Genomic DNA, 230,686 nt, shown 5'->3' with positions numbered 1-230,686 from the left:
GCTTGTTTGTTTTAGGAAAGTTTTTGAGACAGCGTGCTGAATTTTTTTTAAAATAAACTTTACATAAACTTAATGCATTTAGAATGGTACGATCGCCCGATTGTAGCAACTATAAGGTGTATGCAAGATAGAAAAAGAGAACTGGAAAATTTAATCGAACGGTATTCATCAGGGCGGTTGACGGATATAGAACGTGCACATTTGACAAGTTGGCTACAGGAACTGGATGTGGCTGAAGCGTGTGCGATTGATGTGGCTGAAGTCGAGAAGCAGATGAAAGAAAAAATAGATGCCCGTTTGCGAACCAGCGAACCGGCAAATCAAATCAAGCATCCGTCTTGGCAATTTCTTGTCAGAATTGCGGCGACAGTTATTGTATGTTTCTCATTTGCATGGTATATCTTGGAAGCAAACCGGGGGGATGAACCGCAGCATCGACAGGTTGTAGGCGTTGTGAAGACTGCCGTGAAATCCATACAGATGACTTGCACCGTTTCGCAGGACAGCCTGATTTTACTGCAGGATGGCAGTAAGGTCCATCTCTTGGCAAATTCCAGCATAACATGGATGCAGCCGTTTTCACAAGGCCAGCGTGCGATTCAATTGCAGGGAAAAGCTTTTTTCGAAGTAGCGCATGATACATCCCGTCCATTTACCGTGTTGGCAGATAATATCCTGACAACAGCCTTGGGGACGTCTTTTTGGGTCATTCAGGAGACTAAAAATGCGAAACCTAAGGTACGTCTTGTGACGGGAAGAGTTTCTATTAAAGAGCGCGACGGAGATGGGAAAGAAACGCTGCTTGCGTATTTGTCTCCGGGGCAGACCTGGAAGGCAGCAGTTGTACAGCCGAGAAAGGAACAGGTCTTAAAACTAGAGCAAACGATTACCGAAGAGAGCGTTCCGACGGCATTGGTTTTTCACCACAAACCCTTGGCGGAGGTGATGCCCGCCTTGGCGTCGTTCTACAAAACGACTATTCTCTTTTCTTCAAGTGAGGTCGCAGGGCTATCTTTTTATGGGACCTATACAGCCGAAAATAATATCGGGCAGATTCTTCAGACGATCTGTATCGCAAACGATCTGGAACTTCAGTTTAATGCCGAAACAAATACTTATACGATCGTAAAAAACAGTCAATAGCTATCAATAAAAATTCAATAATGAGCACTCCACAATAGGGGAGCCTGGGAAAACTATGCACAATTATTAATGAAAAATATGCAATTATCTTTAACAACGAAAAGGCCAACTAAGGGGGCTTTATTACTACTACTCGCCATTGCTGCTGGCCACATGGGATTTGCCCAACAGCGTGGAGAACTTGTTGTGATCGTACAGAACGCTGAATCAAAAGGATTAGCGAATGCGACTGTCACCGTGAAGAACAAGCTAGGCAATTTGAAGCGGTCCGGTCAGGCCGATCAGCAGGGGAAAGCAATGTTCAATGATCTTCCTGCGGACAGTAATTATTGTATCTTAGTTACTTACACTGGGATGAAAGCCAAAGAGGAGTGTCAATTCATCGTCAGTTCGGGCAAACGCTCCAGTGTGGTCTTTCAACTGACCGATGCAAACCAGATGGATGAAGTGGTTGTCGTGGGCTATGGCACGCAGAAAAAGACAAATCTCTCCGGAGCTGTTGATCATATCAGTGGCGAGGTGCTTGACAGCCGACCGATTTCAAATGCGGCACAGGGACTCCAGGGAGTATCGCCAAATTTGAACATACAGTTCAATTCTGGCGCACCTGGAGCCGTCCCCAAAATTAATATCCGCGGTATGACATCCATCAATGGTGGCGATCCCCTGATCTTGGTAGACAATGTACCTGTATCTGCGGCCGAATTAATCCGGATTGCACCGCAGGATATTGAATCATTTACTGTTATCAAGGATGCTTCAGCAGCGGCAATTTATGGTGCCCGTGCATCCTTTGGTGTCCTGATCATTACCACCAAAACAGGAAAAGGCGATGTTAAAGTGAATTATTCCAATAATTTTACCTGGAATACACCCACAGTAATGCCCGATAAAATAACTGATCCCTATGTATTTTCACGGTTATTGGAAACTTCCACGGATAATACGCCATGGGATAATGTTAATTATTCGGACCAGTTTTACCAATATGCCAGAGAACGCTCAGACAACCCCTCGATTGCTGGCGTACGCATCAATCCCTCTGATTCCAAAATATGGGAATATATAGGCAACCGGGATTGGACAAGGTATTTCCTTTCGGATTGGAATGCGACCAATACACATGACTTATCTATCTCGGGCTCCAACGAAAAAGTGCAGTACTATATCAGTGGTAGCTACAATCGGCAGAATTCTCCCGTTAAGCTAACAGAGGATTATTTTGACCGTTACAATTTGCGGTCAAAGGTAAACTATAGGCTATCTGATCTGATCTCATTTGGAAATAATACCGTCATCGGCAGCATACGCCGTTTTGAACCTTCTCAGATGAGTTTAGCAGATATTTACAATATTTTTCCAACGTCCTTTGACAAAAATCCAGATGGAACCTGGGCTAATTCTTCAGCAGGTAACATTGCTGCACGGATGGTTGACGGTGGGAAAAGCGATCGTAAATATCTGGATGTGCAATCGACCTTCAATACAGAACTTCGTTTTTTTGGAAATAAATTCAAACTCAATGCCGATTATACCTTTCAGCGCAACTCCTTGAACCGCAATTGGTATACTAAGCAATATGAGATCGGTTACGGACCGAATGATGTTCGCAAAGAGGGGAGTACCGGCGCTTATCGTGAAGCGGGCTTTTCTTACTACAACGTATATAATATATATGGGACCTATATGCAGTCTTTTAACAAGCATCAGGTCAATGCGGTACTGGGATTTAACCAGGAAGACTACAGGTATGAACTCATTAATGCCGAACGGGCCGGTTTGATTTCTGAATCTTTTCCAACAATTCAATTTGCAACCGGAACAATGAAAATGGGTGAAGCTATTGATACTTATGCCCTGCGTGGTGCATTCTATCGGTTGAATTACACCTATGATGATAAGTATATTGTCGAATTCAACGGGCGCTACGATGGTTCTTCCCGTTTTCCGAAGAGCAAACGTTTTGGCTTTTTTCCTTCGGGATCTGTTGCCTGGCGCTTAGATCGTGAAAATTTTATGTCATCCCTCTCAGGACTTGACCTATTGAAGGTCAGGGCATCCTATGGTCAACTGGGCAATCAGTCTGTCTCCAACTACGGCTATCTCCCTTCGATGGAAAAGGAGGATTCGGATTACCTGTTCGGAACTGAACGCGGTATCTTTATTCAGGTTCCTTCCTTGGTTTCCCCAAATTATACTTGGGAGAAGGTCAACACGGTGAATGTCGGTCTAGACCTGGCAGTACTCAAAAACAAATTGTCCGCGAGTTTTGATTATTATTCAAGACGCACCATGGGCATGTTGACGCTGGGAAGGGATTTACCGAATATATTGGGCGCGAATGAGCCAAGAGAAAATGCTGCTGACTTAAAAACCAATGGTTGGGAACTGACCGTCAATTTTCAGGATCGTTTCGAATTGGCCAATGCGCCGCTACGCTTCAGCGCTAAATTGTTGCTATCGGATTCACAATCCAAAATTACACGTTTCGACAATCCGAATAAAAGCATCTTGCAATATTATGAGGGTATGCAAATGGGGGAGATCTGGGGTTTGCAAAGTAATGGCTTGTTTAAAGACAAAGCGGAGATCGCCAAGTTGGATCAGACATCCATCATTCCTTGGGGAGCATTGTCTATCGTACCGGGATGGCCGACTTATGTGGATCAGGATGGCAACGGTAAAATTGAAAAGGGATATACACTGGGGGATACCAAAGATCTCAAGCGCATAGGTAATTCGACTCCGCGCTACCAGTTTGGTATCGACCTGTCTGCGGATTGGAAAGGTTTTGATCTACGGGCATTTTTCCAAGGAATCGGCAAGCGCGACTATTACCCACTGGATTACCTGTATTGGGGAGCTTATCAACAGCCTTATGGTAACTTTTACGGGCATTTGCTCGATTTTTATCGTCCGGAGAGCGACTCACCAGCTGAGCGTGCCAAACATTCACAGGCTTACCTCGATCTTGGGCTGGCCGACCAAAACCTCAATTCTGCCTATCCGATATTACAATCCTGGCTTGCAGACCGTAATTTAGGTACCCGCATTGACCAGGCTCAGGGATTGGCCATACCACAGACCAATTATTTGCTGAATGCCGCATATCTACGCCTCAAAAACCTGACCATCGGCTATACCTTGCCCAAGTCATTTACCTCCCGTGCCAAGATCAGCAACCTGCGCGTCTATCTGAGTGGTGAAAATATCATCGAATGGTCTGCTGTGAAACGCTATTTTGATCCAGAGACGCTAAATGAAAATATTTATACAAACCCCACCGCAGGATCAGACCGTGTAGGCAATGGGCTTACCTATCCATTTCAACGGAGTTTTTCTGCCGGTATTCAACTCACATTTTAATTGCATATCATGATAAATAAATATATAAAATTGGCATTTGTATGTTGCACACTTTCGCTCCTCGGAAGCTGTAATGACGACTATTTGGATCGTGTTCCTGAGACTGCGATCAATAATGAAAACTTCTTTAATACAGCGACAGACCTGGAACTGTATATCAATGGCTTGTATGATTTTTCAGGATTAGGAATCTATCAGGCAGATGCCACCACGGATAATGCCAGTACAACGGGTAATACGGAGATCAAGACCATTATGGCCGGTAACGCCTCTGCGGCGACGATTTCAGGGGGCTGGGAATGGGAGCAGCTCCGTAAGATTAATTTCTTTTTGATGCATATGGGCAAGGCAAATATCAGTGAAAGTGAAAAAGCACATTATGAAGGATTGGGACGCTATTTTCGCGCAAGGTTTTATGTTGAAAAAGTACAGCGCTTTTCAGATGTCCCCTGGGTGGATAAAGCCTTGGAGGTAGGTGATACAGATTTCCTCTTTGCCAAACGCGACCCGCGTGCTACTGTTGTCCAAAAAATTATGGAAGACTTTGAATTTGCAGCGCAAAATGTACAGCCAACGATCAAATTAGGAACGGTCAACAAGTGGGTGGTCTTGCAGGAGTATAGCCGCTTTGCGCTTTATGAAGGAACCTTCCGTAAATATCACAATGAACTTGAACTCAAAACTTCGGCAAATGGTTTTTTGACCAAAGCACAGGAACTGAGTGATCAGGTTATGCGGGAAGGCGGTTTTACAATTTATAATAGCGGCAAACCTGATCAGGATTATGGTTCCTTATTCTTTAATGAAAATCTGGAAAACAATAAAGAGGTGGTGTTGGGTCGTTTTTATGCCAACAATGTGCTGAATGCAGATTCATGGCCGGGGATGTTCGGCAATTATGAGTATTATCCGCTACGTGATCTCGTACAGGCTTATTTAATGAAAGATGGTTCTTTTTATTCTGCGCAAGCTGCATATGACAAAAATACCTTTGTCAAGGAATTCCAAAACCGTGATCCTCGTCTGGCACAGACCTATGCCTACCCAGGATGGGAACTGATCTACTCTCATACCTATGCACAGGGCGCAGGTCTATATGTGCAACAGCTGGCCAAAAACTTTTCGGGTTACCATCAGATCAAAGGATTCCAAAATACATTAAGTCTGGAAGTGCGCAATAACCTGGATATTCCGCTATATCGCTATGCAGAGGTCTTATTGAATTTTGCCGAAGCGAAAGCGGAATTGGGGCAGCTGACGCAGGCCGACCTTGATCGCAGTATCAATCTGTTGCGTAAACGGGCGGGCATGCCGGATATGGTCCTCAACGTGGCTATAGACCCAGTAATGGCAATGCGCTACGCTAATGTCGAAAGTAGACAGCGTAATCTGGTATTGGAAATCAGAAGGGAACGTCGGGTGGAACTAGCTTTCGAGGGTTTCCGGTTTACTGATCTGATGCGCTGGAATGTGGGTGAATTATTGAAGAACAAACGTGAAGGGATTTACTTCTCCGGATTGGGACAGCACGATATGACCGGTGATGGTATCCCAGATATTGTTTTACTTTCATCTTCATCGTCCATTCCGGCAATCAAAGAGAAGAATAGTCTGGGAAGAGAATTGCAATATTACCGTGTAGGGCCTTTTGGACAGGATGTGGGCGTGTTTCTATCGGATGGAAACAGCGGCACGGTCGAAACAATAGAAAGCACAGGGACCTTTGAGGTCCCTAAATTCTATTATCGCCCCATACAGCAAGGAGAGATACTTTTAAATGATAATCTTAAACAAATATTTGGTTGGTAATGAAACGTTCAATAGTACTTATTTTATCTTTTTTCTTTGTTGCTTGGTTTCGCTTCGAAACGGTAAAAGCACAGGAATTTAAGTTTGCATTTTTAACAGATATGCATGTCCACAGCGACTCTACCCTTAGTCAGGTAGACCGACGCTTAAGATCCCTGCCATCCCAGGTGGAGCTGATTTTGAGCGGCGGCGATAATGTCGATATCGATAATTTAAAAACAGCTGAGCTATCGCATGGTGAGCAGCGGCTCAAGCAGCTGAAAGATCTTTTTGACCGCACAAAAAAAACTTACCACGTGGCAATTGGTAATCACGACAGACTGCCAGGGAATTTGCGGAACGGCAAAAATGACTTTGCGATCTTTGAAAAGACTTTCGGCCAAACCTATTACACATTTGAACATAAAGGCTGGAAGTTTATCGTATTGAATAGTGTGGAAACCAAGGATAACCACTATGTCATCGGTGAACAGCAGTTGCTATGGTTGCAGGATCTTGTTAAAAATACAGCAAAAGATCAGCCTTTGGTGATTATCTCGCATGTACCTTTTTTATCGGTCTACTATCCTGTGTTGGAAGGACGGTATACTGCTGCGGATACCTTTATGAACCAAAAGCTGGTATTTGATCTCTTTAAAGAACACAGTCTCAAACTGGTGCTGCAAGGGCATATGCACTTATATGAGGAAATTAAAGTCAAGGACGTACAGTTTATAACCGCTGGAGCAGTGTCGGGCAATTGGTGGCATGGGAATTTCGAGGGGACTGCTCCAGGCCACCTTGAAGTGGATGTGAATGGAAAGGACTTTAGCTGGAAATATGTGAAGTAAGCCTAGCCTGTAAAGTAAGCGATACATTGGGCCGCCCGGATTTATTCGGAGCGGCCCTTTTTATATATTTTGAAAGATTTAAAAATAAAATCTACTAGTTTTGTAGATTTTATTTTTTGTTTACTATATTTGTTTATCAACCTAGAGGACAAGCTCATTAAGAAGGGTAGCGATAATGCTGAGCTTTCTTAAAGCTTGTTTTCCTTGAGTATTGGATATCAATTTTTAATTTAATTTGTTATTTATGAACCACAGATTTTATTTACACTCTTTCCAACCAAGAACATTTCAGTTCTCTTGCAAATCCTATTTATCTGATTTAAACATGCGAATGTGTAGCTCACGCTAAAAGAAGGTATTCTTTCTTTGACATGCAGCTTACAGACAAGTAATCAATTGGCGTTGGCACTTGTAATTATTCACTGTTAAAATTTTATCTATGAAAAATAGCGTATGGAAGTACGCCGTGACAATTTTTTTGTCACATGGTTTGCTATTGCCTGTATTTTCGCAGCAATCCGAGCCGCTTATCAACGCGACACTAAAAGGCGTTGTGTTGGATTCGATCAGCAAGCAGCCGATTGAGGGGGTTACGATTAAGCTCGAAGGTGTCACACACCAGGTTAAGACCGATGCGTCGGGGAGGTTTCAATTTGTCACAGGACAGCGGTTACCCCTGGCCTTTTCAACTTCATTTTTAGGCTACAAAGGTCGCAAGATCACCGCCAGGGAGGCGCAGATCCAAATCTTGCTGCAGCCAGCGGTATCGGATCTGGACGAGGTGGTGGTCGTGGGCTACGGCACCCAGAAAAGAAAGGACTTAACAGGATCAGTCGCCAAGATCGACGCCGCCGAAGTCAACAAAATTCCTGTGGCTAGTTTCGACGCCCAGCTGCAGGGGAAGCTCCCCGGCGTGCAGGTCTCGACAAATTCAGGTGTACCCGGGGAAAGTATCTTTTTGCGGGTGCGGGGAACAACCTCCATCAACTCGAGCAGCGATCCGCTGTACATTATTGATGGTGTATTCTTAAATAATACCTCGCTCCAGAATATTGGCCTTGGCGGAAGGACTAGCTCACCGCTGACGGATATCAATCCTGCTGATATCGAATCGATCGAAGTGCTTAAAGATGCTTCCGCAACAGCGATCTATGGTTCTCGTGGCGCCAATGGGGTAATTATCATTACCACAAAAAAGGGGAGCTATGGCAGCCGTACCAAGATCAACCTCAGCCTGCAGGCCGGATGGGCCGAAGCAAATAAATCTTTACTCCCTGAACTTGCGAATGGCCCCGAGACAGCGACCTTGGCCAATGAGTGGTGGATCAATTCAGGCCTGGATAATCCGGCGTTAAAGCAGACTTTTGCCAACAGACCTTATCGCCCTATTTCGGAAGGGGGGAAAGGGAACCCTGAAGACCAGCCAACTTATGACCGGCTGGGATTCCTACTACGACATGGTAAGCTGCAGGATTATAATATAGGTATTCAGGGCGGCGGTGATAAATCCCGGTTCTACATTGGCGCAGGGTACACAGGACAGGAGGCCTTTATCAAGGTGATCGATTTCTCCCGTGCCAACCTCAAGTTTAACTTCGACCAGCAAATCAATAGCCGGGTAAAAATTGGCCTCACAAATAATTTTTCAAGAACCTACCGTAATCAGGCGCGCACAGGTGACGGCCCACAGGTCAGTCTCTTCAATTCGGCCGTTTCCTCGGCAACGAATGTGCCGATCTTCAATACGGATGGATCGCTCAACGGAACAGACAATACTTATACGTTGGTGGACAATTATGATGTCAATACCACCAGTCTGCGGTATGTGGGCAGTGCCTTTGCGGAAATCGATATTCTGAAAGGCCTAAAATTTAAATCCAGCTTCAGCGTGGATTACAATCTCTACGATGAATCGCAATATTGGAACAGCAAAACCAGTATTGGTATAGCCAACAATAATCAGGCGACTTCAGGCATCTCCAGAAATGGCACCTGGATCAACGAACAGACCTTATCCTACCAAAATACATTCGGCAAACATAGCCTCACCGGTATTTTAGGAAATACCTTGCAGAGCAATGTGCTCGATTATAAATACCTGGAAGGAAATGGTTTTGCCAATGACTCCTTCAAGCAAATTTCTTCGGCAGCGAATATTATCGGTTCTGATAATTGGAGCAAGTATACCATTTCATCTTATTTTGGAAGGGTAGGCTATAACTACGCGGATCGGTATTTTGCAGAGGCAACAGTACGGGCAGATGGATCATCTAAATTTGGGGCAAATAACCGCTGGGGTTATTTCCCTGCTTTCTCGGCGGGCTGGCGCATTAGTCAGGAGGCTTTCCTGGCTGATCAAAACTGGTTGAGCGACTTGAAAATACGGGCTTCCTATGGACTGACAGGCAATCAGGCGGGAATAAGCAACTTTGCCGCTAGAGGCTTATGGACAGGCAATGAAAAATATGCGGACAGTTTCGGGAAAATTTCACCAGCTACGGGGCCTTTCCAGCTGGGAAACGATGACCTACGCTGGGAGAAAACGGCCCAGGCTGATCTTGGGCTGGATCTGGCCTTGTTCAAAAACCGCCTGTCCATCACGGTAGATCTATATCATAAATACACTTCGGACCTGCTGCTTGAACGCCCTATTGTCGGTATATCTGGTTTTTCGAAATATTGGGCTAACGTGGGTGAAATCAGCAATAAAGGGTATGAGCTTTCAGTCAGTTCACTCAACGTGAAAACGAAGGATTTTGCCTGGAATACAAGTCTAAACCTATCGGGCAATAAAAATAAAGTAGAAAAATTGCCAACCCAGATCACCCAGTATACCCGCGATTGGGTCATCCTCAAAGAAGGCTCTTCACTCAACTCGTTTTGGCTGTACGAGCAGCTATCTGTTGACCCTCAAACGGGGAATGCCATTTTCGATGGGCAATTGGCTGATGGCTCGTTGCCGACTTCGGCAAGAAAAGTCTTTCGCAATGCCTACCCCAAATTTTATGGCGGTATAGGCAATACGTTTACCTATAAAAACTTTGATCTCGGCGTTGACTTTAGCTTTCAATATGGGAGCTATGCCCTTAACCTCAACCGTTATTTCCGCGAGCGCAACCCAAGTAGTGGCGGTGTATATAAAAACGTGCTGAACCGATGGCAACAGCCCGGAGATGTCACTGATGTACCCCGTCTAACATCCGTAGGACTCAATTATACAATCGATGCGAACAGCCGTTATCTCGAGGATGCTTCATTTTTAAAGCTTAGACAACTGTCTTTTGGCTATAAATTGCCCAAGGAACTGGTGGAGAAAGCAAGACTGACTGCTGCGCGGGTATATTTTGTGGGGTCTAATCTCTTTTTATGGAGCAAATACACGGGTGATCCGGAATCGAACGTGACCAGCAACCCGAATGCACAGGGGATAGGCTCATTTGGAACACCACCCCAACCGCGTACATTTCAGCTTGGCCTAAATGTAACCTTATAACAGTTAACCCTATCAATAATGTTCATGAAAAAAATTATATATCTCATTTTTCCAGTTCTCATCTTTCAGTTCAGCAGCTGCAGCTCTTTTCTGGAGGTCGAGCCTAAAAGTTCGGTATCGGACGAAGTAACCATTGTCGATGAAAGTTCGGCCACAACAGCTGTCCGGGGCATCTATTTGGCATTGCGGTCAAATGATTATTATGGGTACAGCTTTCAGTTACTGGGCTTCTTTTCCGCGGACAATATCGAATACCGCGGCAGTCAGACCGTACACCAAACCCTGACCAATCATACGGTTAAATCGGATCTTGCCGTACTTGCCACCGCCTGGAACCAAATCTATGCGACTATCAACCGTACAAACCATGTAATCGCCAAAGTACCGAATTTAGCATTGACAAACACGTTTACCGAGGCTTTGCGAAATCAGTTGGTCGGCGAGGCTTATTTTGTTCGGGCATTGGCCTATTTTGATTTGGCCAGGACCTGGGGTGGTGTGCAGATCGTCCTTCAACCCACGGCTTCCGCAAGCAGCTTGCCACAGGTAAAAAGAAGTTCTTTGGAAGACACTTATGCGCAGGTGTTGCAGGATTTGCAGAAAGCAGAGCAACTGCTGCCCAACGAAACCAACCGTATTCGGGCGACTAAGAAAACAGCGCGTGCATTGTTGGCGAGATTCTATCTCTATCAAAAAAACTGGTCCGAAGCGATTAAATATGCATCCTATATTATCGATGATGATACGAACTATAGCTTGGTGGCACCGTACCGGTCGTTTTACGCCAATAATACGTCCAATACCAAAGAATCGGTATTCGAATTGGTGTATGATATCAACAACACCAGCGGCCAGGCAAGCCAATGGCTGGCTGGAAGCAATGGCGGAACGGCTTGGATACGACCTTCTCAGGGAGTTTATGATCTGCTGGTCGATCCCAATATTGGTGGGGATAGGGCTGGGCTGGTATCCAAAACTTCCTCGTCTACAGATCCGAATATCCTAATTGGTAATCTGTACTACCGAACGGACCGTACCGATCCTGCCTTTTTGATTCGCACGGCCGAACTCTATTTGATCCGGGCCGAGGCCCTAGCCCAACGCAATGGAACAGGGGACCTGACTATAGCGCTGGCTGACTTAAATGCCGTACGCACGCGTGCAAATATTAAACCACTAGTTGGTCTGGGGGCAACGGCACTGTTACAGGCCATAGAGACGGAAAATCGGATAGAATTTGCTTTGGAAAACCACCGTTGGTACGACTTGCTGCGGACCGGAAGGGCACAACAGGTTCTCAACATTTCCTCGGTAAATAGACTTTTGCTTCCGATTCCTTATGCGCAGGTCTCCATAGATCCAGAATTACAACAGAATCCTGGTTTGGATTGATCGGATAGCGCACCCGTTTTTTTCTATTAAATCGTATTGAAATGACAACATTAGCAGACTCTCATTTTTTTAGGCGTTATCGCTCCAATATCTTATATATCGGCCTGATTTTCTTTCTCGTGCTCAGCATCCCTTATGATCCCAATCTGTTTAGGGATACCTCATTCGGCGAGCTGTTTTCATTGGAGAACTGGTTCGGACTGGCGACTTACCGCACTTCCTTTATTCCCGAAAGCCCCTATGTCGGACCTGATGTGCGCGGATATTTCAATTGGGCAATTGCCCTTGGATTAGCCTTATTACTCTTTGCAGCCTTTGGACGAAAATTGAAACAACGTATTCATGCCGATGATGACGCTTTATTTTATTGGCTCCGAGTCCTATTGCGCTATCGCCTGGCTTTGGCGATGACTTTCATCGGACTTGTAAAAATCATCCCCGTACAATTGCCCGAACCGACCATCAGTGAGCTGCATACGGAATATGGCGACTTTCTGCTCTGGAAGCTTTATTATCTGACCAATGGCATTGCGACCGCGGGTTATCTACCCGTGATCGGTGCCCTTGAAATCCTGGGCGGTCTTTTTTTACTTAACCGCCGGACAGCAGTTATCGGCGCGGGTCTGTTGTTGGCGGTATTACTCAATGTCGTGATCGTCAACTATGTGTATGAGATCGGTGAGCAGGTGTACAGTACTTTTTTGCTGCTATTGGCGATCGTCATCTTCTCTTATGACTGGCATCGTTTTTATTGTCTTTTGATTAAAAAGACGGAAACCATTCCCGATGGTTTTTGGCCGGTTTACGGACGTAGGATCGCGGTCATCCGCCCGTACCTTCAAGTATTGTTCTTGCTCCTGATCGCTATATTCAGCGTACAAACTTACCTGAGCTGGAAGAATTCTGACTATCCATTTCCAGATGAAAAAGGTTTGGTAGGTGCGGCTGGAGTATACGATGTGAAAGATTTTGTATGGAAAGGGGATACCTTGCCTTATTCACTGGCGGATAGCATCCGTTGGAAGGATGTTGTTTTTGAAAAGTGGAATACCATCAGCATCCGCGGAAACCGTACGGTAAAAGTCGATAGTCTAAAGCCACGAATCGCCTTCAATCGGGAGCGCAGCTACGAATTTCTGGGTAACGGCGGTCGTGAATTCTTTGGCTATAGCCAAACAAAAGGGAGCGACAAGCAGTCGGTAGCTATTAAACTCACTGGAAAAATCAATTCAGCTCATACCTTTTCGTTTGTGGTCAACCGGCCCGACAAAAAAACGCTGGTACTGGTAGGTACAAATCAGTTTGGAGACTCGTTGCAGGTGCGGCTCGAAAAAGTGCACAAGAGATATCTGCTGCATGAGGGACGTAGAAAACCGATCCGTATTTATTAACCGATTCAAATTTAGATTAAATGTATGGCAACTATTCAACATATGGAGAAAGCGCACATTGACGGAGCGCACACAAGTAAAGAAGGCCGAGCCTGGAAGTACTGGGAGAAAGTGGGTTTTAGATTTACGTTTATTTTTTTTATTCTCATGGTCGTCCCTTTGGATTGGGAGTGGTATGAAAAAGTATTTAAGCCTGATTCATTGTATGATTTTATGGCCTCTATCGCCGGTGGCTCACGTACGGGCTGGATTGAGATTGATAGTGAAAGCGGCAAATGGGGCTTTGCGTCTTACACCTCTTGGTGGCTCAATGGTTTGGTTGCAGTGCTGGTTGCGTCTATCTGGACAATATTGGCACGAAATAGCAAGGTACAGGCTTATAATGCACTCTACTATTGGCTGCGGGTACTGGTACGCTACCGCATTGCACTGGGACTGATTGCGTTTGGATTTATTAAATTCTTCCCCATGCAGATGCCTTTCCCTTCGCTTGCCAATCTGAATACAGACTTTGGTGAATATGCACCTTTTAAGCTGTACTGGCAGATCGTCGGTGTTTCTTACAGATATGAAATTTTCTTGGGTGTGTTAGAGATCGCCGCCGGAAGCCTCCTGTTCTTTCGGCCGACTGTAGTGATAGGCGCTATTATCAATGCCGGTGTCTTGTTCAATATCGCCCATGCCAATATTGCATATGACGGTGCCGTGCATGTGTACAGTTCATATTTTGTATTGCTTTCTTTGTTTCTATTGCTGCAGTATCTTCCGGCAATCTGGAAGCTCTTTATCCTGCGCGAGCCTGTCAGCACTTATTATTATGTGCCGCGGTTTTTGAAAAAATGGAATAATCCCATCTATTTTGGGATTAAGGCAACCATCGTAGTGCTCTTCATCGTGGTGTATGGTTATTTTAGGTATGAAAGGTTTTACCATGAAGGCCGCCTTAAGGAGCCTGTGCTCCCAGGTCTGGCAAAAGCAGCGGGCCATTACGAAGTGTCCAGTTTTTTGTTGAATGGAAAGGTTCTGCCTTACTCGCCTGGAGATTCGGTACGTTGGCATCAAGCTTTCTTTGAGCGCTACTCCACATTGGTCTATAAAGTTAATAAGGCCAATAACATCGACCTGGGCAATGGTACCCCCGCACTGAACGATGTCCTCAAGACGTACGAGTTTACGGGCAGGGCGGGCGGTAAGAGCTATTTATATTATGAGATAGACTCCCTAGATCATAGTCTTTACCTCATTGATAAAAATCAAAAATTTAGTAAGGAACTACGCGAACTATTGGATGAAAAATTGGATGTAGGCCTTAAAGCGCTGTATGGAAAAGCAAAGGGGGATAGTCTGCATATCCTGAAATGGTCTTATGAGCGGCCAACAGCCGAACGCATCAAGCTCGAGGGATTGGATGCGAAAGGCGACCACCTCGAGATTACCCTGGACCGTATCAAAGAATCTTATTTCACCGGTAAGGAATGGTATATGAAAAATACACTCTTTACTTATTAACTAATTAAATAGTAGTGCAATTATGAATAGAAGATTATTTATCCACCGCTCTGTCGTCCTGTTTACCCTTGCTTCGGCGGGGCAGGGGGTATCCTGTTTTGCAAATACCGATAAACAGGGGCCTGGATTTGCGGTCAGGCAATTTGAAGACGAAGGCTTGGCTCAATTCTCTTATGCGATCTTGGTGGACAAGAAAATTGTACTTGTGGATCCTGCCCGTGATCCCCGACCTTATTATGCCTATGCGAAGGAGCAAGGAGCTAACATTATAGCGGTGGTGGAAACTCACCTGCATGCTGATTTTGTGAGTTCCCATTTTGAAATTCAGCAAGACCTAAAAGTACCGGTTTATGTGAGTAAACTGGCGCAGGCATCATATCCGCATACCGCATTTGATGATGGCGATACATTAAGGATTTCTGACCGCATTGTGTTGTATGCAATCAATACACCTGGGCATTCATCCGACAGCATATCGCTGCTATTGAAAGATAATGAACACGATGTGGCTATCTTTTCGGGCGATGCGGTACTGATCGGCGGAGTAGGTAGACCTGACCTAAGGAAATATTCCGGCGACCAGGTCGCCCAGCGAGAGAAACTGGCGCGCCAACTTTACCATACGATTAATGAAAACTATGCGAAATTGGCCGATCATGTATTGCTTTATCCAGCTCATGGAGCTGGTTCGCTCTGTGGAAACGCGCTAAAGGGAGCCAAACAAAGTACAATTGGGGAAGAACGAAAACAGAATTTTGCCTTTCAGAAACAATCAGAAAATAAATTTGTTCAGCTGATCCTGAGGGACCGACTGCCTATCCCGGAATATTTTCCTTACAATGTGGCCCTGAATCGCACTGGAGCCCCACCGCTGCTCGCTGCCTTGTCTAGCATTTCCTATATTCCAGCAGATCGTGCACAAGACTCTGTCAGCAAGATTATTGATACGCGTCAAGCTGCACAATTCAGGCATTCCCATTTTTCTCAGGCCATTAACATCCCCGAGCGTAACAAGTCGGAGTCGTGGATCGCAACTTTCGTAGCACCCAAAGAAAGCTTTTATCTTGTTGTAGATACGAAAGAACAGGGACAGGCACAGCTCGAAAAGGTCGCAAAAATCGGCTATGAACAGTTTGTTAAAGCTGTTGTGCTGTTTGGCGATTACGCTGGCCAACAATCGGCAAAATTGGATCAGGCTGCTTTTGACAGGGCGCCAGTGGAATATTTTATCCTGGATGTGCGGACGGCGGAGGAGGCCAAAGCAGGTTCGGCATTTAAAGGGGCGCACAATATTCCGCTCGCCCAATTAAAGCAGCGTATTGCCGAACTACCCCTTGATAAGACCATTGTCGTTCATTGTGCTTCGGGCTATCGCTCGGCGATAGCAAGTAGTCTGATTAACGTATCGCTGCCCAAAGCCCGGGTATGGGATCTTGCTGAACATATCAAGGAATATAAGCAATCGACGAAGTAACAAAAGAAACATATGATTAAACCCCATACAAGATGAAAGACTTAAAATTATTAGCGAGTATGCTTTTTGCGATTATCGTTCTGCTCAACGTCACCAACTGTCATTCCAGGCAGGATACAAAGGAGGTCGTAAAGAATAGCCATGTTGTGCTTAAAAAGGAAGAGGCAGAGCGTTTTAAGGAGGAACTTGAAAGCCTGAATAAAAGTAATAAAGTGGTGGTACATATTCCAGATAGCGCACGGATTGTCTATGCGACCGAAGCCGACATCCTCAAGCTCGAAAATGGTATCGTCCTCTTCGGCTGGCCAAGTTGCCCTTGGCTACGTAATGCGATAGATCCTTTACTGGAATTTGCCCAGGAGGAAAAGGCGGCTATTTATTATCTCAATATTCATGATATCCGTGATCTTAAGGAAAAGGATAAGAATGGGAAAGTGGTCACAACGAAAGCAGGAAGTGCGGGTTACGAAGCCATTCTAACCAAATTTCACGATATCCTCAATCCTTATAATGCTTTGGGCATAGATTCCATTAAACGGATATCCTCACCGACTGTATTATTTATTGAAAAAGGAAAAGGCGTACACAAAGTTGTTTCCACGGTAGTCGCTCAGACGGATCCCAAAATCAAACTCGATAGCACACAGCGCCAGGAGCTGAAACAACGGTATCGGGACTACTTTGATGAATGAAATAATCATGATATTCCATTTGACCATTAAAAACAAATCGAGTGTAGGGAGTTCAGTTCACTGAGACAAATGAAAATAAACACTCATTAAATAATTATTTAAATATGAAACCGAGATGTAAATAGTATTGACGCACAAGGCAATCATTATTTTACATCGAGCTCTCATCAGCCATTGAAAAAAAATAAATAGATGAAAAAATTAATTAATCTCGGACTTTTGGCATTTGTTTTAACGACATTTGCGGTAGCTTGTGGTTCGGCTAACAAAAAAAAGGATCAGGACAAAGCGCTTTCGGACTCGCTATCATCCAAGCGTTCAAAAAAAGAGCAACCTAATACGGGTTGTGATTAGCATTGATTAAAATCCAGCTTATGCGAAAATTTGATGCGATTATTATTGGTTCGGGGCCAAATGGCTTGGCGGCTGCGATAACTTTTCAACAGCAGGGGCTTAGCACGCTGTTGGTGGAAGGTGCAGATACCATTGGCGGTGGTATGCGGACAAAAGAGCTCACGCTACAGGGCTTTCAGCACGATGTATGTTCGGCGATTCATCCCATGGCTATGGCTTCTCCATTTTTCAGGAGCCTACCGCTGGAGACATTTGGCCTATCATTTGTCAAGCCGAAGTATGCTGCAGCACATCCTTTGCTGGGTGGAGAGACAGGAATCCTCTACCATAGCCTCACTGAAACGGTACAGGCTTTGGGACCAGATGGTGATGTTTATCGTCGGCTGGTTGAAAATGTAATTGAGCATTGGGACGAGCTTGCTCCGGATATCATGGGACCATTATGCTTACCGAAACATCCCTTGCTTTTGGCTAGATTTGGGCTCAATGCCCTACGACCTGCAAGCTGGACTGCAAGGCGTTTTTCCACAGCAGCGGCAAAGGCGCTTTGGGCTGGTATGGCTGCCCATGGTATTCAACCATTGACCAATTGGACGACTTCTGCAATTGCCATTGTATTATCTGCAGTAGGCAATAAATATGGCTGGCAGATTCCTGTCGGTGGTTCTCAGTCGATTGCCAATGCGCTGCTGCAGTACTATCAATCTTTGGGTGGCGAGGTTCAGACCGATTTTTGGGTGGAAGATATCCGCGATCTCCCTGCCTATAAGGTACTCCTTTGTGATATGACGCCCAAGCAGTTGCTGCAGCTCAAAGGCGTGGATTTTACCAACAGTTATCGACGGCGGCTGGCGCGTTATAGGCAGGGGATGGGTGTTTTCAAAGTAGACTGGGCCTTGTCGGAAATGACGCCTTTTAAAGACTTACGCTGTCAGGAGGCAGCTACTGTACATCTGGGAAATACCTATGCTGAAATTGTTGAAAGTGAAAGACTGGGGCATCTTGGCCGGCAAGTTGACAGGCCTTTTGTCTTGTTTTCGCAGCAGAGTGCCTTTGATCGCAGCCGGGCACCAGAAGGCAAGCATACCGGTTGGGCATACTGTCATGTTCCGAATGGCAGCACAATCGATTATACTGAAATAATCGAAAACCAGATTGAACGTTTTGCGCCGGGTTTTAAGGATACTATTCTGGCGAAGCACAGTTTTTCGCCAGCGCAGCTTGAACGGTACAATCCCAATTATATCGGTGGGGATATCAATGGTGGAGTTATGGATATAACCCAGTTATATAGCAGACCGATCCTGGCTCTGAACCCTTACCGTACCGCCCTGGAAAATATGTATATCTGTTCGTCCTCGACACCGCCAGGTGGTGGAGTACATGGGATGTGTGGCTACCATGCAGCTCGGATGGCCCTCAACGAACATTTTGGTGTCGTGGTCAAACGTTAGTTTGGCTATTTGAGCGCTCTCTTCCAAAAGAGCGCTTGTTTATTAACTAAAATTACCAGGGAATCTCACCTGTCTCTGGATTTGTTTCTTCGCAGAAAAATTTTCCTGTGACACCATCATTACCAATAAGTGCATATTTTACTATGCCTTTGCTGCATCTTGAACTGTACCGCTGCCTCTATTATGGTTCAAGTCTGTTTTGGTAAAGCCTGTACTGACAGCGTTTTATCTTAAAATTGGTGTCGCGCAGATCATAAGCAATATTGACCATATACATATTTAAAACCCGATTTGGAGGAGAGATAAACCGAACCTTTGTGGTTATAGTATTTGTAGTATGGATCACTGTACAGGATGATCGAACCCTGGCTGCAACTGACCATCACAATCCTTGGTTCGGGTGATTTTTTTAGCAGGTCTGAAAATGCTTGCGCCACCCTGATTACACCATAGAGGTTGGTTTCATAAACTTCTTTATATACTTCAACAGTGATATCTATAGCTGTTTGGGGCAAATCATTGCCCTATTGAGCTTCGTTTCCCACAACTGAAAAAAGTTTTTTTTATACGATAAACCGATAGGGATAATCTCATTTAAAACTTTAACTGCACTTTTGTCAACATAGTTGATGTAATCTACCGATACAATAAATGATTTATGGATCCTGCAAAATCTAGTGGATGGGAGTAGAGCTATAAGATCTTTGAGATTCATGTAAGTGATAATGGGACCAGCAATAGTCTGTATACTAATATAATTATCTAATCCTTTAACGTAAACAATATTTTTTAATAGGACTTTATGATATTTCTGTTTGGCGTCTCCTTTAATGAGAATATGTTCGTTTTTCGTCTCATCACGTTCCGCGGTATTGGCAATGTTTGTATGCTGATTAAATTTGAGAATTGATTTCTTAAAACGTTCATAAGTGATCGGTTTTAAAAGAAAGTCAACGACATCATGTTCATATCCCTCGATCGCATATTGGGAATACGCTGTAGTGAAAATAAATTTGCATTTATTCTTGCATAATTTTAAGAATTGCATCCCATTCATATCTGGCATTTGTATGTCCAGAAAAACGAGATCTATCTTCGAGCTGTCAATAATACGCAAGGCCTCATATATATCTGTGCCAGCGTAATCGATTGAAAAAGTAGGAAAGTGAACCAGATGACCCTCCAGGATTTTGATGGCAAACATTTGGTCATCAACAATAATACATCGGATGTTTTCTTTAATCTGCATATTTAGTTATATAGTCTGAGATGAATGGAATAAACGTCTCCTTCATGCAAAATATGAAGTGTATGTCTGTCTGGAAACAAAATCGCTAATCTCCGTTTTATATTGGCTAATCCAATTCCTCGAAAGTCAGCTTTCAGCTTATGATGAATACGATTTTCAACTTCAAATTCTACTAGATTATTCTCTGCTTTTAGCCAGATTTTGACTGGGGATGCTGGATCATCGACTATTCCATGTTTAAAAGCATTTTCAATAAACGTAATTAAGATCAGGGTTGGAAATGGCATCTTATCGTTTTGAACATCTTGGATGAAAGTGCAATATATCCCTTGATCAAATTGGGTGGATTGAAGATCAATATAATCCTGGATAAATTCGATTTCTTCCTGTAAAGGAGTGAGCTGAACGTCCAATTTATTGAGTGTATAGCGCATGGTTCCGGCCAATTTTGCGATCACTGTGGAGAGTTTTTCTGAAAGGGGGAGTGCCATTGAATACATATAATTGAGCACATTGTATAGAAAATGAGGATTGATCTGAGATTTTAATAGATTTAACTCTGCTTCTTGTACTGATGTTCTTAATTCTGTATTGCGCTTCTCAATTGCGTGAGTTCTAAATATGAGAAAAGTAATAAAACCAATGAAAAAACCGGGAAGAGAATAGTAAAAATTGTCATAAACGAAAAATAGCGGGTTTAGATCTTCTGTTTTTGGAAAACCGAGATATTTAACGAAGATTATTTCCTCGATAATATAACGCATCAGTACGCAAAATAAGTTTAAAACAACGATTTCCACTGCGATTAGGAGCCATCGTTTTCTTTCCCAATTTTTTGGGAAAATATAAGTAGCTGTCAGTAAAATTATAAGGAGTAGGGACAATTGAGATTGACTGATTAAAGCAATGCCCATAAAAGAAGCTCTATTAAATAACATTGCGCCAAATATCAGATAGACGGTTGAGAGAAGCCATACTAGTAATATTAATTCATGCATTTTTCGGTTCATAGCTCCAAATATATATTTAAAAAGGAATATTGCTGTGTTCATTTTATAGAAAGAGCGATCATTTAAAATTGATTATATTTTTTAGGAAATAAATAGCAGTTTGTATAAAAAAATGGGGTGTTGACGTAAAGTATTTAGATCTGTGATGCTTGCCATCTAATTTTAAAAGAAAAAATGGTTAGCAGAAGCATTCTCTTTTTTATACCGCTCTTAATGATAATGGTTCACTCACGATCTCAGGTGATTATTCCTTCTAAGATGGAACTTTCGTTCTATGGACAAATAAAAGATTCAACATCCAATAACCCCTTGCCCTTTTCCAATATCGAGCTGCAAAGCGAAGGAAAAAGCCTTTTCTCTTTCAGTGCCGATGATGCCGGAAAATTTCATTTTCAACTCGATACTTTAGGTGCATTCAGGATCAAAGTAACTACTATAGGATATAGACCAAAATATTTGGATTACATACCAAGACCAGAATCTGTTAATCAAATAAATTTAGGTAACATTTTGTTGATGAATGAGAATATCTTAGAAACAGTACAGGTGAGCAAAAGAATTTCCATTGTGGAGAACAGGCTGGATAAAATGATTTACCATGTTGGCAAAGATAGTTCACTGATTGGGAATACCGGCGAGGATATCTTCAAAAAACTACCGATGGTATCGATTGGATACAATGGAAATGTTGCGCTCAAGGGCAATCAAAACGTGAAGATTCTCGTCAATGGGAAACCATCGGGAATCATGAATGGAAATATGGTTGATGCCCTACGGATGATACCGTCAGACCAAATCAAATCAATTGAAATTATGACTAATCCGCCACTCAAATATGATATGGAAAGTGGTGCAGGTATAATAAATATTGTTACCAAGAGACGAACGGTCAATGGTTTAAATGGTGGTGTTGGTACCACATTTGGGACACGTCAAAGTAATGTAAGTGGTAACATTGCTGGGCAAATGGGCCAGATGGGTATCTCAGGAAGCTTTGGAAACTCTTGGAGTTACCCTGTTGCAAGTATCATTAGCTCAATAAGCTCAAATCCCACAAACGAAGTTGTATTTGAACAAAAAAATGAAAGTATAAATCGTAGAAATGGTACTCAGCTTTCCGTAGTAGTAGACTATACTCTAGATTCTGCAAATTCGTTCATTTCAACGCTGAACTTTAATAATCTTGCGATTGAAATGAAGAATAATATTCAAAATGTGTATCCAGCAAGTGCATATGAACTGCTCGGGTATGTGCAGAACAGACAACCTTCAGGAAATTTTGATTTTAGCATGGATTATATTAAGAAGTTTGGTCAATCTGATGGAGAAATAGCTTTTTCATCTCAATATTTGAGGAATAAAAATGATTTAACCTATGATGCAGAATATAATGGGCAATTTGAATTTGGCCATAATCGTGGATTGAACCATGAATACACGGTCCAATTTGATGCTAGATATCCCATCGGATCAGCAATGTTTGACTTTGGGACAAAAATTATAGGGAGAAATATTCATTCTTTAGTACAGCGAGATACTTTAGACAGTAATGGCAATAGGCTAAGTAACAGTCAACAGAACTACGCCTTTAAATACAGACAGCAGGTCATGGCTGGGTATGCGACGGTGAATTTTCCGCTTGGAAAATTGCTTCGAGTGAATACTGGTCTCCGATGGGAAAAAACGACACTAGGAGGAGGTAACCCCAATATTTTGGGCGGTTTTGCAAGTAATGGAGACAATTTGTTCCCCAGCGTAACGCTTGCTTATGTAGCTTCCAAAAATTCTACATTCAAGATTGTGTATGGAAAACGAATTCAGCGGCCTAGCTTGTATTACTTGAATCCTTTCAGGAATAATTCGGATAGGAGCAATCAGATGCAGGGGAATCCCAGACTCAAATCGGAAATGATCCACAAATTTGAAATCGCCGGGGATTTTAATATTCTTAAAAGCGCGGGACAGATCAATACTTCTTTGTATTATAAAACGATTGACAATATGATAGAACCAGTCGTTATTAATACTGTTGAAAATAAATATGTTATCGCTCTGCAGACATTTGAAAATATTGGTAAAAATAGAAGCGTTGGATTCAGCGGCTATAGTTCAATAAAGTTTTTTGGTCGGTTTAACCTCAAAGCTAATCTGGATCTATATACCTATGCAAATTCGCCATTTAAAGAATTTTTGAATACAAGCGTTCAAACCAATAAGATTTTCGTGATGTATAAGACTTTTATTGGGATAGATGTAAATATCGGTAAGGGATTTACATGTGATTCTTATGTTTTTTTTGATTCGCCGCAGAAGACTTTCCAAGGTGAGTTTGCAGCATTCAATCTCTGGAATATTTCGCTAAAGAAGAGAATTTTCAAAAATTCCGCAGTAGTCGGGCTCTCGATTGTCGACCTTTTTAGTAATGTAAAAAACTTAGGTAATTACTCAGCTACTCCTACCTTTACACAACGAGGGAACTTTGCTATTCCTTTCCGATCTTTTGGCCTTTCGCTATCTTGGCAATTTGGGAAAGAGAAGTCTGATGCATATCAATCGAAACAAAAGCAGATTATAAACGATGATCAAAAATTATCAGATCAATGATTAGTATGACAATGATTTTTTTCTCAATTCCACGTCCAAGTTGGATGTGCCTTTCAGTAGTTATAGGCTGCTTACCATTTGGTAAAAACAGGGCGACTGTATTTTGGCTGAGGTTATCGTACATTTTTCCGGATCCTGCTGAGAGATTGTTGGGTGACCCCAAGATAAGAAGCAATATAGGAAAGGGGGACGCGGTTTGCCACAGAAGGAAATTTTTGTAGAAAAGCCAAGTACCGCGTTGTAGCGTCTTCGGAAACGAGTGGGCTCCGTCTATCCAGCTTTTGTATCAGTGCTTTTTGGATGATCTTATGCACAATATTTTCCCAGCCTACAATTGTGTTGGATAGCTCCTCCCAATCCTGCCGGGAAAATATAAGTAATTTACAGGTTGTAACAGCTTGGACATACTCTGAAGCGGGGATCTTAGCATCATAATGATGCCAATCTACAATGAGGTTGTTTTCATCACAAAAATATTTGGTGATTTCTTCACCTGTATTGTCATAATAGCATACCCGCATGATACCATGCAAAATAAATCCCACTTGATTGGGGACCTTTCCAGCTTCAGAAAAATAGTTGTCCTTTGCGAGCTGAAGGGCCTTGGCCTTGCCTGTAATCAGGTCAATCTGCTGTGTGTTTAAATGACCAAATTGTAATAGGAAATCGATCAATGCTTTCATGTCTGAAAAATAGCGAAAAAGTTTTGTACAGCATTTATCTTTTGGTAAAAATAACAAGCCGATTTCAGTGATACCAAAAAATACGTACGCTCGGGATTTTTACGTGTTTTGATGATACGGTTTTGTATTTTCAGAATATATCTACATCTTTAAAACGTTATAAACGTAAAATTTGAGTCCATTACACAACCTTCCTGAAGAAACCTTGATTCTTTTATTAAAAAAGAAGAACCAGCAGGCCTTTAGTTATCTTTATGATAACTATGCGGGTGCGCTCTATGGGGTGGTGTGCCGTATCGTGACTTCTACCGAACATGCCGAAGAAGTGATTCAGGATGTATTTGTCAAAATCTGGAAGCATGTCGATCTTTTTGACGCTGACAAAGGCAGGTTATATACGTGGATGATCAATATTGCACGGAATACGGCGTTGGATTACCGAAAATCTAAGGGCGTTATGAACGAAATGAAAAACCAGCCGCTCTCAAATATCGTAAATACACAGGAAGAACAGGATCAAAGCCAGGCCGAAAGGAGTGCACGCGCAGATTTTATTGGATTCAGAAATATTTTGGATAAATTAAAGCCCGAATGTCGTATCTTGATCGATATGGCGTACTATAAAGGTTATACGCAGCAGGAAATTGCTGATGAGCTAAATGTACCTTTAGGGACGGTGAAAACGCGTACAAAGGCTGCATTTTTACAGTTACAACAATTATTAAAGGAGTATCGTTAATTTTGGATATCGAAGCATACATATCGTCAGGGATTATTGAATCATACGTTTTAGGGCTCGCTTCTGAAGAGGAAATAAGCATCCTAAACTGTATTCGAAAAAATAATACCGCAGTGGAACAAGCTATTGTCGAGGCTGAAAAAGCCCTCGAAGGATTGGCCGATATCCAGGCGATGGAGATGCCTTTGGTTTTAAAACAGGATATCTGGAATAGGCTTGAAGCGGAGAACCTGGTCACTAAGGAGGATAAGACAGCGGATGGGCAAGTAGAGCAAGCATTGACCGACGGTAAGATTATCCAATCGCCAGTACAAACTACTGATGCTGAAAAGGAACCGAAACGAATTGTACAGCGTCAGTTCTATGGCTGGGCAATAGCGGCAAGTGTATTGCTTGCACTCAGTATCGGAACTAATGTATTCTTCTATCAACAGGTAAAGGAAGGCAAGAAACTGCTGACCGAAACGAACGCTATATTGGATACGCAAAAAGCAAGTCTGACGGTTTTACAGGATAAATGGAGCTTGGTGAAAAACCCTGCGGTGAAAACAATTCCATTAAAAGGGGTTGAAAATAAGCCTGACCTCCATGCATTGGTATTTTGGGATCAGAGCTCAAAAGCGGTGTACTTGAGCTTGGAGCAGATGCCTGCGGCACCGAAAGGCAAACAGTATCAATTGTGGGCAATGGTCGACGGTCAACCAGTGAACGCCGGTGTATTCCCGTTGAAAACGAAAGAACAGATGGCCAGCAAGATGCTTGATATTCCCAAAGCACAGGCTTTTGCCATTACACTGGAAGATGAAGGGGGCAAACCAGTGCCTACACTCACTGAACTTTGTGTAATGGGCGGTATATAAAAAATGCCACGAATCGTATTATTCGTAGCATCTTCTTTTGTTTTGTAAGTTCCGCTATTTTTTAATCAATAACGGTAAATATTTTTCGTAGCCTTTTGCCTTCATTTCTTCTTTGGGTATAAACTTGAGCGAAGCACTATTGATGCAATAACGGAGTCCACCTTGGTCTGCGGGGCCATCGTCAAATACATGTCCTAGGTGAGCATCGCCTGTCTTGCTTCGCACTTCGGTGCGTCGCATACCATGTGAACTGTCTGACAGTTCTTCAACAAGACTATCACTGATCGGTTTGGAAAAGCTTGGCCATCCACAGCCGGATTCAAATTTATCGGTGGAGACGAATAGGGGCTCGCCGGTCGTAATGTCTACGTAGATGCCCTCCCTGAACTCGTCGTTGTATTCGTTGTCAAAGGCGCGCTCAGTTGCGTTATTTTGTGTCACATTATATTGCAATGGGGTAAGTTCTTTCTTCAGAGTCTCTTTATCTGCCTTTTTATAAGTCTTGGCCGGTTCGGACTGTGCTTTTGGGATTTCTGGATTAGCCTTGCGGGCGAGTTCAAATAAATCTGGACCAATGTGGCAGTAGCCGCCCGGATTTTTGTCCAAATATTTTTGATGGTAGGTTTCGGCATCGTAATAGTTCTGCAATGGCTCTAGCTCCACGACAATCTGTGCTGGATATTGTTTTGCCAATTCCGCCAAACGCTCTTTGATCAACGGCAAATCCGTTGTATTGGTATAATAGATACCAGTGCGGTATTGGGTACCGATATCATTACCCTGCTTGTTCAGTGACGTAGGGTCTATTGTTTTGAGAAATAGGTCAACTAGCAATTTAAGGTCAATGACCTCCGGATCGTAGCTTACCTTAACAGTTTCTGCAAAACCTGTTTTTCCGGTAGATACTTGTGTATAGGTCGGATCCTGAAGATTGCCATTTGCATAGCCAACCTCCGTTGCGGTCACACCACGCACTTGCTTGAAAAAATGTTCGGTTCCCCAAAAACAACCTCCAGCAAAATAAATGACTTGATCGTTGTTGTGTATATTATCCATAGTATGTTGTTTAGCTGATTTTATTCCTGTAGCTTTCTGTGAAAAGCCAAACTTGCTGACCACAAATAGACCTACGCCTAGGGCAAGCAGTACAAATAATTGTTTCATATTTCCTCACGTTTTTACTTCTTGTTTCTAAAGCATAACTAATTCCAGTTTGTTTACTTCTTGGAAATTGATATCGCCCTTTGTATTTAGATGCAAACATTATTCCCTTTCCATACCGTACTGACATTAAAAAAGGCTGGGAGGAGGAGAGCCTACTCATTTTGACACCAGGCAGACAAACTGATGGACGCTTTAGAAAAGTCTGACAAAAAGGCGCAGTCCGCATCCAGCTATTAGATCACAACAAAGCTTAGGTGAATGGACTATTTTTTATAATATCGTCGTCAAGCTCTGGGTCGGTCACCTGATATTTGGCAAGCTCATTTGATAATAATTTTTATTTGGCAGCTTTTTTGTGTCAATATAAAACGACGAATAGCTCTTCCGTAGTTAAAAAGGATAGAACAGAAATTTCTCACTTTAGATTTGATATAACATTTATGAAAACAATATTAAAGGCTTTCTCATTTTTATTGCTTAGCTCCATTCTCTTTGCTAGCTGCACCAACAAACCAAAGATCCAGTTTGTTGATAAAGATGGAAATATTCACCTACTTACCCGTGAAGGCGAGCGGATAGCGAACATAGGCTTGCAAAAAATTATTGCCCGTGGCATTGATACTGTAGTGACAATAGATGGCGAGGGGCGTCAAAAGATTTGGACAGCGACAGGTGCGAGCAATATTGATACAACCAAGATCCAGTTTTACTTAAAAAAACGAAATGGAAACAATGTGAATATTTATGTACCATCCGAAGGTTCACAGGAGCAACAAAATAATAGCGAGCAAACAATGGCAATCCTGTAAGCAAATAAAGATTAAGAAGTGGGATAATTTGTAAGAAAAAGTGACGAGATGATCGTAATTCTTCCGCTAAGCGATGGGCTATCCGAGTTTAGTCAGCCATTAGCTGTTGGCTGATCCAGATAAAATATTCATGATAAAGCGGATTATTAGGCAAGCATTTTCTTTACAGTGCTTTCAAGAACATCCAGATCAAACGGTTTTTCCAGAAAGGTGTCTGCTCCTGCGTCTTGAGCCAACTTTTCGAGATTGAGATTGGCTGATGAAAAAATAACGGGAATAGCATGGTATATGGGATGTGCTTTGAGTAATCGTGTCGCTTCCACGCCGCCGATAGCGGGTATCCAATTGTCCATCAAGACAAGGTCGGGTTGAACTTCTGCTACTCGTTCAATAACATTATGCGATGTTTCGGAAATCGCAACCCGATAGCCAAAGTGCTCAAGGACAATGGAACATATTTCCAAGATATTGACGTCATCGTCGAAGATCAGTATTGTTTTCGTGCCCATAGATAGTTAGTATATGTAGTTAGCGTAATATACGAAATAATCATGCCATTGGATTGCCAGCGATAAAAAAACTGGAAAATACGAAGGAAAACCTAGACGCTAGCCTCACAGCTCGCTCGCTTTTTCCGAATCTTTGGGCGGCATACTGGCATGGAGATAGCGAGTGGGTGTTAATCCCGTATGCTTCTTGAAAAAATTAATGAAACTGGATTGCTCCACAAAACCACAACTGCTTGTTGTTATTTTTATGGATAATTGTTGATCGAGACAGTATTTAGCTTTCTTTAGTAACTCCTGATTCCGGTATCCGCTAATGGGTATGCCAAACTTTTTTTTATGCAGGTTATTAAGATATGTAGGTTGGATATTCAGACTATCGGCAATATCTTTGATAAAAACATATTCGTCAGTGTAAGTTATTCGTTCGTAAATCAGCTGTCGCGTTTGTAGGACCATCAATTCGGGGATACGCAGTCGTCCATTCGCTTTTAATAGTTTATCCTTGCTGAGGTAAAGTAGATTCTGGATCTTTCCCAAGATGCTGATCTTTGGTATAAGGGGACTTTTTTCCAGTTCGGCACTTAACTCGCCGAGAATACGTCTGGTATGTTCCGAAGCCATGAAATTGATACTCGTTTTATAATGCTGAAGTTCCCGCATATTGGCAGCAATGATTTCGGCAAGATGTTCAAATTCCGCCAATTCACTGAGGTTGAAAAGGTCTCTGGGCAAAGTGAACCCCTGAATATGATATTTTCCAGGATCAAAATGTAAGGTGAAGCTTGCCTTTGGAACATAAAAGAAAACTCCAGTTTGAGGGGAAAATAAATATTCGGTATTGTTTTGGCATTGGCAATATCGAACAGGTTTGCGTCCATCCATATGATAAAGTAAATGTATTTGAGGGTTGAAAATCTGAAAGTCGATCCATGTAGGCACATCGACTTCGACGGTATAACTATAACTCTCCAGGTTGCCTGTTCTAAGGTATTCTTCAAATATACTGATCCTACTATTGCAAAGAAGTCTCTGCCGGCTACCTGGTAATCTTTGCCGCAGGGATTTTGTATGCATACTCCCGTTTACAAAATGCATATCTGTTTCTATTAATTGGAAGGATTGGGTGTGCATAGTGCTGTTCATTTATTAGGCCATCATTGGGCTTATTGGAAGAATTGGTTTTGCTCTTTAATTCAACTGATTAGCAAATAAAACACACAAAAATTCGTAAAGCAAGCATATTGCTTATAAAAAGCAGGATTCTGTAAAATTTTACGGAATGTTAAATATTGAAATAGATTTATAATTAAAAGAAATTTTGTAAGTTTGAATAGAGTGTTGTTTTGTTTTTGATGTTAAATCAATCCTATCAGTATTCGCTCCTGGCCGGAAAGACTAAGCTCTAATTTACCGTCAACTACGGTAAGACCAATTATTAATTAAGTTATCCATACGTATGCAGCGTCGAAAATTCAAGCGTTTTAGAATAATATTCTTGTGTTTATTAAGTAAAATAATTTCAGTAAGAAGTAGGGTAATGCCTAACCTCTTTTGTTGGACTGCATTCCTGCTTTTTTTTCTGTTGATAGATTTCCGAATTACGATTAGGGAAGCAGTTGAAGTTATTGGTTTTATACTAACCTTTCACGCTACCGTGGTCGAAGTATTTGTATTCGACAGGCTGGGCTTAACCATATATTCCGTGCCGTACCTGCTGACCGTTGCTTTGCTCTTTAGGACGGTAATTTTAGTTAATAACGTGTTGGCTTATGGCTATGCTAGGAATATTTTGTTTCAATCGAATGCGTACATTAGGTCTTTAAGTGCACCGAAAATGCTCCAAATTGCATTGCTCGATCGGCAGTGTTTTTCCTCTGAAAAGGACGGCATCCTTAGAAAGGGACAAAGAAGTGAGGCTATAACTGTTGGAAAAAAGATGCTTTTGTCCCAAGAGCTTGAATCTGGCCAACAAAAAATGCAATTTCTTTTTCCGAACGATACTAACCAATTCCTGGAGCCTTTAATGACGCTTTGGAAGAGAGAACGGGATTGCTTAGCATTAATGGAATATGTGTTGCGCAGACAAGATAAAACCGAGCTGCATGATCAAAAAACAATAAAATGCTTCCAAGCCGTAATTGTCGTGAAAGGTCTGCGCAAATCAGATGTATATATGAAAGACGGTACGATATCTTATATAGACGTTACTACAAAAACGCTGAGATCCAATCCTTGGTTGGTAAAGGTAAGTGCAACGGTCTATGTGAATATGCTATATTTTAGAATATACTTACACCGTCCTGAGGAGCTTAAACTTAATTCTCAAATCCGGAAAAAATTAAAACGCTTACTACCTGAAGAGAAGCTTAAAAAATTGGTTACACCCTCGCGAGATCTCAAAAACAATATAAATGATTTTTGGCGAACATTAAAAACAATAGATGAACAACGATTAAATGATGAATTTGAACTAATTTAAATGGACATTTTGCGGCTCTGCGATGGCGTACTTTACGCTATATTATTGCATTCAAAATCTTAAAGGAAATAATAGCTCATGCTATAGATAGCGGTATTTGGTTCATTTTTAGCGTTAATATTGTCTGAACTATAGCATAGTGATGATGTGATCTGTTTATTTCAGATTTTATAATTACTTAATATTAAATAAACGTTGTTCTGTTACTTTTGGAGGTGTAATGGAACACATTCAGCCTATCAAATCTGCCGACCAAAAAAGCTTTAATATCGTATACGAAAAGTATCACCGACAAATTTACGGGTTTGTCCTAAAACGAACTCAGTCTGATTATATAGCACAGGAAGTGACACAGTTGACCTTCATCAAACTGTGGAATCAAAGGGAAAAACTGAATGGGCAGCTCAGTATTTTAATCCAGCTGTTTGGTATGGCCAGACAGGTCATGATAGATCTGCTGCGCAAAGAGGCTACGCGTTTTAAACATGAAGGACAAACAGCAGCGACACCTTTTACAGATAGCCTGATCCGTGTGATCGAAAGCAAAGATTTATTACGTATGATGGAAAGGGATATCCAAAATATGCCGGCAATGCGCCGCAAGGTCTTTGAGTTAAGCCGCAAAGAAGGGCTTTCGCATAAAGAAATTGCAGCTCAATTTTCTATCTCCACAAAAACCGTAGAACAGCACATTAGCAAAGCCCTGTTACAGCTCAAACAACATCTCTATTCGATTATGCTATAAGTCCTTTATGTTAAGAATAATCTTCCTTTATTAAATAATTGTTAAGGAGTAGGGGACAAGGAGCTGGCCTGCGTAATAGGGGTATGAAGCATGACAAAAAGCAGCAACAGCTCCGAAAGAAAATCTGGAAAATGCCTTTTCTGGTGGATGAACTTTTCAAGGATGAAGATTGGCAAAAATTCGACAGCAGCTCTTCCAACGAAACCATCCCCAGCGATCGGATGAAAATAGTCATCCAGACCGTTATTCGAGAACAGGAGGAGCAATTAGACCGTAGAGCTCTGCGTAAGCATATGATTGCGCGATTGCTACGCTATGTCTCCGCAGCAGCGGTATTTTTATTCTTTTCATTTCATTTTATTACATGGTGGACACAGGATAAACAAATGATGTCGATGCGTGAGTCGCCTGCGTTTGCACGACGCGTGGCGGTCAATGATACAAGCTGGACCTTAATCGAAAATACAAGTCAACAAGCCATGCTGGTGGATCTACCAGATGGTTCTCGGGTCAAACTCTTTCGCAAAAGCCATATTCGCTATATAAAAAATTTTACGGCCAACACGCGCGATATACAGCTTGTTGGTAGAGCCTACTTTAAGGTGGCCGCGGATCCTCGACGTCCATTCTCTGTGATCGCAATAGGAACGAAGACAACAGCCCTTGGAACTTCTTTTACGATCAATACTTCCTTCAAAAATAATGCTGTGCAGGTAGCATTGCATAGCGGTAAGATACTCATATCCTCTGTTACCAACCGGTTTAAAAGGGTCTTTCTAAATAGTCCCGGACAGCAATTGACTATCGACAAGGTGGGCGGCACGACCTTGTCTGTGCAAAGTAAAAGGCCTACTGAGAAAAAAGGACATTTACCTGTACAGGATGCAGATCTGTTAGTGCTGAAAAACACCCCTATGCCTGCAGTGTTGCAGGCTTTGGAAAATGCATTCAATCATAAGATCAGTATTGGTGACAAAGGTATAACCGAAATTCATTATACAGGCAAGATTGACGTGCAAAAGGAGCAATTGAAGGATATCTTGACCACCATCTGCCTAATCAATGAATTGCGCTACGTCGTAAATGCGGATGAAAGTTACACGCTTTATAAACAGGAAAATACAATTATTGAAAATCTAAACAACTAACAGATATGCTCAAAAAAACAAATCCACAAAAAAAGAATGTGCTTATTTTTGCGCTGCTCGCTGCTGGACTTGGTCATGCTCATGCCCAGCAGGATCAGGTAAAAGGGGCAGTACAAAATGAAAAGGGTGAATTTATGCCTGGCGTCAGTGTTAAAGCGATCCAGTTAAATGGCGGGAAAAGCGTAACTACGAGCACGGACAACCGAGGACTATTCCATTTCCAAAATTTGGTCGAACGAGCGGGATATCAATTTGTATTCTCGGCCGTTGGCTTTCAGTCAGATACCTTATCGGGTTACGTTATTGAGGCGAGGAAGCCGCTTTCGCTCAGTGTCAAGTTGCAGCAGAGCGCGGTTAAACTAGATGAAGTCGTCATCGGCTATGGTCGGGTATCACGAAAGGATGTCACGAGCTCCATCAGTACCATTAAAGCTGAGGACACCAATGTAGGAGTGTTTACTTCTCCGGCTCAAATGTTACAGGGAAAAGTGGCGGGTTTGACAATTTCGACGAATAACAGCAACCCCAATGCAACTCCTTCCATCAGTTTGCGTGGTGCTTCGACATTGCGTAGCGGCGAAGCGATGGAACCGTATTATGTCATTGATGGTGTCCCTGGAGCATCTTTGACGTTGGTCGCTCCAGATGATATTGCCTCCATTGATGTGCTCCGCGATGCCTCCGCAACAGCAATTTACGGCTCCAAAGCGGCCAATGGTGTCATTATCGTTACTACCAAACGAGGAAAAACAGGACAGACAACGATCAATTATAACGGTTATTTGGCGATTGACAAAGTGGCCAAGCATTATGAGATGATGGACGCTTCGCAATACCGTTCTTATATCAGTGAAAATGGTTTTTCTATGGAGCCTACCGATGATCTGGGTGCGGATACAGATTGGCAGCGTGCAGTCGAACGCACTGGGATATCCAACAACCATAATATCTCTATCCTTGGTGGCGCCGAAAAAACACAGTACAGCATCAGTCTCAATACCATCAAAAATAATGGGGTCATCAAAGGTACTGACATGGGTCGTCAGATTGCCCGGGCATTTTTGCAGACTAAGGCACTCAATAATCGTCTGACTGCTTCCTTTAATGTCAACGCTAGCATTACGAAACAGAATGACGTCTTAGCATTGGATCAGGGGCTCAGTGTATACGATGCGATGTACTATTATTTGCCGGTCTCGCCAATCAAAAAAGCAGATGGTGCCTGGTTTGAAAAGCCTGACCGCTCGCAGTATGCGAATCCTGTATCGTTGATCGAAGAAAATACAAATTTTTCTAAAACCAAAGTGATTCAAGCTCATGCCAAGCTGGGCTATGAGATTTTGCCCGGATTGACTTATAATATCGATCTTTCTCTTCAAAACCGACAGTTCAATAATGCGCAATATAACTCCAATCTTTCCATGGCTGCCCGGGGACAAAATGGAAAGTCTATCCGCGCAGCGGTAGAAGATGAACGCAAAGTGATGGAAATGAACCTCAGCTATGAAAAGACGTTTGCTGATAAACATAAAGTGTCGGCCTTGGCCGGATATTCTTGGGAAGAGAACAATAATAATGACGGCTTTCAACTGACGACATCGGATTATTATAACGACGATTTAAGCTATTATAACCCAGGAATGGCCAATGTTGTTGACCTGCTGGGATTTGGGAATTATTACCTCTCTACGTTGCGTATGATCTCAGTATATGGCCGGGTAAATTATGCGTACAACAGTAAATACCTACTACAGGCGACACTGCGGCGCGATGGGTCTTCAGCCTTTGGTACCAACAACCGTTGGGCAACTTTCCCTTCGGTATCAGCGGCCTGGCGCTTGTCAGAGGAGCCTTTCATCCGCGAAATGGGGGTTTTTGATGATCTGAAACTTCGCGCAGGTTATGGTGTCAGTGGGAATTCGCTCGGCTTTGACGCTTTTACCGCACAAAGTGTTCAGGGGGCATCTTCGAGGTTCTTCGATTATGTGAATGCGCAAGGCTTGATAAGCCCATTACGGACATTGCAGGTGCTTCGAAATAGCAATCCCGACCTTAAATGGGAAACGACCAGTATGATCAATCTCGGTCTGGATTTTGGATTTTTAAATAACCGTCTCACGGGATCATTGGAGCTTTATAAAAAGAAAACGAGTGATCTGATCTACGATTACCAGGTGAGCCAGTCGAAATATATCTTTCCGATACTGACAGCTAACGTGGGCGAAATTGAAAACCGTGGGGTAGAGCTGACGCTAAATGCAAAAGCTATTGATAAAACGCATTTTAAATGGAATACCGGATTGGTACTGTCGCATAACAGCAATAAGGTCGTGAGTATTGCCAATCAGCAATTTACCCAGGATTATATTGAGCTCTCGGATCTGGGTGGGGCAGGGCAAAGTAATTTCTTTCAGCAACGCCTAACACCGGGTGCACCCATCGGACAGTTCTATACCTGGGAATGGGCTGGGTATAATGATAAGGGTGTGTCCGTATTCTATGCGCGGGATGCGAAGACCGGTGAACGTACCGGCGAGACCACCATCACACCTCAAAAGAAAGATCAGGCCGTGACCGGAAGCCCGCAGCCGAAATTAACGTTGGGCTGGAGCAATAGCTTTTCTTATAATAGCTTTTCTTTGACTGGTATGTTCCAGGGAGCCTTTGGTCAGAAGATCTTGAATGCTACGCGTGCACGCCATTCGAACGTAGTCGGAAATGCGGGGCAAAAAAATCTGCTTGCCAGTGTATTGGAGACTGAAAGAATGACAGACATCAATGCACATTACTTATCTGATCGTTACCTGGAGAATGGAAGTTTCTTGCGCTTGGCTTACATCACGCTAGCGTATAATCTGCCGATCAGAAATATACCTGTGAAAAATCTAAGGGTCTATGCAACGATGAATAATGTTTTTGTAGTAACAAAATACAAAGGGATCGACCCGGAGGTTGGGCTAGGGGGATTAACCCCTGGGATTGATAATCGCCAAACGTACCCGCGTACGCGCACTTTAATGTTTGGACTAAACTTTAACCTATAGGGCATTGATTTATGAAACACCCCTGTTCGAAAAATGTATAGACGATTGAAATAGACTGGGGATTGTTAGGACCTTTAAATGAGTAATCGAGCATAGCAGGCTCATGAAATAATATTTATATATGAAATCAAAACTTTTTATTCGCTTGTTCACACTATCGGTTTTGGCCTTTTCAATGGCTTCATGTACCGATTTGGATGTTGATATAAAATCGCAGCATACGGAGTTCCCTAATACCGAGCGGGCTGCCGAAGCTATTCTGGCCGACGTATATGCGGCCTACCGTGGAGCACTTGGCCGTGACCACTGGATGATTCAAACGCTTTCAGCGGATGAAGCTGTCAGTGTTGCTATCGGTAGTGATTATTACGATGGCGGCCGATACCGTGAATTCCATGTACACAATTGGTCTGCAGACAATGGTTTGCTACCCAGTATCTGGAATTCGGCCTCTACTGGGATTACACTAGCCAATAATGCGATCACGCTATTCGGTGAGGACAAAGCAGAATTTACTGCTCCTGCCCGCGCCATTCGAGCGTATTATTATTTTATATTAATGGATAACTTTGGTGCAGCACCTTTGATTACTGGACCCATCGATGCTGTACCTGCACGTTCAAGTCGGGCGGATATCTGCCGCTTTATTGAGTCAGAACTGCTCGCGGTGGTAGATTTGCTACCGAATACGGTATCAGTGGCGACATACGGTAAAGCAACAAGATATATGGCTGAAGCGCTGTTGGTAAAATTATACCTGAACTGGAACGTATATATGGCGGCGGATGTGGCGAACTATTCACCTGCTGCACAGAATGAAAAATTAAATGATGCCGTTGCGTTGTGCGATGATATCATTGCATCTGGACAGTTTAATTTAACCAGTCATAAGTTTATGACCAAATTTCGACCAGATAATGGCTATCAGATCAAAGATTTTATTTTTGCCGTACCCTTTGATCGGGAAAAACAGCAGGGTATGACCTATGCACGTTTTTGGATCCACCGCAGTGCACAGAATCAATTCGCTCAATTGCCGCAAAGTGTAGGGGGGACTTTTCGTGTGTTACCATCTTATCTGGACAAATTTAATTTGGAGGGAGATGAACGCAACGCCTCTTATATTGGCGGGAAGCAATATTATTGGTCGAACTATGCGGAAGATAAAAGCCGTCCCTTCCTGATCAAAACTTCCAAACGCGGCATAGACCAGGATTATAATGGTGCTGACGCTGATGTGCAATTTGACTGGCAAATGGAAACCTCGAGAGAGATTGTTTTGCGCCCTGATGGTGGTGCTACATTAAATGCTGGCAACGACCAAAAAGGCCGGTCAATGGGATACCGCTCCATAAAATTCTATATGGATGTTGCCGTGACTTCTGCAAATCAGCGTAATCAGAGTAATGATGTACCTGTATTTCGTTATGCCGATATCCTGCTGATGAAAGCCGAAGCGATCCTGCGGGGTGCAACTGTCACCCGAGGTGAAACACCGCAATCTTTGCTTAACCAGGTCCGGGCTTATGTAAATGCACCCGCAATGACAGTTGCGCCCAATCTAGCGGATATATTGGATGAACGCGCACGCGAATTTGCAGATGAATCCTGGCGACGGAATGACTTGATCCGTTTCGGGAAATTTGAAGATAATTGGGGCTTCCGTTCGCTCTACCCAGCTGGAATGACGGAGAAGTTTCGCCGTATCTTTCCAGTGCCTACCACGGTATTAAACGTAAATACACATTGGAAACAGAACCCTGGTTATTAGTTATCATTATGAAACGTAGAACTTTTATGAAAAATTCCCTAAGTACGGTCATTACGGCCGGCCTTGGGGGAATTTCGCTCAACAACTTGGCGTTGGCAAAGCCGACGCAGTTCGAAAGCGAAGATTTGCAGCACATGCATAGGCCCAAAGACGAATATGATATTCACTTTATGGCTGTAGGGGACTGGGGCCGCAATGGGGCTGATCATCAACTGGCAGTAGCGAAGCAGATGGGGAAATGGGCTGACGAGTATGCCAATGACTTTATCATCTCCACCGGAGACAATTTCTACCCCTCAGGTGTAGTCAGCGAACACGATCCCTTGTGGCATTATTCCTTTGAAAATATATACACAGCCTTTTCGCTGCAATGGGATTGGTATCCAATATTGGGTAATCATGATTATAAATCGGATCCGGACGCGCAGGTACGCTATAGCACTATCAGCAGACGTTGGAAGATGCCATCACGCTATTACAGTAAAACATTTGCGCTCAAAGATGGCAAAAAAGTATTGATGGCATTTATCGATACCAACCCGATGATCCCTGAATTTTATGCAAATAGTGAATATGGTCCTCATGTAGCTGGGCAGCAACCCGAAAAGCAGTTGGCTTGGCTGGATCAGCTGTTGGCTAATTCAGATGCTTATTGGAAAATTGTGGTAGGGCACCATCCCTTATATACTGCTGGACCGCGAACCAATAATTACGATACACTAGCAGTAAGAAAAGTCCTGGAAACCATTTTTGAAAAACGTGGCGTGGATATTTATTTGTCAGGACATGAACATTCGCTGCAGCATCTAAAGGTGGTAGGAAAAAGATTTCATCAGTTTATCTCCGGTGCGGGATCTGAAGTAACGCCGGTCAAACTTGATCTGCCGTATAGCCGTTTCGTGATGGATCAATATGGTTTTTTTTATTTTTCCATCAATAGCACTGCCATCGAATGTCAGGTTATCAGCCATGAAGGCAATCAACTGTATAAAACAGTGGTTCAAAAAGTGTAGATAGGGGAGTTGAAAAGAGAATATTCTTTTCTAGATTAAATCTTTTAGACGGTGACTGCTGTTATAAAAGTGTGGAATAAGGGGAATGTCTTTGTTTTATGGGCATTTCTTTTAGCAACATTTAACTGGAAGCGAATGATGAATGAAAAACATACAGTATCTCTTTGTGTCAACGGAAAAGAGCAGCAGTTAACTCTGTTGCCCTGGGTATCATTGTTAGATGCACTTCGCGAACATCTGCATCTTACCGGAACAAAAAAGGGCTGCGACCATGGACAATGTGGTGCTTGCACTGTATTAGTTGGCGGTCAGAGGGTATTAAGTTGCCTCACTTTGGCTGTTATGAAAGATGGGGCAACTATTACAACGATCGAGGGACTGACGACAGGTAATGAGTTACATCCTTTGCAGCAGGCTTTTATCAAACACGATGCTTTCCAATGTGGGTACTGTACACCAGGCCAAATCTGTAGTGCCCTTGGATTGTTTGCTGAAGGGAAGGCCTGCACAAGGGAGGAAGTGCAAGAGCTGATGAGTGGCAATCTTTGTCGTTGCGGCGCCAATAGGGGAATAATTGATGCAATCATGGAGGTGAAAAAAGAACTGTATGAATAATTTCGCTTTTAGACGAACAACCACTGTAGCGGATACAATCGCCCTAATGGAGCCAACGGCGGCTAACCGGGTCATTGCAGGAGGTACGAATCTGGTCGATTTGTTAAAATATGTTGTCACGGAGGCGGATCTCCTTGTGGATATCAATGGCATTGAGAGCATGCGCACGGTGAATCAGCTTGATCAAGGTGGCGTACGTATTGGCGCATTGCTTACAAATGCCCAAACAGCTTATCATCCGATGATCGAAACGAAGTACCCTTTATTGTCCAAGGCAATTTTGGCAGGAGCATCTGCACAGATTCGAAATATGGCCACCAATGGTGGCAATCTCTTGCAACGGACCCGATGTTATTATTTCTATGATCCGAATGCTCCCTGCAATAAAAGAACTCCGGGATCGGGATGTTCGGCAGTGAACGGATATAATCGCATTCACGCGATATTGGGGCATAGCGAGCAGTGTATCGCTGTCTTTCCCTCCGATATGTGTGTGGCACTGGCAGCATTGGATGCAACTGTCAATGTTGTTGGCCCTCAGGGAAACCGAACTATTCCTTTTAAAGATTTCCATAGGCTGCCAGGAGATACACCGCACCTGGATAATAATTTACTACATGGCGAATTGATCACGGGGATCGATCTTCCAAAACAGGGTTTTGGGGACTACTATTCCTATTTGAAACTTAGGGACAGGAGCTCTTATTCATTCGCTCTGGTGGCGGTCGCTTCGGCATTTACTATTGAAGATGGATTGATTAGAGACGCCCGGATAGCGTTAGGTGGCGTGGCCCACAAACCTTGGCGTATCCGCGAAGCGGAGCAATTTTTGATCGATAAAATACCGGATCGGAAATACGTTGAAACGGCAGCTCAAATGGTTACTGATGGCGCAGTGGCATTCGCGCATAATAAATTTAAAATTGATCTGGCACAGCGGGCAATTGTCAGAAACTGTCTTATGGCGTTAAATCCCAAAACACAGCGGCCTGGTGCAAAGCCTTCTTTATAATTTAAGCAAAAAAGCTATGGAGAATTCAGTATCTATTGGAACAGCGGTAGGCAGATTGGAGGGGAAGCAAAAAGTGACAGGAAGTGCGAAATATGCAGCTGATTATCAGGCTGAACATCTATTATATGGTTATGTAGTAAATAGTACAATTACAAAAGGTGAAATCATATCAATTGATGTTTCAACAATAGCGCATATAGAAGGGGTAGTTAAGGTATTTACGCATGAAAATAGGCCTTCAACACCTTGGTTTGATATTCAATACGCAGACATGGATGCTCCTCCAGGGACAGTTTTTAAACCATTGAAGGATAATAAGATCCTATACCATGGCCAACCGATTGCCTTGGTTGTGGCTGAAACTGTTGAAGCAGCGCGTTATGCTGCTGCTAAGATCAAAGTAGTCTATAAGGAGGAAAGCTTTGAAACAGACTTAATGGAAAACTTACGTAGATCAAGAAAAGCCAAGAAAGGCTTAGCATCGCTGCTGAAACCACCCCCACCAAAGCCGACGGGAGATTTTGAGCAGGCATATACCAAATCCTCCGCAAAGGTCGATTGTACCTTCAGACATGGCACAGAGCATCATAACCCAATGGAACTCTACGCTTCCACCGTTATCTATCAGGGGAAAGGAAAGCTAAAAATCTACGATAAAACACAGGGTACTATAAATTCACAGCTGTATGTAGCGAATGTGTTTGGTCTGAAGATGAAAAATGTGCAAGTAATATCACCTTTCGTTGGTGGTGCATTTGGTTCGGGACTGCGGCCGCAGCATCAGCTATTTATGGCGGTAATGGCTGCTCTGGAACTGAAACGTAATGTACGGGTGTCCTTAGACCGTAAACAGATGTATATGATCGGTCATAGACCGCCTACGGTCCAATTCAGTCGCTTTGGTGCAGATAAGCAAGGGAAGGTCAACGCGATCTATCATAAGGCGATAGCCGAGACCTCGCGATTTGAAGACTATGTAGAAATTGTAGTCAATTGGGCAAATATGCTATATCCTGCCGAAAATACGTTGCTTGCTCATGAACTTGTGCCGTTGGATGTGTATAGCCCGCTGGATATGCGCGCACCCGGTGGCAGCACTGGGATGCACGCTGTCGAAGTTTCGATGGATGAAATTGCCTACAAACTTCATATTGATCCGCTAGAACTACGCCTGATCAATTATTCGACAGCTGATAAAAGCAGTGGGAAGGAGTATTCGAGCAAAGAGCTGATGGCCTGTTATCTCCAGGGAGCCAAACAATTTGGCTGGGGTAATAGAAATCCCGAGCCGAGAAGCATGAAAAGGGGAAATAAGTTAGTGGGATATGGAATGGCGACAGGCATTTGGGATGCTAACCGCATCTTGGGGAGGGCCGAAGCAATAATGTTCCCCAATGGTAAAGCCCAAATTAAAAGTGCAGTAACCGATATAGGTACAGGCACACTCACCATTATGACACAGATTGCCGCTGATACATTGGGACTTGCAATGGAGGATGTTGAATTCTCCTACGCGGATAGTACAATGCCTTTTGCACCCATTCAGGGCGGCTCATTTACCACGGCTACTGTTGGATCTGCTGTACAAGCTGCCTGCGCGGCATTAAATAGAAAACTTTTTAGAAAAGCACAGCATATGGCGGGATCAAAACTCAAGGATCTGCGCTTTCGAGAGGTGTGTTTTAGCAATGGTTTTATTTTTTCAAAGGATGATCCCTCTGTTAGCGTAGCTGTTGTCGATGTTATTCAGGCCTCCGGTCAAAAACCGATAAAGACAAGCAATACTTCCCTGCCCAATCCTTTTCAATATAATAAGAAGGCCCGCGCGGTGCATAGTGCTGTTTTTGTGGAAGTCGAGGTAGATGAGGAACTGGGTGTGGTGGAAGTAAAACGGGCGTTAACTGCCGTGGCAGCGGGAAAGATCATTAATCCAAAGACCGCTGAAAGCCAGGTTTTGGGCGGAATGATATGGGGGATTAGCAAAGCATTGCATGAAGAGACGATAATGGATAACAATCTAGGGAAATATATCAACACCAATCTGGCTGAATATCATATTCCTGTTCATGCAGATATCCAGGATCTGCAGGTCTTATTTATTCCCGAGGAGGATCATCATGTCAATGAATTGGGGGTAAAGGGGGTAGGTGAAATTGGTGGTGTCGGAATGCCACCTGCGATTACCAATGCGATATTTCACGCAACGGGTAAGCGGATTTATGATTTACCGATCCATTTCGACCGGTTGTTATAACCGCATTTGCAAATCGTGTATTCGGCCGTTACGAGCCGGAAGTTGCTGGATGGAAATTACCTGTGCAAATTTGGACGGGACCGGAATAATGCGGTTCCTTTTTTTCTTATTTGGATTTTTATTGACAGGCTGTTGTCACATTTTCCATTATTTTTACATTACCAGAGGAAAACTGCTTATAGCATGCTTTTGGAACACACATGTAAAATAACCAATAAACACTATCTGGATATCAATAAATAGATATGGACAATATACAACAAACTAAAGAAGTACAATCTATCAGCATCAATACGAAAGAGGAGTGGCGGCAGTGGCTAACATTACATCACCATACCGAACAAGCTGTTTGGATTATTTGTAACACAAAGAATTCGGGTCTGCCTGCTGTAGCCTGGAGCGAATTGGTGGATGAAGCATTGTGCTATGGCTGGATTGATAGTACGAGGAAGGCAATCAAGGTGGGAACTTTTAAGCAGTTGTTTAGCAGGCGCAAACCTCGCGGTACCTGGTCCAGGGTCAACAAGGAAAAGATCGAGCGACTTACGGCAATGGGATTAATGACTGAAGCGGGACTAGAAGCAGTGCGGTTAGCGAAAGAAAATGGTTCGTGGTCAGTTCTTGACAGCGTGGAGAGCCTTCAAATTCCAGCGGATCTGGAAAATACATTTAAAAGTTTTCCAGGGTCGGCGGTATTTTTTGACGGCCTAAGTAAATCCGTAAAAAAAATGATGTTGCAATGGATCGCGCTGGCGAAACGCCCAGAAACTCGGATTAAACGGATATTGGAAATCGCAGAACAAGCTGCCAGTCAAAAAAAGCCAAAGCAATTTCAATAATTTAAACGTGTTGAGCAGATCATTATTTTATTATTTGTAATTATTCTAAATAACACTTACCTTAGTGATGACATAAGCACTTAAATTTGTTGTTTCATAGAAAAGACTAGTCGTGAGATTAGTCTTTTTTTGATTTTAGAGATGATCATTGCAGATCGCGGAATATCATTTGTGCCATGGAATTTTATAATGGCAGCCTTGTCCAGTTCACGACTGAAAATGTCCGGTTGGACTATTTATTAGATCTTTTACCTTCATATATGCAATATGTTTGCTTCATCAATTTAAAAATACAACACAATGAAAGCATTCAAAAAAATTACAATCTCTAGTGCACTATGCACAATTTTATTCTCGACCTTAACAATCGCTTGCAGCAAGGACGGAAATGAGGCCCCAATTGGTCAGGAAATACCTGCAGTGGATCATAGCACTGCAAAGACCAATTTTGTCAAGGTGAACGGAACGGATTTTGCTTATCGGACTTGGGGCCGGGAGAGCGGGATCCCGTTGATTTTACTGCCCGGCACAGGAGGGTCTATGGATGATTGGGATCCTGCGGTGACCAATGGTCTCGCAAAACAGTATAGAGTGATCATATTTGATAATAAAGGAGTGGCATCTTCAAAGGGAACAACCCCAAATACAGTGCAGGCGATGGCCGATGATACGATTGATTTTATAAAAGCTATGAATCTAGGCAAAGTAAACATTATGGGGTTTTCGATGGGTGGATTTGTAGCACAACGCATTGTACTGACGAAACCTACGCTTGTGAATAAAATCATTCTGGCGGATAGTGGTCCTAAAGGTGCTATAGGGCTTTCCAATTTACCAAATATCATCGCTGGAACTGCGGGGCTCAGTCCGGAGGCATCGTACTTAAAGCTTGGTTTTACTGACTCAAAAGCTAGCATCGAAGCTGGTAAAGCATCCTTTGCAAGAGTTCAGTTTCGCACGTTAGATAGGGACCTCCCCTTGAGTGAAACAACTTCAACCGCGCAATTTACTGCGGTATTAGCATGGGCACAACCGGATGCGGACGCACTTAAAGAGATCGAAAAAATCAAACAGCCGGTGTTAATAGTCCATGGCGATAGAGACCTGCCAATAGCGATTGAAAATGCACACAATATGAAGCAGCATATAACAAATGCTGTTTTGCTGGAATTTAAGGATTCAGGTCATGCAGCATTTTATCAGAATCATGAAGCGTTCTTAGCAAAGGCCTTGGAATTTTTAGGACAATAAGAGATCAAGGGCATCAAGGTTGGCTGGATACACTGCCAAGTGTGTTCAGCGCATCGCAATTGTTTAGTTATATTGTGCAGACTAGCGCGACAGCTAGTCTGCACAGTTTTTATACCCGATATTCAAGTATGTCTTGGAAGTGCAAAAGAGATTAGGAGATATTCAGCCAGCCGGTTACCAAGATATAGGCTCCCTCATGATCGCCGATAAAGTGGACAATTTAAACATTAAAATGGACAGGATCAAAGTATTGATTCCTTGGTTTACCTGTCTTCCAGCCAACTCAGGAATAGGGAGGTCTTTTCCTTTCCGATCAATAACTTGTCATCCGTGGGTATGGTAAGTTTGACATAGAGTTTTCGTGCAAAATAATGCTCTACTTCTTTGATCGCCGAAAAGTTGATCAGGTATTGCCTGTTAAGCCGAAAAAATTCTCTGCTGGATAACTGTGCCGCCAATTGATCCAAAGACTGGTTAACGTCAAAATGTTCACTCTTAAAAGTGACTATCGTAGGGGAAGTATAATTGATGTAAATGTAAGCTATATCTTCGGTTTTGACTGTCAGATATTTGTTGTTCTTAAAGACAAGGAAACTTTTCTTTTTATTTTCTTGTCCATTGATTTTTTGGATCATTTCGATCAGGGTATTTTCTGATGTCTTTTGAAAGAAATTCTTGAAGTTATCGACTTTTTCAAATGCATTTTTAAGGTCAGCTTCCGAAAAAGGTTTCAGGAGATAATCTATTCCATTTTCTTTGATGGCATCCATTGCATATTCACCAAAAGCGGTACAGAAAATCACCGGACAGTGGATTTTTATAGATTTAAAAATATCGAAACTTATCCCATCGGAAAGCTGTATGTCCATAAAAATAAGATCAGGGGAGGGAATATTGGATAGATAATCTATAGCGCCTTCAACGCTTTGTATCTTTGCAATAATCTTACTTTCAGGACGCAGCTTCAATATGAGATTTTCAAGGGAACGGGCGGCTTTAACCTCGTCTTCAATTATTAGGATATTCATATATAATAGGAAGTTTTATTGTAAATGTTTCATTGTCTGCAAGGATTTGGATCTCTCGCTCTGACAGATGTAGATAACGTTGGTTGATATTCTCGAGGCCCAATCCGGTTGATGGTTCTGGAATTTTTCGCATCTGCAGATTGTTTCTGACAACCAGATACTCTTCCTCACGGTTAATATGGATGTGAAGGGGTTTATCCAGCGAAACGATGTTATGTTTGATGCAGTTCTCTACTAATAGCTGAAGCGTAAAAGGAGGTATTAAAGTGGTATAGAGCTCGGAGCTTAGGTTATGCGAGACTATGAGTCCTTCTTCAAAACGAGCCTTGAGCAAATAGATATAGGAATCCATGATCTCCAGTTCCTCTTTAAGTGTCAATAGATTCAATTTTAGGCTTCCGAGTGTGAACCTGTAAAAATCAGCAAGCTTAATAATGAATTCTGAAGATTGGCTGTCATGACTTTCGACCATGTATTTCAAGGTATTAAGACTGTTGAAAAGAAAATGCGGGTTGACCTGCTGCTTGAGCAGCTCATATTGGGCAGCCAGGTTTGCCGACATTGAACGTTCTAGCTCACGCACGACCTGTTGATTTAAGTAGGTTTGGTAGAGCAGGTGAATAAACATGTAGAATGTAAGATTGATTAGTATACCCCTTACTTCATACATCAACATTTTGGGGCCAAAATTAAGATGGGAAAGGATATAATATTGTATAGAGGACAGCAAAAACATCAGTATCAGCCCTACACCTAATCCTATGAAAAGTTGCGCTGAAATAACATTTCTGCTTCCTGTTTTTTTTGTATAAGCAGGTATTGAGTAAATATTGTAATACCAGATCAACAAAGCAAAACCAGCCGTCACTACAAAATCGGCTATCCCCTCGGCAAGCACAAAATGATGGTCCACAATTTTGGGGATAGAGGTCAATATCCCCAACGATATCGAACTTATCCAAATCAGTCGATGTGATATGGAAAATGATGTTTGCAGATTTTTTATCACGATACTTAATTTAAATTTCTTATTTATTTTGTCGGTTTGCGCAAACAATGTGAAAGCAGACAAATTACTAAAAAATGTTTGTTATATTGATACCTTGAACGCATGACATTTATATTTTCCAAAAGCTATTTATCTAGCCATGGAATCTGCCTCGACAATAGCCTCAGCAAATTTTATAGGAGCCTCCTGTGGTAAGTTGTTCCCAATTCCGCCGGTCAGCGTGTGATGCATATACTTTCCGATATATTTAGCGGCATAATTTTCGGGTGGCGGGAAAGCTGCACCGTTGGCGTCACCTTCGAGTGTCACTGTCGGGACGGTGATTGCTGGCGATTGTGCCAATTTAGCCTCAAGTGTGTCATATCGTTTCTCTCCTTTGGCTAGGCCAAGGCGCCAGCGGTAATTATGGATAACAATATCAACATGGTCTGGGTTATCAAAAGCTTTAGCCGAATGTTGATATGTACTATCATCAAAGGCCCATTTTGGAGATGCTGTTTTCCATATTAATCTGTTGAAAGCATTCGTATTGCTCTTATATCCTTCATATCCTCTTTCTGTAGCAAAATAATACTGATACCACCATAAGAATTCGGCATTTGGAGGCAAGGGCATTTGATTTGCTTTGGGGCTCCCGATCAGATAACCGCTCACAGCAACCAATGCCAAGCAACGTTCGGGCCATAATGCGGCAATGATATCTGCTGTTCGCGCTCCCCAATCAAATCCACCGATAATGGCCTGATTAATTTTTAAAGCATCCATGAAAGCGATGATGTCCTGTGCAACAGCCGACTGCTGGCCGTTGCGGAATGTTTGCGGTGAAATGAATGTTGTCGTTCCATAGCCTCTGAGATAGGGGATGAGCACGCGGTACCCTTTTTCGGCAAGTAGGGAAGAAGACTTTTCAAAGCTATGGATGTCATAGGGCCATCCGTGAAGCAGTATCACTGGTTTTCCAGTCTTGGGCCCTACCTCCGCATAGCCTACATCGAGCAGGCCTGCCCGGACCTTTTTTGTGTTTTGAAAAGCTGAATTGACAGCGATATTTACTTGTACTTTGTCCTCATGGGAAAGTTGCTGTGATGTCACTGATGATGCACCTGTGACTATTAGCATGCTCATCAGCAGTGCGATAAGTGCATTTTTACTGAAATTTGATATCCTTTTCATTGTTTTTATTTTTAACTATCTTTTTTATTCTGTTTGCCTAACTATTGAGGAAACGTTACTGGCTTATTGTCTAAAATGTGCGAAATGCGCTGTTCCTTTGACTGATTTGTGGGAATTTGCCCAAATTCGGTGTGATATTCCAATACCCCGTCTAGTCCAGGTTTTAGGGTCTCCACAAGAATAAGTTCACCGTTTACTTTACTCCCAAAATAATTGGGATCATCCTGCATCTTGTAAGTGACAAGTTTCAGCGAAGCGTGCTGCTGCGGATGTTGGGGATTGGACAGGAGTAAAATTGCTATTGAATTTCCATATAATGCTGACATGGTCTGCATATCAGGGTTGAAAGATGAGGAAATAAATCGAAGGTCACCCGGATCAAACATAAAGCGAATATTGTCCGTTTCTTTATCGGTATTCTTGGTACATGAACCAAAGATTAAACTACCAAAGAGCAGTATACATAGGGTCTTTTTCATTTTTGGATTGTTTTTAGATAATGTTCGATCAGTTTTCTGGAGTTTACTTTTGGCGGTACATTAAACAAGTAACCCGTCGATTCAGCCAGTTGCCTATGACAGCTGATACAAGATTGCTGCGCAAATAGGGCTGTCTTTCCTGTAGGCTTTAGCGCCTGCCCATTGAATTTTGCGAAGCCCCAACCTTCGGTATCAGTAAATTCTTTGCCATCCCTGACCATATATTGCATGTTCACAAAATCTCCGGGTACGATATTACCATCGGGCTTTCTGATTTGTTTGAATACGGCTTTGGCCACAGCGCTTCCATCGGGCCATGGATGGAAGTTTTCCTGTTCAATCGCTTTGACAGCGATGTCATTTCCATAGATCACGCGTATTGTGTTGTCGATAAGCGTGCTCATGCCAATTACTTTCCAGTTTTTGAAATCAGCGTTGTATTTTATCCCATTGGGTGACACCGATGTAGTGCTTGACAGTGGGGCAAGCTCCTCCTGTTTTTCCTGCTTTACATGACGTTGTGTCCGAATGATACTGTCTTTATCGCATAACGAAAGTGCATACTGTTTTATGATCTGTATTTCATTTGCAGATAATCTGGCCTCCGGATACGTAAGTACGTAAGCAGGGAGAGGCATTTTACCAGCATTAACCATATTGAAGATGGCGTAGAATTTTCCTTTGTGTTCCGCATCTGATAGCTTGTCCCATTCCGAAAAATTCATCACTTCGCGAGCTCGGACGATATCTTTGTTAACGATCCACGAAATGGGCGCTATTTTATCAAAAAAAGATAATTGCTGTTCATTGGAGTGACAGCTATAGCAAGAACGTTCCAAAATCAGTTCAATATTTTTTGGCACATCCCGCAAATGACCCGTAACTTGCTTCTTTTCTAATGGCATATTGAAAAGTTGTAAGATGATGAAACCAGTTGCGATGCAGAGAATTATAGGTATAAGCTTGACCTGTTTTAAGTAGTTCATGATAATTTGCTGTTTTGTTGTGTTAAAATTACGCCAAGCACAAGAATAGGAAAAGTTCAAACCCCTTGAGCTGGACATATTGCAACTTGAAATCAGCTTTTTGAATAGTGAAATGGACAGCACTTGTTGCTATAAGTCTATACCTGCAGCCTCAATGATTTCACCAGACTTTTGATTTTGTTGGAAGCAATGATTTCCTATGCATCATTGTTGTCAGCGAGCTTAAATGAAAACTACTATGGCCTTTGAGCTCGCATTGTTGCAGTTCAGGGGAAATCTGTGTACTCATCCCGTTGGGGTACTGTTGATTGTGTTACCAGATTTCTAAAAAAATTGACAACCATATGGAAAGAAAAGGGCTAGATTTTCGATAACGTTACCGCTACTTTATTCGGTCAATCACTTGTATTTATAGCTGCGATGGTCTTTCTTTGAGTATAACGCAATGGAAATAAACTAAATCCATCAATTTAAATCGATAAATTATGATAGCTCGAATCGACAGTAAACGCTTGTTTTTTCTGGGGCTACTTAGCTGTTGTCTCTTCTTTTATATCGGGAGAGTAGAGGCACAGCAGGTCGCCCGGACAGGAAAAGTTACCAGCGCAACGGATCAGAAACCGCTAGCAGGGGTGACGGTCCTAAATCTTAGCACACAACTAGCGGGGCACACCGATCAGGACGGTAATTTCAGTATCAAAGCTGCGGCAGGAGACAGGCTCAAGTTTTCACTGATTGGGTATAAATCTGCTGAATTACCTGTGACAACAGCGATGGCATTGAAAGTAAGTCTGACCCAAGAGAATTTTACCATCGATGAGGTCGTGGTAACCGCGTTGGGGATCAAAAGAGAGACACGGGGGCTTACCTATGCCACTCAGCAGATCAGCAGTAGCGCCGTGAATGATGTACGCGACAACAGCGGTAATATTATGAGCAGCCTCACAGGTAAGGTGGCTGGCGCTGTTATCACCACGGCTGCCTCTGGTCCGGGGGCTTCAGCTCGGGTAGTGCTCCGGGGTAATAAATCAATTTCTGGAAATAACAATGCTTTAATTGTTGTCGATGGGGTGCCATATGATAATTCAAGCGCGCAGCAAGCTACGGGTACGACCTATAATTACGGTACCAGTGATGGCGCGGCCAATATTAATCCAGATGATGTGGAATCGATCAATGTGCTCAAAGGCCCGTCAGCGGCGGCACTATATGGAAGCAGGGCCGCAAATGGGGCGATTCTAATCACCACTAAACAGGGGAAAACAGGGCGATATACAATAGACTACAATGGCAGTGCTTTTTTTGATCAGGTAAACTTGCTGACTCAATTTCAAAATACCTATGGTCGTGGAAATGGCGGTGTGAGCGGCTCCAATATCGGGGAGAGTTGGGGACCACAGGCACAGACCTATAAAAATAATGTAAAAGACTTCTATGAAAACTCGGCTACCTTTAATAACAGCATCAGTACCTACGGTGGTACCGAAAAACTGCAAGGTTATGTATCGTATGCCAACAATAAAATCGGAGGTATTATCCCAGGCAATGCACTCAAACGCAATAGTCTCAACCTACGGGTAAATACAGCGTTCATTCCTAAACTGAAAACAGATGTCAAGCTCAATTATGTCAATCAGCAGATCGACAACCGGCCACGTCTGGGTGATATGGGTATTCCTGTGGAAGCATACATCATTCCCCGGGATATGGATAAAAATGAACTGTTGGACTATGAGACCATAGATCCCAACACAGGACAGCCCCTGCGTAAATACTGGTCGGGTTCGGCGATTTACGATAATCCTTATTGGAGTACCAATCGGACATCAGTCAATGAAGTGCGCGATCGTATTACTGCATTGGGTTCGGCAACTTATCAGCTGACAGATTGGCTCAGCATCATGGGAAGATATAGCTTTGATAAGTATCTAGACAATACGGATGGCTCCTTTTTTGCAAGTACGGTGTCTGTTGGGGATGTACGCAAAGGGGGGAAATATTATGAGATAAATGCCAGATACCAGGAAAGTAACCTTGACTTTCTTGTCAATGGAAAAAATCCATTGACGGAGCGTCTCGCTATTACCTACAACCTTGGGGCTAGTGCACTCCGCAGAAAATACAGTAGCTTTCAGAATATGGCCAATGGACTTTCAATTCCCAATGAGTTTAGTCTAAAAATGGCAACAACACCTGAATTCCTGGCTATAGCAGGCTACGAGCGTCGGCTCAATTCGATCTATGCCAGTGCACAGTTTGCCTTTGATAATACCATTTTTTTGGACATGACTGCACGGAACGACTGGACTTCAACATTGAAAGCTCCACACAGTTATTTCTATCCTTCTATCGGGCTATCCGCAATAGTCAACGAATTGCTACATATACCCTCCTGGGTGACTTTTGGGAAAATAAGGGCGTCTTATACACAGGTGGGTAATGACGCTGATCCATACCTGCTTAGACAGCTCTACTCATTTGGCCTAGGGGCAGGCAATGGATTCATTTCCCGCTCCCCAATCAAAGCGATTCCGGATCTAAAACCCGAATTGACCAAGTCGTTTGAAGCCGGTCTCGATATGAAATTCTTTGAAAATAGACTGGGGTTTGATTTAACGCTGTATAAGAGCAATACTGTAAATCAGCTCCTGTTTTTGGGGCTACCCATGGCGAGCGGCTACAGTCGCCAATATATTAATGCAGGCGATATTGAAAACCGTGGATTCGAACTTCAATTAACCGCAACGCCGATAAAACGTGAACGTTTTTCTTGGGAGACGAGTTTAAATTTATCGGCTAATACCAACAAGATTATCGCATTGCATGATAGAACAAAAAGGGCTAACATCACTGATAACAACAGGTATGCCACAGTTGTCGTAAATGAGGGGGAGAAGTATGGTGATCTCTATGGTTATGCCTGGAAACGCGACCAGCAGAGCGGCAAATTTATAGTAGATGACAACGGACTTCCACTGGTTGAAGCCAACCAAAAATTAGGTAACTTCAATCCTAAAGCTTTATTGGGCTGGTCTAATTCGTTTTCGTACAGAAGATTTACGCTCAATGCACTGGTCGACGCACGCATAGGAGGCGAAATCGTATCCGGAACCTCAGCTTACCTCGCAGCCTTTGGTGTGGCGGACTACACGGCGATGTATCGTGAAGGTGGTCTGATATTGGATGCGGTAGACCTCAATGGTGCTGCAAATACAAAAGCGATCTCCGCACAGCAGCTGTGGACAAGCGTGTCGCAGAATGGACGGGATGGTTGGGGTGAGTTTTTTACATACGACATGACCAATGTGCGTCTGCGGGAGCTATCTATTGCCTATCGGTTTGATTTAAAGAAGATGGCAGCATTTAAGAATGCTCAGTTGTCCTTAACAGGGCGCAATCTCTTTTTCTTTTACCGTGGAAAATCCAAACTGGATATTCCTGGAATCGGAAAAACAAACAACCCAATAGATCCTGAGGCAGCGCTCGGAGCAGGTAATTATCAGGGAGTGGAAGTCGGATTGCCGCCCGCTGTGCGGACTTTTGGGGTAAACTTAAAATTAACCTTTTAACAGTTGTAATCATGAGAAGAAAAATGCTATATGGTGCCTTGTTGGGATTGAGCTTAATCTCCTGCACGAAAGATTTTAATCAGATCAACACCGATCCCAACAATATTACGGTGATCACACAGCGCGAACTGCCCTTTATGTTCGCTAAGGCGCAATCCTCAGCAGCGATGAACCGCTCTTTCTACCAAACAGTGCAGAATCTAGGCGCTGATCTATACGCGCAATATTTTGCGTTGACCACCAATTCCTTCAGTACAGATCGCTACCTGCTTACTCCAGATTGGCAGCGGCGATTTTGGACAGTTGTATATGTCGATACTGCACCACAGCTCAAAAGTATCATGGATAATACGGAGGTAGGTTCGGGCGAGGGTGCACTTGCTAATATTATGTGGGTGTATGCTTTTCATCGGCTGACCGATCATTTCGGCCCAGTCCCTTATTTCGCTGCTGCGGAAGCACGGGACGTCATTCCCTACGATCCGATGGACAAGATTTACTCGGATTTTTTTACTCGGCTCACGACAGCGGTCGACCAGTTGAAGGCTCTACCTGCAGGAACGACAGTCTTTCAGGATTATGATCTGATGTATAATGGAAATGTTGAAAACTGGATTCGTTTTGCTAATTCCATGCGCCTGCGGCTGGCACTGCGGATATCAAAAATAGATCCCATAAAAGCGAGGGCCGAAGCTGAGGCTGCAGTGGCCGCAGGCGTGATGGAGAGTAACGGTCAAAATGCGACCATGCTCAAGTCACTCTCGGGCAATGATACCAATGGTCTGTCGCAGGTAGCTGTCTGGAATGAATTTTCGATGAGTTCGACAATAGCCTCTTATCTCAAGGGTTACGAGGATCCGAGATTGGGTATTTATTTTCAGCCCAGCCTGAGCGGAAAGGCCTTTAACAGTGTCCGCAATGGAGCGACAGCTACAGACCTAGGGCAACCGAGAAATCAGTCGCGGGCAAATTCCAATGTGGGTACCTATTGGGTACGGTACAATGGTGAGGTGCTTGAAGGTAATTTTACACAAAATTTTCACATTATGTGTGCCGCCGAATCGTTTATGCTGCGTGCGGAGGGTGCCCTGAACGGCTGGAATATGGATGGTACAGCACGGGCGCTTTATGAGCAGGGGATACGAGTGAGTATGGCGCAATGGGGTGTAAATGATGAGTCAATCATCAACAATTATGTGTCATCAACCCACAAGCCGGAGGCCCCAGGCGATTATCACAATTCAGCAGCAGTCGCCCAGACGCCAATTAAATGGGGTAGTATCGAGGGCGAACAGCGTGAGCAGATTGGCGTCCAGAAATGGTTGGCAATCTATCCCAATGGGATGGAGGCATGGGCCGAATACCGCCGTACGGGGTACCCCAAGATGTATACGGTGCTCAAGTCTGACAATCCAGACCTACCTGGAGGGACGTTTATAAAAAGGCTGCCTTATCCCTTGACGGAGGTGACCGACAACCTTGCCGAACTGACGAAGGGCCGTGCCCTGCTCGGTGGAGCCGATAACGCGGCAACCAAACTTTGGTGGGACGTAGAATAAGGATTAAAATAATGATAAATTTAAAACGATATACAGTCTTACTGATGATGGCATTAGGACAGCAGGCCGCTGCACAAACAGCCTTACCGGAAATATTATCTATACCCAAGGAGATTGATCCGCTCAAGGTATTTATTGAAAACCGTGCGGATGAACTCTTATGTAAACTGCCAATGGATGGCACTACAGATGGTAAATCTTTATTGAGCCAGGTCCGTACCAATTTGCAGTTGGCTGAAGACGATGGCGGCGATTTGGATATGAAGATCGTCGCAACCCTAGATTGCGGTATTTATACCATCCATAACCTGATCTTTCAGAGTTTACCCGGTGTATATGTCCCCGCCAACCTTTATGTACCCAAAGGTAAAGGACCATTTCCGGCAATATTGAATAGCCATGGTCATTGGGCTCCGGGACGGCGAAGTGAAATCGTGCAGCGAACATCGCAACTATTAGCGAGCAATGGCTACGTATGTCTTAGCATAGATGCGATGGGTTCGGGCGAACGCGGACGCAGACACGAACATGAATACCACGGGGCTAACCTAGGGTCATTGTTGTTGGATCTTGGGACACCCCTTATGGGGATACAATTGCTGGAAAACAGACGAGCAATAGATTTATTGTGCAGCCTGGAATACGTTAATAAAGAGCAGATCGGCGCCACTGGCGCCAGTGGTGGTGGCAATCAGACCATGTGGCTAACAGCAATGGATGCGCGGATTAAAGCTGCTGTCCCTGTCGTAAGTGTTGGTACCTTTCGTTCGTATATCATGAATAGCAACTGTGTCTGTGAACTACATCCCCATGGCCTGCTGCATTTTGAAGAAGGACAGCTGCTCCAGGCAATGGCACCCAAGGCTGTAAAGATCATTACAGCCCTAAAGGACGGAAATGCAGCATTCAACGTGCACCAGATGCTGAAATCCTACCGTTTGGCCAAGCTGGCTTATCAACAGCAGGGAGTCGGGCAACGTTTAGCTTACGCTTTGTTTGACGAGCCGCATAGCTATACGCTTGAAATGAATGAAACTATGCTTTCTTGGTTTAACAAAAACTTTAAATACCGGCGGTCATTACCCATAGAACGGAATGCAGTGAATATACGCGATACAAATCAGTTGTCAGTATTGCATCATGGGATAGAAAAGACGAAAATAATGACAATACCGGCCTTTGTCAACCGCGAATTCAAGGTCGCTGAAAAGCAGCGTATGGAGATGGGTTCACAACGTATAGAGGCGTATCAGCAACAGCTTCGTCAGTTGCTCTCCAGTACGGAAGCCGATCAGCTTCTTTCAGAAAGAATGCTACCGGGGGAAGCAGGTTGGCAGCGGACTATTCTGGAAACTAAGCAAGGACAACTGATTCCTTTGCTCGTTAGGAAACCTACCGGTGACGGAGATGCTATCCGTATGCTCTTTCCTGCGCAAGGTAAACAAGCCCTCGATCGTGCTGAATTAGACAAGTTGCTCGCAACTGGCGGGGGGGTTGCCATCATCGACCTCTTTGGTCTGGGAGAACGCGCTTCGGCCAGTGCCGAATATATAGATGGGGCGCTACCTCGTTTTCATACCATCTCACGTTCAGCGCTGTGGATGGGGCAGACAATGATGGGAATATGGGCTAACGAAATCACACTCGTAAGCAGTTATCTGCAGCAGCAATATCCTAATCATAAGCTAATTGTGCAGGCCGATCGCGAGACTGCCTTGGCAGCGCTGATTAGTAGTAGCTTATCACCACAGAGCCGGACATTGGAGCTAAAGCATTTGCCGATCAGCTATTTGCCCGGCATGACCGAAAATTTGGAAAATTTTAACATGGCCATCCATATTCCGGGTATTTTAAAATGGGGCGATATTCCAATGTTGCTTGCAATCAGTAGGGAGGATGTCAATCTGGATCAGCTACTGCACTGGAGCGGGGATAGCTGCCAGGAAAGGGATAAAAGACGATTATTGGATAAGGTAAATGCCTATAAAATCAAATTTAAGACGGGAGGAACTCTCCAAATCAACTAATAAATATGGGAACGAATAGAAGATCATTCTTAAAATTATCCGGTCTAGCCGGAGTTGGGCTAGTGACGGGTTGCACTTTGCGGGAGAAGGGAAACACTAAGACCAAGCTCGATCATATCCGGTTGGAAGCATCCAAAAAATATACGGGCACGTTTAATATGTCGGGCTATGCGGCGCCCAAAATTGACACTGTGCGGATTGGTTTTATCGGTGTTGGGAACCGGGGCTCGGCGGCAGTAGAACGAATGAGTCAAATTGCTGGTGTCAGCATCAATGGTATATGCGATATCAGGCCAGAGAAAGCTCACGAAGCAAAAGCCCGGATCAAGACCCAAGGGCATGCGGCTACGATTTTTTCCAAAGATGGAACAGATTGGAAGAACATGTGTGAATCGGATCAATTCGATCTAATCTACATTGCTACACATTGGAAAATGCATACATATATGGCTATTTACGCGATGGAGCATGGTAAACATGTTGCGCTTGAAATCCCGGCTGCTACGACTGTGGAAGATTGCTGGAGATTGGTAAAAACCTCCGAAACGACAAAAAAGCATTGTGTGATGCTTGAAAACTGCTGCTATGACTATTTTGAGCTGTTGACGCTAAACTTGGCAAGACAGGGTTTTTTCGGCGATATCGTACACTGCGAGGGAGCATATATCCACGATATCATGGACAGTCTCTTTGATGAGAAAAAACGCTACGATTTTTGGCGGCTCAAGGAAAATGCTTCAAGAGACGGAAATCTATATCCCACCCATGGGCTCGGGCCAATCTGCCAAATACTCCGGATTAATCGGGGCAACAAAATGGATTATATGAGTTCGATGTCTTCAAAAGACTTTATGCTCAATGTCAAAGCAAAGGAAATGACAGTGGTAGACAAGCAGTTTGAAAGTTATATAGATAAACCTTTTCGCGGGAATATCAATGTGTCCAATATCATGACTTCAAACGGCAGCACGATGATGTTGCAGCACGATGTAAGTTCGCCACGCCCATATTCACGTATCCACTTGGTTAGCGGCACAAAGGCTTTTTCCCAAAAATATCCACTTCCAGGAAAGGTAGCCATAGGACATGCGGATTTTTTGGGGGAAACGGAAATGGCCGAACTGGAAAAAAAGTATGCGCCAGGCATTATCACAAAGATTGGTGAATTAGCCAAAGAAATTGGCGGCCATGGGGGGATGGATTTTATGATGGACTGGCGATTGATTGACTGCCTGAGAAACGGCCTTCCTGTCGATATGGATGTCTACGATGCCGCTAGCTGGAGTGTCATCGGGCCGCTGAGCGAATGGTCTGTAGCCAATCGTTCTCAGCCAATTGAAATACCGGACTTTACAAATGGTCATTGGAAAGATAATCTGGTGCACGATATTAATTTAATTAAAGGCGGAACAACTCAAGTATTGAAATCAACTAAATAATTCAAATCAAGTGAACGTAAAAATTTTAAAAACACGCGAAGAACTAGGCTTAGAGGCCGGAAAAGCCGGGATAGCGGCTATTAAAACTGCCATAGCGGCTAATGGAGAAGCCAATATTATTCTGGCGACAGGTCAAAGTCAGTTTGAAACTTTGGCAACGCTGGTTGCCGCAGCAGATATCGACTGGAGCAAGGTAAGGATGTTTCATCTGGATGAATACATCGGTATCTCTGTGGCGCATAAAGCAAGCTTTCGCAACTATCTGACAGAGCGCTTTGTCGATCTCGTAGGACCATTAAAGGAGGTTGTCCTCATCGATGGTGAAGGGGATCCACAGCTTGAATGCGATCGTTTAGGGAAGAAAATTGAGGCGCATCCGATTGATGTTGCTTTTGTCGGTATCGGAGAAAATGGACACCTGGCTTTTAATGATCCACCTGCGGACTTTGAAGCCAGTGCTGCCTATCTGCTGGTCAACCTTGATATGCAATGCCGGCAACAGCAATTGGGAGAGGGGTGGTTTGTGTCAATTGATGAAGTCCCAGCTCAAGCGATCAGTATGTCCATTAGGCAGATTATGTTATCGCGCAAAATTATTTGTGCGGTACCGGACAGAAGGAAGGCAGCTGCCGTGCGGAATTGCCTCTCGGGGGCTATCTCCAACTGGCATCCAGCGAGTATATTACAGCGTCACCAAGACTGTACCTGTTACCTAGACGAGGAATCGGCTTCTTTACTATAACCTACAGCAATGACATCACCAGCTTTAGATCGAAAGACAACATTGGTATCCATCGGAATCATCGGACTGATGTTCTTTATTTTTGGATTTGTTTCTTGGGTAAATGCGATACTGATTCCATATTTTAAGATCGCGTGCGAGCTAAGTAATTTTCAATCCTACCTTGTGGCGTTTGCATTTTACATCTCTTATCTGTTGATGTCAATGCCCGCGTCCTATATTTTAAAGAAGCTTGGCTATAAAAATGGAATTATGGTCGGTTTCTGGATCATGGCACTAGGCGCTTTCCTTTTTGTCCCAGCAGCCTATGGACGCACATACGTTATTTTTCTGGTAGGACTTTTTACGCTTGGTACGGGCCTCACTGTGCTGCAAACGGTAGCTAATCTATATATTACATTGATCGGTGAAAGAGAACGGGCAGCACAGCGTATCAGTATGATGGGAATTTGCAACAAGGGAGCTGGTATCCTGGCTCCCTTGATCTTTTCGTATGTCATTTTGCGTCCTCATGACAATGTCTTGTTCGCTCAACTGGAACGAATGGACGAGGTAACTCGTGCCATTGCCTTGGACGAGCTGATCTTGCGTGTCGTATGGCCATATACTGTTGTAGGTGGGGTGTTGTTTCTAATCGGTGTATTGGTCAAGTTTTCTATTTTACCCGAATTGGATCAAAGGGAAGCTCCTATGAGAAGGGGGATGACGAAAAACAGAAAAGGGATCTTTCAGTTTCCTCATTTAGTACTGGGAGCTTTGGCGATTTTTCTGCACGTGGGAACGCAGGTCATCGCCATTGATACCATTATAAATTACGCTGGCTCCATGGGGTTATCACTACTGGAAGCAAAGGCTTTACCATCCTATACATTAACCGCTACGATCTGTGGTTACCTCTGTGGTATTGTGCTGATCCCGAAGTTCTGTAGTCAACAACTGGCGCTTAAAATTTGTACCATCCTTGGCTTAACTTTGGCTATATTCGTCTGTACATGGCAGGGATCCGTATACTTTTTGAACAAGAACCTGGATATTTCGGTTTGGTTTATCGTCCTGATCGGGTTGCCCAATGCGCTGATATGGGCTGGGATATGGCCATTGGCGTTAGATGGGTTAGGGAGCTATGCAAAGCAAGGCTCGGCCCTGCTAATTATGGGGCTCAGCGGCAACGCTGTATTGCCTTTGCTGTATGGGCTATGGGCAGACACCTTCGATGTGAGGTCTGCTTATTGGATATTGGTGCCCTGTTTTCTCTATTTGGTTTTCTATGCGTTCAAGGGGCATCAGCTTCGTACCTGGAATATTTTTGACAACAAGATTTGAGCTATGCTAACGATTACAAATGCTAAAATTATCACATCTGACCGTATCATCGAAAATGGAACGGTATGGATCGCAGATGGTAAAATTGTGGATATTGCCGAGCGGCTAGTGTCTGAAGACGATATAACTGGCGATTGGCTGGATGCCAAGGGGCTTTTTTTGTCGCCCGGATTTATAGATATCCATGTACATGGCGGGGGTGGTGCGGACTTTATGGACAATACAATAGACGCATTTTTGCGGGTTGCACAGACACATGTGCGTTACGGTACTACGGCCATGCTACCGACAACATTGACCAGTGAGCCGGAAGAATTAATGGCTTTGTTTGATACCTATGCACAGGTGTTACGCCATAATGAGCGGGGATCGCGCTTCCTGGGGTTACACTTGGAGGGGCCTTATTTCGCGATGAATCAACGGGGGGCGCAGGATCCACGCTTTATCCGAAATCCCTCTCCTGAAGAGTATATACCTATTCTCGAACGGTATGGTCACCTCATTGCACGCTGGAGCGCAGCACCTGAACTCCCGGGAGCGCTCGACTTTGGACTTAAAGTTCGTGATCACGGAATCTTGCTGGCCTTGGCACATACCGATGCCATCTATGAGGAAATCTTGCCAGCAGTCGAACATGGCTATCGGCTGGCAACCCATCTCTATTCCGGAATGTCTGGAATGACGCGACGAAATGCTTATCGTTATGCTGGAACAATAGAAAGCTCCTTGTTGCTGGACGCTATTGATGTGGAGATCATCGCGGATGGCGTGCATCTACCAGAACCCTTTTTAAAATTGATTCATAAAATCAAGGGTAAGGACAAAATTATCCTGATTACAGATGCTATGCGGGCTGCCGGAATGCCCGAAGGGAAGAGCATACTTGGTAGCCTTAAAAGTGGTGTTGAAGTCATTGTTGAAGATGGTGTAGCTAAGCTTCCGGATTATTCTTCCTTCGCAGGAAGTGTGGCTACTGCTGACCGCTTGATCCGCACGATGATCGACCTGGCAGGCACTGACCTCATAACAGCTGTACAGATGATGACACTCAACCCAGCAAAATTACTTGGATGTGCCGATCGCATAGGGTCAATTGCGATTGGCAAAGATGCTGATATTGTCTTATTTGACGACAATATCAACGTACACTTTACTTTTATATCGGGTGAATTGTGCTATCAAAGTAATTAGGAGGTTTTGTTGACCACAGAATCACGAACCACGAGCATGCCGGGGAGAATAATATCCTGAATCTCGAAATCTTTATTTTTGATATGACGGATAAGCAAGGCGCAGCTTCGTTTTCCGATATCAAAGGCGGGTTCTTCTATCGTAGTGAGGTTAGGTTCGACCACGGTAGAGATCGGATCGTTGGTAAAACCGATGACACCCATATCAACACCTACTCGTAAACCATGCTTTTTGATGGTTAAGATTGCACCGACAGCCTTGCGGTCATTGACGGCAAAGATGGCATCAGGACGGTGGGGAAGAGCCAGCAATTTGTTTGTATCCTCGCTGCCATGTGCCTGTGAAAAGCCAGAATGTACAATTAGGCTATTATCTATAGGTAAATTGAAATGTTTAAGAGCTTCAAGATAGCCATTGAGCCGCTGTTGCGTAAAATTGAGGTCTTTCGGGCCGGCAATGTGGGCAATACGCTTAGCGCCGCTTTTAAGTAGAAATTGAGTCGCCTGAAAAGCACCGGCAAAATCATCTTGCACAACCTTTGATGCGGCGATATCATTGGGAACGCGGTCGAAAAATACGATGGGTAGCCCTTTGGTCATCAGACGTTCAAAATGTTGGTGGGTGTATGAATCTGAGGATATGGAGATCAGCAGCCCGTCAAGACTGCTGGTTGAGAGGTTTTCAAGTAAGTTCTGCTCCCGGGCTATACTATCATTGGTAACATAAAGGATAATATTGTAATCCTGTTCATAAGCTTCCTCCTGAATGCCCGAAATTACCATTGAGAAGTAATAATTTGTAATAAACGGAATCACAACACCGATATTTTTAGTCGAGCCTGAAGCTAGCGCGGAAGCATTTTTATTAGGTTTAAAGTTAAGTTCTTTGGCCAGCTTAAGTACTTTCTGGCGTGTTATTGGGTTGACATCATGGGTGTCGCGAAATGCGCGTGAAACGGTGGAAACAGAAATACCGAGTATTTCTGCAATATCCTTGATGCCAATAGGATTCTTCATAGATATAGGGTTGGTTTCAAAAAATTATTCGATCCACAATTTACTAAAAACAATTTAATAAATGATGATGAAATCATCCTGCCATAATTATCTACTAGTGCTGGCCAACTATTGTAGCAAAGCTATCCATATCCTGTCTTAAAACGACTTCGAATTTACTGAGATAAGGGTAAGTATAAGTTTATTTATTTGTATTTAAGTTTTTAATTTTCAGAAATTTAATCGTTATTCCCATCTGTCCCAGATGGTAGAAGTCGTGATGGATTAGACCTGTTAACATGTATTTATGGTCGTGCGGCAAAGTAGGGTCAGCATGGGGATAAGCGGTATGAAGGAAAGTATCGTCTTTTCCTTCTAGAAAAGTGATGATGTTTTGCTGTGTTGCTTGAAAATCACTCAGTAGCATCTCCCAGCCACGTATTTTCAACTCTTCATTGGTGCGCCAGTTTGCCGCATCACTCATCTCGAGCCCACGAGGATTGCCTTTTAAGCGGCTTAAAACTTCACTACGCCATTCGATCAAATGGGATACCAATTCGGCGATACTATGCATTTGGGGGATAGGTCGTTCAAAAGCTGTCGTTGCGTTAACTTGAGTTAGTTTCTTTTCGAAATTTTCGTCAATCCAAAGGTCCGCTGTATGGACATCCTTTAATTGTTGAATAATATCTTTTATTAAAATGTTTTCCATGATCATAATCTAGTCGTTCTTTTTTATAAAAGAACAGTCAGAGCGTAGAGATTGTTTAGGCTGGCTCCGCGTTTCTTTCATTATAAGAGCTCAGACTTTGGAAGAGGATCGATATGGTAAATACCAGCAAATTTGTGTCTGAATGGAAACGATAATAAAATATTATTTGAGAATGAATGTGATTGGTGGGTATTGTTTTTGGTGAACCAAAATTCTTGAAATTCTGGGGAAGATAAATAATAGATGAAGTTGATTTTATTTAATGTTACTTTTTGTTGTTAAGCGGATTATGTTGATTATGTAAATTAAAAATGTAGTAATTTGGATGATCCCCTATAACCATTGGTTATAACGAGCTTTTGGAGGGGAAAATGATTAGTATACTAGTTGGTCCGTCGTTTTGAAAAGTAATTCGGCTAAATACAAACGTAGGTTCTATTAAATGTACCGCCGCTGAAAAGGCTATCCCGCATACAGCGGGATTATTAATTTGACCTTTATCAGTGCTCTTCCACAAGGAAATTTTGCATGGGATGTCTATAGTATCCGGAGAAGAAGGATAATCCTTACCAAGCATCCTTCGCATTGTTTTGTTGTTGACCTGGACGCCGCTGGACACGATTGCTTTACGCAATTGAGGGAATCACCTTTCACGCAATTTTGTCGACTACTGTTCGTCTATGCCGTGAGGAAGGAGATCGGGGGATCGGAGAAGAGGTTTTATGAAATATTTTTTTTTATAAATATTTCATATTGAGTTTTCTGTGATTATTAACTGAATTGATTATTAATGCCTAGATATCCGTCGTAAGCAATTGAGAGTTGTTATTTTCGTGATCCCGTGACTTTATGCCTAACCTTATTTACACAGCGCATAAAATAGTAGATTATTAAACTACATTAAGTTCTTCACTTAAGCTAGTTTATTGGATTGTACCTCAGTGATAGCTTAAATTTGACTATACAAAAGCAAGCAAGCAAGCAGCATTTATTGCTGTAAGAATTCATAAAATAGGAGTACTAGACATGAAAAAATCAATTGAAAAAATCTTCCCTCGCCCCGCGCAACCAGGTATGGTAGGGGACGGATTCCGTGTGTATAATATGGTTCCCGGAAACGGGATTACCAAAAGGAGGATGAGTCCTTTCCTTTTGTTGGATTTCAACGCGGAATTTGATTTCGGTCCATCAGACCATATTCGTGGGGTCGATGTTCATCCGCATAAAGGTTTTGAGACCGTGACAATCGCTTATAAAGGTAGCGTTGCGCATCACGATAGTTCGGGTAATAGTGGTATAATCAATCCTGGGGATGTCCAATGGATGACAGCCGGAGCGGGGATATTGCACAAAGAATACCATGAAGAGAATTTCTCTAAGGCGGGTGGACCATTCGAAATGGTACAGCTTTGGGTAAACCTACCGGCGAAGGACAAGTCTACAACGGCACATTATCAAGGCATCACCGCAGATCAGATGGGTAAAGTGCAGCTACCGGAAGAGGCTGGAGTTGTTAATGTTATTGCAGGTGCATTTCAAGATACAAAAGGCCCCGCCAAAACATATACACCGGTAAATCTCTTTGACATTAAATTGAGAAAGGGAGGACAGACAGCGTTTCATATTCCTGCGCAACACAACTCCGCTATCTTGGTCATCAATGGTGAGATAGAGGTAAATGGAGAGTCAGCCAAAGAACATAGTTTTGTGCTATTTGAAAATGTTGGCGAAGAAATAATGGTCAAAGCTAACGAACAAGCGGTCTTATTGTTTATGAGTGGCGAACCGATCGATGAGCCAATTGTGAGTTATGGTCCTTTTGTCATGAATACACAAGAGGAAATCTACCAAGCTTTTGAAGACTTTCAAGCTGGAAAATTTGGTACACTTGAATAAACTCTTTCTATTTCCGAGCGGTTCGCTTAGACGGAGGAATTTTCACTTCTATCAATTTAAGTGCGTTGGATAATGTACTGAAGGAAAAAATGATTATGGATTTTTTCCTTCAGTTTTTATCGGAACATATTAATAAGGGAGCGGGACCAACTTTTGATAATGGACGATGCTTTCATTTTTAGAGGCGCTTTACAGCTGGATAAGTGGGTAGGCTGACTGTAAAAATAGAACCTTTTTGCGGAATGCTCTGAATATGTACAAGGCCTTTATTGCGTTCAATGAGATCTTTGCACAAGACGAGCCCTAGGCCCGATCCGGGTTCGTCTTCTGTACCGAACGACTTGTGTTGGATGACATTAAAAAGTAGTGCTGATTTGGATGGGGTAATTCCAATACCCTCATCCTGTATATGAATATGGGTATAGGTGTCTTCCTTGCTGCAAAAGATACTTATTTTGCCTGCCACATAACTGAATTTGATAGCATTACTAATAAGGTTACGAAGAATAATGGCTGCATGATCCTTATTTGCAAGGATATGAGTTGCCTCAGGTATATCAATCTTAACCTTGAGCTCTTTTGTTTGTATCTGATCGGCAAACAAGGTTATGATATCGTGAATCAATGGTTTGACAACGACCAATGCTGCTGGGCTAGTAATGCCACGCATACTGCTACTACCCCATTGGAGAAAATCGTCCAGCGCTTGGTTTTGCTGTACGATCTGTTGATAAAGCTGCTGGATATATTCTTTGGATATATTGTTGTTGAGTATTTGATCACGGAGCATCAGTACCAATGCTTCGAGGCTGGCCAATGGACTTTTGATGTCATGGGCAACAATGGAGAATATTTTTTCCTTATCGCGGTTCATCGATTCTAACTTATGTCGCTGTTCTTCGATTTTCTCCGTATTGTTATAAATAATCTGTATGAAGAAGTTTACTGCGATAACGATAAAGGCAAGTGCATTGCTAATATTAAAGATTTGCCTCCATTTGGGCACATGTTGGGCAACAGGAACAATTGTGGGGAAGAGATAGAGTAATGAGATGGAAACAATAGTCGCCAGACAGAAAATAATATGGATGCGACGGTTATCATAAAGCAACATCGAAGCTATTAGGGTACACAACAGAAAATATTCGCCCCCGTTTTTAAATAATATAGCGCCCAGAAAGAAGAAAATAAAATTACTGATCAATAGCATTGCCTTAGCAAAATTATGTTTAGAATCGTATTGTAATAGGAGTACAGAGATTGAGCAAATGGTATTGGATAGGTTTATTGTTGAAAGCAGGTAGCGATGGTCAATGATATTAATGGCGAAAAAGCAAAGTGTAGGCAATAAACATAATAAGGCAATCAGGTTGACCATCTGTATCCTTTTGAGGTCAACATAGGGCATATCCGGACGTGTACCGATATTTGTAAGTATATTCCAATATCTTCGGATATAGTTCATAATTTTATTTAATCTGCTCATGAAAATGAATCCGCTAAATTAACATAAATAAGGGCTTGTAGTGTAATGTTTAGCGAAAAAAATGTTCGCAATACTTTAATTAATGGAAAGCTGGAGTTGCTCTGGTTTTTTGGTAATTGAGCGTCTGATTTAAGGCCTCGGACGGAGAGGGCACCGTCAGAAACTAGACGTAGTGCAGGCTGGTATCAGGTAGAAAACGGGTTGATCCCTGAAGATAAAGGTAGTTTTTGATCCAAGACCGCTGTTAAAAAACAAATAGATCTATTTACGCTATCTCATATCAACTCCGATATTTTTTTGAACTTAAGAGTCATCCTTCGCGAATTGGAATATCTTACAATTCGCGAAGGATGAATTAAGATTTGCTTGATCTTCATCGGAATTAACTTAACATCTTTGAAAAGTGATTATTCGATTTCTTAAAAATCGACAACAAGGTTTGTTGGATTTTTTCATTGAAAAGTAACTTACTTCCCGATACAGAACTTGGAAAAGATATTATCCAGTAAATCGTCTGTCGACACAGTTCCCGTGATCTCGCCAAGGTGATATAGTGCCTGACGGATATCCATCGCCAAGAAATCCGAAGTGACTGGATTATCAATGCCGAATAATACACGCTCAAGTGAGTCAGATGTTTTCTGCAATGCTTCGACATGTCGAATATTGGTGACCATCACATCGTCAGTATTCAAATTTCCCAGCTGCACGCTATTGATAAGTTCTTCTTTCAATTCTTCAACACCGATTTGCTCTTTAGCCGAAATATAAAGGGGATTCAGTGAAGCGTATTCATCTTTTTGCTGGTCGGATAATAGATCAGCCTTATTGATGATGGTCAAAAATGGAATTTGAAGGTTTTGAACTTCCTGCAACTGAGATTGCACTTCGTCTACTTTGTCCTGTAGCGGATCAAAAAGATAAATAATCAGTCTCGCCTGCTTCATTTTTGCACGGGTACGCTCAACTCCCTTTGCTTCAATAATATCTGCGGTCTCACGAATACCTGCGGTATCTATAAATCGAAAGGTCACCCCATGGATGTTAATTTCATCTTCAATGGTATCACGAGTAGTTCCTGCAATGTCCGACACGATAGCGCGCTCTTCGTTTAGGAAAGCATTGAGTAGGGTTGATTTGCCTACATTTGGTTTCCCGGCAATGACTACGGGAACGCCATTTTTTAACACATTTCCCTGTTCAAAGGATATAATCAATTTTTGTACAATGACCTTTATTTTATTGATTAAATTCTTTAGCTGCTCTCTATTTGCAAATTCCACATCTTCCTCTGAAAAATCCAATTCGAGCTCGATGAGGGAGGCGAAATGAATCAAGTCTTCGCGAAGGGATTTAAGCTGATTGGAAAATCCACCCCGCATTTGTTGCATGGCTATTTGATGTGATGCTGCGGAATTAGAGGCAATCAAATCGGCAACAGCTTCGGCTTGTGAAAGATCCATTCCGCCATTTAGGAACGCACGAAGCGTAAATTCGCCAGCGCGGGCTGCTCGGGCTCCTTGTTTGATGAGCAAATGAATAACACGCTCAATAATATATTTGGAATTATGCGTAGATATTTCCACCGAATTTTCTTTGGTGTAGGAATTGGGTGCGACAAATAAGGATACCAGTACCTCATCAATAATCTCTTCACCATCACGGATGGTTCCGAAATGAATCGTGTGGGAGGCTTGCTGACATAGGTCTTTACCCTTGAAAATGGCATTGGTAATTTTAATTGCTTGTTGACCCGAAACGCGAATTACAGCAATCGCACCATTAGCTCCGGAGGGTGTCGCCAATGCGACAATCGTATCTTCAGTAATATAACCTGTATTGGACATGTTGCAAAGATACGTTAAATTGACTGGAATGGGAACGGATTCATATCCGGACAAATTAATTTTATGGGGATGAATTAAACCTTTGTTCAAACACAGATGTCATACCAATAGAAACGCTTATAAAAAAGTGAAAAATAGGCGACAGGGTACTTGATTTACAAATTTAATTGTGTTGTTATGAAAAAGATATTATACTTCGCATTGGCAATAGGAGGACTTGCTTTAATAACTCCGAAAGAATCGTCAGCTCAACATCGCGGAAATGATAGAGAATGGAAGCATGATAAAGAGTATAGAAAATACGAGGAAAAAAGGGATAAAGAAGAACGCAAATATTGGGAAAAAAGAGAAAAGGAAGAGCGGAAGCACTACAATAAGGTAGCCAAGCGTTACCGCAAGGAATACCGACATGGTCCTCCAGCATGGGCGAGAGCACATCGATATGATAATAGGCACCACGTTTACTTTAGGGATTATAAAACATTTTATGACCCTTATAGGAATGGATATGTTTATATGAGAAACGGACGATGGAGTTTTTCCGCAAGTGTACCTTCTTTTATGTTGAATGTTAATCTAGGTTCAGCTAATATTCGGGTTGTAAAGGATGTACCTATCAGCAGACACCCCGAAGATTTTTATGATGACTATCGTTGGGATTAAAAGTATAATTTATCTTGTTGTTTGAACTTAAAAGCCTCATTTCCGTAAGGGATGAGGCTTTTTTATTGTGTTGTTAATCTTCTTCGAAGCCGACTGTGTCCACTTCCAAAAATTTTATTCGTGCTAAAGATGCTATCCGGATATCGGATAATTCCCGCAACCTTTTGCCGCCTTCCTGAAACGATTTTTCAATAATGAACCCCATTCCTAATAGCGATGCACCTGACTGTTGGATGAGATCCATAATACCAAATGCCGCATTTCCATTGGCGAGGAAATCGTCAATAAAGAGTACCTTATCCTCGGGAACGAGAAATTCCTTACTTACGCATATATCGTAAGTTCGATTTTTGGTAAAAGAATGTACTTCACTAACGTACATGTCACCCATAGTCTTGGGCTTAGCTTTTTTAACAAAGACAACGGGGAGTTCTAACAGGTACCCCAACATAATGGCCGGTGCGATGCCACTTGCTTCAATCGTTATGATCTTGTTGATAGGTAGATCTGCAAAACGACGGACAAATTCCACCGCAATAGACTTCATCAACACGGGATCCATTTGGTGGTTGATAAAATTATCTACTTTGAGTATGCCGCCAGCGAGGCTTTTGCCGTCATGAAGGATTCTATCCTTTAATAATTTCATATGATACTTTTTACAAATTATCGCGAAGATACATTAATCGCAGAGAACGTAATCAATCGGTCTCCATCTGATATAGATTATTGAATTCTTCCTGATGATGTTCGAGAATGACTTTACGCTTCATTTTTAAAGTAGGCGTCAGTTCGCCATTTTCAATAGTGAATTCATCCCTTAGAATAATGGGTTTTTTGATTTGTTCCCAGTTGCCAAAATGTTGATTGGCGTGACGCACTTCTTGATTCACCTTTTTGATAATAACAGGATTCGTCAAAAAATCCTCTTTAGTCATATCGGCGAGTTCAGGTGCGTCATTTTTGGCCCAATCCAATAGGTGAGCGTAATTGGGGACAATAAATGCAGAGGCGAATTTCATGCCATCACCGATAACCATGGCCTGTTCAATAAACTTGGATTCGACAAGTTTGGTTTCAATAGGTTGTGGAATCACATACTTGCCACCGGAGATTTTGAACATTTCTTTTTTGCGGTCTATAATTTTCAGGAATTTCTCGTCTTCCCATTTGCCGATATCGCCGGTGTGCAACCATCCATCAATAATGGTTTTGTCAGTCTCAGCTTTATTTTTGTAATACCCCATCATCACATTGGGCCCTTTGACCAATATCTCACCATCCTCAGCGAGTCTGATTTCTACGAAGCGCACTGGAAGTCCGACGGTACCAATGCGTACGCCCTTGATATAATGGTTGACGGAGATGAGTGGTGATGCTTCGGTCATGCCGTACCCTTCATACAATGGAATTCCAGCAGCCAAGAATGCTCTCGTCAACCGATTATGCAACGAGGCTGAGCCTGAAGCAACGGTCAACAGTTCACCTCCCAAGGCTTCGTACCATTTATTGAGTACAAGTTGTTTGGCCAACTTAAGTTTCATATTATAAGCGAAACTTCTTTTTATGGGATTGGGATCATATTCTTCAGCTATAGTGACTGCCCAATCAAATACCTTTCTTTTGAATCCGGTGAGCTCATGGCCTGTCTTCATGATCTTTTCATATACCTTCTCAAGAATACGGGGTACTACTGTCATGATATGTGGCTTTATCTCCTTTAAATTGTCGCCAATTTTATCAAAAGACTCTGCGATATGTATGGTAAAACCTAAATACATGTAGGTATACAGGACCATTCGTTCATAGGCATGACAGGGGGGAAGAAAAGTCAGTCCGCGGTCATAGGCCTTACATGGAGTGATTTCTGCAGCTCCCAGTACATTTGAAAAAATATTATTATGGGAGAGCATAACGCCTTTTGGCTTGCCCGTGGTGCCAGACGTATAAATCAATGTAGCCAAATCTTCCGGTTTTATCTGCTCACGTAATTGAGACAACTTCTCATCAGCGCAATGAGATCCAAGGTCGTTGAGTTCATCCCAGCTTCGGACAGATTCCTGTTCCGAAATGCAGAAAATATATTTTAATGTATAAATAGACCCTGTCAAGTTCATCAAGCGGTCATATAAGCTCTTATTACTAACGATGCAGACCCTGATTTCGGCATCATTAAAGATATATTGATAATCTGTATCAGTAATATTGGGATAAATGGCCACAACCACGGCGCCAATCTGTTGAATCGCAAAATCTATCATGTGCCATTCAATGCTGCTGCCAGCGATCAGACCAACCTTTTCGCTTGGTTTCACACCAAGCTCAATCAGCCCTTTGGAAAGATTGTCTACTTTTTCAAGAAAATCAGCTGTTTTGATGTAGTTCCACCTACCATCCAACTTATGGGCAAACATGTCGAGATCGGGATATTTGCTGATCTGGTGACGGGCAAGATCAAATAATCTAAGTTTTTCCTCCATTTCAAATATATATACATTTTGTCCGATGCGGACACCTTTTTCCTATGAACTTTATTTTAAGGGAAAAGTTTGCAAACATAAATAATTGTTTCAATAATTCGGAATCAATTTGTAACTAGTGCATGCTATTGCAGTCTTTACGTACCGGTTAGGGGATGCCTTGGAAATAGATGCAATAGGTCTGGCACTGGCAACATGGGAATTTAGCCTACTTGATAGTCACCATCTAATTTAAGTAAACTATGCAGAAAGATTGTTCTCAGCAATAAAGAATAAACCGTATAAGGATGTAAGGGTGATTGCTAAAAGAAAAGCTAGTCGTTATCGACGACTAGCTTTTCTTCTTTGTTTTTCTTTGATCAAAAGCCCAAGCTCTCGGCTTGTAGCTCCAGCAACGGAAGTATTTTCCTGTGCTCTTCTGAATAGGTAGGGCATAACCGCTTTAACCGGCCCATAAGGCATATATTTTGCGACATTATAACCATGGGCAGCTAGATTAAAGCTCAAATTATCCGACATTCCCAATAATTGAGCAAAATAGATACGCTCTGAAGATCTGTCTATCCCACGTCTGTCAATTTCCTTGGTCAATAACATGCTACTGTCTTCATTATGTGTACCTGCCATTAATCCAAAACTGTCCAGATGGTCTAGTATAAACTCAATCGCTTCATTATAGTCTCTATCCGAAGCAGCTTTATTTGGTTGAATAGGATCAGCATATCCCATTTGAGCAGCACGGGCACGTTCGATTTCCATATAGGCTCCTCGTACTATTTTCGCTCCCATGTGAAAACCTCTGATTTTGGCATATTCAAAATCAGCTTTTAAAGAAGCCAATTTATCGCTACGATACAGTTGGTAGGTGTTATAGACAATTGGTTTTTCCATATTGTACTTTTCCATCATCTCGCGGGCGATATCATCAATGGCATCCTGAATCCATGAATGTTCGGCATCAACTAACACTTTTACGCCAGCTTCGTGACAGGCTTTACAGATACGATCAGTACGATCCAACATGCGTTGGTATTCAGCCTGTTCCGACTCGGTTAAATTTTCTTTGGCATTCACTTTCTCGAATAGTTCGAAACGGCCTAAGCCCGTTGGCTTAAAAACCGAAAATGGAATATATTTGTTTTTGCTGGCAGCAACAACCGTCCGCAAAACTTCATTGCAGCAGGCATCAAATGCACTTTCAGTCTCTTCACCTTCCACCGAATAGTCCAAGATCGTACCAACACCATTTTCACCCAATTCATTGATTGCTGTTTCACAGCCTTCAATAGTCTCGCCACCACAAAAATGCTTGAAGATTGTACTTCGGATTATACCCTGGATCGGCAATCCAATATTCAGCGCGAAATTGGTCATGGACGGACCTACCTTCGTCAAAAAGTTATTCGCTATTATTTTGAATAACCAATACGCTCTTTCTAAATCCTTATCGCTTTTACTTTTAAAAGCAATCTCTGTATTGTCAAAGGACAACGTTCTGGGCTCAGAATTCTCAATCATAATCTTTATTTGCAATAAGGCAAATGTAGTAATTTAGTAGGCATTAAAACGATGATTATTCTTGTATTCCTCGGTTAAACCACTATTTTTGTGAAATGCAAGAATTTAAAATCGAAGGGGAATATATACAACTTATTCAGTTACTCAAAGCTTTAAATTGGGTAGAGCATGGTGCTATGGCTCAGTGGGTTGTAGCCGAAGGCTATGTAAAGTATAACGGACAGGTTGATTATCGGAAAAGACTGAAATTGAGACCTGGAGATGTTGTTGAGTTTGATGAGATGGAAGTAAAATTGGTGTAATATTAAACAATATTTGTAAATAGAAAACTTAAACCTTAAAGAATCATATAATGGAAGTCATAGAAAGTTTGGGCTATCAAGTATATTTTGATGATACGTTGGCCTCACTGGAGACGTTTTTATCGGAACGGAATTATTCAAAAATCATCGTTTTGGTTGACACCAATACCTTAGACAATTGTTTGCCATTGTTTCAACAGGCTTTACCTAATTTGTCTAACTATGACGTGATAGAGGTTGACCCAGGTGAGGAGAATAAAAATATAGATTTCTGTATCGGTGTTTGGCAGAATATGCTAGATTTTGGGGCTGACCGACACTCGTTACTGATTAACCTTGGCGGAGGTGTCGTCACCGACATGGGCGGTTTTGCAGCATCTACTTTTAAGCGCGGGATGGATTTTATTCAGATTCCTACTACTTTACTGTCGCAAGTAGACGCTTCTGTAGGCGGTAAGACTGGAATTGATATGGGCAATGTGAAGAATATAATAGGAACATTTGCGCAACCACAAGCTGTCTTTATTTCAAGCCAGTTTTTAAAAACATTGGATCGTCGACAATTGGTTTCGGGATTTGCTGAGGTCATTAAACACGGACTGATCTTCGATCGAGAATATTATGACAGCGTAAAATCGATGGATATTACCCAGGTAGATAATGCTCTGGTTAAGCATTCTGTTTCGATTAAAAATAGAGTGATCGTAGAAGATCCAAAAGAAAAAGGCCTTCGTAAAATTCTAAATTTCGGACATACCATCGGTCATGCCATTGAAGGATATTCGTTGTTGAATGATCGTAATCCTTTGCTGCACGGAGAGGCTATAGCTGTAGGAATGATCTGTGAAGGTTATCTTTCTCATAAATTGAACGGACTCTCTTTGGATGAACTAAACAATCTGATCGCCACCTTCAGAAAATACTTTAATGATTATATATTTAACTCAGCAATTGATACAGCCTTATTGGATCTCATGCGGAATGATAAGAAAAATCTCTCTAATCAGATCGGTTTTGCACTACTGGATAAAATAGGTAGCTGTCAGTACGATATTTTCGTTTCAGAGGATGATATCATCGAAAGTCTTGATTTTTACCGCGAACTAATAGCGCGATAGCATTTTGGAACAAGCGATGTACGGGGAGAGTATATCGCTTGTTTCTGTTATTACTTATGTTTTAAATGCATCAGAAGATCAGCTTAAACTTGTGATAACTAAAACCTAAATTAAATTGTAACAATAACCATTTATATCATGAATAAAATCTTCATTTTTCTGTTTGTCTTTTTTGCAGCGACAATGACTATCTCTGCCCAAAAAAAAGTACTGATTTTTAGTAAAACTCAAGGGTTTAGACACAGTAGTATCGAAAAAGGTGCTCAGGTGCTTAAACGATTGTTGGATAATGAAAAGATTAGCTCGGATCATTCCGAAGATGCGGCCCTTTTTACAGACCAGGTGTTGAAAAAGTATGATGCCATCATTTTTTTGAGCACAACGGGTAATATTTTGGATGAAACACAGCAGGATGCTTTTGTTCGTTATATTCAATCGGGCAAGGGCTTTGTGGGAATTCATGCGGCTACGGATACTGAGTTTGAATGGCCTTGGTATAATGGCCTGGTAGGGGCTTATTTTAGTTCACATCCTGCCGTACAGAAAGCCAAGTTAGATGTGATCGATCGAAAGCACGCCGCTACCAAACATCTTGATCCGATATGGTGGCATAAGGACGAGTGGTACAATTTTAAAGATGTCAAAGAAGGGCTACATGTGTTGATGAATCTGGATGAAAAGAGTTATAATGGAGGGAAAATGGGCGATCATCATCCGATTTCATGGAGCCAAAACTATGATGGAGGTAAAGTCTTTTATACTGGATTAGGGCATACAGAAGAGTCCTATGATGAACCCGAGTTCCAAAAGCATTTGATTGGTGGTATTTTATCTGTTCTTCCGAAAAAATAGAAATATTAACGCTCATTCTTAGCGTTTTGTATGCAGTGCTTTATTAAAATGCCCCTTAGCATGACGCCATATAAGGGGCATTTTAGTAAAGCTGAGAATAGTTTAGTGTGTAGTAATGTAATCTGTGCTTGAAGATAATACTTAGTACTTGAATTTATATTTTGCACCAAGGCTAAACCACCTGCCCGGCATCGGGATTGCTGCAGCTTCGATATAGCTCTTGTCAAAAATATTCTGCACATCGGCAAAAATATTGAGATCAGTAAACTGATAGGAAGCTCTTATATCTGCAATAAAATAACTTTTATAGCTAATACGCTCATTGAAACGATTGGCGGTGGTCAGCGTCCAATTTTTATGATTTACTGTCAAATTGAGAATAACCTGCTGTCTAAGATTTTCAATGGCATATTTGGAGCGTATTCCATCCTCAATTTTGATTTTGGGATTCAAGTAATTATAACTGATTGTCGTGTAATATCGGGTGGTTGCGGATGGATCACTGAGTTGATAACGGACAGATGCATTGAAACCGTCAACTGTGTTTCTGCCAATATTGGAGGGTTTCCACGGAACGACGGTTCCCTCAGCAACAGCGCCCTCGTTTTTTTGCCAGTCTATGAAATCGTTTATATCCCGGTGGAAATAGCTGGCCTGAGCAACAATGCGATTCGATAAGTATTTGATACCCCCTTCGATCTGGTAGGCATTCTCTGATGTCAAATCGGGGTTGCCGATATTGGCCGTCTGATTGGTGTATAAATCAGTAAAGGAGGGGATGCGCTGGGCAGATCCTGCACTAAGGACAAATTTCCAGTGTTCGGTTATTGTATAACCCAAATCCAGGCCCGGGAATACCTGCCAGCCAAACCTTGAGTTATAATTTACATAGGCGCCCGCGTTGAGCATTAGGTTGGCAATTGCTTCTGTTTTAAATTCAAGGTAGCCACCGTAATTTTCCCGGTTATGCGAGCCAATGGCCGTGCTATTGATTCTTTCAAATCGGCTTTCTAATCCGATTCCAAAGGTTCCATATTGCTGTTCTAATGCTGCATTTACCTCAGCACCGAACACGTTGCTATAATGTTTTGATCGCCCCTTGGTTGTCGTCCGCCCCAGATACCAGTATTCGTCTTCGTTATACCGGTTGCTGATCCGTGGACTGATTGAAAGTGCTGGAGTCAGTTGATGTTGTGACTGAATAGATGAGAATGCTGTTTTGACTTGTTCATAAGCTTCTTTGTCTGTTGGTGCAGCATAATACCCGTTGGCGCCAAACTGATTATCAATATAACCAAAGTTTGCTTTTAGTAGATTGGATCCATTGGGCCGGTAGGTTGCGTCATAATATAGTTTATTATTGTTGGAGGCCGTATTATACCGCTGACCATTGGAATCTTCATGTCCAATATATAAACCGTGACTGCTGTGTCGTGTGTTGAACTGTGTAGCTAGTTGAGCGCCTTTGGCATAGTATTTTCCCGAACTTGTCTGTTCATTGTCTTTAAAAGACGACCCACCATATACTTGGGCAATGACCTGATTGGATTCGACCGTTTTTGTGACGATATTGATCGCACCAGTCAGGGCATTAATACCGAAAATACGGGAAGCAGGCCCCCTGATGATTTCGATGCGTTCAATAGCTTCCACCGGTACCGGGAGGTTCATATTATGGTGTGCACTCTGTGGATCCGTTATTTTTACACCATTTAATAAGATGGCAGTTTGTTCAAATGACCCCCCATCTATGCTGATGTCAGCCTGTGAACCAAATGGTCCCCTTTGTCGCACGTCAACACCGGGTATATTTGTTAGGAGTTCGTTGATCGAACGGTTGGGGAGTCTCTGGATGTCCTCCTGTGTGAGTATCTGTATATTCTTGCTTTGCTTTGAAAAAGGTATCTGAAGTCTATTTTGATTAATAATCACTTCATTCAATGTGGTGGTATCCTTTACCTGTGCGGAAGAAGTACCTATTGATAGGAGGATAGCCAGTTTCGTTAACGATATTTTCTTATTCAACATGGTTTCACTTAATTGCCCTATTGTACTTTACACCATCGACCCGTCAGAAAACCTGTTCGCATGTCGTTTGTCGATGTACTGGATAGTCATAGGTTTTATCCCGCAAAACTAGTTCAGTTGATCGAGAATGTAAATAGTCCGGTGGTAATATTGTGTGTAGTCCGGTTGATTATCCTAGTTTTTGATTTAAATCCACTCTTCTCGGCCAATCGGTTTTTTATCCTTGATATTGATGCTATCTTGCTTATTTTCAATTTTTATTTTAGTGGCAGTTGAAAGGTCGGGCTGACCGGACTCTAACCAGGCAGAGTACCAGTAGGATGCCACCCGAAGAATTGTTTTGCGCATTCTTCGTTCCACCATTCCGTTCAATGCAAGGTGATAAGCTTTTGCATAGCTGTCAGAATATGTCCATAGCAATTGATTGTTCCTTTCGATAAAGGAGTTCTTTTGAGAAGCTTTAAATTGTTTATTGAGCAGGGATTCGATGCGAAGGACAGAATCAACGAGTTGATTACTCTCACGTACAACAGTCCAAGCTTCGTTTAAGGGATCTTCGATATAAATCGCCTTTCCGACGAGGAGATTATACTCACCCGCAAACATTTCGGGTAAGCGGCTTTCCCAAAAAGCGTGGATTCCAATCTGACCAGTTAATTGGCCATTATAATTTTTGGTCGTGTGTAAAGGGACATGAGCGTCGGCAATATAATGTCCTAAGTCTGCTGAATGTTTGATGATTTTATTGTAATCTTTGGATTTGAAAGCCTTTACAAGTTTTAAATAAGTAAAGTTGATTTGCCAAGGAATGATGCCATTTTTCAGCAGTTGTCGTTCTTGGAATTTCTCTTTAGCCTGTGACCAATGTATGGGTATGGAATCAATCAATCGATCCTCGCGGTAATCTTCGATGTCTATAAAATGCCGCGGCCCTTCGGCACTGTCTATAAAACAACGTTTATCGGGATCTACGGCCTTCTCGGTAATCAGATCTATATTGGATTTGTAAAACTTGGCGAGCTTAGCGGGAAGTGCAAATACGGCATAGTGATTGATTTTTTTATGCGCAAAAAATCCCCATGAATTAAGTGTAAGCAGTGTAACAATGGAAAGTATCCAAAGGAGAGGAGACTTTATCATAGTGAATTGGTTATTAAATAATTGTTAAAATTAAATATACACAAAAAAAAGTACAAACCCTGTTAATAAATAAATCTATGCATTAATTTATATGTTATTAACATGGCTAAACAATAAAATAATATTGATATTCGTTAAAATTCATTAATTTGCCAACACAAAATACAGTCGTTATGAAGATATTGTATGCCGTACAAGGAACCGGCAACGGACATCTAAGCCGTGCCATGGATATTGTTCCCTGTTTGAAAGCCTTAGGAGATGTGGATGTTTTAGTCAGTGGAATTCAGGCAGATCTTTCGTTGCCTTTTGAGGTGAAATATCGTTTTCATGGTTTAAGTTTTATTTTTGGCAAATCAGGTGGTGTAGACCTGTGGAAGACTTTTATGAGTTCAACCATACGTAAGTTTACCAGTGAGATCAAAAGTTTACCAATCGAAGGATATGACCTGGTGATCAATGATTTTGAGCCTATTTCCGCCTGGGCCTGTCACTCAAAAGACCTTGAGTGTATTGGGTTGAGCCATCAGATCGGTGCATTGGACCCTGCAAGCCCAAAGCCGGAGGAAAGCGATATGTTGGGAAAGTTTATCATGAAAAATTATGCTCCAGCGACGCATTCCTATGGCTTCCATTTTAAAAGGTACGCCAAAAATATTTTTCCGCCAGTTATTCGTAATGCCGTTCGTGATCTGACTGTGACCGAAGAAGGACATTACACGGTTTATTTGCCGGCTTATGACGATGCGCATCTATTAAAACATTTAATGAAATTTCCCGAAGTGAAGTGGGACGTATTCAGCAAGCACAATTCAAGACCGTTTGAGATGAAGAATGTGACCATTCGACCGATCAATAATCAAGCTTTTATTGAAAGTATGGCTTCATCATCAGGAGTTTTATGCGGTGCAGGTTTTGAAACCCCAGCAGAAGCGTTATATTTGAAAAAGAAACTATTGGTGGTCCCGATGAAAAATCAATATGAGCAACATCTGAATGCTGCATCATTGGAGGAAATGGGGGTGCCAGTAATTTCGAGTTTAAAACAGAAAAATATGCTAGCCATAGAAGCTTGGCTAAATAGTAAATCGAGGGTTGAAGTTGATTACCCTAATATAACACAAGAAATTATTAATGAAATTGTGCAGAAGCACCGTTAAGTAAAACATGAAGTATATTGCATTAGCCCTATTGTCTCTGACAGCCACAACTGGATTTGCCCAGCAGAAGAAAAAGACCAGTTCGGTCAAGAAAAAAACAGTGACGACAAAAACGAGTTCAACAAACATGTTGACTACAAAAGCGGATTCCGTATCGTATGCATTTGGTATGGATATCGGAAAATCGTTGAAGTCTACAGAAGTAGAATATTTGAAAGCTGATATTATTGCAAAAGCGATTGCTGCCACATTGAAAAACGAGAAAACACTGTTGGAAGATGGGCAGACGAGGGAAGTTATTCAAAAAGCCATTATGGAGATACGTGCCGAGAAAGAGGCCTTAAGTCGGGCAGAAGAAGATAAGTTCTTTGCTGAGAACGCAAAAATAGCTGGAATGAAAACAACCGCTGAAGGAATTCAATACCTGATATTGAATCAAACAGAGGGAGCAAAGCCTTCTGCAGATGACGAAGTTACTGTTCATTACAAAGGAATGTTATTGAACGGTAAGCAATTTGACAGCTCATATGACCGCAACGAACCATTGAAACTGACATTGGGACAAGTGATCAAAGGTTGGCAAATCGGCATTCCGCTGATGTCCAAGGGAGCAAAATATAAGTTTTTTATACCGAGTCGGCTAGCCTATGGTGAACGTGCTACGGGTGAAATTCCTGCCAATAGTACCTTGGTCTTTGAAGTCGAATTGCTTGATTTCAATACGAATGGAACAACGTAGATTAGGCAAAAGTGGCCTGATGGTTTCGGAAATTGGTTTGGGCTGTATGTCGTTAAAAAGCAATCAGCCCAAGCAATCTAAAGCTATTATCCATAAGGCTTTTGATAGCGGGATTACATTTTTTGATACGGCCGATCTCTACGACAAAGGTCAGAACGAGACGGTCGTCGGTGAAAGTGTACAGGCTTTCCGCAAACAGATCGTATTAGCCAGCAAAGTAGGTAACCTCTGGCGGGCTGACGGATCGGGCTGGGATTGGAAGGCTTCGAAAGATTACATTATCAAAGCTATTGATGGCTCTTTGTCGCGTTTGAAAACAGACTATATCGACCTTTATCAGCTTCATGGTGGTACCATTGATGATCCCATAGACGAGATTATCGAAGCTTTTGAACTACTTAAGAAACAAGGGAAGATCCGTGCGTATGGACTGTCTTCTATTCGTCCAAATGTTATTAAAGAATTTCTGTTAAAATCAGCTATCTCATCGGTCATGATGCAATATAGTCTTTTGGATAGGCGGCTTGAGGAGGAGATGGATGCTTTGCTGATGGCGAAGGATGTTCATGTCCTGGCGCGGGGGACATTGGCTAAAGGACTACTGGTGGATAAGCCTGTGGAACCCTATCTTCAATATAGCTCTGGCGAGGTATCACATATACTCCGTAACCTCCACAGGATAGTGAAACAGTCCGGAAAAGACAGCGCTGCTGAGGCGATATCCTATGTCCTTTCCAACGCTGCCGTAGCAACAGCTGTGGTAGGAGTAAGCACTAAATTGCAGCTCGATGAGTTGGTGCATACAAAACAACAGCTTGCCCAATTGAATGACGTGGATAAAAAGAAATTACTGGACGGTGTTCGGTCTTTATATTACACCGAACACCGGTAGAGAGCTATTTGTTAAAAAATAGTTTCAAAATTTTATTAAGATCTTCTTTGGTATCGACTGCTATAGTCTCATGTGTGGTGACTGCTGTTTGGATTGTGTATCCGTTTTCAATCCAACGCAATTGTTCAAGCGCTTCAGCTTCCTCGAGACCCGAGACTGGCAGTTGTGTCAGCGCTCTCAAAGTATCTGCTTGGTAGGCATAAATGCCAATGTGTTTGTAAAAGGTTTGTTCTTTCAGCCATTGTTCCTGTTCAATCCCTCTTAGAAAAGGAATGGTTTGTCTGCTGAAATAAATTGCTTCCCCGTGTATGTTGCGCACAACTTTTGGAATATTCAAATTGAATAATTCTTCCATGGAGTCAATCTCTTTTACCAAGGTGGCTATTTTAGTCTGTGGACTTTCAAAACAAGCGGCCAATAGATCAATTTGTTCAGGATTGATAAAAGGCTCGTCGCCTTGAATGTTGATGATGACATCATATTCATTATCATCGGTTATGACTTCGGCGCAACGGTCTGTACCCGACTGATGGGTTTCGGAGGTCATAACCACATTTCCGCCAAAAGAAAGGACCTCCTCCACTATACGCTGGTCATCGGTGGCGACAATTACGTTGCTTAATTTTTTTGATTGTTTTACTTGCTCATAGACCCTTTGGATCATCGTCTGGCCATCAATATCAACCAACGGTTTGCCCGGAAATCTACTCGAAGCAAATCGTGCGGGAATGATACCTAAAAATTTCATGATATTTTGCGAATATTTATTTATTAAAAAGCCTGTAAATCGATGATTTGCAGGCTTTCGTTTATTTGTTTTCGATCCTTATTCAAACAACCCGAATAATTCAGCTTCTATCTTTTGTATGATTCCGCCAAGATCCTCTGGATTAGTCGTAAAATCAAGATTGTCTTTGTCTAAGATCATCACTTTACCTTCTTTATAATTGTTGATCCATTTGTCATATTTATCATTCAATTTAGATAAATAATCCAATCGGATCGCCGATTCGTAATCACGCCCTCTTTTTTGGATATTGTTAACCAAAGTAGGGACAGAAGCCTTCAAGTAGATCAATAGGTCCGGCGGCTTAATGTAATGAATTATACTTTGGAATATGTTGCTATAGTTTTCAAAGTCACGAGCACTCATCAAGCCCATATCATATAAGTTCTCTGCAAAGATATAGGCATCTTCATAGATCGTACGATCCTGAATCATATCAATATTTGTCTCCTGAAGTTTTACGATGTGTCTAAAACGACTATTTAAGAAGAAAATCTGAAGGTTGAAAGCCCAACGTTTCATGTCTGAATAAAAGTCTTCCAGATAAGGATTATTGTCCACGGCCTCAAATTGCGGTTCGAATTTAAAATGACTCGCCAATAATTCCGTCAGCGTCGTTTTCCCAGCACCTATATTTCCTACGATAGCTATATGCATATTCTGTTTCCTTAATTTAATAAAATCTCTTGATACCAATGATCTCGCGAACTTCTCTTAGTGTTTTTCGAGCAGATTCGCCAGCTTTCTCAGCGCCTAATTTTGCAACCCGAGCAATATAGGAATCATCATTTGCAATATCTTCAATACGTAGACGTACATCATTTGTAGCCAATACCATATCTTCTGCCAGCTGCTTTTTGAAATCTCCGTAACGAATCTCACATTTATTATAGAGCTCGTCAAAGTGTTGTAATGTGTCAGGTGTAGAAACGACTTTCATTAAATCAAATAGATTTTGGATCGCTTCGGGTTTTGCCTGATTCATTTCGGTTGGACCTGAATCCGAAACGGCGCGCATCACTTTTTTCCGAATGACGTCAGCGCTATCTGATAGGTAGATACAGTCAGCCTCACCATTGGATTTTCCCATTTTGCCCTGTCCGGCTAATCCGGGCACTTTAACCAATTTGTCCGAGTAGGAAAAAGCAAAAGCTTCTTTAAAATAATCTACATTATATAAACGGTTAAAGCGATTGCCAAATGTACGTGTCATTTCTAAGTGTTGTTCTTGGTCCTTTCCTACAGGAACTTTTGTTCCGTGGTGAATCAAGATATCACAAGCCATCAAGACCGGGTAGGTCAGTAAGCCTGCATTGACATTGTCGGGGTTGCTGCGCACTTTGTCTTTAAATGCTGTCGCTCGTTCAAGCTCTCCTAAATAAGCGTTCATATTCATGTATAAATAAAGCTCAGCAACTTCAGGAACATCCGATTGAACGTAAATAGTTGACTTTTCGGGATCTATGCCCGCAGCCAAATATTCAACGATCACTTGACGAACAGTGCCCTGAAGACCATGTGGTGTAGGGTGTGTCGTCAAGGAATGTAGATCCGCAATAAAAAAAAAGCAATTATATTCATTTTGCATTTTCACAAAATTGCTCAATGCGCCATAGTAATTTCCTAAATGTAATTTTCCGGTACTTCTAATACCACTAACAACTGTTTCCATATTCCTGCGAATTTACGGATAAATTTGACAAAGTAGAATTAAATTCGGCCAGTCAGGCACCTTTTCCTAGATCGTGATTATTTTTTTAGCTTTTTAGCCTCATTCCAATAAACGTCCATTTCTTCCAAGCTCATGTCCTGTAATTTCTGTTTGTTTTCCGCTGCTTTTTGCTCTAGATAAGTAAACCTTGCGATGAATTTCTTATTGGTGCGTTCCAATGCATTTTCGGGATTGATACCAATATGTCTTGCGTAATTTATAAGCGAAAACAATAGATCCCCGAATTCGCCTTCTGCCTTTTCACGGTCAATGACTTCTGTTGTTTCAATATTGAATTCTGCTTTAAATTCCGCAAGTTCTTCCTCAACTTTTTCCCAAACTTGTCTTTTATCTTCCCAGTCAAAACCAACTCCTCTTACTTTATCCTGGATACGGTATGCCTTGACAAGTGCCGGTAGTCCGTTGGGTACACCGGCAAGGACAGATTTATTCCCCTCTTTGAGCTTAATGGCTTCCCAATTCGATTTGACTTGTTCTTCGGTATTAGCGCTCACATCGGCATAGATATGGGGATGGCGGGTGATTAGCTTATCACATATCGCATTTAGGACATCAACGATATTAAAATGGCCCTCTTCCTCGGCGATACGTGCATAGAATATAAGATGCATCAACACATCGCCAAGTTCTTTTTTTATTTCGGGATAATCCTGCTCCAAGATCGCATCTGTCAGCTCGTACAGCTCTTCTATTGTCAGATGACGTAACGATTCCATCGTCTGTTTCTTATCCCAAGGGCATTCAAGCCTTAGGGTATACAATACATCAAGTAAGCGTTGGAATGCAAGTTGGGGGGTAGGCTGATACGCCGGAGCTAGTAGATTTGCCATATGATTATGAGTTTTCGTCTCGCAAAAATAGAAATATGATTTTGAATAAACTATTTGAAATTGCGGAAAACAAAAGATCCTAACTCGTCGTTTTATAATAAAAAGATATTTAAATCAACTTAATAAAAATCAGCTATGGAAAGAATGCATGGGTACTCGTCAGCTAGTGTGGCGTTGAAAAAATTAAGCGACCTGGGATACACGATAGATTATAACATCGAATTTGATGATCTTTTGGCGGACGCAGACCAATTTAAAATTGATTACTTATTTCGTTATGAAGGTGCATCGGATCCAGATGATGAGTCTACCGTATATGGGATAAGCAGAAATTCAGGAGAAAAAGGTGTCTTTGTAGCCGGCAATCTATCTTTGATTGAAGGGAAGAAAAGAGATATTTTGCTACAGCTGGAGCTTAAAGAGAGAGAACATTAGCGACGAAATCACCATAATATATTAGTCTGTTAATATAGATAAGGAATGGAAGCAAATAATTTCACCGAATCAGAAAGGCTCAAAGAGCTTAAGATTTGGGCTTTGCGTCGAGATGGCAAACCTTTGGATGGAAGCTATACCGACTTGAATGCTGATCGTTTTCTGCAAGTCTATCGCAATGAGGCGCTGAATTTAATGAAAGCGGGATTTTACAATAGGGGTACGGGACTTTTTGAGTCTTACGTCGAACGTCATTATCCACAGGAGTTGGAGAAGCAAATCGGTAAATTAGAAAGAAGTTATGATAGCCTTGAGCGCTTTAGCCCTAACTTGGTCAAAGAGGGTTTCTATAATCTTGTTTTGGGAGATCTTCCGCTCACAATGAAAGGAGCCATTGTGGTATTGCTGCGTGCAAAGGAGTCGGAATTTCCTTCTATTTATAACAATGATCAAGATGCAGACATGCGAAGTTCTCCAAATTGGCTATTAAATCAGCCATATAACGATATTTGGGTCGATATGCACCAAACAGCATTGAATAATATCCACTATCCAGACCGAATACTCTAAATTTGGCAAAATTATTGTTGTGAACTAGCAGGAAAAGAGGATACTGAGCATCAATATCCTCTTTTTTGGCGCTAAATTTTTTATTGAATTATTAACCATTTTCTAAATTATAACTAATATGATTTTATACATCGGTATTTTTGTAGTGATCGTGGCTGCCTGCGTTTTTATCTCTCTCATGATGATGAAAAAGCAAAAAGAAACAGCTAGAAAGTATGAAGGCGAGGGCGGGATTGCGCTGGCATCCGGTATTAAGGATGAACTGTTAAGCCAGGAGTTTGAGGAATTAACCAAACAAATGAACGGAGCGCCCATAGATGCGTTTACGCAATGCGCTTACATTGCCACAGTAGGTGATAAAGTAGCTTCGGCGGCAGCCACAGCAGCTAAAACAGTGGCTTGGGCAGCTGTTGGGGTCAAAGCACGTTACCGCGAGCGAGACAATGCTTCGTATTTAGTGCTCAGCAATAATGAATTGCATTATTTGTTTTTCGACGACGGTGAAGCAAGAGACCATCTGGTTTTTGACCATGAAACTTTATTGAATGCCCGGCCTGCTCAGATCAGTGGTTCGGAAAAAGTGACCCGTATGGGATCTGTTATGGGGCTGAAAGCCAAAAAAATGCATCTTGACGTCAACGGTAATGGTCTTGATATTATCTACTATGGTGCTGTACAGCGGATGCCTGATGGAATTATATCTCCAGGTTCGGGTATGTTCGAAACACAGTCAAAGCTTCAGTTAATGGGCCGTTTTTTTCTAAATAGGTTTTATCAAAAGTATCCGCAGTTACAAGATTAAATTAGTTTATTGGTCGGAATTATAGCTCCGTTATTGATAACAACTGAGCTCTTTTTGTTAGTTATTGACGAATGCCGGCTGAATGTCATTTGAGTTTCTTTTTTAGTTTCCACGAAGGTTGATTTTTATGCATTCTGGTAAAATATTGGTAAATTGTATGGATCATAAAAATTATATACTATGAACATTTTAGCAGATAAAGTTGCTTTGGTAACAGGGGCCGGATCCGGTATAGGACTGGCGGTTGCTTTGGCATACGCGAAAGAAGGAGCGAAAGTTGTGGTGTCGGATATTAATGAACAAGCCGGTCAAGAGGCTGTTCGGCAGATTGAAAAATCAGGAGGAGAGGCGGCTTTTTTTAAAACTGATAGCTCATTAGCGGAAGATAATGAGGCATTGGTGCGTTTTGTAGTAGATACTTACGGGAAATTAGATATTGCCTGCAATAATGCAGGTATCGGGGGTGAGGCGGCATTAACGGGCGACTATAGCTTGGATGGCTGGAAGAAAGTGATAGATATCAATTTCAACGGCGTATTTTTTGGATGCAAGTATCAGCTTGAAGCGATGGAAAAAAATGGTGGTGGTGTTATTGTCAATATGGCCTCAATTCATGGTACGGTTGCAGCTCCGATGTCAAGCGCCTATACTGCAGCAAAACATGCTGTCGTTGGCTTGACTAAAAATATAGGTGCAGAATATGGACAGAAAAATATCCGTTGCAATGCGGTGGGGCCAGGATATATCGATACACCTTTGCTCAAAAATTTGGATGAAGAGCATGTACATGCATTGGTCAGCAAACATCCCATTGGTCGTTTAGGAAAGGCTGAGGAGGTTGCAGAACTGGTATTGTTCTTGAGTTCTGAAAAGTCATCTTTTATGACTGGTGGCTATTATTTGGTTGATGGCGGTTATACTGCTGTTTAACCTTTTTACATATGCACAGGAAAGCGGAGCTGCATGGATGGGAGCTCCGCTTTTTTTTATGTATAGTCCCTTGGGCTATGCCATATATGCAATCTAAGAGAAACGATCAGTTAAGTCAATGATGCAGTCTAAAGGCTATTAATCATCTATGCCTTTTCCATCCAAAATATGTTGATAATACTTTTCGATCCGTGATTCACGTGTTTTTGATTGTTTGGCCTGATTGAAATAAAATAGATATGCCTTTTGACGGCCTGGAGTCAGGGATGAAAAAGCACTTTGAAGCGCTTGATCTTCCCTTAAGGCTCTAGCGAATTCCTCAGGTACTGGATAGTCTTCAGCTTTTCGCATAGCGACTTTTGCACCTGATTTTTCAATTTCTATCGCTTCCTGGATATAATCTGCTATTACATTTCTTAGACTTGAAATTTGGTCAATATCGGTGAATCTGAGCTGTCTACCTGACTGGACGTTTTCAGTTTGTTGAATTAATAGCTTTTTGTTGTCTTTTAACAAGGCACCTTTGTGAAATAATAGCGCGCAGTAATTTTTAAATCCATGAATCAGGACAATATTCTTTCCTTCAAAAGTATAACATGGGTGCATCCATTTGTAATCTTCTACGAGTGATTGATTCTCGATAACGATTTCTCGTAATAAATTAAATTCTTCGTTCCATTTTTTTGCATTTTCGAAGAAATGTTCTGCTTTTGGGTTCATGGTCTACTTTCGGTTATGTTAAACTTTAGGTTTAAATGCATTTGATCAGGATTTCCTGAAGTCTGTTGTGCGCCATGTTAATGCCTTGAGCAAACGGCATCTGGAGCAATTGATCACGGAATTTTATCGATTGAAATATAATATGGATGATGAGCCTGCTGCTTTCATCAGTAATTTTTTCGAAGGTTAGATATTCCAATTGGACGGGAAAGGAAGTACCTTCCATTTCAAATGTTCTCGTAATTTTTTCATTAGGGACAAATTCGTGTATCGTTCCATTCGCTTTAAACACAACATTACTGTTGTGGGATGTCTCAAAAGCATAGGAGCCATGTTTTTTATTTTCCCATTTTATTACCTTGGTCCCCATCCACTGCTCAAAGATTTCAGATTCTTCATAAGCTTTGAATAGCAAGTTTAGCGGCAAGTCAAATTCTCTGGTAATTACAATCTCCTGTTTGCCGTCCTCGGCACGGACATTTGTTTTCTTTTCCATCTTATTTGTCTTTATAATTTTTCATAATTTCTTCGAGTTTATTAAATCGTTCATCCCACATGCTACGGAAAGGTTCAATAAAATCAGCTATTTCCTTCATTTTGGGCGGATTGAGCTTATAGTAAATTTCACGGCCATTCTGTTCAGATTTTAGCAATTCACATTCGCTAAGAATCTGCAGGTGCTTGGAGACCGTTGGTCTAGCTGTGTTAAAGTTTGAAGCAATAGCTCCCGCAGTCATGGATTGGGAAGCCAAAAGCAGAAGAATGGCTCTTCTGGTTGGGTCGGCAATGGCCTGAAAAACATCTCTTCTTAAATTCATAATGAAGTTATTTGACTACAAATATAAGTGTTGCCATTTAGCTACACAAAATTTTTTTGAAAAATATAACTATAGACGGTAGTTGGGACAAAATGAAATTAGCTACTGCTATAAGTTAACCAGAAGAGAGAGGCTTATGTCGATGCCAACAATCGTTATAAACATGAACCTTTAATTATTGCTACGGAGAAAGGTAAAATTACAGCCAACAGTGCTGACTTTTTGATCCGGGCGGATTCAAATAACATGAAGGCGTTGCTTAATGACGGGAAAATGGAGATTTATTCCTATAGCCTAAACAAAATACAATCTGTCGTCTGTCCTGGGGACTTTGTATATGTTGACGCTAAATATGCAGGCAAAAATCAGCTTTCGCGTGATACAATGAGTTATTTGGCATCCCAGCATTTCAAAGAAGCTAGGATGTGGACCCGCAAGATCCGGATCTATAAAGATATTTCTTTACACGCCTTTGTAGATGAAATGAGCCGCTGGGAGGGGGGTACAATCAAAAACTGGGACTTCATCCCAAAGGACAGGCATATTTCGGTGTCTATCTGTTACCAGAGTGGGCGTGAAGAAGTGTACAATGCTATCCGCCAGGCAGGTATTCTTCTACACGAGGAGAAAGGGATGGTCAGCTTCTGCCCCGAGGATAAATGGGATAGAGTGGCAATGAAGTTTTCAGATAGCGGAATCCGAGGATTTAGGTAAGAAAAGAGCAAACAGGTTTGTTGGGGATGTTTAATGCTGATGTTCGGCCGGTAGAGGGAACTGCTGGTGACCAGGTTATTACTAAGTTAATACCAACGTCGCCCTGTAAGCAAGTTGAGTACACAGTGAGTCCACGTTGAGTCCACCTTTTAAAGTGCTTTCACTGTGCTTGCATATTTTTTACAAGTCAGGAGGAGGGCGAAGTTGGGGCGAACCTTTCCATAAGCTATTTACAACAAAGCCCGGTGAAAATTACAATATTTATAATTGTCGTTTGACTCGAATTTAAAATTCGCTAAAAATAACTAAGATGCTTGACATCAGTGTTTTATAGGTGTATCTTTAGGTATGGGAATAAATGATAATGGATTTATCAGAGGCCTGGTTGGCCCCCTGGTAAATAGAAAAGTTGGCAACAAAAACTACGTGCAAAGCAGACCATATCGCGTCAAACAGACGGACGATACCAAAAGAGCAGGTAAAGATTTTGGCAATGTAAGCCGTGCGGGTGCACTGATCCGGATGTGTTTTGGGGAAGTCCATCAGGATCTCCATGATGGGCAGATGTGCAATCGCTTAAATAGGCAGATCTACCGTGCAATAAAGACAAATCTTGATGGTGAAAAGGGAAACCGTACGCTGAGTAACTGCGTATTGGATCGCTTGGTAAATTTTCAGTTCAATGAAAATTGTCATATGCAGGATTATCTTTTTATTGATCCTGTAATCTCTCTGAACAAGAGGAAAGAGCTTAAAATATCATTTCCGGAATTTGATATCAAAAGAGCGCTGGTCCTTCCTGAAAAATGCAATGCGTTAGTGTTTAAATTTAAAGCGCTGTCATTCGATTTCGATGAGCTTGAGCCTAAAGAGATAAAAGATACAGAGTGGGAATACGATACTAAATATAGAGAGCAGGCGATACCGGCAAGGACCTTGACCATTAAATGTGGTGACTTTGTAGGCACCTCTATATTTGTTGGATTTACCATGCTGTATTTGGAAAAAGATAGCCGACGATCGAATGTGCTGAATGAAATAGATTGTAATCCAGCTTCTATTCTAGCTGCTTTTCAGATAGTTTAAGGATATGATGAACAATATCTTTAATCAAAAAGTTGGTTGGTTAATATGGCTATAACTAGCATTACCGTAATGTAGCACTGGAGATTGCTACATAGGTTAGCTTTGCGAAGGGCAAGCTACCTGGAATATGGTCAATACGAAAAAATTAAGTGGAAAGCACCTTCGGGTGCTTTTTTCTTTAGTAGACGAAATATAGTCAGGAATTCATATATAACGAAAATCTTATTTAAGGCTTGCATAAGATTATTTAACAAAAAATTATTGTGATCTGTGTCTGGAAATTTCCTATATTTATTTGAGCTTAAAATAATGAGATTGACCGATTAATGAAAAGTAATTAAGTTCAGTGTCTTTTGCCGTATCTCTTAGATCTATTCGCCGTTATTATTGCTATGTATTTATAATTTTTAACAAAATTTAAAAAAAGCTTTAGCGGCTCACAGTCTGTATATAACGAAAATCATATATAAAATTTCTTGAATCTAAATAAAGGGAATATGAAACAGTTAAGCATAGCGAAATTGTTATTTGTAGTGGGAGTTGTTTTACTTGGTTTTGCTTTTAGTCAGTCAACTTATTTATCAGTTGAAGACACAAGGCTGTAGCTACAGCTCCCGGAAATTATACGAGAGCGGTAAAATCATCTTTTAAATTGGGTACGTCTGTCGGTTTTACAGAGACGGCTTATTACACGCTCTTAGGTCTTCGTGGTTGGATTGATGATAGTAGTGGCCCTGCGCATGAGCTTGCTTTTTCAGGCTCTAAAGGAATATTCTATCGGACCGGTACGCAAGCTGCGGGTTGGACGGGTTGGTGTCGTGTGCTTGCAGAAAATACTTCAGGTAATGTCGGTATTGGAACTGATACGCCAAAAGAAAAACTTTCCGTAAATGGAAATATTCGCGCACACCAGGTCAAAGTCGAGGTTGCGAATTGGCCAGATTATGTATTTGATCCCAATTATAAGATGCGGAGTCTTGAAGAGACAGAACGATTTATAAAACAGCATGGCCATCTGCCTGAGGTGCCTAAAGCAATGGAAGTAGAGACGGATGGTATCTCTCTTGGAGAAATGAATAAAATATTGCTCAAGAAAATTGAGAGCTGACTTTACATGTTATCGAGCAACAGAAACAGCTTCAAGACTTACAGGACCCAATACCTCCCAAGACGAAGTTCGATTAAAATTTTGTCGCACAGTTCGCTTTTTTACATTGTCAATTTTATATTGGAAAGAATCGTCTAGCAAGGTAATGATGTATGGAGGAGAAATTGTTCAGGTGGTAACTAAATAATGTTGCCGGTAAGACTGTAGTTAGCAATGCTAGGGTAATTACTGATCCTGTTTATAAATGGAAGGCGTTACAAGTTTTAGCAAAGTAATTAACGAAATGGAATTAAATAATTTGGAGACTAGTTTGAAGGAGTTAAATTTGAATCCAGTTGATAGTTTGTTTAATAGTATTGACTTTGAGGAGTTTGAACAAGTTTTATATAGACTTGCCTATAATCCAGAAAACGGAGATGTTAACTTTTTTATCTACACTTATATGTTAAGACTTTTAGGGGGTAAAGAGGATGATTGGCGAATACATCTATCGATCAGTAGGTTGATGGGGGGTATTTTAAATCATATTGATGGGTGTGAATTGATAGGTCTATACCATGCGAAAGAAGCGGATAAGCTAAAGCCAATGGATGCAGATATTCTGGAGATTATTTTGTACTATAACCATATTCCTGAAAAAATATTGTCGGATGAAGAGGCTCTTGTTTATTCTCAAAAGCTGCTTATGGTTAAACCTGATAGTGACATAGCAAAAAAAGATATCTAGGTCATTAGAGAAGGCCAAGATGGTATGTTTTACGATTATGATGAAAAACGCTATCGTGATGAAGAAGGAAATACAGTTAATTTTGACAAAGTTCTGCCATATCACCAGCATGGGGGATGCAAAGGAGATCCACCACCGAAAACCAGTTTGGAAGTTTATATTATTATCCGTATCTATTTATATAGGGACATAAAGATGAAGTGCGAGAAGTTCTCACAAGATATTATCGATGTGAAAGATGGGATGCAACCATTGGAATATTAACATAAACTTGTCTAGCAATGAACTTTCCAACATGAGTGTGAATGGAATAAGCTAAAAACGATAATAGAAAATGTCGCGCGAGCTAAAGGAATCCGCAATCGCTAAACGGTCGTTTGCTTGAAATTAACAGAAGCAGTCTCTTGCATCCGCTATGATTGAATGCAGGAGACTGGTTCTGTTTAAAAGTTAAGAAAAATCGCTACAGGACTTAGCGGCGAAAAAAAATACCGCTAGCCAAACAAGTCCCTTAGCCAGGAAGAAGATAAATGCCCCCATGCCGGCCCGCTTCAACCATTTTGATTTATTGTCCTTATTATTGTCTTTTTGCTCCATCTGAAGGATTAAACAATACCGCTCCTTTTTAGTTTGCACTGGTAATAGGAGTGAATACTTCACCAAAGTTATAAAAAGTTTGGTTTGCAATTTCTACCGATCGATCATAAGTTGCAGGATCTTCTGCATATTTATTCAATATAGCCGTAAAACCAGCCCACATGTCACGGCTATTTTCACCATAACCTTCGAAGAAAGATGTCCCTTTGTTGACGCCATATTTGTTGAGCATCTGAACAATGTATGGACCGCCCATAATAGAACCTTCGAGTACGTATAATGACGCAAGGGCTTCCTGAATATTTGTTACTACTGGAGCCGTTGCCTCCGGAAGATTCTCCACATTACCTCCCAAGGCTTCAATATCACTTTTGATATACGATGAGTTGCGGCGTGCCGCAAGATCCGGTAATACATCTGCAGTAACGTAAGGAGCGATACTATCTTCCACTGCACGGAAGTAAGCATAGAAACCTTTTAATACCTCAGCATAATCTGCTTCCGAACGAATGTTTTTCAATTGGCGCACGATCGTTCCTTCTACGTTTTGGTGAGCAGCGTGCGTCTGCTCTTTGATATGTTGACTTAACATGTTCTTTCTTTTATTTATAACGATTCTATACAAAGATTCGTATTTATTTCCAGATATTTATGCTGTTTTCTGATTTATCATCTATGAAAAACGACAGGATTTTTATTCTACGATTTTGATTGGATAATTATAATAAGGAGTAGATTGCGTAAAAAAACGATCAAGACGGACCCGTATGCTAATGCCACTGTTTAAATCTGAGGAAATGCCTATTGGAGCATCTTCGGGGATCTGTACTTTAATGGATTTTAAATCATCTGAAATACCGACGAAATTCAAAGATAAGCTATTCGTACCACCATCTTCTGTGTAATTTAAATTTACAACTCTAATATCTGATGTTTTGCTCAAATGTCTTGTAGGCAGACTTATAATTTCACCTCTTTTGACCTGCCATTCTTTTGCATGGTTAAAATAGACATAAGGAAGTGACTGGTCGGCTGCAACGCTTACGAACTTTTTACTGCTTTTAACAGGAATACCAAATTTGTTCATCACCTGTGCGTAATAATCACCTGAAGGAATCCCCGAGCCATCTTGCTGATCCACATAGAAAATAATAAGCCCATTCTCTACTTTATCCAATAGGAGTTTATAGCTTTTATTCTGATCGTTAACGAGGTACAGACTATCACTTCCATCCAGCGCAAGATTATTTATTGGGATACTGAAATTGCATTGACCCACGATAGCAGTAATCTGCGTTTCTTCGTCTCTAAAGGAAGGTAATAGCGCCCCATTTGACAATTTTATCGTATAGGTCTTTATGGTGCCATCCTGGGCTTTTACCTGATATTGCAGTCCATCTTTGAGTGCGATTGCTGTTCCTGAGGCAGGGCTAATGCTTGCATTTTTTGAAATATTAATAATCGGAGCAACAGTCTCCGGAATAGGCCATTCGGTTGACCCGGGCCAGGAGACATAGATGTTTTCACCATCCACAGCTGCTACAATGGCATCTTTGCCCGAGTTGTAAGGGATTTTAAAAGAAGTGATTTCTGTGTAAGGCGTTAGCGCAGTTTCGTACTCTTTTTTACAAGCGGAGAATAGTGTGATTCCTACTGCTAACAATAGGGTAGGAATGCGATATAATGTGGTTGTTTTTTTCATATTTGGGGTAAATTTCTATCGCCGGGGATTGTTTCCGTCAATAACTGAAAGCGAATGCGGTCATGATCTCGCTGTTGAAAACAATGATTAGTTGTTGTAAATAATTCTAATGGGATTCTTTAAAGTTACCTCGCGGCTGTAGTACCGCAATTTGACATAATAATCACCCGCTACTGGCACTTTGTTGTATTTTAATGAACTGCCACTGCCTGTAACACGTCCCTCAATGGAATTTAATGTTAATTGTACGTAAGCATTGCTAACGCCCGGCGGAGTGTTCGATGTTAATTGTGTAAAATTATATTCTTTTCCGTCCTTACTAACCAGACTTGCGCGCGCTATCGTTAGGTCTGTTTCGTAAGTTCCGACAAAAGGATAATTGGGTTGGACGGTATTGATATCGATAAAATTAAAGACATAACCATATGTCTGATCATACACAACGGGTGTATTGGGATCTGAACTGACCTCCCGTACATGGAGTGTCGGCTGATCACTTTTGACGATCAGCGTATAAGTGGCTGTACTGCCATCTGTAGCGGTAACAGGGTATTGAATGGTGCGCCCTTTGGCAAAATAATCGACCATATTGGTGATCAGTGTATCCGAACCTTGTTTTAACGTAGCGCCTTTGGCAACTTTTATTTCAGGCTCCAGGCTGGACATATAGAGTCCTTCGGGCAGCGTAACCGTAATGGTCTTGGCGTCATTGTCAATAGCGCCAATTACTTCTTTGCTGGTATTGACAATCTTGAAACTACTGATCCGGGCCATGCTCTCCGGTTCGTAGGGTTGAATTTCTGTTTTGGTACAAGAACTTAAATACAAGCTGCTCAATATAAGGCCCGTAGCGATCTTAAATTTTTGGGTGGTTAATAACTGATTTTTCATTTTAGTCTGGAAAGTAACCGGTACCAGCAAGGCTGGCACCGGATTTAAAATTTACAATTCTTATTAAAAAATAAGGGTATTAAGGCTTATTATAGTTTCTTATAATCGAAACTCATAAACGGAAAGTTTGTTGCGGCGTAGCTCGCATTTGGAGTTTCGTCCTTGTAAACACTATTTAAACGCAATTTCCATTGATCGCCGGTTGTCTTGTTTTCTAAAATATACGTTCTCGGCCCATAGCTGCTCATAATATGATTGCTAATGTTATAGATGTACCAGCCAGTACTGCTCGGGTTGCCTGTTCCATTTGTACTATTGGAAGCTGCTGTACCGTTTGCAATTAATGTTCCTGTAGTACTTGAAGAAACAGATTCAAAAGCTGCATTTACATAATACAAGTTATACTTCGTCGTATTTACGGTCAAACTCGCATTTGCTGTACCACTAAATTGAAAATCATAGCTAGTGGATGTACCACCATCATTGGTAATCAAGTTGTAGTAATAGGTGCTGGCTGGGTTTTTCCATTGCGTTGTGTCCACCAAATCTGGCACTGTACCTTGGTGGAAATTGCGTGCACCATAGGTGCCTGTAGCGATCGTTTTTAAATATCCTTTTGTACCGGTTGCGGTAAAGTTTACCGTACCGCCAATTGTCGTCGAAGGAGTAACAGCACGTTTGCTGAGTGATTGCTCTTCAATACTAGGAGCAAGTGAATTGTCTTTGCTACATGATGCGGTCATGCCAATCGCGGCAAGTCCTAAGGCAATTGATAAAGTTGTGAATTTGATTTTCATTTCTTTTTCGTAATTTTGCCACTTCTACAGTGGGCTAGTTAATAAATATATGTTAATTAGTCAATTTGTTACCGGATGTACTTCGACCGTATATCCGGTTTTTTTTGAATAAGAATTGTACTATCTAAGGTTTTATCTCAAATGTTTTGCTGCCTTTTGGCACAAGGACATAATCGAAGGAGATAAATACGTGTGGGGAGTCTTTAAACCATTTATCGGATGTATAGAGGCCTTTATACATAGAAACAGGTCTAATTTTCGCATAATTACCTTTTGCCGTACGAACAATTAATGTTCGTGGTTTAATTACTTTTCCATTAAGTAATGTCAGTCCATTTCCAAGGGCATAAGCTACGTGCTCATTCTGAACAGCATGCTCACGAACCAAACGGCCATAAAAGTCATACAATAACCAGCCAACACCATTTCCCTCGTCGCCGTTTTGATCCATTCCGATTGCATCACCGATCACCTTGAATTCAGCGTCTGCTGGTACTTCTGTTACTTCGTCGAATGCTTTTTCGACGATCAGGATACCACCAGTAGCGTTATTGCCAAAACCAAAATTCGTATTGTTTGCTCCATTATTACCAGAGACATGGCTATTGAAGATATTGCTAAAAGCAATGTCCCAGTTCCGCGTCTGGCGATGTGTTTCCGGTATACCTTTATTGGTTTCCAAGCTATAATAGACAGTAGGGGCAGCATTTTGACCGTCGTTTTTGTCTGTAGCGGCAAAATCGCGTACAGTGATCAATTTATTGTAAAGCCCCGTATTGCTTTCTTCTTCTTTTGGTGGCTCGACAACAGGTTCTGTTATTGGATCTGATTTGCTGCAAGCGCTATTGATTGCCAGACCGATGCAGAGCAATGCAAGATACTTTGTTCTGGTAAGCTGTCTTGATATATTCATGTGGTATATTTTATATTTATTTAAAATCATTCTAAATAATGGTAAAGGTAAAGAGTTTAGCCTATTACTTGTGTATGAAAAATGATATTTTATATATTAATTTTGGTTTTGATCGATTCGCAATAAAATGATAGGCAATAATTTGTTGCCTATCATTTTATTTTAACTCTTGGTAGTCTATAGAATAGAAGAAATAATTATTTGGCGCTACCTCGCGATTCATCGTTTCATTTTCATAGACACTATTCATTCGTATTTTGAAGAATGGTTTGTTATCTTTTAATACAATAATTGTTCGGTTAGCGACTGCCAATACTTGATGATTTGGTGCTCCGGTATAATTAGCCCAACCAATTACGTTTGGAGCATAAGCAGATTGAAGTCCCAATAAATTATTTGTAGCCGCAATGAACTGGTCGCTGGCTTTAACCTCGTCAAACGCTTTATCAATATATGATAAAGTATACCCCTTTAAACTGTTGGTCGCAAAATCCACATTGGAACCTTTAGCGTTGACATAAATCATAAAATTGTTATTTGATGCACCATCATTTTCTTTGAAGTCAAAGTAGTATGTTGTGGCTGCAGTTGTAGTAGCCTTGTTGTCATCATCGACAATAAATTGTTTGAAATTACGTAAGGAATAAACGTTGCCCTTACGATTAATGGTTCCTTGTGAATTAGATGTTCTCGATATATTTGCTAGGTTTACCGTTTCACCATCTTTTACGCTAACTTTTGCCTGATATTCCTGCTCTGTAATAATTACATTATCATCATCCTTGCTACAAGAGGTAAAACCTAAACTCAATGCACATACAAGTGCTGCTGTTGTAAATAATTTGTTCATCTTTAATTTAATTGTGTAATTTTTCCTTATTATAATGTGTTTGTATTTAAGTTTTTACTGCCGTCTTCCTGTACATAATATTTAAAAGTGTAATAGGGGGCAGGCCAGTTCATATTGGTCACTGCTGAGGGGTTTCCCTTATAGGCATTGATCAATTGTAATTTGGCATATTTACCATCAGGAAGTCGGATAGCATAGGTGCGATTGGGCAACGCTTGCATAATATGGGTGCTCAGGCTATACTGAAACCAGCCGAGGGATTCGGAATTGGATGCCCAACCAATTTTGCCGGTTCCGCTCTTATTGAACTCCTCATCCGAAGGGGCGACAGTAAGGCTTTGGTAAGACTGTTTTAAGAGCATAACAGCTGTATTGTTCGCCTCGCCCTGATAACCGGGATTGAACTCATCCATTGCATTGTTGACGAACACCTCGGAATTATAAGGACCTGTGAAAGCAATATCCCAGTCTTTGGTTTTCAACCATTGAATGGAATCGGCCTTTGTCTTGATCCAGATCTGTTTTTGATCTTTGAAACGAAAGAGAAATGTATAGAAGGGACGCTTTTCCTTGCCTTCGGCTCCATCTCCCATGGCGGCGTCGGTATCGCCCGCAAGATCTTTAATGACGATGCTTTTTCCGTCTTCTAACCCAATTGTATAGTCTTTATCTTTCCCACAGGATAGGAGCATAAGCGCCAGAAAACCTGAAAAAATACAGCGTCCAAGCTTATGAAACGAAAGCCATATACTACATTCTGTTATTATGATGTTAATTGTTCTCATTGTTTTTCTGCTTTATGATACTTGTCATTAACTTTAATCTCTAATCCTTCATCCACCGGTAACTAACTCCGCCCATAATGACCCGTCCGGGCTGTCCTAAGAGATAACGGCTGGTGAAATTAAATAGGTTATCGCCGATAAGACGGAGGGTTAATCTCCGGTTCATCAGACTTTTTTCGATCGTCATATTCAGGAGTGTATGGTGGGGGATAAAGATGTCGTACTTGTCAATAAATTGATTCCCGTTATATTCCTGAAAGGGTGTCTTTCCGCGAAAATTGACGCGTGCATTGACATTGACTCCCCAGGGTTTGTATTCGTACTGCGCTTTGAAATTGACCATATGGCGCGAGCGATCCTCAATACCCCAATAATCTGATTTTTTGCTTTGGCGATAAAGATCAGTTGCGGCATCATTGACTTGATTATAGGGGTAATTGCCAGCAGCAATACTGTCCAATACGCTGAGGTCTTTTGCAATCAGGTACTGGTAGCCCATGGACAACTGCAGGTCTTTGGTTGCCTGATAACTCAATGATAACTCAAAGCCCTTGTTCATCGCCTTCGGTAAATTACGGTAGCTATAGATCTGTGCGATATTGGTACCGTTGCCCACACTGACGGTGTTGATCTGATTGTTGATTCGATGATAGAAAAGGGAGAAATCTGTCTGAAACTTGCTCGAAGGATTCCAGGTCAGACCAATATTGTTGGAAAGGCTAGTCTCGGCCTTCAGATTACCCGCCACCAAATTCAACATATAGCTGTTTTTATAACTCAGTTCGCCGGCTTGGTCCATGGCAGCAATAACGTCGGCTACCCGTTCGCTTCCCACAACTAGGTAGTTGGCGGCAGGATTGAAAAATACCTGATAGCGCATCTTGTAGTCTGGCGCTTTGAATCCTGCACCAACACCGCCTTTAATCAATAGGGTTGGGCTGATATGGTATTGCAAACCTAAACTTGGACTTAAATGCCCATTATAGACATTGGTCTGGTCATAGCGCAGGCCTAGTGTCGTAAGGAGACGATCAAGGGGTTTCCACTCGGTCTGGAGGTAGGCAAATGCACTGTTGAGTGAGCGTTTGGCATCCAGGTCCTGATTGTCCATTTGCTCTACACTGCCGCCGATTCCACCGGTGAACTTAAGCTGTTGCATGGGGCTGTAGGCAAACTGCTGTTCGATGCGGTGTACATTTTGACCAAACTCCTCAGCGCTGGCCAAAACTCCTTGTTGCAACCATTGTGCTGCTATCTGTGAATGGAACCTGGAAAAATAGTAACGTGTCATGCTGCGCAGACCGGAATCGAAGTTATAATCGTAGCTGGCCGATAGATTGATGTCTTGATCTTTTTGTTTATCTTGTATGATGCGGTCTTCGGACCAGGCATTGATCATTTCGGATTCGCGTGCGGCAAATCGTCCTGTTACTCCTAATGTTCCATTTTTACTGGTGCGATAGCGTACCCGTCCCTGAAAGCTATAGTTGGTATAGGGGGGGAAGGTTGTACTTTTCGAGTTGAGGTATTGTTTGTCCGTATTGAAACCATCCGTACGGTAATAGTTTCCGGAAACAACGGCACTGCCCCGTTGATTGGAAAATGGTGTTTCTCCCTCCAAAGTTGCATCAACAGTATTTAATGTGCCATAGAGTAGGGAAGCATGCGCTTGTGGGGTAATGGCTCCATGACGTGTAATAATATTAATGGCACCGCCAAGCGCATCGCTGCCGTATAGACAAGAGGATGCTCCTTTAATAATCTCGATACGCTCGATGTTGGTAACGGAAATACGGGAAAGGTCAAAATTGCCACTGTTGCGGCCAAGCATGGGTTGCCCGTCAACCAATACCATGACGTAGTTGCTGCTAAAGCCCTGAATTTGTACACCAACAGCTCTGGAGCCACCCGCAATATCGTTCACAATGGCAATACCGGTCTGCTCTTTCAGTACTTCGTCTAACCTACGGCTACCCATTAGTTCAATCTCTCTTTTGGTAATGACTTTGACGGGCATAGCAGCGTTTTCGGCTTTGACCAGGTTATCAACGGCTTCCAATTTTCGGTTGACCTCGACCTCGTCGATCTGGTGGTTATCGGTTTGTAAGCTGATGGTGAGTTGCTGGTTTTTATCCGTCAACTCTACAAACTGGCGAAACTCTTTGTAGCCTAATGCTTGCGCAACAAGTTCATAACGGCCGGCATAAAGTTTATTAAAGTGAAATCTCCCCGCTGTATCAGTCTTGAAAGCATATTTGTCTGGATAGAGGTATACTGTCGCATTGGTAATTACTTTATTAGCTTCATTCTTTAAGGTTCCGGATATCTTCCATTTTTCTTGCGCCTGTGCCAGATGTATCTGGCTCGCACATAAGGCAATTACTGTACTTATTCGAATAGCTGAGAGATTTTTAAACACTATCTTTATTTTTAATCATTCTAAATAATGTTACAAAAAAAGGCAATACTATTGGATTTTTATATATGCAAATTGTCATAAATTCTATGTAATCCGTTTTTTGTTGGCTTTATTAGCGGCCTTTTTTTGTTTTATTCGGCTGTTTTATAGTTTATTATGTTTGTTTTTCGAGTGTTTTTATTTATTCGGCCTAGTTTAATATAATTTGTATTTAGACTGATTATTGATTTGTTTTGTAGTCGAAACTAATCTGCACAAGAAAACAAAACTTAAATCTGCTGCAGTTTTTAAGGAATTAAGAAAGAGATGGGTAAAATTTACTGGATAATGCTCTGTTGTTTGCTACATATCGGCGGATGGGCAAATGCACAGCAACGGATTATTACATTGAACAGTTCGCTGACGGAAACGGTTTATGGGCTTGGAATAGGTGACCGAATGGTTGCTACAGATGTAACTAGTATATCCCCAAAGGCGGCGGCGGTACTGCCTCGGGTGAGCAAAAATCGTTCTGTTTCGGCAGAGGGGCTATTGTCGTTTAAGCCTACACTTGTTCTGGCAAATGAGGGGGATGTGGCCACTGCCGTGATTCAACAGATCCGTGCTGCCGGTGTACAGTTTATTGCGATCAAACCAAATTATTCTGCTGCCGGGGCTTTACGCTATATCCAAGACGTGGCGGATGCTGTAGGGGAGTCATCATTGGGAAAGGCTTTGGTATCGCGTACAAAAATAAGCCTGGATCATACCTTAGCGTTGTTAAAAAAAGAAAATAAAGGTAAGGCTGTGCCGAAAGTGTTGTTTTTGTACGCGCGTGGAACCGGAACGATGAGCGTGGCTGGAAAGGGTAGTAGCCTGGATGCGATGATTAGTCTTGCTGGCGGGAAGAACGCTGTGCAGGAATTTTCGGATTTTAAACCCTATACAACGGAGGCATTGGTACAGGCCAATCCGGACATTATTTTGCTATTCGATTTTGGGGCGAGTAGCTTGGGTGGGCATGAAGCTATCCTTAAATTGCCGGGGATGCGTATTACCAATGCGGGTAAAAACGAGCGTATATTGGTGATGAATGCTTCCCTGCTCGTTAACTTCAGCAATAGACTGCCGGATGCGATTTTGGAGCTGCACCGTGGATTTGAAAAAGTAATGAATTCAAAATAGATCAGGTGCAGAAGAAACAAAAAATCATATTACTGGCTTTGAGCTTGATATTGCTCATTACATGTATTGTTGCATTAGGTATGGGTGCTTATCATATACCGCCAGGGGATATTTTATCCATGCTGATGCAGAAGCTACATTTGTCTACAGCGTCTGATCAAGACAGCATGCATGCCGACGTTTTATTTGAGATACGCATGCCACGTTTATTACTGGGCCTGTTGGTCGGAGCCGCCTTAGGTATTTCAGGCGCGGCCATTCAGGGAATTTTTCGAAATCCGCTCGCAGAGCCTGGATTAATCGGGATCTCTTCTGGGGCATCTTTATTCGCTGTATTGATTATCGCCTTTGAGACTTTCCTGCTGACATCACTTTCGGCCTGGATGGGGTATTACATTTTGGCCTTTGGTGCTTTTGTCGGTGCTGGACTAACGGCTTTCTTGGTGTATCGCATTGCCCGTAAAAATGGCCGCCCCAATGTCACTACGATGTTGTTGGCGGGGATTGCCATCAACGCTTTTGCAGGGGCGCTTACTGGTTTAATGACTTACATGTCTACAGAGCAGCAACTCCGTACGATAACGTTTTGGATGCTGGGTAGCCTGGGTGGTGCAACCTGGGATAATTTATTGGCTGTGGGACCTTTTATATGTGTCTCGCTGTGTATTCTTCCTTTTTTTGGAAAGTCATTAAATGCCTTTGCATTAGGTGAACTGCAGGCAGATCTATTGGGCATGCGCAGTGACCGTGTAAAAAGATGGGTGGTCGCCTTATCAACTTTAGCTGTGGGCGCTTCGGTAGCTGTATCGGGAATTATTGGTTTTGTAGGATTGATCGTCCCACATACCGTACGTCTGATGGGAGGACCAGATCATCGTTTTGTACTTCCGGGATCATTGCTCTTGGGGGCTCTGGTGCTGACGCTGGCTGATGTTATTGCGCGTGTATTGGTAGCGCCAATCGAATTGCCCATCGGTGTGATTACAGCCCTGTTGGGCACACCGGTATTTTTGTATATTTTAATCAAGGATAAATAGTCTGCTGTCGGATGTCTAAATACTATTTTTTATGTTGCGTGTAGAGAAAATCAACTTCGGAGTGAAAGACCGAAAACTACTGAAAGATATTACTTTTCAGGTTCGTAAAGGCGAGGTTTTAGCTGTGCTTGGAGCAAATGGTGCAGGTAAGTCCACATTGATGGGGCTGCTATGTGGCGAGAAAAAACCGGATTCGGGGCAGATCTATTTCAACGGCAAGCCATTGTCGGACTACGATGCTGTCACACTGTCCAAATGTCGGGCTTTGTTGAGTCAGCAACAACAAATGACATTGAGCTTTAAAGTAGAGGAGATTGTATTAATGGGTAGGTATCCTCATTATAAAAATAACCCTTCGACAGAGGATTATAGGGTAGTGGGTGAAACAATGGAGCTCTGTGGTGTAACAGCATTCGCGGATAGGGATTTTTTGAGTCTTTCGGGTGGGGAGCAACAACGTGTTCATCTTGCGCGTGTATTAGCGCAAATCTGGGATAATCCTGATGCGCTGCTCTTACTGGATGAACCTATCTCAGCCTTAGACCTGCATTATCAACAAAAAGTGCTGGCGATTGCCCGAGCCTTGGCCCGAAAAGGATTTATGGTTGTTCTGATCGTGCATGATGTCAATTTTGCTGCGATGTATGCGGATCGCATCCTGATGCTCAAGCATGGACGGAAGCTTTTTCATGGTACCCCAGTGGAAGTGTTGGCTCAGAAAGAAATCTATACAATTTTTTCGGTAGAATCGAATGTGATCATGAACCCCCGCACATTAAAACCTTATGTGCAATTGGAGGAGATGGAGATTGATCTAGAATAGACCGTGGAATTCACACTGCTTCTGTCTGGAGTAGATTATTTAGAAAGATTATAAATAATTTTCAATTACCAGCCTAATTTGTTAATTTTAGCTGCGTCGGGCTTATTTGGATTGAAATCATGTTGGTGAAAAGTAAAATAGTGGAGTTGGCTGACTGGCTTTTTGAAGAAGAAATTCCAGACAGCTACGTACCGGATAAACCTTTGGTAGAAAATAAAATCACGATCCATACGGAACCCGTTCATATGGAGAATTTTCAGCTCGCTACCTCGGGCTTGTTTATACTGCATTCGAAAATGCAATTTGATCGGCCTGTTCAGATACTCACGGAGATCGAAGGCGAGACGATTACCAGTCAATTTATCTTTTTAAAACCCGCAGACAGTAAGATGCCCTATGGCATGAGCCGACACAATATCCGGTATATACCATCTGTCAAATCGGTGCACGAAGTGGAACCGGGCATAGAATACACGTATTTTATTGCTGTGATATCCAAGGAGTATTATCTCAATCTTATCAAGCGGGATTCCCTATTGCATCAGCAATTTGTACATGAAATTGAGAAGGGGGAGTACACTTCGTTTTCGGAGGAGGATCTGATGGCAACTTATGAGATGCAGCATACCATAGCGGAGCTCATCGAATCCAAGAAAAAAGGAGAGATACGTCGGCTCCATACCGAATCTCGTATCGTCGAATTGCTGATGTACCAGTTTGAGCAGTACAGCGAAAAAAACGATCAGGCCGTACCATTATTTCATGAAGAGGATGTGCAACGCCTGGAAATGGCGCGACAGATTCTCGAACAGCGTATAGCCAATCCGCCGACACAGAAAGAACTGGCCGCAGAGGTATTAACAAGCGAAAGTAAACTGAGAAAGGATTTTAAGGAATATTTTTCGGTGACGATCCACGATTACCTCACTCGAATCCGCATGGAAAAAGCAAAGAGTTATCTCTTGGATGATAAGATGACAGTCTATGAAGTCGCTTTGCTGACGGGGTATGGCCACCAGAATAATTTTAGTAGCGCGTTTAAAAAATACTATGGGATCTCTCCGGTCGAACTGAAAATGTAGTTATCGATTTTTTAATGGTAAGATTATTTCGTCGTGTACTGCATAACATTCGTATTCCTGCGGCATTTCACGGCTATCCAATCCTGTGAACTTGCTAAAAGCCGGTAGGATAATCTGCCGTGCCGAAACCCAAAAGCAAGGTAGGCGTAGGTGTTTTTTGGGTGGAAGCTTGATGCTTACTCCTGGATGGATATGTCCACTGATCGTGAAAGATGAACTGTCTATGCTGGGGGCGTGCACAAAATGGATCTGCTCTAGTTCCAACTTGTCAGTGTGATAGATTAGCCCGATCTCTTTGGTTAATTTTTTCACTTGTCTATCGTGATTACCGATGACCAAATGAAAATTGAGGTTGGGAAATTTTTGTTTAAACTCCTGTAGCAAAAGGACCTCCTGATTGATCCCCGCATGAATAAGATCGCCGACTACGAGCAAGTGCGTTGCCTGGTAATGGTCGATTAAATTAGCAAGCGTATGGAGATCCGTGCTCGATGCTGAAGAGGGAATAGCTATTCCATGTTTACGGAAATGCGCTGCTTTACCGAGGTGAAGGTCCGATAGAATGAGCATATTTTGTTCGGGCCAAAAAATAGTCCGTTGATTATTTAGGATAAGTTGTTGTTTATTGAATGTAATTCGCTGTTCGTGTACGTTCATTTTCTTCGTCTGCTGTTTGACTTATTTGCATTTTCCATACGTTGTATCCGCTCGATCAAGGCCTCACTCGACAAGGATTGACGTAAACTGTCTACTTTAATTGGAAAACTTAAGGGTGTATACTGCTCTGCAAAGGTATAAATGATTTCGCTATTGTTTATTCTTTCAAAAGCTTTTATCAAACGATATTCCTCCAATTGTTGGTTAAACACCTCGGTGAAAGCCTGTTTTAACAAGAGATTGTCGGGGTCATGATCCATCAAAACACGGAATATAATACCAGAGGAGGCTTGTAAGGATTTGTTGTTTTGTTGGGTGCCGGGATAGTTTTGTATGACCAATCCGGATATCACAGCGATATCGCGGAATTTACGGCTTGCCATTTCCGCAGAGTTGATGCTGCTGATCACATCCTGCATAAGATTTTCCCGGCTCAATATCGCCGTTAATTGCGCCTTGTCCAATTGAATTTCTTTATCGGAATAAAGTTCGAAACCATAGTCGTTCATGGCCATCGAGAAGCTGATGGGGGAGCGTTTGCTGATGCGGTAAGCGACGAGGGCAGCCATGACTTCGTGGATCAATCGACCTTCCAGTGGATAGAAAAACAGATGGTGTCCTTCTTTGGTCTTGATGTGTTCGACAAGAAATTGTGATCCATTGGGCACAGCGGAGAGGCTTTGCTGCTTTTGGATTAACGGTGCAAGGAAGCGCAATTCTTTTTCGCTATTATCGGGGCTTATTGCTTCTGCGAGTTTTTTACGTAGAAAATGGCTCAGGTTGGAAGATAGCGGCAATCTACCTCCCAGCCAGCTCGGTGTGATAGCTTTACCGGATGAATTCTTGACAAATACAGTCATATCCTTGACCATGACAAGCTCGAGAATACGGCCAGCAAGGTTAAATCGTTCACCTTTTTTCAGTTTGCTGATAAAATATTCCTCAATCATACCGATGTATCCGCCGGAGAGGAATTTTACGCGCATCATCGCATCGCCAACAATAGCACCGATATTCAGCCGATGAAGTAGGGCGATACGCCTATTTTTTATAATCCAGTTGCCCTCACTGTCCTGTACTACTTTGTGAAATTCCTCATAGCGTTTGCCGATTTTGCCACCTGCGGTGATAAAGTACATGCACCACTGCCATTCCTCATCATTCATATATCTGAAGGCATGAGTCTGGGCAACGATCTGATGTAGTTGTGTTGATTGGAAACCGCCTCCGAGAGCGATTGTTACCATAAATTGTACCAATACATCGAAGCTCTGGACCATGGGGTCACGATTTTCTATGGTTTGCGTTTTGACTGCCTCCTTTAATGCGGCAACTTCAATGAGCTCCAAGGAATGTGTCGGAACGAAGTAGATAACAGACGTTTCAAAAGGGCTGTGCCCACTTCTTCCTGCACGTTGCATAAATCTGGCTACTCCTTTGCTTGATCCAATTTGAATAACTGTATCAACGGGTTTAAAATCTACACCCAGATCGAGTGATGAGGTCGATACCACTGCTTTTAACCGCCCACTACTGAGATTGTCTTCGATCCATTCGCGGATATGAGCGTCCACTGAACTGTGGTGCAGTGCAATCTGTCCCGCAAAATCGGGATGTGCCTGCAGCAGGAGCTGATACCATAGTTCGCTCTGGCTTCGGGTATTAGTGAAAAGGATGGTACTCTTGCTTTCCAAGATAATGGGCACAACTTTGTCCACGAGATTGCCGCCAAGATGACCAGCCCAAGGCAGCAGTTCTACTGTATCGGGGTAGATGGATTTTATGGCAATTTTCTTTTTCTCCTTTGCGATTATTTTTACCCTTTTGGGTTCGGTAGGCAGTAGGACATCCATCGCCTGGTCGAGGTTGCCTATGGTGGCAGTGATCCCCCAGATACGGAGAATTTTGTGTTGGTGCCTGAGATAGGATAGCGCGAGCTCGACCATGACACCGCGCTTATTACCAAGCAGTTCGTGCCATTCGTCTACAGTAACACAACAAATGTTTTTGAAATATTTGTCGCGTTGTTTTTGGGCAAGTAATAGATGCAGGCTTTCTGGGGTAACAAGAAGAATATCAGGCATGGCTTTGGTCTGTTGGGCCCTGATCCTCGGATCGGTATCTCCATTGCGTACCTGTACAATCCAATCTAATCCGATATCATCTATGGCGGTTTGCATTGCTCTCGCTAGATCCTTCGCTAGGGAGCGCAAGGGCGTAATCCAAAGTAGTTTTAATCCTTTTTGATAGCGTTGTGGATGATTCATGTAGTCGATTAAAACTGCCATAAAGACTGAAAATGTCTTTCCAAATCCTGTAGGGGCGATGACCATTCCACTGTATCCCCGCATGTATTTGTCCCAGGTCTTAACCTGGAATTCAAAAGGGGTATTGCCCAAGGATTCAAAATGGCGACTGACGATTTTGAATCCTTCACTGTGTGTTATCTTCTGAATCAATTTACGGTATTAATTTTTTGATGTCTTCTAATGTATCTATATCAACAGCCTTTTTATCCCTGCGCCAACGCAAAATCCGGGGGAAGCGTAGGGCTACGCCAGATTTGTGACGTTTACTATAGCCTATTCCTTCGAAAGCGATTTCAAATACCAATTCTGGTTTGACGGTCCTAACTGGCCCGAATTTCTCCAAAGAATTTTGTTTGACAAAGCGGCTTACCTCAAGTATTTCTTTATCTGTAAGTCCGGAATATGCTTTTGCGATGCTTACTAAGTGATCTCCGTCTTTGATAGCAAAAGTGTAGTCGGTATAATGGGCACTTCTTCGGCCACTGCCTTTTTGTGCATATATCAATACGGCATCGATGGTCATGGGATTGACTTTCCATTTCCACCAACCACCTTTTTTGCGGCCAGCATAATAAATAGCGCTTTTCTTTTTGAGCATGATGCCCTCGCTGTTTACCTCCCGAGACGCAGCCTGGACAAGCTGTAGCGCTGTCCAATCTGCGCAATGGATGAGCGGAGATAGCTGCATGATATCATCACCATTGCGTTGATGCAATTGTTCCAATACATTGCGTCTCCCTTGAAGGGGATCGGATCGGAGATCTTGACCATTCAGTTCCAATACGTCATAAAGGTATACTACAACGGGGACTTCTTCGCGCAAAGTTCTTGAAATTACCTTACGATTGATCCTTTTCTGTAATTCTGTAAAATTCAATATCCGGCCATCTTTGGCAGCCAAGATTTCTCCATCTAAAACGACGTTCTCTTTCCACTGTCGTAGCGCATCTGTGATTTCCGGAAATTGTGCTGTAACAAGTTCTTCACCCCTGGACCAAATAAAAACTTCTTCACCCCGTTTGATTAACTGGCCGCGTATTCCATCCCATTTATGTTCACATTGCCATTCTGTAATGGGACCGAGTGCTTCGAGCTCTTTTTCAATCGGGTAGGCCAGACAGAAGGGATAAGGTTTTGAGAGATTCGTGTTGCTATACTCGCCCCGAACAAGTTTGTCAAATTCGTAGTCATATGGATTCCACTCGCCCATAATACTATGGGCGACTATGCTAGGTTCGATCTGGAAATGTGCCGCAACGGTATTGATCAACCCTTTTGCGGAAATGCCCAGACGGAAGCTACCTCCTAGTAATTTGTTGAAAATAAAGCGCTCTATGGTGTTCAGTGCATTCCATGAGGCCAGTACAAATGCTTTTTTTTCTGCCATTGAAGCATTTGCCAGTATAACAATATCTTCCATCCAGTCACTAAGGCTTTTGTCGGTTCGCTCAGATGGCGGTGGGAGTAGCAGGGATAAAGTCTCGGAGAGATCACCTACGGCCGCATAACATTCTGTAAATAGCCATTCTGGAATATCGGTAAGCTCCAGCACCCAAGTTTTAAGATCTTTTGTTGCTATGGGACGCTTAGGTCTCTTGCCAGTCATTAAGGCAAGAAACCAAAGTTTGTCTTTTTCTGGAGCAAATGTTAAAAAACGGATAATCGCTTCCTTTTTCAAACTGGTCTTGTTGCTGCTGTCCAGGGCATTGATCAACGTTGCAAATTCTATCATATGCTTATTTCTTCCCCGTAATTTGTTTTGACTTCTTCAGCTTCGATCCCTATTTCATTCAGGTATTTGCTGAATGTGGCGGTCTGACCATGAGTTACATATACTTTCTCGGCCCCGCTTTCCTTTACTGCTTGCAACAGTCCATTCCAATCAGCATGATCGCTGATGGCGAAGCCTGCATCGGCGCTACGCCATCTCCGTGCACCACGAATTTGCATCCAACCCGAGCAGATGGCATAAGCAACATGTGGTATCTTTTGAAGGAGGTGAGTATCGAGTAGTGCGGGGGGCAACAGGACTATCTTGCCATCGAGCTGCTTAGTATCTGTCCTGAGGTCGACAATATGATAAGGCGGTAATTGTATACCAGCCTCACTATAGGCCATATTTAACTTGGCGATACTGTAATGTACATATACCTCGCCCATGTCTTTTACTGCATTTAATATTCGTTGCGACTTGCCAAGTGAGTAGCCGATAAATACAGATGTTTTCTTGAAACCTTGATTGTGCGTGATCCATTCATTCAAGCGCTGGGTTTGTGCGGCAACACTTTCCCAACGATAGATTGGCAGGCCAAAGGTACTTTCAGTAATGAGTTCGTGGCATTTTACCGGCTCAAATGGGGTGGAAAGCCCATCATCCTGGATCTTATAATCCCCCGTAAAAACAATTACTTTACCTTTATATTCCATTCTTATCTGGGAAGAACCAATAATATGCCCGGCAGGATGTAAGGAAATTTTTACACCATTGATATGAAAAGGCCGGTTGTACGCTACCCCTTCAACCTGAATGTCATGGCCAATACGACTTTTTAGTATATTGACCGTAAAATGGTGACAGAGATACTTTTTCATGCCTGGATAAGCATGATCTGCATGTCCATGAGTGATAATAGCCAAGTCAACTGGTTGCCAGGGGTCTAGATAAAACTTGCCTGGGACACAATAAATCCCCTTTGATGTGAATTGAATCATATCGAATCCGTGTTTTGATAACAGCTATTGTTTATAGCATGTTATGTATTCAAACAGGTAGGGTTAAGTTAAAGTTTTGTTTATTTTCTCGTGAAATTCATTCATAGTGCTTAAATTGCATCTGTATTGAGATTTTTTGGCTGAAATTACTATTAAGTGATTCGGTTAATTTTTTTACATTTGTTTACTTTGATTCTTAGTTTTAGCTCTCTATGATATTAATAGTCGATGACAACCCAGATAATATATATTCGTTACAAAAATTATTGGAATCTAAAAATTTTAAAGTACATGCTGCCCAATCTGGTGAAGAGGCATTAAAAAAGATTTTAAAATATAATTATGCGCTCATCATATTGGACGTGCAGATGCCGGATATGGATGGTTTTGAAGTAGCAGAAAACATTGCTGGATTTAGTAAGACCAAGGAAACGCCTATTATATTCTTATCAGCAGTTAATACTGACAAACGTTTTATTACCAAAGGATATGATTCTGGAGGCTTGGATTACGTAACCAAGCCGGTCGATCCGGACATTTTGATGTTAAAAGTCAAAACTTTCTATCGACTGTATGAGCAGACGCAGGCACTAAAGGATATCCAACAAACTCTTGAAAGGGAAGTGGAGCGCCGGAAGGAGGCACAAAAGGAGCTTCGTTCAAAAGTAGACTATTTACATACGTTATTGGAATCTTTGCCGCAAATTGCCTTTACCTGTGATAATCGTGGTAATATCGATTTCGTCAATGGCCGTTGGTTTCAGTTTTCGGATAATGAATGTATATTCCCACAGACGCATCCTGATGACCGATCGATCGCTGCGGAGCTACAGGAGAGCCTTGAATCCGGAAAGCCTTTGGAAATGGAGGTCCGGATCAAAAAGCGGGATGAAACCGTTTATTCGTATCAATTATTGAGGGTATGGCCAATCTTAGAGAATGGTGAGAATAATTGGGTGGGCACGTTTACAGACATTGATAGCCAGAAGAAAGCCGAGAAAGAAAAGGATGAGTTTTTGAGTATTGCCAGTCACGAACTTAAAACTCCACTTACAAGTATAAAAGCGTATATGCAGCTGCTCGATCGCAAGCTGAACCTTGACAAAGCCTGTGCAGAGGCAAAATATGTTGACAGGGTTCAGGATCAGGTAGAAAAATTGAATAGTTTGATCACAGATTTACTTGATATATCTAAAATTGATAATGGTAAATTGATTATCAATAAAAAAATGTTTTCGCTCGAACGCATGATTCAGAGTGCCATCGATTCCATTGTTCAGACGCATGATCAAAGTAATATGATACTACTTAGGCAAGGAGATATCTCAAATTTAATGGTATATGGTGATGAGATACGTCTTGAGCAGGTCCTTGTTAATTTTTTAACGAACGCATATAAATATGCTGCTGGCACTGAGAAGATCATCGTTGATTGTAACGTGATGGATGACTTTGTAAAAGTGAGTGTAGTAGATTTTGGAATTGGTATACCAGAAAGTAAGCAGTCTGAAGTTTTCGATAAGTTTTATCGCGTTGAAGAAACTTCTTTTGATTTTCAAGGACTTGGAATTGGCCTTTATATTTGTTCGGAAATTATCCGAAGCCATCAAGGAACAATAGGTGTTGAAAGCTCGGAAGGTAAAGGGGCCACATTTTATTTTACATTACCATTAAACATACCTACAGATGCCAAATAAAACGCTCAATAACTTATCGATCGGAATCGGTTTTTCCTTGTTTGTATTATTGGTCAGCTCTACTGCTTCTTATTTGGGAATCAAAGAACAAAATAAACATCGTCAGGAACTAGCTGTTGCCCGAAAAGTTATCAGCTTATCAAATATGATTCTCAACTCTTTACAAGGGGCCGAAACAGGAAATCGGGGTTATTTGCTTACGGGTAAGGAAAACTATTTGGAGCCGTTCAATATGGCCCTCGTAGATCTTCCAAGAGAATTAAAGGAAATAAACGAACTTACAGCAGCGGATCCAGTACAAAAAAATCGGGTAGACAGTCTATTTACGGCAGCTCAACAGCGGCTCGCGGTATTAAAGGAGTCTGTGGATATCAAACGAAAGGGCGGCAATGTCGGTTTGGAACATTTGGACGAGAGTAAATCCGCAATGGACAGGTGCCGAAGTATTATTCAGGACATTATTTATTATGAAGATGATGCGGTAGATCAAAAATCTACCAATTTAGATAATTCTTCTTTTATAACTACTTTATTTATAGTGATTAGTGCGGTACTGTCGCTCATTATCACGGCATATTTCTATTTCCGACTTAGAGCAGACTTTCTTAAACGCTTGGAACTGGAAAAATCACTTCGTGAAAAGGATGAAGGGATCACCCGCAGACTAAATCTGGTTCAGACCATTACAAATCGTATTGCCGCAGGAGATTATAGTGTCCAAGCGGAGGACGTCGAGGACGACGATTTGGGTGCGATAGCAAAATCCGTTAATCGGATGTCTAAAGCTTTGAGAAAATCGTTTGACCAACTCAAAGATAACGATTGGTTACACATGGGATATGCGGATCTCTATACGGGATTGGTGGGTAACAAGACTGAAAAAGCATTGGCTACAGGGGCAATAAGAGGATTGGTAAATTATATCGGTGCTATTACAGGGGCAATATATGTGTTTAACGACGAAAAATTGGAGTTAGCTGGCGCCTATGGTTTAGATCCGAAAGCACGGCAATATTTCTTGCCAAATGAAGGCTATGTCGGACAAGTATTTATCGATAGGCAAACAAAGGTTGTAAATAATATAAACACGGAGGACTATATCATCAGTTTTGCCAGTGGTCAGATCAATGTGGAACATCTTATTTTTGTACCTGTTGTATTGGCAGACCAGGTATTGGGTGTTTTGGAAATTGGACATCGCCAGTCATTTAGAGAAATAGAATTGACGTTCTTGACGGAATGTGCAAGGCAATTGGGGATCGCTATTGCATCCGCAAAAGGGCGAGCTAGAATCCAGACGTTATTGGAAGAAACCCAGGTTCAATCTGAAGAATTGCTTTCACAGCATGCTGAACTCGAGAATCTCAACACGGAGTTAGAAGCCCAAACTTTACGGTTACAGTCATCTGAAGAAGAACTGAAGGTGCAACACGAGGAATTGATGCAATCGCACCAAGAATTGGAAGAACGTTCGAAATTGTTGGAAGACAAGAACCTATTGATTGCCGAACGTAATCTAGAAATTCAACAAAAGGCGGAAGAACTTGCATTGAGTACCAAATATAAGTCGGAATTTTTGGCTAATATGTCTCATGAACTTCGCACACCACTTAATTCTATCTTACTTCTTTCGCGTTTGTTATCTGAAAACAATGAACATAATCTGAGCGCAGATCAGATTGAATCGGCTAAAGTAATCCAAAGTTCTGGAACAAGCCTATTGACATTGATCGATGAGATATTGGATCTTTCAAAAATTGAGTCCGGTAAAATGACATTGGAGTATGCTACCCTAAATTTAAATGACATATCAGCCGACTTGAATAACCTATTCCTGCCGATTGTCAACGAAAAAGGATTGGCATTTACAATCGATATTGATCCTGGAGTCAATAAGAAATTTCAGGGAGATCGGCTCAGAATTGATCAGGTACTGCGTAACTTGATTTCTAATGCGATTAAATTTACGTCGGTAGGCGAAGTCAGGTTGGATATTTATCCGGACAGCGAGGTGAAGGATAGGCTTGTTTTTGCTGTTGTTGATTCCGGTGTAGGGATACCACTGGAAAAACAGAAGATAATTTTTGAGGCCTTCCAACAAGCAGACGGCTCTACCCGAAGAAAATTTGGTGGAACTGGATTAGGATTATCCATTAGTAGGGAGATTGCCCGCTTGCTTGGAGGAGAGATAAGACTTGAGAGTGAAGAAGGAAAAGGTAGTACTTTTTTATTTATCATTCCGGATCATCAAGTGGAGCTTGGCGAACAGCGGACTAAGGAGGAGCAACTTATTGAAGAAATCCATTCGGAAATACAGGAGGTTCGTGAGCTTGTCACTGATAATGCCTATAATCCTGCTACGATACGTATTCCTGAGGAGCTGCCTGATGATCGCGAAAATATCACAACGGGTGATAAGGTCATACTCATTGTAGAAGATGATATCAATTTTGCGAAAGCATTGTTGAAGTATACGCATAGTCAGCACTACAAAGGTGTCGTCGTCGTAAGAGGGGACCATGCGCTACCAGCAGCTAAGAGATATCATCCGCAGGCCGTCTTATTGGATATCCAATTGCCTGTAATGGATGGTTGGGCTGTAATGGATCAGCTAAAGGGGGATAAGACGACACGACATATTCCTGTGCATATCATGTCGTCACTTGAAGTGAAAAAGGAAAGTTTGTTAAAGGGAGCTATTGATTTTATCAATAAACCTGTTGCTTTGGAGCAAATGACGTCGGTATTTCAGAAAATTGAATCGGCTTTGAGTAGGTCTCCCAAGAAAGTTCTTATTGTTGAGGAAAATCCCAAGCACGCTAGCGCACTGGCTTATTTTTTAAGCAGTTTCAATATTTCACTTGAAGTCAAAGATAATGTCGAAGACAGTATCAAAGCATTAGGGACAGCCGATGTGGACTGCGTGATCCTGGATATGGGGGTTCCCGATGAAATGGGCTACAATACACTAGAGGCTATTAAACAACACGAGGGACTTGAAAATCTTCCGATTATCATATTTACAGGTAAAAATCTATCAAAATCGGAGGAATTAAAGATTAAAAAATACGCGGATTCTGTAGTTGTGAAAACGGCACATTCTTATCAGCGTATCCTGGATGAAGTAGGTCTATTTCTGCACTTGATCGAAACCAATAGCGGCGACGACTTAAGACGAAAAAGTACCGGGCTTGGGGCATTAACAGACGTGTTGAAAGGGAAAAAAGTATTGATAGCCGATGATGATGTACGCAATATATTTTCGATGACGAAGGCATTGGAAAAATTTCAGGTGCAGGTCATACCAGCGATGGATGGCAAGGAAGCTCTGGAGGTGTTGCGTTCTGGTGAAGCCATCGATATCGTGCTAATGGATATGATGATGCCCGAAATGGATGGGTATGAGACGATCAAGAATATACGGCAGACACCGCAATTTGCAACATTGCCTATTATTGCTGTCACAGCTAAGTCTATGATTGGTGATCGCGAAAAATGTATACAGGCGGGAGCTTCGGACTATATCTCGAAACCTGTGGATATAGATCAGCTTCTGTCGTTATTGCGTGTATGGTTATATGAAAATTAATTAAGAAATTACGTCGGTTAATGAATCAGAATAAGATAATATTAATTGTAGATGATGACAACCGGAATATTTTTGCACTGAGTTTAACTTTAAAGACGAAAGGATACCAGGTCGCCAGTTGTACAGTGGCAAAAGATGCAATTCAATTATTAGAAGTTGAGAATAATATTTCATTGATTTTAATGGATATGATGATGCCTGAAATAGATGGATATGAGGCGATTCGTTTAATCCGCGACTCTACTGTCATTAAAGAGCTCCCCATTATCGCGGTAACCGCACAAGCAATGAGTGGTGATCGAGAAAAATGCCTGGAAGCTGGTGCGCAGGCTTATGTATCAAAGCCGATTGATGTGGATATATTGTTGGCTGAAATCGAACGATTAATCTAGCTATGTTAGGTCATAATATAATTAAAGACGAAGAGATAGATATTTTATTGGAAGATATCTATCAGCGCTATGGTTACGATTTTATACAATATAGTCGAGCATCGATTAAAAGAAGGATTAATCGAATCATGACGAATGACCGTTTTGCAAGTTTCGCGGAACTGCGATTTGCGTTGAAGGACGATCCACAATTTCTACAACATTTTGTTGAGGAGATTACGGTGAACTTGACGGAGATGTTTAGAGATCCAATGTTTTTCCGACAGCTGCGCGAAGAGATTTTGCCCCAGTTGGGAACTTATCCACTGATTCGGATTTGGATTGCAGGATGCTCCAGCGGTGAGGAAGCCTATTCTTTGGCAATTTTACTTAAGGAGGCCAATCTACATCACAAATCGTTAATCTATGCTACGGACATTAACCCACGGGTTTTGGAAATAGCCCGTAAAGGGGTCTATCCATTAAGCCAGATTAAATCCTTTTCTGAAAATTATATCGAATCTGGTGGAAAGCAGGACTTTTCTAATTATTATACTGCAAATTATGAATGGGCAAAATTTAATCCCGAGCTGAAACAAAAAATGATTCTGTCAACCCATAATTTAGTGTCGGATACTTCGTTTAATAGCTTCCAGTTAATTCTTTGCCGAAATGTGTTGATTTATTTTAATAAAGATTTGCAGGATCGTGTATTTAAATTATTTGACGCAAGCTTGGAAAATTTCGGATATTTGGCCCTGGGCAGTAAGGAAACTATACGTTTCTCAAGTATTCAGCAGAACTTTACTGCAATTGGTGATCAAAAAATTTGGAAAAAACTTTACCCGCAATAATATAAGATTTACGCTAAAAAAGGCGTGACATTTAGCCATGGTGGATCTATATAAGGACATAAAACTAATCTATATGAGTAAAAGAAAAACTGTATTGATATTTGAAGATGATACGATTATTTTAGAGGTCATAACAGTAGTGCTGACGGATTTGGGTTTTCATGTTGAAGTGTCCGAGACTTCACATGATATTATTCAAAAAGTTGAATCTACGAAGCCAAATATTATTTTAATGGATAATTGGATTCCAAATATTGGAGGAGTAGAGGCAACCCGCCTTCTGAAAGGCGATGATAGGTTTAAACATATTCCTGTTATTTATGTATCTGCCAATAATGATATAGAATCATTAGCTGTGCGTGCAGGTGCAGACGATTTCTTGGCCAAGCCATTTGACTTAGATGACCTGGAAAATATTGTTAAGAAGTATATTGTCAATTGACTTACTAAGGACCAAATTCTCAACGATTTTGGTCCTTTTTATTACCTTCTTAACCTTTAAAGCTATCGCCAAAATTTAATTGTATTTGCAGTCGCGAATTCTAATTACGAAATGATTTTTTTTGTGGACGCGATGGCGATGATAGAGTCTGGACCCGGGCCAGCCCTTCGGCTTCGAATCCTAATAAATGAAAAAAGCCTTTCTGAAATGAAAGGCTTTTCTGCGGAGAGTGAGGGATTCGAACCCCCGAACCTGTGACAGTTAACGGTTTTCAAGACCGCCGCATTCGACCACTCTGCCAACTCTCCGCGACAAAAGTACGATTTTTTGCTCTCCTGCCAAATTTTATTTCTGAAATAGTTCTTATTTGGCTTTTATAAACTGTATATCAGCACTAAATTTTACTTCGTCACTCACCATAACACCACCAGTTTCTAAAGCCGCATTCCAGTTCAGTCCAAATTCCGAGCGTTTGATCTTGCCTTCTACGATAAACCCAGCTTTGGTATTTCCCCAAGGGTCTTTTTGTATACCTGCATATTCCAAGTCAAATACCACAGGTCTGGTCACGTCACGTATAGTCAGATTTCCTTTAATTTGTTCATTAGCTAAACTTGTTGCCTCAAATGTGATTGCAGGATATTTTTCCACATCAAAAAAATCACCACTTTTTAGGTGTCCATCACGTTGTTCATTTCGTGTATTGATTGACGCTGTATCAATAGTTACTTTCGCAAGTGCATTCTCAAAAGTATCATCTTCTGTATCAAGATCCACTTTAAAACTGTTAAAGTTTCCTTTAACATTTGTAATCATCATGTGTTTTACTTTGAATTCTATCTCGCTATGTGCAGCGTCTAATTCCCATTTTCCTTGTGCCATAATTTTTGTGTTTTCTTTTGTTTAATAACACAAAGGTAACAGCGAGATTTATATTTTTGTTTGACCTAGATCAATAAAATAATCTTATTGAAAAGCAATTAGTTATTGAAAAACCGCAAAAAAAAGCAAGTGATATTTTGGAATTGTTGAACAAATGTCTACTTTTGCATTACCGAAAGCGACGCGCCAATAGCTCAGCTGGATAGAGCATCGGTTTTCTAAACCGACGGTCTCAGGTTCGAATCCTGATTGGCGTACGAAAAATATAAAAAACAGCGTTAATCATATGATTAATGCTGTTTTTTTTGTGCGTATATTTTATTTTCAATATAGCCAAATTGACCTTGTCCCTTATAATCTAAGCATGATAAATGGTATTTATGGATGTGCTATTATTGACGTAGAAAGCATTATAAGGTGTTTTTTTCGTATCTTCAATATAGTTGGTAGATGTGAGATAGTTGGCAATCCGAAGTTATCTCTGAAATTTATAGGATTAAGAGAGCCTAATAAGAAAGATATGGACGAAATATTCAAAAAACAGGTGTACGACCTGGTGAGATTGATCCCAAAAGGGCGTGTTTCAACTTATGGTGCGATTGCTAAAGCTTTAGGGTATCCGAACCATTCCCGTCATGTTGGAAAGGCAATGGGTGGTTGTCCTGGGGATGTGCCTGCCCATAGGGTGATTTCGAGCGGAGGAGTTTTATCGGTTCCGGAATTTCAGATCAAACTAGAGGACGAAGGTGTTGTAATAAATAATCTTAGGATCAAGGATTTTAAGAAGATATTTTGGAATCCGATGGATGAACTTTGAAAAATTATAAATTATGAGATATTGTGCTTTTCTGCGTGGTGTAAATGTAAGGGGAACCAATATGAAAATGGTTGATGTGTGCCGGGTGTTTAAAGATACCGGTATGGATCAGGTAAGCTCTGTATTGGCCTCTGGGAATATCATTTTTTATTCGGACCGACTTGTGGGCGACCTTAAGCCCATTTTAGAAGCTGCTATGTCCAGCTATTTTTCTTACGAAGCTTTTTTGTTCATTAAACTGCAAGAAGAAATTGTGCTCTTGAAGGATAATATTCCTTTTGAAAAACATGATGATTTTCATATTTATGCTTTTGTAGGTTTGCCGGGGGTAGAAGAAATGCTCATGAATGAATTTAATAACAGCACCAAAGCAGAGGATGAAAAGGGCGAAGTGGTTAATGGCGTATTTTATTGGCAGGTGCCCAAAGGGAATACATTAGATTCAACATTTGGAAAAATACTGGGGAAGAAAAGTCTGAAAGATAAATTTACAAGTCGGAATGTAAATACATTTGAGAAAATTCTGAAGATCATGAATTAGGCAATAATAGTTCCATTTAAGGCATCTTAACATTGAAAAGGCATATTGATTATTGAATAATAACCTATATGCCTTTTATTTTAAAACCATGTACACATTGATCTAGCCTTTGTCAATCTCTGCGGATTGGGTCCAGATATTAATATGTCCGTCTTTTGCATAGAGATCAATTTCGTGGATTTCTTCTGCGGTGAATGATAGATTTTTGAGCGATCCGACACAATCGATGACCTGTTGTGGTCTGGACGCACCAATAAGAGCAGAAGTTACCTGTTGTTTTCGAAAAACCCATGCGATGGCCATTTGTGCTAAGGTCTGTCCTCTACGTTGTGCAATGGCATGGAGTGCCTGGATATTTTTTCGGTTTTCTTCACTGAGGAATTTGGTCTGCAATGATTTTGATTGGGAAGCCCTGCTATTTTCGGGAATATCGTGTAAATATTTATCGGTTAACATCCCTTGGGCAAGTGGTGAGAAAACAATTGAGCCAATACCAATCTCATCCAGGGTGTCTAATAGACCATCGGATTCAACCCACCGATTCAGCATGGAATAACTCGGTTGATGAATAATAAATGGTGTCCCCAAAGTTTTCAGTATTGCATAGGCTTCCTTGGTGCGTTGCGAATTGTAGGATGAAATACCGATATAAAGGGCTTTTCCGTTTCGCACGAGTTGATCCAGTGCCATCATGGTTTCCTCTAACGGAGTGTTTGGATCAAAGCGATGTGAATAAAAAATGTCAACGTAATCTGTTCCTAGACGTTTTAACGATTGATCACAGCTTGAAATAATGTACTTCCTGCTACCCCATTCGCCATAGGGGCCGTCCCACATATGATAACCTGCTTTTGATGAAATGATCAGCTCATCACGGTACCCCGCAAACTGTTGTTTAAGGATTTGTCCGAATGCAATTTCTGCGCTACCTGGGGGCGGTCCGTAGTTATTGGCTAGATCGAAATGTGTGATTCCCAGATCAAAAGCCGTCGTACAGATATCAATTTTGGTTTGATGAGCCGTGTCGTTTCCAAAGTTGTGCCAGAGGCCTAAGGAAATCGCTGGTAATTGGAGCCCGGATTTACCACAACGATTATATATCATATTTTCGTAGCGATCGGGATGGGGGATATATTGCATAAATTTGAATTGTTTAATCCAAATATAGTAATAAACAAATTTCTTCGAATTGAAATTAAATGTATTTTTATGTCAAATTTTGAACAAGCTGATGAAGAAAATCCTGTTAATTATGACTTTGTTTTTGATTTGGGCGAGCAGTAGCTATGCACAGTCAAAACGCCTATTATTTAAAACTGCATTTGGAGAATTTAAGGTTGTATTATATGATTTTACTCCAAAACATCGTGACTTAATGTTAAGGTCGATAAATGATAGTGTATATCAAAATGCTTTGTTTAACCGTATAATTGAAAATTTTGTTGTGCAGGGTGGCGAACATGATATAGATATCGAAAAGAGGGAAGCTGCTGATCCTTTGAAACGTAAACCTCGGTTGGCAGCGGAATTTGATAAACGTGCTTTTCACAAAATAGGAGCACTGGGAGCGGGACGCGATGGTAATCCGGAAAAGGCCTCTTTCCTTGACCAGATTTATTTTGTTGTTGGAAAAAATATTGTTGCTGCAGATCTTGATAGTTTGGAAATAAAAAAAGGTATAAAATATAGCAATGAACAGCGCGCGGAATATCTTAATCATGGTGGACAGCCTAGACTTGATCATGATTTTACCGTATTTGGTGAGATATATCAAGGACTAGATGTCATTTTTGAGATAAGTCGTGTGAAAACTGATAAACAAGATTTTCCTTTGCGGAAGGTACCTTTCAGTATTGTAGAAAATAAAGAATAAAACCATTTTTCATGTTGGTTTTATTCTTTATTTTCCAGTAATAAATTATTATTAGGAGGTCCTATTATTTATTATATTGCTCAAACTCTTCCTTTAGTTTCTCGTATCGTTCTTTCCACTCATTGGGAAGTCTACCTGGTATATCTTTTAAATTTTTTAATTGAAAGGCTAAAACACAAGCAGCAAAGCCGACGATACTAATTGCCATCCCTGTCCATATTACCAGGGATAAACCGGCGAAAAGTGGGTTCCAAAGTAAAATAAAGCTAAAAATAATACCTAGTACGGCGAATAAAGTAATCCAGCCCCATGAATTACTCCCGTAGTTTTTTAGATCAAAGGAGAAGGACAATAATTGAAATGATTTGAAAAGAGCATAAAATCCAACAATGAAAGCCAATGTACTTGCCGATAACAGGGGATTGGCAATCAGTAAAATCCCAAATATGGCGTAAAGGATCCCACCGGTAAGATACCATCCCCAGCCATCAACTTCATTCTTATTTTGTAATGCAAAAATTATTTCCAATATCCCAGAAGCAATAAACGACCAAGAAAATAGAATGGCCAATGCGAGAAAGGACGCTATAGGTGTAGATATGGTGTAGAAACCCAATAAAATCAAAAGGAGCCCAACAATAAGCGGAATGTACCAATTTTTAACCGACGATCTAATCGTTTTTAAGAATGAATTTGCCATAATATTGATTAAATTATTTGTAATAAAACAATAATCAAAGAAACCCCATTAATTACTTAATGAGGCCCTACATATATAAAACTGATTAAATTAGGCAAGGAAGCAGATTAGATCTTTCCTGTCTCTTTCAAAAGTTTGTAATATGCATACACAATATTGATTTCAGCATTTGTATATTTCAGTTCCGCTTCGAGTTTTGAATTGGAAGCGTCCATGATGTCGACTATAAGTGCCAATTGGTTCAAATACTTTTTCTCAATAATACGATAGTTCTCGTCCGCAAGTGCTTTGTTGTACTCAAGTGTATTGCGTTGAGCGTAAGCCTCATTGTATTTAATGTATGCATTATTAACAGCGACACTGGCCTTTTGTTTCAGAGCGAGTTCATATTTCTTGTTTTTTTCAATCTGCAAATCGTTTAATTTTAGCTTTTTGCTCGTCGAATATAAAGACGCGATGTTGTAACTGAGTGAAATACCGACATTCCATGTATTCATATATTTGTCAATGACAGGCATAACATTGGTGATTGGTTTTACCAGCTCGTTTCCGGCGAAAATGCTAAGTGCGGGTGATTTTTCAGATTTCGTTATATCTTTTTCGGTGTAAAGAAGCTCAGTTTCTTTTGCAGCAAGCTGAATAGCGGGATTTGATGTGTAAGCCGCTTGTTTTAATGTCGTTAGATCCTGCGGCTGGAAGTGTGCTTTTAAAATAGAACCATCGGGTTTGATTACCGTGCCTTCTGGCAATCCCAGCGCAACGATAAGTTCGTCATTGAGGATACGCATATTATTTTGGATGACTTCCTTGGTAAGTCGCAGTTCGGAGATTTGCAGTTGATTTCTTATGACATCATTCTTAGTGATCATTCCCTGCTTATACAGTTTTTCGGTCAGTTCTAGCCTCTTTTGGGCGAGTTCAATATTTTGATTGTAAACCTGCTCTTGATTGCCGAGTTTAAAGAGATCCAGATAGTATCCCAATACCAAAATTTTGATGTCTTGTTCTTCATTTAGGTGATCCAGTTCCGCTAGTTCTTCCCCTAAAGAAGATGCTTTAATAGTGTTTTTGATCATTCCGCCTTTCCAGATAAGCTCTTTGGCTTCTAAGGAATAGTTATTTCCGAAATGGGGGAGAGGGACCTTTTCAGAACCTGATAAATTCTTTTCAATCAGCGCAGCATCACCTAGGTAAAATGCCGAAGCTGATGCATTGAGCTCAGGTAATGTTTTCAATTTTGCCACCGCAGTCTTCTGTTTAGCGACATCAACAGCAGCTTTTGAAACAGCTAAATTGGGATGATTGTGTATCGCGAGCGCAAATAATGTTTCGATATTGATCTTTTTGGTCGATATACTGTCTTGACCGTATGTTAAATTGCTAAAAGTTGTAATGAAACAAACGACCAAGTACAAACCTGCTTTTAGTACGCTTGATTTAATATTCATGGTATATTTCTTAGTTCTATATATGTAGTACAAAGGTACACACCGGTATAGTGCTAAGAAATGTCTATTTAATGCTTTGTGATGTTCAATTGGTAACAGTGGCTGCTTGCTGCTCCCGGAATATGCTAGGCGTCACACCAACATGTTTTTTGAAAAACTTACTAAATGCGTATTGATCTGAAAAATGAAACTCCTGGGATATCTGATTGATGGTTTTATTAGAAACAATAAGTTGTGCTCTGGCTTCGCTCAGCAACCAATTACTTAGAATTTCAGAAGGCGGATCTTTGGTAATTTCTCGGACACTTATAGAGAGGTATTTTATCGAGATATTAATTAATTCTGCATAGAAAGCTAAATCCCGATGTTGTTTATAGTGATCTGCCACGAGCTGTAGAAATTGAACGGTGATCTCTTCTTTTCTCTTGTTGCGGATCTTTTCGTGACCTTCTCCGGCATCATATATAGCAGCTGCCAATAGATAAATGATAGCCATAAAAATATTTATATTCGCTTTTTGAAGAAAATCCCTTTGGAGATCATGTGCTTTCTTACGATTTTGATGTAAAGTGGAAAGCAATGTCCAAACCGTTTCAAAGTCGGTGGGCTTGGGACTAAAGGGAACGGAGCTATTCGCATTGATAAGACGGTAGGCGTCATATTTACTGATGGAGAGGCGGATTCTACTGGAGAAATTTCTATCATAATTTAGGATTTTGAACTCCGAATTTGCACCGGTATCCAAAAAACTATAGTACTTATTATAACTGATGAAGAAAATATTGCCGGCTTCTAACTGTATTGGATTTCCATTGCAATTGACAACAATTGTTCCTTTATTTATGAGGATACAAGTTGTATAGAGCGGATGATAAATATATTTATCCAATCTCTGAGGAAGTTCTGATTGATCGATCAGTTGTATTTCGTTCATCATTAATGCTACGCTAAAAAATGATCCTCCAAACTATATTGTCTGGAGGATGCTATCCCTATGATTTAGAATGCGACTTTTTTAGGATCGGATCCAGAAAAGCCCATTGTTGGCAGTTCTCGAATTGTGCTGATATCTTCTTTTGTAAGTTCGAAATTACCGATATCTAAATTTCGCTTAATATTTGCTGGATTTGTGGATTTCGGTAGTGGTAATATGCCCTGAGACAGTGCGAATTTGATACAGATTTGTCCGACGCTTGTAGCCTTCTGCGCTGCTAAAGCAATCAATGTCTCGTCCTGTAATATTCTTCCTGAACCCAATGGAGACCAAGCTTGCACTAAAATACCATTTGATTTACAAAGGTCAACAGTATCTTGTTGGAGGTAGCCTGGATGATATTCAATTTGATTGACGCTTGGGACTATTGTCGCTGTTTCTAGTAGTTTCGCTAGATATTCTTTCGGGAAATTGCTGACTCCGATTGCCCTCACTTTCCCTTGTTTGTATAAGTACTCGAATGCTTTCCAGGTATCAGCATTAATAGCAGCCCAGTCCTCAAATTGTGTTTCGTTGGCAGGCCAGTGTATTAAATAAAGGTCTAAATAATCCAGTCCCAAGTTGGTAAGTGATTTTTCGAAAGCAGCAATTGTCTTATCATAGCCACGTTCAGTATTCCACAATTTGGTTGTTATAAACAACGTATTACGGTCTATATCGCTATCCTTGATTGCTCTTCCGACACTTTTTTCATTACCATAAATTGCTGCAGTGTCGATATGTGTATAGCCTGTTGCCAAAGCCTCTTTTACAGCCTGATATGCTTCTTCTCCTTCCGGAATTTGCCAGGTTCCAAATCCAATTGCTGGAATATCAATCCCATTGTTCAATTTGAATGATTTCATGCTTAATTATATTTTTTGTTTGACTAATTTAGGATTTCAATTGTATTCTCCCGTCACTGAATTGTCAAGAGGGTTTTCATTTTAAAGGCTAGGGACAGACTTATCTGGTATTGCCAAAATATATTTATTTTAACAATTTTATTGTCAAAAAGGTGCGATTAGCGCGCAGTTTATAGCATTAATTCTTATCTTTAGGCGAAATTTTGAAAAATTTAGATTTTTTACTGATTTCACATAGCATTAAAAAATTAAACATATTTCTAATAGATTACTATGTCAAACAAATCAAAAATTGTTTGGACAAAAACAGATGAAGCACCTTTGTTGGCGACTTACTCGTTTTTGCCTATTGTACAAGCGATTACAGCTACAGCTGATATCGATGTTGAATTGAGAGATATCTCTTTAGCAGGTCGTGTTCTTGCGAGCTTTCCAGAATTTTTAAAAGAAGATCAAAAAATTGCTGACGCATTAGCAGAGTTGGGTCAAATGGCAACTACTCCAGAAGCAAACATCATTAAGTTACCGAATATTTCAGCATCTATTCCACAATTGAAAGGTGCTATTGCTGAATTACAAAAAGCTGGTTATGCTATTCCGAACTATCCGGATGAAGCAACTACAGAAGAAGAAAACTCTATCAAAGCTAAATATGCGAAAGTACTGGGGTCTGCTGTAAATCCAGTATTACGTGAAGGTAACTCGGATCGTCGTGCACCTAAAGCGGTGAAGAATTATGCGAAAGCGAATCCACATAAAATGGGTGCTTGGGCGAAAGATTCTAAAACAAAAGTTACTTCAATGACATCTGGCGATTTCTATGGTTCGGAACAATCTGTAACTGTTGAAAATGCAGGTCAATTCAAAATAGAATTTGTAGATGCACAAGGTGCGGTTACTGAATTAAAAGGTCTTTCCCCATTAAAAGCAGGCGAAGTAATTGACTCATCAACGTTAAGTTTAAAAGCATTAAAAGGCTTTGTAGCGGATGCGATCGCTGAGGCGAAAGCAGCTGGTGTATTGTTGTCTGCCCATTTAAAAGCAACAATGATGAAAGTGTCAGACCCGATTATTTTTGGGGCAGTCGTAGAAACATATTTCGCTAATGTATTCGCGACTTATGGCGATTTATTCAAAGAGCTGGGTATCAACAAAAATAATGGTTTAGGAGAAGTATATGCTAAAATTGCAGGTCATGCAAAAGAAGCGGAAGTGAAAGCTGCTATCGATACGGCTATTGCGCAAGGTCCTGCTCTGGCAATGGTTAACTCGGACAAAGGTATCACAAACTTCCATGTTCCTTCTGACGTTATTATTGACGCTTCTATGCCTGCAATGATCCGGATTGGTGGTAAAATGTGGAATAAAGATGGTCAGGAAGAAGATACGATAGCGATGGTGCCAGATCGTTCTTATGCTGGTGTTTACGAAGCAACAATAGAGGACTGTAAAACGCATGGCGCTTTGGATCCTAAAACAATGGGGTCTGTTCCAAACGTTGGCTTGATGGCTCAAAAAGCGGAAGAGTATGGGTCTCACGATAAAACTTTCCAAGCTGCAGGTAACGGTGTTATCCGTGTGGTAGACGCCGATGGTCATGTATTCATGGAACAGAACGTTGAAGAAGGGGATATTTTCCGTATGTGTCAAACAAAAGATGCACCGATTCAAGACTGGGTAAAATTAGCTGTAAACCGTGCACGTTTGTCAGATACTCCAGCAATATTCTGGTTAGACAAAGACCGTGCGCACGACAGAGAGATCATTAAGAAAGTAGAGAAATACTTGCCTGATTTTGATACGACAGGTTTAGATATTCGAATTCTATCACCGATTGAGGCAACTAAATTCTCGTTGGAGCGTATCCGTAGAGGGGAAGATACTATTTCTGTAACAGGTAACGTACTACGTGATTATCTGACAGATTTATTTCCTATTTTAGAAGTTGGTACTTCGGCCAAGATGTTGTCTATTGTACCGTTGATGAATGGTGGTGGCTTGTTTGAAACTGGTGCTGGTGGTTCGGCTCCAAAACACGTAGAGCAATTTCTTCAAGAGGGTTATTTACGTTGGGATTCATTAGGAGAATTTTTGGCTTTAGGAGCTTCACTGGAGCATTTATCGCAAACACAGGATAATCCTAAAGCATTGGTTTTGGCTGAAACTCTAGATGAAGCAACTGAGAAATTCTTGGCAAACGACAAATCGCCGGCACGCCGAGTAGGTCAGATTGATAACCGCGGATCTCATTTTTATTTAACATTGTACTGGGCTCAAGCTTTGGCAGCCCAAACAAAAGATGCTGAACTGGCAGGCCGCTTCGCAAATGTTGCAAAAGAATTGACAGATAATGAGGCTAAGATCAATGAAGAATTGATCGGTGCACAGGGTCAGGTACAGAACATCGGTGGTTATTACTTTCCGAATGACGAATTAGCTACAAAAGCTATGCGTCCCTCGGCGACATTAAATAATGCCATTGCGCATATTTAATCGCTCCATGTTTTAATAAAATAAGAAGAGCCCTGATCATCATTGATTGGGGCTCTCATTTTAGATTCGATTGCAGTATATACCAACAACTTTACTGGTAGAAAAATCTATTTTAAAGGATATTTTACACCTTCAAAAGTCATTTTAACAGGAAGTATATGTCCATTTTTGTCAAATTTCATTTCATCGATACAGGTGACTCGCTCATTGGCACCTTCCTTGCCTAAGGGCCTACGGTGATAAACGATGAAATATTTATCCTTATTCGGAACTTTAATGACCGAATGATGTCCAGCACCAACAGCAACATTAGGGTCCCGTTCGAGAATTGTTCCAATGCGCTCAAATGGGCCAAATGGAGAGTCTGCAATTGCATAGGCGACTTTATAGTCAGGACCTGTCCAACCACCTTCTGACCACATAAAGTAGTATTTGCCATCTTTGATAAACATAAAAGGACCCTCGACATAATCCTTAGGCGTAATTTCTTTGTAATAAGTTCCGTCATCAAAAGGAAGCAAGCCCGTAAAATCTGGTTTGAGTTTGACTATGTTACAATGCTTCCAGCCGCCATAATACATGTAGAACGTTCCGTCCTTATCTTTAAAAACAAATTGATCTATGGGTTGTGCACCATTAACAATATCATTAATTAATGGTTTGCCCAATAAATCTGTATAAGGGCCTTCCGGTTTATCCGCTACTGCGACACCAATGCCACCAATTTCCCCCTGATGTACATCGTTGGCACCGAAGAATAAATAGTACTTTCCATTATTTTCAAGAACTGCGGGAGCCCACATAGCCTTTTTTGCCCAGTTTACTTGTGTGTTTTGGAGCACATGTGGGTGTTTTTTCCAGTTAACTAAGTCTGAAGAAGAAAAAGCATCGAAAAATAGCTGTTCTTCATAAGGAGCTGAATAGGTAGGAAAAATCCAATATTTGTTTCCATAGATAATTCCTTCAGGATCAGCATAGTTTCCGCTTATAACGGGATTCTTCTGCGCAAAAAGTGTTGTTGCCAGAAATAAAGATGTTGTCGTAATAAATGTCTTGATCATCGTTATGGTTTAAAAGGTTAAGATACTACATATTGTATGGCAGTAAGTCTGAAAAAATATCATTTTTGTGCCGATTTTTCTCAATATTTTTAAAATGTTAAAATTATGTTAAATTAAAGTGATACTTTCGATTCTTTCCGCTTTATTTCACATATTTGTTTATGTCATTTCCAAATGGCATAAATACTTTTCATAAAATAGGTTAATAATATGGCTAAGATACCCGAAGTCCCCCAGGCTTCGGGTGTTTTTCTTATGCACGATCCAATCCGAAGATCATCACTAACCTTCCATCGATGTAAAAGTTCAGCGTCTGTTCGGCGATATCAAATTGAACCTGTTTTCGTTCGATAATCTCAAAGAAATCATTTTCTATATTAACGCCATTGCATGACTTCATCGTACTTGCAAGGTGCGGAAAGCTTATCAAATTGCCTTCGATGATAAAATCGCCCCAAAAATTATTACATCCTGTCGATCCTGCGATCGTTCCATTTTTCGCATCGAAACCGATGTTGGCTTTATTACTTGCAACATCTTTGCCGTTTAATTGAAGTAAATTCCATTTAAATCTGCTGAGGAATGAGGCAATACTTGGTAGCTCAGTGACCCTCTCTTTGGAGATGATACCAAGCAATTGATATTGAACACTATCAGTATCTTTACCTTTCGTTTGCTTTACTTTGATACGATAACGATATTGCTCTTCGTAATCGAAATCATGAATTGGCTTAGAAATATATTCCCATTTGTCTTTTGTTTCAGATTTTACTTGCAGGCATGTCAAATTGCCCGATACTGGATTATAGACATAGTTTTCGGCGATGTCCCAAATGACGATTTTTGAGTTTTCAGCTTGAGATTGGCTTATTATTTCATCCAGCGTATAGATTGAAGTTTGCGCTGTCCTTGTTTTTTTTACCCGAATATTGTACTCAAAATTGGCGTTGTAATTAAACTGCTGGATTTCTGCGTAAAAATTTTCCCAATCTGTACTATTGTAATATTTTACAAGGTAGGGAGGTGTATTTTCAAGCCCAGATTTGACTTTTATCCGAAACGAGCTGCTTTGTGCTTGTAAATTATATTGGAATAGAAATGGTAGAATAAAAAGTAAGCAGGATTTGAGGGATTTCTTCATAATGGACGTTAACTATCAATAAAAACGTATCTTTAAACATGAATATTGCGCGAACAAAAGCACTCTTAGTGATTGTACTTTTTCTTTCGGGCTTACGGTTATATGCCCAAAATAGCAAGGATTATTTTAAAACACAAATCGCCGTAGGGGAATTGATAGATCCACAGCTAAAAGAAGTCTCTGGAATAGCTGCCTCTCGTGAGAAGGGAAATTTTTGGGTCCATAATGATAGTGGTGACGGTGCCAACATTTATTTGATTGACCGCCATGCCAAGTTGCTCAAAACGTTTACACTTGAAGGTGTGAGCGTTGTTGATTGTGAGGATATAGATCGTCTCAGAATGGGCAATAAAAATTATTTGGTTTTAGCCGATATCGGAAATAATCTTAGAAAGCGTACTTGGGCAAGCCTTTATGTATTTCCAGAACCTTCAATCTGTGATTCAACGTTGATATCAAAGAAAGATATTAAAACCATCTTTGTCAAATTTCCAGGCCAAAAACGTCTTGATGCAGAAGCTGTAATGGTTGATCCTCAGGATAATATGTTATATGTTGTTTCAAAGCGTGAATTTCGATCTACCGTATATAGCGCGCCGGTCTTTACTAATACCAAACAACAATACTTCACATTAAGTAAAACTGCAGAACTTCCTTTTACGTTTGCTACAGCTGCAGCTATAGATCCTTCAGGAAAAGAGATGCTTATAAAAAACATTACAACTATTTTTTACTGGAAAAAAAAATCGGGTAAATCATGGGCAGAAACACTCCAACGGAAGCCAATTGAAATCCCTTACGCAGTAGAGCCTCAGGGCGAAGCGATAACTTTTGATGATGAAAGCAATGGTTTTTATACATTAAGTGAACGTCCCTTTGGTTTAAAATCCTATCTTTATTACTTTGAAAAAATACCTAAATCAAATGATAAATAGCAAACTTATCGTAGTAAAGAACGGTAATAAAGAGCTGATTAGCTTAAATTAGTATAAAAATCCAACTTGTAACATAATGAATTTAAAACGAATTTTATTTTTATCAATTGCCTTATTTTGTTTAATAACCGGAAGTAAAGCGGCTAAGGTAGATACCATAGCCGTTCGGAGCCAGAGCATGGATAAAGTGATCAAAACAGTAGTTATTCTCCCAAAAAGTTATTCAGATCGAACAAAATACCCAGTTCTCTATTTACTTCATGGATATTCGGGCAATTATAGTAATTGGGTAAATAATTCTAGCGTAGCTGCGCTAGCTGATCAATATGGATATATGATTGTTTGTCCAGATGGGGGATTTGGCAGTTGGTATTGGGATGTCGAAAACGATCGAAATTATCAATATGAGACTTTTGTTTCCAAAGAACTGATTGATTATATCGATCAACATTATGCGACAGTCAAAGATCGAAAAGGAAGAGCGATTACAGGTCTTAGTATGGGAGGTCATGGGGCTTTGTCTCTTGCGATTAAACACCAAGATCTGTATGGCGCTGCGGGTAGTACTGCGGGCGGTGTGGATTTTAGACCTTTTCCGTTAAACTGGGAAATTAAGGATCGTATCGGGAACTATGCCGACTCGTCTCAGGCTTGGGATGACCGCGCTGTTATTAATATGGTTCCTAAGTTAATAAATAATAAACTTCGCCTGATCGTTGATTGTGGGAAGGACGATTTTTTCTATCCCGTCAATGTTGCTTTTCATGATAAATTGATGTACCACAATATTAACCATACCTTTGTTACAAGCGAGGGGGGACATAATTGGGCGTATTGGTCACGCTCCATCGTGTATCAAATGGCCTTTTTCAACGATTTTTTCAATCAGCCAGAAAAAAAATAAAAGAAAAATAGATAAATATTTGGCTTAAATGAATAAAATACTATTTTTGTTTATAGAAAATCTTGACTAACAAATTATAAACTTATTATTAAGCCTTACAGATTGTAAGGCTTTTTTATTATTTTCAACAAATTTTTGAATTCAATCTGCTATGCTTAAACCTTTAAAGGTTGTTTTTTATTTTTCTTCTATTCTGTTTTGCGCGCAGGAATCTTATGGGCAACAATCCAGATCCATATCTGGATTTGTCCGAGATAGTATAAGTGGTGAAAATATTATTGGGGCTTTAGTCCGTGACCAATCGGAAAATAAATCCACGGCTTCTAACAAATATGGTTTCTTTAGTTTATCCCTTCGTGGACAAGAGGCTTTCTTGGAAGTTTCTTCAATGGGTTATAGAACTAAAGTGTTGCCTGTTGAGATGAGCAAAGACTCAACCTATATTGTGCAACTTGTTCCGCAAGAGAGTCAATTGGCTGAGGTAGTTGTTACCGGGAATCGAAGAAAATCAATTAAGGATTTGACACCTGGGCTGACTCAGTTCAGCCCAAAAGAGATTGAGAAAGTTCCGGTATTGTTTGGTGAGAAAGATATTTTAAAAACTATTCAATTGTTTCCGGGCGTGACAAGTGGTGGAGAAGGAAGTAGCAATTTTTATGTTCGGGGGGGCGGGGGAGACCAGAATCTAATCTTGCTGGATGAAGCCCCAGTTTACAACAGTTCCCACCTTTTTGGTTTCTTTTCTACGTTTAACTCAGATGCCATAAAAGATGTCAACTTTTATAAGGGTGGTGTTCCAGCACAGTATGGTGGCAAGATTTCTTCAGTCATGGAAATAACGACATTGGATGGGAATAATCAGCATTTTAATGTCGAGGGAGGGCTGGGGTTGATTGCCTCACGGCTTAAGGTAGAAGGACCTCTACAGAAAGGGAAAAGTTCGTTTATGATATCCGGCAGACGTACCTACGCTGATTTATTTTTGAAACTGTCAAGTGACGAAAATATAAAAAAAAGCGCGCTTTTTTTTTATGACCTCAATGCCAAGTTAAACTATCGGATTAACGATAAAAATACGATTTACTTATCTGGATATTTTGGTAAGGATGCGATGGCCTACCATGACTTATTTGATTTCAATTGGGGAAATGCGACCGGAACTATGCGCTGGAATCATGTTTGGAATAGTCGTTTATTTAGCAATACGACATTGATATTCAGTAAATTTAATTACCAAGTAGAAATTGAAGACGATAATAATTTTAAGATTCGCTCGGATATATTCAACTATAATTTTAAACAGGATTTTCAATATAGCCTCTCGGACCGTCATAATTTGAAGTTTGGGATACAGGCTGCATTGCAGGAAATTAGCCCCGCAAGCATCGAAGCAGGTGAAGATTCTAAAGTAAATTCATTGCGTATTCAGCATCGCAAAGGGCTGGATATTGCTGCATATATTTCCGACGACTGGTCAATAAATGATAAGCTTAAATTGAATTACGGGATCAGGGCAACAGCTTATGCGACATTAGGGCCAGGTACATTCTACAGCTATGACAATGCTGGCGAAGCTATTGATTCAACTTATGTTGGACGTGGAGAAATGGGCAAAAGATATGTTTATCTGGAACCACGTATTTCTCTCAACTATGCCCTGAACGAGCAGACAACATTAAAAGCTTCTTATAATACCAATGTCCAGTACTTACATCAATTGAGCAATACAACAAGTAGTCTGCCCACCGATCAATATGTATTGAGTAATAATACGATCAAACCGCAGTTGTCCAACCAGTATTCGCTGGGCTATTTCAGAAATTTTGCCTCTAATAGATATGAGTTTTCGATAGAGGGATACTATAGGGATCTCAAGAATCAGATCGATTATAGAAATGGAGCCGATTTACAGGCGAATGAATTTTTAGACGGAGAGCTTTTATTTGGCAGAGGCAGGGCATTTGGTATGGAGTGGTTTATAAAGAAACGACTAGGACGGTTAAATGGCTGGATAAGCTATACTTTATCCAAAAGTGAAAGACAATTTGACCAGATCAATGACGGGCAATGGTTTAACGCACGCCAGGATAAGACGCATAATATAGCTGTTGTAGCGCAGTATCAGCTGAATCCAAAATGGAACCTAAGCGCAAACTTTGTATACTATACAGGTGATGCCGTAACAATGCCAGCAGGTAAGTATTTTGTTGATGATCGAACGGTCTTCTATTATGATAAGCGAAATGGTCAGCGTATGCCGGCCTACCATCGTTTGGATCTTGCAGCAACTTATGATATTAAGCGTACGAAAAATACTTATTCTAGTTTATCTTTCGGAATTTATAATGCTTATAACCGCAAAAATGCCTATTTGATAGATTTTAGGGAGAAAGAGGGGCAATCCAATATAACTGAGATATATAGGATCGCATTGTTTGGAACAATACCGTCTGTTACTTGGAATTTTAAATTTTAACGCAAGATGAAAAAGATATTTGCCGGGATGCTCTTGGCTTGGATAACCTTGGTTGGATGTGAAGATAAAATTGATCTTAACTTGCCCGAAAACACGGGACAGCTCGTTATTACTGCTGATTTGATGGTGTCAGATCAACAACATCAAATCAGTATACAAAAAGTAATCGGTCTAAAAGAATCTATGCTGAGCCCCATAACAGATGCGGAAGTGTTCGTTCGAAATTTGCAAAATAATCGGATCTATACCTTTTCGCCAGGTGCCGACGGTTTATATACTAATAAAACATTGCGACTGCAGGAAAAGGCCAGCTATCAGCTGCATGTAAAGACGGCTGATGGAAAAGAAATTGAAGGAACCTCGACGGTGCCAACCTATGTCGATGTGGATTCTATAGGTCTGTCAGAACGCATAATATTTACAGATACCATTTATTATCCTACTTTGGTCTTTAATGATCCGCCTGATATGGGGAACTACTACAAGTACAAGATGTCTGTAAACGGTGGTGAGTTGCGCTTTATCGATGTGTTTAATGATAAGTATAATAATGGACTGCAAGTGCAGCACGATATTATTGATCGGGATAGGGATCTTAAACTAGGGGATCGTGTTCGTGTTTTACGTCAATGTATTGATGTAGGTGCCTATAACTACTGGAATAGCTTCCAATTGATTAATCCTGGGGCGGCATCACCTTCTAATCCAATTTCAAATCTGTCCGATGGAGTATTGGGGTATTTTAGTGTTAGTGTGGGAAAGTATTATGAATCTGAAGTAATTTTGTCAAGGACAAGGCCATAAACTTCATGCTAATCTTTCTATTTGGTATTGATTTGCCAGGAGAAATTCGATCGTTTTAGGTAGCGCATATGCAACACGGGGAATGGCTTTGATATTGTCATGAAAAATAATAATAGAACCATTTTGAATATTAGGAAGTACGTTTTGAAGACATTTTTCGGGACTAAGGTTTTGATCGAAGTCTCCAGACATGATGTCCCACATCACCACACGATAATTTTTGTATAACTTTTTGAGTTGTGATTTTTTGGCCTTGGCGTAAGGCGGCCTAAAGAGATCCGTTTGCGTTAGTTCCTGACATTGAACGATATTATCCAAATAGATTGCGTCGTTTGTCTCCCAACCTTTTAAATGGTTATGAGTATGATTGCCAACTTGATGCCCTTCTTCTAAAATTCTTTGGAACAAATGTGGATTTTTTTTAATATTTTCACCAACACAAAAAAATGTTGCCTTGACCTGATATTTTTTTAGGATATCGAGTATAAAAGGTGTAATTTCAGGAATTGGACCATCATCAAAAGTGAGATAGACTTTTTTTTCCGTCCGCGACATATGCCAGATTGATTTTGGATAAAGCCAACGTAGGAAAAAAGGGGATTTGACAAAATACATAACCGATAAATGAAGTTCAAATCTATAAAAATTGTATGGTTCTACATATGAACATGAAAAGATTTTATTATTCTGCAGTAATATTTACTGGTTTTTTTCTGGGAACAAACAACCTAATACAAGCCCAGCAAGTCGTTGGAGTAGCAGAGGCTATACGCATGACATTGGAACGTAATGTGCAAATAAAACAAGCCGAACTGAGTAAAGATCTCGCCGCTCAGGACTTGTTTCAGGCGAAAAGTAATTTATTGCCAGACTTAAGTGCTTCGGTCGATCAAAGTTTCCGTTATGGCTTTGGCTTCGATATGACCTCTGGACGAATTGTTAATAATGCCTGGACTAGAGGTACTACTGGATCGGTTGGATCTAGCGTAAATATATTTCAAGGTTTTCAACAAGTAAATCAAATAAAAGCTAATAAATTACAGTTGGAGTCTGCTGCCACACAAGTGGATAAGATTAAAAATGATCTTGTTTTAAATGTCTTGGTGAATTATTTAGAAGCCATTACAAATCATGAATTGATGGTGGCTAGTGAAGATCAGATTGCCTTATCGAAACAGCAATTTTCATTAGATTCAATTCAATTTTCTGTTGGAAATAAGACTATCGCTGATCTCGCGAAATCCAAGAATCAGGTCGCCTCAAACGAATTGAACAAGGTAAATTTGAAGAATTCATATGAAATGTCTTTGTTAACTTTGAAACAATTGATGGAAATGCCTTCTGAAACTGTGATTTCTCTCGAACGTCCGAGTTTAGAATCTGTCTTGGTAAGTGCAGAAGATAAGAATGCCATAGATGTATACCAAAAGGCTTTAGTAAGGCAACCAGATATTCGTAAATCCGCATTGGATAGGGAAGTCGCATTAAAACAAATAGACATTGCCAAGGGCGGGTATTACCCAACGCTCAATTTGAATGTGAGCTATGGTACGAATTATTCTTCGGCAACAACTAGGCAACGTGATCCTTTAGATATTACATCGGTATATCGTGTACCTTTTAGGCAACAGGTGTCGGACAATAAATCTTTTTTTACAGGTTTATCACTTGCTGTCCCAATTTTTTCCAAGAACCAAAACAAGGTGAACGTTGCAAAAGCTAAGATTGGTCTAAAACAGGCCGAGGCTAATGAACAATTGGCAAAAAATAATTTAAATAAGGCAGTTAACCAAGCAGTGTTAGACGTAAGTGCTGCCAAACAAAGCTACACCTCTGCAATCACTGCTTTCGAAAGTGCCGAAACAGCTTATAAAGCAACCAAGGAACGCTACGATATCGGTATGGCAAATTCTCTGGAGCTATTTACTGCACAGACTGAACGTAATAAAGCTGAATTTGATCTTATTCAAGCGAAATATAATGTAATATTCAAATCCAAGATTATTGATTATTATTTAGGAAATCCAATTCAATTCGACAACAATTAACCTATTTGATTAACGAAAGACAATGGCAAAGAAAAAACGTAGTATAGTAAGAATTCTATTAATTGTAGTAGCTCTCTTGGCAATTTTTGTTTTTATTGGCTTTAAGGCCGGGTGGTTTGGAAAAGGAGATATTACCAAAGTTGCTGTAGATGTTGTGAAAGAAATGGATGTAGATGAACTGGTATCTGCCAGTGGAAAAATACAACCGGAAATAGAAGTTAAACTAAGTTCTGAAGTTTCAGGTGAGGTTGTTGAACTCAACATAAAAGAAGGTGATTTTGTGAAAAAAGGGCAGATACTTTGTCGGATCAAACCTGACATCTTGCAATCTGGTTACGATCGCTCTGTCGCAGCAATGAATTCACAACGTGCTAATCTGGCTGCTGCACAATCACAGCTAAAACAACAGGAAGAAAATTTTAAAAATGTAGCGGCAACTTACAAGAGAAACCAGGAGCTTTTTGAAAAAAGAGTTATTTCGGCGGCTGAAATGGATAAGAGTTCTTCGGAATACTTTTCGACCCTAGCAGCTATCCAGGCGCAAAGAGAAACCGTGCGGTCAACAAGATATGGTATTGATCAGTCTCAGGCGTCTGTTAAAGAAGCGCAGGATAACCTCAATAGAACAACCATTTATGCTCCGACAGATGGAATTATTTCGCTACTTTCCATTGAGCAGGGCGAGCGTGTGGTAGGAACTGCGCAAATGGCTGGTACTGAAATAATGCGTATTGCAAATATGTCGTCAATGGAGGTAAATGTTGATGTCAATGAGAACGATATCAATAATGTTAAAGTTGGAAATCAAGCAGAAATTGAAGTCGATGCTTTTCAAGATAGAAAATTTAAAGGTATTGTTACCGAAATCGCAAGTTCGTCCAAAAATATCGCAACCACAACTGTGGCGACATCCTCAACTGATCAAGTAACAAATTTCAATGTCAAGGTACGTATCAGCGCAGAATCATACCAGGATCTTATTAAAGAAAATGTAGCTTCTCCTTTCAAACCAGGATTATCTGCCACTGTACAGATTTTCACGAAACATGATAGAGGTCTGGTAGTACCGATACAATCCGTTACTGTAAGATCCGATGATAAAGACTCTACCAATACAAATAAACAAATACAGGAGTACGTATTTATCTTAAGCGGTGAGGCTGTCAAGCAGGTTCCGATTAAAACCGGTATTCAAGATGATAAAAATATTATTATCCTTTCGGGTCTAAAAAAGGGAGATCAGGTTGTTTCCAGACCATTTGATGCCATTTCCAAAACTTTGAAAGAGGGCAGTAAAGTGGAAAAAGTAGATAAATCGGTACTATAAAATTATAGTAGTATCAATATTTAACAAAGGGAAGGTGTTTTTTAATACCTTCCTTTTTATTTTCCTTCTAATTGATTAAATTTATATAACCCAACCCTTAGCAGCTTATGAAAAGGTTATTGACTTATTTTAAATTTAATAAAACAGAGCAAAATGGGTTCTTTGTTATATTAGTGATAATCATTTTATTTAGTATCGTGTATTCCTTATTGAATAGGGAACGCAAACAGGAGCCGATTGCGCATCATGCTCGAGTTTTTGAACAGTCATTTCATGATTCCACTGATGTTGTTGATTATCCAAATAAGAAATTTTCCACTACTGCTATTCATTTGGAAAAGAATACAATTTCAATGGATTCGAGTGAAACGCATCGCAAAGGTGATGTAAAACTATTTTATTTCGATCCTAATAATCTATCACAAGAGGATTGGCGCAAGCTTGGGCTCTCAGATAAGCAAATTGCGGTCATTAAGAACTACGAGAAAAAAGGTGGCCGATTTAGGGATAAAAGTGATGTTAGGAAAATGTATTCCATCAACGAGAAATTATATAAAAGACTCGAACCATTTATCCATATAAAGAAGGAAACAACAACTAAAAGCACAACAGATAAACCAAACTTATTTTATGATAAATTCGAAACTGATAAGGCCGAACTTATCGATATTAACACCTGTGACACAACGGCATTGATGAGCTTGAAGGGGATCGGTACAGTTCTTTCTAAACGTATACTAAAATATAAAGAGGTGCTTGGTGGGTTCTATCGAATAGAACAATTAAAAGAGGTGTATGGGGTTACTTCCGAAACCTACGATTTGATAAAAGACCATATCACTATTTCTAATTTAGAAGGGATTAAAAAAATCGATATTAACCAGATTGATGCCATTTCATTGGGTAAACATCCGTATCTTAGCCCAAAGGACGCGAAGTTAATCGTTAATTACCGAGAACAACATGGCAATTATGCTAATATAGAGGATTTTGCCAAGATAGGTACACTTTCAGATCTTGCTATTGCTAAAATCGCGCCGTATTTAATATTTGAGAATGATTCAAGATAAATTGAAATTGGGAATCCGGGATATTATGGATTTTCCAAAACCGGGTATTGTCTTTAAAGATATTACCCCCTTGTTGAAAGATGCTGAGTTATGCAATGAAATGATCGATGCGATTATTGATCAACTTCAGGGGATTGAAATTGATGCTATTGCGGGTATTGAAAGTCGCGGATTTCTTTTCGGATTTTTACTTGCCAATAGATTAGGTCTGCCCTTTATCCCTATACGTAAGCAAGGGAGATTACCATTTAAAACAATTGCTGAATCTTATGCATTGGAATATGGTCAGGCAACAATAGAGATCCATGAAGATGCTTTTGAAAAAGGAAGCCGTATTTTGATACATGACGATCTTTTGGCGACAGGTGGGACTGTTGTGGCTGCGAGTAAACTGATTGAAAAATTAGGTGGAGTGATCGCTGCTTATAGTTTTATTATTTCATTGGACTTTCTCAAAGCAAAAGGCAGATTGTCCCGCTTTAGCGATACAATCTGTTCGTTGGTGAGCTATTAATAGAAAATTTAGATGTTGATTTAGACGATATCTCATGATACTCTTTGCAAATGCTAAAATAAATATCGGTCTGCAAGTTACAGCCAGGCGAACGGATGGCTACCATGAATTAAATAGCATATTCTACCCACTAGCGATCTATGATATTATAGAGCTGTTAGAGACAAATGCTGAAACATCTTCGCTAACTATTCGAGGTGGATGTATACCCGGAAATATGGTGGATAACCTCTGCATGAAGGCACATGCACTGTTAAAAAAAGAATTTGATATTCCATCTGTTACGATCGATTTAATCAAACAGATTCCGATTGGAGCTGGGCTGGGAGGTGGGTCGGCGGATGCATCTTTTGTGTTGAAAGGGCTCAATGAATTATTTAAACTAAATTTGACAAACTCACAATTGAAAAAGTACGCTGGACAATTGGGGGCGGATTGTCCGTTTTTCATTGATAATATGCCGGTTTTTGCCACTGGGATCGGGACAGATTTTAAAGAGATTTTGCTCGACTTACATGAGTATTATATGGTCGTTATTATGCCAAATATTCATGTTTCAACAGCTGAGGCATATACTGGAGTGAAGCCAACTCCTTCAGAGGTTAATCTTGAGGAAGCAATCCGATTGCCTATTCAGGAATGGAAATTCCATATTCGAAATGATTTTGAAGATCGTATTTTTGATACTTATCCAGTACTGAAAGAAATTAAAGAAAAATTATATAGTAAGGGCGCGATATATGCCTCTATGTCTGGATCTGGCGCTGCTGTCTATGGTATTTTCTGGGAAAAGATAGATTTAAGTGAGTTTTCCAAGTATGGTAAGATTTATTATCCCGTTGTGTTAAAAAAATAATACAAGATTATATGAATAAGATAGGCATACATGATAATATATATGCCTATTTTTTCAGCTAGTTGTATTAATTTTCTTCCTCCACTTTATAGTCTATTAGTTCGCGGGCTTCGTTAAGTACTTTGACTTTTCGTTCGTTGTCAAGTTCAAGGATATCCAATTTCTCAGGATTGTTTACAATATCCCTTACCAAGATCAATTGATTTTTTAATAGCTGTTGTTCTTCTAAATCAGAAAGTGTGGTTAAACAAGTGACAGGGTAAAATACGGCTTTATCGACTCTTCTTTTTATGCTATTTTCTTGTGGGTAATCCCAAGAGAGTAGATTGATGTCATAATAATTTGCAAAGTTTATTGAATCCTTCGTGAAGTATGCATTGGTAATTAGCCAACCTTCCTGAAATTGCAATGTTTTACCGAAAAAATCGTAATCAATTCCACTAATATCTTTGAATCTTGAGAGGTAGTACATAGGGGTAGTAACCGAAATTTTAGCGTCAATGTCATTTCTAAATTTGCATTCTGCTGTCATCAACTTACCGTCTTTATATGCGACGACATCTAATTCATGAGAAACAGCATGGCCTTGTACCGTTTGTCCCGTTATACTTTCATAACCGATCGACCGAAGCAAATGTGCAATATATTTTTCGAAGTAGAAACCCTCTGGTCCTAAATCACGTAACGCTTTCTTTAGGCTATAGCGCGCGGCAAAAGAGTTTCGAAGAGTTTTTAGTTTATCAAAAGCGAGTTGATACAATTCTCTAGTTGAAATACCGTCATACATCTCATTGACGACGCTGTTATACACGTGATTCACTTGATCGTTATTTGCTCCCGAACGGGAAAGAGAATACCGTAAAGCTTCGCCGTTAAAAGGTACCAATTCACCTGAATATTTTTTGACTTGCATGAATGTTTAATTTTATATACGAATATAGAGATGTGATTCGAGAAATCGTATAAAAACTATTATTCTATTTCTAAACTTTTTTGGGCCATAATTTGTTTATCTAATGAAATACTTAAATATAGATAATTATGAGTAACCTATTGACATTTGCATTTGACAAGATTAAGGCTAAGGTAAAGGACGATTGTATTGAAGAGAATATTGGTACATCCGAACGTGTGCTATCTGTAATCGCAGGCGGCTTTATTTTAGGTCTAGGTGTGAAGAAGATTCTTAAATCGCCACTGACAGGGCTTTCAGGCTTGACCCTTGGAGGAACTCTAATTTATCGAGGCGTAACAGGGCATTGTGATGTAAAAAAGATGCTGGAAGATAAAAATGTTGAAAAAATTGAAGTCATCGAACATCGTTATTTTGTCAAATAGTAATTTTAGCAATTTGATTGGCTACTTCTCTGTCAATATATAATTGCACTTATTGAGTGATCCATAAGGCGTCGCTATCAATACGATAAAACGGTGACCCTTAAAATATTCTAAACGCAGGATGCCGAAAGATTATTTTTTCGGCATCCTGCGTTTAGAATATTAACAATATAATTAGTTATTATACATTAAAACGGAAATGCATAATGTCTCCATCCTGTACAATATAAGTTTTCCCTTCTACGGATAATTTCCCTGCCTCCTTTACCGCATTTTCTGAGCCTAGAGTAACAAAGTCATCGTACTTGATCACTTCAGCTCGGATAAACCCTTTTTCAAAATCGGTATGGATAACACCGGCAGCTTGCGGTGCAGTGAAGCCATTTTCGATCGTCCAGGCACGTACTTCTTGGACACCAGCTGTAAAATAAGTCGCTAAATTTAATAAAGAATATGCTGCCCTAATCAATTTATGGACGCCAGATTCTTCCAAACCTAGATCATCCAAAAACATTTTGCGCTCTTCGTAGCTCTCTAGTTGCGCAATTTCAGATTCTATTTGGGCTGATATAATCAATACTTCAGCTTTTTCATCTTTTACTGCTTCCTTGACGCGTTCTACATAAGCATTGCCGGTGTTAACGGATCCTTCGTCTACATTACATACGTAAAGTACTGGTTTTGCTGTTAATAAAGCTAGGTCTTGAATAAATTCAAAATCTTCAGCTTCGATAGGAGCTGTCCGTGCTGATTTGCCTGCTTCCAAATGTTCTTTGACGACAGATAGGATATCGAAAGTCCTTTTAGCATCTTTATCGCCACCTGTTTTTGCCATTTTTTCGACTTTCTGAATACGTTTTACAACAGTGTCCAAATCCTTAAGTTGTAATTCTGTATCAATGATCTCTTTATCTCGGATTGGGTCTACCGAACCATCCACGTGGATTACATTACCATCATCAAAACATCTTAAGACGTGGATGATCGCATTTGTAGTACGAATATTTCCTAGAAACTGGTTGCCCAATCCTTCTCCTTTTGATGCTCCTTTCACCAATCCGGCAATATCTACGATTTCAATGGTATTCGGAACGATACGTTGCGGATTGACTAGTTCAGCTAATTTATTTAGACGGGCATCCGGTACGGTAATTACCCCAACATTTGGTTCAATTGTACAAAATGGAAAGTTTGCTGCCTGTGCTTTCGCATTCGACAGACAGTTAAATAATGTTGATTTACCAACGTTTGGTAAACCTACGATACCGCATTGTAAAGCCATATATAGTGCAAATTTTTGAAATTGCACAAAGATAGAAAATTCACTGTAAATTTTAACTATCTTGTACTATGCTTCAGTGGTACAAAATTGATGATGCACAATATCTAAAGGATAAGGGAGTAACAGAGCATAAGTTTGGCGGAAAGACCATTTGTCTCACGTGGTTTGAAGATCAATTACATGCATTCTCCAGGAAATGTCCCCATGCGGGCGCTCCGCTCAAAAATGGTTGGTGTGAACGGGGTAAAGTGATCTGTCCCTTCCATCGCCATGAATTTGATCTTGTAACAGGCAGGGGTAATCCGGCCCAACATGACTTTATCCATATTTATCCCATTAAAAAGGAAGAAAAGGCCTATTATGTGGGTATTGAGAAAGGATTTTGGCAAAGTTTTCTCGGTTCTAAAAGTAACTAAAGTATCATATATCTTAATGCAATCGCATATCTCAGCAGTAAATAAGTATATTTGCTTTCGAAAACAAATTAAAAACATGCAGGGGAAAAAGATTGGTATAATTGGTAGCGGAAGCTGGGCGACGGCCATGATCAAGATGCTATGCGAAAATGACCAAGACAAACATATTTTTTGGTGGATTAGAAAAGAGGAAGATGCGGAGTATATTCAACAATTTAAACATAATCCAACCTATTTGAGTGGAGTTTCTGTTGATTTGAATATTACAACCATCGATACCAATGCAAAAAATGTCGTTGTTAATTCAGATATTGTTATTTTAAATACGCCAGCAGCCTATTTAAAAGATGCATTGGAGGGTGTCACCAAGGAAGATTTTAAAGATAAAATAGTGGTATCTGCTATTAAAGGGATTATTCCGAAGGATAACCTTATTATCGGCGAATTTTTGGAACAGCGTTATGATATTGACATCGAACAGATCTGTGTGGTTGGAGGTCCCTGTCACGCCGAGGAAGTCGCATTGGGTAAGCTATCCTACCTGACATTTGGTTGCAAAAATTCGGATAACGCTGCTTTGGTTGCTTCGTATTTATCTTCCAGAGTCATTAAAACGATCTTATCGGAAGATATTTTAGGAATTGAATTTGGAGCTGTATTAAAGAATATTTATGCCCTGGCTGGAGGTATCTGCCATGGGTTGGGCTATGGCGATAACTTTCAGGCAGTTTTAGTTTCCAATGCTATCCGCGAGATGCGTCGGTTTGTTGCTAAAGTAGATGGTGATACATCCCGCGATGTCAATACCTCGGCTTATCTGGGAGACTTGTTGGTAACAGCATATTCGCAATTCAGCCGCAACAGGACATTTGGTAATATGATCGGTAAAGGGTATAGTGTGCAATCGGCTCAGCTTGAAATGAATATGGTGGCCGAAGGTTATTATGCTTCCGCTTGTATTCAGGAATATGCCGAAAAATATGCTGTCGAATTACCTATTTGTGATGCCGTATATCAAATTTTATATCAACATCAGCCTGCATCTAAAATTGTTCAAGCCCTGAGCGAAAAATTAACATAAACTAGCGATAGAGTAGATGATTACAAAAGAAGCGATAGCTTTAGCTTATAAAGAAATTCAAGATGAAATATGCCAGGCGTTGGAACGCCTGGACGGTTCGGCCCGATTTGATGAGGAACTATGGGAAAGAGAAGGTGGTGGTGGTGGTCGAACACGGATTATTCAGAACGGCAATATATTGGAAAAAGGTGGAGTCAACTTTTCTGCTGTGCATGGCAAACTACCCGAGACAATAAAAAAAGCGTTTGGCGTCGATGAAGACGATTTTTTTGCTACAGGAGTTTCGATTGTCATTCATCCCAATAATCCATGGGTACCTATCATTCATATGAACATCCGATATTTCGAATTGAATGAACAGATGCGTTGGTTTGGAGGGGGGATTGACCTGACACCACATTACGTGAATGAAGATGATGCTCGATTTTTCCATCAACAATTGAAAACGGTCTGTGATAAACATAATCCGACTTTTTATGATGAATTTAAAAAATGGGCTGATGACTATTTCTTTATTCGTCATAGACAAGAAACCCGTGGAATAGGAGGGGTTTTCTACGATAAATTGAACACAGCGAAAACAGGCATGGCTATGGAAGATATCTTGGCATTTTCCTGTGACTTAGGTCGTAGCTTTGCACCGACTTATACTGCGCTGGTTGAAAAAAATAGAAATAAAACATATAACGAAACGCAGAAAAATTGGCAATTGATCCGCCGGGGACGCTACGTTGAGTTTAATTTAGTCTGGGATTCTGGTACTAAATTTGGCCTTGAAACAAATGGCCGCATAGAGTCCATATTGATGAGTCTACCGTCTCAGGCCAATTGGGTATACGATCATCACCCTGAAGAAGGCTCCGAAGAAGCCAAGACCTTATCCTTGTTGCGAAAAGGTGTTAACTGGATTTCATAAAATCGAAAAAAGAATTAGATGGTTTCATACCAAAAATTTACGTTAGAAAACGGCTTGCGTGTCTTGGTACACGAGGATCATAACACGGCAATGGCCTGTGTAAATATATTGTACGATGTAGGTGCAAGGGACGAATCGCCGGAGCAGACTGGTTTTGCTCATTTATTTGAGCACCTGATGTTTGGTGGTAGTGTCAATATCCCTAGTTTTGATACAGAATTACAAAAAGTAGGTGGTGAGAATAACGCCTTTACGAGCAATGATATCACCAATTACTATATTACTTTACCCTCTTCGAATCTGGAAACAGCACTTTGGTTAGAATCGGATCGAATGTTGAGCTTAGCGTTCTCTCCACAGAGTCTTGAAGTGCAACGGAATGTAGTAAGTGAAGAATTTAAACAGCGTTATCTCAATCAGCCTTATGGCGATGCCTGGCTCAAATTGCGTCCTTTAGCGTATAAGGTGCATCCATATCGTTGGGCGACGATCGGCAAAGAGCTAAAACATATCGAAGATGCCACCATGGAGGACGTTAAAGCATTCTTTAAATTACACTATAATCCGCAGAGTGCAATCATGGTGATTGCAGGGGATGTCCATTATGAAGACGTTAAATCTTTGGTCCAAAAATGGTTCGGTGATATTGATCCCGGTCAAAAATACATCCGCCAGCTTCCACAGGAGCCCATACAAAAAGAATTGAGAAGGGAGACGATTTTTGCCCCCGTACCACTGGACGCCCTTTATATGACTTTCCATGGGCCTGCCCGACTAGAAGAAGGTTATTTTGCCATGGATCTGTTGTCGGATATTCTTTCTAGAGGATCTTCATCAAGGCTCTATCGCAGACTGGTGAAAGAAGAGCAACTATTTAGTGAACTAAATGCCTATGTAATGGGCAGTATTGACAATAACTTGTTTGTAATTGAAGGTAAACCATCTGAGGGAATATCCTTGGAAGAAGCCGAAAATGCCGTATGGGCTGAACTTGATCTGCTAAAAAAAGAATTGGTGTCTAATGCCGAATTGGAAAAAGTTAAAAATAAAATGGAGTCAACAAATGTATTTGCAGAATTATCGATCTTGGATAAGGCAATGAATTTGGCCTTTCATGAGTTGCTTGGCGACGCCGATGGTATCAATACCGAAGTTTCGAAATATTTGGCCGTAACTGCTGAGCAAGTGCGGCAGCAAGCACAGGCTATTTTTAATCGTGAGAACGCATCAATATTAATGTATAAAGCACAAGAGGAGGAGATACGACATGTTGGATAGAACAAAGGCACCTGAATTTCGTGAAATTGGCAATATAACTTTAAAAGAGCCTGTTAAAAAGCGATTCGCAAACGGCTTGCCGGTATATATATTTCACTCTCCTGAACAGGAACTTGTTCGTATTGAATGGATTTTTGAGAATAAATACCTCGATGCGCAAAGTGAAAATCCATTACTAAATAGTGCATTAAGCGCCTTGCTCAAAGAGGGGACGATGACGATGTCAAGTGCAGAGATTGCAGACAAGGTAGATTTTTATGGCGCTTTTCTCGTACCTGAATACTCTTTTGATATTACTTCACTCTCTTTGTATACATTGAATAGACATAGTCAAGTACTTCTGCCTCTTGTTAAAGATATCTTGACAGAAGCATCAATTCCGCAACAGGAGCTTGATACCTATCTTCGCAACAATAAACAAAAGTTTCAGGTGTCCGTTCAGAAAAACGACTACCTAGCGCGGCGGAAGTTCTACAATTTAGTCTTTGGAGAAAGTAATCGTTATGGACGTACACCGAAATTGGAGGATTATGATGCGATCGATCGGGATCAATTAGTTGCGTTATATCAAAAAGAGATCGTGCCGAATAATTGTACCTTGATCGTTTCGGGGAATGTCTCTGACGATCTAATCAACGAGTTGGAGCAGATCTTTGGACTTGAGTGGAGGAGTGAAACGACATGCGCTAATGTAGATCATCCTGTATTATTCCAAGATGCAGCTGGTCTGGCTTACGAAGAGAAAGAAAATGCATTGCAGTCGGCCATTCGTCTGGGGGCTCGGACCATTTCGAGGACACATGCGGATTATCCTGCTCTACAATTTGTAAATACGCTGCTAGGAGGATTTTTTGGTTCGCGTTTGATGCGTAATATCCGAGAGGAAAAAGGGTATACCTACAGTATCGGTTCTGCAGTGGCTACCTTGAAACATACTGGCTTTTTAACGATTGCGACAGAAGTGGGGGTGGACGTAACTAATGCCACTTTGGTGGAGATAGAAAAGGAAATCAATCTCTTAAAGACTGCATTAGCTACGCATGAAGAAATAGAGCTGGTGAAAACGTATATGGAAGGATCTATGTTAGGATCACTCGAGAGTATTTTTTCTCACGCTGATAAATTCAAAAGTGTGTTGTTGAATGATATGGGCTTGACGTATTATTCTTATTACATGGAGCAGATTAAAACGATGACGCCCGAAAAAGCTCGTGATATAGCAAATAAATATCTCGATTTCGACCAAATGGTAAAGGTTATTGTGGGCAAGTTCAATCAATTGGAACCAATTCATCAAACGGTTGTAAATTAAATTTTGTGAACTACAAAAATCAAATCCAACTTTGTATTTTTGGTTTTTGTTAAAAAAGCATACGATCCAGCATGGAATTAAAATTAAAAAGACCATTGGTATTTTTCGATTTAGAGACGACAGGAGTTAATGTTGCGACCGATCGAATTGTAGAAGTATCATTTTTGAAAGTGATGCCCAGTGGTGAAGAAACAGTATATACGAAGAAAATTAATCCAGAAAGACCGATTCCTGCGGAATCAACGTTTTTCCATGGTATCCGTGACGAGGACATTAAAGATGCGCCAACATTTAAAGCAATTGCAGTAGAACTGGCTGCTTTTATTGGCGAGTCGGACTTGGCAGGATATAATTCAAATAAGTTTGACGTGCCCATGCTTATGGAAGAGTTTTTACGTGCAGGCGTAGATTTTTCTTTGGAAGGGCGTGCCTTTGTTGATGTACAGAACATCTTCCATCAAATGGAGCAGCGCACATTAAAGGCCGCGTATAAATTTTATTGCGATGAGAATCTTGAGAATGCACATACTGCTGAAGCGGACGTACGTGCTACTTATGAAGTTTTGAAAGCGCAATTGACAAAATATGAGGGATCTGCATTTGAGGATCGCCATGGTGTTATATCTTATCCTGTCGTCAACGACGTAGCTGCATTACATGAATTTACAAACTTAAGTAAGCCTGTGGATTTTGCGGGCCGCATTGTATATAACGAAGATGGTTTGGAAACTATTAATTTCGGCAAACACAAGGGAAAACCTATTATGGAGGTATTTGAACAAGAGCCGAGTTATTACGCCTGGATGCAGAATGGAGATTTTCCGCTATATACCAAAAAAGTATTGGAAAATATCTGGATAAGATATAAGAAAGAAAAAAGTGAGCAAAAAGCGAAAGCGGCACCCACCCATTCGGTAGAGGATAAAAAAACCGCTAAGAAGGAGTTCAATCAGCAAAAAGAAGAGGCACCTCAAAGTATCTCGCTGGATATGCTGAAAGGATTGCAAGATAAATTTAAAAAATAACTTTATTAATAGCTTAGAAAAAGGATTATGGAATTCAAACAAGAAGTGGAGCATGTACAATGTTTGATTATTGGTTCAGGCCCAGCGGGATATACTGCAGCAATTTATGCAGCTCGTGCGGATATGAAGCCAGTTGTTTATACAGGTATTGTACCGGGGGGGCAGTTGACACAAACAACAGAAGTGGACAATTTTCCGGGGTATCCAAAAGGGATTACAGGACCAGTAATGATGGAAGATCTACGGGAGCAAGCTGAACGCTTTGGAACTTCCGTACGCTTTGGGTATGTGACAAAAGTGGACTTCACAGGCGATGTACATCGCGTAGAAATAGACGGAACAGTACAAGTTACAGCAGACACGGTGATTATTGCTACAGGAGCAACAGCGAAGTGGTTGGGCTTGGAATCTGAACAAAAATATAACGGTTTTGGGGTATCAGCTTGTGCTGTGTGTGATGGTTTTTTCTTTAAAAATCAAGAAGTTGCAATCGTAGGTGCAGGTGACACTGCCGCAGAGGAGGCAACTTATCTTGCAAAATTATGTTCCAAAGTACATATGTTGGTGCGTCGTGATGAATTCCGCGCTTCTAAAGCTATGGTGCACCGCGTAATGAACACGCCAAATATTGAAGTACATTACAACTCCGAAGCAAAAGAGGTATTAGGCGATGGTCAGGTAGTCACTGGAATTCGTGTCATCAATAACAAAGACCAATCCGAGAAAGATCTGGAAGTAACGGGTTTCTTCGTTGCGATCGGCCATAAACCGAATACGGAGTTATTTACAGGAGTATTGGATATGGATGAAACAGGGTATTTGATTACTAAGCCAGATAGTACGGCGACCAATATACCGGGGGTATTTGCCTGTGGAGATGTACAGGACAATATATTCCGTCAAGCAATTACTGCGGCCGGTACCGGTTGTATGGCAGCGCTTGAAGCAGAAAGATATCTTGCTGCCAAAGAAAGCGGAGAATAGAACAGCCTGATCGGAAGTTCTTTTGGAAGTATTTCTAATGGGGTAAAATTGTTAAAGCATTTTTAAGAAATAAGCTCGATTGTCATCGGGCTTATTTTGTATTAAGTTGTCGCTGTCTGAGGGAATAGGTAGTTTGTTATACTGATAAGCTTTGTCTATTAAGGTGAATTTATTTCCTTTATAGTATAATTTTACGCTACGACATACTGTCATTTGCAAAGCTTAAATACGATGAGTTTTTAGCTTCTCAAAATTGACTTTTGAGAAGCTTTCTATTATTTGTTTTCTTCGACTTCAAATACCGTGTCGATTTTCCAATTGGCTTTATCTTTGGATGCGGCCACAGCCAAACGGTCGCAACGTTCGTTTAAGGGATGCCCAGCATGGCCTTTTACCCAAACCAATTTGACCTTATGTAGTTTATAAACATTCATCAAACGCAACCACAGATCTTTATTTTTTTTACCAGCAAAGCCCTTTTGGATCCAGCCATGCACCCATTTTTTGTCAATGGCATCGATGATATATTTGGAATCAGAGTATACTGTAACCGGTTGGTTTAAGTTTTTCAAAGCTTCGAGACCTACAATAACGGCCATCAGTTCCATACGGTTATTGGTCGTTTTTCTGTACCCTCCTGAAAATTCTTTTTCTATCAATTTACCTTTAAACGCCTCATTGTCGCCTGTATAAATAGTCCTTAAGATGGTTCCATACCCCCCTGGACCTGGATTTCCACTTGACGCCCCGTCTGTATATAATTCGATCATACCCTCCAAACTTAGATAAATTTGTGTTGAAATACAATTATAATTGTTCCTTGCTAGATCTATATCCTGACAATCTGATCGTAATGTTAGAAGTTATTCGGTTTAGCAAGAGCGTCTTCGCTGTAATTTATCGCTTACACGATAAAATTCTGGTGATTTATATGTATTTTGCTGGCTTAAACTCGTTATGTAATCGATAATTTAGCTCTATGAAGTTTCAAAAGGTTTCTCTTTTTGTTCTTTTAGCGTCGGCGTGTTTCAACGTCAGCGCTCAGAACACTATTTCAGCACAAAAAATGGATTGGTTTGAAGACGCCAAGTTGGGGATTTTTATTCATTGGGGGATCTACTCTGTTAACGGGATCTCAGAATCATGGTCATTCTTCAATAATTATATTAACCATGATAATTATATCAAACAGCTTGATGGTTTTACGGCCAAAAATTATAAGCCAAAGGAGTGGGCGAAACTGATCAAACAAGCAGGGGCAAAGTATACTGTGATTACAACGAAACATCATGATGGGATTTCGTTGTGGAATACTAGGGCCGATAAAGCCATTACAAGCCTAAGAAATGCCGCTGCCAAACAGGATGTTATTACACCTTTTGTTCAGGCTATTCAGCAAGAGGGACTGCATACAGGTCTCTATTATTCCTTGCCGGATTGGAGCCATCCTTATTACGATGTATTTACGCGTGCAAGAAAACGGTACGAACTTGTCAAAGAGCCTAATCGTTGGAACCACTATGTCGAATATTATCAAAAACAACTCAGCGAATTATCGCAGCAATATAAACCCGAATTGATTTGGTTTGATGGAGACTGGGAACATAGTGCAGAGGAGTGGAAATCCAAGGAAACGTTGTCGCTTTTGCGGAAATACAACCCGAACATTATTATTAATTCGCGCTTGAATCATCATGGCGATTACGAGACTCCTGAGCAGGGGATTCCAGTAACCCGGCCAGATACTAAATTCTGGGAGCTTTGTTATACCATGAATGACTCTTGGGGATATCAGCCATTTGACAAGAAATACAAATCGCCTAATATGATTATCCGTACTCTGGTGGATTGTATTTCCATGGGCGGAAATCTCCTCTTGGATATCGGCCCGAAAGCTGATGGCAGCATTCCGGAAGAGCAGATGAATATTTTGAAGCAGTTGGGAAGATGGACGAATAAACATGCTTCTGCAATATATGGCACGAGAGCGGGTATTCCATTCGAAAATTACAACGGGAAGTCTGCTTTGTCAAAAGATGGAAAAACCCTCTATCTCTATGTATATGAACAAAAACCGCAATTGCAGTTAAAGGGGGTGCGGAATGGCGCTATTCAGGCGATTTCTGTTGTTGGAGATGACGGGTCTAAGGTAACTGCGGTATCGTTGGATGATAAAGTCCAATTGGACCTGACAAAAGTTAACTTTGATCAGGACGTCACGGTATTGGCCTTGACATTCAAAGACAAGGTACAGTGGCATGAACCCCAGAAGGAAGCTATTACATTACAAGCTGTACTCGACAACAAGCAAACTAATACCGCATTAAATCAGATTGCATTGACCCTCCATACTGGGAAAAATATTTTTGATCATTCCGGTTTGACGCTCGATGGTATGGAAGTAAAATTGCCTATTGGAAATTTGACAAATCCAGTCGTTTTAGATTGGGTTAAAAATCATGCTGAGGCACTTTATGAAACAGGGAAGGGACTCCCGGAAGGACATTATGAAGGTTTAAGCGCGCTTTCAAAGGATCGTCAGACCCTTTATCTTTTTGTTGAAGGGACACCAACAGGACCTATTGCGCTTAAAGGAATAAAAAACGGTATCGCTCGGATTCGACTGGTGGGTGAAGGATCCATGATCAATCATGAAATTTTCAATAAACTTTACTGGAGCAGTATTCCGGGCATTGTTTATATTCAGGCTCCAAAGGAACGCTTGGATAAAAATATGACTGTTATTGCGGTGTTATTGGATTCGCCTTTGGCATTGCACCGTGAGAAAGTTGGCGCGATTGAAAATAACCTCTAATTGCTGCTGAACAAATTATTTGGGCCCGAGATGTTAGCATCTCGGGCTTTTTTATCCGATAAACAATAATTTTTGATGTCGCCGCTATGGCATGAAATATTTTTATACTAAATTAGACAGATGAGCCTATTGCATACTTTTCTTGCATCCCTGTCTGCGGTGGCACTATGCGTTTGCTGTACTGCTGGAGATGGAAATAACATGGAACGACAACGTGCGGATTCGCTAGCGAATAAAGTGGTTCAGGGAAAAATAAATCTGGAATGGCTGGCCAAATCAGACGAATTTATGTATTTCAATGAGAAATACTTTCATGAACCGGCTGATTTGAAAACGATACCGAAGTTTGACAAGGTACAGATTCAAATTGTAACCTATCGTATTTATAAGCATGTTAAACTGGCGGATAACCGTTATCATTTTGCTGTAAAACAGGCAAAAGATCTGCATATACCCAATAAGGCCTTTGTTTATTACCAGCGTTCTTTCGATGAAATGAACAGAAAGGCTGCCGCTAGCAAAGATTCTATTCGGCTGGAGCTTCCTGATAACTACGCCACTAAGTTGATAAACGAGTAATGAATTCGTCTCTTGTTCAAAAAGTTATCTTTCGAACCCAATAGATTCATCAGATTTATTTATTTTTAAGGGACTAAGCAAGCACATGGAAAAGAAAAATATCGTTGTATTAACAGGAGCAGGGATTTCTGCCGAAAGTGGGATACCTACTTTTAGGGATGCAAATGGACTATGGGAGGGACATGATGTGATGGCTGTAGCCTCTATTGAAGGTTGGAAGAAAAATCCGGCGCTTGTTCAGGAATTTTACAACCTTAGACGCAAGGCGGCGCTAGCCGCAAGGCCAAATGCAGCGCATCTCGCCTTACGTAAGTTGGAATCGGCCTACAAAGTCACCATCATCACGCAAAATGTAGATTTGTTGCATGAGCAGGCCGGATCTACAAAGATTATACATTTACATGGTCGATTGGATCAATCCAAGTCATCTATTGATGAACGTTTGGTTTACCCGATAGAAGGCGATGAAATAAAGATGGGGGATCTCTGTGAAAAAGGAAGTCAACTGCGCCCGAATATCGTGTGGTTTGGCGAAGCGGTTCCGGAGATTGAACGGGCAATATCCTATGTTTCAAAAGCAGATATTCTTATTATTATTGGAACTTCCTTGCAGGTTTATCCAGCGGCCGGGCTGCGACAATTTGCGCCTAATTATTGCCGGTCTTTCTTAATCGACAAACAGATTCCGAATAGTACAACTTTAGGCCGAATACAATGTTTTGAAGAAGCAGCTACGGCGGCGGTTCCAATTTTGGTGGCACAGTTACTTAAGGAAGCTTCAGTTAGAGAATAATAATAGTGGATAATGAACATGATGAATTGACAACTTGGACTAAAGACAAGTTGCGTACAACTTGCGAATATAGCAAAACTCTATCTTGAAAGATGGAATAAAAACTTAAAAAAATGAAAAGAATAATAGGACTGATTTGTTGTTCAGCATTGGCTATTTCTTGCCACAATAACGCAGAGATCAAAGTGAATAATAGTACAAATAATGCACCCATACAATTGGATAGTACGCAGGCAAAGCACTTGCTTACACTACCATTCCATTGTATTGAAGTTGAATATCCGAACAAATTGGGACAAGTACTCGGAAGTGACAAGGATTTGAAAGGGCCGCGCACTTTGCATCCGATTTTTTACGGATGTTTTGATTGGCACTCTTCGGTTCATGGTTATTGGTCAATCGTGCGAATTTTAAAGCAATTTCCTGAGTTAGACAAGGCCGGCGTAATCCGGAAACAGCTTAATCAGAATATTACCGCGGAAAATGCGGCAATAGAGTTGGCCTTCTTTCAGGATAAGAATAATAAAAATTTTGAACGCACCTATGGTTGGGCCTGGTTGTTGCAATTGCAAAAAGAGCTATTAACCTGGAAAGATTCCGATGCAGAACGTTGGGCAAAAATTCTCGATCCAATGGTAAAACATATCATGAAAGCCTATCAGGAATATTTACCAAAATTGGTTTATCCGATTCGAACCGGTTATCATGATAATTCTGCTTTTGGCTTATCGCTGGCATTGGATTATGCGCGGGGAACAAATCACGTTGCTTTCGAAAAATCATTAATGACAAATGCTGTAAGGCTATACGATCACGACAAAAATTGTAATATCTCCTTTGAGCCTAGCGGAAGCGACTTCCTTTCACCCTGTCTTGAGGAGGCACTTTGCATGAGTACTGTTTTAAGACAGGATGAGTATCGAAAATGGCTGAAGGATTTTCTGCCTGATCTTTTCAATCCAGATTTTAACTTGGAACCCGGCATCGTGAAAGACCGCACAGACGGACATCTGGTTCATTTGGATGGATTAAATTTTAGCCGGGCGACCTGTCTAAATGGTATTGCAAAGGCACTTCCTGAGCTAAATCATCTGCATGGTTTAGCCAATAAACATCTGAAATATTCATTGCCCAATATTACTTCTAAAGACGACTATATGGGGTCACATTGGTTGGGTACCTTTGCGCTTTATGCTCTTTCCAAAAATTAATACCCACAGTCAAATGAAAGCTGTGAACCGAGATCTGAGGTAACAACAACAAAATAGAATCCCTGTATAATCAAATGTAGGGACTCTATTTTACATATTTGTCTCGCCCCATTCATCCATAAGGATTAAAATCTTTTCCAACGAACGCCCCAATGCTGTAAGTTCATATTCAACCTTAGGTGGTACCTGTTGATAAACAATGCGATCGACTAGTCTATCCTGCTCAAGTTCTTTCAATTTAGCGATGAGCATACGCTCTGAAATACCGATGAGTCTTTTTCGTAGTTCACCATAACGTAGCCTTCCTTCATGGAGGAGATATGTGAGAATATTTATTTTCCATCTTCCACCAATAGCAGATAATGTGAAAGCAATTCCACAATGATCTTTCCAATAGGTTTCGTTAATATGGTTGGTGGAGTTTTCTTTTCTCTTATTCATACTTACTTTTCTGTTCGTATCATACAATTTTGTGCGTACTGTTATTCATGCAATTTAATAAAGAAATTTGTAGCTCATCTCATAAAGTATAAAATGGAAACTATAAAATTTATCGTTCATTGGTTGAGTTATGCCTATTACCTGTATGTATTTGGATATGCCTCATTATTCAAAGTTTTTCAGAAACCGTCCATGATGCAAAGCATGGATTCTTTAGGTTTTAATAAAACCTGGACACTAGGCATCGGAGTATGCGAGTTGCTGGGTGTTTTACTTCTTCTGATTGGTTTGTGCAAACCAGAATTCAAAACTGTAGGAATTTTAATTTTATTTCCATTTGCAGTTGGTGCTTTTACGGCACATATGGCTCATGGAGAATATCATCATTTTTACAATTCATTAATGATGTGTATTCTTAGCATTGTTTTGTTGGCAACAGACAAAAATTTTAAAATTATTATTTAATTGATATTTGGTTGAAAAAAACAGATATCAACTAAATAATTTACGTTACTTTTAAAGGTAATGCTTAACCGCTTCGTCTTACTTTGGTAAGCTAAATTGATTTAAATAAAGGCCAGTCTTAGTCGTGACTAAGTCTGGCCTTTAGATTAAATAGTTAAGCTAGATCAATATTTAAGCTGATCCACGAATGACACGTAGCAACACAACGATAATTGCTATAACCAACAATGTGTGGATTATGTTGCCTGTCGCATACCCGCCGAAAAAACTGATTGCCCAAATAATCACTAAAATAACGGCAATAATGTATAATAAATTTCCCATAATATTGATATGTTTTTATAAGAACAACATCTGTTTAATGAATGTTTTATAAATAAATAAAACAAACGAACTCTAGCTGACTGCTGTTAAAATGTTAAGGTTTCCAGTTGAGCTATATAATTGATAGTAGTCTATTCTATGGCGAGGAAACCATTATAATAGTTAACCATAAAAATTGACGTCATGGCAAAAGCTTATTTACAAATTACCTTAAAAATCAATAGCGCCAATAGGGGAGTGGCATCGGGTATGTATGACAAATTTCAAGAACCATTTCTTGACCAGATAAAGGGCGCTACTTCAATTGAATTACTTGTAGGAGATGAATATATCCAATTGTTACATGATTTTGATACCGCTGATGATGCACAAGCTTTTTTATCTACTGAGCTATACAATAATGATATGCTTGCTACTCTAAAATCGTTAGTTGTAGATACACCCGATGTTAGGATATATACGGTTGTGTAGATTAATTTACTAAATTAATAAATTTAAAAGCTATGATTAAAATGGAGTTTCCTAAGTCACTGCTAGAACAAATTAAAAGTTCGCTAGCAAATTCGCATGGCCGTGTTGCAGTTGCTGAAAGTGTGACTTCCGGTGTTATGCAGTTTGCTTGCTCGCAAATCGAAAATGCTACAAATGTATTTGCTGGAGGCATAACAGTATATACCCCTGACGAAAAAATCCGGTTATTAGGAGTCGATCCATTGGAGGCAAAGAGATGTGACTGTGTATCTCCATTAATAACTCAACAAATGGCGATCAGTGTATCTACTTTATTTCATACTGATTGGGGGATAGCAACAACGGGATATGCGACCATAGTAAAAGAATCTAAGGGGAAGCTATTCGCTTTTTTTTCAATTGCATATCAAAGCGATATACTACTTACAGAAAAAGTGGAATTAGAACCAACAACTATGCCCGAGGAAGCCCAATTTATTTACACGTCTAAAGCTCTTGAGGCATTTAATTCAATACTGAGTAAATGAAGGATAAAGTGATAAAAAACAAGAAAGTCTCTCTATTTTGAGAGACTTTCTTCGTTTTATGCTTCTTGTTTAAGATCGAACGCGCGGTAATTTTTATATTGTACCAATGATCGTATTGGAGTCGTTAGTGTTGATAAAAGTTCCAGATAGATTTTCGCAACCATTTTCCATGTGGTCTGTTCACCGTAGCTGCGTGCTTTGAAACGATGCCAAGCAAGCAGTCGTTGAGAGGTATATAATATTCTGATATTTTTTCCCATGGTATCGACATCGTTAAAAGGTGTCAGAATTCCGCGTTCATCCGCCAATAAGTCTGTCGCATGCCAGTATGGTGTTGAAATGACAGCAGCACCGGCACCTACGGCAAAAGATAGGGTTCCGCTACTGATTTGCTGTTCATGCTGGTAGGGTGATAAATAGATATCGCATGCGGATAAGTATTCTTTTAATTGATCGTCATTTAAGAATTCATCAATAAAAACTATTTTATCCTGCAATTTTAACTGCTCTACTAAATTTTGTAATTCATAACGATAAGATTCACCTTCATGTGCTAGAACATTTGGATGTGTCTTGCCTACGATCAGATATTTGAAATGTGGTAGATCGAGCCCCGCTAAGGAACTAATAGCGTATTCTAATCCTTTACTTCGACCAATTAAGCCGAAAGTCATCATCACAAAATTATCTTGAAGCCCGAGTCTATACTTTGCCAATCCTTGGTTATAGTCAAATTGCGGTACACCGTGGGGGATGACTTTAATTTTCTGAACGTCAATTGTAGGGAATAACTCCATGAGCAATTCACTTCCTTTTGGCGATAAAGATACAACTGCATGCGATTTCATAATAAGCAATTCCATGATTTCCTTTTGTCGTAGTGAGGGAGATTGCAATATGGTATGAAATATCGTTAATAAAGGTATCGTTAAATGCTGGGTAAGCTGGTTGATAAATATTCCATCAGCGCCGCCAAATATACCATACTCATGCTGTATGATACAATAATCGTATTCTTCATTGATAATATGAGCAGCTTGAATATAACTGTCCAATCTTTCTTTGTCGATAACAAAGCGTACCGTTGGATCGAATTGTTCGCTACTGAATTTAGATACAGCAATCACATCAATGACCGTATTTTGATCTGCGCTCATGCCTTGTCTAAGATCTTTAGTGAAAGTTGCTAATCCACACTCCTGAGGTGGATAAGTGCTTAAAATAACTATTCTTTTCATATTCTTAGCTCTTTTTAGCGTCGTCATTCTCAGTATGGACCGGGATATCCAAAATTGCCATTAACAATAGATAATATCCTTTTTCTAACCCCATTTTTTTTGCTTGTTGATCTATATTTTCCATATTAAGTATTATGATAAAGGTGGTACATTTGTTTCGTTTTATAAATCAAAAGCTATACCCAAAAGAGTACTTTTATTCTATATCCGTAGTTTTCAAATGCGTAATCCGTAGAGCGCACAGGGTATACCGAAAAAAAACTCTTCGAATAGGTATTTTTCGCGCTATGAAGAATTTATCTCCTTTCCTAATGATAGTATATGTCAAAGCTATTTGTTTCTGATAGAAAAAAACAATTCAAAAAAGGTAACGATTCATTTGGCCAATGAACGCACATTTTTAGCTTAGATAACCACAAGTTTGGGTGTTAAGGGATTTGGCATGTTACTCAGTTGGCGCTTGGTAGACTGCCTATAGAATATTGTATGTTACGAAGATATCGTTTTCCTTTTTTAAAATTAGTATGGATAGTTCGATTTGATCGCAAAGCTGATTGAAGATCGAATTTACTATATCAGTTTGGATACAAATACCTGTGCTAAAAAGTTATTTTGAGGCTTGCTAGGCAGACCTTAACTTTTCTATAATTTTCGCGAGAACACCGGTCCAATATTTTTTTGCCTGGTCTCGATGTAACTCATTTTTGATTTGGTCGATATGTAAGGCAATAGTTGTTTTTTTTGTCCTTGAATTTGATAATACTCGCAGTTGAAGACTGGCAGCACCATCCCAGTCTTTCATTTTCCATTTGGTCCGGATGTGAGAATATTTTTTAAATGTGCTGAAGTCTGTCTGAACCTGATCTGCCCATATTTTAAATCCATTTGTGGAGAACAAGTAATCCCATACCTCTTCTAAAGGTAAATCTACCGTTCTCCTGATTCCATATTGCCAGCCAGCATCTTTTGTTAGACCAATCTTATCCATGATATGATACTTAAATAATTTCTTAAAATGGTTATGTCTTTTTATAATTTAAACTATTAAATTGAAATTACAAAATAAGATTAACTTCTCATATTCATTCTTTCTTCCTGAAGATCGAGTAAGCGTAGGTGTTTTCTAATAATTTCCTCATCCAACAAAAGTTCTTCACGATTTTTATTGATAAGCCAAGTTCTTTGAGTCTCTAAAATGTCGATATAGATTTTTCGGTATTCAGCGTAATTAATGATGATTTCAGAACTAGTCAATTGATTTTCATATTTCTGTAACTGGTCCTTCAATGTAGGGAAACTGTCTACTTTATCCGCATAATCCTGGTGAATTTTGTCCACTGCCACTTGAGCAAGTTTGTTTTGAATTTCGTAATCGATTTCTTTTTCTGTTCGCACGAAATCTCTGTCTATCAATGGGATTTTTTTTAATAAAAAAGGAAGGGTAAGCCCTTGAACAAGCAATGTCAGAAGAATGGCGACAAATGTGATGAAAAGGATTAGATTTCTCTGTGGAAATGGAGTTCCATCAGCCAATGTTAAAGGGATTGAAAGCGCCGCAGCTAAAGAAACTACACCTCTCATTCCAGTCCATCCAATGATCATAGGAGTTCGCCAACCGGGGGACTGTGCATCAGCAACGGTGATGAAATTTCTCATAATTAATGTGGTGATTACTGCAGCATAGCCTGCGAAAATTCTTACAATAATTAGAACTGTTGTAACCGCAACACCATAACCGATCGCCGTATAAATATCAGTATCACCCAAACCGTTGACAATTTCAGGTAAATCTAAACCGATTAGCATGAAAACCACACCGTTGAGCAGAAAACAAAGACTTTCCCACACTGTTACGGTACGTATTCTAGATGCGCTACTTAAGAAATCGTGACTGCGGTAGGAGAGAAACAAGCCGCCACTTACGACTGCTAAGACGCCAGAAGCATGAAGCTCTTCCGTTGCCAAATACATGGAGAATGGTGCAATAAAAGTCAATAATATATCTATATTTGGATCTGTTGGTAAAATTTTGTGCATTTTCAGAAAAATATATGCCATTCCAAGGCCAATACCAACGCCACCAACACACATCCACACAAAGCTACCTGCTGCTTCATACCATACAAATTGTCCGGTTGCTGCTGCAATCATTGCAAAACGAAAAATTATTAGGGAAGAAGCGTCGTTCAACAAGCTTTCGCCTTCAAGAATCGAAGCCAATCTTTTCGGCACTTTTACAAATTTCAAAATTGCACCTGCACTTACTGCATCGGGAGGAGAAACAATTCCGCCCAATAAAAAACCTAAAGCCAAAGAAAATCCGGGGATGAAATAATTAGCGAAAATCGCAACTGATAATGCAGTAAAAAATACCACAACGAAAGCAAAACTAAAAATAATTCTGCGCCATCGCCAAAGTTCTTTCCATGAGGTAGACCAGGCCGCTTCATACAATAGAGGTGGCAGAAATATAATAAATATTAATTCAGGTTCTATTTTTATAGGTGGTACACCCGGAATAAAACTTATCAAAAGCCCGGCCAAGACAAGCAACACAGGGTATGCAACCTGAATTTTTTTTGCCAGCATGATAAGCATGGTAATCAATAGTACCAAAAATAGATAGAATGCGAAATTTTCTAACATGTATAAGTTTTAGATACATAAATATATATTAAATTTTTAAAAAGATTCAGCGCCTTTCTAAAAATTAAGACAGACCCCAAATGTTGTTCAATCATTCCGATAGTAATGGCCTATTAATTTAATTGATTGGGAATTTATATAACTATTTTTGTATTCATCGATCATTCGTAGAATCCGTCCCGCAATTTAGGAGGGGACAGAGCGGACCAGGAGGAAAAAGTCACATTCAAAAATATTGTCAGTCATACTGCTTGTTTTATCTGATGTCCATGCAGAATGTAGATAGTCCTGTGGAACTTATTAAAGTGGGGATAGGTTTTCTGAATGGAACGGGTTATGACTACTCCATCAAAAAAAACTTGCTCAGGCTATCGATATTTTAGTGTCAATACGATTTTGTACCCGACGAGCGTATATGATAGTTTAGCTGAAAGCAGGCCGAAAAGACAAGTCGAAGCAGAATTATAAAAAGGTGCTCGAAATCAATCCTAGGAATGAAAAAGTAATTAAGACGTTGGAGAAACTATAAGAGGAACTGTAATAAGCCAATTTTTTCCTAATTTGCACCATGTCAATGCAAGCAAATACTTATCAATTATTTTCTGGCGGAATTCTATCCATCTGGAAAAATCAAGGAGTATCCTATATTAAGGTTGAGGAACTATCTACTATAGAGGGGATCACTTTTTTTGAGCTCATACCAGATGCTGAACTTTTGGATGGCGGTGAGGTAGATACGCTTTATGCCATAGATTCTGCGGATGTGGATGATATGCTATTATTCAGTAAAAATGTTAGGTTCGTCGTTCACCAGGTCTATTTAGAAGAAGATTAAGCCAAATATTTGTGTAATATAAGAAATGGCATTCTGAAATTGAAAATTAGTAATAATTGTAAAGCTTTACTTATAATGCGCTTATTTAGATGACAAAAACGAGATTCAGTGCCGGAATATTATTGTATAAATTTCAGGGAACAGAAATTTCTTTTTTTCTGGTTCATCCTGGCGGCCCCTTCTTTGCAAAAAAAGACGAAGGATGGTGGACCGTACCCAAGGGGGAGGTGGAGGACAATGAAAGTGAACTGGAGGCAGCTAAGAGAGAGTTTCAGGAGGAAACTGGGTATTTGCCCAACGGAAGTTTTATACGATTAAATCCTGTTAAGCAAAAAGGCGGAAAAATTGTACGGTGCTGGGCTGTTGAGGGCGACATTGATCCAGACGGTCTTATCAGTAATAATTTTCAGATGGAATGGCCACCAAAATCGGGTAGGATACAGACATTTCCGGAAATAGACAGTGGCGCCTGGTTTACGATGGAAGAGGCCAAGAGGAAAATTAATGTGCAGCAAATTTCTTTCCTTACGCAATTAGCGGCTATTACAGGTGGTTGGTCAGCGGAACTTTAAAAATAATATCCATACCGAAGATTGGAATTTATCATTTTTGCCGGATAAGATCCTTTGGGTAGGGAACGAAATGGAACTTAGTTAAAATTAATGTGTTAAAGAATAAAAGGTTGCACATTTATACGTTATGAAAAAAACTATCTTTCAATTTTGGCTGGTCAATATTCTGATAAGTATAACCCTATCAGTTCTGTACAGAATTGTTATTAATGACCTGAACTCCGCTGATAATACCCTTTTTGAAAGGTTTATCAGTATATTGAATATATTGATAAATTTGGGTCTATCAACGGTATACCTTGTTATAATCGTTTTTAGTTCCTTATCATTTTTTCTCAATCAAATTGAAAAAATCAGGTATAATTATTTTTTGTCGTTTTTGACATTTTCAGGGATACCTTTCTTCTGCGTGCTTGTTCTAGGAGGTGAGGTTTTGATCAACTATTATCGATATGATATCGTGCTTCCGCCGCTGAGGCTGCTGCTGCTTTTTTCAATAGTTTATTTATTATGCACAGTTGTCGAATTTTTGGTATTCAGGAAAAAAGTAGAAAAGATATATAGTTGATTTTTTTTAGCGAAACAAACCAATAATCGCTATTGACATCCTATAATCAATAGCGATTGTTTACTGCTAGTAGCATAATGGCGCTTAGGTCAGTACCTCATCTATTATACCAAATTCTTTTGCCTCAGAAGCAACCATCCAGTGGTCTCTGTCGCTGACATCATGCACTTTTTGATAAGGTTGTCCACTATGTTTGGCAATAATGTCATAAAGTTCCTTTTTTATCTTCAAAACTTGATTGGCAGTAATCTCTATATCCGAGGCCTGTCCTTGTACGCCACCCAAAGGTTGATGCAGCATAACCCGTGCATGTGCTAGGGCACTCCGCTTACCAGCAGCGCCACCGCATAACAATATTGCGCCAAAAGAAAGGGCCATTCCAGTACAGATCGTTGCGACATCTGGACTAATTAGTTGCATGGTATCGTAAATGCCAAGCCCAGCATAAACTTCCCCGCCCGGAGAGTTAATATACATATGTATATCCTTTTTGGGATCAACGGATTGAAGGAATAATAACTGGGCCTGTACGATATTGGCGATATTGGATTCGACAGGCGCTCCCATAAATATGATACGGTCAATCATTAATCGAGAAAATACATCCATCTGCGATACCCGAAGCTCGCGTTCCTCAGTAATGTATGGCGTCATTGCTAGGGGAGTGCTGTTGCGTTCAATGCAAGTAATATAACTATCTATTCGATCTGTTGGGACATAGCAATGCCCGACCGCAAATTTGCGGAACTCATTTTTGTCAATATTCATGATATTTGGAATTATGGTTTTCTAAATAGCCGCCTTACTTTTTGGCTAAATCGTATATGTCTAGGCTGTGAGAATAATGTTTGGTGTATTACTTCAATTTCCTTTTTCAATTGCTTGCGACCAAATTGTTTTATGACACAATAAGCCTTTTGTTGCGCAATAACTTTACTGGCCAGGTCCTCGTCCAACAATAATTGCGCATCAAACAACAATGAGTCGCCGGGGTCAGTCTCCCCCATAAGATGGGTCTCTATCTGTTGGGTTTCATTCCATGAAGTCGTCATAAACCAAAGATTTTTCTCGAATATTATCTCTTACTTTCTCCAAGCATTTATATTTTTGAACAGTGGCACTTCGTGTTCCCGAATAACCGAATTCATCTGCTATTTCTTGGAGCGACATTTGATCATAGTAAAAGCCCTTTAATACCTCCATGCATTTATGTCCGGCAGTTTCCAAAAATCTCAGCAAGCGCTTACTGGAAGGCAATTCGTCAATTGTTAGAGGGATTTCCAAATCATCTAACGGTTGGTCGTGACTCGTTTGACAGTAACGTTTTAACCATAGGTTCTTGGCCGTCCCAATCAGATAGCCAATATCATTTTTCAATACCGTTGGATTTAAAATGGCTTTCTCATAATATACAACCAAAGCATCTTGAAATACATCCTTGGCTTCATCAAAGCTGCCACCCATGCGGCTTATATACTTTGCGACGGCGGGAAACGCATTTTTATATAAATTAATAAAAAGTGCCTGACGCCCCGCTACTCGTTTTGATTTGCTAACACCGTGCATATTGTTACCTTTTATAACAATGTACCAATTATGGTTAAGGTATCACCTTATATTTGAAAAAATAATTTTTATATTATCAAAGAATCGCTTTTATCAAGCTCAAATGTGTAACTATCATGCATTTTTTTACGATATATTAATTCTCGTGACACGCTATAGTGTGCATCTTAACATTTTGAGATTTTGCACTATGGATAAGTTACGATATCAGTACTTAGATTTTGTTTAATAAATTCTCTATTTTTAATGGGTATAAAAATAGATCATGATGTTGTCTCAGAAAAGCCTAGCAGCTTTCATAGCGCTATTAAGTTGGGGTGCAATTATTGCGCAATTTTTAATCAGTATTAATAATTCAACGATTTCGAATTTAGAGCTGATCATTCGTTTTTTTAGCTATTTTACCATTTTGACGAATTTAATGGTTGCAATTTGCTGCACCTCTATCGTACTATTACCCAATAGTGCTATTGGACACTTTGCTGCTAAGCCAGTGGCAATCACAGCTTTGACACTATATATTCTTATTGTCGGACTGATCTACAATTTTGTTTTACGCTTTTTGTGGCATCCTGCAGGGATAGTTAGGATTATTGACGAAATCCTGCATTTGATTATTCCGATGTTGGTATTTATTTATTGGTGGCGCTCAATTAATAAACCTTTAATACAATGGCGCTCGATATTTAGTTGGTTGCTTTATCCCATGTTCTATTTCCTGTATACCTTGTGGCATGGAGCGTCTTCTGGATTTTATCCATACCCTTTTGTTGATGTCTCCGTATTGGGAATAAATCGTGTATTAATCAATAGCCTGAGCCTTTCCTTAGTCTTTTTGCTTTTAGGATTGCTTTTAATACTAATAACCAGACTGATCGCTAAAAAACGGGGGTAATGATATAGTTAAAATAAGCCATGGCTGTTAATTTTTTTTGACTGGTCTTAATGCCGCTCTCAGCTATTCTTTTGTACCAATTAAAAATTTAAAGGAGTGTTAGGATTATTATGTCTACCCAGTGCATACACCTAATCCAATCATTTAAAAAGGAGTATAAACGACGTATAATACGGGCGGGATTAATATTATATAAAAAAGGTAAAATAAACAGCCGTATGCTTCTATCCTGAGTTTACCCATAACTTATCAGATTTTTATGTCAGGAGTTTTTCTTTACGACATCAACCATATGATCGAGATCAAAAGGCTTTTCGATAAAATCATCTGCTTTGCATGCGTTCGCTTTTGTCGGCAAGTCAAAGGATGTGGAAGTTAATACTGCAGATATATCTTCGGTATCAGGATCCGATTTAAGTTCTTCGATAACCTTTGATCCTCTTTTTGTTCCTTTAATGTGCTCATCAACAATGACTAAATTGGGGTCAATTTTATCAATTTTTTCGATTGGTTCAGTGGTCAAAGATGAAGTCACATCATACCCTTCATCTTCCAGAACCTCGTCCATTATGTTTAAAATATCTTCGTTATCCTGAATAAGCACAATCTTTTTTTTCTTTCTCATTTTAAAAATTTATTCAAATATATGGAATTCGAAGACTTGTTTATGCTGTTTTTCATATGTTTTCATTTGGCCGATCAACGATTTTGCCTGTTCGATTGTTATGTATAAAAGATCACTAAATTTATAAAATATTAATGTACTGGATGATGAATATTAATTATGATGATCCTAAGGGTATTACAAATGATGCTAAAGAAAAAGAGAAAGATTTGAAAAAGGAAGGAGGTGCTTTCGGAGACACACCCGAAATCCGGCCTTTATCGAAGGCTATAGTGAAAGAAGAGAAGAAAAAAAAATCTGACCAAGGTGATCTATAGCGGGACACATAGATCGAAAATATTTTAGCTAGTAAAGTTTTTGATCTTTTAGGCAGTAAAAACATCTTCTTTTGGTTTTGCCCAAATGGTTTCGAATTATCCTTTCTCCGCATTTCGGACAGATCGATTTATTGTGTACCAACCAATGTTTTTTTAATACAAACGCTCTTTTCCAGTGTAAAAAATCAAAACTGTAATTACGGGCTTCGACAATTAGGTTGTCTATCATTTTTGCAGGTAAATTTCCGATTAAACTTTCGGGCTGCACTCGGATTCTGAAAAGCACCTCATTTTTAATAATATTGCCGACACCCGAAAAGATATTTTGATCCAGAAGTGCATCACAAATCATAAGATCTGGTAAAGATTTCAATTTTTTCTTTGCTTTTTTGGGATTCCAGATAGGACTCATCACATCTGCCTCCCAATCGATTTCAGACAAGAAGGTTTTATCAACGATCTTAGCCGAGCAGGTGTAGAAAAAAATACGACCGGTTTCAAATTGTATCATGAGGCGTAGACTTCTTTCTGCTTTGGTTTGTTGATCAATACTGTAAGAACCGAACATAAGTAAATGAATACGTACGGCCGCTGTATCAAACAGTAAATACAATTGTTTACCAAAAGTTTTGATATCTAACAACACTTCATTATTTAACCAATATTTATCGAATTTGGCATTTCCTGAAGTACCTATTATCTTTTCACCTACAAACTTTTGGAGATGTTCCTTTATCAATACTATTGAAGGACCTTCGGGCATATCTTTAGATTAACTAAATTATTATTAATATTTATCCTGACTATACGAAAAAAGATCTACATTTATTTGAGCTTTTAGAGATTATTTCCCCTGGAGAAACAAAGTCTCCGCGATTTTTGGTTAAGAACAATGCTCATAGTTCAAAAGTTTTGATATAATAACTTGCTATTGGCTTACGGGCGTGACGTAGTCTTTTGTTAAGAATCAATGGATATCCGCGAAATTATTGTGTAAATTAGATGATAATTATCTAAACGAATGGATTCAAATTTTATCTATCTTGATTATAATGCAACGACACCAGTAGATGAGCGGGTATTAGATGAAATGCTTCCCTTTTTTTCAACTTATTATGCCAACCCAGCTGGGCTGCACCTGCTTAGCTTAACGATGCAAGATACTATCGAGGAAGCAACAGAAGAGATCGCAAGTGCATTTCGTATCCGATCAAAAAATATTATCTACACTTCTGGTGCTACCGAAGGAATCAATTTAGCGATTAAGGGATTTCAGTTTTCTGTCAAGAAACATATTGTTAGTATTGTCACCGAGCATAAAGCCGTACTGGAGGCTTGCGTTTTTATGGAGCGGCTGGGATTTGAAGTCTCTTACCTTGAGGTGGATGAGAAGGGAATGCTGGATCTGAATGCATTGACCGGCATTATCCGGCAAGATACGGTGTTGGTTTGTGCCATGTTGGCGAATAATGAAACAGGTGTTATTTTGCCCATAAAAGAGATAAGCGAAATTGCCCATCAGCATAACGTGTTCGTCTTGTGTGATGCCACCCAGGCAGTCGGTAAAATGCGAATTGATCTCTGTGATCTTGCTGTTGATTTTCTTGTGTTTTCGGCGCATAAATTTTATGGTCCGAAGGGCGTCGGGGGACTCTATATTTCCGATCGTGCAAAACAAGATATTTTCCCGCTGATGCATGGTGGTGGACAGCAGCAGGGATGGCGTGGCGGTACACTCAATACAGCAGGAATCATCGGTATGGCCGCTGCCCTTCGAATTGCCCTTGATGAACTCCAGTGGGATCAACAGCGGGTAACTCATCTTAGGGATGCGCTCGAAACTGAACTACTTGATATTACTGGAGCATACCGAAATGGCCATAGCCCCCAAAGGCTCTACAATACAACAAACATCTGTTTTCCCGGTGCGCTTTCCGAACAGCTAATCATTCGGCTCAAGACGATTTCTGTATCTAGTGGTTCGGCATGCTCGGCAGTAACTTCCCGCCCTTCACACGTACTTAAAGCCATGGGGCTTTCGGATCTGCACGCACTTTCTTCCATTCGATTTAGTCTAGGTAGATTTACCACCGAAGCGGAAATTGCCCAAACGCTGGAACAAGTCAAACAGCAGGTCCGAAAGCTGAGAAATTTAGCCTAATGTCCCGTGTTTTCCCGAACTTGAAAAACATGGAGCACCTGTGGAAAAATTGCAGCAATACTCTCTCGCACAGCATTTGGTGATCCAGGCAACGTGAGAATAAGCATATGCTTTGCAAAACCCGCGACGCCCCTGGATAGCATTGCTGTTTTGACACGTTGCTGGCCATATTGGCGTGCTGTTTCCATAATGCCGGGAATGTTCTTCGTAATATATGGAGCTACGGTATCGGGTGTAATATCTCGCTCCGAAAGCCCAGTTCCACCGGTAAAAATTAAAAGATCAATTCCTGTTCGCTGATAATATTCTAACCTTTCCACTATAGCCTCGCGTTCATCTGCAATCACTGAATAAGCAATATCGCGCAATCCTTGCTGCTCGAGAAGTTCGAAAAGGAGCTTTCCCGAAATATCTTCCTTATTGCTCTTGGCAACCGAATCACTACAAACTACGACGGCGGTTTTGAGCTGTTCGATCCAGGGAAGGGATTCATTACTCTTGCCACCCCGTTTTTCGAGCAGACGGATGCCTCGGATTTCTACTTGTTTGTCCACAGGCTTCAGCATATCGTAGATGACCAGTGCTGCGACCGAAGCTCCATGCATGGCTTCCACTTCGACCCCCGTTTTGTATATCGTATGTACCTCCACTTCAATATTGATCTCCAACCCGGAATGGGTATAACGAATTGCAGCATATTCTACCGGTAGAGGATGGCAATCGGGGATCATATCGCCTGTCTTTTTTATCGCTAACAGTGCCGAAGCACGTGCAAATTCAAATATATCGCCTTTAGGAATCTGCCGCTGCTCGATAAGCTTGATGGTATGTTCGGATGATACCTTTATCGTTGCTAGCGCAATAGCCTTCCTTAAGGTGGTACTTTTGTATGTAATATCAACCATGTTATCTATTAGTTTTCCATTGATGAGTATTGTCTTCAAATAATTCTTTACCCCAGATTGGCATTTCTTTTTTTATGCGTTCAACAAGCTCGTCACAGGCACCAATAGCTGCTCGACGATGCGCTGAAGAGGTAAATACAAAGAAGCAGATTTCACCTACCTGTACCAGTCCCTCGCTGTGGTACACGTGCATACAGGTGACGGGATAGTTGTCAAAGATTGCTTTGCGGATCTCGGCCATTTTTAGCATCGCAAGTTCGCTGTTGATACTGTACTCAATAGCTTGAACTGATTTACCTCCGACTTGGTCAGCACGGATCTGTCCAAGAAAGACACTGTGGGCACCGATATCGGATTTATTACCATGCTCTGCAATTACATCTGCAATCAATGACGGGGGAATGGGACCTTGTATAAATATATCGTTTTTTTGTTTAGTCATCTAAATAGTTTTTTAAAGCGATCATGCCGCCCTCCAGGTGAAATACCTGTTGGCTGCTGCCTCGCTGGTCGTAGAAATATTGTGCGGCCATTAGACTGCGTTTGCCGCTCTGACAGATAAAAACAATGCGCCTGCGGTCGATTTTTTCCAATTGCGTCGGCAATGTACCTAGGGGAATGGAGAGATGGGCTACCTGGAGCCGGGGCGTTTCATTGAACTCTCGTACATCTACAAGCAAGAGGTCGGTGGCCTCCCAGGTGGTTATCAGTTCAGCTATCGTTATACCCTGTATTTGACTACGCACTGAAGCACAATACTGAATATAATCGAAATCTTTCAATGCATTTAAGCTCCGTGGATAGGAGCTTTCATCGAAACTTGTTTGTGGTATATTAAAAGTAAATATGCCGTTATCAAGCAGGTTGATTGTCATTAGCTTATTGTTTAAAATGGTTCCTATACCTGTCAATAATTTAATAGCTTCTGTGGCTTGATGAATTCCGATCAACCCAGGTAGCACACCCAAAACTCCTGCAGCATTACAATCGGGCGATTCCATAGGATCGGGGGGTATCGGGAATAAATGTCTGTAGGTGGTCTTGACACCTTTTTCATCGGCTACATTGAAAACTGCTAATTGACCTTCATATTGGTAAATGGCACCGAAAACTAAAGGCTTGTCCAAGAGGTAACAAACATCGCACAGCAGGTAGCGTGTAGCGAAATTATCCGTACAGTCCAAAATCACATCATAGGGTTGGAGACGTTCAGCTGCATTAGCAGGGCATAATTGTTCTACCCAAAAAGCAATGTCAATATCGGGGTTTTGCAGTCTCAATTTACGGGCTGCGACCTCAGCTTTGGCATGGCCAATGTCTGTTGTATCGTAGAGTACCTGCCGGTGTAGATTGTTCAGCTCCACACGATCATCATCAATAATACCAATGTGCCCAATACCTGCTGCAACTAGGTACTGGAGTACCGGACAACCTAGGCCGCCGGCCCCTACAACAAGGAGGCGTGCTGCCTGCAGCTTCTGTTGACCTGCCTCGCCAAAACCTAGCAAGGCAAGCTGTCTCTCGTAACGTTCATTCTGCATTACTTATCCTCCTGAATAGGGTGGCATCAAAGCCACAACATCTTTTTCCCGTAAGTCTACCGGGGTGTTAATTATTGTGTTGTTAACAGCAACTAACAGTTTGCGATGGGCAAGGTCTGGATGCTGGCGGGATAGGGCAGTGAGCAACTCAGCAGTGTCAGCCGCTGTGACATAAAACTCCCTTTCGAGGATTTCTGTTAAAGCACCAAATGTCTTCACTTGTATTCTCATTTTTCGATACGTTTAATGTGGATATAATGCAACCCTTTTACATAACGTCTGCCTGTGGCCACATCCGCGGTGGAAAGCAGTACATAGGGGCCTTTTTCTTTGCCTAGGCTGGCGCGTTCAATATTGGTTACCAGCAGGGCATGATCACCGACGTTGGTGTTGAATAGCTCGTTCCACGAAAATACAACGCTATAACCGTCAGTAGCCTCGCAAACTACATAGTATTCGCTGAGTGCTTTTGGGGACTCAGCAGGAAAGGTGATGTTTTTCAACAGGTCCTTTAGCAGACCACCCTCGATATTTTTGAGGGTGGACCGATAAGCACCCGTATGGTTATAAATCCGCACGCTATCGAGCGAGTGTGTTGGAAGTTGTCTGATCTGCTCCAACGTTATGTTGGTTTCCTGCTTTCCAAAGACAGTAACGCCAATATTAGCTGGTTGTTGCCCGTAGAGAGGAAAATACAAAATAGATAGTATCAAGAAGACAAACGTTATATGCATACCTTTATTTTAAGCTGTTGTAAATAATAATTTATATGCCGCTACCAAAAGCACGGTGGCAAGCACATATTTTAAAACATCTTGTTTTAATATTTTTGATCCTAGATAAGCACCCAATAGGCCACCTGAGAACGCGACGGCAATGTAGCCCCACATGTGTACATTAAATGAAATCCCCTTTGTAAGCATACCCCCCAGTCCTGACAATGAATTTACGAAAATAAATGAAGCGCTGATGGCTGCAGTTTGTTTTTGATCAGTCCATTTGAGTAAGATCAAAAACGGCGATAGGATAATTCCGCCACCGATTCCAATCATGCCGGACAACAGACCTACAACAGCACCGATCAGGAGTGCTCCTAACGTATTAAATGATTTGAGTTCATCCGCCGATGGGCTCTTAAAAAAGAAAAAGCGAAAGATCGGGAAGAGCAGCAATAGACCCAGCAATCGTTTGTAAAGATGATCCTCAAGAGTAATCATGCCACCAATAAATGCCATTGGTACAGATGCAGCAGCCACCATCAAAAACAGATTGCGTTTAAAATAATTGCCTCTGTAATATTGAATAAATGAGGTTAACGAAACAAAAAGATTAAGCACGAGTGCTGTAGGCTTCATCTCCTGGGGTGCAATACCATAAAGCGCCATCAAAGCTAGATAACCGCTGGCGCCACCATGTCCCACAGCGGCGTACAGGAATGCGAGAATAAACAGAAAGAAATAGAAGAGTTCAAACTGCATGGCTAGCTAGGTTAAAAGATGTATAAAAACTTCGTCGCCCACTGCACAGCCTTCGGCATCCTCTTCTAGGATCAATAGGCAATTAGCCTGTGCATAGGAGTGGAGTCTATAAGACTCCTGTGCATGGAGGGGTTCGACCACATGCCCATCATAGTACGCTTTCAGAAAGTGGGTCAGACCAGGTTTTTTGCTGTATGCATGGGTAGTATGTGTTTTGATGCTGCGGTTGCGGTCGGGAAGCTGCATGATCTGTTCCAAAGCCGGCTTAACATATAGATAAAAGCAGGTCAGTGCTGAGGAAGGATTGCCGGGCAGTCCAAAAACTATTTTTTGCTCCCGCGTACCAAAAAATAGGGGTTTGCCCGGTTTCTGTCGGATGCGATGGAAACGTTGCTTTACGCCACAGCCTTTAGCAACGTCCACGACATAATCGTAGTCGCCTACACTTACACCACCAACTAAAAGTACAATATCGGCCGTTTTCAATGCCTCTTGCAAAGCTTGTTTGAGTTGCTGTTTGTCGTCCAGCACATGTTGGTATTCGACGCTAGATATTCCCATTTGTTGCAAGGCAGCCTTCAGCTGATAAGAATTGGATTCATAAACTTCGCCATATCCAATCCTGCCCCCCGTTGCTCTCAGTTCGTCACCGGTGAGGATAATATGGATTTTGGGTGGAGCGTATACCGTCACCTCAGTACAGCCGATGTTGGCTAGATAACCGATAGCGGCGGGTGTCAGGCTGGTTCCGGGGAGCATTGCGACAGCCCCAGCACTGATTTCAGCGCCCTCGGGGCGGACATTGTCCCCCAGTTTTAATGCCTCGTCCTGTATGCGGATCGTATTTGTTTTACTTACTTCTACTTTTTCCTGCATCACGACGGTGTCGGCACCAAACGGTAGTGGTGCGCCAGTATAGATGCGCATGGCCTGTCCGCTGTGTAGTGTCCTAGGAGTTGTAGTGCCGGCGGGTATCTTATCTACAACAGGAAGCTCTTGTCCGCTATCGGCATAACAGATGGCATAACCGTCCATTGAAGACTGCGCAAAGCCCGGAATGGCTTGTGATGCGATTACAGTACGGGATAGCGTATGTCCAAGTGCATCTTGAATGGCTACTTGCTGTTCCTGCGAGGCAGGGATATAATGATGGATAATATCTTTCGCCTGTTGAACACTAATAAATTGATGTGGCAGATTGAAGTAGTCCTCTTGGGTATCCACATCGTATTTTGCGGGTTCGTAAAGGAATATTGCTCGGTCATCAGGGTATTGCTCAGCAAGTTTCTTCGCACCCTTTTGGCCTTCAAGCTGCATCAGCCTATCGAAGTATTTTTTTTCAAAGAGAACCGGTGCCCCCCATGTTCCTGCAAAACCCGTAGCGACAATACCTTTTCCGCTGCTATCGGCAAGTTGAAGAAGCTGTTGAAAGACGTGTTGATCCACAAAAGGCTGATCGCATAAGCTGATAATACAACGGTCCAGAAGCGGCTGGTTTTCCAACATATCCTTCAATCCAACAATAACGGAGCTCGATAAACCAGTCGCCCAACGCGGATTGATCACGATGCTCACGTTACTATGCTGTAAGGTTGAATGGATTGGATCGGGATAGGCGCCGATAACTACCGTGACAACGACATCCGGAACCGCCAAGGCCTCCCTGCTGATGCGTTTTAAGAGCGATTCACCTTCAAATTCGAGCAATTGCTTGGGAAGCCCAAGCCGTGAAGAATTGCCCGCCGCTAATATAATTATACCTGTATGTTTTGTCATCCACCAATTGTAATCATGCTCCGATTTTTCAGAAAATCGGTGTCTATATGTTCAAAATTTGTCGCTAATTGCCCACCCAGCTCTTTTGATTTGGAACGTATATTTTCCTGGATCAATGGCAGTACTTTACCACCGGCCCGCAAAACTGTCAATAGATCTGTCTCATCAGCGGAAAATAAACAATTTTTAAGTTTACCGTCAGCGGTGAGTCGTATGCGGTTGCAGCCGGCACAGAAGGGTGCTGTCATCGTACTGATAATTGCGATACGCCCAGCATGGCCGGCAATTGAAAATGCTTTGGCCGTATCATGAGGACCTGCTGTAATAGATTCTGTTGTATAAACAGTATGTATTTTATTTAGTATATCGACCTGTGTATATACTTGGTTGCTGGTCCACTTGTTTCCGCTAAATGGCATAAATTCGATAAATCTTATTTCAAGAGGATTGGCTTTGGTCAGCGCTACAAAGTCAAGGATCTCGTCCTCATTGATCCCTTTCATCACCACCATGTTGATCTTAGTACGGATGCCGTGCTGCAGGAGAAGATCAATATTGGCACGCACGCGTTCGAAGTAATCCCTCCGGGTAATCTTAAAAAAACGCTCCGATCGTAAAGTATCCAGACTGATGTTAATGCTTTTGAACTGCGCTGCCACTAATTGAGGCAACATATCGTCAATACGTATGCCATTGCTGGTCATATGCAGTTCGACTGGTAGTTGAGCTAAACGTTCGATAATGGCCGGAGCATCCTTGCGTACCAGAGGTTCACCACCAGTCAGACGGATCTTGCTAATACCCTGCGTTACAAATAGCTCGGTCAATTGCTCAATCTCGTCGACTTGCATCAGTCGGTTATGTGGAGTAAAACTATATTCTTCCTCCGGCATACAATAGAAGCAACGTAGATTGCAGTTATCGGTGAGCGATATCCGTAAATAGTTGTGTACACGTCCAAATGTATCCTTGAGCATAGCGTTTTAAAGTATTAAGGGATTTTCAGTATGTATTTTTGTCGCCAGAAATTTGAGCGAACCTCCACGACGATTACTTAGTACAGCCTTGATTTCAGCGACAATAGCGATTGCGATTTCTTCGGAAGTTTCAGCACCAATATCAAGCCCCACAGGGCCATGAACAATTTCTTTCTGCGTTTCAGTAAGTTCGAGTCCTGCTTGTTTCAGATCCTCAAACATCCGAAGTAGTTTAGTCTTTGGCCCCAACGAACCAATGTAGCTGGTAGGCGTATGAATTAAGTTTTTTAGGAGCGTAAGGTCATAATGATAATTATGTGTCATCAATACAATAGCCGTACACGGATCGATGTTTATTTTTTGAAGCACCTCATCTGCCGCAGATAGGATGAGCTGATCAGCTTTGGGGAATCGTGCTGCTGTCACATGGCTTGCCCGCCCCTCCACGACGATGACTTCCCAGCCCAACAGCTTAGCTGTATCCACAAGAGGCTGGACGTCATTGCCCGCTCCAGCAATGATTAGCTGTATGTTTGGGGGGAGGTATTCAATAAAAGCCTCGCAGTGTTTTCCGTCTAGCTGGACCGCCGTAAGCACAGATTGCCGTTTTGCGGTGGCGAGCACAATATGATCGGCTAGCTTCGATAATAAAGGGTCGGATGTGGACTTTTTATCTCCGTAGCTATCGATTACAAGGATAGTTCCGCGTTGTTCACTTAGTCTTTGTGTTGAAAAACAGGTGATCAACAGTATCTCAGCACGCTGCTTTAATACGCATTCCAACAATGTAATGGGATGGTTGGCCTGTTGCAAATCAACGTATTCAAAAAGAATATGGATAATCCCATTGCATCCGAGCTGCAGACCAATTGCTGACCCCTCCTCAGTATTTGTATCGTAACTAACAAGTCTATTTTTGCGCTGGTGTATTGCCACTAGGGCCTTTTTCAACGCATCACCTTCGAGACAGCCACCGCTGATTGCGCCTGTCATCTGTCCATCTTCGGTTACCAACATACGGGCACCAGGCCTGCGGTACGAGGAGCCCTCGACCTTGACCACTGTCGCGAGGGCCATCGAACGGTTTTCGGAAGCGGCTACACCTGCAGCTATCAAAATGTCTCTTATCTCTTTCATGCAAATACGGACAATGCTATAATCATAAAATTGGACAGTGCTTTTATTACAATGCCGTTTATCAAATTTAACGATTTACATGGTAAAAAACACGAAAACTGTAATAATGGCAAAAACATCCATAAAATCTACAATTAATTGATTAATTTAAATAAGAATTTTGATGCCGAATGTGCTGAAAGCGAATACATAAGTGAAAACTTGTCTTATTATTACGGCAGAAACAAAACCAATTCAATTGATTAAATGAAATTTGTAGAAGCAAGAAAAAAATAACGATTATGGCAAAATTTTCAATTTTGGTTAACGGTAAAAAGCATGATGTTGATGTCATGGAGGATATGCCTTTGCTGTGGGTGCTCCGCGATATTATTGGTCTGAAGGGGACCAAATTTGGCTGTGGGAAAGCCCTGTGCGGCGCGTGCACAGTGCACCTTAATGATACCGCAATCCGATCCTGTTCATTTCCAATTTCAGCAATAGGAGATGGTAAAGTGACCACGATAGAAGGTCTTTCTGAAGCCGGGGATCACCCTGTTCAGGAAGCCTGGGAGAAATTTGTGGTCCCTCAATGTGGCTATTGCCAGACAGGGCAGATTATGAACGCAGCTGCGCTGTTGAAAAAAAATGCCAAGCCTTCAGAACAGGAAGTCGAACAGGCCATGCAAGGCAATTTATGTCGTTGTGGAACATATAATCGAATTAAAGCTGCCATCTTGGAAGCGGCCGGTACGCCGGTCACAACCGGGTAGGGCTTCACTTAAAGCAGAGATAGCATGAATATATTAACTCCTTTTCAAAAAAGAAAGACCGCAAGGGTCGATTCGGAGATTTTTAGTGTTTCCAGACGTGACTTTTTAAAAAACAGTGGCCTGCTAACCGGTGGACTGATACTCGGCGTTAGTTTTTTTAGTTGTGACAATAAAGGTAAGAAGCTGGCAACTTTGGCCCCCAATGTCTATCTGAGCATAGCTTCAGATGGCAAAGTAACGATTGTCGCCCATCGATCAGAGATGGGACAGGGGATTCGGACCTCGCTGCCGCTGATCATAGCTGATGAAATGGGGGCCGACTGGAATAAGGTGGAGATTATACAAGCCGAAGGAGATGAAAAGAAATATGGAAATCAAAATACTGATGGTTCATTCTCGGTACGGATGTTCTATAAACCCATGCGGGAGGCTGGAGCCATTGCTAGGTTATTGCTCTTGCGTGCTGCTGCCAAAGAATGGCAGGTCGACGTAACTAAGTTAGATACCCAAAATGGACAGGTTATCCAACTTGGATCAAGCAGGAAAAAAGATTTTGGAGATCTGGTGCATACGGCATTGTCCCTGCCAGTTCCAAAAGTTTCCGAGATCAAGCTGAAGGACAGGCAGCACTTCAATATGATTGGGAAAGAAACCCCGATTATTGATTTGCACGATATTGTAACAGGCAAAGCAGTTTTCGGGATCGATGCTATTGTCGAAGGAATGAAAATCGCCGTGATCAAGCGCTGTCCTGTTGTTGGAGGGAGTGTAAAATCGGTCAACGATCGCAAAGCACTTGCTGTACCTGGTGTCGTCAAAGTGATTACAATCAAAGGTGCTGGCCTACCAGCAACCCTGTCAAGACCACTTAGTGGCGTGGCCGTGATCGCCGAAAATACATGGGCAGCGATCAAAGCACGCGATCTATTAGAGGTGGAATGGGAATTGGGACCCAACGCCGGCTACGACTCCGCCAAACAAATTGAAGAGCTCAAGCAGACGGTCGCCCAGGAAGGGACACTACGTCGTAAACGCGGTGATTTCAATGCCGCCAAGGGCAATGCAAAAAAAGTGATCGAACATACCTACATTGCTCCCTACCTGGCGCATGCAACCATTGAACCACCCTGTGCGCTGGCCATAGTCAAAAATGGAAGCTGTGAAGTATGGGCATGTACACAGAATCCACAGGGCGCACGGGATGCCGTCGCAAAGGAACTGGGTATCGGTGCGGAAAATGTGAAAATGAATGTTACGCTGATCGGTGGCGGATTCGGACGAAAATCCAAACCTGATTTTATACTCGAGGCGGCTATTCTCGCCAAGGAATCCGGTATGCCTATTAAAGTACAGTGGACAAGGGAAGATGATATCCGTCACGATTACTATCATGCAATGAGTGTGCAACGCATTGTGGCGACCATCGATAGCCAAAATAAATTGAGCGGGTGGGCACATCATATTGCCAATCCGTCCATCTCTGCGACAGAAGACCAAGCCGTTGTACAACCCAGTGATGGTGAATTGATGTTGGGCGCTTCGGATTTCCCATACAACGTGCCAGCTATTAATATTGCAACACATGATGCAAAGGCACATCTTCGGATCGGTTGGCTGAGATCGGTTCGCAATATTCCGCAAGTATTTGCCGCAGCAACCATGCTGGATGAAATTGCAGAAGCAAGAGGTCTGGACGCTGTAGCTAATGCATTGGAATTGCTTGGAGAAGATCGCCATATTACTTTTGAACAAGAATTAATCAAGACAACCTATCCCAACTATGGTGAAAAGATCGAAGACTATCCATGGGAAACCAGTCGAATGAAAAAAGTGATTGAACGGGTCGCTAAAGAATCGGGTTGGGGGAAAAGTATGCCTGCAGGTAGCGCACTTGGCTTTGCTGCACATAAAAGCTTTCTGACCTATGTCGCTTGTGTAGTGGAAGTAAAAGTTAGTCACGATAAAAAAATTAGTATCCCCAATGTGTACTATGCAGTTGACTGTGGGTTGGCGGTCAATGTGGACAGAATCAAATCGCAGTTTGAGGGAGGGGCACAATTTTCTGCCAGCTTTGCGCTAAAAAGCACGATTACGGTAAAGAATGGGGAGGTAGAGCAGAGTAACTTTGACGGCTATCAGATTATCCGGATGCCTGATTCGCCTAAACAGATACATGTGTATATCCTAGATAGTGATGCGAAGCCTACGGGCGTAGGCGAGCCTCCAGTACCACCGTTTACGCCAGCGCTCTGCAATGCAATTTACGCTGCTACTGGAAAACGGATCTATACACTTCCAATTGATCTGACTGTTTAGGAAATCAATGTTCTTTAAGATTGCGAATAACGATATACGAGAGCCTAATTATACAGGCTCTCGCTATTACTGACAAGAAAGTAGATCAATGCTCTAAAGCGGGCACCTCAGCGATCCTGAGATTTGTTGGCTATAATCGCTTTTGCATACCTGGCCTCATCGTGTGTATTGACATTTGTGAGAATATTTGCATCTTGAGGACCAATTAGCATTAGCGAGACCTGTTGTTGAATTAATGCCTGGCGCGGAGATAACTTTTTTTGTGCGATCAGCTGTTTGAGGATCGAGCAACCTTTTGGCTCCCATATTGTACATAATGGTTCTGGAAGGCCATTTAGCGGATTTGTAAATGCCGTTGCTATTTTTTTGGGATCGCGTCTTTGAATCAGAAAATCGACAGCCGCGCTGTCAATGAGAGGCATATCACAGGCGAGTACAAGCCAAGCTCGATCGGGTTCCAAATCAAATGCTGTCAATATACCTCCTAAAGGGCCAATATTTGTATAGACATCGGGCAGAAACTTATAAATCGGATCTCCTTCGAGTTTGTCGCTCATCTCTACCTCCTGTTCGGCCCGACAGGAAATATAGACGGTTTTACAATAAGCTTTCAGCAGATCTACCAAATAATAACACTGTTCTTTGCCGTACCATTGGATCTTTTCTTTTGGGATGCCCATCCGTTGGCTTTTCCCCCCGACAAGTACTAGTCCGTTTAAAAGTGGGTATATATTTTCATTCGAAACCATTGTATTTGCTATCAATAAATCTATTTTAATGAAGTTACGCAATTTAACTGGTCCAGAAAAATAAGGTACCTAGAATCAGAAATGATTGCTTCTACCTATATTTGTCGCTGCCAGCAATGCCTTATTGCTAATAATAAAATATGATGTTATAAGTCATTTGTTAAGCAAATTTTAATACTTTTAGCAAATTTGTAATACGGTAAATTTACATTCGTAAAAAATAAGATAATGCAGCACAAAAAAAATATTCCGGTTAGAACTTTGCCCAAGGAATTTGGCAATGGCATTGCTGTTGCCAAAGTTTCACCCGAATCATTTTGGGAAGACGAAGAAACTATGCAGGCGCATCGGCATGATTATCATTTCTTTGTTTTACAGAAAAATGGAGTCACACTTACTGAAATAGATTTTGAACAATACCTCGTTGATAAACCGACTATCTTTTATCAATCACCCAACCAGGTACATAAAGCACTGAAGGTAGAGAATATAGAAATGTTTATGCTAATTATTAGTAACGAAAACATTCATTCCGATTATCTAAATGTGTTGCAAAGTATCACACCTTTAAAACCTTTAGCGATTGATTCAAAAGATCTTGATATTATTGAAAGGACCTATAATCTGTGTATTGATTTTTATAAGAGAACCCCCGACAAATTGTATTTTCCCCTACTAAAGGATAGTACTAATGCTTTGGTAGCTTTACTTATTTCCTTGTATCTAAAATACACCAAAACTCCAGCGCTACTCTCCAGATTTGAACGTATTAATAAAGCCTTCTTCCAGTTGTTGGAACGAAAATTTCATATCTTGAAACGTCCTTCGGATTATGCCGCTCAATTTAATATTTCGGTTTCCTACCTCAATGAGTGCGTGAGAAATGCGACAGGTTTTTCAGTTTCATATCATATACAGCAGCGTATTGTTTTGGAGGCTAAACGGTTGCTTTATCACTCCGATATGTCCGTTAAAGAGATTGCTTTTCAATTGGGCTACGAAGACTATCCTTATTTTTCTCGGTTGTTTACCAAGACATGTGGCATGAGTGCGAAATTGTTTCGTTTAAAAAACCGCGATTAATCCAATTACTACAACTATTTATTCTTTTTAGTACTGAAATCAATGGCTTTCTTTGTTTCGATAAAAAATGTAAGATTATGCCAAGCGCTCCAAAATGGGTTTTTGACACCCTGAATTTCTTTATATCTCAAATTCCTGGCATACATGTATGCCAAACAGAATATCTGTCGAGATCCGTTAAACGGATTAGTTTACAAGGAAATTTTGAAAAATTTCAATTTCCTATTGGTGCTTTTTTTGATATACGTGTTTCTGAGACCGATGCCAGAAGATATACAGTTGCCGAAATAAATAATGAGAAAAACAGACTAAAACTGATTGTATATATACATGGTAAAGGATGTGGTAGCGATTTTATGAATCAACTGAAACCAGGTGATCGTATAAAGTTAAACAAGCCACGAACGGAACAAAAGTATTATGACAAATCGGTAGAGAAAATAGTTTTTTTTGGAGATGAAACTTCACTTGCCTTAGCGAGTTCTTTTCTGCCAATTATGCAAAGTCAAAAGAAACAGTACCGGTTTCTTTTTGAGTTGGATGCAGAAAATAACCATATCCCAGAGTTATTGGGGTTGGAAAACAGTATTGTGTTTCCAAAGTTAGATTTGTTTGAAAATCCGGACAGGATTAAGGATCTAACCATTTTAAAAAATGACGACTGGCTAGATGCCTACTTTGTTCTCACTGGAAATGTGAAGACTGTACAAAACTTTAGAAAAATCATCAAAACGCAAATTAATGGCCGAATTAAACATCATGGCTATTGGCTCCAAGGAAAAAAAGGACTTTAATTAAAAAAGAAATATGCATTATTTAATAGTAGAAAACGATCAGGTAGAAGAATTGACATATAACGTCGTGGGCTTTTTGTGGGACAATGGGAATGAAGTTTCAATACAGAAAAGATATACAAATAATGACAATTATTTACTTGAAGCAGATTGTGTCGTTTCTTTGGAAAACAAGTGCTTTTCAATAGATAATTTAGATAATTTAGCAAAATCAAAATTGTTTCTACGCTTTTGTAGTGATGGCGTTTACTCTAATGCTATTCCATCTCCGTATAAAATATTCGAATATAAGATTTTGAATAAGCGTACGCTGGCGGCGTTTTTTTCTTGGTGCAAAAAGTTGAATCTTTTTGAGGGTAAATAGCTTTTTAGATGCAATTTAGATAAATAAATCAAATAACAATTTTGTGCAATTCACAGTAAATGGGACTTCGATTCTATATTTTCCATGATATTCCAGGAGTCACTTTCCTCGACATATACAAGACGCCACATTTTTTCGGGGATCTTTATACCATTCGCTGTAACATATTCGCCAAGTCGTATAATTACTTCCGAAGATAATACTTTAGCTATCTCAGCATAAGCTTTTACACCACCGTAGAATTCTGCAATTGCTGGTGTTGCTTCTTGGCCAATTTCGGGTTTGAATAAAAATTTTGCTGAACATCCGATATACACCTTACTGTCCTTAAAGATTATTCCATTCATATTTTTATCGTTAGCGAACCAGGTGGTTCTATAAAACCATCGACCAGGCCTGTACCTAAAGGGCATCGACCAACCATTATGAGATGTTTTAAACGATTTGGCTTAGAAATTGTTTTCCTAACATCTGTAATCTGAAAATGAGATGACAATATAGGGGCAGCTGGGCCAGTGTAACCTGATACCTTGTAAGTAAGTTAAACTAATTAACGATAACAGATGTTATCAAAGAAGATTTTCATAAGCAGATTTATCTAAAGTTGGATCACGCGATGGTCCTTACTTGCTTGTTTATTTTTTATGCTAATCTCATCCACGTTTAGTGAGCTTTATGATGCGAATTGATGTATAACGTGGGCAATTGAATGTGATTTTTTGGGAGCTAATTTAGGATAGATGAAAACAGAGCCTGATGTGATTATTATTGGTGGCGGTCTTGCCGGACTTACAAGCGCACTACACCTGTTGAAACAGGGCTTGCAAGTCACTTTAATCGAGAAGCATAGTTATCCTCGTCATAAAGTTTGCGGTGAGTATTTATCCAACGAGATCTTGCCTTATTTTAGCTGGCTTAACGTAGATATCTCTGAGTTGTACCCGTCTTATATACAGTATCTTAATGTTACAACGCAACATGGGCGGTCAGTAGATGTGAAGCTGCCTTTAGGCGGTATCGGTATAAGCCGCTACAGATTGGATAATTTTTTATACGACAAGGTGAAAGCACAAGGTTGCAAGATATTAAATGCAATTGTCTCGCGCATAAATTTTAATGATGATACATTTACCGTTTTCGTCCAAGAACAGGCTTTGGAAGCAAAATTTGTTTTAGGGGCCTTCGGTAAACGTTCTAATCTTGATCAGCTTTTGACTCGTGGTTTTATTAAAAAGACGTCTACATGGATGGCTGTCAAGGCACATTATTCTGGCGATTTTCCAGATGACCAAATCTCCCTGCATAGTTTTAGCGCAGGATATTGCGGTATTTCCAAAGTTGAAGAAAACAAAATAAATCTCTGTTACCTGACAGATGTTAAGACGTTTAAAAAATATAAAAACATAGCTGATTACCAGAAGTATGTTCTTTCCAAAAATATTCATCTAAAATATTTCTTCGAGCAGAATGTCTTGTTGTTCGACAAGCCAATAACCATTAGCCAAATTTCGTTCGATAGAAAGTCGATTGTAGAAGATCATATACTTATGATCGGGGATACAGCCGGCCTTATCCATCCTTTATGCGGGAATGGGATGGCTATGGCGATCCAGAGTGCAAGAATTGCTTCAGAACTAATTGCGGACTATTTTATCGGCAAAATTACATCACGTAAGCGATTGGAAATAGATTACGTCAAGCAATGGGAACAAAATTTTGGGCGCCGTCTTTTGTTTGGTAGAATTTTGGCCTATGTGCTACGGTATGAGTTCGGGGCCAATGTTTTAATAAAGATTGCCGCTACTTTTCCGGCGATACTGAAATGGATAATTAAACAAACGCATGGAAGCGCGAAGAAAATAAAATGAGAATAAACACTAAATTTAGAACTGAGCACATTGAAATCATGGACGATTTTTCGCTCGAGGGAGAGGAACTTCAGCTGACATTAAATAGACTATCCAAAATCAATAAGTTCTTGGGTGGCAATAACATCACATTGGATGGCGTAAAGAAATTGTTATCGAAAACTGATATTTCCAAAACAGTGACAGTTCTGGATATCGGCTGTGGAGGAGGGGATATGTTGCGTATGTTGAGTGATTTTGGTGCTAAAAATAATATTGATTTTAAAATGCATGGAATAGATGCGAATTATTTTACTATCACCTATGCGCAAGGTTTATCAACTGGATATCCCAATATATCGTATAGCTGCAGGGACGTATTGGGAAAGGATTTTTCAACTAGACAATATGATATTGTATTATGTACTCTTACATTACATCATTTTGGCAACGAGCAAATTATTGATTTGATGGGGCGTCTTGCCAATATGTGTAAGCTTGGTATCATTGTCAATGATTTACAGCGAAGTAAAATTGCATATCGACTATTTCAAACCATTTGTGTTGTTTTTAGGTTAAATAGAATGACCAGGGAAGATGGTCTGGTATCCATACTTCGAGGATTTAAGAAATGTGAGTTGGAGCAATTTGCTGAGAAACTGCATTTGAAAAATTATAGCATCCAATGGAAATGGGCTTTTCGTTACCAGTGGATAATTTCTCATATATGAACGTTAAGATAATATCTGTTGCAAAGCAACTACCCAAATATTCTTGTACCACTGCTGAAACTCTTCCGCTATTGGAAAAATGGCTTCACGGGCAGGAGGTACGTTTCATCAAAAAAGTAAAGAAGCTATTTGAAGGTGCCACTGTAGAGAGGAGATATGCCATTATGGAACCGAAGGAGGTTTTTACAGCCACATCCTTTGAAGAAAAAAATGAGATTTATTGCCACGAGGCGAGGATTTTGGCTGAATCAGCACTCTGCAAAGCACTAGACAAGGCTGATTGGGCTCCGCAGTCACTGGATTATATCATCACTGTTAGTTGCACAGGGATCATGATACCCTCATTAGACGCCTACCTGATCAATAAGCTGAGATTACGACAGGACATTGTTAGACTCCCTGTTACAGAGATGGGCTGTGTTGGAGGTGTATCTGGCATCATCTACGCAAAGAACTTTTTGCAAACCAATGTCGGTAAACGAGCGGCAGTAATAGCTGTTGAAGCACCCTCTGCTACTTTTCAATTATCAGATTTTTCAATGTCCAATATGGTAAGTGCTGCTATTTTTGGTGATGGCGCAGCTTGCTGTCTACTTTCGTCCCATGAAGCGGATAAAGGACCGGAGATCCTTGACCAGCAGATGTATCATTTTTATGATACCGAAGATATTATGGGTTTCAAACTTACCAACAGCGGGATGCAGATGATATTGGATATTGAAGTGCCTAATGTGATTGCATCGCATTTCGATGCGGTTATACATCCATTTTTAGCAGGTAATAACTTAGGAGTACAAGACATAAATTATATGATTTTTCATCCTGGAGGTAAAAAGATCATAGCAACGATAGAGAAGATTTTTGCACTGTATGGCAAAGACGTTTCTGATACTAAAGCTGTGCTATCACAGTATGGAAATATGTCAAGTGCTACAGTACTCTATGTGCTTGAACGCATTATGGAGGAGCGCGCTCCTCAAGCTGGTGAGTTGGGATTAATGTTAAGTTTTGGCCCCGGGTTTACAGCACAGCGTGTCTTATTGCAGTGGTGATTTAATAGAAAAGAGCGATGGACTTAAATGATATTATTACAAAATTGCCCTATAGAGATCCATTTTTATTTGTGGACGAGTTGCTACATGTGGACGATAATATTATTATTGGTAGCTATAGGTTCAATGAAAATCTCGATTTTTTTAGGGGGCATTTTTATGGTAATCCCGTTACTCCCGGGGTAATTTTAACCGAAACGATGGCTCAGATAGGTCTGGCTTGCTTTGGAGTCTATTTGCTAGGTAGCGAAGCCAGTGCCGAAACAGCCATGGCCTTAACATCAACGGAAATCCAATTTTTAAAAACGGTGTACCCCAAAGAAAAGGTTACTGTAATTTCCAACAAAATATACTTCAGATTCGGTAAACTGAAATGCGCAGTTACGATGAAAAACGAAGCCGGGCAGGAGGTCTGTAAAGGAATGTTAGCAGGTATGATAATTGACAGAATATGAGTAGAGTAGTTGTCACAGGGCTTGGGGTAGTTGCACCAAATGGAGTGGGGATATCCGCCTTTACACATGCCATAAGAAATGGAGGTTCAGGTATCAGACATGATCCATTTTTGGAGCGGCTCCAGTTCACCTGCCAAATTGCAGGGATGCCAGTCATAGAAGAAGATTTGAAAAAACAATATTTTAGCGAACTTGAACTTCGGGGCTTCAATAGTACTGGTATATTGTACGGTGTCATTGCGGGTATGGAGGCTTGGACAAATGCAGGCCTACCTATCGCTGCAAATTCTGCGCCAGATTGGGATAGTGGAACGGTATTCGGATCAGGCACTTCAGGCATTGACAAGTTACGCGAGAGCATTTATAAAATAGATGATTTGCAAACCCGTAGACTTGGTAGCACGGTAGTCGCTCAGACTATGAATAGTGGAGTCAGCGCTTATTTGGGAGGGAAATTAGGATTAGGAAATCAAGTCACTAGCAACTCATCGGCCTGTGCTACAGGCTCGGAAGCTATCCTTATGGCTTATGATCGTATCCGTTCCGGACGGGCCAAAAGGATGCTTGCTGGAGCTACTGGAGATAGCGGGCCATATATTTGGGCCGGTTTTGATGCATTACGCGTTTGTAGCTCTCAGTTTAATAGTCGACCACATGAGGGTTCACGTCCTATGAGTGCAACAGCTGGGGGATTTGTTCCCGGTAGTGGCGCCGGCGCATTGGTATTAGAAGACTTAGAAGGAGCCTTAGCGCGGGGGGCAACTATATACGCGGAGTTGTTGGGAGGGCATGTGAATTCGGGAGGGCAACGGGGCACTGGTAGCATGACCGCCCCGAATAGTGACGCGGTGCAGCGATGTATAGTGGGAGCACTTGAAAATGCAGGTATTTCTGCCGTGGACGTTGATGCCATCAATGGTCACCTGACAGCAACTGCTAAAGATGCCTTGGAGATAGAAAACTGGATTAAAGCCCTGGGCTGTAGAGGCAAAAATTTTCCTTATATTAACTCACTCAAAGGCATGACCGGGCATTGTCTGAGCGCAGCTGGTAGTATAGAAAGTGTGGCCGCCGTATTACAGTTGTATCATGGATTTTTATTTGGGAATAAGAATTGTGATGATTTACACCCTGACATTGCAAAACAGATAGATCACGCACGAGTACCTTTGAAAGCAATTGATTATGCAGCAAATATTATTGCCAAAGCCAGTTTTGGTTTTGGAGATGTGAATGTCTGTTTAATATTTAAAAAATTTGACAACTAACATATGAATAGGGAAGAACTTATCGGTGTATTAAAGCTCATTATAGAGCCATATACAACAAATAACGAATCTTTTGGAAATCTAAATGAGGAAACGGATTTTATCAATGATCTCCAAATCAATTCAGCCAATTTGGTTGACATTGTACTGGATATTGAAGAAAAATTCGATATTGTCATTGATAATGCTGATATGGAACGTATGCTCAATGTAAGAGCTGCGGTTGAAATTATTGAATTCAAGCTTAGCGAACAATGATTGGCAATGATGTGATCGATCTTGTGCAGTCCCGAAAAGAGAGCAATTGGAGAAGGCCAGGATTAATTCCAAAACTTTTCGATGTGAATGAACAGCTGCTGATATCGAATAGCGAAGATCCTGAGATTGCCATATGGGTGCTATGGAGCATGAAGGAAGCCGCTTATAAAATATGGCATCGATACACCCGGGTTAGGAAATATATCCCCAAAAAATTGGTATGCTCTTTGGTAACGCAATGCAACAATAGCGCAGCAGGCGAAGTGACTTGTGGCCGACGAACCTTTTATACCACAACGCAGCTATCACAGGGTATTATCCATACGGTAGCAGTAGACAATCTAGGTAATCTTAATCATGTTGCTGAGATTGAAAGGGATAGGATTTTTAAAGATTATTATGGTATTCCATATATTATAATTGAAGGGCAACAAGATGTATCGCCAGCATCTGTAAGTAACCATGGGCGTATCGAAAAAGCAGTTGCTATTTTAAAACCTAATTTACATTTTTTTTGAGTTGCTAAAAACAACCGCTTTGATCATGGTTAGACAACAATTTTATTTCGTGTAAATTTTTAACTTAATCCTCTAAATTGGTTTACACCCAAAATGGTCAAGTCGCTCAAGATAATTGAAATGGTACTATAAATTTAGGAGTTATGTCATAATGTTTGTAAAATTAAGATAGAAGTAAAAAAAATAATAAATAGAATATTTTCTCTTAAAACTTGTGGTACTTTAGTTTCATTTACTTCAGGTTTAATTAGCTAAAAAATCCCTAATCAATAGGCCAACCTCGTTAGGTTTTTCAGCAAGTAAAAAATGACCGCAATTTTCGATTTTCTCAAGCTGTAAATTCGTTGAGGCACTAGGTAAGGCATTCCGAAGTAAATCGTACCCGCTAGCTCCAATTGCCAGTATAGGTATATTTAATTTTTTATAGGTTGTAAAATCAGCAATATCTTGAGGAAAAGCCTGATACCAGGAATTCGAACAGCGAATAGCATCTTTATTATTGTAAACATCGATATAAATTGCTCTATCAAAGCTACTTACACTTTCTTTATTGACCAAGAGATGATCAAATAACCAAGAAATGACTATTGACATGCGCCCCTCAAGAAGCTGTTCAGGTAATTCCTTTACTTGGTTGAATGATAACCACCATGGGTAAAGATAATTAGCATCTAATATAGGTAACATAGGAAGTTGATACATACTGGGGTCCGGATGTGGAGTGTCTAATAGAACTAACTTGATAGTTGTTGTTGGGTAATTGCAGGCATAGCTAAAAGCAACATGGGCCCCGATATCATGTCCACCAATATATACTTTCTCAAAACCCAAATACCGCACAAGTTCGCTAATGTCTTTTGCCATATTCTTTTTGTCGTAACCAGACTCTGGTTTCCCTGAACTTCCCATACCCCGTATTTCAACAACAATTACTTGGTAATACTCAGATAATAACGGCATGATATGATGATAGGCCCACCATGTTTCGGGATAACCAGGGATTAATATCAGTGGATCGCCTTGACCACCAATAACGTAATGTATTTTTACGCCGTTTACTTTCGTGTAATGGTTCGTAAAGCCGGGTAATAATTTAATGAGTTCTTTGTCTGAATAGGATGAATCCATAATATGTGAATAATTTAAGCTACCATTGAATTTTCATTGACTAAATTAGCTTGTATTTTCTTAACTTACAAGTATGTAGTATACTGTATACTTGTAATTTTTTTTATAAAATATTGATAATCAGATGAAATTAATTAGTCAAATAGCAAGGGAAACTGGCATACCGATAGGGACTATTCGTTTCTATGAAAAGAGCGGACTTATAGCAGGCACAACAAAAAAGGAAGTAACATCCAATAATTATGTTTATTATGACCAGGAAGTCATCGAAAAACTGAGGTTTATTCAGATGGCAAAAGCGGTAGGCTTTACCTTGGCTGAAATTAAAGAAGTTATTGATGCATGGTATAAGAAGCAATTTAATAAGTCTGCGAAAATAGAAGTACTCAATCTGAGGTTGGAGCAGATTGATACTAAGATGAAGGAACTTAAAGCAATGAAAAAACAGATAGTACTTTGTAAATACAATATTGAAAATGACTTAAGTCGTTAATTTATGATAATCAATTTCCTTAATGAAACAAGGAGGCGTAGTATTCTCGTGTGAAAAGTGCTTCCCGAGGGTTTTTATGACTGGAAGCCAGATTCGGAAGCCATGACAGCTATTCAGATAATAAGGCATGTTTTACAAGCCGATTATGGTTGGAATATGATTATTAATAAAGAAGGTATGGACAACTATCATACACCTTGGGATGGCCGATTCTACTTTAGTGTTGATGATGAACTCATATTTGCAGAGCCTTATCGCCAAAATTTCTTACAAAGCGTTAGAAATTTTTCTGGTCAACAATTGGCAGACATTATCATTCACCCGGGGAGTGGTTCGGAAAATTTCCTTGGTAACTATTTATTGCGTAGTGCATATCATGAATCTGTACATGCTGGGCAGTTTATAAGTTATCTTCGAGAAATAGGAGTGGAAAGACCCTTTATCTGGGATTAATTCATGATCATGAAACGAGCATTCAATCTATTTTTAAGACTTAAATAGTATTTTGTAAATTCATATCGATGAGTAAAATACTTAAAAAATTCAACCAGGTATTTTGTAATAATTTGTAAACAAGTATAAGCGAAAAATGGCTTATTATTTTTGTGCGAAAAATAATAAGATGACGTACCTAAGGATCAGAACTAAAGCTGTGAATTATTTTCAAAATCCGATAAACATGCTTTTATAATAAAATTCATTATATCATGGAGGTAAGTTAGGAAAAGAATTAGAGTATTGTACTTAAGTGACTCTATGTATGGATTAAACATTTTATATTTCGTGTTTTTTAAATTTAAATGTGTATATTTATAGAACCTCCCTACGTGCAGCACCTTGTTAAGGATACAAGACGATAGTATGCAAGGACTTCACATAAATATTCAACAATGATTTCGACATCGAAAAGGGGAATAGCATTCCTTTCGACTTTTCCACCACGCGCCTGCGGTATTGCTACATATACAACAGATTTGATAAAAGCCATTTCAAGTAAATTCCAAGGTTCATACCATCTTATTCCTATCCCAATTGAAGAGTCTAAAAGTTATAATGACTATGATTCCGCTCTGCTAGGTATATTGGATATGACCGATCCGCTTTCATTTGATGCTATATTCGAAAACATCCAACTATATAAACATATCGATTTGATCTGTATCGAACATGAGTTCGGCTTATTCTCAGCACAGGAAGCGAAATTCAGGTCGTTCCTTTCAGAACTTTATGAAGCACAAATCGCAGTTGTAATTACTTTTCATACGGTATTACCATCTCCAGAGAAAATCCTATTTGACCAAGTTTCTGCTATTGCGGATTATTGTTCACAGATCATCGTAATGACTCAAAGCTCTGCTGAAATCCTTATTAATGCTTACCAGATTTCTCCGAATAAAATAACAGTGATCGCACATGGTACGCATTTAGCCCCAGCAACAGATAAACGTGCGATTTTAGAACGTTATAATCTACTGGATAAGAAGATTCTAAGTACGTTTGGCTTATTGGGGCCAAGTAAGAGTATCGAAACAACACTTTATGCACTTCCTGCTATTATCGAGCAGAATTCCAATGTGATGTTTCTTATTTTAGGGCAGACACATCCTACGTTGTTGCTGCGAGAAGGGGAAACCTATAGAAATCAACTACAGGAAATAATAGATCATCAAGGAATCTCCGATCATGTCAGATTTGTTAATGAATTTCTCCCAATTGAAGCTTTGCTGGATTTTCTATCTATTACCGATATTTATTTATTTACATCAAAAGACCCTTTTCAGGCGGTTAGCGGTACATTTTCCTATGCCCTGAGTTCAGGCTGTCCCATTGTTTCAACACCGATTCCCCACGTCAGGGAAGTTTTGAAGGAAGATATGGGAACAATGATCGATTTTGAGGCATCTGATCAGCTCGCAGATGCTGTCAGTCAAATTTTGGATGATGCCCCAAGGCTAAAGAAAATTCGTCATGTGAATCTCCAAAAAATGGTTAAAACTTCTTGGCAAAACGTCGCTATAGCACACGTTAATCTATTCGAACTTCTCATTGACGATAAAAGAGAGACGATATATTCAATCCCGCCTCTCAATCTAGACCATATCTTTCGTATGTCAGCGGAGAGAGCATTTACTCAATTTGCAGATATAAGCATGCCAGACGTGGCCAGCGGTTACGCCCTGGATGATAATGCGAGAGCGCTTATCGCTATATTGCATCACTATAAATTATACGAGTCTTTGGAAGACCTCGATCTGATACAGAAATTTTTAAATTTTATAGACTATTGTATGCAAGACGATGGCACATTTTTGAATTATGTAGACAGTTATGGTAATTTTACCATACAAAATGAGCAGGAAAATCTTGAGGACGCAAATGGAAGGGCTATATGGGCATTGGGTGAAGTGGCTGGTTTAGCCAATCTTTTACCAGAACAAATAGTTGAACTTGCCCGGGTGCTTTTGAATAGGGCTTCCAAGCATGCTTTAGTTTATTATTCAACCAGATCAATGGCTTTTACGATAAAAGGATTAAGTTTTATGAAAGGTGAGAAGTATAAAGCTATCATTGAGGTTTTGGCTAATCGTCTGGTTGCCATGTTTGAGTACGAAAGTACTGCAGATTGGCAATGGTATGAATCCTATATGACCTATGGCAACAGTGTAATTCCGGAAGCATTATTAGCGGCCTATGAGTCAACTGCAAATAACAGATATAGAGACATTGCCTATCAATCCTTCGATTTTTTGTTAAGTAGAATTATAGTTAATGATGAGATCCATGTTATTTCCAATAAAGGATGGGCACAACGCGACCAGCCACGAGCCGAATCCAAAGGGGGAGAACAGCCTATCGATGTTGCCTATACGATTATTGCTCTTGATAGATTTTATAGGCATACCAAAGATGAGCATTATAGGAGGACCATAAGAATTGCATTCGAGTGGTTCTTGGGACGCAACCACCTACAACAAATAGTATATAACCCAGTTACGGGGGGATGTTTCGATGGTTTGGAAGAGCGGGCGATAAATATTAATCAAGGAGCAGAATCTACTATAAGTTATCTATTGGCAAGGCTTAAGATGGAAGCCTATTTACCCGAAAACATAGGTTGATGGAGTTATTAGAGAAAGAGCTTTGCCGATATAATCGCAGTTATTAATTAGAACGGGTACAAAAACTGGTGTATAAATATGTTGTAATAGCAACCAAGAGGTCGCATTTCTTTTAGCGAAACTGATGACGGTAATTCCTTTAAAATTTGCTGTATCTCATAAACCGTTCCGTTCTCTTGGTTAGTCTGGCTGCTTGTACTTGGCTGGCTACCAAAAGAGGTATAAAAATCTTTGACAGTAAAAACGGAAGCTGTACAACATTGACAATTGCAGACGGATTATCAAGTGATGATGTACGTTCATTAGCTGAGGACTCGGATGGACAAATATGGGCAGGTACAAGCTATGGACTCAACCGGATACAATACGTTCCCAATGAAGGAAGAAAACATAAGACTATAGTTTCAGCCTTCGATTTAAGCGACGGGCTGAATGGAATGGTTTTTAATCCCAATGCAGTATATACGGATAAAACGGGTAAAATATATCTGGGGACCAACTAAGGCTACCTGAGTTTTTATCCAAGAAAAATTCCTGTCAACAAAAGTATTCCCCGCGCACGATTTACCGAATTGTTGTTGTCTAATGAACTGATGAATCCGGGGGATAAAAGAAACGATCACATGGTACTTCCCCGTTCGATTGTCGATCTTGACCAGATCGTCCTGAAACACAATGAAACAAACTTCACAATTCGCTTTTCAGCATTCAATTTTATACATCCCGAAAAAAATAGATACAGATATAAATTGGAAGGGATTGACAAAGAATGGATAGAAACGTCACGTAGCACCGGATTTGCTTCCTATTCCAATCTTAATCCAGGTCATTATGTGCTCAAGGTTTATGCTGGCAATGAGGATAATGTCTGGTCACCGAACCCCATTGAGATGCATATTATTGTCAATCCACCTTTTTGGTTATCCTGGTGGGCTATCGTTATTTATATCATTGCTTTTGTATGGTTGGTTCGGTTATTTATTAAACATCGTTTAAAACGAAAACAAGACCAGCTTGACCAAAATGCACGTATGTTGGAAGCACATAAGCTGCATGAAATTGACCAGTTAAAATTAAAGTTTTTCACCAATATCAGTCATGAGTTTAAGACACCGTTGTCGCTGATCATCAGTCCGCTCGAAATGCTGCTGAAAGACTCCAGTTATCCTGAACAGCAGACTGTACTGGGAGTGATGTGCAAAAACGCGCAGAAACTGTTGACTATGGTCAACGATATCTTGGATTTTAGAAAACTCGATCAAGATAAAGCGAGGCTAAATATCTCATCGGGTAATATAGTCGAATTTGTCAAAGAGATCAGCACGTCATTTCTGTCTATTGCAGCTGAAAAATCAATTAAGTTAACATTTACGACCAATCATCAATATATTGATACGACGTTTGATAAAGATAAAATGTACATGGTGTTATCAAATTTGATATCCAATGCCTTTAAGTATACAAAAAATAAAGGACATGTGGATGTCAGGGTTGACATATCCGAGATGGTAATTGATCATCAAATTGACAAGAAGCTCAGTATCACCGTTTCTGATACAGGAATTGGAATAGCAAAGGAAGATTTGGATCATATTTTTGATCGTTTCTTTCGAATTGAGTCCAATGATACGCATGGTATAACAGGGACAGGTGTTGGACTTCATATTGTAAGTGAATTTGTTAAGATGCATGCCGGCACAATCGAGGTCGACAGCGAACTAGGCAAAGGGACAATCTTTACGGTCCATCTACCGATGCCGAAAGAAGGCTATAGTACAAACAAACAAGACGTCATCTATTCGGGTAACGAAATTGAAAAATATGAAGAAAATAACGTCGAAAAAGATAAGAAAACGATCACAGAAGCAGACCGTGACGTTTATACACTGCTAATTATTGATGATAACGAAGATTTTCGTTTATTTCTAAAGGATCTTTTTAACCGTGATTACAGAATTTTGTCTGCTAGAGATGGTCAATATGGTTATGACCTTGCTGTTGAGCATATTCCGGATATTGTTCTTTGTGATGTCATGATGCCTAATGTTGATGGTTATGAATTTTGTCGAAAAATTAAGCAAGATATACGGACATCTCATATACCTGTTATTTTACTTACTGCAAAATGCTCAGATGAAAATCAATATCAGGGCATGGAGGCCGGAGCTGATGCTTATATTTCAAAACCCTTTAATATAGATATTCTCCGCGTTACGCTTAACAACATTGCTAGGAGGCAGAAACAACTCCAGGAAAAATTCAGATCAAGAGCCGATATTTCGACAACTAAACCCCAGATTGTTTCGATGGATCAGAAGTTTATGCAGAAAGCTATAACGATAGTTGAGACTAATCTGGAAAGAACTGACTTTTTGGTCGAAGATCTATGTCGGGAGATGGCTATGAGTAGAGTTAATTTTTATAAAAAGATACTTGCTTTGACAAATAAAACACCGTCCGAATTTATCCGCTTTATAAGACTTAAGAGAGCTGCAGAGCTTCTTGAAAAAAGTCAGATGTATATTGGTGAAGTGGCATTTTTGGTCGGATTCAATGAGCCCAAATATTTTAGAAAATATTTTAAAGAAGAATTTGGTGTCACGCCCAATGAGTATAAAAAGACGGTTACACATCAATCTGATAGTTAAGTTGAGATCTGATATAATAAATGTACTCTTGCAGGTATCATAAGGAATCTCACCGAAAGTGCTGAGTTCTGAACTGAGTCTGTTAGAATCTCATCAGCTTGTCAAAAAAAAATAGAATATACACCCCGGAAAGATATAACTTACTATGTTTTGACCGATCACGCCCAAGAAATTTCGGACGTCTTAAATACCTTAATTGAATTTGGATTGTCTAATCGTAAGCAAGTGATCAAATCTATGCATCAAGAAGAAAATTAATTTGGAAAAAATCATGAACTTTTTGAAGTAAGATTTATTGAATATAGATAGGAATAGTAAGAGAAAAAATGAAATAGTGTTCCCAAAAGACAAACTATTGGGAACACCACATTTTTATAAATCTACTTTTTATCCAAAATCTTACTTGTTATTTTATTAGCAAGTGGCAATAGGAGTAATACGCAAGAATAAACAATAGGCAATGAGAATGACCATGATCTTAAGAGTTCACATATTCTATTTTCAACCGGAGTATCTTCAGTAAAACTTGATAAAACTGACATCACAAAAGTTGTAGGCAGAACTACTAAAAAGGTACTCAATATTTTATAAATTCTAACTTTCTTAGAATTTTCCATTATCATTTTTTCGCTTTTCCGGTTCAGGTATGATTTCAATGACGTCCCAGTGTTCTATAATTTTATCTTTCTCAATTCTATAGAGATCATAGAAGGCAACATGTTCTCTTTTGAAAGAACCCTCACTTATTACCAGGACAAAATTGCCCTCTCCGAGTACTTTATGTATTTTATGATAAATTTGAGGTTGTCCCTCTCTTTTCCATTGTTCCATCGTATTTAAAAACTCCTTTACTCCATCTCCCATTTCTGGATTATGTTGAATTAATTCGTCTTCCTCAAAATAATTAGAGGCTAAATCTATTTTGCCGTTGATAAGAACGTCTTGAACAAACTGCTGTGCAATGGATTTGTTAGTCTCAGTTTTATGATGATCTTTCGCTTTAGTCTTTCCGTCGGTCATTGTTCTGCCGCTTTTGTTCAAGTTTTTTGAATTGAATTGAAGATTATCCCAATGTTCAACACTTATTCCATTTTCAAAGCGATGTATGTCGAAAGCAACCGTAGGTTCAAAGAGAAAATAGTCTACATGAACAAAACCATAATCTCCATCTTGAAATTTGCGGACTACATTTGTGTAAACTTTATCCATCGGCATTTGCTCATGTAAATCTAAAATTGATTTTAAGCCCGTTGCCACATTTGGATTATGTTGTTTATAAGAAGTAGGGCTGAGTAATCCGATCTCTGCCAAGCTTTCAGTTTCAATGCTATTTTGTATAGCTTCAGCTTTATCTCTATTCGATAATTCCATTTTTTTTATTTTAATGATTAACTGTGGTCAAAGGTACTGACCTTCTGTACCGCAAAAAATATGGGTAAAAATATTACAATAGTGAAAATATTGTCCCTATACTGCTTTATGTGAAATATGCTTAGATTTGGTTAGTAAAAGAAATGACAATGTACGAGAAAAAAATACCAAAAGATTTTAGCTGTGGCATCAGTATTACACTTGAGATTATGGGAGGAAAGTGGAAGCCCTGTTTGATTGATTCTATTAATAAAGGAATGCATAGGCCCAGCGAGTTAGCGAAACATCATCCAAATGCAAGCAAACGGGTTTTGAGCTTACAACTAAAGGAGTTAGAAGCGTATGGCGTTATAAGAAAAGTAATTCATCCTGTACTTCCTCCTAAAGTCGAATATTTTTTAACTGAAGTAGGTGAATCTCTTTTACCACTTGTTGATATGATGGAAAATTGGGGTAGTGAATTTATGAGTGAATTCAACAATAGACAAGAGAATATACACGTAGGCGTTACCAAAATGTAGTTTATATTTGTGGTACGAATGAGTGGATGGACGAGGATCTGTAAAGGCAATATTATCAATCAGAACGATTTTTGACTTTACTTGTGGATATTTTAGATTATCAGAAGTGAATGACAGCAGGTCTGACTCAAGAGCACCCGATCGTTGTTTATAAACGGAAACAAGGCAGAGGTTACTAAGAACTTTTGATATAGTTATATGAACTAAAAAAGGCAGCAGATGCGGTTTTTTTTGATACACAATAATTGCTAAATTTGGATGTTGAATTTGGTATGCAGCACATAGACGACTAAAAAGAAAATAAAAAAAGACTAAAGATTGGGAAATGACCGATGTATTTGAAAATTACCTGTTCTCAATAGGAGGATTATCAGCTGCGGAAATCCACTTTTCTGCACAATTTTTCAAACCGATTCACTTAAAAAAAGGTGATTTTTTTATTCATGAGGATGAATCCTGCCGCCATATTGGGTTTATCGCTAGTGGTGCCGTAAAAGCATATGCTAACGACAAAGAAGGAAAGGAAAATATAACCTGCTTCAAGTTTGAAAATGAATTTGTCACCTCGTTTTCGGAATTTGTAATGCAGACAAAATCCAGAAGGAGTATCAGGGCTATTGAAGACAGCATAATCTATAGAATAAGCTATCCGGATTATCGATATCTGCTTGATCAGGTGACCGCTTGGAATGGAGTTATAAAATTGGTGGTGGAGCAGGAATATTATCAAAAAGAACGTTATTTACTGAATTATAATAATAAATCAGCTGTGGATAAATACCGTTATGTTCTTTCTAACGAACCGAAGCTCGTTCAGCGCATAGCAATGCAGGATTTGGCGTCGTATCTGGGCGTCACACAACGATCGCTTACACGTGTGAAGGGACAAATACACAGACCCAACGTATTATAGGACAAATGTCCTTACGCAATTCTGATGAGCGATGTAAATTTGTAAAAAAACATGTTACGTCAAATTGCTCCCGAAGTGTTCCACATTTCATTAATGCCGCGAAATAGTATTAACTGCTATATTATCGAAGGTGTATTGGTAGACTCCGGAATCAGGAGCTCATATACTATTGTAAAGAATGCTCTTCAAAAAACCGCTGTTCATCAACATATATTGACGCACGCACACGCAGATCATCAGGGCTGTAGCGATCAGATATGTGCTGAGTTCGCAATACCCTTACTCTGTCACCCCAACGAAGTTTTTAGGACTGAAACAGGTATGGTAACCAATGATTATCCAAATCCGCAACACTGGATAGCAAAGCTTCAACAAAAGTATTGGGCAGGTCAAGGACATAAAGTCGACCGAACAATCGTTGAAAACGATAGGGTCGGAAACTTTCGCGTAGTAGAAACACCGGGGCATTCGGCAGGTCATATTTCTTTATTCCGTGAACGCGATGGTGTACTTATAATCGGAGACGTAGCGATAAATATGAACCTGCTTACAACTGCAACAGGTTTGCGGCTTCCGCCAAATATATTCACTTCAGATCAACACCGCAATATAAAATCGCTACAGAAATTAGCAAAACTGAACCCTGCCATCATCTGTTTTGGTCACGGACCGATCATGCGAAATACTGATCGCAAGTTTGAGCAATTCGTGGCTAAATGCAACGGGTTTATTTAAACCGTACCTTAGTGCTTTAAATGTGTATTTGTAATTTTGCTTAATGTCAATGCATTTCAGCCTTATATAATTTACATTTTTATGCTCAGGAATCTTTGGTTACTAAAACCAAAGACCTAAATTTACGAGACTCAACAGCAGGTATTTTGTGAAAATATTATGGAACTGATACAACTTTATGACAGTCTGTTCAATCAGGCTATTCGACAGATTAGCAGAGGAGAGGTTCAAATTGATCGGAAGATAGATGATAATGGAGACAGACGCCGCGGTCTGACCTTATTGATAAGACCCAGCGATGATATTAAAGTACTTGTTAGGGCGTTTCAGGACGAAATGCTAAATATTGAGGGAGAGCAGTATTATCAGCCAATTTCTGATCTACACGTTACAGCACTTTCGATAATCTCTTGCTATGAAGGTTTCGATATAGGTCAGGTTCATATTCCAGATTATGAATATATTATTTCGCAAAGCCTCGAAGAAATTCCTAAGACCAAGCTGACGTTTAAAGGGATAACAGCAACTCGGGAGGCCGTGATGATACAGGGTTTTCCGATGGACGAGGGCCTTGAAATGCTGCGCGACCGTTTAAGAAATAATTTCAAATCCGCAAATCTGCAACAGAGCATGGATTCGAGGTATAGACTGACTACTGCACATATGACTTCAGTACGTTTTCGGAAAGAACTGCAATCTCCTTCTAAATTTGCGAATTTATTGCATGATTACAGAAAGGTCGAATTTGGTGAAATGAGAATAGAATCGCTTGAATTGGTATACAATGATTGGTATCAGAACAGCAATATCGTCAAAACACTTCGTTGTTTTAGTGTATAAATTTCAGTTCTGAAATTATTTGACAGCAAATATTGTAGCAACTGATAAAACAGTAATAAACAAAATTGACATTTAAAACATACTGATTAGTATGTTTTTGTTTTACATTTGCTCTATTCTTTTAATTGAGTCAGATAATGAAAAAATCCTATATCATATTGCTTGGTATCATCTTCATACCGGTGCTTTTGGTCGTACTGAATGATAATGGTGTAAATTCAAGCATTGAAGATAATCTTGAATTCCAGCCGAAGCTTTCTCAATACAGATTATTTCAGGGTAAAATGGCGGATCTTACTCCAATTGAGGAGGCCGAGCTACTCACTATTTCATCGACACTATTTACAGATTATGCCGAAAAACAACGCTTTGTTGTTCTTCCCAAGGGAAAAAAAATGGTGGCGCGTGGAAATGCGCTGCTCGATTTTCCAGACGGCACCATATTGGCCAAAACTTTTTTCTATCCCAAAAACTTGGGGGAGGGGAGAAAACTTATTTTGGAAACGAGGCTGTTGATTAAAAACAAGTCGCAGTGGAATGCGGCTACCTATAAATGGAACGATTCGCAGGACGAAGCCTACCTGCTTACAGCCGGCACTACTGTTCCGGTTACCTTTTGGGATGAAAAGGGCAACAGCAGGAAGACCGCTTATAAAATTCCATCCAGGGTGGATTGCATCGCATGCCATAGGCAGGGCAACCGTGTCTTTCCAATCGGTCCTAAACTTAGAAATCTCAATATTGAGGTAAAACGAGAGGCGAAGTCTGTGAACCAGCTAGCGTACCTCAGGCAAAGGGGCAGGCTTGAGATTACATCGTTTTTAGGAATTGGCCGAATGCCAGATTACCGCACTCCTTTAGAGCCGCTGGAGCGGAGGGCTCGGGCTTACCTTGATATCAATTGTGCCCATTGCCACAGTCCTGGCGGGATAGGCGGGATCACCCAACTCGACTTAAGGTATGAAACTCCCATGAATGAGACTGGTATCCTGCTCAAGCAGGGAAAAATTGCCGGTAGGATCAGTATTTCCGGAGAATTGCACATGCCTAAGATAGGGACGACAGTTCCTCATGATGAAGGCATCCGGCTGATTTTGGATTATATCCGGCAGCTCGATGACAAGAAATAAAAATTAAGAGCAGAAAATTCCTAATTATCGGTATATTTCACACCACAGTATAGATATAGTATATTTATTATGAAAAAGGCAGAGACAACGCGGCTAATGATCCTGCGCAAGGCATTTGAACTAATTTATGCAAAGGGATACCGAAACACTAGTGTAGACGAGATAATCGCCACCACGCAGGTGACTAAGGGCGCATTCTATTACCATTTCAAATCCAAAGATGCGATGGGCTTAGCCATTATAAACGAAATATTGAAGCCGACGTTAAACGGAAGCATTATCGAGCCACTACAGTCTGGAAGCGATCCTGTGGAAAGTATTTATGGCCTGATTCGTTATTTATTGCTTGAAGATAAATTCCTAAGAGTCGAATATGGATGTCCCGCAGCGAATTTTACACAAGAAATGACTCCTTGGGAGAGTAAATTCAGAAAAGTTCTCGAAGAGCTTACCGATGAATGGGTGAATGTCATGGTATCGGCACTTGAAAGAGGGAAGGAGCGGGGGGTAATTCGTACTGATGTAGTACCCCAACAAGTAACACTTTTTATTATTTCTGGTTACTGGGGTATCAGAAATTTCGGAAAACTTGCAAACAGCAAAACAGCCTATTTACCCTATCTGAAGGAACTTAAGAACTATCTGGGGAGCCTGAAATAATTCTGGCCTGCCATACTACAACAAGTTGCGAGCAGAAACGAGAAAATCCATTTGTCGGGTAAATTATAATCTTCCCTAGCAAGTAACAGCAGCATATAGATTTTTTACATTTAAAACATACTAAGTAGTATGTTTTAAATGTATCTTTGAAATCAGGAAATAAGTTACGCAAGTTTGGACGATAGCGATCCCAGAAAATCATTCGTAGCAACAAAACATAAAAACAATAAACACAATGCACTCCACATTATTACTTGTACACTCATGGAGCCGATGGCTTGTGCTGGGCTTTTTACTTTACGCAATCTACCGTGCTTCGATAGGCTATTTCAAAAACGAACTGTTTACAAAAGCAGATGATAGTGTTAGGCACTGGACAGCAACCGCAGCGCATATCCAGCTGATGCTCGGAATCATACTGTTTACCAATAGCCCCGTTGCCAAAGGCTACTGGGCATCCGGACAGGAATTACTACAAAATTTCGATACGACCTTTTTCGGGTTGATCCACAGTATATTGATGTTAACTTCGGTTGTGATACTGACAATCGGCTCGGCTTTAGCGAAGCGTACGACTGCCGATCGCGATAAGTTCAGGATCATGCTCTTGTGGTTTTCTGTTGCGTTGCTTATCATTTTTATTGCGATACCATGGCCATTTTCACCGTTTTCAAACAGACCTTACTTAAGAACATTCTAAACATGAAACACTATTTTGTCACATCTGTCGGCAGGCTAAGATTGCTTGCTTTTATGGAGGGCATTTCACTGCTCGTGCTTGTATTTGTAGCGGTACCAATGAAGCATTTCTTTGACAACCCTGTGCTGGTAAAGGCTATCGGTCCAGTGCATGGCGCATTGTTTTTGCTTTTTATATTTAATACACTGCGCGTTGGCGTGGAAGAGGGATGGAAATTCAGGGCAACGACTTGGAAGGTTCTTCTAGCATGTATTGTTCCATTCGGTACGTTTTACATAGACTATAGCATTCTTCGCAGGATAGATCCAAGGGGCTGAAACGCTAATTCAATTTTTTAATAGCCTGTTTTATAGTGAGAAAACAATTTCAGATAAACGATACAAGCTTGATGGTTAGGTAAACAGAGGGGTACTGCTATTTTCCGGTTGCCAAGTTGTTGTGGTTTTATAAACAGATTTTTCTAACTTTCCGTAGTTAAAAGCCGCGAGTAGTTTGAACTATTTGCCGGTGAAATTTCTATGCAAGTAGATATTTGTTTTACCGACATTGTATTCCCCAAAATTTGCAGATTTATAAAATATATCGTTTACAGATTGATTCAATTTAACATATTCTTGAAGAAATTTTATACCCGTTTACTGAAAAAATAAATGGAATTGATAGGAATGACAATTTAAAGACGTAGATTTGTTCCTCATCAATAATAAACTTAAGATATGATATATTTAGGAATTCTGGTCGTGTTCGGACTCATTACATTATTCGCATCTTTTTATACAGTAAAACAAGAATCAGCAGCTGTGGTAGAAAGATTAGGTAAATTTTTGAAAGTAAGCCACGCCGGTCTGCATTTAAAAATTCCGTTTTTGGATCAAATTTCTAAACGTTTGAATCTTAGAATAAAGCAATTGGATGTCATCATCGATACCAAAACCTTGGATAATGTTTTCGTAAAGATGAAAGTTTCTGTTCAGTATCAAGTGATCAGAGAAAATGTAAAAGACGCTTATTATCGTTTGGAAAATCCTGAAAATCAGATTACGTCTTATGTTTTTGATGTTGTTCGTGCTGAAGTTCCAAAAACAAAATTAGATGATGTTTTTGTAAGAAAAGACGATATTGCAAATGCTGTGAAAAGTGAATTGCAGGAAGCCATGCAAAGTTATGGCTACAATATTATCAAAGCCTTAGTGACAGATATCGATCCTGATGAACAGGTTAAACACGCCATGAATAGAATCAATGCTGCAGAACGGGAAAAAACTGCCGCAGAATACGAATCTGAAGCTCAAAGAATACGAATTGTTGCTGTTGCAAAAGCCGAAGCGGAATCTAAAAAGCTTCAGGGGCAAGGAATTGCCGACCAACGAAGAGAGATTGCAAGAGGATTGGAAGAATCTGTAAAAATGCTGAATGCCGCCAATATTAACGCTCAGGAAGCTTCTGCTTTGATCGTGGTAACTCAGCATTATGACACGTTGAATTCTATTGGTGCCAATACTAGAAGCAATTTGGTATTGCTTCCCAACTCACCAACAGCCGCAAGCTCCATGCTGAATGATTTGGTTGTTTCAATGGCAGCAACACAAAAAATGGATGAATACAATAAAGCTCAATCGCCCGAACTTCCCAAAAATGGAGGTCCTCAGGAATAGCTATCTGCATACAATTACAAGTGCTATAATGGCTCATTAATCATGGCAACTCATTTTAAATAAGGATTAACCACTGTGTTATGGGAGGAACTAAGTAATAAACCCTTTTGGTGCTTCAAATCCAAATAAGAATGCTAAATTTATGTAACTTTAATTTTACAATAATTTCTTTATTTTAATATTCAAAACGTTAAAATACTATTTACGAAAGACTCTTATAATCAAAATATTATCTTTTTTTTACTCAGTACTGCTCTGAAATACATTTTTTTTATTGAATTGATCTGTTTGCAGTCTGCAGAACTTGAACTATATCTTTATATTTAGGGCAGATCTAACTGGGGAGAACATGATATCGGTAACTGAATTCTTTCAGAATTATAATCCTGTGAAGCGCGTTGTTTTTCATTTGTGCTTTTGGTTTGTCGTTTTAGGTATGCAGTTTATTGGATACCAGCGTATAGATCCCGATAATTCCTGGTTACTTTTTTGTAAAGATATCTTTTCACTTTTATCTATATTTTATGTCACTGCTTATATTATAATACCTCGCTGGTTTATCCAAGGCAAGTTTTTGCTATGTCTACTATGGTTGGTTATTATTTATGCATGGTGGTCCGTACTGACCTATTACGGTGCGCTATTGACGGTTAACTTTCTATCCCCGGATGAGCGGTTGAAGGGTTATTTGCTCTTTATGATCGATAAAGGAATCCTTGGCGCATTCCGAATTTCATCCATTACCGATTATCTATTGGATTTTATTTTTCTGGTTGCATTTCCTTTGACTGTTAAGATTGTACAATCCTTTATGAGCGTCAGAAATATGAAAGTCAACCTGGAACTTAAGAATGCCGAGCTTGAGCTCAATAATGTACAGCTCGAATTGGCTTTTCTCAAACATCAGATCAATCCCCATTTTCTGTTAAATACACTTTACAGTATCTATGTTCTGGTATCGGACAAGGATGATCGGGGAGAGCGGAGTATGATGCGCCTCAGTGGTATGATGGTCTATCTACTACACGAAAGCAACCAGCCACAGATAGAATTATCCAGAGAGTTTCAGTTAATCCGGGATTATATAGAGTTGGAAAGGCTCCGGTATAATGAATCACTACAAATCAACCTTAATCTTGAAACAGATGATGAATATTGTACGCTTGTACCGTTGATATTTTTTCCATTCGTGGAAAATGCCTTCAAACATGGCCCCCGCACTAGTGCATCTAATGCGTGGGTGACAATCGACATATCTGTAAGAGATAATATTTTGTATATGCATATCTCAAATGCATACCGGGAATTACCCAAACCTCAAAATTATATTGGCGGACTTGGTATACAAAACGTTCGCAAACGGCTGGAACTTTATTACCCTGATCGGCATACCTTCAAGACCTCTTCAGAAGCTGGAATTTACTGTGCCGAACTTATTGTCGAGCTGTTGGAAAAGGGGGGTAAAAATCAGTATAACAAATAATTAAATCATTATGTACAGGATAAAAACTATTCTTATAGAGGACGAACCGATAGCTAGAATGCGCCTCGAGAAGTTAGTCAAAAAGATCGGTATCATTGAAATTGTGGGCGTTTACGAAAATCCAACATTAGCTATTGAACTACTTAAGCAGAGTAAGATCGACCTTATCCTGTCTGATATCGATATGCCTGAGATGAATGGAGTAGCCTTCTTGAAGGGGCTTTCCCATCCACCTTTTGTGATCTTTATCACCGCTCATTATGAGTATGCTGTTGATGGCTTTGAACTGGAAGTCATTGATTATATCTTAAAACCCTTGCTGACCGAGGAACGGCTAGTGAAAGCCATAGAAAAAGTGCAGAAAGCAATTATGTTTTCACGAGGAGGTCAAGGAGAGAGCAAGTCGATTAAGGTTAAAGATCGAAACAAGACCATATTCATTGACCCAAATGATATCTATTACTTAAAGGCTTGGGGCGATTATATTCAGATCTATTCGATCGAGGGAATGCAGACACTCCTTAGTACCATGAAGGAGATGGAGACGGCATTGCCATGGGATATGTTTGCCCGGATGCACCGTTCTTACATTGTTAACCTGAAGTATATAAAAGGGGTAGAGGCGAGCAAAGTTATACTCAAAGACGGTACCGAACTATCCATCGGATTGCAATATCGAAACCAGTTATTTACCCGAATGGGCCTTAGTTAAACATTGATAGCTTCATGCCGAGGTAGTCCATATTTACCGATCCGCATCCGATAGAAATTCATCATAAAGTGGTAAATCACAAGCTCATATAAGCGCTGGTCGCTCATAAACAATCTGTTCACAAACATGTGAATATAACTGGACAACAAGGATTCAGCTGTTTGCGAATAGACCAAATCAGGCTCTTTCGATTTTATTAACCTGAATATTTCACTTTGGACCTGATTCATTTCCGCAAGATCGGAAAGGGGGAGACTTTGTAAGACCAATTCATCAAACCAGTGTTTTCGCAGCTTAAATTTTTGATTCAGCTGTATTCGCATCTGCCTTTCGTTGCCAAACTCATTATGGTATAAGCCGTACATATTTTTGCAGAAATCCCGCCTTTCAGCCCATGTTAACCCAGCATTTTCAAAAATACAGTCGATATAATCAAAAGCGAGTTTCCACCGATCATTGATTTTTGTGGATTCCTGTATTTTTTGAACAACCAGCTCACTTTCGTAATAGAATAGCTCCTCGCTTTTTTCCATGCAAAGTGGAGTATATCGTTCGACCTCACGGACGTAGGTATCATACGAGACTTCAGCGATCTGTCCGTTTTCTAGGAGCTTATTCAGATTAGCGTTCAGACAAGATACTACGTGATGAAAGGTCTGTTGGTCAAAGAGCTCTATACGGAGCCTGATGTGTGGCCTAGGGTTATTATAGCGAATAAAAAACCACTTTTTCGCTATCTTTTCCTGTTTGAGCGTCCCAATTATTGCCGGAATATAATCACTTAAAAGATGGTCAGCCATGCTGTTACCGCAAAAGATTTTTGCGTACACCCAGTTGCTTCCTAGGGGGAAGTTCCGTGTAAGATCACTCACAATTGGAGGAGTACATTCTTGTTGTGCCATCACAGCTGAATAAAAAGGAATAATCAATTCATTTGCATATGAATACCCATTTATGTCCCTTACTGGAGATTTAAAATTGTCAAGGATGTTTTCTGTCAAGATGACCTCCTTCTTGGCCAGTTGTTCGACTAGCATTTCGATGCACAGGATATTATCCAGATTGAGTAATAATTCATTGTCGCCATTAGTCAGCACTACGTTGACTGGTATCATATGCTTTTGTCTGATATCAGCGATGAGCGACCTTTTTCCCAGGGTTGTATCAGGAATTTCTGCTATTTTGGAAAGCCGCCATTGCTCACGGCACAAAATGATATTTTTATAGCTGACTCGTGGCAGTCGAGGTTGATTTTTTAATGTACCCCAGCTCCAACCAATATCCAAGCGATGATTCTGAAACTGAAAATCAGCTAAAAACTTGTATAAGTTCATACCATCGGAAAAATTATGGGCCGAGGTGAGCCGTGGCTCAATGATCTGTTTGAAAGTTTTAGACCACAGATATAATTTTCCAGCTTTCGCAAATACATACAGATCATTGATGCCGACCTGCTTTTGAACAGCGCCAGGCGTCACTGCCAAGCATATCGTTAACATTCGGATTTCAGGTCGTTGAAGGATGTTGCCCAAACGGGCATCGGGTAAATAAGCTATTTCCGCCAATTGTGTCCTACCAAAGTGCTCTTGTTCTTTCACTGCAGATTTATAGAGGGCATCCGATAGTTTAGGATCCAAATAAGCAAATCTTGAAAAAAGATTGCCAGAAGAAGAGCCTCCGATGTTTCCAAGATTAAAGAGCATTTCCTCCGCAGATTCCCTATGCAATAGATTTCCAAACGCATAGAAAGACTTAGGAATAAGCTGATCCTCTGTTGTTTCGATACCCAGCAGATCCTCGTCGGTTATTATTATCTCCGAGAAACGGTTCATTGCGCTTGCGTGAAATTTTTCATTGACCAATTTCTGATACCGATGTGGTTTGTCTGGCGCAGCTATTCCGTTTGTATTGTTTAGATCAGACAGTACCTCATCCATCATCCGGTACGTATTTTTGTTGCTGCCATAACCTATACCGGCATCCACGTCGAGTGCATGCAAAAGCGAAACCATACGATCACCAAATCGTTCTTGAAATGCAGTGCTGAATCGTTCAAAATCCCCCATTGGCTTAGGGTTATTCAATGCCAATAAATTTTGGAGCTGCTTTTCCAGCATGTTGATCACTGAATGCGGAATCTGATTTTTAGCCATTCCGAGCAATAAGTCCGCCTGGATAATTTTATTAGAATTCAAGTCCGAAAAATGCGTTCTAAGATATTCCGTTACTAAGATGTTGGTTTGTTGTAATTGCGTATTCTCCTGCAGTACCTTAGCCACCGACAGCATCGTGGGTAAATATCTATTTTTTGTATCCACCTTACGTAGGGCTCGTATGAGCTGGTCAACATACACCTCGCCAATTACACCAAGCTTCAATTCTGAAGATATTAGGCCCAACTGCAACAGCTTGTCAATATATTGCGAAGCCTGTTCCTCAGTAGTACCACGCTGTTCTAGTAAACTATGGAGCATTTTATAACTAACCTTACCCTGACTTTGGTCAAATAATTCCAGTATCTGCTCCAACACTAAGGTTGAGCGCACCTGTTTTAATGTATTTTTAACATCTGTTTGCTGATAATATTTATACCAATTGCCCTGCTTATAAATTGTAGGATTGGTATAATACGTTAGTTCTTTTGCGATATTTCGATCTTTTGAGATCAGTTCAGCAATTTCGATTAAACTTCCGGTATCTAATCGAAGGGTTGCACGGTCTGCCTGGTCTCTGGTCAGCGCCAGTTCGGAGTCATTATCCTTGTTTATACGTCCTAATGAAACGCCTGCAAATAGGCCAAAGGGTGTACTCCGAGTTGCCATTCGGACGGTATATTTAAAGAGCGTGCTGATGATTTTAATGTGTGTTTCGTTATTCTGGCACAACCATTTTTCTACTTCATTCAGAAAATTAGGACTGGCTAGATAGATTGCATCTCGCAGACGACGATCTTGATAGATATGACGTAGTTCAGATGCGATGGCATCAAAATCCGACAGCTCCATAAGTTTCGTGATTTTCTCCAGATTTAATAGGGGGGAACGGAGTAGGAAATAATCTTCACTAGTGAACGCGGTCATAGGTAAATCAATGCATGTTGAACATTTCACCAATACATTTCCGAAACATCTCGGGCGATATCGGTTTTTGGAGCGCATAGTGGCTACGCTCTTTCACAAATTTGGGATAGTCCCTTTTACAGATCGCAGAAGTGATCACCAAAAATGGTATATCAGCGATATGCTCCTCTATATTCTCTATTATTCCGCCACTGACGACCAAGTCCAAGAAAAGTATATCCGTATTTTGTAGATCAGGTGCAAAACTGGTTGGATCTTCGATATCCTTAATTGTTCCCTTGATGGATAAACTCGGAAACATTCGAATATATTCAATTATTTTCTTTATTGCCAAAGGCTCATCTTCGATAATAAGACATTTAAGGTTGGGAGGCATATAAGTAGTCTGTAACATTAGATCAGGGATTAAAAAAAGTTGTGAGAGTGCCTACCAGTTCACTCCCACAAAGCACCCTACTATTAAATTATTCTCGATGACGTGATGGTTCTGATAGTTGCCAATACTTCATCTCCATCAGCGGTTGTAAACGAAGACAGTTCTACAATACCTATAGTCTGTACATCCAGGGCAAAATCTTCGGTTGTGAAATTTTCAATACAGTCCATAACTTTATGTTTATCTGATACAAATGTGTTTTTTACCAGGTAGAAGAGAAAATTATATCGATAGAATTGAAAATAGGTCCGACGAACGTTGCTCACTGTCCGACAAAAAAATACATACCTGTGGTTAAGCGTATGTTTTCCAAAATGCGGAGCATGCTTTGATTATCCAAGTTACACTTTTAACAAATTTTTCAGGATAGTGATTGCTGATGCCTTTTATTCAAACCGAATTGAATCGATCAGACGTTTAGGACAAGGCATTTAATAGTTACTGTCTTATTTAAGATTTCGCATCGTGAAAGATGATACCAAGGCTATGTCTGTTACCATTATGGAGTGGACTAACGCCATGTTTCATGTTTACCCGATAATAGCCCTTTGTTCCCTTCACAGGTCGGAAATTGGTTGTGAAGATTACCATATCGCCACGATCTGGTTTTAACACATTTGCTTTTGATTGTGAACGAGGGATCTGTTCGGTTATGACAAACTCACCGCCGGTATAATCCTTATCAATCTGGTCAAGCATAAAAACCATCTGCATCGGGAAAAAGATTTCACCATACAAGTCCTGATGGAGTGTATTGAAGCCATCTTTACCATATTTTAAAATAAGAACAGTCGACTTTTCCTGCCCCTGTTTCCAGCAAAGTCTTTTCATGGCTATATGAGTATCTGGAAACTGTTTGTCGATATTCAGCTCCTGCATCCACAAGTTGGCAACGGGTGCTATTTTGGCGTACACTTTTTCCCGCATGGTGGTAATCAACTTAGGCAATGGGTACTGAAAGTATTTATATTCACCCTTGCCAAAACGATAGCGTTCCATATGGATTGTTTTGCGATAGGCGCCGTCTGCTTGGTATTCAGCTATCAATGTATTGCATTCCGTCATATTTAGTATATTCCGTACAATAACAAAACCTTTATCGTGCAACTCTGTGGTGATTGTCTGCCAATCTTGAGCATCTAACCTTGTTTCTATATTTTCCATAATGTTATTTTAAATATAAAATTAGCGCTAAGATGTGGTTCAGAAAATCCGAAATTTGCGGTTTTTATTAAATTAACCGCTTCCCGACCGTATTTTATCGGTGTAAAAACGAAAACGTCAAAAACATCTAGAACAATTTTAAAACAAGTGTTGACTCCATTCTACAGGACAAAAGTAAATTGAAAGAACTCATTGCATTAAACTTTGAAAAGTAATCAAAAAAGATTTGTAATACTTTCTGAAGAATAGGATGTTTTTCGGCCATTCAGTGAGAATGTAAATGAGATTCCTTATTGGGGCGTTTTTTCCAGGTTCATTTTTGTTTGAATTAAATGATGCGTCGGGTGATACGTCATGAGGTAAAACATTTCTCTTATTGTCAAATTTCCAAGCAACGGGTGTGGCAAAACAAGCGTATCAAGTTCATCGTCAGTGTATTGGTTTAGTAACTGTTGAATAGATAATAAATTTTTTTGAATATTGGCTGTGATAATGGCTTTTTGCTCAAGGGGAACTTGTTCAGGTAAAAATTGTGGTGGTGCTTTAAGGCTTGTCTTAAAATAATTTTCAATTACCGTATTATAATTCCAGGTAGGGCGGTTTATTTTCCCGAACTTCTGCATAATAAATTCCTTAGACGGCAGTACTTTCAGAAATGGCAACAAGGTGAGGTAAACATGGCTTAATTGTTGTCCTGCAGTCCATTTGCCGTTTTCTCTGTACATAAATTGTTCATCCGTCAGAGAATTTACATAATCAATCATTTCTTGGTGATTGATATAAAATCTTTCTATCAGCTCTTGTTTTGTCATCATTTTGAATTATTTATTCTCTTCACTCAACTATTACTTACTAATATAGCTTACTGCTAACGTTCCAGGCTGCGTGGCCATTCAATTTGTCTATTGCCGACCCCTTGTTAGCTGTTTTTTTATTTTGTCGACATAACTCGCTGATATGCTAAAGTTCTTTATTTATAATTGATCGTAAATATCGGTCCTCACTTCACTTTTCAAGTACAAGTAAATTTAAAAAAAGTTTCAGTGGTGACCAACGTTTCGTTGCAATGAAATTTGTTCTAACGTAAAAATAGCTGAATACAGCAAATCATATGCTATTCGCTAGGGATAAGTTATAACTTAATTAATCTTTACGCTATCCTATTTCTTAGCTTATGAAAAGCTTATTGAGCATCTAAAGTTTTAAATTTAATGCATAGATAACTTGGTTTGAAAGATATGAGAAAAGTAGTTGCAGCATTCAATATGACACTTGACGGCTTTTGCGATCACACAGCGGGTATTCCTGATGAAGAAATACATTGTCATTATACGGCTTTGTTAAACAATGCCGCTGTCATTGTATACGGTAGGATTACTTATCAGCTTATGGAATATTGGCGGCCTTTTGTGCAAACTCCTTCAGGTGAGAAATCAAAGGATGAGTTTGCATTGGCTATTGATAAAATTCAAAAAGTCGTTTTTTCAAATAGCCTGAAAAGTATAGACTGGGAGCGTGCAAAATTAGCCGATGGAGAACTTAAAGATGAAATAATAAAGTTGAAACAGCAGTCAGGTGGGGATATTTTAGTAGGGAGCCGCAGTTTAATTATACAGCTGATGAATCTTAATCTGATCGACGAATTTCAATTATGTATTTATCCTGTTGTTGTCAGGCAAGGGCTTCCACTATTTGAAAATATTGATGATAGAATAATCTTTAAACTATTAAAAACAAAGACTTTTGCACGCGGCTCGGTACTGTTATACTACCAACCGACCAGTGTGATTGATTAAAAAAGAGGAAGAAATGCATGTATGATGATATAACCTATATTTTACAAATTATTTATCAGATCGATAAATATAGCAAAATTCTGATGTCGCCTTCCAAGCTTTAAAAAGTAATGGCCGTAATTGTTGTGAATTATTGGGTACAAAAATTACTATCTTGCTGGAATAATATTAGTTAGTGAATTCAAATCGCAGATCAAAACAAAATAGGATGAAAAGAACTAATAAAGGTTTTTACCTCTATTTTATATTCATTTTAATTTTAGCCCCAATGAGTTTATTCGCCCAAAGTATTAAAAATAATTATACTTATTTGGTTAGAGAAGAAAATGGGGACTTAAATCATGATGGTAAAATGGATAAAATAACTGTAAAGATGGACACTGTGGATGAATCAAGGCCGTTAAGATTGCAAATTTTCCTATCAAAACCCAATGGGAAGCTAATGGTGGCGGTATCCTCAGATAAAATCATCGAACCACAGTATCCTGCTGAAAACCATGGCAAATTTAATGGTTATCAAATTCCGAATTTCTTTATAGAAAAAGGAATTTTAAAAGTGTGGAGCGAAATTAAAGGAGGGAATATTACTTACCACTTTAGATATAACAATAGCCATTTTGAATTGATTTATGTCGATAAACTTACATACGATGGAACCAAGGGTTATATTGACGAAAATACAGTATTCACAGAAACTAAATTTGACCTCAATACAGGAATTAGAACCGAATCCTGTGAAAAATCGGGTTCAGTTAAAGCACTGAAGGTAAGAAAAAAAAGAGTTTTGATACGGCCCTTACCCAAAATACAGGATTTCAAATTTTCTGACAAAAATCTATATTAACTGTAGTTCGTTGGATAGGAGTTTAAACATTAAATATAAACTATTGCCTTTAACATTATTCTTTGTGTGTAAACAGTATCGTTATCTTGAAATCTACTTTTCATCTGAGACTTTTTCTATTTTATAAGACATGGGGTGCACCAAATTGACCAGGCATTATAGTTATTTCCGGTCTGATCTTGAGTGAAGAGCTCAAGATCATCAATATCTGTAACATCTATATCAAAAAGATGTTGTTCATTGGGTTTTACGTTATAGGAAGAAAGGATTTTTCCGTTACCGTGGATGATAAATTGAATGCCTTCTGGTTTTTGTGCACCGTCACATAAAGCTGCTCTGATCTTCAATTTTCGCCACTTTTTTGCAAGCTTAAACTTATATAGTGATGGAGCATGGGCATATAACTCTTTACGATATATCTTCAATTAGGCCTAAATATCCACTCTAAAGGACTTGAACCGATTTTAATCTTGGTTTAGATGAAATGGCTTTTAAAACGCTTTCGCTTAAATAGCAATTCCGCTGCCACCAACTACTTTTATACCTTCTGGAAATTTTTTCCAGAAACGGATATATTTATATTTCGCTTCAAAAGCCTCATTATCGTAATCTCCTTTTAACTCCATCTGCAGCGTAATGACTGCCATATCGTCTATGATATTCAGGTTCTCTGTTTTGGATATAAGTTCGTGCAATTTTAAATTCCCTTCACGGTAAGTTTGTAAGTCGATTTCCTTTGTTATGGTCTGACCGCTAGGTACTATAAAAAGTAAATCAGTATGCAATAGCTTGTCGAGTACTTCTATATCACTATTTTTCATTGCTTCATAAAGCACCTTCTCAAGTTGTAAAATTTCGTTTTTTGTAATCATTTCTTACTATTTATTAGATTAAATTCGTAAAACACACACTTGTCGGTTATCTGTTTTTATTTTGTCATGAAGCTTTTATCGCCATGGCTTATTGTTTCCATTTTACTTTTCCGGTATGGTCATACATTTCTATAGAGGGGTTGCCTAGACTATCAACCTTTAAAACAATTCTCGGTACTTCATTATTATCTTTCATCACCAGAGATGCATTCCCGTTTTCAGTTAGCAGGTTGATACGGTTGATATTATGTCCGGGCTTACCGGATAAATCTTTATCGTTAATCAATAGGCCAGCCCTGAAATAATTGTCGTGTTTATTATCTTGTGCCAGAATACCAATGGCATCGGCATTCTGATAATCAAATGCCAGTGCATTCAGATTAGTCTCCTCATTATCAGTGATCGCCAAACCACCTCTTTCGTCGCCGTTTTTATCAAAGAAAATCAGACCTGCGGGCGTGTAAGCCCTTTTGTAAGTTTTGCCGTTGATAATGGGTTGTGGAATGTTATCCGTGTTTGCAATAACCACGCGATTTTTCCCCGATCTGTCCTTGATATCTATTCTTTCCGTTGTTAAGTTGTGTTTGTTGTTTAAATAAAAGTAGGCTGCACAAGCCATCAGGACGATATTGGAAAGAATAAGTGCGGTTAAAAATATTTTTAGTGTTTTCGAAATTGTTTGCATAATTTAATATCAGTTTTTAATTATTACTTCCTTATATTGAGCTTTTTAAGCAGTATTACTTTGTGTTCCATTTCAGATTAGCACCTTATAATCTGCTTTATTTTTGCTTTTATAAAGCAAAAATAAAGTGTGGTTTCGAGGATACCCTTTACATAGGTTGAGTGCAATGATTTTTTTATCTGGTCAGTTCTTTCCGTATTCTGCTCAACTGTGTCGGGGTAATGCTCAGGTGCGAAGCAATATATTGTAGTGGAATTCTGGTATCTATCCCCGGATGTGCTTGCAGCAATTTTAAATACCTTGTTGTGGCACTTTCGGTCAGTAAGGAAATTTCTCTTTCTTCATTTATGACTATCCATTTTTTTTCCAGATAGGCAATGTACAGGTTCTTTAATTCATCATTTTGATTAATAGCTGCTCTTGTCTGATGGTAGGGCATACATACCACTGTGGTGGTTTCAATAGCTCGCAATGTAAATTCGTTGGGTGTTTTTATGATTGCCGAAAATCTGGTACTCGCAAAATCTCTCTCCAAATAAATCCATTTATTCCAGATAGCTCCTTTTTCATCTATGAAATAAGAGTTTAATGCACCTTTACAGACAAAGAAAATGTCATTGGCGACACGTCCTTCCCTTAGTAAAACTTCATTTTTTTTATACTCTTGAATGTGCACAGTTTTGGCCAACAAATTAAATGCCTTATCCGAAATAGGATGCACCTTCACAACAGCTTCTTTAAAGTCTGCGAGATATTTTTCTGTTTCCGTCATTTGTTGCAGTGGGGTTACATGATGATATTACTTTCAAATAAATATAAGATATCTTTTAAATAGTTAAAATTGTTTTTTCTTCTTGAGTAAATAATCCCGTATCTTTCGGGGCAATGAACTGATGTCGGAAGAAAGACTTATGAGCTGCATCTCCAAGTATTATGTGTTATGATAGATTTGGCTACAATAAAATCACTTTTGGCTACATTTTTCAGCCCTTCGTGCCTGAACTTTACTTTATAAAATAAAATTCGACATGAAAGTATTTGTTACAGGTGCTACAGGTTTCATTGGGACAGCGGTAGTACAGGAATTATTAGTGGCTGGACATCAGGTTCTGGGACTGGCGAGATCGAAAGAATCGGCAAAGAAATTAATTGACGCAGGAGCGGAACCCCACTATGGGGATCTAACAGATTTTGAAAGCTTAAAGTTAGGAGCAAGACTTTCCGACGCTGTTATCCATCTCGGATTTGTACATGATTTTGGGCGTTTTCAGGAGATGTGCATTTTAGACTGTGGGGTGATTGGAGCTATCGGTGATGCGCTGACCGGAACTGAAAAGCCATTTCTGATCACTTCTGGCACCGCACTGTTTTCAAAAGATGGAACGACTACGGAGAATGATCGCAGTGTCAATCACCCGCATCCAAGGATTGCTACCGAAAATGTGGCCGACGAACAGGCTGCTAGGGGTATAAATGTAGCCGTTATCAGGCTATCTCCCTCTGTTCACGGCGAGGGAGACAAAAACGGCTTTGTTCCACTATTTATTAAAATAGCAAAGGAAAAAGGCGTCGCAGCAATGGTCGACGGGGGAAATAACCACTGGCCTGCTGTTCACCGCTTGGATGCTGCAAGACTTTACCGCTTAGCCCTCGAAAAGCCTTTTGAAAAAGGAACCAGATATCATGCGGTAGCCGAAGAGGGTGTTCAGCTTAAAACAGTGGCTGCTGAAATTGCCAAACGTCTCAGCATCGAATCAGGAAAGCACGAAATAAATTTATTTGTTTCAGCATTAATTAGTTAATTGATGTGGGATTGTTGCGAGTAAAAATTTTCCTTAATTTGTCGCTTTAAATTTTATAATTTCTTCAATTTATGCTTTTCATTTATACACGTTACGAATACGTTCTAGGAAGTAAAACTATCATTGCAACATTAAAAAATGAGACGATATCGCAGAATTTCGATCTTCATATCATTACGCCTGCGACTAAATTTTTAGGATTTCCAGTAGGAGGTGGCTTAGTAAAAATGTCTCGATTAGTGAATCAGCGAGGACAGGTCATCCACGCTAGAAACTATTCGCCTGAAATAAAAGAAGAGGTGAAAAAATTTAAGAGAACACTAAAAATTCCATATTTCAAACTATGGAAGGGGTATTTGATTATTGCCTCAATAGCAATAGCTGGATCTATTATTTATGGTATTAAACTCAATTCAGATGGCAAAAAATATCGCAACGAAAAAGAGAATCTTGCTAAATCAGCACAACAATTGCAAGCAGGCCAACTCTACGGTGCTAGTTTTTTTACCGATGCGGAGGGAAATAACATCCAAGGATTGCCAGCTGGTTGGGTTAAAATTATAAAGATAGAAGGAGATACCATTTTTGTACAACGTTCTAAAAAAATATCAGATCGCGCTATGTTTGAAATGAAAGATTTAGAAACGATCAAACCCACATCCGATGCAGAGTGGAATGATCACATCGAAAAAATGAACTATCCTTTATTTAAAGAAGCTGCCCATAATAAAAATTTATCAGGCATAGATTTATTGTATATTGGTGAAGATCACGATAAATATTCTGGCGTTATTATGTCGTTTAAAGGTGTTGAATAATTGTCAGTTGATGGAAGATTTAGCAAAACTAATATAGAAAGAGATCTCAACAATTTTTACTATATATCATGAGACCTCTTCTCGTGGGCATCATTTTGAAACAACATCAAGTAGGAGGTACCAGTTTCGCCAACAACCCTGAAGTCTATATTTATGTATAGAGATTAGCTCTATTGGTCTTCAGGACACTCAATGCTGCCTTTTTTTTTGATACAATAGCCTCCGATATCAAGTCATTCAGAATTTTTCTCCCGATTCTATTGCCTCGATAGTCGGGCGCTATCTGAATTGGCACTCCTAAACGAATTCGTTCAGCAAGATTGATATTTTCAATATTGACCTTTACGCTCATTATGGTATTTGGTGTTGACCAAATTTCGTTATTTGAGCTGAGCAAAAAGGGGGTGTAAAACTAAACTGTCAAGTGGTAATTCTGCGTTCTATAGCTGAGGAATTACCCAACAAGTTGATTGCTACTTTTTAATCAATAATTTTTGAAATTCCTTTCCGATAAATGGATTAATGATATGTTGAAAGTCTTTTTGTAAGGTAAAAACAGTTATCGTTGCATTGGATTCTGGAGAATAAATAACATCTGTGCCCCACCAACCACCATGGTAATAAGCATTGAATCCCATATCAAAATGATAAAGTCCTAAACAGTATTTAGATTGATCAGAAGGCAATACATAAGTATGCATGGTTTCCAATAGCTGCTTATTTTGGATAATCTTCCCTTCAAACAGGTATTGGAAAAACAGTGCACATTCTTTTGCTGTTGCAGCAATTCCACCGCCACCGTACAGATCCCATGATGGATTAATATCATATGAGTCCCATTTGTACTACCTGCGTATTGATGCGCAAGCGCCATCGTGTTTGAGGGATATTTTTCCAAATCAATAAACCATGTCTTTGTCAGATTTAATTCTTGGTATTTTAGTAAATCCCTTATCGCTGTATAAAATGGTTGATGTGTTTTTTGTTCAATAATTTCAGTCAAGAGTAAATAATTTATATCCCCATAACTAAATTCCTGCCCTACAGTCTTGGGGGTGCCGATTTCAATCGATCTCTTGATCTGTTCCTCTTTTTTCCATTTATAGGTCGGATGTAAATTGACAAATTCAAAATAGGTTTCGTCGACATAATCCTGGATTCCTGATGTATGCGACAATAAATGCTTTACTGTAATTGCATTCAAATCATAACCATTTCTTTCGAACAATCGGCGTGTTTTGTCCGTCAATAATTTTTTAATCGGTTGATCGATAGTAATTTTTCTTTTTTCAACCAGCCTCAGTATTGCAGCAGCAACATAAGGTTTAGTATTGCTCGCAATCAAAACAGGCTGTTGATAATCCAGCGGCTTGTTTGTTTCGGTATCTGCGAAACCTTTTGCGTAGCTCCAGGAAATATGATGTTTCGGAGCTTCGACATGGACAATGACTCCGATGGCATTCTTATTTTTATCATATATTGAATCTACTGTATTTTTGAAAACAGTGAGCAGTTGAGCGTAACCTATAAAAGGAATACAATAGGTAATTAATAATAATATTTTTTTCATATGTACTTTTATATTAAAATAGCAGCCTGGTCATTCCTGTAAAGGAGTTATTCGGCCCCAGTTCAGTTGCTGCATATAAGTAGCGGACCAATAATTGAACTAAAATTTACTGCAGCGATTCTGTCAATTAATAATTTTTCCATCAAATGAAAGTAGTCATTTTAGACGAAGATGCATATAAAGCACTATTCCCGATATTGTTAGATCAGAATTGTAACGCTTTGGGCTAGGATTTACGGGAATACCATTTATTGGATTTTCCTTCAATCAGTATGAATTTCGATTTGGCTATTTAGTAGTAAACAGTAACGAGTGAAAATAACTGTCTAATACAAAATGACTTGAATAAAGTTGCTGATGAAATGGGTAAAGGTGCTAATCGACTCCTTTTGTCCGCATTGGAAGCGAATAAATTGCCGTTGAGGCTGTGATAAATAGATAAGTCCTATCTTTACCACCAAAACAAACATTCGATGTCCATGGTTCATCTACCTCGATATGACCTATCAGTACGCCAATTGGATTATAGATAAAAACACCTTTGCCCGTAAGGTAAATATTTCCTTGATTGTCCAATGTCATCCCATCAGACCCTTGGTCAATTACCACCTTCTGTCCGGTGAGCTTACCGTTAGATTCAATGGTATACCTGTAAGTTTTATTCCGCTCAATATCTGCTACATACAAGTGTTTTCCATCGGCCGATCCTACAATACCATTAGGCTTGGTTAGATCATCAGCCGCTACAATTGGCTTTTTCTCTTTTCCAGGAGCGAGGTAGTAAACTTTCTGCCCTTCTATCTCAGTTTTTTTTCTGGTCCAATAGTCACGCTGATAATAGGGGTCTGTAAAGTAGATACCTCCCTTCTTATCCGCCCAAAGATCATTTGGGCCATTCAGCTTCTTTCCGTCTACATCTGACAGTAGGATGGTAACCTTGCCACTATTGCTTATTGACCAAATCTCGTTTTTTTCATCCGCACAGGCAAGTAGTTGACCTCGATGGTTAAAGTATAATCCATTTGCACGGCCTGCGGAATCTTTAAAAAGAGAAAGATGGCCTTTCGTACTGTATTTCCAGATTTTGTTATTGGGCTGGTCAGTAAAATAGATATTCCCGTCCTTATCCACTGCCGGCCCTTCTGTAAAGGCAAACTGCCGAGATATTAATTTCAAACTGTCTTGATTAAACAATTGCGCTCTTACATCTAACCCTTTTAATGAAAAGAGTAATAATAGCAAGAATGCAGGGTAGTACCTGCTAGAATTAACTAAATGTAGCATAGCAAAAGTGATTAACCAAAATTATCATGTTTCCAAAAATCGAGCCATCTACGTCTTATATCATCATCTTTATTCTACTTAACCGTAGTTGCCGCCAATTCTACTAAAGATTAGCTTAGGCTGCCTCTACCGCGGTAAGATCCATTAACTATAATGTGCGCCAACCAAGCTGATTTTTCGTGTAAAATCAAAGTACCGACACCGACAATTTTGTTTTGGTCGACAACTTTGATAGGTTTACAAAAAGTTTGCAGGCAATATTCTATTAACGATAGGGTAATATCTCCCCATCCTTCAGGCTGAAGGCTTCTGGTTAGAGGTATGTCTTGTAGGTATAAAGGCTGTATATTCATTCAAGTTTTTAAGACTGATAATTTTGTCCAAACTAATATAGACAAAAGGCGTAATAGAATTTCTTTAAATATTATAAGCTCGTCACTCGCAGACCTCGTTTTCAAACAAAATCAACCCAAAAAATCTGTATTATTTAAAAGTAGAGAATTCGGAAGTGAATTACTAATTTTAAAAGGGAGGAAAAAATCAAAGTTTACCGAAGCTTATAGACATGAAGGCGTTTTATTTATAAACATTAAAATAATGATACAACAAGCATTTGCATACAAAGCAAAGGAGATTTTAGAACCGGACGATAATGTGATTGGTATGGCAATTGCAGGGTCTTGGCTTACCAGTGAAATAGATGAATTTTCAGATCTTGATTTAATTTTGATAACGAGACAAAGAATTTCTAACGACAGAAATCTTATGTTGGACTATGCTAAAAAGTTAGGGAATTTTTTATCTGGATTTACTGGAGAGCACGTCGGAGAACCAAGATTATTGATTTGTCTTTATGATTCTCCTCTTTTGCATGTAGATATTAAATTTTTAACAGTTGACGAATTTCAAGTCCGTATTGAAAATCCAACTTTGCTAATCGATAAAGACAAACAACTTGAAAGAATAATTTCTCAGACAGCTGCAAAGTTTCCCTATCCAGATTATCAATGGATTGAAGATCGCTTTTGGACTTGGGTACATTACGCTTTGTTAAAAATAGGGCGGGGAGAATATTTTGAAGCATACGACTTTATGGCATTTTTACGGACGGTTGTTTTTGGTCCATTGTTGCATATTAAAAATGACAATTTACCCCGGGGTGTTAGGAAAGTCGAAACAGATTTATGCGCCGCAGATCTCGAAAAACTAAAATTCACTATTCCAACGTATAATAGACAATCATTATTAGACAGTTTGAAATATGGAGTGGTGTTATACAGACAATTAAGGACAGATCTTTTTGACGGCAACGTGATTTTACATAGCGACACAGACAACATAGTAATGAACTATTTTGAAGAAATCGAAGGTCGACGATAAATTAGCGCTGAATAGCATTTAAACTTGACGCTTTTAACGCTCAATCAAGTTTAATGCATTACTTCAAAAAAAAGATCTTCTCTTCCATAAAAGTGAATTAATGTTCAGAAAGTCATGTTTTTACTTCGCAAATTGAAGCTACAGTACATATGGAATATAAGAAAGTAAATCCTTACAAAGAATTAGCGCCCTTTATTCATTTTTATTGGGAATTGAAGGGTAACGAATTTAAAAAGGGTTGGGAGCGGGTTTTCCCGGATGGCTGTGCGGGTATCATATTGAATTTAGGAAATAAATGTCTAACAGATAATGGGTGTCTCTCAATGGATTCTGGGAAAACTTATGTAGTGGGTGCTATGAATGCTTTCAAAGACAGCTTTATTGATAATGACACACATTTGATTGGTGTATGCCTAAAACCGGCAACTTTTGCTAATTTCTATACTTATGCTTCGCAAAATGAGTTGACAAACAACACTGTCGAATTGGAAAAACCGATTTCATTTAGCGTTGATAAAACATATGAAAATCCATTCGGTTATTTTGACCGTTTTTATTCCGAAAAAATAAAAACCAAAACCAATCAATTACACGCTGTTATTGATGATATACATTCATCCAAAGGAACAATTAGCGTTTCTGATCTTGCGAAAAGAAATTTTACAACCATAAGACAGCTCGAGCGAAATTTTAAGAAGTTTATCGGACTATCGCCAAAAGAATATTCAAACATTATCCGTTTTCAGTATGCTTTGTCTTTAATCAGAGAATCGAAGCAAAACCGAAGTTTGTTAGATATAGCTTTTGAATGTGGCTATTATGACCATTCACATCTGAGTCTTGAAATCAAGCGAAATACCGGAATTTTACCGTCGTTACTTTAATTTGTCGCATTTTTACAAAATGCCAATGGTGGTGTAAACGTAAATTTGCAGAAACTATAAATTCAAAACAAATGCGAAAAATTTCACTTTTCATTGCAATGAGCTTGGATGGTTATATTGCAAAACCCAACAACGACTTAAGCTTTTTGAAATTAGTAGAAAAAGAAGGGGAAGATTATGGCTACGCCGAATTTACGTCCCAAATTGATACTATAATTATTGGCAGAAAAACCTATGATTATGTAGTTCAAGAAATCGGGACCTCTCACTATGACAACGGACAGCGAGATATTTATGTCATTACAAGGACTGAGAGGCCGCAATTAGGTAGAACGATTTTTTATACAGGTGACTTAACCGAATTAGTTGCCCGTTTAAAATCAGGAGGAGGTAAAAATATCTATTGCGATGGTGGCGCAGAAGTAATCAATGAATTATTAAAGTACGACTTAATAGACGATTATGTCATCTCGATTATTCCAGTTCTGGTAGGTAAAGGAACAAGACTTTTTAAAGACGGAAGACCTGAGCAAGCCCTAGAATTCATTACAGCAAAAGCATTTGATACCGGATTGACACAACTACATTACAAGCGTAAAAAGTAAATCGCAACTTCTGGTATAAGTTAACATGTTAACCAGCTAAACCATAGCTAGAAGTACCTTAAGGGTACTTCTTTTTCTTTTCACATTTCGTCGATTTCATATTTTTTCACAGTAATTTGTCGCAAATGATGTTCAAAATGTGAAATGTAATCATTGATCAGAAATTCCAACGTGTTTCCATTGACCTTCCTTGATAAAATTTCTGGTGTTAACTGATTACATATAAACAAAAGTTGTCGGTTTAAGCATTCCCACAACGCGATCATATGACCAAGATCAGCTTTCTGATAATAGTTGGCAGTACACCAACTAACTTGGTCATACAACACTGTAGGATTATCTTGAAATTGTCCGGTGATGAATCTTGTCAGATTATTCGTTGCGCTATCAACTAGATGTCCCAAAATCTCCTTTTTGCTCCATTTATCTTTGGATTGCTTATATTCTAAATCTGATAACTCTAATCTCTTTAAAATCAAAGGAAATTGAACTAAATAACCTTCCAAGGATTGAATAGCGCCATTTATCATTTTTTTGTCTTTGATCATATATTTATTGATTATAATTTTGACATGCTAATAAAAAGCCCATTTATCTTATTCTGTTTATCAATGAGTTAGTTTAAAGATAAATATTTTATGTTGAATAACGATAAATGTAAATAAAAATATCTATCATCCACCGTCAACTAACTCTGTAAAAGTATAAGGGAACTAGCTGAGTATAGAATGGAAATAAAGAACAATTTAACAAAGCTTTGATCATATCACTATGTTGGATTCCAGTTCTCAAACAGTATCAAATAGGTGTTTTCAGTTTGGCCAACAATCTTGAAACCAAATCTCCTGCGAGTATTTCTGCTCCTAATTCCCTTATCTCGACGATATTCTTTTTCTTGTCTTCATCTTCAGGGTTGATCGTTGTTTCCGACAACAATACATTTACATTGTTATGGTTTTTAGTTTTTTTTGCAATATTGCGGAAGAAGGTGTTTCTAATTCATCTGCTACCAAAATTAAAATTCGGCCACTTTGCCAAACGATGAGGTATACTATTACCGGTTACTAATATACATTTTAGTTTTTTACTTGTCCAAAGTACTCAGCGCCCAGTCCTCAAAATAAACGTTACCAGCAGTGTATGGTCCTGCAGGCACGAGCAGAGACCTCGGAATCACCAGATGCATGTACTTACTCTCCTCATCAGATACCACTTTTATTGGCTTTCCAATTATCCCTATATATTTAGCTACAAAATCATCCATACTTCTTCTCACAGGTCCCGCAATTTCAGCAGTACTATTTTGGGGCTCTTCTAGCGCATACCGGACAATAAAATCTGAGACATCTTCCAGGGCAATAGGCTGATAGTCGACCTTGGAAACAAATACCTTGTCTCCATTTCCCTGTACCGCAATGATTGCGTCCGTATGCTCATGGAACTGTGTCGAACGGATTATTGTAAAAGGTATTCCGGAATTTTTAATATAATCTTCCTGAAGTTTCTTTGCACGTAGATAACCAATTTCCAGTCCATCGTCTGTCCCGACAATGGAAAGAACGACATGATGTTTAATACCCGCAGCTGATTCAGCTTTCACCAGATTCTTTGCTGCCGTTTCAAAAAACCTGATGGCATTTTCTTCCTCTGGAGAAGAGGAATTGGATAGGTCGATCACGATCTCCGTTCCGTGCAGTGCGCGGGAAAGCCCTTCTCCAGTTAGGATATCCACTCCATGTGAAGGGGAGCCAATGATTACTTCATGACCAGCTTTTTCCAATTTTTTTGTGACCAGTCTTCCCGTAAGACCTGTACCACCAATTACTAAGATTTTCATATCTATATTATTTAAATTTCATAACAATTGATTACAATAAGCTGCGTACCCGCACGCCAAATGGGTTTCCAAACCAGCATCTCCAGTATCCGTCGATTCCTTTTTTAGCGTAATCACTGGAAGTACCCGTTATATTTACTATCTCACCGTTCCTTCTTGTCCCAACAATTTTCCAGTCCAATATCAATGCCGCCAGGTTACCCGCAGCATAGATGTTTCTAACGCTAATTCTTATTGGCAGTCCGAATCCGAAAGAACACTGTAGCTCAGCGGCAATTTCCTTTTTTCCGCGTTTTGGTTCTCCTTTGGTATTGATAACGATTGCATCATCCTCATAGAAGCAAAGCATGGTTTCAATATCTCGGGAGTTAAAATGATCCATAAGAGAATCAACAATTCCTTCAGGGATGGTCGACAATTTAAAAGTTGGGCTTTTCACGATTTCACAATCTTCCATACGATCAAAAAAAACTACATTAAACGTGATGCACTATGGCATTACTTATTACAATGCAAAATTGATCAATATATGAATGCCCCAACACTCATAAACGGCGGTAAAAGGTGGACAAAAAAGGGAATTGGGGTAAAAGTTGAATACAGCAGTGACCTAGTGCTAATTGGGCTGTGGACGATATGTCTTTCGGTAGTCACTTGGAGACCTTCCTGCTTTTTTTGTGAACAGCCTTATGAAATACTTTGGATCCTGATAGCCCAGGTGGTAGGAAATTTCCTTGACTGTCATTTCCGAGTAATAGAGCAAGCGCTGTGCTTCATTCAATAATTCCTTTTGGATCAGCTGGGATACAGAATGGCCTGTCACCTTTTTAACCACATCATTGAGGTGTGCCACAGAGATATGTAACTTTTCTGCATATTCCGAGGGACGCTTTAATATACGGAAATCTGCCTTTACAAGATTTCTAAATTTCTTAGCGATGCTGACCGCCCGCGGCCCCGCTTTGGTAGAATGTTCCATCAGGCTACTCTCAAAGGATAGTGCCGCCTGCGCAATAATGGCTGAAAGAAGCGGCTGCTCTACTTCCATACGGGAGCCTCCATTCATATCTTTTAATTTTATCATTGAATCAAGGGCTGACTTAAACCACGCGTGTTCAATGCTGGATAGCGGAACTATCCATGTGTCCGCTAACGAACTTTCGAGCGCTCCCTTTGCGGATTCGGTAAGATGGCGGTCTTCAAACGAAATATAATAGCCCGTTGCACCTACGACTTTGATGATCTGATGAACCTGGTTGGGAGGACAAACAAAAAGAGTTCCCGCAGACATCGTTAAGCGCTCCAAATCGAAGAGAACTTCCAGCGTCCCAGATTCAACAAACATGCAGGTATAGTGGTCATGCCTGTGCGGATTTAGAGCTTTTATTATGCCCGGTGTGGATCCGTCCCAAATTCCAACAGCAATACTGCTGCAGTGATCCATACTGTTCAATAAAATAGTATCATGTTTCGACATATCAAGTATTTTGATCTTCTAATTTAGTAGTATTTTGTCGATTAACCTTATGTACTTAAGGTCGGCGGCTTTCCAAATTTCTTCTTAAAGACATTGCGAGGAGTTGAGCCATCCCATATTCCAATAGCAATACTGCTGTTGGAATCCATTCTGTTCAATAAAATAGATTCACTTTTAGGCATGACGCAATTTATATTCAAATTTAGTTCATATGCTTTAAGAATTACTATCGATTACGTTTCATGTCACTTCTTTCGTATTTTAGGTTCAATTTTTCTAAATCAACCACGTACAGTATTCAGCAGATCGTGCGGATACCCGAGGCTAATGGAGCTTAAAGCATCCAGTTTGGCCAGCTCATCAGTGGTCAAGTTGATATCCGTAGCCCGAATACTTTGCTCAAATTGCTCTATCGTCCTAGCTCCAAGTAAAGGAAATGCTTCTTTTGATAGATTCCATGCAAATGCAACCTGGCCAGGAGTAACTTCATATTTTTCTGCAATTGTGACCAGTTCATCAATGATCAGTTTGGTTTTTTTGTCTTCCGAATATTCAGCGTCAGAAGAATGACTGATGCGCCCGGCTTCTCCCTTTCTATACTTGGCGGTAAGCAGTCCGCCAGCTAGCGGAGAGTACATCATTATACCCATTCCATATTCCTTCGCCATAGGGATCAATTCGCGGTCTGCGGTACGTTGCAATAAATTATATTCAATCTGTAAAGCAGTGAGTTTTGTTGATGATGCAATGGCCGATGCCTTCCATGCCGGGAAATTAGTCAGTCCCGCATATAGTATTTTTCCTTCTCTGACCAGATCTTGAAGTCCCATTGCTATTTCTTCCAATGGAGTTACACCATCATCATAATGAGGCATATAAATATCTATGTAGTCCGTCTTAAGCCTTTTTAAACTTTGCTCAACAGCCTGTCGCATAGATTTACGGTTGTTCCCAAAATTGCTGATGGAAGGGTTGGGATCGCTACTTCGGGTATATTTCGAGCAGATAATAAAATTACTTCGTTGCCCCTGCAGAAAGTTGCCTACGATTTCTTCCGCCTCTCCAAATTTATAGACATCCGATATATCAATAAAATTGCCACCTTTATCTCCATAAGCTGTTAAAATCTTTTTTGATTCTTCAGGACCTGCACCGTAACCTTTTCTTGTCCCAAAGTTGGCTGCCCCCAATATTATTTCACTGGCGTAAAGCCCTGTTTTTGTTCCAAATAATTTAGATTTCATATTTTTATATTTACTTTGTTGCAAAGTTAAGGGCATAAAGTAACCGTGTCAATTACGGATAAATTTATCTATACTCACTTTATACCTTCGTAAAATATATCAGCTATGTACGAAAAAAAGCTTCCTGTCAATTTAGATTGTGGTTTACATCTGTTTTTGCAGGTCGTTCAGGGCAAATGGAAAATAAACCTGCTCTGGGCAATACATTCAGGTATCAAGCGTCCGGGTGAGCTGCAGCGGAAAATCCCCAATGCAACCCGTCGTGTACTTGATGCGCAGCTTGGCCAATTGATTGAACATGGATTGATTAATAAAGTCGTCTTTGATCAGCTTCCGCTGAAAGTAGAATATGAACTGACTGGGCTGGGTGAAAGCCTTATA

223 protein-coding genes and 2 tRNA genes are annotated in these 230,686 nt (G+C 40.3%); 130 read left to right on the top strand and 95 right to left on the bottom strand.

Going from position 1 to position 230,686, the window contains the following annotated elements; all coding sequences use genetic code 11:
• Nucleotides 1-120 precede the first annotated feature (120 nt).
• The 12 genes from HPC41_RS07055 to HPC41_RS07000 all read left to right on the top strand — a co-directional run bounded on the left by HPC41_RS07055 (nucleotide 121) and on the right by HPC41_RS07000 (nucleotide 18,907).
• Nucleotides 121-1,143, top strand: coding sequence for a FecR family protein (locus tag HPC41_RS07055; RefSeq protein ID WP_172393331.1), 1,023 nt, complete (start codon nucleotides 121-123; stop codon nucleotides 1,141-1,143).
• A gap of 78 nt (nucleotides 1,144-1,221) precedes the next feature.
• Complete coding sequence (locus HPC41_RS07050) at nucleotides 1,222-4,509, top strand: SusC/RagA family TonB-linked outer membrane protein (RefSeq protein ID WP_246250449.1); 3,288 nt, start codon at nucleotides 1,222-1,224, stop codon at nucleotides 4,507-4,509.
• A 9-nt stretch (nucleotides 4,510-4,518) separates the two neighbouring features.
• Entirely contained in the window at nucleotides 4,519-6,318 is a 1,800-nt protein-coding gene (locus tag HPC41_RS07045; RefSeq protein ID WP_172393330.1) for a RagB/SusD family nutrient uptake outer membrane protein, read from the top strand.
• Nucleotides 6,318-7,148: a metallophosphoesterase family protein gene (locus tag HPC41_RS07040; protein ID WP_172393329.1), complete on the top strand. Its 831-nt coding sequence runs from the start codon at nucleotides 6,318-6,320 to the stop codon at nucleotides 7,146-7,148. Before HPC41_RS07045 ends, HPC41_RS07040 begins: the two co-directional genes overlap by 1 nt.
• Nucleotides 7,149-7,587: 439 nt before the next feature.
• Nucleotides 7,588-10,641 carry a SusC/RagA family TonB-linked outer membrane protein gene (locus tag HPC41_RS07035; RefSeq protein ID WP_172393328.1) on the top strand — a complete coding sequence of 1,018 codons (3,054 nt, stop codon included), beginning with the start codon at nucleotides 7,588-7,590 and terminating at the stop codon, nucleotides 10,639-10,641.
• Between the two features lie 24 nt (nucleotides 10,642-10,665).
• Entirely contained in the window at nucleotides 10,666-12,033 is a 1,368-nt protein-coding gene (locus tag HPC41_RS07030; protein WP_172393327.1) for a RagB/SusD family nutrient uptake outer membrane protein, read from the top strand.
• A gap of 41 nt (nucleotides 12,034-12,074) precedes the next feature.
• A complete protein-coding gene (locus HPC41_RS07025) occupies nucleotides 12,075-13,424 on the top strand; it encodes a beta-carotene 15,15'-monooxygenase (protein ID WP_172393326.1) in 1,350 nt (449 codons plus the stop codon).
• Nucleotides 13,425-13,448: 24 nt separating this feature from the next.
• Complete coding sequence (locus HPC41_RS07020) at nucleotides 13,449-14,933, top strand: hypothetical protein (protein ID WP_172393325.1); 1,485 nt, start codon at nucleotides 13,449-13,451, stop codon at nucleotides 14,931-14,933.
• 22 nt (nucleotides 14,934-14,955) lie between these two features.
• Entirely contained in the window at nucleotides 14,956-16,407 is a 1,452-nt protein-coding gene (locus tag HPC41_RS07015) for an MBL fold metallo-hydrolase (RefSeq protein WP_172393324.1), read from the top strand.
• A 32-nt stretch (nucleotides 16,408-16,439) separates the two neighbouring features.
• Nucleotides 16,440-17,099 (top strand): hypothetical protein, encoded by a 660-nt coding sequence (locus HPC41_RS07010; protein ID WP_172393323.1) that lies wholly within the window; start codon nucleotides 16,440-16,442, stop codon nucleotides 17,097-17,099.
• Nucleotides 17,100-17,291: 192 nt separating this feature from the next.
• On the top strand, nucleotides 17,292-17,453 hold the full coding sequence (locus HPC41_RS07005) for a hypothetical protein (protein ID WP_172393322.1): 162 nt from the start codon (nucleotides 17,292-17,294) through the stop codon (nucleotides 17,451-17,453).
• A gap of 20 nt (nucleotides 17,454-17,473) precedes the next feature.
• Entirely contained in the window at nucleotides 17,474-18,907 is a 1,434-nt protein-coding gene (locus HPC41_RS07000; RefSeq protein WP_172393321.1) for a phytoene desaturase family protein, read from the top strand.
• A 496-nt stretch (nucleotides 18,908-19,403) separates the two neighbouring features.
• On the opposite strand, the gene HPC41_RS06995 is transcribed toward HPC41_RS07000, so the two are convergent.
• Entirely contained in the window at nucleotides 19,404-20,156 is a 753-nt protein-coding gene (locus HPC41_RS06995; RefSeq protein WP_172393320.1) for a LytR/AlgR family response regulator transcription factor, read from the bottom strand.
• 2 nt (nucleotides 20,157-20,158) lie between these two features.
• Nucleotides 20,159-20,920: a sensor histidine kinase gene (locus tag HPC41_RS06990; RefSeq protein WP_216660682.1), complete on the bottom strand. Its 762-nt coding sequence runs from the start codon at nucleotides 20,918-20,920 to the stop codon at nucleotides 20,159-20,161.
• A 459-nt stretch (nucleotides 20,921-21,379) separates the two neighbouring features.
• Here HPC41_RS06990 and HPC41_RS06985 point away from each other — a divergent pair, with 459 nt between their 5' ends.
• The gene (locus HPC41_RS06985; protein ID WP_172393318.1) at nucleotides 21,380-23,770 is read left to right on the top strand and encodes a TonB-dependent receptor; all 2,391 of its coding nucleotides are present in this window, start codon (nucleotides 21,380-21,382) and stop codon (nucleotides 23,768-23,770) included.
• Between the two features lie 113 nt (nucleotides 23,771-23,883).
• On the opposite strand, the gene HPC41_RS06980 is transcribed toward HPC41_RS06985, so the two are convergent.
• Nucleotides 23,884-24,453 carry a Crp/Fnr family transcriptional regulator gene (locus tag HPC41_RS06980; RefSeq protein ID WP_172393317.1) on the bottom strand — a complete coding sequence of 190 codons (570 nt, stop codon included), beginning with the start codon at nucleotides 24,451-24,453 and terminating at the stop codon, nucleotides 23,884-23,886.
• A 172-nt stretch (nucleotides 24,454-24,625) separates the two neighbouring features.
• Between HPC41_RS06980 and HPC41_RS06975 the strand changes: the two genes are divergently transcribed.
• Complete coding sequence (locus HPC41_RS06975; RefSeq protein WP_172393316.1) at nucleotides 24,626-25,192, top strand: RNA polymerase sigma factor; 567 nt, start codon at nucleotides 24,626-24,628, stop codon at nucleotides 25,190-25,192.
• A gap of 2 nt (nucleotides 25,193-25,194) precedes the next feature.
• A complete protein-coding gene (locus tag HPC41_RS06970; protein ID WP_172393315.1) occupies nucleotides 25,195-26,052 on the top strand; it encodes an anti-sigma factor in 858 nt (285 codons plus the stop codon).
• A 54-nt stretch (nucleotides 26,053-26,106) separates the two neighbouring features.
• Here HPC41_RS06970 and msrB read toward each other — a convergent pair whose 3' ends face one another.
• On the bottom strand, nucleotides 26,107-27,216 hold the full coding sequence (msrB, locus tag HPC41_RS25775; protein WP_172393314.1) for a peptide-methionine (R)-S-oxide reductase MsrB: 1,110 nt from the start codon (nucleotides 27,214-27,216) through the stop codon (nucleotides 26,107-26,109).
• A 440-nt stretch (nucleotides 27,217-27,656) separates the two neighbouring features.
• Here msrB and HPC41_RS06960 point away from each other — a divergent pair, with 440 nt between their 5' ends.
• Nucleotides 27,657-28,025, top strand: coding sequence for a hypothetical protein (locus tag HPC41_RS06960; protein WP_172393313.1), 369 nt, complete (start codon nucleotides 27,657-27,659; stop codon nucleotides 28,023-28,025).
• 146 nt (nucleotides 28,026-28,171) lie between these two features.
• On the opposite strand, the gene HPC41_RS06955 is transcribed toward HPC41_RS06960, so the two are convergent.
• Together HPC41_RS06955 and HPC41_RS06950 are read right to left on the bottom strand one after the other, a co-directional pair.
• A complete protein-coding gene (locus HPC41_RS06955; protein ID WP_172393312.1) occupies nucleotides 28,172-28,534 on the bottom strand; it encodes a response regulator in 363 nt (120 codons plus the stop codon).
• A gap of 105 nt (nucleotides 28,535-28,639) precedes the next feature.
• Entirely contained in the window at nucleotides 28,640-29,629 is a 990-nt protein-coding gene (locus HPC41_RS06950; RefSeq protein ID WP_172393311.1) for a helix-turn-helix domain-containing protein, read from the bottom strand.
• A 442-nt stretch (nucleotides 29,630-30,071) separates the two neighbouring features.
• Here HPC41_RS06950 and HPC41_RS06945 point away from each other — a divergent pair, with 442 nt between their 5' ends.
• From HPC41_RS06945 to HPC41_RS06895, 11 genes are all read left to right on the top strand, one after another.
• Nucleotides 30,072-31,013, top strand: a complete 942-nt coding sequence (locus HPC41_RS06945; protein WP_216660681.1) for a hypothetical protein — start codon at nucleotides 30,072-30,074, stop codon at nucleotides 31,011-31,013.
• Nucleotides 31,014-31,233: 220 nt separating this feature from the next.
• Nucleotides 31,234-31,758, top strand: a complete 525-nt coding sequence (locus HPC41_RS06940) for an RNA polymerase sigma factor (protein WP_172393309.1) — start codon at nucleotides 31,234-31,236, stop codon at nucleotides 31,756-31,758.
• An 83-nt stretch (nucleotides 31,759-31,841) separates the two neighbouring features.
• Nucleotides 31,842-32,906 carry a FecR family protein gene (locus HPC41_RS06935; protein WP_172393308.1) on the top strand — a complete coding sequence of 355 codons (1,065 nt, stop codon included), beginning with the start codon at nucleotides 31,842-31,844 and terminating at the stop codon, nucleotides 32,904-32,906.
• Nucleotides 32,907-32,911: 5 nt separating this feature from the next.
• Entirely contained in the window at nucleotides 32,912-35,950 is a 3,039-nt protein-coding gene (locus tag HPC41_RS06930; protein ID WP_172393307.1) for a SusC/RagA family TonB-linked outer membrane protein, read from the top strand.
• Between the two features lie 121 nt (nucleotides 35,951-36,071).
• Nucleotides 36,072-37,721 carry a RagB/SusD family nutrient uptake outer membrane protein gene (locus HPC41_RS06925; protein ID WP_172393306.1) on the top strand — a complete coding sequence of 550 codons (1,650 nt, stop codon included), beginning with the start codon at nucleotides 36,072-36,074 and terminating at the stop codon, nucleotides 37,719-37,721.
• Nucleotides 37,722-37,729: 8 nt separating this feature from the next.
• Nucleotides 37,730-38,734, top strand: a complete 1,005-nt coding sequence (locus HPC41_RS06920; protein ID WP_172393305.1) for a metallophosphoesterase — start codon at nucleotides 37,730-37,732, stop codon at nucleotides 38,732-38,734.
• Between the two features lie 135 nt (nucleotides 38,735-38,869).
• Nucleotides 38,870-39,349: a (2Fe-2S)-binding protein gene (locus tag HPC41_RS06915; RefSeq protein ID WP_172393464.1), complete on the top strand. Its 480-nt coding sequence runs from the start codon at nucleotides 38,870-38,872 to the stop codon at nucleotides 39,347-39,349.
• A complete protein-coding gene (locus tag HPC41_RS06910) occupies nucleotides 39,342-40,361 on the top strand; it encodes an FAD binding domain-containing protein (protein ID WP_172393304.1) in 1,020 nt (339 codons plus the stop codon). The genes HPC41_RS06915 and HPC41_RS06910 overlap by 8 nt, the downstream gene beginning before the upstream one ends.
• A 16-nt stretch (nucleotides 40,362-40,377) precedes the next feature.
• Nucleotides 40,378-42,615, top strand: coding sequence for a xanthine dehydrogenase family protein molybdopterin-binding subunit (locus HPC41_RS06905; protein ID WP_172393303.1), 2,238 nt, complete (start codon nucleotides 40,378-40,380; stop codon nucleotides 42,613-42,615).
• Nucleotides 42,616-42,860: 245 nt separating this feature from the next.
• Nucleotides 42,861-43,454: a YdeI/OmpD-associated family protein gene (locus tag HPC41_RS06900; RefSeq protein WP_172393302.1), complete on the top strand. Its 594-nt coding sequence runs from the start codon at nucleotides 42,861-42,863 to the stop codon at nucleotides 43,452-43,454.
• Nucleotides 43,455-43,754: 300 nt separating this feature from the next.
• Nucleotides 43,755-44,705: an alpha/beta fold hydrolase gene (locus HPC41_RS06895; RefSeq protein ID WP_172393301.1), complete on the top strand. Its 951-nt coding sequence runs from the start codon at nucleotides 43,755-43,757 to the stop codon at nucleotides 44,703-44,705.
• 263 nt (nucleotides 44,706-44,968) lie between these two features.
• Here HPC41_RS06895 and HPC41_RS06890 read toward each other — a convergent pair whose 3' ends face one another.
• The 5 genes from HPC41_RS06890 to HPC41_RS06870 all read right to left on the bottom strand — a co-directional run bounded on the left by HPC41_RS06890 (nucleotide 44,969) and on the right by HPC41_RS06870 (nucleotide 49,380).
• Nucleotides 44,969-45,733 carry a LytR/AlgR family response regulator transcription factor gene (locus tag HPC41_RS06890; RefSeq protein ID WP_172393300.1) on the bottom strand — a complete coding sequence of 255 codons (765 nt, stop codon included), beginning with the start codon at nucleotides 45,731-45,733 and terminating at the stop codon, nucleotides 44,969-44,971.
• Nucleotides 45,714-46,742: a sensor histidine kinase gene (locus tag HPC41_RS25690; RefSeq protein ID WP_216660680.1), complete on the bottom strand. Its 1,029-nt coding sequence runs from the start codon at nucleotides 46,740-46,742 to the stop codon at nucleotides 45,714-45,716. Before HPC41_RS25690 ends, HPC41_RS06890 begins: the two co-directional genes overlap by 20 nt.
• Nucleotides 46,743-46,871: 129 nt before the next feature.
• The gene (locus HPC41_RS06880) at nucleotides 46,872-47,915 is read right to left on the bottom strand and encodes an alpha/beta fold hydrolase (protein WP_172393299.1); all 1,044 of its coding nucleotides are present in this window, start codon (nucleotides 47,913-47,915) and stop codon (nucleotides 46,872-46,874) included.
• 41 nt (nucleotides 47,916-47,956) lie between these two features.
• Nucleotides 47,957-48,394: a hypothetical protein gene (locus HPC41_RS06875; protein ID WP_172393298.1), complete on the bottom strand. Its 438-nt coding sequence runs from the start codon at nucleotides 48,392-48,394 to the stop codon at nucleotides 47,957-47,959.
• Nucleotides 48,391-49,380 (bottom strand): heme-binding domain-containing protein, encoded by a 990-nt coding sequence (locus tag HPC41_RS06870; RefSeq protein ID WP_172393297.1) that lies wholly within the window; start codon nucleotides 49,378-49,380, stop codon nucleotides 48,391-48,393. The genes HPC41_RS06875 and HPC41_RS06870 overlap by 4 nt, the downstream gene beginning before the upstream one ends.
• 485 nt (nucleotides 49,381-49,865) lie before the next feature.
• Here HPC41_RS06870 and HPC41_RS06865 point away from each other — a divergent pair, with 485 nt between their 5' ends.
• The 7 genes from HPC41_RS06865 to nagA are packed head-to-tail and all read left to right on the top strand — an operon-like array spanning nucleotide 49,866 to nucleotide 61,230.
• A complete protein-coding gene (locus HPC41_RS06865) occupies nucleotides 49,866-52,949 on the top strand; it encodes a SusC/RagA family TonB-linked outer membrane protein (protein ID WP_172393296.1) in 3,084 nt (1,027 codons plus the stop codon).
• Between the two features lie 11 nt (nucleotides 52,950-52,960).
• Nucleotides 52,961-54,508 carry a SusD/RagB family nutrient-binding outer membrane lipoprotein gene (locus HPC41_RS06860; RefSeq protein ID WP_172393295.1) on the top strand — a complete coding sequence of 516 codons (1,548 nt, stop codon included), beginning with the start codon at nucleotides 52,961-52,963 and terminating at the stop codon, nucleotides 54,506-54,508.
• A gap of 11 nt (nucleotides 54,509-54,519) precedes the next feature.
• Nucleotides 54,520-56,535 carry an alpha/beta hydrolase family protein gene (locus tag HPC41_RS06855; protein WP_172393294.1) on the top strand — a complete coding sequence of 672 codons (2,016 nt, stop codon included), beginning with the start codon at nucleotides 54,520-54,522 and terminating at the stop codon, nucleotides 56,533-56,535.
• A gap of 5 nt (nucleotides 56,536-56,540) precedes the next feature.
• A complete protein-coding gene (locus tag HPC41_RS06850) occupies nucleotides 56,541-57,974 on the top strand; it encodes a Gfo/Idh/MocA family protein (protein WP_172393293.1) in 1,434 nt (477 codons plus the stop codon).
• Nucleotides 57,975-57,984: 10 nt separating this feature from the next.
• Nucleotides 57,985-58,716 carry a glucosamine-6-phosphate deaminase gene (locus tag HPC41_RS06845; RefSeq protein ID WP_172393292.1) on the top strand — a complete coding sequence of 244 codons (732 nt, stop codon included), beginning with the start codon at nucleotides 57,985-57,987 and terminating at the stop codon, nucleotides 58,714-58,716.
• Nucleotides 58,717-58,725: 9 nt separating this feature from the next.
• On the top strand, nucleotides 58,726-60,039 hold the full coding sequence (locus tag HPC41_RS06840) for a sugar MFS transporter (protein WP_172393291.1): 1,314 nt from the start codon (nucleotides 58,726-58,728) through the stop codon (nucleotides 60,037-60,039).
• A gap of 3 nt (nucleotides 60,040-60,042) precedes the next feature.
• Nucleotides 60,043-61,230, top strand: a complete 1,188-nt coding sequence (gene nagA / locus HPC41_RS06835; RefSeq protein WP_172393290.1) for an N-acetylglucosamine-6-phosphate deacetylase — start codon at nucleotides 60,043-60,045, stop codon at nucleotides 61,228-61,230.
• Here the strand turns inward: nagA and HPC41_RS06830 are convergent.
• Both HPC41_RS06830 and HPC41_RS06825 read right to left on the bottom strand, forming a co-directional pair.
• Nucleotides 61,227-62,246: a LacI family DNA-binding transcriptional regulator gene (locus HPC41_RS06830; protein WP_172393289.1), complete on the bottom strand. Its 1,020-nt coding sequence runs from the start codon at nucleotides 62,244-62,246 to the stop codon at nucleotides 61,227-61,229. The two genes, nagA and HPC41_RS06830, sit on opposite strands and share 4 nt — an antisense overlap.
• Before the next feature lie 181 nt (nucleotides 62,247-62,427).
• Nucleotides 62,428-62,937: a DinB family protein gene (locus HPC41_RS06825; protein WP_172393288.1), complete on the bottom strand. Its 510-nt coding sequence runs from the start codon at nucleotides 62,935-62,937 to the stop codon at nucleotides 62,428-62,430.
• 1,026 nt (nucleotides 62,938-63,963) lie between these two features.
• Here HPC41_RS06825 and HPC41_RS06820 point away from each other — a divergent pair.
• A complete protein-coding gene (locus HPC41_RS06820; protein WP_172393287.1) occupies nucleotides 63,964-64,833 on the top strand; it encodes a pirin family protein in 870 nt (289 codons plus the stop codon).
• 178 nt (nucleotides 64,834-65,011) lie between these two features.
• Here the strand turns inward: HPC41_RS06820 and HPC41_RS06815 are convergent, their stop codons facing one another.
• Entirely contained in the window at nucleotides 65,012-66,319 is a 1,308-nt protein-coding gene (locus HPC41_RS06815; RefSeq protein WP_172393286.1) for a sensor histidine kinase, read from the bottom strand.
• Between the two features lie 467 nt (nucleotides 66,320-66,786).
• Complete coding sequence (gene mnmE / locus HPC41_RS06810) at nucleotides 66,787-68,166, bottom strand: tRNA uridine-5-carboxymethylaminomethyl(34) synthesis GTPase MnmE (protein WP_172393285.1); 1,380 nt, start codon at nucleotides 68,164-68,166, stop codon at nucleotides 66,787-66,789.
• 177 nt (nucleotides 68,167-68,343) lie between these two features.
• Here mnmE and HPC41_RS06805 point away from each other — a divergent pair, with 177 nt between their 5' ends.
• The gene (locus HPC41_RS06805) at nucleotides 68,344-68,829 is read left to right on the top strand and encodes a hypothetical protein (protein ID WP_172393284.1); all 486 of its coding nucleotides are present in this window, start codon (nucleotides 68,344-68,346) and stop codon (nucleotides 68,827-68,829) included.
• 73 nt (nucleotides 68,830-68,902) lie between these two features.
• On the opposite strand, the gene xpt is transcribed toward HPC41_RS06805, so the two are convergent.
• From xpt to HPC41_RS06790, 3 genes are all read right to left on the bottom strand, one after another.
• Nucleotides 68,903-69,478: a xanthine phosphoribosyltransferase gene (gene xpt / locus HPC41_RS06800; RefSeq protein ID WP_172393283.1), complete on the bottom strand. Its 576-nt coding sequence runs from the start codon at nucleotides 69,476-69,478 to the stop codon at nucleotides 68,903-68,905.
• Nucleotides 69,479-69,530: 52 nt separating this feature from the next.
• On the bottom strand, nucleotides 69,531-71,309 hold the full coding sequence (locus HPC41_RS06795; protein WP_172393282.1) for an AMP-dependent synthetase/ligase: 1,779 nt from the start codon (nucleotides 71,307-71,309) through the stop codon (nucleotides 69,531-69,533).
• Nucleotides 71,310-71,630: 321 nt separating this feature from the next.
• Nucleotides 71,631-72,827, bottom strand: coding sequence for a proline dehydrogenase family protein (locus tag HPC41_RS06790; RefSeq protein ID WP_172393281.1), 1,197 nt, complete (start codon nucleotides 72,825-72,827; stop codon nucleotides 71,631-71,633).
• A 95-nt stretch (nucleotides 72,828-72,922) separates the two neighbouring features.
• Here HPC41_RS06790 and HPC41_RS06785 point away from each other — a divergent pair, with 95 nt between their 5' ends.
• The 3 genes from HPC41_RS06785 to HPC41_RS06775 all read left to right on the top strand — a co-directional run bounded on the left by HPC41_RS06785 (nucleotide 72,923) and on the right by HPC41_RS06775 (nucleotide 75,099).
• Nucleotides 72,923-73,129, top strand: a complete 207-nt coding sequence (locus tag HPC41_RS06785; protein ID WP_172393280.1) for an RNA-binding S4 domain-containing protein — start codon at nucleotides 72,923-72,925, stop codon at nucleotides 73,127-73,129.
• Nucleotides 73,130-73,179: 50 nt separating this feature from the next.
• Complete coding sequence (aroB, locus tag HPC41_RS06780; RefSeq protein WP_172393279.1) at nucleotides 73,180-74,247, top strand: 3-dehydroquinate synthase; 1,068 nt, start codon at nucleotides 73,180-73,182, stop codon at nucleotides 74,245-74,247.
• Nucleotides 74,248-74,385: 138 nt separating this feature from the next.
• On the top strand, nucleotides 74,386-75,099 hold the full coding sequence (locus HPC41_RS06775) for a ThuA domain-containing protein (RefSeq protein WP_172393278.1): 714 nt from the start codon (nucleotides 74,386-74,388) through the stop codon (nucleotides 75,097-75,099).
• Between the two features lie 141 nt (nucleotides 75,100-75,240).
• Here the strand turns inward: HPC41_RS06775 and HPC41_RS06770 are convergent, their stop codons facing one another.
• Together HPC41_RS06770 and HPC41_RS06765 are read right to left on the bottom strand one after the other, a co-directional pair.
• The gene (locus HPC41_RS06770; protein ID WP_172393277.1) at nucleotides 75,241-77,127 is read right to left on the bottom strand and encodes a TonB-dependent receptor plug domain-containing protein; all 1,887 of its coding nucleotides are present in this window, start codon (nucleotides 77,125-77,127) and stop codon (nucleotides 75,241-75,243) included.
• 186 nt (nucleotides 77,128-77,313) lie between these two features.
• On the bottom strand, nucleotides 77,314-78,267 hold the full coding sequence (locus tag HPC41_RS06765; RefSeq protein WP_172393276.1) for a zinc dependent phospholipase C family protein: 954 nt from the start codon (nucleotides 78,265-78,267) through the stop codon (nucleotides 77,314-77,316).
• A 173-nt stretch (nucleotides 78,268-78,440) separates the two neighbouring features.
• On the opposite strand from HPC41_RS06765, the gene HPC41_RS06760 reads away from it, so the two are divergent.
• The 3 genes from HPC41_RS06760 to HPC41_RS06750 are packed head-to-tail and all read left to right on the top strand — an operon-like array spanning nucleotide 78,441 to nucleotide 81,058.
• The gene (locus tag HPC41_RS06760; protein WP_172393275.1) at nucleotides 78,441-79,427 is read left to right on the top strand and encodes a glycosyltransferase family protein; all 987 of its coding nucleotides are present in this window, start codon (nucleotides 78,441-78,443) and stop codon (nucleotides 79,425-79,427) included.
• 7 nt (nucleotides 79,428-79,434) lie between these two features.
• On the top strand, nucleotides 79,435-80,166 hold the full coding sequence (bamJ, locus tag HPC41_RS06755) for a BamJ family beta-barrel-assembly machinery protein (protein ID WP_172393274.1): 732 nt from the start codon (nucleotides 79,435-79,437) through the stop codon (nucleotides 80,164-80,166).
• Entirely contained in the window at nucleotides 80,153-81,058 is a 906-nt protein-coding gene (locus tag HPC41_RS06750; RefSeq protein ID WP_172393273.1) for an aldo/keto reductase, read from the top strand. The genes bamJ and HPC41_RS06750 overlap by 14 nt, the downstream gene beginning before the upstream one ends.
• A 4-nt stretch (nucleotides 81,059-81,062) precedes the next feature.
• Here the strand turns inward: HPC41_RS06750 and kdsB are convergent, their stop codons facing one another.
• The 4 genes from kdsB to mazG all read right to left on the bottom strand — a co-directional run bounded on the left by kdsB (nucleotide 81,063) and on the right by mazG (nucleotide 84,407).
• A complete protein-coding gene (gene kdsB, locus HPC41_RS06745; RefSeq protein WP_172393272.1) occupies nucleotides 81,063-81,806 on the bottom strand; it encodes a 3-deoxy-manno-octulosonate cytidylyltransferase in 744 nt (247 codons plus the stop codon).
• A 78-nt stretch (nucleotides 81,807-81,884) separates the two neighbouring features.
• Nucleotides 81,885-82,502: a deoxynucleoside kinase gene (locus tag HPC41_RS06740; RefSeq protein ID WP_172393271.1), complete on the bottom strand. Its 618-nt coding sequence runs from the start codon at nucleotides 82,500-82,502 to the stop codon at nucleotides 81,885-81,887.
• Between the two features lie 16 nt (nucleotides 82,503-82,518).
• On the bottom strand, nucleotides 82,519-83,517 hold the full coding sequence (gene trpS, locus HPC41_RS06735; RefSeq protein ID WP_172393270.1) for a tryptophan--tRNA ligase: 999 nt from the start codon (nucleotides 83,515-83,517) through the stop codon (nucleotides 82,519-82,521).
• 77 nt (nucleotides 83,518-83,594) lie between these two features.
• On the bottom strand, nucleotides 83,595-84,407 hold the full coding sequence (gene mazG / locus HPC41_RS06730; RefSeq protein WP_172393269.1) for a nucleoside triphosphate pyrophosphohydrolase: 813 nt from the start codon (nucleotides 84,405-84,407) through the stop codon (nucleotides 83,595-83,597).
• 135 nt (nucleotides 84,408-84,542) lie between these two features.
• On the opposite strand from mazG, the gene HPC41_RS06725 reads away from it, so the two are divergent.
• The 4 genes from HPC41_RS06725 (at nucleotide 84,543) to HPC41_RS06710 (ending at nucleotide 87,144) form a co-directional block, all read left to right on the top strand.
• On the top strand, nucleotides 84,543-84,842 hold the full coding sequence (locus HPC41_RS06725) for a hypothetical protein (protein ID WP_172393268.1): 300 nt from the start codon (nucleotides 84,543-84,545) through the stop codon (nucleotides 84,840-84,842).
• A 45-nt stretch (nucleotides 84,843-84,887) separates the two neighbouring features.
• Complete coding sequence (locus HPC41_RS06720) at nucleotides 84,888-85,412, top strand: hypothetical protein (RefSeq protein WP_172393267.1); 525 nt, start codon at nucleotides 84,888-84,890, stop codon at nucleotides 85,410-85,412.
• A 118-nt stretch (nucleotides 85,413-85,530) separates the two neighbouring features.
• A complete protein-coding gene (locus HPC41_RS06715) occupies nucleotides 85,531-86,214 on the top strand; it encodes a hypothetical protein (protein WP_172393266.1) in 684 nt (227 codons plus the stop codon).
• 180 nt (nucleotides 86,215-86,394) lie between these two features.
• A complete protein-coding gene (locus HPC41_RS06710; protein WP_172393265.1) occupies nucleotides 86,395-87,144 on the top strand; it encodes an SDR family NAD(P)-dependent oxidoreductase in 750 nt (249 codons plus the stop codon).
• Nucleotides 87,145-87,282: 138 nt separating this feature from the next.
• Here HPC41_RS06710 and HPC41_RS06705 read toward each other — a convergent pair whose 3' ends face one another.
• Genes HPC41_RS06705 through HPC41_RS06695 form a run of 3 tightly spaced genes read right to left on the bottom strand, consistent with a single transcriptional unit; the run spans nucleotide 87,283 to nucleotide 88,682 of the window.
• Nucleotides 87,283-87,864: a YdeI/OmpD-associated family protein gene (locus HPC41_RS06705; RefSeq protein ID WP_172393264.1), complete on the bottom strand. Its 582-nt coding sequence runs from the start codon at nucleotides 87,862-87,864 to the stop codon at nucleotides 87,283-87,285.
• A gap of 31 nt (nucleotides 87,865-87,895) precedes the next feature.
• Nucleotides 87,896-88,360, bottom strand: coding sequence for an SRPBCC family protein (locus HPC41_RS06700; RefSeq protein WP_172393263.1), 465 nt, complete (start codon nucleotides 88,358-88,360; stop codon nucleotides 87,896-87,898).
• 1 nt (nucleotide 88,361) lies between these two features.
• Nucleotides 88,362-88,682, bottom strand: a complete 321-nt coding sequence (locus HPC41_RS06695; RefSeq protein ID WP_172393262.1) for an ArsR/SmtB family transcription factor — start codon at nucleotides 88,680-88,682, stop codon at nucleotides 88,362-88,364.
• A 246-nt stretch (nucleotides 88,683-88,928) separates the two neighbouring features.
• On the opposite strand from HPC41_RS06695, the gene HPC41_RS06690 reads away from it, so the two are divergent.
• The 5 genes from HPC41_RS06690 (at nucleotide 88,929) to HPC41_RS25040 (ending at nucleotide 92,581) form a co-directional block, all read left to right on the top strand.
• Entirely contained in the window at nucleotides 88,929-89,396 is a 468-nt protein-coding gene (locus HPC41_RS06690; RefSeq protein ID WP_172393261.1) for a hypothetical protein, read from the top strand.
• Nucleotides 89,397-89,744: 348 nt separating this feature from the next.
• Entirely contained in the window at nucleotides 89,745-90,482 is a 738-nt protein-coding gene (locus tag HPC41_RS06685) for a hypothetical protein (protein ID WP_172393260.1), read from the top strand.
• Between the two features lie 652 nt (nucleotides 90,483-91,134).
• On the top strand, nucleotides 91,135-91,590 hold the full coding sequence (locus tag HPC41_RS06680) for a tail fiber protein (protein ID WP_172393259.1): 456 nt from the start codon (nucleotides 91,135-91,137) through the stop codon (nucleotides 91,588-91,590).
• A gap of 244 nt (nucleotides 91,591-91,834) precedes the next feature.
• Nucleotides 91,835-92,317, top strand: coding sequence for a hypothetical protein (locus HPC41_RS06675; RefSeq protein WP_172393258.1), 483 nt, complete (start codon nucleotides 91,835-91,837; stop codon nucleotides 92,315-92,317).
• Between the two features lie 24 nt (nucleotides 92,318-92,341).
• On the top strand, nucleotides 92,342-92,581 hold the full coding sequence (locus HPC41_RS25040; RefSeq protein WP_216660679.1) for a hypothetical protein: 240 nt from the start codon (nucleotides 92,342-92,344) through the stop codon (nucleotides 92,579-92,581).
• 186 nt (nucleotides 92,582-92,767) lie between these two features.
• Here the strand turns inward: HPC41_RS25040 and HPC41_RS06670 are convergent, their stop codons facing one another.
• From HPC41_RS06670 to HPC41_RS06630, 9 genes are all read right to left on the bottom strand, one after another.
• A complete protein-coding gene (locus tag HPC41_RS06670; protein ID WP_172393257.1) occupies nucleotides 92,768-92,914 on the bottom strand; it encodes a hypothetical protein in 147 nt (48 codons plus the stop codon).
• Between the two features lie 28 nt (nucleotides 92,915-92,942).
• Nucleotides 92,943-93,506 (bottom strand): biliverdin-producing heme oxygenase, encoded by a 564-nt coding sequence (locus HPC41_RS06665; protein WP_172393256.1) that lies wholly within the window; start codon nucleotides 93,504-93,506, stop codon nucleotides 92,943-92,945.
• 102 nt (nucleotides 93,507-93,608) lie between these two features.
• Nucleotides 93,609-94,616, bottom strand: coding sequence for a hypothetical protein (locus HPC41_RS06660; protein WP_172393255.1), 1,008 nt, complete (start codon nucleotides 94,614-94,616; stop codon nucleotides 93,609-93,611).
• 87 nt (nucleotides 94,617-94,703) lie between these two features.
• Nucleotides 94,704-95,507, bottom strand: a complete 804-nt coding sequence (locus tag HPC41_RS06655) for a hypothetical protein (RefSeq protein ID WP_172393254.1) — start codon at nucleotides 95,505-95,507, stop codon at nucleotides 94,704-94,706.
• An 89-nt stretch (nucleotides 95,508-95,596) separates the two neighbouring features.
• Nucleotides 95,597-96,304, bottom strand: a complete 708-nt coding sequence (locus HPC41_RS06650; protein ID WP_172393253.1) for a hypothetical protein — start codon at nucleotides 96,302-96,304, stop codon at nucleotides 95,597-95,599.
• A gap of 124 nt (nucleotides 96,305-96,428) precedes the next feature.
• Entirely contained in the window at nucleotides 96,429-97,217 is a 789-nt protein-coding gene (locus HPC41_RS06645) for an HmuY family protein (protein ID WP_172393252.1), read from the bottom strand.
• A 157-nt stretch (nucleotides 97,218-97,374) separates the two neighbouring features.
• The gene (locus HPC41_RS06640; RefSeq protein ID WP_172393251.1) at nucleotides 97,375-98,067 is read right to left on the bottom strand and encodes a hypothetical protein; all 693 of its coding nucleotides are present in this window, start codon (nucleotides 98,065-98,067) and stop codon (nucleotides 97,375-97,377) included.
• 29 nt (nucleotides 98,068-98,096) lie between these two features.
• Nucleotides 98,097-98,852, bottom strand: coding sequence for an HmuY family protein (locus HPC41_RS06635; protein WP_172393250.1), 756 nt, complete (start codon nucleotides 98,850-98,852; stop codon nucleotides 98,097-98,099).
• 40 nt (nucleotides 98,853-98,892) lie between these two features.
• Nucleotides 98,893-101,271, bottom strand: a complete 2,379-nt coding sequence (locus tag HPC41_RS06630; RefSeq protein WP_343043795.1) for a TonB-dependent receptor — start codon at nucleotides 101,269-101,271, stop codon at nucleotides 98,893-98,895.
• A 327-nt stretch (nucleotides 101,272-101,598) separates the two neighbouring features.
• On the opposite strand from HPC41_RS06630, the gene HPC41_RS06625 reads away from it, so the two are divergent.
• The 4 genes from HPC41_RS06625 to HPC41_RS06610 all read left to right on the top strand — a co-directional run bounded on the left by HPC41_RS06625 (nucleotide 101,599) and on the right by HPC41_RS06610 (nucleotide 105,377).
• The gene (locus tag HPC41_RS06625) at nucleotides 101,599-102,435 is read left to right on the top strand and encodes a heme/hemin ABC transporter substrate-binding protein (protein WP_246250447.1); all 837 of its coding nucleotides are present in this window, start codon (nucleotides 101,599-101,601) and stop codon (nucleotides 102,433-102,435) included.
• Between the two features lie 5 nt (nucleotides 102,436-102,440).
• Nucleotides 102,441-103,472 carry a FecCD family ABC transporter permease gene (locus HPC41_RS06620; protein ID WP_288809625.1) on the top strand — a complete coding sequence of 344 codons (1,032 nt, stop codon included), beginning with the start codon at nucleotides 102,441-102,443 and terminating at the stop codon, nucleotides 103,470-103,472.
• A gap of 31 nt (nucleotides 103,473-103,503) precedes the next feature.
• Entirely contained in the window at nucleotides 103,504-104,295 is a 792-nt protein-coding gene (locus HPC41_RS06615) for a heme ABC transporter ATP-binding protein (RefSeq protein WP_172393248.1), read from the top strand.
• 119 nt (nucleotides 104,296-104,414) lie between these two features.
• On the top strand, nucleotides 104,415-105,377 hold the full coding sequence (locus HPC41_RS06610; RefSeq protein ID WP_172393247.1) for a helix-turn-helix transcriptional regulator: 963 nt from the start codon (nucleotides 104,415-104,417) through the stop codon (nucleotides 105,375-105,377).
• Here the strand turns inward: HPC41_RS06610 and pdeM are convergent, their stop codons facing one another.
• Genes pdeM through HPC41_RS06590 form a run of 4 tightly spaced genes read right to left on the bottom strand, consistent with a single transcriptional unit; the run spans nucleotide 105,378 to nucleotide 111,055 of the window.
• Nucleotides 105,378-106,034 carry a ligase-associated DNA damage response endonuclease PdeM gene (gene pdeM, locus HPC41_RS06605; protein ID WP_172393246.1) on the bottom strand — a complete coding sequence of 219 codons (657 nt, stop codon included), beginning with the start codon at nucleotides 106,032-106,034 and terminating at the stop codon, nucleotides 105,378-105,380.
• Entirely contained in the window at nucleotides 106,031-108,493 is a 2,463-nt protein-coding gene (locus HPC41_RS06600) for a ligase-associated DNA damage response DEXH box helicase (protein ID WP_216660678.1), read from the bottom strand. Before HPC41_RS06600 ends, pdeM begins: the two co-directional genes overlap by 4 nt.
• 1 nt (nucleotide 108,494) lies before the next feature.
• Nucleotides 108,495-110,075, bottom strand: a complete 1,581-nt coding sequence (locus tag HPC41_RS06595; protein WP_172393245.1) for an ATP-dependent DNA ligase — start codon at nucleotides 110,073-110,075, stop codon at nucleotides 108,495-108,497.
• On the bottom strand, nucleotides 110,072-111,055 hold the full coding sequence (locus tag HPC41_RS06590) for a ligase-associated DNA damage response exonuclease (protein ID WP_172393244.1): 984 nt from the start codon (nucleotides 111,053-111,055) through the stop codon (nucleotides 110,072-110,074). The genes HPC41_RS06595 and HPC41_RS06590 overlap by 4 nt, the downstream gene beginning before the upstream one ends.
• A 212-nt stretch (nucleotides 111,056-111,267) precedes the next feature.
• On the opposite strand from HPC41_RS06590, the gene HPC41_RS06585 reads away from it, so the two are divergent.
• The 5 genes from HPC41_RS06585 to HPC41_RS06565 all read left to right on the top strand — a co-directional run bounded on the left by HPC41_RS06585 (nucleotide 111,268) and on the right by HPC41_RS06565 (nucleotide 118,008).
• The gene (locus tag HPC41_RS06585; protein WP_172393243.1) at nucleotides 111,268-112,752 is read left to right on the top strand and encodes a hybrid sensor histidine kinase/response regulator; all 1,485 of its coding nucleotides are present in this window, start codon (nucleotides 111,268-111,270) and stop codon (nucleotides 112,750-112,752) included.
• Nucleotides 112,742-116,341 (top strand): response regulator, encoded by a 3,600-nt coding sequence (locus tag HPC41_RS06580; protein ID WP_172393242.1) that lies wholly within the window; start codon nucleotides 112,742-112,744, stop codon nucleotides 116,339-116,341. The genes HPC41_RS06585 and HPC41_RS06580 overlap by 11 nt, the downstream gene beginning before the upstream one ends.
• Nucleotides 116,342-116,361: 20 nt before the next feature.
• Nucleotides 116,362-116,733: a response regulator gene (locus tag HPC41_RS06575; RefSeq protein ID WP_172393241.1), complete on the top strand. Its 372-nt coding sequence runs from the start codon at nucleotides 116,362-116,364 to the stop codon at nucleotides 116,731-116,733.
• A gap of 2 nt (nucleotides 116,734-116,735) precedes the next feature.
• Nucleotides 116,736-117,566: a CheR family methyltransferase gene (locus HPC41_RS06570; RefSeq protein ID WP_172393240.1), complete on the top strand. Its 831-nt coding sequence runs from the start codon at nucleotides 116,736-116,738 to the stop codon at nucleotides 117,564-117,566.
• Between the two features lie 73 nt (nucleotides 117,567-117,639).
• Nucleotides 117,640-118,008 carry a response regulator gene (locus tag HPC41_RS06565; protein WP_172393239.1) on the top strand — a complete coding sequence of 123 codons (369 nt, stop codon included), beginning with the start codon at nucleotides 117,640-117,642 and terminating at the stop codon, nucleotides 118,006-118,008.
• A 223-nt stretch (nucleotides 118,009-118,231) separates the two neighbouring features.
• Here the strand turns inward: HPC41_RS06565 and HPC41_RS06560 are convergent.
• Together HPC41_RS06560 and HPC41_RS06555 are read right to left on the bottom strand one after the other, a co-directional pair.
• Nucleotides 118,232-118,316: transfer RNA gene (locus HPC41_RS06560), tRNA-Ser, on the bottom strand.
• Between the two features lie 55 nt (nucleotides 118,317-118,371).
• Nucleotides 118,372-118,890: a YceI family protein gene (locus HPC41_RS06555; RefSeq protein WP_172393238.1), complete on the bottom strand. Its 519-nt coding sequence runs from the start codon at nucleotides 118,888-118,890 to the stop codon at nucleotides 118,372-118,374.
• Between the two features lie 183 nt (nucleotides 118,891-119,073).
• On the opposite strand from HPC41_RS06555, the gene HPC41_RS06550 reads away from it, so the two are divergent.
• From HPC41_RS06550 to HPC41_RS06540, 3 genes are all read left to right on the top strand, one after another.
• A tRNA-Arg gene (locus HPC41_RS06550) sits at nucleotides 119,074-119,147 on the top strand.
• A 263-nt stretch (nucleotides 119,148-119,410) separates the two neighbouring features.
• Nucleotides 119,411-119,707 (top strand): MGMT family protein, encoded by a 297-nt coding sequence (locus tag HPC41_RS06545; protein ID WP_172393237.1) that lies wholly within the window; start codon nucleotides 119,411-119,413, stop codon nucleotides 119,705-119,707.
• Between the two features lie 13 nt (nucleotides 119,708-119,720).
• Nucleotides 119,721-120,248 (top strand): DUF1697 domain-containing protein, encoded by a 528-nt coding sequence (locus HPC41_RS06540; RefSeq protein ID WP_172393236.1) that lies wholly within the window; start codon nucleotides 119,721-119,723, stop codon nucleotides 120,246-120,248.
• Nucleotides 120,249-120,350: 102 nt separating this feature from the next.
• Here the strand turns inward: HPC41_RS06540 and mgrA are convergent, their stop codons facing one another.
• Nucleotides 120,351-121,388: an L-glyceraldehyde 3-phosphate reductase gene (mgrA, locus tag HPC41_RS06535; RefSeq protein WP_172393235.1), complete on the bottom strand. Its 1,038-nt coding sequence runs from the start codon at nucleotides 121,386-121,388 to the stop codon at nucleotides 120,351-120,353.
• 49 nt (nucleotides 121,389-121,437) lie between these two features.
• Here mgrA and HPC41_RS06530 point away from each other — a divergent pair, with 49 nt between their 5' ends.
• Nucleotides 121,438-122,121, top strand: coding sequence for a peptidylprolyl isomerase (locus HPC41_RS06530; protein WP_246250445.1), 684 nt, complete (start codon nucleotides 121,438-121,440; stop codon nucleotides 122,119-122,121).
• 64 nt (nucleotides 122,122-122,185) lie between these two features.
• On the opposite strand, the gene HPC41_RS06525 is transcribed toward HPC41_RS06530, so the two are convergent.
• From HPC41_RS06525 to HPC41_RS06510, 4 genes are all read right to left on the bottom strand, one after another.
• Nucleotides 122,186-122,821, bottom strand: a complete 636-nt coding sequence (locus HPC41_RS06525; RefSeq protein ID WP_172393234.1) for an HdeD family acid-resistance protein — start codon at nucleotides 122,819-122,821, stop codon at nucleotides 122,186-122,188.
• 107 nt (nucleotides 122,822-122,928) lie between these two features.
• Nucleotides 122,929-124,269 (bottom strand): TolC family protein, encoded by a 1,341-nt coding sequence (locus HPC41_RS06520; RefSeq protein WP_172393233.1) that lies wholly within the window; start codon nucleotides 124,267-124,269, stop codon nucleotides 122,929-122,931.
• An 85-nt stretch (nucleotides 124,270-124,354) separates the two neighbouring features.
• Nucleotides 124,355-125,206, bottom strand: coding sequence for a helix-turn-helix domain-containing protein (locus HPC41_RS06515; protein ID WP_172393232.1), 852 nt, complete (start codon nucleotides 125,204-125,206; stop codon nucleotides 124,355-124,357).
• 62 nt (nucleotides 125,207-125,268) lie between these two features.
• Nucleotides 125,269-126,108, bottom strand: coding sequence for an aldo/keto reductase (locus tag HPC41_RS06510; protein ID WP_172393231.1), 840 nt, complete (start codon nucleotides 126,106-126,108; stop codon nucleotides 125,269-125,271).
• A gap of 273 nt (nucleotides 126,109-126,381) precedes the next feature.
• Here HPC41_RS06510 and HPC41_RS06505 point away from each other — a divergent pair, with 273 nt between their 5' ends.
• Complete coding sequence (locus HPC41_RS06505) at nucleotides 126,382-128,601, top strand: NADP-dependent isocitrate dehydrogenase (RefSeq protein WP_172393230.1); 2,220 nt, start codon at nucleotides 126,382-126,384, stop codon at nucleotides 128,599-128,601.
• Between the two features lie 107 nt (nucleotides 128,602-128,708).
• On the opposite strand, the gene HPC41_RS06500 is transcribed toward HPC41_RS06505, so the two are convergent.
• Nucleotides 128,709-129,662, bottom strand: a complete 954-nt coding sequence (locus HPC41_RS06500) for a glycoside hydrolase family 43 protein (RefSeq protein ID WP_172393229.1) — start codon at nucleotides 129,660-129,662, stop codon at nucleotides 128,709-128,711.
• A 253-nt stretch (nucleotides 129,663-129,915) separates the two neighbouring features.
• Nucleotides 129,916-130,803 (bottom strand): DUF4377 domain-containing protein, encoded by an 888-nt coding sequence (locus HPC41_RS06495; RefSeq protein ID WP_172393228.1) that lies wholly within the window; start codon nucleotides 130,801-130,803, stop codon nucleotides 129,916-129,918.
• 38 nt (nucleotides 130,804-130,841) lie between these two features.
• On the opposite strand from HPC41_RS06495, the gene HPC41_RS06490 reads away from it, so the two are divergent.
• From HPC41_RS06490 to HPC41_RS06475, 4 genes are all read left to right on the top strand, one after another.
• Entirely contained in the window at nucleotides 130,842-131,738 is an 897-nt protein-coding gene (locus HPC41_RS06490; RefSeq protein WP_172393227.1) for a hypothetical protein, read from the top strand.
• A gap of 76 nt (nucleotides 131,739-131,814) precedes the next feature.
• On the top strand, nucleotides 131,815-132,642 hold the full coding sequence (locus tag HPC41_RS06485) for an alpha/beta hydrolase (protein WP_172393226.1): 828 nt from the start codon (nucleotides 131,815-131,817) through the stop codon (nucleotides 132,640-132,642).
• A 151-nt stretch (nucleotides 132,643-132,793) separates the two neighbouring features.
• Nucleotides 132,794-135,118: a TonB-dependent receptor gene (locus HPC41_RS06480; RefSeq protein ID WP_172393225.1), complete on the top strand. Its 2,325-nt coding sequence runs from the start codon at nucleotides 132,794-132,796 to the stop codon at nucleotides 135,116-135,118.
• Nucleotides 135,119-135,124: 6 nt separating this feature from the next.
• Nucleotides 135,125-135,922 carry a DUF4249 family protein gene (locus tag HPC41_RS06475; RefSeq protein ID WP_172393224.1) on the top strand — a complete coding sequence of 266 codons (798 nt, stop codon included), beginning with the start codon at nucleotides 135,125-135,127 and terminating at the stop codon, nucleotides 135,920-135,922.
• Nucleotides 135,923-135,925: 3 nt separating this feature from the next.
• On the opposite strand, the gene HPC41_RS06470 is transcribed toward HPC41_RS06475, so the two are convergent.
• Complete coding sequence (locus HPC41_RS06470; protein WP_420240176.1) at nucleotides 135,926-136,477, bottom strand: polysaccharide deacetylase family protein; 552 nt, start codon at nucleotides 136,475-136,477, stop codon at nucleotides 135,926-135,928.
• Between the two features lie 113 nt (nucleotides 136,478-136,590).
• On the opposite strand from HPC41_RS06470, the gene HPC41_RS06465 reads away from it, so the two are divergent.
• The 5 genes from HPC41_RS06465 to ispE all read left to right on the top strand — a co-directional run bounded on the left by HPC41_RS06465 (nucleotide 136,591) and on the right by ispE (nucleotide 141,737).
• A complete protein-coding gene (locus tag HPC41_RS06465) occupies nucleotides 136,591-137,970 on the top strand; it encodes a TolC family protein (protein ID WP_172393222.1) in 1,380 nt (459 codons plus the stop codon).
• A 22-nt stretch (nucleotides 137,971-137,992) separates the two neighbouring features.
• Nucleotides 137,993-139,297, top strand: a complete 1,305-nt coding sequence (locus HPC41_RS06460) for an efflux RND transporter periplasmic adaptor subunit (protein WP_172393221.1) — start codon at nucleotides 137,993-137,995, stop codon at nucleotides 139,295-139,297.
• A 107-nt stretch (nucleotides 139,298-139,404) separates the two neighbouring features.
• The gene (locus HPC41_RS06455) at nucleotides 139,405-140,367 is read left to right on the top strand and encodes a helix-hairpin-helix domain-containing protein (protein ID WP_172393220.1); all 963 of its coding nucleotides are present in this window, start codon (nucleotides 139,405-139,407) and stop codon (nucleotides 140,365-140,367) included.
• Nucleotides 140,354-140,881, top strand: a complete 528-nt coding sequence (locus HPC41_RS06450; protein WP_172393219.1) for an adenine phosphoribosyltransferase — start codon at nucleotides 140,354-140,356, stop codon at nucleotides 140,879-140,881. Before HPC41_RS06455 ends, HPC41_RS06450 begins: the two co-directional genes overlap by 14 nt.
• A 34-nt stretch (nucleotides 140,882-140,915) precedes the next feature.
• Nucleotides 140,916-141,737, top strand: coding sequence for a 4-(cytidine 5'-diphospho)-2-C-methyl-D-erythritol kinase (gene ispE, locus HPC41_RS06445; RefSeq protein ID WP_172393218.1), 822 nt, complete (start codon nucleotides 140,916-140,918; stop codon nucleotides 141,735-141,737).
• Nucleotides 141,738-141,804: 67 nt separating this feature from the next.
• Here the strand turns inward: ispE and HPC41_RS06440 are convergent, their stop codons facing one another.
• Entirely contained in the window at nucleotides 141,805-142,650 is an 846-nt protein-coding gene (locus tag HPC41_RS06440; RefSeq protein ID WP_172393217.1) for an ATP cone domain-containing protein, read from the bottom strand.
• Between the two features lie 128 nt (nucleotides 142,651-142,778).
• On the opposite strand from HPC41_RS06440, the gene HPC41_RS06435 reads away from it, so the two are divergent.
• On the top strand, nucleotides 142,779-143,075 hold the full coding sequence (locus HPC41_RS06435) for a YgaP family membrane protein (RefSeq protein WP_172393216.1): 297 nt from the start codon (nucleotides 142,779-142,781) through the stop codon (nucleotides 143,073-143,075).
• A 181-nt stretch (nucleotides 143,076-143,256) separates the two neighbouring features.
• On the opposite strand, the gene ychF is transcribed toward HPC41_RS06435, so the two are convergent.
• Nucleotides 143,257-144,357 (bottom strand): redox-regulated ATPase YchF, encoded by a 1,101-nt coding sequence (gene ychF / locus HPC41_RS06430; protein ID WP_172393215.1) that lies wholly within the window; start codon nucleotides 144,355-144,357, stop codon nucleotides 143,257-143,259.
• A gap of 68 nt (nucleotides 144,358-144,425) precedes the next feature.
• On the opposite strand from ychF, the gene HPC41_RS06425 reads away from it, so the two are divergent.
• The 7 genes from HPC41_RS06425 (at nucleotide 144,426) to trxB (ending at nucleotide 151,369) form a co-directional block, all read left to right on the top strand.
• The gene (locus tag HPC41_RS06425; protein ID WP_172393214.1) at nucleotides 144,426-144,773 is read left to right on the top strand and encodes a Rieske (2Fe-2S) protein; all 348 of its coding nucleotides are present in this window, start codon (nucleotides 144,426-144,428) and stop codon (nucleotides 144,771-144,773) included.
• A gap of 76 nt (nucleotides 144,774-144,849) precedes the next feature.
• Nucleotides 144,850-145,854: an NAD(P)H-dependent glycerol-3-phosphate dehydrogenase gene (locus tag HPC41_RS06420; RefSeq protein ID WP_172393213.1), complete on the top strand. Its 1,005-nt coding sequence runs from the start codon at nucleotides 144,850-144,852 to the stop codon at nucleotides 145,852-145,854.
• 16 nt (nucleotides 145,855-145,870) lie between these two features.
• A complete protein-coding gene (hemF, locus tag HPC41_RS06415; RefSeq protein WP_172393212.1) occupies nucleotides 145,871-146,770 on the top strand; it encodes an oxygen-dependent coproporphyrinogen oxidase in 900 nt (299 codons plus the stop codon).
• Nucleotides 146,771-146,788: 18 nt separating this feature from the next.
• Nucleotides 146,789-148,048 carry a M16 family metallopeptidase gene (locus HPC41_RS06410; protein WP_172393211.1) on the top strand — a complete coding sequence of 420 codons (1,260 nt, stop codon included), beginning with the start codon at nucleotides 146,789-146,791 and terminating at the stop codon, nucleotides 148,046-148,048.
• Nucleotides 148,038-149,360, top strand: a complete 1,323-nt coding sequence (locus HPC41_RS06405; protein WP_172393210.1) for a M16 family metallopeptidase — start codon at nucleotides 148,038-148,040, stop codon at nucleotides 149,358-149,360. Before HPC41_RS06410 ends, HPC41_RS06405 begins: the two co-directional genes overlap by 11 nt.
• A gap of 71 nt (nucleotides 149,361-149,431) precedes the next feature.
• On the top strand, nucleotides 149,432-150,385 hold the full coding sequence (locus HPC41_RS06400) for a 3'-5' exonuclease (protein ID WP_172393209.1): 954 nt from the start codon (nucleotides 149,432-149,434) through the stop codon (nucleotides 150,383-150,385).
• 27 nt (nucleotides 150,386-150,412) lie between these two features.
• The gene (gene trxB / locus HPC41_RS06395; RefSeq protein ID WP_172393208.1) at nucleotides 150,413-151,369 is read left to right on the top strand and encodes a thioredoxin-disulfide reductase; all 957 of its coding nucleotides are present in this window, start codon (nucleotides 150,413-150,415) and stop codon (nucleotides 151,367-151,369) included.
• 275 nt (nucleotides 151,370-151,644) lie between these two features.
• Here the strand turns inward: trxB and rnhA are convergent, their stop codons facing one another.
• Nucleotides 151,645-152,139: a ribonuclease HI gene (rnhA, locus tag HPC41_RS06390; RefSeq protein WP_172393207.1), complete on the bottom strand. Its 495-nt coding sequence runs from the start codon at nucleotides 152,137-152,139 to the stop codon at nucleotides 151,645-151,647.
• Between the two features lie 209 nt (nucleotides 152,140-152,348).
• On the opposite strand from rnhA, the gene HPC41_RS06385 reads away from it, so the two are divergent.
• The 4 genes from HPC41_RS06385 (at nucleotide 152,349) to HPC41_RS06370 (ending at nucleotide 156,767) form a co-directional block, all read left to right on the top strand.
• Nucleotides 152,349-154,184 carry an alpha-L-fucosidase gene (locus tag HPC41_RS06385; protein WP_172393206.1) on the top strand — a complete coding sequence of 612 codons (1,836 nt, stop codon included), beginning with the start codon at nucleotides 152,349-152,351 and terminating at the stop codon, nucleotides 154,182-154,184.
• A 120-nt stretch (nucleotides 154,185-154,304) separates the two neighbouring features.
• Complete coding sequence (locus HPC41_RS06380) at nucleotides 154,305-154,763, top strand: hypothetical protein (protein ID WP_172393205.1); 459 nt, start codon at nucleotides 154,305-154,307, stop codon at nucleotides 154,761-154,763.
• A gap of 85 nt (nucleotides 154,764-154,848) precedes the next feature.
• A complete protein-coding gene (locus tag HPC41_RS06375) occupies nucleotides 154,849-155,556 on the top strand; it encodes an SIR2 family NAD-dependent protein deacylase (RefSeq protein WP_172393204.1) in 708 nt (235 codons plus the stop codon).
• 113 nt (nucleotides 155,557-155,669) lie between these two features.
• Nucleotides 155,670-156,767, top strand: a complete 1,098-nt coding sequence (locus HPC41_RS06370; protein WP_172393203.1) for a DUF2891 domain-containing protein — start codon at nucleotides 155,670-155,672, stop codon at nucleotides 156,765-156,767.
• A 90-nt stretch (nucleotides 156,768-156,857) separates the two neighbouring features.
• On the opposite strand, the gene HPC41_RS06365 is transcribed toward HPC41_RS06370, so the two are convergent.
• Nucleotides 156,858-157,208: a winged helix-turn-helix transcriptional regulator gene (locus HPC41_RS06365; protein WP_172393202.1), complete on the bottom strand. Its 351-nt coding sequence runs from the start codon at nucleotides 157,206-157,208 to the stop codon at nucleotides 156,858-156,860.
• A gap of 93 nt (nucleotides 157,209-157,301) precedes the next feature.
• Here HPC41_RS06365 and HPC41_RS06360 point away from each other — a divergent pair, with 93 nt between their 5' ends.
• Nucleotides 157,302-157,673, top strand: a complete 372-nt coding sequence (locus tag HPC41_RS06360) for a DoxX family protein (RefSeq protein ID WP_172393201.1) — start codon at nucleotides 157,302-157,304, stop codon at nucleotides 157,671-157,673.
• A gap of 171 nt (nucleotides 157,674-157,844) precedes the next feature.
• Here HPC41_RS06360 and HPC41_RS06355 read toward each other — a convergent pair whose 3' ends face one another.
• A complete protein-coding gene (locus tag HPC41_RS06355; RefSeq protein ID WP_172393200.1) occupies nucleotides 157,845-157,997 on the bottom strand; it encodes a lmo0937 family membrane protein in 153 nt (50 codons plus the stop codon).
• Between the two features lie 183 nt (nucleotides 157,998-158,180).
• On the opposite strand from HPC41_RS06355, the gene HPC41_RS06350 reads away from it, so the two are divergent.
• Entirely contained in the window at nucleotides 158,181-158,468 is a 288-nt protein-coding gene (locus HPC41_RS06350) for a hypothetical protein (RefSeq protein WP_172393199.1), read from the top strand.
• A gap of 32 nt (nucleotides 158,469-158,500) precedes the next feature.
• The gene (locus HPC41_RS06345) at nucleotides 158,501-158,995 is read left to right on the top strand and encodes a CinA family protein (RefSeq protein ID WP_172393198.1); all 495 of its coding nucleotides are present in this window, start codon (nucleotides 158,501-158,503) and stop codon (nucleotides 158,993-158,995) included.
• A 56-nt stretch (nucleotides 158,996-159,051) separates the two neighbouring features.
• On the opposite strand, the gene HPC41_RS06340 is transcribed toward HPC41_RS06345, so the two are convergent.
• The 3 genes from HPC41_RS06340 to HPC41_RS06330 all read right to left on the bottom strand — a co-directional run bounded on the left by HPC41_RS06340 (nucleotide 159,052) and on the right by HPC41_RS06330 (nucleotide 162,879).
• Nucleotides 159,052-160,233, bottom strand: a complete 1,182-nt coding sequence (locus HPC41_RS06340; RefSeq protein WP_172393197.1) for a glycosyltransferase — start codon at nucleotides 160,231-160,233, stop codon at nucleotides 159,052-159,054.
• 622 nt (nucleotides 160,234-160,855) lie between these two features.
• A complete protein-coding gene (locus HPC41_RS06335; protein ID WP_216660677.1) occupies nucleotides 160,856-161,221 on the bottom strand; it encodes a hypothetical protein in 366 nt (121 codons plus the stop codon).
• A gap of 80 nt (nucleotides 161,222-161,301) precedes the next feature.
• On the bottom strand, nucleotides 161,302-162,879 hold the full coding sequence (locus HPC41_RS06330) for a Na+/H+ antiporter (RefSeq protein WP_172393196.1): 1,578 nt from the start codon (nucleotides 162,877-162,879) through the stop codon (nucleotides 161,302-161,304).
• 568 nt (nucleotides 162,880-163,447) lie between these two features.
• On the opposite strand from HPC41_RS06330, the gene HPC41_RS06325 reads away from it, so the two are divergent.
• Nucleotides 163,448-163,714 (top strand): hypothetical protein, encoded by a 267-nt coding sequence (locus HPC41_RS06325; RefSeq protein ID WP_172393195.1) that lies wholly within the window; start codon nucleotides 163,448-163,450, stop codon nucleotides 163,712-163,714.
• A gap of 89 nt (nucleotides 163,715-163,803) precedes the next feature.
• The gene (locus HPC41_RS06320; RefSeq protein WP_172393194.1) at nucleotides 163,804-164,286 is read left to right on the top strand and encodes an NUDIX hydrolase; all 483 of its coding nucleotides are present in this window, start codon (nucleotides 163,804-163,806) and stop codon (nucleotides 164,284-164,286) included.
• A 652-nt stretch (nucleotides 164,287-164,938) separates the two neighbouring features.
• Here HPC41_RS06320 and HPC41_RS06315 read toward each other — a convergent pair.
• Genes HPC41_RS06315 through HPC41_RS06305 form a run of 3 tightly spaced genes read right to left on the bottom strand, consistent with a single transcriptional unit; the run spans nucleotide 164,939 to nucleotide 166,420 of the window.
• Complete coding sequence (locus tag HPC41_RS06315; protein WP_172393193.1) at nucleotides 164,939-165,622, bottom strand: ATP-dependent Clp protease proteolytic subunit; 684 nt, start codon at nucleotides 165,620-165,622, stop codon at nucleotides 164,939-164,941.
• 11 nt (nucleotides 165,623-165,633) lie between these two features.
• The gene (locus tag HPC41_RS06310; RefSeq protein ID WP_172393192.1) at nucleotides 165,634-165,906 is read right to left on the bottom strand and encodes a hypothetical protein; all 273 of its coding nucleotides are present in this window, start codon (nucleotides 165,904-165,906) and stop codon (nucleotides 165,634-165,636) included.
• Nucleotides 165,887-166,420: an RNA polymerase sigma factor gene (locus HPC41_RS06305; protein ID WP_172393191.1), complete on the bottom strand. Its 534-nt coding sequence runs from the start codon at nucleotides 166,418-166,420 to the stop codon at nucleotides 165,887-165,889. Before HPC41_RS06305 ends, HPC41_RS06310 begins: the two co-directional genes overlap by 20 nt.
• Before the next feature lie 265 nt (nucleotides 166,421-166,685).
• On the opposite strand from HPC41_RS06305, the gene HPC41_RS06300 reads away from it, so the two are divergent.
• Nucleotides 166,686-167,315 carry a Pr6Pr family membrane protein gene (locus tag HPC41_RS06300; protein WP_172393190.1) on the top strand — a complete coding sequence of 210 codons (630 nt, stop codon included), beginning with the start codon at nucleotides 166,686-166,688 and terminating at the stop codon, nucleotides 167,313-167,315.
• Nucleotides 167,316-167,577: 262 nt separating this feature from the next.
• Here HPC41_RS06300 and HPC41_RS06295 read toward each other — a convergent pair whose 3' ends face one another.
• Entirely contained in the window at nucleotides 167,578-167,940 is a 363-nt protein-coding gene (locus HPC41_RS06295) for a response regulator (protein ID WP_172393189.1), read from the bottom strand.
• Nucleotides 167,941-168,083: 143 nt separating this feature from the next.
• Between HPC41_RS06295 and HPC41_RS06290 the strand changes: the two genes are divergently transcribed.
• Entirely contained in the window at nucleotides 168,084-168,257 is a 174-nt protein-coding gene (locus HPC41_RS06290) for a hypothetical protein (protein ID WP_172393188.1), read from the top strand.
• A 28-nt stretch (nucleotides 168,258-168,285) separates the two neighbouring features.
• Here the strand turns inward: HPC41_RS06290 and HPC41_RS06285 are convergent, their stop codons facing one another.
• Nucleotides 168,286-169,020 (bottom strand): DNA-formamidopyrimidine glycosylase family protein, encoded by a 735-nt coding sequence (locus HPC41_RS06285; protein WP_172393187.1) that lies wholly within the window; start codon nucleotides 169,018-169,020, stop codon nucleotides 168,286-168,288.
• A gap of 258 nt (nucleotides 169,021-169,278) precedes the next feature.
• Here HPC41_RS06285 and HPC41_RS06280 point away from each other — a divergent pair, with 258 nt between their 5' ends.
• Complete coding sequence (locus tag HPC41_RS06280; protein ID WP_172393186.1) at nucleotides 169,279-170,418, top strand: cysteine desulfurase family protein; 1,140 nt, start codon at nucleotides 169,279-169,281, stop codon at nucleotides 170,416-170,418.
• Here HPC41_RS06280 and moaCB read toward each other — a convergent pair.
• Genes moaCB through HPC41_RS06235 form a run of 9 tightly spaced genes read right to left on the bottom strand, consistent with a single transcriptional unit; the run spans nucleotide 170,415 to nucleotide 178,232 of the window.
• Nucleotides 170,415-171,323, bottom strand: coding sequence for a bifunctional molybdenum cofactor biosynthesis protein MoaC/MoaB (moaCB, locus tag HPC41_RS06275; RefSeq protein ID WP_172393185.1), 909 nt, complete (start codon nucleotides 171,321-171,323; stop codon nucleotides 170,415-170,417). The genes HPC41_RS06280 and moaCB overlap by 4 nt on opposite strands.
• A gap of 1 nt (nucleotide 171,324) precedes the next feature.
• Nucleotides 171,325-171,765 carry a molybdenum cofactor biosynthesis protein MoaE gene (locus HPC41_RS06270; RefSeq protein WP_172393184.1) on the bottom strand — a complete coding sequence of 147 codons (441 nt, stop codon included), beginning with the start codon at nucleotides 171,763-171,765 and terminating at the stop codon, nucleotides 171,325-171,327.
• On the bottom strand, nucleotides 171,758-172,864 hold the full coding sequence (locus HPC41_RS06265; RefSeq protein WP_172393183.1) for a HesA/MoeB/ThiF family protein: 1,107 nt from the start codon (nucleotides 172,862-172,864) through the stop codon (nucleotides 171,758-171,760). The genes HPC41_RS06270 and HPC41_RS06265 overlap by 8 nt, the downstream gene beginning before the upstream one ends.
• 3 nt (nucleotides 172,865-172,867) lie before the next feature.
• The gene (locus HPC41_RS06260; RefSeq protein WP_172393182.1) at nucleotides 172,868-173,095 is read right to left on the bottom strand and encodes a MoaD/ThiS family protein; all 228 of its coding nucleotides are present in this window, start codon (nucleotides 173,093-173,095) and stop codon (nucleotides 172,868-172,870) included.
• Complete coding sequence (locus HPC41_RS06255; RefSeq protein ID WP_172393181.1) at nucleotides 173,092-173,598, bottom strand: molybdopterin-binding protein; 507 nt, start codon at nucleotides 173,596-173,598, stop codon at nucleotides 173,092-173,094. The genes HPC41_RS06260 and HPC41_RS06255 overlap by 4 nt, the downstream gene beginning before the upstream one ends.
• Nucleotides 173,599-173,607: 9 nt before the next feature.
• Entirely contained in the window at nucleotides 173,608-174,342 is a 735-nt protein-coding gene (locus tag HPC41_RS06250) for a sulfite exporter TauE/SafE family protein (RefSeq protein WP_172393180.1), read from the bottom strand.
• A 6-nt stretch (nucleotides 174,343-174,348) separates the two neighbouring features.
• A complete protein-coding gene (locus HPC41_RS06245; RefSeq protein WP_246250440.1) occupies nucleotides 174,349-176,118 on the bottom strand; it encodes an NTP transferase domain-containing protein in 1,770 nt (589 codons plus the stop codon).
• Nucleotides 176,115-177,095, bottom strand: a complete 981-nt coding sequence (moaA, locus tag HPC41_RS06240; protein ID WP_172393179.1) for a GTP 3',8-cyclase MoaA — start codon at nucleotides 177,093-177,095, stop codon at nucleotides 176,115-176,117. Before moaA ends, HPC41_RS06245 begins: the two co-directional genes overlap by 4 nt.
• Nucleotides 177,096-177,101: 6 nt before the next feature.
• Entirely contained in the window at nucleotides 177,102-178,232 is a 1,131-nt protein-coding gene (locus HPC41_RS06235; protein WP_172393178.1) for an XdhC family protein, read from the bottom strand.
• A gap of 281 nt (nucleotides 178,233-178,513) precedes the next feature.
• Between HPC41_RS06235 and HPC41_RS06230 the strand changes: the two genes are divergently transcribed.
• Together HPC41_RS06230 and HPC41_RS06225 are read left to right on the top strand one after the other, a co-directional pair.
• A complete protein-coding gene (locus HPC41_RS06230; RefSeq protein WP_172393177.1) occupies nucleotides 178,514-178,984 on the top strand; it encodes a (2Fe-2S)-binding protein in 471 nt (156 codons plus the stop codon).
• Between the two features lie 24 nt (nucleotides 178,985-179,008).
• Nucleotides 179,009-181,300, top strand: coding sequence for a xanthine dehydrogenase family protein molybdopterin-binding subunit (locus HPC41_RS06225; protein ID WP_172393176.1), 2,292 nt, complete (start codon nucleotides 179,009-179,011; stop codon nucleotides 181,298-181,300).
• 107 nt (nucleotides 181,301-181,407) lie between these two features.
• Here the strand turns inward: HPC41_RS06225 and HPC41_RS06220 are convergent, their stop codons facing one another.
• Nucleotides 181,408-182,064 (bottom strand): NTP transferase domain-containing protein, encoded by a 657-nt coding sequence (locus tag HPC41_RS06220; RefSeq protein WP_172393175.1) that lies wholly within the window; start codon nucleotides 182,062-182,064, stop codon nucleotides 181,408-181,410.
• 213 nt (nucleotides 182,065-182,277) lie between these two features.
• On the opposite strand from HPC41_RS06220, the gene HPC41_RS06215 reads away from it, so the two are divergent.
• From HPC41_RS06215 to HPC41_RS06205, 3 genes are all read left to right on the top strand, one after another.
• A complete protein-coding gene (locus HPC41_RS06215; protein ID WP_172393174.1) occupies nucleotides 182,278-183,132 on the top strand; it encodes a helix-turn-helix domain-containing protein in 855 nt (284 codons plus the stop codon).
• A gap of 77 nt (nucleotides 183,133-183,209) precedes the next feature.
• The gene (locus HPC41_RS06210; RefSeq protein ID WP_172393173.1) at nucleotides 183,210-183,926 is read left to right on the top strand and encodes an FAD-binding oxidoreductase; all 717 of its coding nucleotides are present in this window, start codon (nucleotides 183,210-183,212) and stop codon (nucleotides 183,924-183,926) included.
• 13 nt (nucleotides 183,927-183,939) lie between these two features.
• Complete coding sequence (locus tag HPC41_RS06205; RefSeq protein WP_172393172.1) at nucleotides 183,940-184,290, top strand: hypothetical protein; 351 nt, start codon at nucleotides 183,940-183,942, stop codon at nucleotides 184,288-184,290.
• Nucleotides 184,291-184,340: 50 nt separating this feature from the next.
• On the opposite strand, the gene HPC41_RS06200 is transcribed toward HPC41_RS06205, so the two are convergent.
• Entirely contained in the window at nucleotides 184,341-184,637 is a 297-nt protein-coding gene (locus HPC41_RS06200) for a hypothetical protein (RefSeq protein ID WP_172393171.1), read from the bottom strand.
• Nucleotides 184,638-185,030: 393 nt separating this feature from the next.
• Between HPC41_RS06200 and HPC41_RS06195 the strand changes: the two genes are divergently transcribed.
• From HPC41_RS06195 to HPC41_RS06165, 7 genes are read left to right on the top strand one after another with little or no spacing between them, the layout of a single operon-like run.
• Nucleotides 185,031-186,158: an NAD(P)/FAD-dependent oxidoreductase gene (locus HPC41_RS06195; RefSeq protein WP_172393170.1), complete on the top strand. Its 1,128-nt coding sequence runs from the start codon at nucleotides 185,031-185,033 to the stop codon at nucleotides 186,156-186,158.
• Nucleotides 186,155-186,868, top strand: a complete 714-nt coding sequence (locus tag HPC41_RS06190; protein WP_172393169.1) for a methyltransferase domain-containing protein — start codon at nucleotides 186,155-186,157, stop codon at nucleotides 186,866-186,868. Before HPC41_RS06195 ends, HPC41_RS06190 begins: the two co-directional genes overlap by 4 nt.
• Nucleotides 186,865-187,920: a type III polyketide synthase gene (locus HPC41_RS06185; RefSeq protein WP_172393168.1), complete on the top strand. Its 1,056-nt coding sequence runs from the start codon at nucleotides 186,865-186,867 to the stop codon at nucleotides 187,918-187,920. Before HPC41_RS06190 ends, HPC41_RS06185 begins: the two co-directional genes overlap by 4 nt.
• 17 nt (nucleotides 187,921-187,937) lie before the next feature.
• A complete protein-coding gene (locus HPC41_RS06180) occupies nucleotides 187,938-188,375 on the top strand; it encodes a 3-hydroxyacyl-ACP dehydratase FabZ family protein (RefSeq protein WP_172393167.1) in 438 nt (145 codons plus the stop codon).
• Nucleotides 188,372-189,643, top strand: coding sequence for a beta-ketoacyl-[acyl-carrier-protein] synthase family protein (locus tag HPC41_RS06175; RefSeq protein WP_172393166.1), 1,272 nt, complete (start codon nucleotides 188,372-188,374; stop codon nucleotides 189,641-189,643). The genes HPC41_RS06180 and HPC41_RS06175 overlap by 4 nt, the downstream gene beginning before the upstream one ends.
• 3 nt (nucleotides 189,644-189,646) lie before the next feature.
• Nucleotides 189,647-189,901 (top strand): acyl carrier protein, encoded by a 255-nt coding sequence (locus HPC41_RS06170; RefSeq protein ID WP_172393165.1) that lies wholly within the window; start codon nucleotides 189,647-189,649, stop codon nucleotides 189,899-189,901.
• Nucleotides 189,898-190,419, top strand: coding sequence for a 4'-phosphopantetheinyl transferase family protein (locus HPC41_RS06165; RefSeq protein WP_172393164.1), 522 nt, complete (start codon nucleotides 189,898-189,900; stop codon nucleotides 190,417-190,419). The genes HPC41_RS06170 and HPC41_RS06165 overlap by 4 nt, the downstream gene beginning before the upstream one ends.
• Nucleotides 190,420-190,662: 243 nt before the next feature.
• On the opposite strand, the gene HPC41_RS06160 is transcribed toward HPC41_RS06165, so the two are convergent.
• A complete protein-coding gene (locus HPC41_RS06160; RefSeq protein ID WP_172393163.1) occupies nucleotides 190,663-191,547 on the bottom strand; it encodes an alpha/beta fold hydrolase in 885 nt (294 codons plus the stop codon).
• 124 nt (nucleotides 191,548-191,671) lie between these two features.
• On the opposite strand from HPC41_RS06160, the gene HPC41_RS06155 reads away from it, so the two are divergent.
• From HPC41_RS06155 to HPC41_RS06135, 5 genes are all read left to right on the top strand, one after another.
• The gene (locus HPC41_RS06155) at nucleotides 191,672-192,040 is read left to right on the top strand and encodes a MerR family transcriptional regulator (RefSeq protein ID WP_172393162.1); all 369 of its coding nucleotides are present in this window, start codon (nucleotides 191,672-191,674) and stop codon (nucleotides 192,038-192,040) included.
• Nucleotides 192,041-192,097: 57 nt separating this feature from the next.
• A complete protein-coding gene (locus HPC41_RS06150; RefSeq protein ID WP_216660676.1) occupies nucleotides 192,098-192,493 on the top strand; it encodes a DinB family protein in 396 nt (131 codons plus the stop codon).
• Between the two features lie 437 nt (nucleotides 192,494-192,930).
• Nucleotides 192,931-195,159 carry a glycosyltransferase gene (locus HPC41_RS06145; RefSeq protein ID WP_172393161.1) on the top strand — a complete coding sequence of 743 codons (2,229 nt, stop codon included), beginning with the start codon at nucleotides 192,931-192,933 and terminating at the stop codon, nucleotides 195,157-195,159.
• 146 nt (nucleotides 195,160-195,305) lie between these two features.
• Nucleotides 195,306-195,662: a two-component regulator propeller domain-containing protein gene (locus HPC41_RS06140; protein ID WP_172393160.1), complete on the top strand. Its 357-nt coding sequence runs from the start codon at nucleotides 195,306-195,308 to the stop codon at nucleotides 195,660-195,662.
• Between the two features lie 75 nt (nucleotides 195,663-195,737).
• A complete protein-coding gene (locus HPC41_RS06135) occupies nucleotides 195,738-197,807 on the top strand; it encodes a hybrid sensor histidine kinase/response regulator transcription factor (RefSeq protein WP_172393159.1) in 2,070 nt (689 codons plus the stop codon).
• Nucleotides 197,808-198,187: 380 nt separating this feature from the next.
• Here the strand turns inward: HPC41_RS06135 and HPC41_RS25770 are convergent, their stop codons facing one another.
• Together HPC41_RS25770 and HPC41_RS06125 are read right to left on the bottom strand one after the other, a co-directional pair.
• Nucleotides 198,188-198,424, bottom strand: coding sequence for a DUF2798 domain-containing protein (locus HPC41_RS25770; protein WP_172393158.1), 237 nt, complete (start codon nucleotides 198,422-198,424; stop codon nucleotides 198,188-198,190).
• A complete protein-coding gene (locus tag HPC41_RS06125; RefSeq protein WP_172393157.1) occupies nucleotides 198,411-199,178 on the bottom strand; it encodes a nuclear transport factor 2 family protein in 768 nt (255 codons plus the stop codon). Before HPC41_RS06125 ends, HPC41_RS25770 begins: the two co-directional genes overlap by 14 nt.
• 149 nt (nucleotides 199,179-199,327) lie before the next feature.
• On the opposite strand from HPC41_RS06125, the gene HPC41_RS06120 reads away from it, so the two are divergent.
• The 11 genes from HPC41_RS06120 (at nucleotide 199,328) to HPC41_RS06070 (ending at nucleotide 208,527) form a co-directional block, all read left to right on the top strand.
• Nucleotides 199,328-199,699, top strand: coding sequence for a winged helix-turn-helix transcriptional regulator (locus HPC41_RS06120; protein WP_172393156.1), 372 nt, complete (start codon nucleotides 199,328-199,330; stop codon nucleotides 199,697-199,699).
• Between the two features lie 325 nt (nucleotides 199,700-200,024).
• A complete protein-coding gene (locus tag HPC41_RS06115) occupies nucleotides 200,025-200,612 on the top strand; it encodes a Crp/Fnr family transcriptional regulator (RefSeq protein ID WP_172393155.1) in 588 nt (195 codons plus the stop codon).
• Nucleotides 200,613-200,663: 51 nt separating this feature from the next.
• Entirely contained in the window at nucleotides 200,664-201,347 is a 684-nt protein-coding gene (locus HPC41_RS06110; protein WP_172393154.1) for an MBL fold metallo-hydrolase, read from the top strand.
• Between the two features lie 159 nt (nucleotides 201,348-201,506).
• A complete protein-coding gene (locus HPC41_RS06105; RefSeq protein ID WP_172393153.1) occupies nucleotides 201,507-202,187 on the top strand; it encodes a 2'-5' RNA ligase family protein in 681 nt (226 codons plus the stop codon).
• A gap of 137 nt (nucleotides 202,188-202,324) precedes the next feature.
• Nucleotides 202,325-203,317, top strand: coding sequence for a hypothetical protein (locus HPC41_RS06100; protein WP_172393152.1), 993 nt, complete (start codon nucleotides 202,325-202,327; stop codon nucleotides 203,315-203,317).
• A 69-nt stretch (nucleotides 203,318-203,386) separates the two neighbouring features.
• Nucleotides 203,387-203,977: a TetR/AcrR family transcriptional regulator gene (locus HPC41_RS06095; RefSeq protein WP_172393151.1), complete on the top strand. Its 591-nt coding sequence runs from the start codon at nucleotides 203,387-203,389 to the stop codon at nucleotides 203,975-203,977.
• A 235-nt stretch (nucleotides 203,978-204,212) separates the two neighbouring features.
• Nucleotides 204,213-204,677 carry a hypothetical protein gene (locus HPC41_RS06090; protein WP_172393150.1) on the top strand — a complete coding sequence of 155 codons (465 nt, stop codon included), beginning with the start codon at nucleotides 204,213-204,215 and terminating at the stop codon, nucleotides 204,675-204,677.
• A gap of 2 nt (nucleotides 204,678-204,679) precedes the next feature.
• A complete protein-coding gene (locus HPC41_RS06085; RefSeq protein ID WP_172393149.1) occupies nucleotides 204,680-204,994 on the top strand; it encodes a DUF3817 domain-containing protein in 315 nt (104 codons plus the stop codon).
• Nucleotides 204,995-205,393: 399 nt separating this feature from the next.
• Nucleotides 205,394-206,332 carry an SPFH domain-containing protein gene (locus tag HPC41_RS06080; protein WP_172393148.1) on the top strand — a complete coding sequence of 313 codons (939 nt, stop codon included), beginning with the start codon at nucleotides 205,394-205,396 and terminating at the stop codon, nucleotides 206,330-206,332.
• Between the two features lie 349 nt (nucleotides 206,333-206,681).
• The gene (locus tag HPC41_RS06075) at nucleotides 206,682-207,815 is read left to right on the top strand and encodes a sensor histidine kinase (RefSeq protein WP_172393147.1); all 1,134 of its coding nucleotides are present in this window, start codon (nucleotides 206,682-206,684) and stop codon (nucleotides 207,813-207,815) included.
• A 10-nt stretch (nucleotides 207,816-207,825) separates the two neighbouring features.
• Nucleotides 207,826-208,527 (top strand): LytR/AlgR family response regulator transcription factor, encoded by a 702-nt coding sequence (locus tag HPC41_RS06070; RefSeq protein WP_172393146.1) that lies wholly within the window; start codon nucleotides 207,826-207,828, stop codon nucleotides 208,525-208,527.
• Here HPC41_RS06070 and HPC41_RS06065 read toward each other — a convergent pair.
• The 5 genes from HPC41_RS06065 to HPC41_RS06045 form a co-directional block, all read right to left on the bottom strand.
• On the bottom strand, nucleotides 208,524-211,607 hold the full coding sequence (locus tag HPC41_RS06065) for a lantibiotic dehydratase (RefSeq protein ID WP_172393145.1): 3,084 nt from the start codon (nucleotides 211,605-211,607) through the stop codon (nucleotides 208,524-208,526). The genes HPC41_RS06070 and HPC41_RS06065 overlap by 4 nt on opposite strands.
• 7 nt (nucleotides 211,608-211,614) lie before the next feature.
• A complete protein-coding gene (locus HPC41_RS06060; RefSeq protein ID WP_172393144.1) occupies nucleotides 211,615-212,001 on the bottom strand; it encodes a response regulator in 387 nt (128 codons plus the stop codon).
• A gap of 65 nt (nucleotides 212,002-212,066) precedes the next feature.
• On the bottom strand, nucleotides 212,067-212,213 hold the full coding sequence (locus HPC41_RS06055) for a hypothetical protein (protein ID WP_172393143.1): 147 nt from the start codon (nucleotides 212,211-212,213) through the stop codon (nucleotides 212,067-212,069).
• Between the two features lie 280 nt (nucleotides 212,214-212,493).
• Nucleotides 212,494-213,207, bottom strand: coding sequence for a 2OG-Fe(II) oxygenase (locus tag HPC41_RS06050; protein WP_172393142.1), 714 nt, complete (start codon nucleotides 213,205-213,207; stop codon nucleotides 212,494-212,496).
• A 290-nt stretch (nucleotides 213,208-213,497) separates the two neighbouring features.
• A complete protein-coding gene (locus HPC41_RS06045; protein WP_172393141.1) occupies nucleotides 213,498-214,022 on the bottom strand; it encodes a DinB family protein in 525 nt (174 codons plus the stop codon).
• Between the two features lie 423 nt (nucleotides 214,023-214,445).
• Here HPC41_RS06045 and HPC41_RS06040 point away from each other — a divergent pair, with 423 nt between their 5' ends.
• A complete protein-coding gene (locus HPC41_RS06040) occupies nucleotides 214,446-215,003 on the top strand; it encodes a dihydrofolate reductase family protein (protein WP_172393140.1) in 558 nt (185 codons plus the stop codon).
• Nucleotides 215,004-215,211: 208 nt separating this feature from the next.
• Nucleotides 215,212-215,847 (top strand): hypothetical protein, encoded by a 636-nt coding sequence (locus HPC41_RS06035; protein ID WP_172393139.1) that lies wholly within the window; start codon nucleotides 215,212-215,214, stop codon nucleotides 215,845-215,847.
• Between the two features lie 116 nt (nucleotides 215,848-215,963).
• Here the strand turns inward: HPC41_RS06035 and HPC41_RS06030 are convergent, their stop codons facing one another.
• The 4 genes from HPC41_RS06030 to HPC41_RS06015 all read right to left on the bottom strand — a co-directional run bounded on the left by HPC41_RS06030 (nucleotide 215,964) and on the right by HPC41_RS06015 (nucleotide 218,176).
• Nucleotides 215,964-216,272: an NPCBM/NEW2 domain-containing protein gene (locus tag HPC41_RS06030; RefSeq protein ID WP_172393138.1), complete on the bottom strand. Its 309-nt coding sequence runs from the start codon at nucleotides 216,270-216,272 to the stop codon at nucleotides 215,964-215,966.
• Between the two features lie 81 nt (nucleotides 216,273-216,353).
• On the bottom strand, nucleotides 216,354-216,719 hold the full coding sequence (locus HPC41_RS06025; protein ID WP_172393137.1) for a nuclear transport factor 2 family protein: 366 nt from the start codon (nucleotides 216,717-216,719) through the stop codon (nucleotides 216,354-216,356).
• Between the two features lie 88 nt (nucleotides 216,720-216,807).
• Complete coding sequence (locus HPC41_RS06020; protein ID WP_172393136.1) at nucleotides 216,808-217,404, bottom strand: hypothetical protein; 597 nt, start codon at nucleotides 217,402-217,404, stop codon at nucleotides 216,808-216,810.
• 175 nt (nucleotides 217,405-217,579) lie between these two features.
• A complete protein-coding gene (locus tag HPC41_RS06015; protein ID WP_172393135.1) occupies nucleotides 217,580-218,176 on the bottom strand; it encodes a Crp/Fnr family transcriptional regulator in 597 nt (198 codons plus the stop codon).
• Between the two features lie 256 nt (nucleotides 218,177-218,432).
• Here HPC41_RS06015 and HPC41_RS06010 point away from each other — a divergent pair, with 256 nt between their 5' ends.
• Together HPC41_RS06010 and HPC41_RS06005 are read left to right on the top strand one after the other, a co-directional pair.
• A complete protein-coding gene (locus HPC41_RS06010; RefSeq protein WP_172393134.1) occupies nucleotides 218,433-219,206 on the top strand; it encodes an SDR family oxidoreductase in 774 nt (257 codons plus the stop codon).
• A 71-nt stretch (nucleotides 219,207-219,277) separates the two neighbouring features.
• On the top strand, nucleotides 219,278-220,024 hold the full coding sequence (locus HPC41_RS06005; protein ID WP_172393133.1) for a hypothetical protein: 747 nt from the start codon (nucleotides 219,278-219,280) through the stop codon (nucleotides 220,022-220,024).
• A gap of 473 nt (nucleotides 220,025-220,497) precedes the next feature.
• Here the strand turns inward: HPC41_RS06005 and HPC41_RS25685 are convergent, their stop codons facing one another.
• From HPC41_RS25685 to HPC41_RS05985, 3 genes are all read right to left on the bottom strand, one after another.
• Nucleotides 220,498-220,662: a hypothetical protein gene (locus HPC41_RS25685; RefSeq protein WP_172393131.1), complete on the bottom strand. Its 165-nt coding sequence runs from the start codon at nucleotides 220,660-220,662 to the stop codon at nucleotides 220,498-220,500.
• A 17-nt stretch (nucleotides 220,663-220,679) separates the two neighbouring features.
• Nucleotides 220,680-221,594, bottom strand: coding sequence for a serine hydrolase domain-containing protein (locus HPC41_RS05990; RefSeq protein ID WP_172393130.1), 915 nt, complete (start codon nucleotides 221,592-221,594; stop codon nucleotides 220,680-220,682).
• A gap of 375 nt (nucleotides 221,595-221,969) precedes the next feature.
• A complete protein-coding gene (locus HPC41_RS05985) occupies nucleotides 221,970-222,770 on the bottom strand; it encodes an SMP-30/gluconolactonase/LRE family protein (RefSeq protein WP_246250436.1) in 801 nt (266 codons plus the stop codon).
• Between the two features lie 705 nt (nucleotides 222,771-223,475).
• Here HPC41_RS05985 and HPC41_RS05980 point away from each other — a divergent pair.
• The 3 genes from HPC41_RS05980 (at nucleotide 223,476) to HPC41_RS05970 (ending at nucleotide 225,747) form a co-directional block, all read left to right on the top strand.
• Nucleotides 223,476-224,258 (top strand): nucleotidyltransferase domain-containing protein, encoded by a 783-nt coding sequence (locus HPC41_RS05980; protein WP_172393128.1) that lies wholly within the window; start codon nucleotides 223,476-223,478, stop codon nucleotides 224,256-224,258.
• 149 nt (nucleotides 224,259-224,407) lie between these two features.
• Nucleotides 224,408-225,142, top strand: a complete 735-nt coding sequence (locus tag HPC41_RS05975; RefSeq protein ID WP_172393127.1) for a helix-turn-helix transcriptional regulator — start codon at nucleotides 224,408-224,410, stop codon at nucleotides 225,140-225,142.
• A gap of 71 nt (nucleotides 225,143-225,213) precedes the next feature.
• Nucleotides 225,214-225,747, top strand: coding sequence for a dihydrofolate reductase family protein (locus tag HPC41_RS05970; protein WP_172393126.1), 534 nt, complete (start codon nucleotides 225,214-225,216; stop codon nucleotides 225,745-225,747).
• An 80-nt stretch (nucleotides 225,748-225,827) separates the two neighbouring features.
• Here HPC41_RS05970 and HPC41_RS05965 read toward each other — a convergent pair whose 3' ends face one another.
• The 6 genes from HPC41_RS05965 to HPC41_RS05945 all read right to left on the bottom strand — a co-directional run bounded on the left by HPC41_RS05965 (nucleotide 225,828) and on the right by HPC41_RS05945 (nucleotide 230,305).
• A complete protein-coding gene (locus HPC41_RS05965; RefSeq protein WP_172393125.1) occupies nucleotides 225,828-226,295 on the bottom strand; it encodes a DinB family protein in 468 nt (155 codons plus the stop codon).
• 536 nt (nucleotides 226,296-226,831) lie between these two features.
• Entirely contained in the window at nucleotides 226,832-227,584 is a 753-nt protein-coding gene (locus HPC41_RS05960; RefSeq protein ID WP_172393124.1) for an SDR family oxidoreductase, read from the bottom strand.
• A gap of 31 nt (nucleotides 227,585-227,615) precedes the next feature.
• The gene (locus HPC41_RS05955; RefSeq protein ID WP_172393123.1) at nucleotides 227,616-228,041 is read right to left on the bottom strand and encodes a YybH family protein; all 426 of its coding nucleotides are present in this window, start codon (nucleotides 228,039-228,041) and stop codon (nucleotides 227,616-227,618) included.
• Nucleotides 228,042-228,200: 159 nt separating this feature from the next.
• Entirely contained in the window at nucleotides 228,201-229,061 is an 861-nt protein-coding gene (locus tag HPC41_RS05950) for a helix-turn-helix domain-containing protein (RefSeq protein WP_172393122.1), read from the bottom strand.
• 47 nt (nucleotides 229,062-229,108) lie between these two features.
• Entirely contained in the window at nucleotides 229,109-229,243 is a 135-nt protein-coding gene (locus HPC41_RS25515; protein WP_281358788.1) for a hypothetical protein, read from the bottom strand.
• A 99-nt stretch (nucleotides 229,244-229,342) separates the two neighbouring features.
• The gene (locus HPC41_RS05945) at nucleotides 229,343-230,305 is read right to left on the bottom strand and encodes an aldo/keto reductase (protein WP_172393121.1); all 963 of its coding nucleotides are present in this window, start codon (nucleotides 230,303-230,305) and stop codon (nucleotides 229,343-229,345) included.
• A 105-nt stretch (nucleotides 230,306-230,410) separates the two neighbouring features.
• Between HPC41_RS05945 and HPC41_RS05940 the strand changes: the two genes are divergently transcribed.
• Nucleotides 230,411-230,686 (top strand): winged helix-turn-helix transcriptional regulator (locus HPC41_RS05940; RefSeq protein WP_172393120.1); only part of this gene is annotated, 276 nt, incomplete at its 3' end.

This window comes from Sphingobacterium prati, assembly GCF_013167215.1.
Taxonomy (GTDB): domain Bacteria; phylum Bacteroidota; class Bacteroidia; order Sphingobacteriales; family Sphingobacteriaceae; genus Sphingobacterium; species Sphingobacterium prati.
This window is presented reverse-complemented; position numbering and strand designations above follow the sequence as displayed.

Excerpts from the sequence above, each read along its gene's own strand:
- HPC41_RS06990 (WP_216660682.1), bottom strand. The coding sequence starts at position 20,920 with ATGCGTTATATTATCGAGGAAATAATCTTCGTTAAATATCTCGGTTTT.
- HPC41_RS06635 (WP_172393250.1), bottom strand. The coding sequence starts at position 98,852 with ATGAGAACAATTAACATCATAATAACAGAATGTAGTATATGGCTTTCG.
- HPC41_RS06020 (WP_172393136.1), bottom strand. The coding sequence starts at position 217,404 with ATGCAAACAATTTCGAAAACACTAAAAATATTTTTAACCGCACTTATT.
- HPC41_RS06425 (WP_172393214.1), top strand. The coding sequence starts at position 144,426 with ATGCTTCAGTGGTACAAAATTGATGATGCACAATATCTAAAGGATAAG.
- hemF (WP_172393212.1), top strand. The coding sequence starts at position 145,871 with ATGATTACAAAAGAAGCGATAGCTTTAGCTTATAAAGAAATTCAAGAT.
- HPC41_RS06280 (WP_172393186.1), top strand. The coding sequence starts at position 169,279 with ATGGATTCAAATTTTATCTATCTTGATTATAATGCAACGACACCAGTA.
- HPC41_RS07000 (WP_172393321.1), top strand. The coding sequence starts at position 17,474 with ATGCGAAAATTTGATGCGATTATTATTGGTTCGGGGCCAAATGGCTTG.
- HPC41_RS06405 (WP_172393210.1), top strand. The coding sequence starts at position 148,038 with ATGTTGGATAGAACAAAGGCACCTGAATTTCGTGAAATTGGCAATATA.
- HPC41_RS06215 (WP_172393174.1), top strand. The coding sequence starts at position 182,278 with ATGCAGCACAAAAAAAATATTCCGGTTAGAACTTTGCCCAAGGAATTT.
- HPC41_RS06540 (WP_172393236.1), top strand. The coding sequence starts at position 119,721 with ATGAGATATTGTGCTTTTCTGCGTGGTGTAAATGTAAGGGGAACCAAT.
- HPC41_RS06290 (WP_172393188.1), top strand. The coding sequence starts at position 168,084 with ATGATGAATATTAATTATGATGATCCTAAGGGTATTACAAATGATGCT.
- HPC41_RS06465 (WP_172393222.1), top strand. The coding sequence starts at position 136,591 with ATGAAAAGATTTTATTATTCTGCAGTAATATTTACTGGTTTTTTTCTG.
- HPC41_RS07025 (WP_172393326.1), top strand. The coding sequence starts at position 12,075 with ATGACAACATTAGCAGACTCTCATTTTTTTAGGCGTTATCGCTCCAAT.
- HPC41_RS07015 (WP_172393324.1), top strand. The coding sequence starts at position 14,956 with ATGAATAGAAGATTATTTATCCACCGCTCTGTCGTCCTGTTTACCCTT.
- pdeM (WP_172393246.1), bottom strand. The coding sequence starts at position 106,034 with ATGAACGTACACGAACAGCGAATTACATTCAATAAACAACAACTTATC.
- xpt (WP_172393283.1), bottom strand. The coding sequence starts at position 69,478 with ATGAAATTATTAAAGGATAGAATCCTTCATGACGGCAAAAGCCTCGCT.
- HPC41_RS06930 (WP_172393307.1), top strand. The coding sequence starts at position 32,912 with ATGCTCAAAAAAACAAATCCACAAAAAAAGAATGTGCTTATTTTTGCG.
- HPC41_RS06450 (WP_172393219.1), top strand. The coding sequence starts at position 140,354 with ATGATTCAAGATAAATTGAAATTGGGAATCCGGGATATTATGGATTTT.
- HPC41_RS06085 (WP_172393149.1), top strand. The coding sequence starts at position 204,680 with ATGAAACACTATTTTGTCACATCTGTCGGCAGGCTAAGATTGCTTGCT.
- HPC41_RS06805 (WP_172393284.1), top strand. The coding sequence starts at position 68,344 with ATGAAAAAGATATTATACTTCGCATTGGCAATAGGAGGACTTGCTTTA.
- HPC41_RS07010 (WP_172393323.1), top strand. The coding sequence starts at position 16,440 with ATGAAAGACTTAAAATTATTAGCGAGTATGCTTTTTGCGATTATCGTT.
- HPC41_RS05970 (WP_172393126.1), top strand. The coding sequence starts at position 225,214 with ATGCGAAAAATTTCACTTTTCATTGCAATGAGCTTGGATGGTTATATT.
- HPC41_RS06105 (WP_172393153.1), top strand. The coding sequence starts at position 201,507 with ATGGAACTGATACAACTTTATGACAGTCTGTTCAATCAGGCTATTCGA.
- HPC41_RS06245 (WP_246250440.1), bottom strand. The coding sequence starts at position 176,118 with ATGACAAAACATACAGGTATAATTATATTAGCGGCGGGCAATTCTTCA.
- HPC41_RS06335 (WP_216660677.1), bottom strand. The coding sequence starts at position 161,221 with ATGGATAAGATTGGTCTAACAAAAGATGCTGGCTGGCAATATGGAATC.
- HPC41_RS06440 (WP_172393217.1), bottom strand. The coding sequence starts at position 142,650 with ATGCAAGTCAAAAAATATTCAGGTGAATTGGTACCTTTTAACGGCGAA.
- HPC41_RS06270 (WP_172393184.1), bottom strand. The coding sequence starts at position 171,765 with ATGACTAAACAAAAAAACGATATATTTATACAAGGTCCCATTCCCCCG.
- HPC41_RS06915 (WP_172393464.1), top strand. The coding sequence starts at position 38,870 with ATGATGAATGAAAAACATACAGTATCTCTTTGTGTCAACGGAAAAGAG.
- HPC41_RS06305 (WP_172393191.1), bottom strand. The coding sequence starts at position 166,420 with ATGCACGGTGTTAGCAAATCAAAACGAGTAGCGGGGCGTCAGGCACTT.
- HPC41_RS06820 (WP_172393287.1), top strand. The coding sequence starts at position 63,964 with ATGAAAAAATCAATTGAAAAAATCTTCCCTCGCCCCGCGCAACCAGGT.
- HPC41_RS06880 (WP_172393299.1), bottom strand. The coding sequence starts at position 47,915 with ATGAAAAGGATATCAAATTTCAGTAAAAATGCACTTATCGCACTGCTG.
- HPC41_RS06040 (WP_172393140.1), top strand. The coding sequence starts at position 214,446 with ATGAGAAAAGTAGTTGCAGCATTCAATATGACACTTGACGGCTTTTGC.
- HPC41_RS06175 (WP_172393166.1), top strand. The coding sequence starts at position 188,372 with ATGAGTAGAGTAGTTGTCACAGGGCTTGGGGTAGTTGCACCAAATGGA.
- HPC41_RS06555 (WP_172393238.1), bottom strand. The coding sequence starts at position 118,890 with ATGGCACAAGGAAAATGGGAATTAGACGCTGCACATAGCGAGATAGAA.
- HPC41_RS06920 (WP_172393305.1), top strand. The coding sequence starts at position 37,730 with ATGAAACGTAGAACTTTTATGAAAAATTCCCTAAGTACGGTCATTACG.
- HPC41_RS06250 (WP_172393180.1), bottom strand. The coding sequence starts at position 174,342 with ATGCAGTTTGAACTCTTCTATTTCTTTCTGTTTATTCTCGCATTCCTG.
- HPC41_RS06235 (WP_172393178.1), bottom strand. The coding sequence starts at position 178,232 with ATGAAAGAGATAAGAGACATTTTGATAGCTGCAGGTGTAGCCGCTTCC.
- HPC41_RS06950 (WP_172393311.1), bottom strand. The coding sequence starts at position 29,629 with ATGCATTTTGTAAACGGGAGTATGCATACAAAATCCCTGCGGCAAAGA.
- HPC41_RS06325 (WP_172393195.1), top strand. The coding sequence starts at position 163,448 with ATGTCAATGCAAGCAAATACTTATCAATTATTTTCTGGCGGAATTCTA.
- HPC41_RS06565 (WP_172393239.1), top strand. The coding sequence starts at position 117,640 with ATGAGTAAAAGAAAAACTGTATTGATATTTGAAGATGATACGATTATT.
- HPC41_RS06790 (WP_172393281.1), bottom strand. The coding sequence starts at position 72,827 with ATGATTGAGAATTCTGAGCCCAGAACGTTGTCCTTTGACAATACAGAG.
- HPC41_RS05955 (WP_172393123.1), bottom strand. The coding sequence starts at position 228,041 with ATGGAAGATTGTGAAATCGTGAAAAGCCCAACTTTTAAATTGTCGACC.
- HPC41_RS06360 (WP_172393201.1), top strand. The coding sequence starts at position 157,302 with ATGGAAACTATAAAATTTATCGTTCATTGGTTGAGTTATGCCTATTAC.
- HPC41_RS06015 (WP_172393135.1), bottom strand. The coding sequence starts at position 218,176 with ATGACGGAAACAGAAAAATATCTCGCAGACTTTAAAGAAGCTGTTGTG.
- HPC41_RS06660 (WP_172393255.1), bottom strand. The coding sequence starts at position 94,616 with ATGAAAAAAACAACCACATTATATCGCATTCCTACCCTATTGTTAGCA.
- HPC41_RS06760 (WP_172393275.1), top strand. The coding sequence starts at position 78,441 with ATGAAGATATTGTATGCCGTACAAGGAACCGGCAACGGACATCTAAGC.
- HPC41_RS06955 (WP_172393312.1), bottom strand. The coding sequence starts at position 28,534 with ATGGGCACGAAAACAATACTGATCTTCGACGATGACGTCAATATCTTG.
- HPC41_RS06705 (WP_172393264.1), bottom strand. The coding sequence starts at position 87,864 with ATGAACCCAAAAGCAGAACATTTCTTCGAAAATGCAAAAAAATGGAAC.
- aroB (WP_172393279.1), top strand. The coding sequence starts at position 73,180 with ATGGAAGTCATAGAAAGTTTGGGCTATCAAGTATATTTTGATGATACG.
- HPC41_RS06365 (WP_172393202.1), bottom strand. The coding sequence starts at position 157,208 with ATGAATAAGAGAAAAGAAAACTCCACCAACCATATTAACGAAACCTAT.
- HPC41_RS06495 (WP_172393228.1), bottom strand. The coding sequence starts at position 130,803 with ATGAAGAAATCCCTCAAATCCTGCTTACTTTTTATTCTACCATTTCTA.
- HPC41_RS06345 (WP_172393198.1), top strand. The coding sequence starts at position 158,501 with ATGATTAAAATGGAGTTTCCTAAGTCACTGCTAGAACAAATTAAAAGT.
- HPC41_RS06510 (WP_172393231.1), bottom strand. The coding sequence starts at position 126,108 with ATGAAATCATTCAAATTGAACAATGGGATTGATATTCCAGCAATTGGA.
- HPC41_RS07030 (WP_172393327.1), top strand. The coding sequence starts at position 10,666 with ATGAAAAAAATTATATATCTCATTTTTCCAGTTCTCATCTTTCAGTTC.
- HPC41_RS06900 (WP_172393302.1), top strand. The coding sequence starts at position 42,861 with ATGGACAATATACAACAAACTAAAGAAGTACAATCTATCAGCATCAAT.
- HPC41_RS25685 (WP_172393131.1), bottom strand. The coding sequence starts at position 220,662 with ATGGGATTCAATGCTTATTACCATGGTGGTTGGTGGGGCACAGATGTT.
- HPC41_RS05960 (WP_172393124.1), bottom strand. The coding sequence starts at position 227,584 with ATGAAAATCTTAGTAATTGGTGGTACAGGTCTTACGGGAAGACTGGTC.
- ispE (WP_172393218.1), top strand. The coding sequence starts at position 140,916 with ATGATACTCTTTGCAAATGCTAAAATAAATATCGGTCTGCAAGTTACA.
- HPC41_RS06840 (WP_172393291.1), top strand. The coding sequence starts at position 58,726 with ATGACATCACCAGCTTTAGATCGAAAGACAACATTGGTATCCATCGGA.
- HPC41_RS06720 (WP_172393267.1), top strand. The coding sequence starts at position 84,888 with ATGGAAGCAAATAATTTCACCGAATCAGAAAGGCTCAAAGAGCTTAAG.
- ychF (WP_172393215.1), bottom strand. The coding sequence starts at position 144,357 with ATGGCTTTACAATGCGGTATCGTAGGTTTACCAAACGTTGGTAAATCA.
- mgrA (WP_172393235.1), bottom strand. The coding sequence starts at position 121,388 with ATGCAATATATCCCCCATCCCGATCGCTACGAAAATATGATATATAAT.
- HPC41_RS06775 (WP_172393278.1), top strand. The coding sequence starts at position 74,386 with ATGAATAAAATCTTCATTTTTCTGTTTGTCTTTTTTGCAGCGACAATG.
- HPC41_RS06050 (WP_172393142.1), bottom strand. The coding sequence starts at position 213,207 with ATGGAAAATATAGAAACAAGGTTAGATGCTCAAGATTGGCAGACAATC.
- HPC41_RS06700 (WP_172393263.1), bottom strand. The coding sequence starts at position 88,360 with ATGGAAAAGAAAACAAATGTCCGTGCCGAGGACGGCAAACAGGAGATT.
- HPC41_RS06485 (WP_172393226.1), top strand. The coding sequence starts at position 131,815 with ATGAATTTAAAACGAATTTTATTTTTATCAATTGCCTTATTTTGTTTA.
- HPC41_RS06905 (WP_172393303.1), top strand. The coding sequence starts at position 40,378 with ATGGAGAATTCAGTATCTATTGGAACAGCGGTAGGCAGATTGGAGGGG.
- HPC41_RS06035 (WP_172393139.1), top strand. The coding sequence starts at position 215,212 with ATGAAAAGAACTAATAAAGGTTTTTACCTCTATTTTATATTCATTTTA.
- HPC41_RS06855 (WP_172393294.1), top strand. The coding sequence starts at position 54,520 with ATGATAAATTTAAAACGATATACAGTCTTACTGATGATGGCATTAGGA.
- HPC41_RS07035 (WP_172393328.1), top strand. The coding sequence starts at position 7,588 with ATGAAAAATAGCGTATGGAAGTACGCCGTGACAATTTTTTTGTCACAT.
- HPC41_RS06225 (WP_172393176.1), top strand. The coding sequence starts at position 179,009 with ATGAATATATTAACTCCTTTTCAAAAAAGAAAGACCGCAAGGGTCGAT.
- HPC41_RS06385 (WP_172393206.1), top strand. The coding sequence starts at position 152,349 with ATGAAGTTTCAAAAGGTTTCTCTTTTTGTTCTTTTAGCGTCGGCGTGT.
- HPC41_RS07050 (WP_246250449.1), top strand. The coding sequence starts at position 1,222 with ATGCAATTATCTTTAACAACGAAAAGGCCAACTAAGGGGGCTTTATTA.
- HPC41_RS06195 (WP_172393170.1), top strand. The coding sequence starts at position 185,031 with ATGAAAACAGAGCCTGATGTGATTATTATTGGTGGCGGTCTTGCCGGA.
- HPC41_RS06515 (WP_172393232.1), bottom strand. The coding sequence starts at position 125,206 with ATGATGAACGAAATACAACTGATCGATCAATCAGAACTTCCTCAGAGA.
- HPC41_RS05975 (WP_172393127.1), top strand. The coding sequence starts at position 224,408 with ATGGAATATAAGAAAGTAAATCCTTACAAAGAATTAGCGCCCTTTATT.
- HPC41_RS06940 (WP_172393309.1), top strand. The coding sequence starts at position 31,234 with ATGGAACACATTCAGCCTATCAAATCTGCCGACCAAAAAAGCTTTAAT.
- HPC41_RS06610 (WP_172393247.1), top strand. The coding sequence starts at position 104,415 with ATGTTGGTGAAAAGTAAAATAGTGGAGTTGGCTGACTGGCTTTTTGAA.
- HPC41_RS07040 (WP_172393329.1), top strand. The coding sequence starts at position 6,318 with ATGAAACGTTCAATAGTACTTATTTTATCTTTTTTCTTTGTTGCTTGG.
- HPC41_RS06960 (WP_172393313.1), top strand. The coding sequence starts at position 27,657 with ATGAAAACAATATTAAAGGCTTTCTCATTTTTATTGCTTAGCTCCATT.
- HPC41_RS06480 (WP_172393225.1), top strand. The coding sequence starts at position 132,794 with ATGCTTAAACCTTTAAAGGTTGTTTTTTATTTTTCTTCTATTCTGTTT.
- HPC41_RS06925 (WP_172393306.1), top strand. The coding sequence starts at position 36,072 with ATGAAATCAAAACTTTTTATTCGCTTGTTCACACTATCGGTTTTGGCC.
- HPC41_RS06710 (WP_172393265.1), top strand. The coding sequence starts at position 86,395 with ATGAACATTTTAGCAGATAAAGTTGCTTTGGTAACAGGGGCCGGATCC.
- bamJ (WP_172393274.1), top strand. The coding sequence starts at position 79,435 with ATGAAGTATATTGCATTAGCCCTATTGTCTCTGACAGCCACAACTGGA.
- HPC41_RS06095 (WP_172393151.1), top strand. The coding sequence starts at position 203,387 with ATGAAAAAGGCAGAGACAACGCGGCTAATGATCCTGCGCAAGGCATTT.
- HPC41_RS06370 (WP_172393203.1), top strand. The coding sequence starts at position 155,670 with ATGAAAAGAATAATAGGACTGATTTGTTGTTCAGCATTGGCTATTTCT.
- HPC41_RS06690 (WP_172393261.1), top strand. The coding sequence starts at position 88,929 with ATGAAGGCGTTGCTTAATGACGGGAAAATGGAGATTTATTCCTATAGC.
- HPC41_RS06665 (WP_172393256.1), bottom strand. The coding sequence starts at position 93,506 with ATGTTAAGTCAACATATCAAAGAGCAGACGCACGCTGCTCACCAAAAC.
- HPC41_RS06570 (WP_172393240.1), top strand. The coding sequence starts at position 116,736 with ATGTTAGGTCATAATATAATTAAAGACGAAGAGATAGATATTTTATTG.
- nagA (WP_172393290.1), top strand. The coding sequence starts at position 60,043 with ATGCTAACGATTACAAATGCTAAAATTATCACATCTGACCGTATCATC.
- HPC41_RS06330 (WP_172393196.1), bottom strand. The coding sequence starts at position 162,879 with ATGTTAGAAAATTTCGCATTCTATCTATTTTTGGTACTATTGATTACC.
- HPC41_RS05950 (WP_172393122.1), bottom strand. The coding sequence starts at position 229,061 with ATGTCGAAACATGATACTATTTTATTGAACAGTATGGATCACTGCAGC.
- HPC41_RS06815 (WP_172393286.1), bottom strand. The coding sequence starts at position 66,319 with ATGAGCAGATTAAATAAAATTATGAACTATATCCGAAGATATTGGAAT.
- HPC41_RS07055 (WP_172393331.1), top strand. The coding sequence starts at position 121 with ATGCAAGATAGAAAAAGAGAACTGGAAAATTTAATCGAACGGTATTCA.
- HPC41_RS06005 (WP_172393133.1), top strand. The coding sequence starts at position 219,278 with ATGCTTTTCATTTATACACGTTACGAATACGTTCTAGGAAGTAAAACT.
- HPC41_RS06750 (WP_172393273.1), top strand. The coding sequence starts at position 80,153 with ATGGAACAACGTAGATTAGGCAAAAGTGGCCTGATGGTTTCGGAAATT.
- HPC41_RS06410 (WP_172393211.1), top strand. The coding sequence starts at position 146,789 with ATGGTTTCATACCAAAAATTTACGTTAGAAAACGGCTTGCGTGTCTTG.
- HPC41_RS06080 (WP_172393148.1), top strand. The coding sequence starts at position 205,394 with ATGATATATTTAGGAATTCTGGTCGTGTTCGGACTCATTACATTATTC.
- mazG (WP_172393269.1), bottom strand. The coding sequence starts at position 84,407 with ATGGCAAATCTACTAGCTCCGGCGTATCAGCCTACCCCCCAACTTGCA.
- HPC41_RS06075 (WP_172393147.1), top strand. The coding sequence starts at position 206,682 with ATGATATCGGTAACTGAATTCTTTCAGAATTATAATCCTGTGAAGCGC.
- HPC41_RS06065 (WP_172393145.1), bottom strand. The coding sequence starts at position 211,607 with ATGACCGCGTTCACTAGTGAAGATTATTTCCTACTCCGTTCCCCCCTA.
- HPC41_RS06500 (WP_172393229.1), bottom strand. The coding sequence starts at position 129,662 with ATGATCAAGACATTTATTACGACAACATCTTTATTTCTGGCAACAACA.
- HPC41_RS06890 (WP_172393300.1), bottom strand. The coding sequence starts at position 45,733 with ATGAATATCCTAATAATTGAAGACGAGGTTAAAGCCGCCCGTTCCCTT.
- HPC41_RS06895 (WP_172393301.1), top strand. The coding sequence starts at position 43,755 with ATGAAAGCATTCAAAAAAATTACAATCTCTAGTGCACTATGCACAATT.
- moaCB (WP_172393185.1), bottom strand. The coding sequence starts at position 171,323 with ATGGTTGATATTACATACAAAAGTACCACCTTAAGGAAGGCTATTGCG.
- HPC41_RS06010 (WP_172393134.1), top strand. The coding sequence starts at position 218,433 with ATGAAAGTATTTGTTACAGGTGCTACAGGTTTCATTGGGACAGCGGTA.
- HPC41_RS06350 (WP_172393199.1), top strand. The coding sequence starts at position 158,181 with ATGGCAAAAGCTTATTTACAAATTACCTTAAAAATCAATAGCGCCAAT.
- HPC41_RS06585 (WP_172393243.1), top strand. The coding sequence starts at position 111,268 with ATGATATTAATAGTCGATGACAACCCAGATAATATATATTCGTTACAA.
- HPC41_RS06670 (WP_172393257.1), bottom strand. The coding sequence starts at position 92,914 with ATGGAGCAAAAAGACAATAATAAGGACAATAAATCAAAATGGTTGAAG.
- HPC41_RS06120 (WP_172393156.1), top strand. The coding sequence starts at position 199,328 with ATGTACGAGAAAAAAATACCAAAAGATTTTAGCTGTGGCATCAGTATT.
- HPC41_RS06850 (WP_172393293.1), top strand. The coding sequence starts at position 56,541 with ATGGGAACGAATAGAAGATCATTCTTAAAATTATCCGGTCTAGCCGGA.
- HPC41_RS06545 (WP_172393237.1), top strand. The coding sequence starts at position 119,411 with ATGGACGAAATATTCAAAAAACAGGTGTACGACCTGGTGAGATTGATC.
- HPC41_RS06830 (WP_172393289.1), bottom strand. The coding sequence starts at position 62,246 with ATGAAGAATCCTATTGGCATCAAGGATATTGCAGAAATACTCGGTATT.
- HPC41_RS06315 (WP_172393193.1), bottom strand. The coding sequence starts at position 165,622 with ATGAATATTGACAAAAATGAGTTCCGCAAATTTGCGGTCGGGCATTGC.
- HPC41_RS25040 (WP_216660679.1), top strand. The coding sequence starts at position 92,342 with ATGTTTTACGATTATGATGAAAAACGCTATCGTGATGAAGAAGGAAAT.
- HPC41_RS06640 (WP_172393251.1), bottom strand. The coding sequence starts at position 98,067 with ATGAACAAATTATTTACAACAGCAGCACTTGTATGTGCATTGAGTTTA.
- kdsB (WP_172393272.1), bottom strand. The coding sequence starts at position 81,806 with ATGAAATTTTTAGGTATCATTCCCGCACGATTTGCTTCGAGTAGATTT.
- HPC41_RS06340 (WP_172393197.1), bottom strand. The coding sequence starts at position 160,233 with ATGAAAAGAATAGTTATTTTAAGCACTTATCCACCTCAGGAGTGTGGA.
- moaA (WP_172393179.1), bottom strand. The coding sequence starts at position 177,095 with ATGCTCAAGGATACATTTGGACGTGTACACAACTATTTACGGATATCG.
- HPC41_RS06655 (WP_172393254.1), bottom strand. The coding sequence starts at position 95,507 with ATGAAAAATCAGTTATTAACCACCCAAAAATTTAAGATCGCTACGGGC.
- HPC41_RS06070 (WP_172393146.1), top strand. The coding sequence starts at position 207,826 with ATGTACAGGATAAAAACTATTCTTATAGAGGACGAACCGATAGCTAGA.
- HPC41_RS06185 (WP_172393168.1), top strand. The coding sequence starts at position 186,865 with ATGAACGTTAAGATAATATCTGTTGCAAAGCAACTACCCAAATATTCT.
- HPC41_RS06375 (WP_172393204.1), top strand. The coding sequence starts at position 154,849 with ATGGAAAAGAAAAATATCGTTGTATTAACAGGAGCAGGGATTTCTGCC.
- HPC41_RS06190 (WP_172393169.1), top strand. The coding sequence starts at position 186,155 with ATGAGAATAAACACTAAATTTAGAACTGAGCACATTGAAATCATGGAC.
- HPC41_RS06380 (WP_172393205.1), top strand. The coding sequence starts at position 154,305 with ATGAGCCTATTGCATACTTTTCTTGCATCCCTGTCTGCGGTGGCACTA.
- HPC41_RS06695 (WP_172393262.1), bottom strand. The coding sequence starts at position 88,682 with ATGAATTTAAGAAGAGATGTTTTTCAGGCCATTGCCGACCCAACCAGA.
- mnmE (WP_172393285.1), bottom strand. The coding sequence starts at position 68,166 with ATGTCCAATACAGGTTATATTACTGAAGATACGATTGTCGCATTGGCG.
- HPC41_RS06725 (WP_172393268.1), top strand. The coding sequence starts at position 84,543 with ATGGAAAGAATGCATGGGTACTCGTCAGCTAGTGTGGCGTTGAAAAAA.
- HPC41_RS06645 (WP_172393252.1), bottom strand. The coding sequence starts at position 97,217 with ATGAATATATCAAGACAGCTTACCAGAACAAAGTATCTTGCATTGCTC.
- HPC41_RS06210 (WP_172393173.1), top strand. The coding sequence starts at position 183,210 with ATGCCAAGCGCTCCAAAATGGGTTTTTGACACCCTGAATTTCTTTATA.
- HPC41_RS06025 (WP_172393137.1), bottom strand. The coding sequence starts at position 216,719 with ATGATTACAAAAAACGAAATTTTACAACTTGAGAAGGTGCTTTATGAA.
- HPC41_RS06675 (WP_172393258.1), top strand. The coding sequence starts at position 91,835 with ATGGAAGGCGTTACAAGTTTTAGCAAAGTAATTAACGAAATGGAATTA.
- HPC41_RS06045 (WP_172393141.1), bottom strand. The coding sequence starts at position 214,022 with ATGATGACAAAACAAGAGCTGATAGAAAGATTTTATATCAATCACCAA.
- HPC41_RS06355 (WP_172393200.1), bottom strand. The coding sequence starts at position 157,997 with ATGGGAAATTTATTATACATTATTGCCGTTATTTTAGTGATTATTTGG.
- HPC41_RS06300 (WP_172393190.1), top strand. The coding sequence starts at position 166,686 with ATGATGTTGTCTCAGAAAAGCCTAGCAGCTTTCATAGCGCTATTAAGT.
- HPC41_RS06860 (WP_172393295.1), top strand. The coding sequence starts at position 52,961 with ATGAGAAGAAAAATGCTATATGGTGCCTTGTTGGGATTGAGCTTAATC.
- HPC41_RS06435 (WP_172393216.1), top strand. The coding sequence starts at position 142,779 with ATGAGTAACCTATTGACATTTGCATTTGACAAGATTAAGGCTAAGGTA.
- HPC41_RS06795 (WP_172393282.1), bottom strand. The coding sequence starts at position 71,309 with ATGGAGGAAAAACTTAGATTATTTGATCTTGCCCGTCACCAGATCAGC.
- HPC41_RS06715 (WP_172393266.1), top strand. The coding sequence starts at position 85,531 with ATGATTTTATACATCGGTATTTTTGTAGTGATCGTGGCTGCCTGCGTT.
- HPC41_RS06310 (WP_172393192.1), bottom strand. The coding sequence starts at position 165,906 with ATGACGACTTCATGGAATGAAACCCAACAGATAGAGACCCATCTTATG.
- HPC41_RS06870 (WP_172393297.1), bottom strand. The coding sequence starts at position 49,380 with ATGAACTACTTAAAACAGGTCAAGCTTATACCTATAATTCTCTGCATC.
- HPC41_RS06575 (WP_172393241.1), top strand. The coding sequence starts at position 116,362 with ATGAATCAGAATAAGATAATATTAATTGTAGATGATGACAACCGGAAT.
- HPC41_RS06455 (WP_172393220.1), top strand. The coding sequence starts at position 139,405 with ATGAAAAGGTTATTGACTTATTTTAAATTTAATAAAACAGAGCAAAAT.
- HPC41_RS07045 (WP_172393330.1), top strand. The coding sequence starts at position 4,519 with ATGATAAATAAATATATAAAATTGGCATTTGTATGTTGCACACTTTCG.
- HPC41_RS06765 (WP_172393276.1), bottom strand. The coding sequence starts at position 78,267 with ATGATAAAGTCTCCTCTCCTTTGGATACTTTCCATTGTTACACTGCTT.
- HPC41_RS06470 (WP_420240176.1), bottom strand. The coding sequence starts at position 136,477 with ATGTCGCGGACGGAAAAAAAAGTCTATCTCACTTTTGATGATGGTCCA.
- trpS (WP_172393270.1), bottom strand. The coding sequence starts at position 83,517 with ATGGAAACAGTTGTTAGTGGTATTAGAAGTACCGGAAAATTACATTTA.
- HPC41_RS06200 (WP_172393171.1), bottom strand. The coding sequence starts at position 184,637 with ATGAATGGAATAATCTTTAAGGACAGTAAGGTGTATATCGGATGTTCA.
- HPC41_RS06230 (WP_172393177.1), top strand. The coding sequence starts at position 178,514 with ATGGCAAAATTTTCAATTTTGGTTAACGGTAAAAAGCATGATGTTGAT.
- HPC41_RS06910 (WP_172393304.1), top strand. The coding sequence starts at position 39,342 with ATGAATAATTTCGCTTTTAGACGAACAACCACTGTAGCGGATACAATC.
- HPC41_RS06125 (WP_172393157.1), bottom strand. The coding sequence starts at position 199,178 with ATGGAATTATCGAATAGAGATAAAGCTGAAGCTATACAAAATAGCATT.
- HPC41_RS06165 (WP_172393164.1), top strand. The coding sequence starts at position 189,898 with ATGATTGGCAATGATGTGATCGATCTTGTGCAGTCCCGAAAAGAGAGC.
- HPC41_RS06180 (WP_172393167.1), top strand. The coding sequence starts at position 187,938 with ATGGACTTAAATGATATTATTACAAAATTGCCCTATAGAGATCCATTT.
- HPC41_RS06995 (WP_172393320.1), bottom strand. The coding sequence starts at position 20,156 with ATGCAGATTAAAGAAAACATCCGATGTATTATTGTTGATGACCAAATG.
- HPC41_RS06985 (WP_172393318.1), top strand. The coding sequence starts at position 21,380 with ATGATAATGGTTCACTCACGATCTCAGGTGATTATTCCTTCTAAGATG.
- HPC41_RS06115 (WP_172393155.1), top strand. The coding sequence starts at position 200,025 with ATGACCGATGTATTTGAAAATTACCTGTTCTCAATAGGAGGATTATCA.
- HPC41_RS05990 (WP_172393130.1), bottom strand. The coding sequence starts at position 221,594 with ATGAAAAAAATATTATTATTAATTACCTATTGTATTCCTTTTATAGGT.
- HPC41_RS05945 (WP_172393121.1), bottom strand. The coding sequence starts at position 230,305 with ATGAAATCTAAATTATTTGGAACAAAAACAGGGCTTTACGCCAGTGAA.
- HPC41_RS06580 (WP_172393242.1), top strand. The coding sequence starts at position 112,742 with ATGCCAAATAAAACGCTCAATAACTTATCGATCGGAATCGGTTTTTCC.
- HPC41_RS06260 (WP_172393182.1), bottom strand. The coding sequence starts at position 173,095 with ATGAGAATACAAGTGAAGACATTTGGTGCTTTAACAGAAATCCTCGAA.
- HPC41_RS06205 (WP_172393172.1), top strand. The coding sequence starts at position 183,940 with ATGCATTATTTAATAGTAGAAAACGATCAGGTAGAAGAATTGACATAT.
- HPC41_RS06060 (WP_172393144.1), bottom strand. The coding sequence starts at position 212,001 with ATGTTACAGACTACTTATATGCCTCCCAACCTTAAATGTCTTATTATC.
- HPC41_RS06255 (WP_172393181.1), bottom strand. The coding sequence starts at position 173,598 with ATGCATATAACGTTTGTCTTCTTGATACTATCTATTTTGTATTTTCCT.
- HPC41_RS06170 (WP_172393165.1), top strand. The coding sequence starts at position 189,647 with ATGAATAGGGAAGAACTTATCGGTGTATTAAAGCTCATTATAGAGCCA.
- HPC41_RS06490 (WP_172393227.1), top strand. The coding sequence starts at position 130,842 with ATGAATATTGCGCGAACAAAAGCACTCTTAGTGATTGTACTTTTTCTT.
- HPC41_RS06520 (WP_172393233.1), bottom strand. The coding sequence starts at position 124,269 with ATGAATATTAAATCAAGCGTACTAAAAGCAGGTTTGTACTTGGTCGTT.
- HPC41_RS06875 (WP_172393298.1), bottom strand. The coding sequence starts at position 48,394 with ATGAAAAAGACCCTATGTATACTGCTCTTTGGTAGTTTAATCTTTGGT.
- HPC41_RS05980 (WP_172393128.1), top strand. The coding sequence starts at position 223,476 with ATGATACAACAAGCATTTGCATACAAAGCAAAGGAGATTTTAGAACCG.
- HPC41_RS06825 (WP_172393288.1), bottom strand. The coding sequence starts at position 62,937 with ATGGAAAACATTTTAATAAAAGATATTATTCAACAATTAAAGGATGTC.
- HPC41_RS06595 (WP_172393245.1), bottom strand. The coding sequence starts at position 110,075 with ATGATAGAATTTGCAACGTTGATCAATGCCCTGGACAGCAGCAACAAG.
- HPC41_RS06615 (WP_172393248.1), top strand. The coding sequence starts at position 103,504 with ATGTTGCGTGTAGAGAAAATCAACTTCGGAGTGAAAGACCGAAAACTA.
- HPC41_RS06320 (WP_172393194.1), top strand. The coding sequence starts at position 163,804 with ATGACAAAAACGAGATTCAGTGCCGGAATATTATTGTATAAATTTCAG.
- HPC41_RS06055 (WP_172393143.1), bottom strand. The coding sequence starts at position 212,213 with ATGGACTGTATTGAAAATTTCACAACCGAAGATTTTGCCCTGGATGTA.
- HPC41_RS06420 (WP_172393213.1), top strand. The coding sequence starts at position 144,850 with ATGCAGGGGAAAAAGATTGGTATAATTGGTAGCGGAAGCTGGGCGACG.
- HPC41_RS06160 (WP_172393163.1), bottom strand. The coding sequence starts at position 191,547 with ATGGATTCATCCTATTCAGACAAAGAACTCATTAAATTATTACCCGGC.
- HPC41_RS06650 (WP_172393253.1), bottom strand. The coding sequence starts at position 96,304 with ATGAAAATCAAATTCACAACTTTATCAATTGCCTTAGGACTTGCCGCG.
- HPC41_RS06460 (WP_172393221.1), top strand. The coding sequence starts at position 137,993 with ATGGCAAAGAAAAAACGTAGTATAGTAAGAATTCTATTAATTGTAGTA.
- HPC41_RS06475 (WP_172393224.1), top strand. The coding sequence starts at position 135,125 with ATGAAAAAGATATTTGCCGGGATGCTCTTGGCTTGGATAACCTTGGTT.
- HPC41_RS06100 (WP_172393152.1), top strand. The coding sequence starts at position 202,325 with ATGAAAAAATCCTATATCATATTGCTTGGTATCATCTTCATACCGGTG.
- HPC41_RS06625 (WP_246250447.1), top strand. The coding sequence starts at position 101,599 with ATGCTCTGTTGTTTGCTACATATCGGCGGATGGGCAAATGCACAGCAA.
- HPC41_RS07020 (WP_172393325.1), top strand. The coding sequence starts at position 13,449 with ATGGCAACTATTCAACATATGGAGAAAGCGCACATTGACGGAGCGCAC.
- HPC41_RS06285 (WP_172393187.1), bottom strand. The coding sequence starts at position 169,020 with ATGCCCGAAGGTCCTTCAATAGTATTGATAAAGGAACATCTCCAAAAG.
- HPC41_RS06785 (WP_172393280.1), top strand. The coding sequence starts at position 72,923 with ATGCAAGAATTTAAAATCGAAGGGGAATATATACAACTTATTCAGTTA.
- HPC41_RS05965 (WP_172393125.1), bottom strand. The coding sequence starts at position 226,295 with ATGATCAAAGACAAAAAAATGATAAATGGCGCTATTCAATCCTTGGAA.
- HPC41_RS06145 (WP_172393161.1), top strand. The coding sequence starts at position 192,931 with ATGATTTCGACATCGAAAAGGGGAATAGCATTCCTTTCGACTTTTCCA.
- HPC41_RS06090 (WP_172393150.1), top strand. The coding sequence starts at position 204,213 with ATGCACTCCACATTATTACTTGTACACTCATGGAGCCGATGGCTTGTG.
- HPC41_RS06770 (WP_172393277.1), bottom strand. The coding sequence starts at position 77,127 with ATGTTGAATAAGAAAATATCGTTAACGAAACTGGCTATCCTCCTATCA.
- trxB (WP_172393208.1), top strand. The coding sequence starts at position 150,413 with ATGGAATTCAAACAAGAAGTGGAGCATGTACAATGTTTGATTATTGGT.
- HPC41_RS06525 (WP_172393234.1), bottom strand. The coding sequence starts at position 122,821 with ATGGCAAATTCATTCTTAAAAACGATTAGATCGTCGGTTAAAAATTGG.
- HPC41_RS06110 (WP_172393154.1), top strand. The coding sequence starts at position 200,664 with ATGTTACGTCAAATTGCTCCCGAAGTGTTCCACATTTCATTAATGCCG.
- HPC41_RS25770 (WP_172393158.1), bottom strand. The coding sequence starts at position 198,424 with ATGGAAAATTCTAAGAAAGTTAGAATTTATAAAATATTGAGTACCTTT.
- HPC41_RS06505 (WP_172393230.1), top strand. The coding sequence starts at position 126,382 with ATGTCAAACAAATCAAAAATTGTTTGGACAAAAACAGATGAAGCACCT.
- HPC41_RS06945 (WP_216660681.1), top strand. The coding sequence starts at position 30,072 with ATGCCTAACCTCTTTTGTTGGACTGCATTCCTGCTTTTTTTTCTGTTG.
- HPC41_RS06295 (WP_172393189.1), bottom strand. The coding sequence starts at position 167,940 with ATGAGAAAGAAAAAAAAGATTGTGCTTATTCAGGATAACGAAGATATT.
- HPC41_RS25515 (WP_281358788.1), bottom strand. The coding sequence starts at position 229,243 with ATGCCTAAAAGTGAATCTATTTTATTGAACAGAATGGATTCCAACAGC.
- HPC41_RS07005 (WP_172393322.1), top strand. The coding sequence starts at position 17,292 with ATGAAAAAATTAATTAATCTCGGACTTTTGGCATTTGTTTTAACGACA.
- msrB (WP_172393314.1), bottom strand. The coding sequence starts at position 27,216 with ATGAAACAATTATTTGTACTGCTTGCCCTAGGCGTAGGTCTATTTGTG.
- HPC41_RS06865 (WP_172393296.1), top strand. The coding sequence starts at position 49,866 with ATGATAGCTCGAATCGACAGTAAACGCTTGTTTTTTCTGGGGCTACTT.
- rnhA (WP_172393207.1), bottom strand. The coding sequence starts at position 152,139 with ATGATCGAATTATATACAGACGGGGCGTCAAGTGGAAATCCAGGTCCA.
- HPC41_RS06740 (WP_172393271.1), bottom strand. The coding sequence starts at position 82,502 with ATGCATATAGCTATCGTAGGAAATATAGGTGCTGGGAAAACGACGCTG.
- HPC41_RS06685 (WP_172393260.1), top strand. The coding sequence starts at position 89,745 with ATGGGAATAAATGATAATGGATTTATCAGAGGCCTGGTTGGCCCCCTG.
- HPC41_RS06265 (WP_172393183.1), bottom strand. The coding sequence starts at position 172,864 with ATGCAGAATGAACGTTACGAGAGACAGCTTGCCTTGCTAGGTTTTGGC.
- HPC41_RS06400 (WP_172393209.1), top strand. The coding sequence starts at position 149,432 with ATGGAATTAAAATTAAAAAGACCATTGGTATTTTTCGATTTAGAGACG.
- HPC41_RS06980 (WP_172393317.1), bottom strand. The coding sequence starts at position 24,453 with ATGAAAGCATTGATCGATTTCCTATTACAATTTGGTCATTTAAACACA.
- HPC41_RS06590 (WP_172393244.1), bottom strand. The coding sequence starts at position 111,055 with ATGATTCAATTCACATCAAAGGGGATTTATTGTGTCCCAGGCAAGTTT.
- HPC41_RS06155 (WP_172393162.1), top strand. The coding sequence starts at position 191,672 with ATGAAATTAATTAGTCAAATAGCAAGGGAAACTGGCATACCGATAGGG.
- HPC41_RS06935 (WP_172393308.1), top strand. The coding sequence starts at position 31,842 with ATGAAGCATGACAAAAAGCAGCAACAGCTCCGAAAGAAAATCTGGAAA.